Consider the following 223,142-nt stretch of genomic DNA (forward strand, 5'->3'; position numbering starts at 1 on the left):
CGACGCGCACTTCGCCGCACGGGCGGCGCACCAGGGCTCGGGCGAGCCGCCGGCGCCGGGGCTCGGGCTCCAGATCCGGCAGCGGTGTCTCGCGTTCTGCCAGTCGCTGGAGTTCCATCACAAGAGCGAGGACGCGCATCTGTTCCCCGGCCTTGAGGCCCATCACCCTCATCTCGGCGGCGTCTTCGAGCGGCTCCGTACCGAACACGTCACCGTCGCCCGCCTCCAGCGGGAGCTGAGCGCGCACCTCGCCGACCTCGCGGGTGCGGATCCCGGACGGTTCCGCGCCGAACTGGAGCGGATGTCGACGGAGCTCACGGCGCATCTGGACTTCGAGGAGGAAACGTTGCTGCCGCTCCTCGCGGAGATCCCCTTCCCGCCCGGCCGTCCGGCTTCATGATCCCTATCGGGTGAACGACGGGCGCGTGCACCGCACATCGGACGCCGGACACGAGACCATGAAACGGACAGTTCCCCCCTGAGGAAAGGCCGCTTCCGTGCGCCGTGCCCTGATCGTCGTCGATGTACAGAAGGACTTCTGCGAGGGCGGCAACGTCCCCGTGAAGGGCGGGGCCGACCGGGCCGTCGCCATCGCCGAGCTGATCCGGGGTGCCGACGGGCGGTACGCGCACGTCGTCGCCACCCGGGACCACCACGTCGACCCGGGCGGTCACTTCTCGGACGAGCCGGACTTCGAGAACTCGTTCCCGGTGCACTGTGTCGTCGGCACCGAAGGGGGCGAGTTCCACCCGGACTTCGAGCCCGTCGTCACCTCCGGCGCCGTGGACGAGGTCTTCTTCAAGGGCGCGCACTCCGCCTCGAAGAGCGGCTTCGAGGGCGCGACGGAGAACGGCACGCCGCTCGGCGAGTGGCTGCGTGCCCGCGACGTCAACGGCGTCGACGTCGTCGGGATCGCGACGGACCACTGCGTGAAGGCCACCGCGCTGGACGGCGTCCGGGCCGGCTTCGACGTGCACGTCCTGCTCGACTACACGGCGGGCGTGGCCGCCGACACCACCGGGATCGCCCTGGACGAACTGCGGGCGGCCGGCGTCGGACTCAGCGGCGAGCCGGTGGTCCTCGCCTGACGGCACCGCGGCCGTCCGGCGGGGCCTCTCTCCCGGTCGCCCCCCGCGGGGTCTTTCCCCAGTCTTGTCCGGGCTCTTGCCGTCCGCTGTACGGGCGTTAAACCGTCCGCCGCGAGAGTGACAGCACCCGAACCGCTCGGCGTTCGGGAGACGTTCACTCGCAGCAGGAGCCCCGATGACGCCCAAGTCCCGTGTCCGTGCCGTCCTTGCCGCCTCGCTCGCCGTGGCGACGCTCGGTACCTTCGCCGCCGGGGTGGGGGTGGCCGACGAGAAGGAAGGAAAGCAGCACGGCCGGGTCGGTGAGCGGGAGATCGCCGCGCTCTTCGACCAGTGGAACGCGGCGCTGCTGACCGGCGACCCGGAGAAGGTCACCGCCCGGTACGCCGAGGACGCCGTGCTGCTGCCGACCGCCTCCCCCAGGATCCGTACCAACCATGCCGAGATCGCCGACTACTTCGCGCACTTCCTGCAGAAGAAGCCGAGGGGCGAGAAGGTCCGCTCCGTGATCCACGTCCTCGACCGGAACTCCGCGATAGACGCCGGTCTCTACCGCTTCCACCTCACCGACCCGAAGACCGGCGTCACCAAGGCGGTCGACGCCCGCTACACCTACGAGTACGAGAAGCGCGACGGCCGGTGGCTGATCGTCAACCACCACTCCTCGGTGCTGCCGGCCGAGGGCTGATCCGCCGGGGCCCCTCGGCCGCCGTCCGCAGACCGATCCGTACGCACAGGCCGCCGCCGGGCGCGTCCCGCAGGGCCACCCCGCCGCCGTCGTCCGTCACCAGCTGCTTGACGATGGCCAGGCCCAGACCGGAGCCCGTGCGGCCGGTCAGGCCCTGGCCGCGCCAGAACCGGTCGAAGGCGCGGGCCTGTTCGGCGGCGGACATGCCGGGCCCCTGGTCGAGGACCTCAAGGACCGCCTCCTCCGGGCCGCACGTCTCCACCCGTACGGTGATCGTCCCCCGGTCCGGGGAGACCTCCAGGGCGTTCGAGAGGACGTTGTCGAGGACCTGGTCGAGGTTGCCGGGCCCGGCGAGCACCCGGGGCCCCTCGTCGGCGGCCCCGGTGAGGACGATCGTCACGCCGCGCTCGTCGGCGGCGGGCCGCCACACGTTCAGCCGGTCCTCGACGAGCTCGCGCAGGGCGAGCGGTTCGGGCGCGGCCACCTTCGCCTCGGCACGGGCCAGCACCAGCAGACCGCTGACCAGCCGGCTCATCCGGACCACCTCGGCGGTCGCCTGGTCCACGTCCTCGCGGACGAACTCGTCGTCGACCCCGTCCGCGATGTTGTCGAGCGCGAGCCGCAGCGCGGTCAGCGGCGTACGCAGCTGGTGCGAGGCGTCCGCGACGAAGATGCGCTGCGAGGCGACGAGGGTGTCGAGACGTTCGGCGCCCTGGTTGAGCGTCCGGGCCAGGGTCCGCGTCTCCTGCGGTCCCGTGACCGGCGACCGGGCCGTCAGATCGCCGTCCCCGAACCGGCTGGCCATGTCGTTGAGCTGCCGCAGCGGTTTGGTCAGCAGCCGGGCCACGACGGCGCCGAGCCCGGCCGCGACCGCGAGCACCCCGACGGCGAGGATCGCCCGGAAGCCCCAGATCCGCCACAGCCGCTCCGTGAGGCCGGCGGTCGCGTAGCGGATGCGCACGGCGCCCACGATCCGCTCCTCCTCCCGCGCGGGACCGGGCACCGCGTGCCGGCCCTCGTACACGGGCACGGTGATCACCAGCTCCGGCCCCCAGACGAGCCGCGAGCCCCAGTCGACGGTGGTCACCCCGCGCCGCAGGGCCTCGCCGATCGCCGGGTCGTCCGGATGCGCGGGCAGCGGCAGGGGCGGCACCGCGCTCCTGCCGTCGGCCGCCACCACCTCGACCGTCCCGGGCGTCTCGTCCGCGTACGCCCCCGCCATCCGGGCGAGGGCCTGCCGGGCGGGCTCGTCCCCGTCGCCGAGCAGCAGCGCCATCGTGGTCGCCTCCCGCCGTACGGACTCCTCGGTGTCGCCGCGGAGTTGGGCGGTGAGCGTGAAGGCGACCGGCACGGTGAAGGCGGCGAGCGCGACGGCGACGAGCGCGACGTAGCTGACGATCAGCCGCTTGATCACGCCTGGTCCGCCGTACCCACGGGCCCGTCACCCGGCACGTCCGGTGCGATGTTCAGCCGGAATCCCACGCCGCGCACCGCCTCGATGACGACGGCCCCGGCCAACTTCCGCCGCAGCGCGGCCACATGGACGTCGAGCGTCTTGGTCGGCCCGAACCAGTTGGCGTCCCAGACGGCCTCCATGATCTGCTCGCGGGACATCAGCGCACCGGGCTCCTCCGTGAGGAAGGCCAGCAGGTCGTACTCCTTCGGCGTCAGCGCCACCTCGCCGCCGTCGAGGCGCACCCGCCCGGCCTTCCGGTCGACGCTCAGCCGCGCGCCGTAACTCTGCGGCCCCGACGGCCGGTTCTCGGGCCGCGCCCTCCGCAGCACGGCCCGGATCCGGGCGATGACCTCGCGGACCCCGAAGGGCTTGGACACGTAGTCGTCCGCCCCGATCTCCAGGCCGACCACCCGGTCCGTCTCGTCGCTGCGCGCGCTGATCACGATGATCGGCACGTCCCCGCGCAGCCGCAAGGCCCGGCAGACGTCGAGACCGTCGGTGTCGGGCAGGCCGAGATCGAGGAGGACGAGGTCGTAGGGCGTGGTGACGGCGAGCCCCGCGGCCCCCGTGGTCACCCACTCCACCTCGAACCCGTAGCGCAGCAACCCGCGCCGCAGGGACTCCGCGATCGGCTCGTCGTCTTCCACCAGGAGTACACGCACGGAAGAGACCCTAGTTCGACTTCCGTACGTCGTTTCACCACCGGACCGCCATCGTCCGGACCCCCGTCGTCCGGTGCGTCGTGGTCCGGACCGCGCTCAGTAGTAGCGGCGCATGATCTCGTCGGCCCAGGCCGGCTGGGTGGTCGGCCCCTGGGGGCCGAACTCGGCCATGTACGGCTTGATGTCGAGGACCGGTGTGCCGTCGACGGCGTCCAGACCCCGCACATGGACGTCGAGGCCGTCCGTGCGGATCAGCCGGCAGCGCGAGACGCCGAGGCGGTTGGGGCGGTTCTTGCCGCGCTGGGCGAAGATCCCGACCAGCGGCCACTCCGTGTTGCCGCGCGGGTGCCGGGCCCCGGTCTGGACGGCGTCCGGCCGTACCCGGTCGAAGTGGTAGACGACCTCCAGGTGCGAGAAGGCGTCGAGACCGGCGAGCGCCTCGGGGCCGAAGGCCTCCGCGTCCAGTCGGATCACCGACTCGACATCGCCCCACTCGTCGTCGCGCACCTCGTCCCGCCCGCCGACGACGTGCCCCACCGGGTGCGAGACGACCGTCACCGGGGTGCCCTGCTCCTGTGCCATGCGGGTCCTCACTCTTCTCCTGCCGGGACGGCCTCGTCCGTACATGATCAAGACGACCGTACTCCCGCCCGCGACGGGTTGGTGGGCCGGACCGCCGGATCCCCCGCCCGTCAGATCCCCGGCCCGTACCCCGGATCGGGGCCCTGCCGCGGATGCCAGACCGCGTCCAGGCCCCAGAGCCCGAGCGCGACGACGGCCAGGCAGACGAGCGCCGCCGCCCACGGGCGCAGGCGTCGCGTGGCCGCCGCCCAGGTGAGGGGCGGGAGGGCGAAACCGGCGAGGAGGATCAGCGGCACTTCGACGAGGACCGTGGTCCAGTCGGTGTCCTGCCCCTCGAAGCCGCCGTCGTAGCTGTACGCGGCCCGGGGCACCGCGTAGGCCGCCGCGACGACGACGCCGGCGAGGGCGAGCACACAGCCGACGCCGTTCAGCACCCGCTCGTCGGGCTCGTCCCGTTCGCCGGCCTCATCGCTCTCGCAGCTCTCCGCCCGCCCGCCACCGCTCATGTCGGGTACGGACGCCGGCCGCGGCCCCGCGGTTCCGGTCCCCGCTCCTCCGTACGGTACGGGTCACCTTCCCGGCTTCGGGGCGCGTCGGCGCAGCTCCTCCGCCGCCCGGGCCGTCTCCCGGGCGGCTTCGCGGTGCCCCCGCTTCTTCAGGTACCAGGCGAGCCAGGCGAGGGACTCCGCGAGCGCGGCGACGTCGTTGCTCGGGTGGACCCGGTCGAGGAACCGCAGCAGCCCGACGGCCTCCGCCGTGGGGCCGGCCACGTCCTCGGACCGCTCGACACGGGCCAGCCTGAGCCCGAGGTTGGACAGGGCGTGCACGAGGCCGGGAAGGTGCGTCTCGGGGTCGCGGCGGTACAGCCGGCGCTGGAGCTCGACCGCCTGTTCCGTGACGGCGAGCGCCTCGACGTGCCGGTCGCTGTCGGTGAGCCGGATGCCGAGGTTGTTCAGGGCCCGGGCGAGTTCGCCCTCGTACGCGCCCGGGTCCGTGTGGGCGAGTTGCCGATAGAGCGCCACGGCCTCCGTCGCGGGTGCGACGGCGTCGCGGTGGCGGCCGAGGACCGCGAGCCGACTGCCCAGGCTGTCCACGGCCTCGGCGAGGAGGGGCCGGACGGTGTCGGGTGCGGCGACGAGGCCGCGCCTGCAGAGGTGGACGGCCTCGTCGGCGGCTTCGAGCGCCTCCGCTCGCCGCCCGGCCCAGGCCCGTACCAGACCGAGGTTGTGGAGCGTCCGCGCCAGGGCGACGACGCTTCCGGTGGTGCGTTCGGCGGCCGCCGCGCGGCCGAGGGCGGCGGCCTCGGCGAGGATCTCGGCGGCGAGGTCCACCCGGCCGGAGTCCGCCAGGGCCAGTCCGCGCGCGTTCAGCCGGTCGACCTCGCCGAGGGCATCGACTCCGTCGAGGGGATCGGCCCCGTCCCGTTCGACCCCTCCCTCCCGGGTGATCCCGTAGCCGTGACCGGCGAGGAGGTGGTCGAGGAACGCGGTGGCCCGGGGCTCGCGCGCGGCGATCTCGGCGCGCAGCGCCGCCACTTCCGCGAAGTAGGGGCGGGCCTCCCCGGTGTGTCCGAGGCCGGTGAGCGTGCGGGCCGCCGCGAAGGCGACCGCCGCGTGCTCGGCGAGCTCGCCGGTGTCCCGCGTCCCGCCCGGGCGGGACCGCGCGGCGGCCTCGCTCTCGCGGTAGGTGCCGACCGCCGCCCGCAGCGCGTCGAGGGCCTCGCTCTGACGGCCCATCTCCCCCAGCTTGATGCCGAGGTCCCCGAGGGCGGAGGCGAGCTCACCGCGGCCCGCGCCGCTCGCCGGGTCGACGAGGGAGCGGCGTATCTCCACGGCTTCGGTGATCCGGTCGAGGGCCTCGTGGTGGTGGCCCGTCTCGGCGAGCTGGTTGCCGAGATTGACCAGGGCGGCGGCCAGTTCGCCGCGGCTTCCCTCGATGCGCCGCTCCGTGATCGTGCGCCAGAGTCCGACGGCTTCGAGGGCCACCGCGCGCGCCTCCTCGCGCCGTCCCACGACGCCGAGGCTGAGGGCCTGTCGGTGCAGGGCGACGGCCAGGCCGACCAGCGGGGCGTCCGACGCGTCCTCCGCCCGCCCGCGGAACACCCGGGCCGCCTCGCCCAGGACACCGATGGACTCCTCGTGACGGTCCGGGTCACCGGCGAGGAGGGAGCCCAAGGACAGCAGCGCGTAGGCGAGTTCGGGGAGGTGGCGGTCCGGATCGGTGGCCGCCGCGCGCCGCAGCACGGCGACGGTCCGCTCCGCCTCTTCCGTCGGGTCCTTACGGTCCTTCCGGTCCGTCCCCGGTGTCTCCCCGTGCGGCATGGCGCTCCCCTTGCCCGAAAGGATGGGAGAGCCATGATTCCCGACACCCGTGAATTCCCGGTGAAGTGACCACCCTCCAGGGAGGGTTACGGGGTCGGGGCGGCTAGCGCGTCAGGACGATCGCCGTGATCACCAGGCCGCCCCGGGCGAGCCAGCGTCCGCTGAAGTGCTCGTGCGGGACGCCTCCGACCGTCGGCCCGGGAACGAGCAGCCGGGCGCCGAAGGTCCCCGCGCGGCCTTCCTCGTCGTCCGGGGTGAACTCGACCACCGCCTCGTCGAAGTCCAACTCGCGCCCGGTCAGCGGGTACCACGTCTTGAAGACGCTCTCCTTGGCGCTGAACAGCAGCTTCTCCCAGGAGACCCCCGGCGCCCGGGCGTCCAGGGCGGCGAGGTGACGGCGTTCCTCGGGCAGCGACACCACCGCGAGGACGCCGTCCGGCAGGGGACCGGCCGGCTCGGCGTCTATGCCGATCGACACGACGTCCGTCGTCCTGGCCACCGCGGCGGCCCGGTAGCCCTCGCAGTGGGTCATGCTTCCGGCGATGCCCGTCGGCCACCGCGGCTCCCCGCGCGGCCCCGGTGTCAGGGGAGCCGCGGGCACCCCGAACCGGCCCAGCGCGAGGCGCGCGCAGAGCCGGACCGTGGCGAACTCCTGCTGCCGCTTCTCGACGGATTTGGCGACGAGCGCCGTCTCTTCGGGGAAGAGCGTGACCGGTTCGGAGTCGTCGAGGCGCCACTCCGTGGCGACCGACCCGGGCACGAGCTCGCCGATCATGGTGTTCCCTCCGCGTACGGGGTGGTGCCGGGCCGGACCGTCAGGCCGGGTTCTTCACGTCCGCGACGTAGGTCGCGCCGCCGAGGCAGTCGCGGATCTCGTAGCGGGGCGCGGTCGCCCCGGTCCACCGGAGGAAGCCGGTGGCGCCGGTCGCGGACGTCATGTCGATGAATCGGCATCCATCGTAGATGAGCTTGCCGGCGGTGGTGGCGGCGGAGCCGGTGGCGACCTGGTGCGAGCCCATCAGCGCGCAGTCGGTGTAGCGGACCGTGGGGCCGCGGTCGCCGTTCGCGTTGTAGGCGTACGTGTGCGTGACGGCGTCCGGCGCCCACGACTTGAAGCTCAGCGCGGTGTCGTCGCACGACACGAAGCTGATGCTGCCCTTGTACCAGCGGGAGTCGATCACCTTGTGGCCGAGGCCGCGCAGTTCGAACCGGATGCCCTGGGCGTACAGGCGCATGGTGGAGTCGGAGCGGGTGGGCGCGTCCGAAGTGAGCTGGAAGAAGGTGCCGTTGGAGGCGGCGTCGGTGAGGATGTAGGAGCCGCCGATGAAGTTCATCGAGCCGCCGCGGTTGTTCTTCACGAACACCCCGGACTGGTACTCGACCTTGCAGTCGCGGAACCAGTAGTTGAGGAACTGGTCCTGCTGGGTCGCGGCGGTGGTCATCCCCAGGACGAGGAACGCGTCGGAGTAGGAGCCGCCGACCTGGCAACGGTCCCAGCCCATCTCGCTGTTGAGGTTGGAGGTGGTGGCCGGGCCGTCGAGGCCGATGCCGCGCTTCCAGCTGCCGCGCCACTCCACGTCGGTGTACCAGGTGTCCTGCACGCCGTAGGTGGCCGAGGAGTACGCGTAGCAGAAGCTCGACGTGGCGTTCTCGCTCGTGAAGGTCAGCCCGGAGATCCGGATGTTCTTGTAGCGCTGGTAGTTGGTCCACAGCGTGGTGTCGTCCGCGGTCGGCGCGTACACGATGCGGGAGAGCCGCTTGCCGTAGCCGGTGATCGACAGACCGTCGACGATGCCGCCGCCGCCCTCGCCGTTCACGTTGGGCAGCAGCGAGTCGGGCTGGGTCAGCAGGTAGGTGCCCGGCGGGATGACGAGCACCTTCTTCGGGACGGCTCCCGAGATGGGGTTCGGCTGGAAGGAGGCGAGCACCTCGGCGGCGGCCGCGCGGAAGGCGGCGTCGCTGGCGGTGGCACCCGTCGGGTCAGCGCCCTTGCTGATGACGTCGACGCTGTACGGGTCGTCCCCCGCGCCGGCCGCGTACGCCGGGCTTCCGCCCAGCGCCATGGCGCCCGCCGCGCCCGCACCGGCCGTCGCCATTCCGCGTATGACGGAACGTCGGTCCATGTTCCCGGTCATTCGTAACCCCCCATGGTCATGATCATGAAACAGACGGGACATACGATCACGACTCCGGCGCGGAAGCAAGACCGGTCCGAGACGCGGGACCTGGCGGTACAGCCCCTTTCCGGGGCCGCCCGGTCAGGCGCCGCGTCGGATGCGGGCGGCCTGGCGGGCCTCGGCCTGCTTGCGGGCATCGGCGGAGCGGCGGGACTCGTTCTTGGCGCGGCCGGGCTTCCCGGGGACGGTGCCCATGCCGCGGAAGGCCGCGCCGCGCTGGGAGCGCTCCGGGGTGACCGGGGCGTTGCCGCCGATGGCGACGCCGGAGGGGGTCTTGGCGCCGGTGATCCGGGTCAGTTCGGCCTCGCCGGAGCGGACCTGGGTGATCTGCGGCCGGATGCCCGCGTCCGTCATGAGGCGGGCCACGTCCTTGCGCTGGTCCGGCGTGACCAGGGTGACGACGCTGCCGGACTCGCCGGCCCGTGCCGTACGGCCGCCGCGGTGCAGGTAATCCTTGTGGTCGGCGGGCGGGTCGACGTTGACGACCAGGTCGAGGTCCTCGATGTGGATGCCTCGGGCCGCGACGTTCGTCGCGACGAGGACGTTGATCGCGCCGGTCCTGAACCGCTCCAGGGTGTGGATCCGCTGCGGCTGCGACTTGCCGCCGTGCAGCGCCGCCGCGCGGACGCCGCTGCCCAGGAGGTGCCGGGTGAACCGGTCGACGGCGTGCTTCGTGTCGAGGAACATCAGCACCCGCCCGTCGCGGGCCGCGATCTCGGTGGCGGTGGCGTACTTGTCGGGTCCGTGGACCTGGAGGACGTGGTGCTCCATCGTGGTGACGGCGCCGGCCGAGGGGTCGACGGAGTGGACCACCGGGTCGTCGAGGTACTCGCGGACCAGCAGGTCGACGTTGTGGTCGAGCGTGGCGGAGAAGAGCAGGTGCTGCCCGCCGGGCGGTACCTGCCCCAGCAGCTCGGTGACCTGCGGCATGAAGCCCAGGTCGGTCATCTGGTCGGCCTCGTCGAGGACGGTGATCCGCACCTGGTCGAGGCGGCAGTCCTTGCGCTCGACGAGGTCCATGAGCCGGCCGGGCGTGGCGACGACGACCTCGGCGCCCTCCCTCAGCGCGACGACCTGCTTGTTGATCGACACGCCGCCGAAGACGGTCACCATCCGCAGCTTCAGGGCGCCGGCGTACGGCTCCAGGGCGGCGGTGACCTGCTGGGCGAGCTCGCGCGTGGGGACGAGGATCATGGCCAGCGGCTTCTTGGCGTCGGCGCGCCGGCCGGCGGTCCGCGCGAGGAGCGCGAGGCCGAAGGCGAGCGTCTTGCCGGAGCCGGTGCGCGCGCGGCCCAGGACGTCGCGGCCCGCGAGGGCGTTCGGCAGGGTCGCGGCCTGGATCGGGAACGGGGTGGTGACACCGAGGTCGGTCAGCGTCCGCAGCACCTCGGCGGGGAGCTCCATCGCGTCGAAGGTGTCGGCGGGCGGCAGGGCCGGGGTGACGGTGGCCGGCAGCGCGAACTCCCCCTTGGAGGGGATCGGACGGCGGGTGTCCTTCGTACGGTCAGAACGGTTCATGGGTGATGCCTTCCTCGATGCGACGGTGCTGCGATGCTGCGAGCGCGGCGCGTATCAAGGAATCCATGGCGTGAACGTGCCGTAGGAATTGCAGGAACGGGCCGAGAACAGTACGTCTACGGATCCGGGCACATCCGTACGTACGGTGCGGTACGTCTCGGCATCCGGTGTCGGAATGCCGGAGGGGGACCCCGCGGGGCAGCGGCCTGCGGCCCGCGACGGGTCTCAAGGCCCGATAAAACGGCGACGGCCGGTGCCCCCCACCCAGGGGGTGGGGGGCACCGGCTGCGTCGAACGCGTCAAGCTTAGGCGGGGGTGATGTTCTCCGCCTGCGGGCCCTTCTGACCCTGCGTGACGTCGAAGTTCACCTTCTGGCCCTCCTGCAGCTCACGGAAGCCGGAGGACGCGATGTTCGAGTAGTGGGCGAAGACGTCGGGGCCGCCACCCTCCTGCTCGATGAAGCCGAAGCCCTTTTCCGAGTTGAACCACTTAACGGTGCCGGTAGCCATGCGATATCTCCTTCGAGGCATTACCCGGAATTCACACTGCGTGAATCCCGGCGTCGCCGCGATGATTGCCCCGTCCGGAAAAAGCACCGAAAATACAAAAAGTGCTCTGATGGGAACAAACCCACCTAAGCACTTGAAGTCTATGGGAACCACAACTGCAACTGATAACTACTGTATCACGGGAATGGCCCGGGTGGCTCTTTGGACCGCGATCACGTCGAATTTCGTGTCGGCCGGGCCCCCTCGGCCCCGTCACAGCGGGCCTGCGGCCCCGTCCTGCGGCGTCCCGCGCGCCTCGCGGAGCGCCGTGTGGACCGACCAGACCACCGACACCAGCGGCACGGCCACGACCGCTCCGACGATGCCGGCGGCGATCGAGCCCGCGATGACCGAGATGGCCACCACCAAGGGATGCAGCCGCACGGCCCAGCTCATGACGAGCGGGTGCAGCAGGTGCCCCTCGATCTGGCCCATGACCACGATCAGGGCGATCACGATCGCCGCCACCACCGGGCCCTGCGAGGCAAGGGCCACCACGGCGGCGACGGCGAGGGCGACGGGCGAGCCGATCAGGGGGACGAAGGCCGCGACGAACTCCAGGAGGGCGAGCGGGACGGCGAGCGGGACCCCGAGGAGCCAGAGCGCGAGGCCGACCAGGACCGCGTTCGTGGCGGCGACCAGCACGATCCCGTGCGTGTAGCCGGTGAAGGTGCGCCAGGCCGCGCGGCCCGCGATCCCCGACCGGCCCCGTACCGACCTCGGCAGCTGGTCCTGGAACCAGGCCCACTGCTTGTCGCCCGCGTGGATGAAGAACACCGCGGAGAACAGCGCCAGGGCCAGGGTCGTGAGGACGGCCACCACGTGGCCCGCGCCGCTCACGGCCGTACTGACCAGGGTCGACCGGTGGCTGGTCAGGAACTGGCCGATCCGGGCCTGGAGGTCGGACAGCGCCTCGGGGCGCAGCCGGAACGGCGGCCGTCCCAGCCAGTCCTCGATCCGGCCGATGCCCTCCTTGAACTCGCGCACGAGCGTCGTCCGCTCCCCCGCGACGGCCTCGCCGACCAGCGCCAGCACGCCGAGGACGAGCGCGATGCCGCCGAGCAGGGTGAGGGCGACCGCCAAGGGCCGGGGCAGTCCTCGGGCGACGATGTCGGCGACCGGGCGCAGCAGCGCGGTGATCACCAGGCCCAGGAAGACGGCGACGCCGATCTCGTGGAACCGGCCGAGGACGGCGAACAGGCTGTAGACGAGCAGGCCGACGATCAACAGCCGCCACGCGTACGCGGCGGCTGTGCGGAGGAACGGGGTCACCGGCGGTGCTGTGCCTGGCTGCATGGCCACGAGGTACCACCGGGGGCGCGCCCCGCCACGCCACCGGCCCGACATTCGCCCGGTCAGCCGGGGGCCGGACCTGGGCGGCGCACCAGCGGCAGGTACACCTCGTCGGTGATCTCGACGAGGACGTCGTCGGGCGCGGTGGGGACGCCCCGTACGACGAACTCGTTGCGCAGCAGGACGACGGCGACGGTGGCGACCCGGGGGTGGAGCGCCTCGGGGGCCGCCTCGCCCCGCGCGACGGCACGGCCCAGGACGGTCAGCCAGGGTGCGGCCGCCGCCTCGCCCGACTGGTCCTGGAGCTGGGCGAGGAACTCGGACGCGCCGCCCGCGGCGGAGAGCAGTTCGCGCAGGATCGCGCCGAGGGGGGAGCTCCAGTGGCGGTTGGCGCCCCGGAGGAGTTCGAGGACGTCGCCGCGGAGGGTGCCGGTGTCGGGGAGCGGGACGGTCGTGACGAGCCGGCGGTACGCGGCGATGCCGAGGGCGAGGCGGTGGGGCCAGCGGCGGTAGAGGGCGTTCTTGTTGGTCCCGGCCCGGGCGGCGACCTTGTCCATGGTCAGCCCGGCGTACCCGGACTCGGTGAGCTCGTCCACGGCGGCGCGCAGGATGGCGTCCTCCAGGGCGGCCCCGCGCCGGCGCGTCTGCGCGGCGCCCGCCCGCTCCGCCGGTTCTGCCGGTTCCTTCGGCCCGTTCAGCCCCTTCGGTCCCTTCGGTTCCGTCGGCTCGTCCGCCATGGTTCCCCGTCATCTCTCGGTCGGTACCGGTCGTACCTTCGCATCTTCCTTGCCTGCCCTTCCCCACCGCAATTAGGGTACGAGCCGTACCGTACTTGCGCCGTCAGGAGGGGACACGCCATGCGTGCCAAGGGCATCAGCTACGACACCGGCTTCGTCAAGGACGGGGTGACCTCCCGCAGGTACTTCGACGCGAAGGTGGTCGAGCGCGAGCTGCGGATCATCCGCGACGACCTGCACTGCGACGCCGTGCGGATCATGGGCGGCGACCCGGACCGCCTGGAGCTCGCGGCCTCGTGCGCCGCCGACCTCGGCCTGGAGGTCTGGTTCTCTCCCTATCCCCTGGAACTGACCGCCGACGGGATACTGGCGCTGTTCGCCGACTGCGCCGAGCGGGCGGAGCGCGTCAGGCGGCGGGGCGCGACGGTCGTGTTCGTCGCCGGCGCCGAGCTGTCCCTGATGAACAAGGGCTTCCTGCCGGGTGACAGCACCGACGAGCGCGTCGAGCTGCTGAAGTCACCGGATCGCGTGCGCGAGCACATCGGCGTGGTCGGGGCCCGGGTCAACGAGTTCCTCGGCCGGGCCGCGGCCGTCGTCCGCGAGCGCTTCGGCGGCGCGGTCACCTACGCCTCCGTACCGCTGGAAAGGGTCGACTGGACCCCCTTCGACATCGTCTCCGTCGACCTCTACCGGTCGGCGGAACACGCCGAAGGGTTCGCCGACGGCGTCCGCGACCTGGTCGCGAACGGCCCACAGGGCTCTCAAGGTGCTCAGGGCTCTCAGTGCTCTCAGGGCAAGCCGCTCACGATCACCGAGTTCGGCTCTGCGGGCTACCGGGGCGCGGGCGACCGGGGCGCCCTCGGCCTGGAGATCGTCGAGTACGACAGGACCGGCCCCCTGCGGCTCAACGGCGTCCACGCCCGTGACGAGGAGGGCCAGGCCGCGTACGTCCTGGAACTGCTCCGGGCCTTCGACGCCGGGGGCGTCGACAGCACCTTCGTCTTCACGTTCGCGCTCTACGACCACGTGCACCGTCCCGACGGCGACCCCCGCGACGACCTCGACCTCGCCAGCTACGGCATCGTGAAGGTCCTCGACGGCGGTCGCGGAACGGCCTATCCGGATCTGCCGTGGGAGCCGAAGGCCGCGTTCGCCGCCCTCGCCGACTACCACCGGCAGCACTGAGCCGACCTCGGGCGGGTCCCCTCCCTCGGCTCCCTTCGATCAACTCCCTTCGCTCCGGCCCGATGTGGCAGAGTCGGGACGGTTTCGGGGTTCGGGGTGAGGGGGCTGCGTGGCGCGAGTGGTCGACGGTCGGTTCGAGCTGGTGGCACGGCTCGGCGGTGGCGGCATGGGAACGGTCTGGCGGGCGCGGGACACGGCGCTGCACCGCGAGGTCGCCCTCAAGGAGGTACGCCCGCCCGACCCCGCGCTGGCCGAGTACGACCCCGAGGGCGCCCGGGCGCTGCGCACCCGCGTCCTGCGGGAGGCGAGGGCGCTCGCCCGCATCGCCCACCCGCATGTGGTGACCATCCATCACATCGTGGACGGCGGCGAGGACACGTACCCCTGGCTCGTCATGGAGCTGGTCACCGGCGGCTCGCTCCAGGACCGGCTGGACCGGGGCCCGCTGGCGCCGTCCGAGACGGCCGCGCTCGGGCGCGGGGTCCTGGCCGGGCTGCGGGCGGCGCACGCGGTGGGCATCCAGCACCGGGACATCAAGCCCGCGAACGTCCTGCTGCGGTCGGACGGCAGTCCGGTCCTCACCGACTTCGGCATCGCGGCGATGCACGGCGCGACGGCCCTCACCGCCGCCGGTTCGATCATCGGCACCCCCGACTACATGGCGCCCGAGCGGGTGAAGGGCGAGGAGGGCGGCCCGTCCGCCGACCTCTGGTCGCTGGCGATGATGCTGTACGTCGCGGTGGAGGGGCACCATCCGCTGCGGCGGGCCAACACGCTGGCCACGCTCGCGGCCGTGCTCGGCGAGGACGTGCCGCCGCCTCGGAACGCGGGGGCCCTGACGCGGATCCTGGCGGACGTCCTCGTACGGGATCCCTCGGCGCGGCCGGACGCCGAGACCCTGGACCGGCTGCTCGCGGAGGCGGAAGCGGAAGCGGAGGCGGAGGCGGAGGCGGAGACCGAGCCCCCGGCGCCGGCACCCGCCGCGACCGCCGCCCCCACCTCGTACCCGCTCTCACCGCCCCTCCCCGCCGCGCCGCCCGTCCCCGCCGCGCCGCCCCGGAATCGGCGGGTCGCCGCGTACGCGGGGGCCGTCGCGGCGGCGGCGCTGAGCGGCGTACTCGTCTGGTCGCTGCTGCCCCACGGCGACGGCGACGACAAGGGGGCGAGCGGCGCACCGTCCTCCGTGGTGCCCTCGGCACCCGCCTCCCCGTCCGCCTCGACGTCGTCGGGCGCGCCCACCGGCGGCTCCGGGATCACCGTCGGGATCAAGTTCGACCAGCCCGGTCTCGGCTGGAAGAACCCGGACGGCACCTTCTCGGGCCTCGACGTGGACGTGGCGGTGTACGTCGCCCGCGCGCTCGGCCACGACCCCGCCGACATCACGTGGAAGCAGGCCAGGAGCGCCACCCGCGAGTCCCTCCTCACCGGCGGTGACGTCGACTTCGTCGTGGCCACGTACACGGTCAACGACGAGCGGAAGCGGCGCGTCGACTTCGCCGGCCCCTACCTCGTGGCCCATCAGGACGTCCTGCTGCGGGCGGACGACACCGCCGTGGCGCGCCCGGCGGACCTCAACGGCAGGAAGGTCTGCTCGGCCGTCGGCTCGACGTCCGCGCTCAACGTCCGGACGCTCGCCCCGCAGGCCCGGCTCACGGAGTACGACAGCTACGAGCGCTGCGTCACCGATCTGTCGTCCGGCGCGGTCGACGCCGTGACCACCGACGACTCGCTCCTCGCCGGCTACGCCGCTCAGGACCGGTTCAAGGGCGAGTTCCGGCTCGCGGGCTTCCGCACGACCGACGAGCCGTACGGCATCGGCCTCCCGAAGGGCAGCCCGCTCACGGCGAAGGTCCGGGCCGCGCTGGGGCAGATGATCGTCGACGGCTCCTGGAAGGCCGCCGTCCGGAAGAACCTTCCGCTCCTGCGCGCCGACACGCCGCCCCTGCAGTAGCGCGGCGTGCCCCTCGGGTCCCGTGTTCGGGTGATCGTCCGCTGCTAGTGTCCGGTGCGGGGCGTGAGCCCCGTGACAGGGTGAGGAGGAGCCCGTGAACGCCGCGGACGAAGACCGGCAGCAACTGGACGCGGCCAGCGTCCTCAACGCCAAGACGACACTCCTCCAGCTCCTGGCCAGGGCCGGGGTCTGGTCCGGCGACGCCGAGGAGCTGATCGGGCTCGTGGAGGCCGGCGCCCTCGCCCTCGCCCACACGGAGATCGGCGGGAGCGGACGGAGCGCGCCGGGAGAGCGGGGCGAGCTCTACGAGGCCGGCTGGCTCGACGGCAGCCGGGCCGTCGCCGACGACCTCGCCGTCATCGCCGAACGCACGCTGCGCCATGCCCTCGCCCCCGATCCGACGGTGTCCTCGCCCGACGACCGTTCGCCCGTCGGGCGGGCGGAGATGGAGCGGGCGAAGGTCGCGGTCACGCCGCTCTACCTCTCGTACACCGCCGTCTCCGACCTCGACCCCGACGCCACCGAGCAGGTGCTCGGCGCCGTCCTCCGCACGATGAGCCCCCGGCAGCGCGCGGGGTACCCGGGTCGGCTCACGGAGTTCACCACGACCCATCACGCGCGCTTCGAACGGCTGTACGCGCAGTACGGCCCCGACAGCGCCATCGCGATCCACGGCCGCTACTCCCTGGTCCACTCGCCCACCAGCGTCGCCGTACTGGAACGGCTCACGGCGGCGCCGGCGGCGCTGCACGAGGAGTGGGACGCCGCCGAGCTCCCGCCCGCGTGGCTGGACGGGCTGACCACCGCCTGGGGTTCGGCGGCCTGAAAGGCATTCCGGCCCGCGCGATTCCGGGTCAGGTGGTTCCCGGCCGCCGCGTCGAGAGTGAAGGTCGTGGCGGGGGCGGTGGTGGCCACCGTCACCACGGCCGCTCGGTGCGGGTCCGTCCATTCGAGGAGGCGGAGGCCCGCCGCGCCGGCTTTCAGCTCCGCTTCCGCGCGTACCCACAGGCGGAGCAGGGACGCGCCGGGGTCCGGCTCCGCGGCGGCCTTCCGCACGTCCGCCTCGGGCAGCACGCGGCTCAGTACGGACAGGGAACCCGGCCGGCGCGTGGAGGGCTCCACGTCGACGCCGACGGCACCGGGGCCGACGGCCGCCGCGACAAGACCGTCGGCGTGGCTCAGGCTGACTCCGACGCCGGGGTGGTCCGGGAGGTACGGCCGGCCGTGGCCGGATCGCCCGCAGCCGGGGCAGAGCTGGGCCGGGGCCGACTCCCCAAGTGATCCCCCGGTGAAGCGGGCGACGCACAGCCGCAGCAGCAGCCGTGCGGCCAGCACGTCGTCCCGGCGGCTCGGCACGCGCACCGCGGCGAGGCGCCGCCGCTCCCACGGTTCGAGGAGTCCCTCGTGCAGCTGCGGGTGGGCCAGTACCTCGCCGGTGGTCGCGACGGCGGCCAGCGCCGTACGGGTGTCGGGGCCGCCGGGCAGCGGGCCGCCTGACAGCGGGCCGCTCGTCACGGGCGCGTGCTCAGCCCGCGGCGGCCGCACCGGGGGCCGCGGTCGTTCCGGAGGGGGTCAGAAAGCGGCGCTCCACACGGCTGAGCGTGCGGAAGTCGTCGATGGTGACCTCCTGGAGGTCGATGCTGTCGCCGGACATCTCTTCCAGGAGGTCGATGAACTCCAGGAAGTCCATCGAGTCGATGAGCCGGGCCTCGATGAGGTCCTCGTCGGCGTCGATCGGGCCGACGAGGCCGGGGTTCTTCTCGTGGAGCCACTCGGCTATGCGTTCCATGGTGCGGGTCACTCCTTGCTGGTACGGGTGCTGTGGTGCGGGTGCTCGGTCAGGGGTGCTCGGTCTCAGGCGGCCCGGGCGGCGCGGAGGCGCGCGAGGGCCTGCTCGGGGGTGCCGTGGGCGAGGATCATCGCGTGCACCCAGCGCTCGACGCCGAAGGCGACGCAGGCGCTGTACGCGGGTCCCGCGGCGCCCGCCCGGATGTCGAGGCGCTCGCCGAAGAAGTTGCGGTGCCGGTTGACGGAGGCGATGGCGGTGCCGTCCGGGGCGCTGAACTCGTGCTTGACGGGGTCGAGCGCCATGAGACGGGCCCGGGAGCCGCCCCGGTCGTAGAACGGGTCGTCGGCCGTGGCCCGGGTCAGTTCGAGGCCGAGGCGCCCGGCCAGTTCCTGGATGAACTCCGCGCCGTTCTCCAGGTGTTCGACCGCGCCTTCCTTGGTGCCGAGGTACAGGACTTCGCGCATGTGGAAGCCCCACAGGCGGCGCAGCCCGTCGTAGTGGGTCTCGTTGCGGAAGCAGCGGCCGGTCGCGGAGAGCCGCAGCCCGTCCTCGCCGACGTCCCGGCCCTCCAGGGAGAGCAGCAGTCCGTAGCAGGTGGCGGAGGGCAGCAGGTGGCCGGTCGGCCGCAGCGGCAGCTCTCCGGGGTTCTCGCCGGCCGCCAGGCCGTCGAGCGCCTCGGGGGTGAACCGTCCGGCCGAGACCCCGAGATGGGGGAAGTTGCGGAAGTAGTCCAGCCGCGCGAGGCCCTCCACGGACAGCAGCGGCGGTCCGACCACCTCGGGGGCGGAGAGGCGTGCGGCCAGACCGGTCAGCAGGTCGTCGAGGCCGTGCAGCAGGGCGGTGTGGGCCGGATCCAGCGTGAGCAGACCCGGACCGGGGTTCTTCAGGCCGCCGTCAGGCAGGGCTGTGCTGCTGGTTGTACTCATGGAACCGCTCTCTCTCAGCGTGGGGCGGCGGACGGTCGGGGGCGTCGACAGGCGGTCGGGACGCATCTCCACGACGTGACGGTGACGGCGCCGGCGCGACGGTCCGAACGTCCGAGAACTGGACCCTAGGCCAGCTCTTCCGCACTTGTCTAGACCAAAGTCGGCCGGTCGGCGGCCGTCGTCAAGAGTTCGTTTCGATCTTTCGCGCATGTCAATTGCGCTCATCGAGCCGACACTTGACAGACGCTATGGTCTAAACCAATGCTGCTGTGTAATCGGCGGCGCCCGTCCCCGGCCCTGACTCCCGTTCCTGGAGGGACCACATGACGACCCCCGCTTCCCCCGGCCGCTCGCGCCGTCCCTACCTGCACAGAGCGGCGTCGGACCTCCCGTACTTCAGCGCGGACGGCGAGTCCTATCTGGCGCAGACCACCCTGCGGGAGCTGAAGAAGTCCCGCCCCCTGCGGGTGCTGTCGGACGAGGACTTCGCCCATTGGCAGACGTACGGATACGTCGTCGTCCGCGAGGCCGTCCCCGCGGAGGAGGCCCGCCGGCTCCTCGACTTCACCTGGGACTTCCAGGGCCTGGACCCGGACCGGCCGGACAGCTGGTACGAGGACCGGCCGTTCCGCTCCGAGCTGGACCAGCAGCTGCACGTCTACGGATTCGTCGAGGCGTACCACCACCAACTGCTGTGGAACAGCCGCCAGTCCCAGCGCGTGTACGACGCCTTCGTCGACGTGTGGGACTGCGAGGAGCTGTGGGTCACCCTGGACCGGCTCAACCTCAACCCGCCCAACGTCGGGAACCGTGACCGCGCCCTGATCGAGCCCACGGACCGGGGCTTCGACATCGAGCTGCACTGGGACATCGACACGACGATCGGCGTCCCGCCGCAGCGGGTGCAGGGCATCATCGCGCTGAACGACACCCGGCCCGAGACCGGCGGATTCCAGTGCGACCCCGAGCTGTTCCGGCAGTTCGAGGAGTGGAAGATCGCCCAGCCGGCCGACCGCGACCCGCTGCGTCCCGCCGTGGACCGGACCGAGTTCCCCGTCGTCCGACCCGAGCTCCACCCCGGCGACCTGCTGATCTGGAACGGTCTGCTCGCCCACGGCGTGGCGCGCAACCTCTCCGAGAACGGGGTGCGGGCGGTCCAGTACCTGTCGATGATGCCGGCGCTCGAAGAGCACGAGCGGCTGCGGAAGTCCCGTGTCGAGTCCTGGCGGCACCTGCGCACCCCGCGCTGGAACCGCACCCTCGTCGGCGATCCGGTGCTGCACGAGTCCAAGCGGTATCCCACGGCCGAGCTGACCGAGCTCGGCAGCCGTCTCCTCGGGCTCACCTCGTGGCACGACACCGGCGCGGACACGGCGGCGGCCGGCGGGCAGAGCGGAGAACCGTCGTGCGCCGCGTCTGTCTGACCCTCCCCACCAACCGGGCCTGCTCCGACACCATCAGGGCGGTCGCCGAGGAAGCCGCCTACGGCGCCCGCCGGTTCGGCGTCGAGGTGCACGTCCTGATCCTGGACTCCGCCGAGGCGTCCGTGCTCGCCGCGCACCGGGAGACGGTCGGGGCCCTGCCCTCCGCCCCCGGGGTGGTCGTCCATCACCTCGACGAGACGCAGCAGCGGACCTTCCTGCGGGAGGTGATCGCCCGGTCCGGCGTCGCCGCCCCCGACCGGGTGCTCGACCTGATGCTGCCGTCCCGCGTGTCCTACGGCGCCTGCACCAACCGCGCGTTCCTGATCGCGGAGGCGCTGGGCTGCGACTCGCTGCACCGCCGGGACTCCGACAGCCGGTACCAGTCCCCTCCGCCGTCCCCGTCGCCGTCGCCGTCCCCGTCGTCGGAGGACGGCGGCGGCGGCGAGCCGGTCTTCCCGATCCACCACGAGCTGACGGCTCTGGGGCGGCGGGCGTCCGACGTGGCCGGGCTCGTGTCGCGGAGCAGGCTCGACCCCGCGTGCGCGGACAGGCCGGTGTCCCTGGTCGGCGGCTCCTTCATCGGCGAGATGTCCGTGGACGTCGCGGAGATCCGCCGGCTCGATCCCGCCGTCTACGAGGACGTCGTCGGCCTGTCGGTCCCCGACGACTGCCCGGAGATCTGGCGCAGGCACCTCATCGACGAGTCGTTCCGCGGCGCCGGCACCGCCCCCTTCACCGGCGACCGGACGACGCTCACCAGCGTCAGCCCCCTGCGCGTGGACATGTGCAACATCGCCTTCACCCGCGAGGTCTACGGCCGGGTGCCGCTGCCGCCCGCCACCGACACCGTCGGCAGCGACTACTTCCTCATCCACGTGGTCCAGGACGCCGGGCTTCCCGGTGTCCTGCACAACCGCCACATCGTCAACTTCCATACCGACGAGCGCCGTTCCGACGCGGGCTTCCTGGCCTACCAGCGGCGCCTCGCGAAGTTCTTCCTCGCCACGCCGTACCTCGACGCCGTGTACGCCCGGATGGCCGCCGCCGGCGCGGAGCTGCTCGACGCGGAGGGCCGTGTCCGGGCGTCCGACGTGGCCGGATTCGTGCGGGACAGCACCCGCGTGGACCGCGCGCGGAACGCGGAGCGGCTGGACGTCGTCGACCGCTCCTACCGCAAGCTCGGCGGCCGGTACGCCGACGCCGCCGACGTCCTCGCCGCCGAGCGCGAGCGACTCCTCGACGAGGCCCGGGACGACATGGAGGAGTTCGCCCTCCTGATCGACGCCTGGGGTCCGCTGACCCGCTCCACGAAGTCCGTGAAAGGCATCACATGGTGAGTCAGCGAAACTCCTCGCGGCTCAAGGACGCCCGCGCCACCACCGTCACCGTCGCGTACGCGGGCGGCGAGGAGCGCCGGGGCCCCGTCACGATGGGGCAGGCCAACATGATCCGCTGCATCCTGCGGGACGAGCCCGCGCACATCAACATCCACGACGTGTGGCCGGCGCCCTCCGGCACCCGGAGGGAAGCGGCCGTCGACGCGCTGCGCGTCCTCGCCGTACGGCACGAGGCGCTGCGGACCACGTTCCCCCACCCTCCGGGCTCCGCCCCGCACGAGCAAGTCGTCGCCGCCGAGGGCACGTTCACGGTCACCTTCCTCGACCACGACGAACTCCCCGCCGAACCCGAGCGGTACGCCGAGTCGTTGGCGCGCGAGGCCCGGGACGACCGCTTCCACCTGGACCGGGACTTCCCCCTCCGGGTCACCCTGGTCGCCCTCGACGGCGCGCCGGTGTTCGTCGCGCTGGCGGCCAGCCACGCCGTGGCCGACATCAGCGCGCTCGCCGTCCTCAAGGAGGAGTGGCTCGCAGTGCTGTCCGGCGAGACGCTTCCCCCGCTGACGGCGCTCACACCGCTCGACCTCGCAGCCGAGGAGGCGACGCCGGCCGGGCTCCGCAAGTCCGCCGCGTCGCTGGGGTACTGGGAGCGGATCATCCGTACCGGACCGCAGGCCATGTTCGCGGAACCGGGTGCCGAGGGCACCGAGGTCCGCGTGCCGCAGCTCACCCTCCGGTCGCGGCGGGGCGCCCGCGCCCTGGCCCTCGTGGCGGAGCGCACCGGCGGCCTCCCGCAGACGGTGCTGCTCACGGCCTGGTGCGCGCTCCTCGCCCACCGGACGGGCCAGTCCGCGTGCGTGGCCGCCGTCCCGACCTCCAACCGGTACGAGCCCCGCCTGGCCCGGTCGGTGAACACCCTCTCCCAGGACGCCTTGCTCACCCTCGACGTCCGGGTCCCGTCCTTCGACGCGCTCCTCAGCAAGGCCTGGGGGGCCGCGCTCAACGCGTACCGGCACAGCCGGTTCGACGCGGTGAGCCTGTGGGAGATGATCGGGCGGACGACCTTCGAGCGGGGCAGCGTGTTCGCACGCGACATCGTCTTCAACGACGTGAGCACCCTCCCCACCGCGCTCCCCTCCGCCCACGGCCCCGCCTCCCCCGGCCCCTCCTCCCCCGGCGGCGAAGCCGTCACCGGGCCGGAGCTGGAGCTCGGCTGGGGGGAGGAGCAGGTGCTGCCGACCCGGGTCCTGACCTTCGTCCACGAGACGGAGCCGCTGCTGCGCCTCGGCGTGTGGGCGGATCCCGCGCTGTTCCCCCGGGACCGGGCGGAGGAGTTCCTCGTCGGACTGGTACGCCTCCTGGAGGCGGCCGCCACCGAGGACGTACCGCTGGACGCGCTCACCGAGGTGACGGGGGTCCGGCCGGTCGAGCGCGGCCCGGAGTGGGAGCGGGTGGACGGCTCCTGGGTCTCGCCGCAGGCCGTGGCGGAGGCCCTGAGCCGGGCCCTCGACGGCGTACCCGTCCACGTACACGTCACGGCGGATCCCCCGCGCGGCGACGGATCCCCCGAGGGGGACACCGGGCGGGGCCTCACCGCGTACATCGCCTCCGGGGGCGCCCCGCTGACTCCGGCGGCGGCCCACGCCGCACTCATGGACGCCCTCCCGGGCCGTCCCGGAGTCCTGGCACCCCGCCGGTACGTGATCGTCCAGGACCCGCCGGCGGAGGCCGACCGGGCCGGTGCCTGGCTCGGGCAGCAGATTCTCTCGGAAGGGACCGGCCGGGACCGGCGGATGTGACATGACGATGGATACCGATGACGTGAGCGTTCGACAGAAGCCGGACGCGCTTCCCAGCCCGTGGCGGTCGAGCCGCTTCCGGCTGTTCTTCACGGCCCGCAGCGCGTCGCTGCTCGCCGACGGCATGCTGATGGTCTCGCTCACGACGGCCGTGCTCGGCGCGGGCTACGGCGCCAGTGGCGTCGGATACGCGCTGGCCGCGTGGATGGCGCCGATCGTCCTGCTGGTCCTCGTCGGCGGAGTCCTCGCCGACCGGTTCACCCCGCAGGTGATGATGGTCGGCGCCGACGTGGTGCGCCTGGTGGCCATGCTCGCGCTCGCGGCGCTGCTCGCCGCGGGCGAGGTACGGCTCTGGCACATCATGGCGCTGCTCGCGCTCAGCGGCGCCGCGACCGCCATGTTCCAGCCGGGTCTGGCGAGCATGGTCCCGCAGGTCGCCGAGGACATCCAGCGGGCCAACGCGCTGCTGCGGATCTCCGAGGCGATCTGCACCCTGCTCGGCCCGGGCCTCGCCGGCCTCCTCGTCGCCTACTGGGACGCGGCGGGATCCTTCCTGGTCATCGCGGCGGCCTTCGCGCTCAGCGCGCTGGGCCTGGCGCCGCTGCGGAAGCTGAGCACGGCCAAGGACGACAGCGCCGACCCGTTGTGGCAGCGGCTGGCCACGGGGTGGCACGAGTTCCGGTCCCGCTCCTGGCTGTGGGGGGTCATCGCCGTCTGGGCGGTGTACGGCCTGTTCGTCTTCGGCCCGGCGCTGCCGCTGGGCGCGACGCTGCTCACCGAACAGCACGGGTCGAGCGGCTACGGCTGGATCGCCTCGGCCGACGGTGCCGGCACGATCGTCGGCGGACTGCTCGGCATGCGCGTGAAGCCGCGCCGTCCGCTCGTCGCGGGGGCCCTCGCCATGCTCTTCTTCTCGCTCAATCCCCTGGCGCCCGCGCTCGGCTGGTCGTTCACGCTCACGGCGGTCACCGGTGTCGTCGCCGGCTGCGGCTTCGCCTTCTGGGGCGTCATGTGGGCGACCAGCGTGCAGACCCACATACCCCTGGCCGTCCTCAGCCGGGTCTCCGCGTACGACATCGCCGGATCCATCATGGTGATCCCGCTGGGGCGTGCGCTGGCCGGCCCGGCGGCGGAGGCCTTCGGCGCCGATCGCGTGCTGCTCTTCTCCGCCGTGGTGGGTGTCGTGTTCCTCGGCATCATGCTCTGCGTCCCGGCGGTCCGGGCGCTCGGCCGGGCACCGGAGGGTGCCGCGGAAACGGAAGCGGAGGGTGCCGCGGAAGCGGAAGCGGAAGCGGAAACGGACGCCGGAGTTCGCTGAGACCGGTGAGACCGGTAACACCGGTGAGGCTGCTGAGGCCAGTGAGGCTGCTGAGGCCAGTGGGGCTGCTGCGGCCTCCGCTGCGGCAGGTGGCGGACGGCGGTACGGGGCGGGCGCGCGGGAGCGGGCCCGCCCTCGGCGTTTCGGCCATCCCGGCCTCCGGACGCGGCCTCCTCCGGCAAGGGTCGATGTACCCGGCACGCTCGGTTTCTCGCTCTGTCATACGGATCGGGACGCGTCCGAAAGACGCGTGTTCGACTGCGCCGCCGTCTCGTTGAGTTCGATGACATCCGGGCGACACCCGGACGGCTCAGCGACGGAGGACACCATGCATCCCTCCCCCACCCCGCCGACGACCCCCACCCCACCCGGTCAGGACACCGCCGCCGGCGGCCCCTCCGCCTCCGAGCAGCTGCTCTTCGGCGGGGAACTCGCGTACGACTTCGGCTGGAGCCAGCATCACGGCGTCTGGCTGAAGCTGAGCCTGCGCGCCATGGCGCTCTCGCTCCCCCGTCAGGTCGGGATCGCCGTGCGGCTGGCCCACGAGGCCGATCGGCGGGCGCTGTACACGGTCGCGGGAAGCGAGTTCGGCCGGGGCGTCACCCAGGCCGTGTCACTGATCGCCGTGAACACCATCCTCGTCGAACTCCTCGCCCAAGGCAGCACCGTCGAGCGGCTGCGCTCCGCGCTCCCCTCGCTCCTCGTCGTCGCCGTCCTCTCGGTCCTCGGCTCCGCTGGGAAATCCGCCTCCGCCGCGGCGACCGGGATCCTGGAGCCCAAGGTGCAACGGGTCGCCACGGAGCGGTACTTGAGCCTGGTCGCCCGGGTCGAGCTGGAGGCCATCGAGGACGACGCCTTCCACAAGCTGATGGACTCCGCCCAGTGGGGCGCGGACTCGGCGCGCCGGATGGTCGGCTACTGCACGGCCGTGGTCACCTCGGCCATCTCGCTCGTCGCGGCCGCCGGTGTCCTCACCGTCCTGCACCCCCTGCTGCTCCCCCTGCTGATCGCCATGGCGCTGCCGAGCGCGTGGAGTTCGCTGACGATGGCGCGGGCGCGGTACGTGAGCTGGCACCGGTTCGTGCAGCACGCGCGGGCCGCGCAGCTGATCAGCCGGCTGCTGATCGACCAGCAGGCGGCGGGTGAGGTCCGGGTCCACGACGTCGGCCCGTTCCTGCTCGAACACTTCCGGGGCATGGCGGAGACCAGTGAGCGGGAGCAGACCCGGCTGGCGTGGATCGGCGCGCGTACGGGACTGACGGCGGACGCGGCCCGGGGCCTCGCCACCGTCGGGACGTACGCCGTGCTCGGGCTGCTCCTGTGGGACGGGCACATGGCCCTCGCCGTCGGCGGCACGGCCGTCCTCGCGATCCGTGCGGGCTCGGCGAGCATCACCGACCTGGTGCTGCGGGTCACCGACGTACAGGAGGAGTCGCTGTTCGTCGCCGACCTGGAGACCCTGTGCGAGGAGGCGGTCCGCCGCGAGATCCCCTCCACCGGGGTGGACCTGCCCGAGGAGGTCGACGAGATCCGGTTCGAGAAGGTCACCTTCACCTACCCGGGGGCGGAGAAGCCGTCCCTGTGCGAGGTCGACCTCGTCATCCCCCGGGGCAGGACGGTCGCGCTCGTCGGGAAGAACGGCTCAGGCAAGACCACCGTCACCCGCCTCCTCTGCGGGCTGTACCTCCCGGACGACGGCCGGGTGATGTGGGGCGGGGTCGACGCGGCCCGGGCCTGCCGGGCGCAGATCTTCGACCGGGTCGCGATGGTCGCGCAGAACTTCCACCGCTGGCCCTTCACCGCCCGCGTCAACATCGGCATCGGCAGGCCCGGCGGCCCGCTCGACGACGCCACGATCGGCGAGGCCGCGGCGTACGCGGGCGCGGACGACGTCCTCAAGGGGCTCCCCCGGGGCCTGGACACGCTCCTGGCGCGCGGGTACCGGGGCGGCCAGGAGATCTCCGGCGGGCAGTGGCAGAAGATCGGCCTCGCCCGGGCGCGGTACCGCGAGGGCCGGGTCCTCATCGTGGACGAGCCGACCAGCGCCCTCGACCCGGCGGCGGAGCAGCGGGTCTTCGACCAGATCCACCGCCTCGCCGGCACCGGCCAGACCACGATCCTGATCACCCACCGCCTGCACAGCGTCGCCCATGCCGACCTCATCTACGTGATGGACGAGGGCCGGGTCGTGGAGGCCGGGACCTTCGAGGAACTCATGGACCCCGCCACCGGCACGGGCGCCTTCCGCGAGGCGTACGAACTCCAGGCCCGCCAGTTCGTCCGCCCCGCCGTGCCGGGCCAGGGCGGGGCGTCGGACGCCGAACCCGTCACGGACGGGCAGGTGACGTCATGAGGCCTTGAGGAGGGCGGCCACCGCTTGTGCCGTGTCCGGGTGGAGGGCCGTCAGGGACGGATCGCGAGGGGCCGTGCCCGTCGGTTCCCATCCGTCCGCGCAGCCCAGGAGCTCCGCGAGCGCGTCGCAGGTCTCCGGGTGCGCGGGCAGCAGCGCCGCGCCCCGCGGGCCCGTGGCGTGCGGGCGGGTGCGGGCCGCCGGCGGCGTGGCCGGCTGCCGCCACGGCGGGATCCAGGAGTCCAGGGCGGCGAGCCGGGCCGGGAAGATCCGTCCCGCCTCGCGGATGAGGAGCGGGGCCAGCTCCGCCGCGTTCGACCGGAGCGTGGTGATGAGGACCGGGAGCCACGGCAGCAGGACGGCGTCCGGCAGTCGCCCGAAGGCGTTCGAGACGGCCTCCACCACGACGTCCGCGAGTCCCGGCACCGGTTCGAGCGCGTGGACGAAGCCGCTGAGGTAGCGCGGGTAGGAGGGCACGACCAGGGGGTTGCCGAGGAGTTCGTCGCAGCGTGCCCGCAGCTCGGTCCTGGAGAGGGTGCCGAGCTGCACCTGCGCGGCCCACAGAAGTGCCGTCTTCGCCGGGTCCTGCGGGTGCGACTGCGCGACCGACAGTTCGAGCTGTGTCCGGTCGCAGCCCAGGGACAGGGCCAGGCTCTCCATGCTGAACAGGAAGCCCAGCATCGCGGCCACCTGGCCGACCGTCGCGTCCTCGTCCCGGAAGGCGGTCGGCAGCAGCGTGCAGTAGTGCGCGTATCCGGTTCTGACGAACGACTCGATCCACGGCGGCAGCACCGCTTCGCTGGTCCGGTAGTACGCGAGGAGGCCGCGCACCCGGCGCAGCACCTCGGGAGCCCCGTCCACCGTGCGCTCGGCCGCCAGGACCTCCAGGGCACGGGTGCCCAGCTCGTCGGCGAGGCGCCGGCCGCCGAGGTACAGCATCGCGTCCTCGACCGCCGCGAGGACCTGCGCGGTCGTCGCCTGCGGCCCGTGCGCGGTGCGCCGCAGCCGCTGCTCCAGGACCTGTTCCAGGCTCACGCCCTCGTATCCGAGCTCGATGAGTGCCCGCTGGTGGGTGCCGAGGGACAGGTCCCACGACTCCTGGATCGACCGCTCGCCGAGCCGCCGTTCGCCCATGATGGGGCGGGCGGCGCCGGGCGGCATCAGACGGCGCAGCATCCACAGGACGTCGGAGCAGGCCCGGAGGTCCGGCTCGGAGGCCATGTCGAGGAGGGCCCGCCGCACGCCGCGCTGCTGGAGGTCGAGCTCCAGCGGTGCCAGCCGGTCGTGCACGTCGCGCGCGAGGGGCGGCAGCGCGTCGTAGCCGACCTGGCCGATCCGGTCGCCGCCCATCATGATCTCGACGAGGCGGCGCACGTCCCTGCGCCCGGGCACGGAGTCCTTCTCGATGCAGGTGACGGCCGCGTCCTGGAAGTCGTACGGCGTCGGCTTGGCCCGGTCCCGCATGCCGGCCAACAGGATCGACGTCTCGAAGACGGCGATCGCGTCGGCGGTCGAGGCGAGGTAGCCGCTGCGGCGGGCCGCGCGGACGATGTCCACGGACCAGCCGAGCAGTTCGGCCTCGTCGAGGGTGTCGACGACCGGCGGCCTGCGCAGGAAGCCGGAGAGCCGGTCCTCCGCGTCCACGGGCACGACGGGAGCGGTCGCCTTGACGGCCGTCTTCGCCGGCTTCGCCTTCCTGGTGCCGGCCTGGCCTTCCAGGCGGTACGGCTTCACCCGGGTGCGCTTGAGGTTCTTCGCCCACTGCGTCGCGGCGATCGACACCGAACCGGAGGCGAGGCCGAACTGGGCCTCGATCGCGGTGTGGCTGGACGGGATGAGCCCGTACTGCCAGGTGGTGGCGGTCCGCGGGGAGATCGTGAAGCCTGCCGGGCCCGGAGCGGTGGTGCCGGCCACGCCGAACTCCTCGACGCGGCTCGCCGCGTGGAAGGCGCCGCAGACGTACAGGCAGTCCGCCGGGTCGGTGCCCGTCGCGGCCAGGTGCTCGCGCATCCGGATCCACATGTACCGCTCGCGGTCCTCGTCGACGCGCAGGCGCTCCCCGTCGCCGGGGGCGAGGCGCCGGAACAGGCTGCCGATGAGGAACATGACCTGGCGGTAGGTGTCGTGGTCGCTGTCGCCGAGCGGGACCTCGACGTACTGGTGCCACCACTCCGACCAGTGCCGGACCTTGCCGTGCCGGAGCAGGTGCTCCTCCAGCTCGGCGAAGCGGGGCCGCAGGTCGCCGATCTCGACGCCGACGGCCTCGCCGTGGAGCGCCGCCTCGGCCTCGGTCTCCGCCGGCTTCGTCTCCGGGGCCCGCCGGGCGTCCCACTGGAAGACGTGGTCGGAGGACCGGTCGACGAGGACCAGTTCGACACCGGGGGTGTCGAGGGCGTACGCGACGGCCTGGTACTCGGCGGAGGCCTCGGTGATCGGCGCGACGACGGACAGCGGGGCCCAGTCGGCCGGAAAGCCGTCGATCTCGCTGGCGAAGGCCTGCACGGCCACCGGCAGCCGGCAGTTGCGCAGCTCGGTCAGGAGCGGCGCCATGTCCTCGCACAGCTCCAGGTACACGACCTTCGGCTGCTTCTCGCGCAGCCGGCGGGCCATGGCGAGCGCCGAAGCGGGCGAGTGGTGGCAGACGGGGAAGATCTCCAGCGGTTCGCCGGCCGCCCGGTCGACGTCGTCGACCATGCCGAGGAGGATCCCCTCCAGGGCGTCCGCTCCTCCGGAGAACTCGGCCGCTGCCTCGTGGAGTTGGCCGCGCAGCGCGGCGAAGGGAGTGGCGGGGGCCGCTCGGGTGCCGGCGGTCTCGTGGAGCTCGGGGGCCGCGCTCATGCCAGCTTGGCGATCGCGTCGCGGCCGCCCTCCAGGAACTCGGGCCAGGAGCCGCCCTCTTCCTTGCCGCGCGGCTCGACGACACCGTGCAGGTACTTGTTGAGGATGGCCAGGTCCTCGGGCTCGCGGCGGGCGAGGGAGCCGACGAGCGAGGCGGCGAGGGTGCGGGCCGTCAGGGCGCGCTCGCCGAAGAAGTTGCTGTGGAGGACGGCGTCCTCGAGGACGCCGATCTGTTCGGCGGTGGACAGCGCGGACTCCAGCTTCTCGTCGTCGCTGCCGGCCGCGGCGGCGGAGGCCCGGAGGTCGGCGAAGCTCTGGAGGAGCACGTCGAGGAGGGTGGGCGGCACGTCCAGGTCGATCTGGTGGCGGCGGAGCAGCTCCTCGGTGCGGAAGCGGACGATCTCGGCCTCGCTCTTCTTGTTCGTGACGACCGGGATGCGGACGAAGTTGAAGCGGCGCTTGAGCGCGGAGGACAGGTCGTTGACGCCCCGGTCGCGGCTGTTGGCGGTGGCGATGATCGAGAAGCCGGGCTTGGCGAAGACGATGTTGTCGCCGCCGCCGTCGCTCTCCAGTTCGGGGACGGAGACGTACTTCTCGGAGAGGATCGAGATGAGCGCGTCCTGCACGTCGCTGGTGGAGCGGGTCAGCTCCTCGAAGCGGCCGATGGTGCCGGTCTCCATCGCGGTCATGATCGGCGACGGGATCATCGACTCCCTCGACTGGCCCTTGGCGATGACCATGGACACGTTCCAGGAGTACTTGATGTGGTCCTCGGTGGTGCCCGCGGTGCCCTGCACGACGAGGGTGGAGTTACGGCTGATCGCGGCCGAGAGCAGCTCGGCGAGCCAGCTCTTCCCGGTGCCCGGGTCGCCGATGAGCAGCAGGCCCCGGTCGGAGGCGAGGGTGACGATGGAGCGCTCGACGAAGCTGCGGTCGCCGAACCACTTCGGCGCCACCTCCCGGTCGAGGCCGTCGGCACGCTCGGAGCCGAGGATGAAGAGCCGGACCATCTTCGGGGACAGGCGCCAGGAGAACGGCTTGGGGTTGTCGTCGATCGACTCGAGCCAGTCGAGTTCCTCGGCGTACTTCATCTCGGCGGGAGCGCGGAGCAGGTCGGACATGCGAAGGGCCTCTCAGGTGAGGAAGGTCTTGAGTTCGTGGACGAGCTTGTCGATGTGGCCGGAGACCACCGGGGTGCCGAGCGCCTTGAACCGCTCGCGGAACCAGGGGTTGACCTCCTGGCGTCCGGAGCTGGTCACCGAGCCGACGGGGATGAACCGCACGCCGGACCGGTGGACCGCCTCGATGCCCTCGAAGAGCGGCTGCGAGCGGTCGAACTCGTAGAAGTCGGAGATCCACACCATGACGGTGTTCTTGGGCTCGGCGATCTTCGGCCGGGCCATGGCCATGGCGACCGGCCCGTCGTTGCCGCCGCCGAGGTTGGTGCGGAGCAGGACGTCGAACGGGTCGTGGACCCAGGGGGTGAGGTCGATCGCGCGGGTGTCGTACGCGATGAGGTGGACGTCGACCTTCGGCAGACCGGCGAAGATCGAGGCCAGGATGGTGCAGTTGACCATCGAGTCGACCATGGAACCGGACTGGTCCACGACGACGATCAGCCGCTGGGGCGTGGTCCTGCGGACCGTGTGCCGGTAGTAGAGGCGGTCGACGTAGAGCCGCTCCTCCTCCGGGCTCCAGTTGGTGAGGTTCTTCCAGATGGTGCGGTCGATGTCGAGGTTGCGGAAGACCCGCTTCGGCGGGACCGAGCGGTCCAGTTCGCCGACGGTCGCCTTCTCCACCTGCGTACGCAGCACCTCGGCGACCTCGTCGACGTAACGCCGGATGAGGGACTTGGCGTTGGCCAGGGCGATGCCGGACAGGTTGCCCTTGTCGCGCAGGAGCTGCTCGATCAGGGACATGCTCGGGGTGAGCCTGGCCGCCAGCGCGGGATCGGCCAGCACCTCGCGCAGGTGCATGCGCTGGACCAGGTCGGCCTCGACGGCTCCGAGTTCGGCTCCGAGCCCGCCGCCGGTGAGGCCCGCTCCGGACGCCCGTCCGCCGCGCAGCCCGCCGGGCGCACAGCCGAGCGCGCGCTCCAGCCAGCCCGCGTCCGACTGCCAGCGTGCCAGCTGACCGGCGGAGACCGTGCCGGAGCCGGTGGAGAAGACGTTGAGCAGCACCTTCGACGCGAGGGCGGCGCGCCGCACCTCGGCGGCCCTGTCGCGCGCCTCGTCCGGCTCGGGCTCCGGGGTCATCAGGCCGTCGAACTCCCCGGCCAGCTCCGGATGGCGCTGGACGACGGAGTCGACGGACGCGCCGGGGTCGAGCAGCGCCGGCGGGAGGCCGATGTCCTCGACGACGGCGAGGCTCGCGGCCTCCAGGGCGGCCTGCTCCTCGTGGTCGAAGAGCCGGGCGAGGAGGCGCCAGTAGAGGACCTGCCGACGGTTGTCGTCGGGGTCGGCTGAGGGGGTGCCGTCGGTCATTTCCGCAGCAGCCTTCCGGCTCGTTCGCGCAGGACGGCGACGGAGTCCGTGGCCGCCTTCTCCGCCCGGACACCCGCCTTGTCGGTGGTGCCTCCGGCCCACGCGCCCGCGTGGACGGCGACGGCCTTCTTCCGCACGGTCGTCTCGACGGCGAGCGGCTGGAGGACGAACGCGCCGGCGTCCCAGCGGAGCAGTCCGATGCACGCGCCGGACGCGGCGACCGTGTCCGGACCGAGCGGCCCGGCGGCCGGAATGCGGTCGGTGTCGACGGTCAGCCGGTGACCGGCGACCGCGAACACCGTCGGCCCGTCGTCCTCCCGCTCCACCGCGTACCCCTCGACGAGTACGGGCACGGCGATCCGGACCGGGTGGCGGTCCAGCGGGGCGGTCACCGGGTCGGAGGCGGTGGCCAGGATCACCCGGGCGGTGGCGAACGGGTCGGCGGGCTCCCCCGCGCGGGCCCGCTCGTCGTCCCAGAGGAGGTCGCCCTCGGCGGTGACGGGCATGGCGTCGACGTCCATGGAGCGGCCTTCGCCGACGGCGGCCAGGAGCGACATCCGCGGGCGGAGCAGCTGCCAGAGTCCGGCGCCGACGACGGTGTCCGGCTTGGGTGCGGACACCGCGGCCCGTACGAGGCGCGGGGCCGTTCCGTCGGCGGGCTCGAACACCGCGTGGACCTGGGCCTGTACGGCGGTGGCGTGCTCCTGCACGTCGACGCCGAGCGGCAGCAGGCGGCCGGTCGCGGGGGCCGTCGAGGGGGCACGGGTGGCCCCGGGCAGGGTCAGGAGCAGCGCACGGGACCAGAGGTCGGCCCAGCGGCGCACCGGGACGCGCTCCAGGGTGGCTCCCGGGCAGGAGGCGGCGAGTTCGGCCGCGAAGCCGTCGAGCAGGGTGGCCTGACGCCGCAGCAGCGGGTCCGGCAGCATCGCCGAGACCACGGGGGCGGCCCCGGCGACCAGGTCGTGGTCGATGCCCTGCCAGCCGGCGCGGGCGATGTCGCACAGCCAGGCACGGGCGGCCGCGAGCACGTTCGCGGCGGGTCCCTCGCCTCCGGCGGCCGGCGTGGTCGCCTCCGTACGGGGTCGGCCCGTGACGTCGCCGACGCGGACGACGAGGGCGTCGTGCACGGAGCCCATGACGGCCGTACGGGCCGCGGCGAGGGCGACGAAGTGGTCCTCGCCCGCCGCGCCGGCCGCGGCCTTCTCGGCGGCCTCGGCGACCCGCGTGGCCAGCGGCGTCCCAGCGACGGCGTCCGTGAGCGCGGTCAGGCCGTCGGCCTGCGCGGGCTGCGGACGGAGCAGTCCGGCGACGAGCACCCGGTCGAAGGCGTCCACGGCGGCGAGTGCCTCGTCGAGCCCCTCCACGGGGTCGGTGAGCAGATCCGTACGCATCAGGCCACCGCCCTCGTCGGCGGGAACCACTGCATCTCGGGCAACGGGACGGTCACCGGCTCCCGTTCGAGGTAGGCCAGGTGCCGCAGGAACCGGCTGAACACCGGGGCGGCTGCCGAGGTGTCGCCCTGGGCGGGCCGCGCGGCGGTCATCAGCGAGACGAGCGCGGCGGCGTCGGGCTCCTCTCCGGGCGTCTCCGCCTTCAGGTAGCGGGCGACGCGCTCGGCCCCGTACTGCAGGACGGCCTCGCCGACGAGCGCGCGGATGTGGTTGCAGAACGTGCCGCGCGCGCCGCCGCAGGGGCGGTTGTTGTTGGTGCTGCACGCGAACGCGTACGTCCCCGCCGCGATCGAGGACACGTACACGCGCCCTATGTCGGACCCGCTGGACACGACACCCTGCAACCGTCCGTCGGCCAGCTCGACGAACGGCACCTTGGCGAGCTTGCGCGGTCGTGCGGGCGGTACCACCCGCGCCACGCTCGACGTCTCCCAGACCGTCAACACACCTCTCCCATGCACGTCAAAGGGATGCTCACGCCGGAGCGGCGCGACAGGAACGAACCTATCCGCGCCCACTGACAACGGCCCGGAGGCGGCCTGGGAGCGGTCCGAAAGGAGCGGCCCGGGAGCGGCCTCGGAGCGAGCCGGGAGCAGCCCTCCAGCGGTCTGGAGGTGGGCTGTTCACCACCAATAGGCGGGGTACCTCGGCGCGCCGCGGCGGATGCGGGACGCGGTGCAGGCCGTCAGGACGAGCAGGACCGTGGCGCCGAACAGCAGCGGCACGAACCTTCCCGGTGCGGGTGACTGGAGCACGATGACGACGGCGGTGGCGCACGCCGGGGAGTGCGGGGTGCGGGCCAGTGTCGTCAGGGCGAGGGTGACGCCGGCGGCGACGGCCGCGGCCCAGGCGCTGCCGCCGGCCGCGGCCCCGACCGCGTAGCCGGCGGCGGCGCCGAGCAGGTGGCCGACGACCACGCTGCGGGGCTGGGCCAGGGGAAGCGTCGGGGCGCAGTGCACGAGGGCGGCGCTGGCGGCGAGCGGCGGTATCAGGACCGGCTCGTGGATGACGGCGCCGATGGCGACGAGCCCCAGCAGGGCCGCCGTCGCCGCGGTGACGCTGTGGAAGGCCGCCGCGGGGCCGGGCCGCGCCGGAGCCCGGCCGGCGATCCTCGGCCGGCGGGGGCGGGGAGGAGTGGGGTCCGCGGGGTCTGCGGGGCCCGCGGGGGCGGATGCGGAGCGCAGGGCGGCGTCGGTGCTCATGTGATCGGGCGTTTCCGGGCAGGGGGCGGGGATGACGGTCGTACGGGACTCTGTGGTCGACAGTCGGCCCGGTCATGCGCCTGAGCCTGGTGCGGCGGCGCAACCGTTCACCACTCTAACCAGCGGGTTCGCGGTGGAGCCGCGGGGGTCGCGGGAGGCGGTACGGGCGTAAAATGATGCGAATGGACACACTCAGGTACGAGCTGGTGTTCTCCGACGGCGCGGGCTCGGCCCGGGACGTCGTGACCGTGGAGCGCACGCTCTTCAAAGGGCCCGGTGGTCATCCGGTGTACGCCGATCCGACGGGGATCATCCGGGCGGAGATCAGCGACCGCGGCGAGGTGCGCGTCCTCGCCTCGGGCGGCCATCAGGAACCCGCCCAGTCCGTCATGGCCCGGCCACTCCCCGATGCCGGCCCGACTGATCCGACCGGTCCGACTGATCCGACCGGTGCCACTGATCCGGCTGATCCGGCCGATCCGGCCTCAGCAGATCCGAGGGATGCGGCGGACCCTGAGCGCCGCACACCCCGCCCGTGACCGGTGCGAGACGTCGGAGAGCCCCCCGTCCACGGGACGGGGGCTCTCCTGGTTCCGACCCCGCGGGGGATTCGGGGCCGGGGCCAGGCGGGTGGGGGTGGGGGTGGGGGTGGCCGGCGGCTACTTGGTCGGGAGCTCGTCCGCGAGCGGACGGTCGATCGCCATGATCCAGCGGTCGTCGCCGGTGCGCCGCATGACGTCGGTGCAGGTGCCCGTGATGACCTGGCGCCCGCCCTGCTCGTCGGCGACCTCCAGGCGGAACTCGACGATCACCAGGGACACGTCACCGGCGACGTAGTTGTGCACGACCTTCGAGTCGAGCTCGGGGCCGGTCTTCAGCAGGTCGATGATGCCCTGGCGGCGCTCCGCGCCCGTCAGCGGACGGCCCTAGAGGTTCGAGATCGCGTCGTCGCGGTAGAGCTGGTCGAAGATGGCGCCGTCGCCCGAGTTGAAGGCGTCGATGAACGCCTGGTTCTGCTGCTCCACGTCGTCGGTGAGGACCAGGTTGGCCAGATCGGTGGTGGTCATGGTGATGACTGCTCCCTCTTCGTTGGTGCTTTCTCTGGTGTTCCGGTCGATTCCGGAGCGCTCCGGGCAGGTCCCGGCCGCTCCGGGTCGTGTCGGTCGGGACGGGGGGACGACGGCAGGCCGACCGTAGTCGCCGCTTCCCCACCCCCCGTCCACCGTGGGGTAATCGCCGATCTGGTGCGGATCACCCCTCGGTCATCGGGGGCGCCGGGAAGTAGCCGGCCTCGGTGAAGAAGTCGACGTACCTGCCGAACAGTTCCTTCGTCACGGGCGGGCAGTGGACTCCGGTGCCCGCGAGGACGTCCAGCGTGTCGGTGATGTCCATGGGCGGGTAGAAGCCGGAACTGTCCGCCGTCAGCAGCTCGAAGGCGTCGAGCAGCGGCACCAGCGCGTTGCCCCGGTCGGAACGCACGAGCTCCAGCCAGCGGTCCCGCTCCAGTTCGCCGAGCGGGTACCCGAACGACCGCAGGTGGTCGGCGGCTTCGGCGAACGTCAGCTCGCTCGGGTTGTAGAGGTGGAACGTCCGGCACGTCCGGGGCGTCACCCCGCTCACCCTCTGCCAGGGGTACGAGGGCCAGCGCATCGAGAGCCTCTTCCCGGCCGCCAAGCTGACCGACGGCCACCTCATGATCGGCTTCGCCTTCGACCCGACGTTCGACCCGACGAGCCTCTCCCAGGTGCAGGCCGCCGTACGGGAGTACCTGCCGACCGCGCAGGTCGCCTCCGTACGCTCGCACGACTGGGGCGGCGACACGTACGCCCGGGGAGCGCAGGCTCTACGCCGCCCCGGCCAGCTCCTCCGTCAACTTCCGGACATCCAGCGGCCGTACGGGCGGATCGCCTTCGCGGGCGGCGACCTGGCGAGCGTGTGGAACGGCTTCGTCGACGAGGCGATCGAGTCGGGCAGGGCCGCCGCGCACGCCGTGGCCCCGAGGGCGCTCGCGTCCCGGTCCGCCAGGGCCTGACCGGCGGGGAGGGGGGCGCCCGATGAACACGATGTCCTGTCCGTACGATCCGCACGATCCCGACGCCACAGATCCGCACGATCCGCATGCTCTGCACGATCCCGACGCCACAGATGGTCGACGAGACCCTGCGCCTTGAGGCCCCGTGTCTGCCCATGCGGTACGCGATCGAGGAACTCGACCTCGGCGACGTGGTGATCCCCAAGGGCGACGCGATGATGATCGCCTTCGGCGCGGCGGGTCGCGATCCGGGCGCGCACGGCGAGACGGCGGACGTCTTCGACGTGACGCGCCCGACGCGCCGCGAGCACGTCGCCTTCGGGCACGGCGTCCACCACTGCGTGGGCGCTCCGCTCGCCCGCCTGGAGGCGACGATCGCCCTGCCCGCCGTGTTCGCGCGCTTCCCCGGCATCAGGCTCGCGGAGCCGCCGGAGGGGATCCTGCCCCTGGAGTCGTTCATCTCCAACGGCCACCGGACGCTCCCCGTCCTCCTCGGACCGGCGGACGTCTGAGACGACCGTGGCCCGCGGGGCGGCGATGCCGCTCCGCGGGCCACGGGTTCCGCTACTGCTGCGGCGGGACCGGCTGGATGTGCTGGGTGAGACCGCCGTCCACGGCCAGCTCGACACCGGTCGTGAAGGTCGCGTCGAAGGCGAAGAAGAGCGCGGCGGTGGCGACCTCCTCAGGCGTACCGTGCCGCTTCATCGGAGTGAGCGCGTCGCCCACCGCGCTGAGGACGGCCCACTCCTCGGCGGTGGCGTCCGCGATGCCCATGGTCGGGGTGTGGATGAAGCCCGGGCTGACGGAGTTGACCCGGATGCCGCGCGGCAGGAGCTCGGCGGCGAAGACCTGCGCGAAGGAGCACACGGCCGCCTTGGCGCCGGAGTACACGCCCATGCCGGGGGGGCCGGTCACATTGGCGATCGAGGTGGTGAAGACGATCGACCCGCTGTCGTTGACGAGCGGGGCGAGCTTCTGCACCGTGAAGAACACGCCCTTGGTGTTCACGTCGAACTGCCGGTCGTAGGTCTCCTCGGTGACGAGGGCGATCGGCTCCAGGGCGGCGTATCCGACGTTCACGAAGACGGCGTCGACACGGCCGAGCTTCTCCTCGACCGCCGCGCCCAGCTCCGCGATGTCGCCCATGCTCGCGACGTCCGACCGCAGGACGTGCACGGCCTTCCCGTCGAGGTCGCGGCGCGCGGTCTCGATGTTGTCCTTGTTCCGCCCCGTCAGCAGGACCTCGGCCCCGCCGTCGAGCAGCCCCTGCACCATGGCGAGGCCCATGCCGTGCGTCCCACCGATGACCACGGCCTTCTTGCCGGCGTACTTGCCCATCACTTCTCCTGAAGACGTCAAGCGACTCACTGGAACGACACCGACCGTAACCGGGCACGTACCACTGCGTGATCACTGAGCGGTAACCGGGTCTCCACCGGCTACGGGCTCCCGGGAGCGAAGGACAGCATGCGGGCCTGGTGGTCCGCGTCGTTGCCGGACACCCCGCTCGGCGAGATGACGATCCGGCCGTTCGCATAGGCCAGGCGTCCCGCCATCATGCGGAGTTCCGTGGACCGGGCCGTCGCGGGATGCCGGAGCACCTGCTTCTCCGTATCCGCGCCGCCCGGGCCGAGCCGGATGATCCTGCCCGGCTGCTCCGCCGTGGCCGCCTCGTAGACGAGGGCGTACGAGCCGCCGTCCGCGCGCAGGGGATGGAGCGTGCTGCCCCCGGACTTCACGCCCCAGACGAGCTTCCCGGTGGTGAGGCTGTAGCCGCCGACGCGGTCGATGCCGCCCAGGAAGACGATGTCCTTGCCGACGGCGGTGCCCGGGCAGAGCTGCATGTTCCCGCCAGAGTCCCCCGCGCCTGCGCAGTACGTGAACCCCTTGGGGCGGGCGTCGATGGTGATGCCGGGCTTTCCGCCGGGCTTCAGGGCCACGACCCGCCAGTCGTCCGTGAGCTTCTCGTGGTGGTAGGTGGTGAAGACGACCGGTTCGACGGAGAGCATCTTCCCGACGGACCAGCCCGGCCGGGTGCGGTAGCGCCAGCGGACCTTGCCGGTGCGCGGGTCGAGCTCGCGGAGCTGGTGGTAGGACGTGGCGCGGTCGACGCCGATCGCGCAGGTGGAGCTCACCACGAGCCGGGGGCCGCCCGCGAGGTCGTCGGGGTAGCACTTCCCCGGGTTCTCGACGGGGATGTCGTAGAGCTTGGCTCCGGTGTCGACCCGGTACGCCGCCGCCTTCATGCTCTGGACGATCGCGAGGGTGCCGCCGCTGATGGCGCTGTTCACGGTGATCGTGCCGTCCATGGAACCGGTCTCGGTGAGCTTCTTGTGCCACCCCGCCTTCCCGGTCCTGAGGTCGATCATCTGAAGCTGGTTGCAGCGGTTCCCCGTCCAGTCCCGGTTGCTCTTGTAGACCACGACGATCTTGCCGTCGGGGGTCGGGTTGGCGGGGGTCTCGCAGACGGAGGCCGGCAGCGGCACGCTCCACACCTCGACGCCGTCCGACAGACGGCGGGCGGTGACCTTGTCGTACCCGGCCTGGACGACGGTGTCGCCGACGACCCACAGGGGGTAGAGCTTGATGGAGCGCCGGGGCAGATCGGTCAGGTCGTCGGCGATCCACGCCGTGGCGTCTCCCGGCTTGCGCCCGGCGTTGATCTCGTCCGACGACGGGATCCGCTGCGGTGTCGGCGTGCGGACCGCGGGGGTACGGGAGGGTGTCGGCGTCGCGGAGGGGCTGGGGGCCTTGTCGGCGACGGGCGCGGCCGGGCCGCCCCACCGGCCGTCGGTGAGGGCGTACACCCATCCGCTCGCCGCCAGGAGCAGCAGGACGACGACCGTCGCGATCAGCGGCCCCTTGCCGAAGCGTCGGCGGCGGGGCGGCGGCTCCGGCGGGGTGTAGCCCTCGGGGGCGTACGGGTTGTCCGGAACCGTCTGCTGCGTCTGGTGCGGCCGGTACCAAGGCTGTGGCGGGTGGTGCATCGGTCTCCCCTACTGTCCGCCGGTCCGAGCGAAATCCTCGACGGTATCCACCCGGCATGACGAGGCACACACTGTCGTGGCGTCCTGCAGTGCGGATGAAATCCCGCTGATGCGGGAGACTTGGGCTCCTGCGCGGGCAGGGAAGACGGGGACTTGGGGCTGCGAAGTGGGCGTGGAGGCGGCGGGTCCGGGCGCGGAAGCAGCGAGCCCCGGCCCGGAGGCAGAGAGTCCGGGCACGGAGGCTGGGCGTCCCGGCCCGGAGGCAGAGGGTCCGGGCCCGGAGGCAGAGGGTCCGGGCCCGGAGGCAGAGGGTCCGGACGGGACGACGGGGCGGCTGCGGATCGAGCTGCTCGGGCCCGTCCGGGCACGTCGCGGCGAGTCCCTCCGCGTCCTCGGCCCGGTACGGCGACAGGCCGTCCTCGCCGCCCTGATCCTGCGCGCGCCGGCCTTCGTGACGTACGGACAGATCCTCGACGACGTCTGGGGCACGGAGCCTCCGGGCACGGGTCACCGGGTCCTGCCGAGCTATGTGTACGCGCTGCGCAAGGTGCTGGACGCGGCGGGTGCCGGGCCGGCCCGGTCGGTGATCGAAGGAGGGCACGGCGGCTACCGCTTCGTCCCCGGCGAGACCCGGACCGACCTCGCCGACCTCGCCGCACACGCCGGTCGCGCCCGGCGCGCGAAGGACGCCGGTGACCTCGACGGCGCTCTCGACCACGGCGGGCGGGCCCTGGAGCTGCTGCGCGGCGAACCGCTGCCCGGACTCCCGGGGCCGCTCGCCGACACCGAGCGGCACCGCCTCGCCCGGCAGCGGCGCGCCCTGCACGAGGACCGCGCCGAGTGCCTGGTCCTCCTCGGGCGGTACGCGGAGGCCCTGGACGGTCTGATGGCGGCGGCACCGGCCCAGCGGCACGACGAGCCGCTGGCCGCCCTGCGGATGCGCGCCCTGTACGGCAGCGGCCGGCAGGCCGAGGCGCTCGCCGTGTACCAGGAGACGCGGCGGCGGCTCCTCGACGAGCTGGGCGTCGAGCCGGGCGAGGAGCTGCGCCGCGTGCACCAGGCGGTCCTGCGCCGGGAGGACCGGTCCCTGCTCGGCCGGGCGCCGGGTCCGCACGCGGCCCTCGCCGACGGAGACACGGAGATCACGCCCCAGGGCTCACCGCCGGGACGACACCACCCCACCGGACCGGCCGACACCGGCCCCACGCGCTCCCCCGACCCCGGACCCGACCGCGCCCGCCGTCCCGGCGGTCCCCGCCTTCCCCACCTTCCCCACCTTCCCCGCCGGAACGAACTGCCCGGCGACATCGCCTGCCTGGTCGGCCGCGAGAAGGAACTCGCCCTGCTCACCGCCCCCGTGGCGCCCGGCGCCGTCTCCGTGACGACGGTCGACGGCACGGCGGGCGTAGGCAAGACGGCCCTCGTGGTCCGCGCCGCCTGGGCCCTGGGCGACGCTCATCCCGACGGCTGCCTGTTCGTGGACCTGCACGCGTACGGCGCGGCCCACGAGAACGTCGGCCCGCAGCGGGCCCTGCGCCGACTGCTGCGTGCGGTCCGCGGGTTCAGCGCGGAACCCCCTTACGACAGCGCACAGTTCGACGATTCGATCGACCCGGACGACGTGACGGAGCTCGTCACGGCCTGGCGTGCGGCGACGAGCGACCTGCGGTTGCTGCTGGTCGTGGACAACGCCCGCAGCGCCGAGCAGGTACGGCCGCTGCTGCCCGCCGGGCCGGGAAGCCGGGTCCTGGTGGCGGGCCGGCAGCGGCTGCCGGGCCTCGACGCCGATCTCCGGCTCACCGTGGAGCCGCTGGGTTCCGGCGACGCCGTCGGCCTCTTCCGGGAACTCCTCGGGGAGTCCCGGGCTGACCGCGAGCCCGAGGCGGCTCGCGAGCTCGCCCTGCGCTGCGGCGGCCTTCCCCTGGCCCTGCGCATCGCGAGCGCCCGGCTGCAGAACCGCCCGTCCTGGACGCTGGCCTTCCTGGCCGGCCGGATGTCCGACGACGCGCGCGGCCTCGGCGAGCTGCGGGCCGGTGACCGCAGTGTGGAGGCCGCCTTCCGGATGTCGTACGACCAGCTGGCCCCCGAACTGCGGCGCGGTTTCCGGGCGTTGGGTTCGGCTCCGACCGCCCGCTTCGACGGGCTCACCCTCGCCGCCATGCTGGGCGGGTCCGGTGCGGAAGCCGAGGCGCTCCTGGAGGACCTGGTCGACGCCAGTCTGCTCCAGGAGCCGCATCCCGGCCGCTACCGGCTGCACGATCTCGTACGGGCGCACGCCCGGCGTCTCGCGGCCGAGGCGCCCCGGGAGGCCGCCGCCGACCGCGCCGCCGTGCTGCGGCTCTACACGGCGGCGGGCCGCATCGCGAGCGACTGGGGACCCGAGGCCTTCCCCGGGGAGCGTCATGACACCACGGGTCGCGACACCACCGCTTCGCCCTTCCCCGGCTGGAGTGAGGCCTCCGCCTGGCTGAACGCGGCGGGCGGAGACCTGGTCGACGTGGTGGCCTTCGCGGCCGCCGCCGGTGAGTTCGACCACGCCTGCCGGCTCGCGGAGGCCCTCGTCGACCACCTGGCGCGGCAGGGCCACTTCCACGAGTGCCGCACCGCCCTGGAACGCGCCCTGGCCTGCGCGGACATGACGACCGACCGGCGGATGCCCTCCTCGCTGCGCATCTGCATGGGCATCGTGGAGGTCTACCAGGGGAGGTTCCGGCAGGCGGGCGAGTGGTTCGCCGATGCGCTGCGGGACGCCGACTGCCAGGGCGATCGCCGCAACCGGGCCCGGGCGATCGCCGGATTGGGCGCCGCGACGTGGCCGCTGGGCCGGACCGAGGAGGGGTCGGCCCACCTGGGCGAGGCGCTGGAGCTGGCGGCCGGTCTCGACGACGACTGGCTGACCGGGATGGCGCACTGCAACCTCGGTGCGATCCACTCCCACCACGGACGGCACGAACAGGCCCTGGACCACTACGACACCGCCCTCGCCCTCGCCGAGAAGAACGGCCGCCCCCGAACGATCAGCAGCACCCTGTCCTTCGCCGCCGACGCCCACCTGGCCCTCGGCCGGCACGCGGAGGCCACGGACCTGCTGCGGCGGGCGGCCGAGCTGGCCCGCGAGGCCGAAGACCTGCCGCTGCGCGCGGACGGCCTGTCGCGGCTCGCCGCGGCGGAGCACGTACGGGGCGACCTGCGCTCGGCCGTCGACACCCACCACGAGGCGGTGTCGACGCTGACCCGGCACACGAGCACCTGGCTGGAGATGGGGGTCCGCATCCGCCTGGGCGGGACGTACGCGGCGGCGGGCCGTCACGCCGAGGCGCGGCAGGAGTTCCGCACCGCCCTCTCCCTGCCCGGGGCGGGCGACCATCCCCGGGAGTACGAGCTGGCACGCGACGGGCTGAGCGACGCCTCCGACGGCATCCCCCCGGAACCGGAGCCGGAGCCGGTGGCCCCTGGCCCCTGACAGCTCCGGGGGATCAGCCTGCGGCCGGTCAGCCGATGCCGGTGTGGGGGCTCGGCTTGCCGAACTCCTCGATCAGCACGGGATATTGCTCCCCGCCGTGCCCGGCGGCGATCGCGCGGTCCGCCATCGCCTTGATCAGCCGGGGCAGTTCGGCGTTGACCCCCAGTGCCTCGCTCTCCTCGATCAGGTGCTCCATCGTCCGTGCCTCGGTCTCCAGCGCCGACACCTCGGCGGGGAAGGAGCCCTTGTCGATCTGTTCGGCGTACCCGGGCAGCCACGCGGCCACGCCGACGGCCATCTGCCGGGCGAACGGCGCGTACGTCGCGGCGTCGACACCGGCCGTCCCGAGGAGGGCGGTGCCCTGGAGCCAGGCGTTCAGGACGCTCCACATCATGGTCAGGCCGGCCACGTCGTACAGGGACGCCAGGCCGTGGTCCGCTCCGAGGTGGGTCACGGTGCCGAGCGCGGCGAGCGTCGGCTCGTGCGCCTCGAAGACCTGCTGCGGCCCGCTGTGGAGGATCAGCGCGTCGGCGGTCCCGATCCCCGACGGGATGGCCATGACGGCGCCGTCCAGGTAGCGGGCGCCGCGCTGCTCGGCCCACCGGGCGGCCTCGCGCGCCTGGCCCGAGCTCCCCGAGGACAGGTTGATCAGTGTCGTACCGGCCAGGTCGATCTCGTCGGGGCCGAGCAGCTCGTACACGGCCTGGTAGTCGGTGAGGCAGACGATCGTCAGGGAACCGGCCTTGAGCGCGTCGCCGACGGTCGGCGCCGACCGCGCGCCCGCGGCGACCAACTGCTCGGCCTTGGAGGACGTGCGGTTCCACACGGTCGTGGGGTGTCCTGCTGCGAGGAAGGCCCCGGCGAGTGCCCGGCCCATCAGTCCGAGGCCGATGACCGTCACGGGGGTAAGTGGGGTGTTGTTCATGGCAGCATCGTCAACGTTGATGTCGGTGTGAAGGTCAAGCGAGGTTGCGATGCGGATCGGGGAACTGAGTCGACGGGCGGGCGTCAACGCCCACCAGTTGCGCTACTACGAGGCCCAGGGCCTCCTGGAGGCGGATCGCGGCACGAACGGATACCGCGAGTACGACGAGAGCGCCCTGCTGCGGGTGAAGCAGATCCGGCACCTGCTCGGTGCCGGACTGTCCTCCGAGGACATCGCCTACCTGCTGCCCTGCGCGGTCGGCGAGACCCCTGAACTCGCGGGCTGTCCTGAGCTGTTGGCCGCGATGCGCTCGCGGCTGCGGCGCATCGACGACCAGGTGGACCGGCTCACCCGGTCCCGCGAGGCTCTCACCGACTACATCGACGCGGCGGAGCGCGTGAGCGACGAGAACTACCCGCCGTTCACCGGTGTCGAGGCGCAGCCCGTCGCCTCCTGAACGGCCCGCCCGGCCAACGGCCTTCCGCCGGTCACACGTCCCAGGTGACGGGGAGGCTCTTCACCCCGTAGATGTCCGCGGCCTCCGGGCGCAGGACGACCTCCTCGGCCGGCACGGCCAGGCGCAGCGTGGGGAATCGGTCGAGCAGCGCGGTGAACGCCACCCGCATCTCGACGCGGGCCAACTGGGCGCCCAGGCACAGGTGGATGCCGTGGCCGAAGGCCAGGTGCCCACCGGCGTCCCGCCGGAGGTCGAGCGTGTGGGGATCGGCGTAGCGCTCGGGGTCGCGGTTGGCGGTGTTGTACGAGAGGACGACCGTCGTGCCGGCCTCGATGACCTGGCCGCCGACCTCGACGTCCACCAGCGCCGTCCGCATGAACGACTTGGCGACGCTCAGGTAGCGCAGCATCTCCTCCACGGCCCCGTCCACGAGCGTGGGATCGGCGCGCAGCGCGGCCAGTTGCTCCGGATTCCGGAGCAGGGCGAACGTCCCCAGGGACAGCATGTTCGCGGTGGTGTCGAAGCCGGCCGCCAGCAGGATCAGGCTGATCCCCTGAAGCTCCTCGTCGGTCAGGTCGCTGTCGGTGAGTTCGCTGAGCACGTCGTCGGTGGGCTTCGCGCGCTTGGCGGCCACCAGGCGGGCGAGGTAGTCCTGGGTCGCGGTGTAGGCCGCGATCAGGTCCTCGTCGTTCGTCTCCCCGCCCATGAACGTGTCGATCTGTTCCTGGAAGGAGTCCCGGTCCTCGTACGGCACCCCGAGGAGTTCACAGATGATGATCGTGGGGATGGGCTTGGCGAAGGCGGTCACCAGGTCCACCGACGGCCCGGTCCGCTCCATGGCGTCCAGACAGTCCGCGGTGATCTGCTCGACGCGCTCGGTGAGCAGCCGCATCCGCCGCGCGGTGAACTTGCCCACCAGCGGCTTCCGGTAGCGGCTGTGCTGGGGCTCGTCCATGAGCAGGAACTCGCCGGGCGGCGCCGGCGGGAGCTCGAAGTCGACGACGTTCAGGAGGTCCTTGCGGGAGCTGAACCGCGAGTCGGCCAGGACCGACCTGACGAGGTCGTGTCCGGTGATCATCCAGCCCTCCTTCCCGCCGGGGTGGGTGTAGCGGCTGATGGGGCCGTGCTCGCGGGCCTCGATCAGCTCGGCCGGCGGGTCGAAGGGGCAGCCGGGCCGGCGCTCCGCCGGCAGCGTCGTGACGGTGTGGAGGGACTCGCTCATGACCATTCCTCGTCTCGCGGCATCACACGTTTGACTTTTCCCGAAAGCTACGTTGCGTTCAGGGCATCGTCAATCACGAGAATGGCATATCCCCAGGTGGAGCACAGTAAATTGATGCAATGACCCTGCACCTGAAGGCAACGGGACGTTGCAATGAATGGCGCCGAAGGCAATGCTCAGCGGGCGGTGCCCCCGGGCTTCCGTCCCCAGGCGGTGAGCATGCCGGCGGACAGGGCGGCGCACTCGTCGGAGTCCAGGTACCGGATCGCCGCGTCGACGGCCGCGTCGTCGACCAGGCCGGTGGCGAGCATCGCCGCTCTGCTCCGCTGCCAGGTGTCCGCCCAGAATCGGCTGATGGGGCTGCCGGGCAGGAGCGGCGGTACGTGGATCTCGGCGGCCACGGGCAGGAGCCCCGCTCCGCGCAGCAGGTGGGGGTAGGACGGCACCCAGGTCACATCGGTGCCGATGCCGTCCCGAAGTCCCCGCCACATCGCCCGCATCACCGAGGTGTACGGAGTGCCGGGCGTACGGTCGCTCGTGAGGTCGACGGCGTCGCTCAGCACCAGCACTCCCCCGGGCTCGACGAGTTCGGCGAGCGCGGTGATCAGGCGGTCGTGCTCGGGCAGGTGCATCAGCACGAAGCGCGCGTGGACGAGCCGGAACCGGCCGGGGGTGAAGTCCGGGGCGGTGATGTCGGCCTCCAGCACGTCGAGCCCCGGCACCGGCCGCTCGCTCACGAAGCGGACGTCGCGGTCCACGGCGAGCACGCTCTCCACCCCGGCCTCGGCGAGAAGACGCCGGGACACCGTGCCCGTGCCGGCGCCCACGTCGAGACACCGCCACCCCGGGCCGGCCCCGAGCGCCCGCAGCCGCGCCATGGTGATGTCGTCGTAGGCGAGGGCGCCGAAGTCGATGCGCTCGCCCTCGCCCGCCTGCTCGGGCCGGAAGACGGCCTCGCCGTAGCGGCCGCTGAACTCTGTCATCCCACCGATACTCCACCGACGACCGCGCGCACGTCCGAGGCGCGCCGTGCCTGAGCCGATCGGCCCTCACGGCACGGCGCGACTCGGCACGGCACGACTCGGCAGGCACGGCACGGCACGGCGCATCGACTGCATACGGTCCCTCGGGTCCCGCGCCGTCAGGAGATGCGGTGGAGCCAGCCCTGGGGGTCGGGAGCGGTTCCGTGGTGCAGGTCGACCAGGGCGTCGCGCATGGCGAGGGTGACCGGGCCGGGGGTTCCGTCACCGATCGTCCAGTCGCCGTCGCGGTCCTTGACGTGACCGACGGGGGTGACGACGGCGGCCGTGCCGGAGGCGAACACCTCGGTGATGCGCCCCTCCGCGCACTCACGGCGCCACTGCTCCAGGGAGACCTTCTCCTCCCGGGGGACGTACCCCATCCCCTCGGCGAGCCCGAGGAGCGTGTCACGGGTGACGCCGGGCAGCAGCGACCCGCTCAGGGACGGCGTCACGATCTCGGCCCCGGGGCCGGTGCCGCGCACGAAGAACATGTTCATGCCGCCCATCTCCTCGACCCAGGTGCGCTCCACCGGGTCCAGCCACACCACCTGCTGGCAGCCGGCCTCCTGCGCCTGGAGCTGCGCGACGAACGAACCGGAGTAGTTTCCGGCGCACTTGACGTTGCCGGTGCCGCCCGGGATGGCACGGCTGTGCTCGTGGCTGACCCACACCGACACCGTCTCCAGCGCCTTGCCGAAGAAGCCGCCCGCGACGAACGCCATGACGAGGTACTCGTAGGTGTAGGACGGGCGGAGCATCAGGTTGGCGTCCGCACCGAACATCATCGGCCGCAGGTAGATGCTGTGGCTCGGGTCGTCGGAGAGCAGTCCCTGGTCGGCGCGGAGCAGTTGCTCGATGGAGTCGACGAAGACCTCCGCGGGCAGCTCCGGCATGGCAAGGCGGCGGGCCGAGCGCTGGAAGCGGCGGGCGTGCTCCCACGGCCGGAACACGGCGATCCCGCCGTCGGCCTGCCGGTGGGCCTTGAGGCCCTCGAAGATGACCTGGGCGTAGTGCAGACCGATCGTCCCGGGGTGCAGGGTGAGGTCGTGCAGCCGCTCCAGCGCGGGCTTGTGCCAGCCGTCCGACGCGTTCCACGACAGGGTGAACATGTGGTCGGTGAACGCGTCACCGTGGCCGGGGGAACGGACGGGCTGGGGGGCGGACGCGGCGGGGTTCTGGTCGAACGTGAGGGTCATGGCGATTCCTTAAGGGACGAGGCGGTGCGGGACGAGGCGGTACGTGCGGGGCAGTGCGTGCGGGGCAGTACGTGCGGGGCAGTACGTGCGAGGCAGGGCGTGCGGGGCGTGCGAGGGGACGCGCGGCGGTCAGACGAGCGGTGCGAAGAAGAAGGTGTCGCGACGGCCGAACCGGCCGTCCGCCGTGAGCTGGAAGAAGTCGGCGAAGCGCAGCGCCACCGTGGTGCCGTCGTGGAGTTCGCCGTTGAACTCGCCGTGCACGGCGATGTCCGAGCCCTCGACGAGGACCTTGCTGAGCGTGTGCCGTCCCGTTCGGATGACGCGGGCGCCGCCGTAGAAGCGGGTCAGGCCCTCGTGCCCCGTGAACGGTTCGTAGCCCGGGCGGTGGTAGGTGGCGTCGGGGGTGAACAGGCCCACCAGGCCGGGGACGTCACCGGCGTCGACCAGGTCGTAGTAGCGGCGCACATCGGCCTCGGCGGCCGAAGAAGCGATGGTGGCGGTGGCGGTGGCGGTGGAGTCGTCGGTCCGCATGCGGGGTCTCCTGAGCGGTGAGGAATCGGGACGGGTGGGTCGGATGCTCAGATCGCCGGCGGGGTGAGCCGGTCGATCAGTACGTCGGCCATGAGCGCGAGTGCGCCGGGCCTGGTCATGTCGCCGTGCGCGCACGGCAGGTCGTGGACGTCGAGCCGGCCGGCGAGGTACGGGTGCCAGTCCTCCGGCCGCGGGCGGGGACCGGTCCGGCCCTCGGTCGCGGCGAAGAACAGCAGGTCGCCGTCGAAGCGTTCGGGAACGAACTCGTGCCGCAGCCGGACGTTCGAGGAGAAGACCTCCGCCAGGGCGGCGAGCGCGGGGCCGTCGAACCGGGCGAGCGGCCCGCCGGTCTCCCGTACGGTCTCCTCGAACCGGTCGAAGGTCAGGGTGCCGTCCGGGACCGGGAGGCCCAGGGACGCCAGCAGCGCGGCGAGCGTCAGGGGGCAGGAGGCGGGCGGCGGGCCGCCGGCCATCCAGGACGGGGGGCCGGCCACGGCACCAGTGCCGGGGTCAGCACCGATGCCGGTGTCGGTGCCGGGGTCAGTCCTGGTGCCGGTGTCGGTGTCGGACGGGGCTGTCGCGAGGTGCGGATACGCGTCCATGATCGCCAGCAGGGCCACCTCCTCCCCCTCGGCACGCAGCCGCGTGGCCAGGGCGTGGGCGACGAGCCCGCCGAAGGACCAGCCGAGGAGGTGGTACGGCCCTGCGGGCTGCACCGAGCGGAGCTGCGCCAGGTAGTCCTTGACCATCGCGTCGAGCCCGGACGCCGGGAGCTCCGGCGGTGTCAGACCGCGGGCCTGGAGCCCGTACAGCGGGCGCTCGGGGCCGAGGTGCCGCAGCAGGCCCGCGTACACCCAGCTGATCCCGGCCGCGGGGTGGACGCAGAAGAGCGGTGCGGCCCGGGCGAGGTCGCCGTGCGGGCGCAGCGGCAGCGGGGAGGTGAACGCGTCGCCGTCCTGGGCCCCGCTCGCGAGGCCGGCGCCGGCGAGCCGGCCGGCGAGGCCCGCCACGGTGGGGGCTTCGAACAGCGCCTGGATGCCCAGGTCGACGCCGAAGGCGCGGCGCATGCCGGCGATCAGCCGGGTGGCCAGCAGGGAGTGGCCGCCGAGGTCGAAGAAGCCGTCGTCGATGCCGACCGTCTCCACACCGAGCGTCTCCGCGAACAGCCCGCACAGGGTCTCCTCGCGGCTGTCCCGCGGTCCGCGCACGGGTGCGGTGTCCGCTCGGACGGGCGGGGGAAGACGGCGGCGGTCGAGTTTGCCGCTGGGGCTCAGGGGCAGCTCGGCGAGGCGTACGAACTGTCCCGGCACCATGTGGGCGGGCAGGGACCGGGCGGCATGATCGCGCAGCGAGTCCATGCTCTCCTCGCACTCCGCACTCTCCGTGCTCTCCGCACTCCCCTCGCTCGCCACGCTCTCCGCGCCGTCCGGGTGCGGCTCGCCGACGACGTAGGCGACGAGGCGCCGGTCGCCGGGCCGGTCCTCACGGACCACGACGGCCGCCTGACGGACACCCGGGTGGCGGGAGAGCACGGCGGTGATCTCGCCGAGTTCGATGCGGAAGCCGCGGAGCTTCACCTGGTCGTCGGCGCGGCCGAGGAACTCCACCACGCCGTCACGGCGCCACCGGGCGAGGTCGCCGGTGCGGTACATGCGGCTTCCGGACGGCCCGAAGGGGGCGGCGGTGAAACGTTCCGACGTCAGTCCGGGACGGCCCAGGTATCCCCGGGCCAGCTGGACGCCGGACAGGTAGAGCTCGCCGGTCACACCGGGCGGCACCGGCCGCAGCGTCGCGTCCAGGACGTGCACGCCGGTGTTCCACACGGGCCGGCCGATGGGTACGGAGACGGCGTCGCTGTCCGTGCCGCCGCGACCGTCGGCGGGGTCGACGTGGTGGCTGGTCACGTCCACGGCCGCTTCCGTCGGGCCGTAGAGGTTGTGCAGCTCGGCCGGGCTGACGGCGGCGAGGCGTTCGGCGAGCACGGTGGGCAGGGCCTCGCCGCTGCAGATGACGCGACGCAGGGAGCGGCAGGCGGCGATGTCGGTGGAGGCGAGGAACGCCTCCAGCATCGAGGGCACGAAGTGGGCCGTGGTGATGGAGTGACGCCGGATCAGGTCGGCGAGGTAGTCGGGATCCTTGTGGCCCTCGGGCCGGGCGACGACCAGGGTGGCGCCGGTGATCAGCGGCCAGAAGAACTCCCACACGGAGACGTCGAAGCTGGACGGGGTCTTCTGCAGGACGCGTTCGCCGGGTTCGAGGCCGTACGTGTGCTGCATCCAGGCCAGTCGGTTGACGATCGCCGCGTGGGTGACGACGACGCCCTTGGGCCGGCCGGTGGAGCCCGAGGTGTAGATGACGTAGGCGGGGTGCTCGGGCCGGGCCTCGGGCAGTCCACGCGACGAATCGGCGTCGGGGGCGGGGGCGGGGGCGGCTTCGAGCTCCGCGAGGAGTTCCGGGGTGAGGACGAGAGCGGGCGCGGCGTCGTCGAGCATCTGGGCGACGCGGTCCGCCGGGTAGTCGGGGTCGATGGGCAGGTAGGCGGCGCCGGCTTTGTGTACGGCGTAGAGGGCGACCAGCAGCTCCACCGAGCGGGGCAGGGCGACGGCGACGACGCGTTCGGGGCGGGCGCCGCGCGCCACGAGGTGGCGGGCGAGGTGGTCGGCGCGGGCGTCGAGCGCGGCGTAGCCGATCCGCTGGTCCTCGAAGAGGACGGCGGTCGCGTCGGGCGTACGGCGGGCCTGCTCGGCGAAGAGCCGGGGCAGCGTGGTGGCGGCGACGGGAACGGCGGTGTCGTTCCACTGGTGCCGGACCTGGTCCCGTTCCTCGTCGGTGAGGAGGTCGACGGCGCCGAGGGCCTGGTCGGGGTCCTGGGCCAGGGCCGTGAGCAGGACCGACAGACGCCGGGCGAAGCCTTCCACGGTGGCGTGCTCGAAGAGGTCGGAGGCGTAACCGAGCGTCCACACGAGACCCGCGGGCCGGCCCTCGGAGTCGTACTCCTCCTCGATCCCCACCGTCAGGTCGAACTTCGCGACCCAGGTGCCGACGGGGACCACGTCGGTGCGGAGCCCGGGCATGGATTCGGCCTGGCCCGAGGCGGTGGGGTCCTTCTTCACCAGGAGGACCTGGAAGAGGGGGTGTCGGGCGAGGGAGCGCGCCGGGTTGAGCTCCTCGACCAGCCGCTCGAACGGCAGGTCCTGATGGGCGAACGCCTCCAGGTCGGTGTGACGGACCCGGGCGAGGAGCTCACGGAACGTCGGATCACCGGACGTGTCCGTGCGCAGCACCAGCGTGTTGACGAAGAAGCCGACGAGATCGTCGAGAGCCTCGTCCGTACGACCCGCCACCGGCGTCCCCAGCGGAATGTCGCTCCCCGCGCCGAGCCGGGTGAACAGCGCCGCCAGAGCCGCCTGACACACCATGAACACCGTCGCACCCGACGACCGGGCCAACTCCACCACCCGACCGTGCACCTCCGCACCCAGCGAAAGCGGCACCGCATCACCCCGGTGACTCGGCACAGCAGGACGCGAACGATCCACCGGCAGCGCCAACTCCTCAGGAAGACCAGCCAGAACCTCACTCCAGTGCTTCAACTGGCCGAACGCCACGCTCTCCGGATCCTCCACACGCCCCAGCACCTCCTGCTGCCACAGCGTGTAGTCCGCGTACTGCACCGGGAGGGGCGGCGCGGTCGCCGGCCGGCCGGTGGCGCGGGCGGTGTATCCGGCGGCGACCTCGCGGGCGAGGGCCCCCATCGACCAGCCGTCGCAGACGATGTGGTGGAGGACGAGAAGGAGGACGTGATCGTCCTCGCCGACCGTGAACAGGGTCGCGCGCAGGGGCAGTCCGGCGGTCAGGTCGAAGGGACGGCGGGCGGCTTCGCTCAGGTCGGTCTCCAGCCGGCCGGGGTCGGTGGTGACGAACTCCCAGGGGACGTCGGCCTGTTCGGCCGGGATGACGTCCTGCCAGGGGCCTGTCTCGGACTCCGGGAAGCGGGTCCGCAGCGCCTCGTGACGGCGGACCGCGTCGCCGAGCGCCTCGCGGAGCGCCCCGCCGTCCAGCGCGCCTCGCAGGCGGAGGGCGAACGGCACGTTGTAGAGCGGGCTGTTCTCCACCCGGCCGAAGAACCAGAGCCGTTGCTGGGCGAAGGAGAGCGGGGGCGCCTCGGGGCGCGGCACCGGGCGCAGGGCGGGCCGGGCGCGGGCGGCGGCGTCGAGGCGGCCGGCGAGACCGGCAGGCGTCGGAGCCTGGAACAGGTCGCGGACGGTCATCTCGACACCGAGTGCGGCCCGGACCCGGGTGATCAGCCGGGCGGCGAGCAGGGAGTGGCCGCCGAGGTCGAAGAAGCCGTCGTCGGCGCCGACCGTGCCGACGCCGAGGATCTCGGCGAACAGCCCGCACAGGATCTCCTCGCGCGGGGTGCGCGGGGCGCGGCCGCCGGGCGACGGAGCGAGCTCGGGGGCTGGCAGGGCGCGGCGGTCGAGCTTGCCGTTGGGGGTGAGCGGCAGCGCGTCCAGGGTGACGAACGTGGACGGCACCATGTGGTCGGGGACCCGTGCGGCGGTGTGGGCGCGCAGGCCGGCGGGGGCCGTTCCGGGGCGGTCGGGGACGACGTACGCGACCAGGCGCCGGTCACCGGGGCGGTCCTCCCGGACCACGACCGCCGCCTGCCGGACGTCGGGGTGCGCGGTGAGGTGGGTCTCGATCTCCGCGGGTTCGATCCGGAACCCGCGGATCTTGACCTGGTCGTCGGCACGGCCGAGGTATTCGAGGACGCCGTCGGCCCGGCGGCGCACGAGGTCGCCGGTGCGGTAGACCCGCTCCCCGGGCGCGCCGCACGGGTGGGCGACGAATCGTTCCGCTGTGGCGGCGGGGCGGTGGAGGTAGCCGAGCGCGAGCCCGGTGCCGGACAGGTACAGCTCCCCCGGCACGCCGGGCGGCACCAGCCGCAGCCGGTCGTCGAGGACGAAGGCGTACTTGCCGGAGACGGGCGTCCCGATGGGGATGGGCGGGCCGGTCAGATCGGTGGCGGTGACGGTGTGGCTGGTGGTGAAGCCCATGCTCTCGGCGGGCCCGTAGCCGTTGGTGACGCGGACCTGCGGGAACCGTTCGAGCACCCGCGCGGTGTGGGCGACGGAGGCGGCCTCGCCTCCGGTCATCGCCGCGTTCAGGCCCTGGAAGGCGGCGGGGTGCTCGTCGAGCAGATGGTTGAAGAGGCTCGCCGACGCCTTGAGGACGGTGACGCCGTGCCGGGTGACCAGCTCGGCCATGGTGGCCGGGTCGGGGCGCTGCCCCGGCTGGAGCACCACACGGCCCCCGTTCAGGAGCGGGCCGAGGAGCTCGGTGGCGAAGGCGTCCCAGGACATGGGCGCGCTCTGCAGCCAGGTCTCGCCGGCGCCGAAGGGGGCGTACTCCTGGCCGGTGAGGGTGCCGGTCAGCGCCCGGTGCGGGGCCACCACGCCCTTCGGCACACCCGTCGAACCCGACGTGAACATCACGCAGGCGGGCGCTTCGGCGCTGTCGGGGAGGGTGGGGGCGAGGGGGGCTGCGGGGGCGGCGGAGGCAAGGGAGGCGCCGGGGGTGGCGGAATCGTCGCCGGGGGTGGCGGAATCGTCGCCGGGGGTGGCGGAATCGTCGCCGGGGGCGGCCGGGTGGACCAGCGGGACGCCGGTCGCCGCGAGCCAGTCCGGCACGTCCGGCGCGGTGACGACGGCGGTGGCCCGGGTCTGGGCGAGGACGGCGGACAGCCGCTCGCCGGGGAAGTCCGGATCGAGAAGCGTGTAGGCCGCTCCCGCCTTCAGTACGGCGAGCAGGGCACGGACCAGATCGGGCCCACGCTCCAGGTGTACGGCGACGATGTCCCCGACCCGCACCCCCTCGGCGTGGAGACGGCGGGCGAGCCGGGTGGCCTGGGCGTCGAGTGTGCCGTAGGTGACCTGCTCGTCCGCGAAGAGGAGGGCGGTCGCCTCGGGAGTACGGGCCGCCTGCGCCTCGAAGAGTCGGTCGACGCGGCCGGGCGACGCGGCCGGGCGGCCGTCACCCGGTGCGGGGAGCAGCCGGCGCCGTTCCTCGTCGGTGAGGAGGTCGACGGCGCCGAGGGCCTGGTCGGGGTCGTGGGCCAGGGCCGTGAGCAGGACCGACAGACGCCGGGCGAGGCCTTCCACGGTGGCGTGGTCGAAGAGGTCGGAGGCGTAACCGAGCGTCCAGAGGAGACCTGCGGGCCGGCCCTCGGAGTCGTACCGCTCCTCGATCCCCACCGTCAGGTCGAACTTCGCGGAACCGGTGCCGATGGGGAGCGTCTCGACGTCGAGGCCCGGCCAGGAGGGCGTGCGCCCGCCGGGGCCGCCCGCGTCCTTCTGGACGAGCATGACCTGGAAGAGGGGGTGTCGGGCGAGGGAACGGGCCGGGTTGAGCTCCTCGACCAGCCGCTCGAACGGCAGGTCCTGGTGCGCGAACGCCTCCAGGTCGGTGTGACGGACCCGGGCGAGGAGCTCACGGAACGTCGGATCACCGGACGTGTCCGTGCGCAACACCAGCGTGTTGAGAAAGAAGCCGACGAGATCGTCGAGAGCCTCGTCCGTACGACCCGCCACCGGCGTCCCCAGCGGAATGTCGCTCCCCGCGCCGAGCCGGGTGAACAGCGCCGCCAGAGCCGCCTGACACACCATGAACACCGTCGCACCCGACGACCGGGCCAACTCCACCACCCGACCGTGCACCTCCGCACCCAGCGAAAGCGGCACCGCATCACCCCGGTGACTCGGCACAGCAGGACGCGAACGATCCACCGGCAGCGCCAACTCCTCAGGAAGACCAGCCAGAACCTCACTCCAGTGCTTCAACTGGCCGAACGCCACGCTCTCCGGATCCTCCACACGCCCCAGCACCTCCTGCTGCCACAGCGTGTAGTCCGCGTACTGCACCGGGAGTTCGGGCCACTCCGGCTCCTGCCCGACGGTGCGGGCGGTGTAGGCCGTGGCGAGATCCCGTACGAGCGGACCGAGGGACCAGCCGTCGGCGGCGATGTGGTGGAGGACGAGAAGCAGGGTGTGATCGTCCTCGTCGACCGCGAACAGGGTGGCGCGGACCGGGAGTTCGGTCGTCAGGTCGAAGACGTGACGGGCCGCTTCCCCCAGGTCGGCGGACAGCCGGCTCGCGTCCGTGGTGAGGAACTCCCAGGGGACATCAGCCTCTTCGGCCGGGAGGATGTCCTGCCAGGGTCCGGTCCCGGACTCCGGGAAGCGGGTCCGCAGCGCCTCGTGGCGACCGAGGACGTCCAGGAGGGCACGGCGGAGGGCGTCGGCATCCAGGGCTCCGCGCAGGCGGAGGGCGAGCGGCACGTTGTAGCTGGGATTCGGCTGCGTGCGGCTGAGGAACCACAGCCGCTGCTGGGCGTACGACAACGGAAGCATGGGATTCTCCTCAGGAGCGGGACCGGCGCCGCAGTGCGGGCCTGGCCTTCTCGGCGCCGTCCAGGCGCTCGGCGAGACCGGCCGGCGTGGGCGCCTCGAACACGGTCTTGATGGACAGTTCGGTGTCGCACACCGCACGGATGCGGCTGATGAGGCGGGTGACGAGGAGGGAATGACCGCCGAGGAGGAAGAAGTCGTCGTCCACTCCGACTTCGGGCAGCCCGAGGACCTCGGCAAAGAGGTCGCAGAGGAGCTTCTCCTGCGCGGTGCGCGGGGGTCGGCCGCCCGGCGAGGTGGTGACGTCGGGGACGGGGAGGGCCTGGCGGTCGAGCTTGCCGTTCGGAGTGAGCGGCAGTGCGTCGAGGACGGTGAAGCTGCTGGGGCGGAGGTGCTCGGGAAGGTGTGCGGCGGCATGCGACCGGGCCTCGGCCGGGTCGAGTACGGTGCCGGGCTCGGCGACCAGGTAGGCCGCGAGGCGCTTGTCGCCCGGGCGGTCCTCGCGGACGACGACCGCCGCCTGACGGACACTGCCGTGCCGCATCAGGACGGCCTGGACCTCGCCCGGCTCGACGCGGAAGCCGCGGATCTTCACCTGCCCGTCCGCACGCCCCAGGAACTCCAGGACACCGTCCGCCCGCCACCGCACCAGGTCACCGGTCCGGTAGACCCGCTCCCCGGGAGCCCCGTAGGGGTGGGCGATGAACCGCTCGGCCGTCAGACCCGGCTGACCCACATAGCCTCGAGCCAGACCGACACCCGCCATGTACAACTCGCCGACCACACCGACCGGAACCGGACGGAGACCCTCGTCGAGCACGTACACCCGCTTGTTCACCACAGGCCGGCCGACCGGGATCGACGAGCCCTCCGTGTCACGCTCCTCGACCGTGTGGCAGCAGGTGAAGATCATCGACTCGACAGGCGAGTAACCGTTGACCAACCGCAGTCCCGGATACTCCGCCAACGCCTTACCCACATGCGCCACCGACAGCGGCTCACCACCGGTCATCACCTGCCGCACCCCGGCAAAGCAGCCCGGATACTCATCCAGCAGGAAGTTGAAAAGGCTCGCCGACACGTGGACCGTCGACACCCCATGCGAGGCGATCAGGTCGACGATCACGGACGGCTCAGGACGCACACCCGGCTGAAGAACACACGTCCCGCCGTGGAGGAGCGCGCCGAACAACTCCAGCGCGAACGCATCCCACGACACCGGCGAGCACTGCAACCACACCTCACCCGGACCGAAGGACACATAGTCCTGCCCGGTCAGCGTCCCCACCATCGCCCGATGAGGAGCAACGACACCCTTCGGCACACCCGTCGAACCCGACGTGAACATCACACACGCCACATCCAGAGGACCCGCAACCCGACCCAGATCACCACCATCACGCGCAGCGATCACCCCCGCCTCGGCATCCACCGAGACCGGAAGCACCCCCGTGCCCTCCCAATGACCCGCGAACCGAGCCACCGTCACCACCCGCGTCACACCCGCCAAAGAAGCGATGTCACGGACCCGCTCCCCAGGAAGACCAGGATCAAGCAGCGTGTAACCGGCACCCGCCTTCAACACCGCCAGAACCGACACCACCAGCTCCGTGTCACGCTCCAACAACACCCCGACCGTGTCACCACGCCGCACCCCACCCACAACCAGATGACGCGCCAACCGGTTCGCCCGGGCGTTCAACTCGCCGTACGTCACCCGGAGATCGCCGAGTACCAGCGCCGTCGACTCCGCTGAAGCGGCAGCCCGTTCCTCGAACAGCTCGTGTACGCCCGCTTCGGACGGGAACGCGCCGGCCGTGGCATTCCACTCGCCCAGCAGCGCCCCCCGCTCCTCCGCCGCCAGGACGTCCAGATCACCGATCCGTACGTCCGGCTCCGCGACGGCCGCCTCAAGGAACCGCACCAGACGCGCCACCAGCACTTCGACGCTGCCTCGGTCGAAGAGATCGACGGCGTACTCGAGAGCTCCCGTGATGCCGGAGGGGTTGCCGTCGCCGTCGTGGGTCTCGGTGAAGGCGGCCGTGAGGTCGAACTTCGCGGTGCCGTTGAGCACCGTCTCCATCCGGGCGTGAAGTCCGGGAAGTTCGCGTGCCGCCTCGGCGTTGTTCTGGAGGACGAGCATCACCTGGAAGAGCGGGTGGCGGGCGAGCGAGCGGGCCGGGTTCAGCTCCTCGACGAGATGCTCGAACGGCACGTCCTGGTGGGCGTAGGCGGCGAGATCGGTCTCCCGGACCCGCGCGACCAGCTCCCGGAACGTCGGATCACCCGAGGTGTCCGTCCGAAGCACCAGCGTGTTGACGAAGAAGCCGACCAGCTCGTCCAGGGCCTCGTCCGAACGCCCCGCCACCGGGGTTCCCAGCGAGATGTCCGTCCCGGCCCCGAGGCGCGTCAACAGCGCTGCCAGAGCGGCCTGGAGGACCATGAACAGGGTGCCGCCTGAGGTGCGGGACAGGCGCATCAGGTCCTGATGGAGCCGCGCGTCGAGGTGGATGGGTACGGCGTCGCCGCGATGGCTCGCGACGGCGGGCCGGGGCCGGTCCGCGGGGAGGGCGAGGGTGTCGGGAGCGCCGGCGAGCACGGCCTTCCAGTGGGCCGTCTGCCGGGTGAGGAGACTGTCGGTGTCCGACGGGTCGCCGAGCAGCTCCCGCTGCCACAGCGTGTAGTCCGCGTACTGGACGGGCAGCGGCGCCCACTCCGGCGCGCGCCCTTCCATACGTGCTTCGTACGCCACCGCCAGGTCCCGCACCAGCGGTGCCAACGACCATCCGTCGCAGGCGATGTGATGGACCACCAGGAGGAGGACGTACTCCCCCGGTCCTGCGGGCGGTCCGAACAGTGCGGCTCGCAGGGGCAGTTCGCCCGCGAGGTCGAAGGGCCGTGCGGCGTGGGCGGAGAGGACCGCGGGCAGGCCCGCCGTCTCGGTGGCCGCGACGACCGTCACGGTGAGGTCCGGGCTCGCCTGCTCGGGCGCCAGGATGTGCTGGCGTACGCGGCCGTGCTCCTCGGGGAACACGGTCCGCAAGGCCTCGTGCCGGTGGACGACGTCGGAGAGCGCGGCGGCGAGGGCCGTCCGGTCGGGCGGGCCGTCGAGGCGCAGGGCGTGGGCGACGTTGTAGGACGCGGCGCCGTCCTCGGCCCGGTCGAGGAACCAGAGCCGTTGCTGGGCGTAGGAGAGCGGAAGTTCGGCGGGCCGTACGGCGGGGAGCAGCGCGGGGCGGGCCCGGTCGGCGCTGTCGAGGCGTTCGGCGAGCGTCGCCACTGTCGGGGCGCCGAAGAGGTCGCGGAGGGTGATCTCCGCGCCGAGGGCGGCGCGGATGCGGGCGGCGAGCCGGGCGGCGAGCAGCGAGTGGCCGCCCCGGTCGAAGAAGTCGTCGTCGATGCCGACGTCCGGGAGGCCGAGGAGCTCCGCGAACAGTCCGCAGAGGATCTCCTCGCGCGGGGTGCGCGGGGCGCGGTGGGCGGCGCCGGCCGCGAAGTCGGGGGCGGGCAGGGCACGGCGGTCGAGCTTGCCGTTGGGGGTGAGCGGCAGGGCGTCCATGCTGACGATCGCGGAGGGCACCATGTGGGTCGGCAGGGTACGGGCCAGGTGGCCGCGCAGCTCGGCCGGGTCGGCGCCGCCGACGACGTACGCGACGACGTGCCGGTCCCCAGGCCGGTCCTCGCGGACGATGACGGCCACGTGGGAGACGCCGGCGTGGCGGGCGGCGACGGCCTCGATCTCGCCGGGTTCGATGCGGAAGCCGCGGACCTTGACCTGGCCGTCGGCGCGCCCGGCGAATTCCAGTGCTCCGCCGGCGCGCCACCGGACGAGGTCGCCGGTGCGGTACATCCGGGCGCCGGGCGGTCCGTAGGGGTGGGCGGTGAACCGTTCGGCGGTGAGGTCGGGGCGGTGGCGGTAGCCGTGGGCGAGGCCGTCGCCGGAGACGTACAGTTCGCCGACGACGCCCGTCGGGACGGGCTGGAGGCGTTCGTCGAGGACGTACACCTGGGTGTTGGCGAGGGGGGCGCCGACGGGGATGACGGTACGTCCCGCGTCGTCGGCGGTGACCTGGTGGCAGTTGGTGAACACCATGGATTCGACGGGGCCGTAGCCGTGGACGAGCCTCAGGTGCGGGAAGTCCCGGCGGACGCGCAGGAGATGGGCGACGGAGGGCGCCTCGCCGCCCGTCATGACCTGGCGCAGGGTGCGGAACACCTCGGGGTGGGTGTCGGCCATGACGGCGAAGAGTCCTGCGGACAGCCAGACGGTGGTCACGTCGTGCGCGGTGACGAGCGCGGCGATCACGGCGGGTTCGGGGCTCTGGCCGGGGGCGAGGACGCAGGTGCCGCCGTGGAGCAGCACGGGCCACATCTCCAGGCTGAGTCCGTCCCACGAGACGGGGGCGCACTGGAGGGAGACCTGGTCGGGGCCGAAGTCGATGTAGTCCTGGCCGAAGAAGGTGCGGACGGTGGCGCGGTGCGGGGAGGCGACGCCCTTGGGGCGGCCGGTGGAGCCGGAGGTGAACAGGACGCAGGCGATGTCGTCGGCCAGGACCCGCACGTCGGGTGCGGTGGCGGGCGCGCCGTCGATCAGCCGGCGGTCGTGGGGTGCGTCGGTCCGGACGACGGTGACGTCTCCCGGCAGCCGGTCGGAGAGTCGGCCGTGGGTGACGACGGTGCGGACGCCGGCCTCGTCGACGATGGAACGGATCCGATCCTCGGGGTGGTCCGGGTCCAGGGGCACGTAGGCGGCGCCGCACTTGAGGGCGGCCAGGATGCCGGTGACGAGATCGGGGCCGCGGTCGACGAGGACGCCGACGAGGTCCCCGTGGGTGACGCCGAGGCCGATGAGGTGGTGGGCGAGGCGGTTGGCCCGGGCGTCGAGTTCTCCGTAGCCGATCCGCTCGTCGCCGGAGATCACGGCGGTGGCGAGCGGCGTGCGGGCGGCCTGTGCGGCGAACAGTTCGTGCAGGCAGCGGTCGCGCGGATAGTCGGCGGCGGTGTCGTTCCAGGTGGTGAGGGTGGTGCGGCGTTCGTCGGCGGAGAGCACGTCGAGGGTGCCGAGCGGGCGGTCGGGGTCGGCGACGGCGGCGTGCAGGAGGCGTTCCAGGCGGGCGAGGAGCGTCCGCACGGTGTCGGTGTCGAAGAGGTCGGTGGCGAACTCCAGGCCCCCGTCGAGCCCGGCGGGTGCGCCGGTCGGGTCATGGGTCTCGGTGAGGGCGAGGGACAGGTCGAACTTGGCGGTGGTGTTGGCGACGGGCTCGGGGCGTGCGGTGACGTCGCCGAGCCGTACGTCGGTCTCCTCGGTGTTCTGGAGGACCAGGAGGACCTGGAAGAGCGGGTGGCGGGTGAGCGAGCGGACCGGGTTCAGCTCCTCGACGAGCCGCTCGAACGGCACGTCCTGGTGGGCGTACGCGGCGAGGTCGGCCTCACGGACCCGTGCGACGAGCTCCCGGAACGTCGGATCACCCGAGGTGTCCGTCCGCAGCACCAGCGTGTTGACGAAGAAGCCGACGAGGTCGTCCAGGGCCTCGTCCGTGCGGCCCGCGACGGCCGTGCCGAGGGGGATGTCGGTCCCGGCGCCGAGCCGGGTCAGCAGGGCGGCGAGGCCCGCCTGCACGACCATGAACAGGGTGGAGTGGGTCTCCCTGGCCAGGTCGCGCAGCTGCTGGTGGAGCTCGGGGCCGAACCGTACGGGCAGCAGGGCGCCGTCGGTGTCGGTGGCGCCGTCAGCGTCGGTTTCGGCGTCGGAGTCGGCGTCGGCGTTCGCTGAGCGGGGCCGGTCGGTGGGCAGGGGTAGTTGGTCGGGCAGGTCGGCCAGGACGTCGCGCCAGTGGTCCAGCTGGCGGGCGAGGAGGCTGTCCGGATCGGTGACGTCGCCGAGCAGCTCACGCTGCCAGAGGGTGTAGTCGGCGTACTGGGCCGGGAGCGGCGTCCAGTGGGGTTCGCCCCCGGCTGCGCGGGCCTCGTAGGCGGTGGCCAGATCGCGCAGCAGCGGGTTCATCGACCAGCCGTCGGCAGCGATGTGGTGCATCACCAGGAGCAGTACGTGCTCGTCCGCGTCTGCCATGAACAGGTGGGCGCGCAGCGGGAGTTCGTCCGCCAGGTCGAAGCGGTGGGATGCGGCGGCGCGGACGGCGGCAGTGAGCGCCTCGGGAGCGTGGGCGTGGTCGGTGACGGCCAGGGTCGGACGAGCCTGCGCGGCCGGGACGACGGACTGGCGGGGCAGGCCGTCGACGGCCGGGAAGCGGGTGCGCAGGGCCTCGTGCCGGCCCGTGAGGTCGATGAGCGCGGCCTGGAGGGCGTCCGGGTCGACGGTGCCGTGGAGCCGGGCGGCGAAGGTGAGGTTGTAGGCGGGGCCGCCGGCGCCGCCCTGGGCCTCGTCGAGGAACCAGAGGCGCTGCTGGGCGTACGAGAGCGGAAGCACGGCGGGGCGCTCGACCGGGCGCAGGGCCGGCCGGGCACGCTCGGCGCCGTCGAGGCGGCGGGCGAGTGCGGACACCGTGGGTGCCTGGAAGAGGTCGCGGATGCCGACTTCGACGCCGAGGGCGGTGCGGATGCGGCCGATCAGACGGGCGGCGAGCAGGGAGTGGCCGCCGAGGTGGAAGAAGTCGTCGTCGATGCCGGCTTCGGGGACGCCGAGGACGTCGGCGAAGAGACCGCAGAGGACCTCCTCGCGCGGGGTGCGCGGGGCGCGGCCGCCGAGGGAGGCGGCGAGCTCGGGAACGGGGAGGGCCTGACGGTCGAGTTTGCCGTTGGGCGTGAGCGGGAGGGCGTCGAGGACGACGATCGCGGCGGGGACGAGGTGCTCGGGGAGCCGGTCGGCCGCGTGAGCCCGTATCTCCTCAGGAGTCACCGAGTCGGACGCGAACTTGGACGCGGAGTCGGAGTCGGAGTCGTCGCGGACGACGTAGGCGACCAGGCGCTTGTCGCCCGGGCGGTCCTCGCGGACGACGACCGCCGCCTGACGGACACTGCCGTACTTCATCAGGACGGCCTGGACCTCGCCCGGCTCGACGCGGAAGCCGCGGATCTTCACCTGACCGTCCGCGCGCCCCAAGAACTCCAGGACACCGTCCGCGCGCCACCGCACCAGGTCACCGGTCCGGTAGACCCGCTCCCCGGGAGCCCCGTAGGGGTGGGCGATGAAACGCTCGGCCGTCAGTCCCGGCTGACCCACATAGCCCCGGGCCAGACCGACACCCGCCATGTACAACTCGCCGACCACACCGACCGGAACCGGACGGAGACCCTCGTCGAGCACGTACACCCGCTTGTTCACCACAGGCCGGCCGACCGGGATCGACGATCCCTCCGTGTCACGCTCCTCGACCGTGTGGCAGCAGGTGAAGATCATCGACTCGACCGGCGAGTAGCCGTTGACCAAGCGCAGTCCCGGATACTCCGCCAACGCCTTACCCACATGCGCCACCGACAGCGGCTCACCACCGGTCATCACCTGCCGCACCCCGGCGAAGCAGCCCGGGTACTCATCCAGCAGGAAGTTGAAAAGGCTCGCCGAGACGTGGACCGTCGACACCGCATGTGAGGCGATCAGTTCGACGATCACGGAAGGCTCAGGACGCACACCCGGCTGAAGGACACACGTCCCGCCGTGGAGGAGCGCGCCGAACAACTCCAGCGCGAACGCGTCCCACGACACCGGCGAGCACTGCAACCACACCTCACCCGGACCGAAAGACACGAACTCCTGACCGGTCAACGTCCCCACCATCGCCCGATGAGGAGCAACCACACCCTTCGGCACACCCGTCGAACCCGACGTGAACATCACACACGCCACATCCAGAGGACCCGCAACCCGACCCAGATCACCACCATCACGCGCAGCGATCACCCCCGCCTCGGCATCGAGGCGTACGAAGGGGGCGGGGCCGTGCTGCCAGCCGTCGGCGGGCTCTCCCGTCGTGACGATCAGCCCGGCACCGGCGGTGGAGACGACGGAGCGGAGGCGCTCGACGGGGAACTCCGTGTCGAGGAGGGTGTATCCGGCGCCGGCCTTGAGCACGGCGAGTACGGCGACGACGAGGTCGAGGTCCCGGTCGAGGAGGAGGGCGACGGTGTCGCCCCGCCCCGCGCCTCGGTCACGGAGGTGTCGGGCGAGCCGGTTGGCGGAGGTGTTCAGCTCCGCGTAGCCGATCGTCCGGTCCGCGAGGACGAGGGCGGTGGCGTCGGGGGTGCGGGCCGCCTGCCGCTCGAAGAGTTCGTGGACGCACGCGGTGTGCGGGAAGTCGGCGGTGGTGGCGTTCCAGTCGCCGAGGAGCGTGGTGCGTTCGTCGGCGGCGAGCACGTCGAGCGCCCCGATGGGCAGGTCCGGCTCGGACACTGCGGCGGTCAGGAGGCGGACCAGGCGCGCGGCGAGCGACTCGGCCGTGTCGTGGTCGAACAGATCGGTGGCGTACTCCAGGAGGCCGGAGATGCCGGCGGGTGCTCCCTCCTGGGTCCGGTGCTGTTCGGCGACGAAGGTGAGGTCGAACTTGGCGCTGTGGCGCTCGGGGTGCTCGGCACGGACCTCGCAGCCGGGCAGGGACAGGGGCGGCGGGGCGTCCTGGAGCGCGAGCATGATCTGGAAGAGGGGGTGCCGGGCGAGCGAACGGACCGGGTTCAGCTCCTCGACGAGCCGCTCGAACGGCACGTCCTGGTGGGCGTACGCGGCGAGGTCGGTGTCGCGGGTGCGGGCGACGAGCTCCCGGAACGTCGGGTCACCCGAGGTGTCCGTCCGCAGCACCAGCGTGTTGACGAAGAAGCCGATGAGGTCGTCCAGGGCGTCGTCGGAACGGCCGGCGACCGGGGCGCCGAGCGGGATGTCGGTCCCGGCGCCGAGCCGCGTCAGCAGCGCGGCGAGTCCCGCCTGCATCACCATGAACAGCGTGGAGTCGCTGCCACGGGCGAGATCGAGCAGCCGTCGGTGCAGCTCGGCGTCGAGCGTGAGGGGCACGCTGTCGCCCCGGTGGCTCGCGACGGCGGGCCGGGCGCGGTCCGTGGGGAGGGCGAGGGCCTCGGGGGACCCGGACAGGGACTCGCGCCAGAAGTCCAGTTGTCGCCGCGCGAGGCTGGACGGGTCGCCGTCGTCGCCCAGCAGCTCGCGCTGCCACAGGGTGTAGTCGGCGTACTGGACGGGCAGCGGTGCCCAGCCCGGCGCGCGGCCGGCGCGGCGCGCCTCGTAGGCCGTGGCGAGGTCCCGGGTCAGCGGGGTGAGGGACCATCCGTCGGCGGCGATGTGGTGGCAGACGAGCAGGAGGACGTGGTCGTCGTCGGCGACGGTCAGCAGAGTGGCCCGCAACGGGGGCTCGGCGGCCAGGTCGAAGCGGTGGGCGGAGGCCTCGTGGAGGACCTGGGAGAGATCCTCCTCAGCACAAACCGCGGCGTGCCAGACGGACTTGAACGACGCGCCCGTGACGACACCGGCGTCTGCGTCGAGGACGCGCTGCCAGGGCTCTCCGTCCGCCGTCGGGAAGACCGTGCGCAGAGCCTCGTGGCGGACCGTCACGTCCCTCACGGCGCGCCGCAGCGCGTCGGTGTCGAGCGGTCCGCGCAGGCGAAGGGCGATCGGCACGTTGTAGGAGGCGTGGGGTTCCTCGACCTGGTCGAGGAACCAGAGCCGCTGCTGGGCGAAGGAGACGGGGACGCGGTCCGGCCGCCGGGCCGGGAGCAGCACCGGCCGGGGATCGGAGTCGACGCCTGCGCCTCCACCTACGTCCGCACCCGCACCGCCCGCGCTGTCGAGGCGCTCGGCCAGCGCCGCCACGGTGGGCGCGTGGAACAGTTCGCCGATGCCGACGCGTACGCCGAGCGCGGTGCTGATGCGGCTGATGAGGCGGGCGGCGAGGAGGGAGTGACCGCCGAGGTGGAAGAAGTTGTCGTCCGTGCCGACCTGCTCGACGCCGAGGACGTCGGCGAAGAGGTCGCAGAGGAGCTTCTCCTGCGCCGTGCGCGGGGCTCGGCCGCCCGGCGCGGTGGTGACGTCGGGGGCGGGGAGAGACCGGCGGTCGAGCTTGCCGTTCGGGGTGAGCGGGAGTGCGTCGAGGACGGTGAAGCTGTTGGGGCGGAGGTGCTCGGGAAGGTGCGCGGCGGCATGCGACCGGGCCTCGGCCGGGTCGAGTACGGTGCCGGGCTCGGCGACCAGGTAGGCCGCGAGCCGCTTGTCTCCGGGGCGGTCCTCACGGACCACGACCGCCGCCTGACGGACACTCCTGTGCCGCATCAGTACGGCCTGCACCTCGCCCGGCTCGACACGGAAACCGCGGATCTTCACCTGGCCGTCCGCACGCCCGACGTACTCCAGGACGCCGTCGGCGCGCCACCGCACCAGGTCACCGGTCCGGTAGACCCGCTCACCGGGAGCCCCGTGGGGGTGGGCGACGAACCGTTCGGCCGTCAGTCCCGGCTGGCCCAGGTAGCCGTGCGCCAGGCCGGCTCCGGTGAGGTAGAGGTCACCGACCACGCCTGCCGGGACCGGGCGGAGCCGCTCGTCGAGGGCGTACATCCGCTCGTTGCCGATCGGCCGGCCGATCGGGATCGCGGGGCGGCGGGTGTCCTCCGTGGTGATGGCGTGGGTCGAGACGAAGATCATCGCCTCGACCGGCCCGTAGCCGTTGACGAGGCGCAGGCCCGGGTACTCCGCCAGCGCCTTCGCCGCGTGGGCGGGCGACGCGGCCTCGCCGCCGCCGAGGATCTGGCGCATCCCGGTGAAGCAGCCCGGGTACTCGTCCAGCAGGAAGTTGAGGAGGCTCGCCGAGAGGTACGCCGAGGTGACGTGGTGGCGGGCGATGAGCTGGGCGATCACCGCGGGCTCCGGCTTTCCGCCGGGCTGGAGGACGCAGGTGCCGCCGTGGAGCAGCGCGCCGAACAGCTCCAGCGCGAAGGCGTCCCAGGACACCGGCGCGGCCTGCAACCACACCTCGTCCGGCCCGAAGGACACGAAGTCCTGACCGGTCAGCGTGCTCGTGACGGCCCGGTGGGGAGCGACGACGCCCTTCGGGACGCCCGTCGACCCCGACGTGAACATCACGCACGCCGCGTCCTCGGGCCCCACGGCACGACCCGGCACGGTGTCCGCGCACGCCGCGATCCCGGCCGCGTCCTCATCGGCGTCGAGCCGTACGAGGCCGGGCACCGGTCCCAGCCCGTCAGCGAGGTCACCGGTCGTGATCACCGACGAAAGACCCGCGCGCCCGGTGACGTCCCGCAGCCGCTCCGCCGGGAATCCCGGATCCAGCAGCGTGTACGCGGCTCCCGCCTTCAGTACCGCCAGCACCGCCGCGACCAACCGCGGCTCGCGCTCCAGGAGGATGCCCACCGTGTCACCACGGCGTACCCCGCGGCCGACGAGATACCGGGCCAGCCGGTTCGCGTCACGCTCCAACTCCCCGTACGACACGCGCACATCGCCGAAGAGCAGCGCCGTCGACTCCGCAGCGGCGGCAGCCCGCCGCTCGAACAGCTCGTGCACACACGCCTCGTACGGCTGCGCGCCGGCCGACGCGCTCCACTCGCCCAGCAGCAACCGCCGCTCGCCCTCCGCCAGGACGTCCAGATCACCGATCCGTACGTCCGGCTCCGCGACGGCCGCCGTCAGCAGCCGCACCAGACGCGCCACCAGCGCCTCGACGCTGCCCCGGTCGAACAGGTCCGCGGCGTACTGGGCCGAGCCGCGGACGCCGGCGGGGCGTCCGGCGCCGTCGTACGCCTCGGTGACGTCGAAGGTCAGGTCGAACTTGGCGACGTCGAGGGAGAGCACGTCCTGTGCGACGAGGTCCAGGCCGGGCAGCCGCGGTGTGGCGACGGCGTTGTTCTGGAGGACGAGCATCACCTGGAAGAGCGGGTGGCGGGCGGGCGAACGGGCCGGGTTCAGCTCCTCGACCAGGCGCTCGAACGGCACGTCCTGGTGGGCGTAGGCGGCGAGATCGGTCTCCCGGACCCGTGCGACCAGCTCCCGGAACGTCGGATCGCCCGAGGTGTCCGTCCGCAGCACCAGCGTGTTCGCGAAGAAGCCGACCAGCTCGTCCAGGGCCTCGTCCGCACGGCCGGCGACCGGCGTGCCGAGCGGGACGTCGGTCCCGGCCCCGAGCCGCGTCAGGAGCGCCGCAAGGCCAGCCTGGACCACCATGAACAGCGTGCTGTCACTGCGGCGGGCGAGATCGAGCAGTCGTCCGTGCAGATCGGCCGGCAGGTCCACGGGGACGACGCCACCCTCGTGCGAGGGCCGGAGCGGGCGGGGGCGGTCGGTGGGCAGCGTCAGTTCGTCGTCGAGCCCTGCCAGGGCCTGCCGCCAGTGGGCCGTCTGCCGGGCGAGGAGACCGTCGGTGTCCGACGGGTCGCCGAGCAGCTCCCGCTGCCACAGCGTGTAGTCCGCGTACTGGACGGGCAGCGGCGCCCACTCCGGCGCGCGCCCCTCCACACGAGCCGCGTACGCCACCGCCAGGTCCCGCACCAGCGGCGCCAACGACCATCCGTCACAAGCAATGTGATGGACCACCAGAAGAAGGACGTAGTCCTCTTCCCCCTCCCCCGGGCCGAACAGATGTGCACGCAGGGGAAGTTCGGTGGCGAGGTCGAAGGCCTGACGGGCCGCGGCGGTGAGGGCGTCGGTGAGGCCCGCCTCGCCCGGGGAGGTGTGGGTCCAGTCCGCGCGGGCGTCCTGGGGCTTCAGCACCTGCTGGTGCGGCTCCCCGTCGGGCGCGGGGTAGAGGGTGCGGAGGGCTTCGTGGCGCTCCACCACGTCGTCGACGGCCCGGCGCAGCGCGTCGGTGTCGGGAGTGCCGTGCAGGCGGAGGGCGAGCGGGACGTTGTACGTGGCGCCGCTCGCCGCCTCCGACGGGGCACCGGAACGCTCGCTCTGGCTGAGGAACCAGATGCGCTGCTGCGCGTGGGACAGTGGGAGCCGGTCGGGCCGCTCGGCGGGGCTCAGGGCCGTCGGGGCCTGCGCGGCGCCGTCGAGGGCGCGGGCGAGGCCTGCGGCGGTCGGGTCCCGGAACAGCTCGCGGATGCCGATCTCGACGCCGAAGGTGCGGCGGATGCGGCTGATCAGGCGGGCGGCGAGCAGGGAGTGCCCGCCGAGCAGCAGGAAGCTCTCGTCCGCGCCGACCTCGTCCATGCCGAGGACGTCGGCGAACAGTCCGCACAGGGTCCGCTCGACCGGAGTCGCGGGGGCACGGCCGACCGGTCCGGTACGGGTCTCGGGGGCGGGCAGGGCCTGGCGGTCGAGCTTGCCGTTCGGGGTGAGCGGGAGGGCGTCGAGGACGACGACAGCGGCGGGGACGAGGTGCTCGGGGAGCCGGTCGGCCGCGTAGGCCCGTATCTCCTCAGGGGTCACGGAGGCAGACACAGGCGCGGGCTCGGAACCGGACTCGTCTCCGTACCCGTACTCGGGCTCGGCTGCGTCGCGGACGACGTAGGCGACCAGGCGCTTGTCTCCGGGGCGGTCCTCGCGGACCACGACCGCCGCCTGACGCACACCCCCGTGGCGCATCAGGACGGACTGGACCTCACCCGGCTCGACGCGGAAGCCGCGGATCTTCACCTGACCGTCTGCACGCCCGAGGAACTCCACGACGCCGTCGGGCCTCATCCGCACGAGGTCACCCGTGCGGTAGAGGCGCTCTCCGGGAGCCCCGTGGGGGTGGGCGACGAAACGCTCGGCCGTGAGACCCGCCTGACCCGCGTATCCCCGGGCCAGCCCCACGCCGGCCATGTAGAGCTCGCCCTCCGCGCCGGGCGGGAGGCGCCGGAGGCGCTCGTCGAGGACGAAGACCTGCTTGCGGGCGAGGACGGAGCCGACGGGTACGGCGGAGCTCCCGAGGTCCTGCGGGGTGATCTCATGGCAGCAGGTGAAGATCATCGACTCGACAGGCGAGTACCCGTTGACCAACCGCAGTCCCGGATACTCCGCCAACGCCTTACCCACATGCGCCACAGACAGCGGCTCACCACCCGTCATCACCTGCCGCACCCCGGCAAAGCAGCCCGGATACTCATCCAGCAGGAAGTTGAAAAGGCTCGCCGACACGTGGACCGTCGACACCCCACGGGAGGCGATCAGTTCGACGATCACGGAAGGCTCAGGACGCACACCCGGCTGAAGAACACACGTCCCGCCATGAAGCAGCGCGCCGAACAACTCCAGCGCGAACGCATCCCACGACACCGGCGAGCACTGCAACCACACCTCACCCGGACCGAAAGACACGAACTCCTGCCCGGTCAGCGTCCCCACCATCGCCCGATGAGGAGCCACCACACCCTTCGGCACACCCGTCGAACCCGACGTGAACATCACACACGCCACATCCAGAGGACCCGCAACCCGACCCAGATCACCACCATCACGCGCAGCGATCACCCCCGCCTCGGCATCCACCGAGACCGGAAGCACCCCCGTGCCCTCCCAATGACCCGCCAACCGAGCCACCGTCACCACCCGCGTCACACCCGCCAAAGAAGCGATGTCACGGACCCGCTCCACAGGAAGACCAGGGTCAAGCAGCGTGTAACCGGCACCCGCCTTCAACACCGCCAGGACCGACACGACCAGCTCCGTGTCACGCTCCAACAACACCCCGACCGTGTCACCACGCCGCACCCCACCCACAACCAGATGACGCGCCAACCGGTTCGCCCGAGCGTTCAACTCGCTGTATGCGGTGCCCCGTCCCTCGAAGACCACGGCGGCGGCATCGGGGGTCCGGGCCGCCTGCTCCTCGAAGACCTCGTGGACGCAGTCCATGGACACCTTCATCAACTCCATCACTCGGCGTTCGGGCGGTGCGGGGGGTCTTGCGTGGCGTGCGGTCCTGCGTGGCGTGCGGTGGTCGGTCGGGCCGTCAGGCCGTCAGGCGGTCGGTCAGCCGGCGGCGGCGGTCTCGGCGATGAGGCTCGCCGGGCGCATGTCGGTCCAGTGGGTGTCGACGTAGTCGAGGCAGCTCTGCCGGGAGGCGGCTTCGTGGACGACGTTCCAGCCGTCCGGGACCTCGATGTCGGCCGGCCACAGCGAGTGCTGGTTCTCGTGATTGACCAGCACCAGGTATGCGGCGTCGGCGTTCTCAAAGGGATTGGTGGTCATCGGAATTCTCCTGTTCCTGAAGCAATTCTTCGGAGACAACGGAAAGCTATCGCCGCCGCGAATTCCGGAAAGGCAGCAACCGGGGCAGCTGGGCGGCAGTTGTGCGGCGGCAGCCGAATCCGGATCTCAGCGGAGGGAATGGCCGCGCAGAACGGCCGGTGTGCGGCGCTCGGTGCAGCAGCGTTCGACGAGGAGCGCGTACGGCAGCAGGGTCGCCAGGTCGCACGGGCCGAACAGCGAGATGCCCACGGGCAGTTCGCCGACGAATCCGGCCGGTACGGCGATGTTGGGGTGGCCGGCCAGGGCAGGCAGGGTGGAACTGGTGCGGGTGAACGGGTCGGGCCCGTCGGCGATGCGCCAGGCCGGTCCGCTGGTCGCGGCCATCAGGACGTCCACGCCGTGCTCGGCCAGGGCCGTGGCGAGCAGGTCCTGGGCCCGCTGTCGGGTACGTCTCCGCAGGTCGGGGGCGAGCGCCCGGTCCTCGTCGGTGAGCGCGGCGCACAGCTCGAAGAGCTCCTGGCCGAAGAGGGCGAGCTCCTCGGGATCCTCGCGGTTCGCCGTGATGACCTCGTCGAGGGTGGCCGGGGCGTTGCGCCGGCCGCTCAAGTACCGCTCCAGGGACGGCCGGAACTCGGCGCAGAGCGCGTCGAGTCCGTCGACGAGCATGTCCCTGGGCAGGGTGAGCTCGACGGGTACGACGACGGCGCCCGCGTCCCGGAGTCGTTCGGCGGCGCGTTCCGCGAGGTCCTGGGCCTCGGGCGCCATGCCCTTGACGTGCCACAGGCCGACCCGGACGGACTCCGGCGGTGCCGGGGTGGTGGGCAGCGGACGGCCGGTCAGGACCGTGAGGCAGAGCGCCGCGTCCGCGAGCCGTGCCGCGAGCGGCCCGATGGAGTCCTGCACGACGGAGATCGGTACGACTCCGGCGGACGGCAGGGTGCCGGGGGCGGGTTTGATCGCGGCCACTCCGCACACGCCCGCCGGGCAGACGAGCGAGCCGTCCGTCTCGGTGCCGAGCGCGAGCGGTGCCATCCCGGCCGCCACGGCGGCGGCCGAACCGGCGGAGGAGCCCCAGGGGCTGTGCTCGGGGTCGTACGGGTTCCGGGTCTGGCCGCCGACGGCGGACCAGCCCTCGATGCTGCGGGTGGAGCGGAAGTTGCCCCACTCCGTGAGGTTCGTCTTGCCGAGGATCACGGCCCCGGCCGCCCGCAGCCGGGCGACGACCTCCGCGTCCCGGTCGGGCGGGGTCCCGGCGAGCTGCCGGGAGCCTGCCGTACCGGCGAGTCCCGCCGTGTCGATGTTGTCCTTGACGAGGACGGGGATGCCGTCCAGGGGGCTCAGGGCCCGCCCGGCGGCGTGCCGGTGGTCGGCGGCGCGGGCCTGTGCCAGGGCCGTGTCGTCGACCGCGAGGACGGCGCGGACCACGGGGTCCACGGCGGTGATCCGGTCCAGGCAGGCCGTGACCAGGTCGGTGCTGGTGAGCGCGCGCGAGCGCAGCAGCCGCGCGAGCTCGGTGACGGGACGGTCCTGGATGCCCGCGAGATCCGGGCGGCCCGGGCGATCCGGCAGGTCCGGGCGACCCGGGCGATCCGACAGGTCCGGGGGATCTGACAGGTCCCGGAGATCTGGGGGATCTGGGAGGTCCCGGAGATCTGGGAGATCCGGGGCGGGGATGCCGGGTGCAGGGGGGCGGTCAGTCAAGGCGGGCCCCCCGGAGGAGCGGGGTGAGGGCCACCATGACGACGGCGATCAGGGCGACCAGGGCGTGCAGCAGCAGCGCCCAGGTCATGCCGGCCCACTCGACGAGTACGCCGATGACCAGGTTGCCGAGGGGCGCGGCACCAAAAATGAGGAGCGCCTGGATCGACACGACCCGGCCGCGTACGGCTTCGGGCGCCCAGCGCTGCACGCACGACACCAGCACGGTGCCGACCAGGGCCGAGACGAGTCCCAGGCCGGCGTAGGGCGCCAGCGCCGCGACCATGGACGGCGCCCAGGCCAGTGCCGCCAGGCACAGGGCCTGCCCGACGGTGCCCAGGACGAGTACGCGTCCCGCACGGTGGCGGGCCGGCCACACCAGGGACAACAGGAACCCGGCGGCGGCGCCGACGGTGAACGCGGTCAGGAGCAGGCCGGCTCCGGCGGCGGCGGAACCGTTCCGGTTCGCCATCAGCGCCACGCCGATGTTGATCGGCCCCGCGCCGGCGAACTCGGTCAGTCCGATCACGGTGATCACGGCCCGCAGCCGTGGCTCGGCGGCCACGGCGCGGAGCCCTTCGCCGATGCGTGCCACCAAGGACGCCTGCGGCGGCGCCCCGGTGGGGCGGACGGCACCGCGCCCCTGCGCGGCGGAGGGGGCTTCCTCTTCCCTCGTGACCTCGGGACCGCTCGCCCCGGGAGCCGAACCTGAATCCGACTCCGAATCCGACTCCGACTCCGACACGGTGTGCGGCTTTCCCCGTGTCCGTACGCGGAGAACGGCCGCCGCCGACACCGCGAACGTCACGGCGTTGACGGCCGCGACCAGCGGGATGCCGCCGAGGGCCATCAGTACCCCGCCGAGGGGGCCGCCCGCCGCCTGGCCGCCGCGGAGGGCGCCCAGGTAGAGGGCGTTGCCGCGGACCAGCTGGCTGGGGGGCAGAAGCCCGGCGCGCAGCGATCCGGAGGCCGGGATGAAGAACGCGCCGAACAGCGCGAGCCCGGCGGCCGCCGCCACGAGCAGGGGGATCCCGGGGCCCAGGGCGAGGGCGCCGCCTGCGGCAAGGACCATGACCGCGCAGCGGGCCAGGTCGGCGCCGGCCATGACCCTGCGCGGGCCCATGCTGTCGACGACGGCACCCGCGCCGAGCAGCGTGACCAGCCGCGGCAGGGAGGCGAGCGCGAGGACCGCGCCCGCCCGGGCCGGGCCGGTGTCGGCGGTGACCGACCAGGCGAGCGTCACGTACCAGGCGGCGTCGCCGAGCGCGGACAGGCCCATGGCGAGGGCGAATCCGAGGTAGCCGCCGTCCGTGAGGCCCGGCCCACCGGTGCGAGGGGCGGTGGTGGGCGCGGGCCCGGTGGCCATGCTGCCGCTCACGGCTGGGTGCCCAGCGGTGTGGCGAGCGAGGGATCCGGGTGCGGGAGGCCCGCCCCGGCCGCCCACACGTCCTCGTGGGCGAGCGCGGCCGCCTCGTACTTGCCCAACGCACTGATCAGCAGGCGCAGTTCCAGGGCGAGGGCCTCCACGAGCCGTTCGAGGCCCCGCTCGGGGTCCTCCTCGACCGCGAGGAGCGCCGCGCGTCCGAGCCCGACGGCCGTGGCCCCGAGGGCGAGTGCCTTGGCCGCGCGGGTGCCCTCCCACATGCGGCCGGACACGAGCAGTCCGGCGGCGGGGCGGCCGATGCGGCGCAGGCATTCGCCCAGCGGCAGCCCGACGCCGTCGAGGAAGCCGAGGGGGGCCCAGCCGGTGCCGCCCTCCGCGCCGTCGACGGTGACCGCGTCGGCGCCGGCCGCCCAGGCGACGGCGGCGGCCTCGCGGACGTCCCGTCCTGGGTGGAGCTTCACCCACACGCGGGCGCGCGGGAAGTTGTTGCGCATCAGGCGGATCTGCTGGCGCAGGATCTCCTCGGTGAAGGTGCCGGGGCTGCTGCACCTCAGGACGCGTTCGTCCCCGCCGCGAGAGTCCCCGCCGCGAGAGTCTCCGCCGAGGACGTCGTCGACGGCGTACTGCTCGGCGACGCGGGCGGCGGCGGCTCGGTCCAGGACGGTCATGCCGCCGAGCCCCGGCTTGGCGCCCTGGCCCACCTTCAGTTCGAAGGCGAGGCGCCCCGATTCGAGGAGCGGGCGGACGGAGGGGTCGCTGTAGACGAGGTTCCACACCTCGGCGTCGGCGTCCTCGGTGCTCTGCTGCACGGCGACGCCGCCGGTGCCGTCGGGGACTTCGTCGAGGTAGGCGCGGATGCGGCCGAGCAGCGACCGCTCGGTGTCCCCGGACGGCGTGGCGCCGAGGCGCCCGTAGCCGTTGACGGGGACGACGTTCTCGCCGATCACCATCGGGATGCCGAGCCGGCCCGCCTGTCGGCTGGCGGCCATGCCGAGGTCGGCGCTCGCCACCTGGGTGGAGCCGAACGCGGAGAGGTAGGCGGGCAGCGGGGAGTGGAGGGCACCGACGGTGGTGGCGAGGTCGACGTCGTGGTGCATCGGCTCGCGGGCGAGGTCGATGAGCTTCTCCAGGCGCCGCGGCATGAAGACGGGCGGCACCAGGCGGAGCGCGTCGAGGAAGTCGGCGTCCTGGGCAGCGGGCGCGGGCGTCCGCGTGGCGCCGAACAGGGTCCGCCCGTACGCCTCCACGGGCGGGAAGAGGGCGGCGGTGCCGCGGCGGGCCCGGTCGCGGACGGCCTCGGCGGGGAATCCGTCGGCCCGCAGGCCGGTTTCGCCGCGGGCCGCCTCGGTGGGTCGGGGGTTCACGGGGCGACCACTCCCGGGACCTTCGGGTAGGCGCTGGCCTGCCAGACGGCGTCGAGTCCCGCGAGGTAGCGGGTGAACCGCTCCAGGCCGATGCCGAAGCCGGCGCTGTCCGGGATGCCCTCGCGGACCATCTGGAGGTACCAGCCGTACTTGGCGGGGTTCTCGCCGGTCTCGCGCATCCGGGCGACGATCCGGGCGTACTCGAACTCCCGCTCGCTGCCGCTGCACAGTTCGCCGTAGCCCTCGGGCGCGATGATGTCGAAGTTGCGCAGGGTGCCCGGCTCGTCGCGGCTCTCGCGGTCGTAGAAGCCCCGGGAGCCCTTGGGGTAGTCGGTGACGAAGAAGGGGCGGCCGGACTTGGCGGAGAGCAGGGCCTCGCCCTGCCAGTCGATCTCGGCGTCGGCGCTCTGGTCGTGGCCCATGTCGCGCAGTTCGGCGACGGCGTCGGCGTGGGTGCGGTGGCCGAAGGGCTCGCCGAGGAGTTCGGCGAAGGCTCCGGTGTCGCGGCCGAGCCGCTCGAACTCCTCGGGGTGGCGCTCGGTGACCTCGCGCACGATGTGCCGTACGAGATCCTCGCCGAGCCGGGTGATCTCCTCGCGGGAGGCGCCCGAGACCTCCACGTCGATCTGGTGGAACTCGGCCAGGTGACGGCTGGTGTTCGCGGTCTCCAGGGGTTCCAGACGGATGCAGGGCGCGATGGAGAAGATCTTGTCGAAGGCGAGCAGGGAGGCCTGCTTGTAGAGGATGGCGCTGGTCATGAGCTTGTAGCGGTGGCCGTAGTAGTCGACGTCGACCTGCTTGGAACCGCGTACGCCCGGGTCGGTGACCGGGCCGATCAGCGGCAGCAGCATCTCGGTGAAGCCGTGTGCCTGGAGAAAGGCGCGGGTGGCCGTGAGCACGCCGTTCTGGAGCCGGACGACGGCACGGGTCGTCGGGTCGGTCAGGTGCCGTGCGGGGACCTCGGGCAGGCGGTCCGTGACGGCGGGGCCGGCCGCCGGGTCCGTGATGTGCAGCATGAGGTGTCTACCGTCCTTCTTCGGGGAGGGCCGCGCGGGCCGGCGGGCGGTGCCCGTCGTCGAGGGGCCGGTGGGTGGGCGAGGGGTCGAGGGCCGCGGCGTCGAAGCGGCGTTCCACGTGGCGGAGAGCGGTGAGGAGTCCGCTGGAGGTCAGGCGGGGCTCGTGGCCGAGTTCGACGATGCCGCCGAGCGGCATGGCGCCGATCTCGGACCAGCGCAGCCGTCCGTCGGTGTCGAGGTAGCTGCGGGTCCGCTGGGCGTTGTCGGGGTGGAGGCAGAAGGGGACGTCGAGGTAGCCGCGTGCGAAGGCCTGCGGCAGGGCGCGGCCGAGGTCCGGCGAGATCTCCAGGACGGCCTGGACGAGCGCGGACGCTTCGGCGTGGATGCCGGTGTCGGGGATGCCGGTGCCGGGGATCGCGTGGTCGGGGATTCCGGTGCCAGGACTGCCCGGGACGCCGGTGCCGGGGTTTCCGGTGCCGGGGGCCTGACCGGCGGCCCGCCCCGCAGCCGTCTCCGCCTCCGCGGCGCGCGCCGCGGCTTCGAGGGCGGCGACGTTCTCGTGCACGGTCGGGATGCGGTGGGCCTCGGCGGCGGTCTTCACGATGAGGCGGGCCGCGCCGGTACGGACCGCGAGGCGGGCCGATTCCTCCAGGAGGAGCCGGGCTCCGTCGGGGGTGCGCGGATAGACGCCCATGTACGTGTAGACGACGATGTGCCAGTCGAGGTCGGGCAGGAGCGCCGCCGCAAGTCGCCGCAGGGCGTGCAGGGCCTCCTCGTCCTGGGCGGGATCGGTCTGCTGGGCGTAGCTGAGGGAGACGCTGCGCAGTCCGTGCTGGGCGAAGAACAGCGCTTCCAGGACGCTGAGCGCCACGAGCAGGCTCGGCGGGCACAACTGGCCCATCATGCAGCCGCCGAAGGTCTCCAGGTGGGGGTCGGCTCCGTGGTCCCGGGTACGGGCGAGCAGCTCGCAGCTGCGCGCCCAGTTCTCGACGGAGGTGGCCAGCGGCGTGCGTCCGTAGGGCAGGCAGTAGGAGACGGGGCCGCCCTCGGTGGCGTCGAGCCCGGCGAGGAGCAGCGCGGCGACGATGTCCTGCGGGGCGGCGGAGCCGTGCCGGACCTGTACGGGGAAGGTGGGGTCCTGGATGCCGTCGAGGAGCGAGCGGGTGACGGCGGTGTCGTAGGTGACGAGGGGATAGCCGTTGAGCGGGACGCCTTCGGCGAGGGCGCGTCGGGCGGCGGCCTGGTCTCCGACGCGGGTGTAGCTGTCCAGGGTGACGGTGCCGACGGTGGTGGCGTCGGCGGCCCGGGTGGCGGCGAGGCCGGCCCGCATGACACGCGGGTCGCTCATGCCCATGCGGGGCTGGACCACGAGGCGGCCGGCGCGCCGCGCGTCGGACACGAAGGCGCCGAAGGAGCCGAAGGAGCCGGGGGGCGACGAACGATCCGCGGCCGTCGAGGACGCCGACCGGTCCGTGATCGTCGAGGGCGAGGGCGAGGGCCGGTCCGTGGTCGTCGGGGTGGGGTGTGTGGGTGCGGTCATGTCGTCACGCCCGCCGGGATGGATCTCAGGAAGGACCCGAACGACGCCAGGCCCGCACCGTCCTCGAAGACCGCGTCGAAACCCGCTTCGAGGAGGGCGGCGTGGTCGGTACCGCCGACGCCGTCGATGCCGAGCTTGCCGCCGATCACGACGGGGATGGCGGCGGTCTCGGGATGGCCGCGCAGTTCACGCACGACACGTCGTCCGTCGTTGGCGCCATGGCCGTTGACGCTGCTGATCACCACGAGGTCGGGGCGCCGGCGCCGGCATTCCTGGACGAGGAGCTCGTCGGGCACGCACGCTCCGAGGTTCGCGACCTGGTGGCCCAGGTCTTCGAGGAGCAGTTGCAGATACACGAGGTTCCAGGTGTGTGCGTCCGACGCGACGCTGGAGACGATCACCTTGAGTCCGGAGCCGGGCCGTAGCTCCGCACTCGGGCTCTGTACCGGGGTCTGGGCCGGAACAAGTACCGGGATCTGTGCCGGAGTCCGTGCCGGGGTCTGGACCGGGGTGACCGGGGTGACCGGGGTGCCCACTTTCATAGCCTGCCTTCGTTCGACATGACGGATGACGCCCTCACCGGTTTCTCGGAACGGTGGTGACGGTGATGCCGGTGGGAATGTCCGATCGGGGCGCGCTTTCAACCTAGGTGCGGCCCCGGAGGCCGGGCGGAAGTACGGGCGGCAGGTGTCCGGCAGAATCGACTGCGGGGCGTGGCGGAATCAGGCCATGGCAGGGACGGATTTCGCTGCCGTGCCGTATTCCCCGGAAATTCCCTGCACCTCGGAAATTCCGTGCGCCTCGGGGATTGCGTGCTCCGCGGGGAACGTCGCCGGCGCCGGCCGGCCGACGAGGGCCGACCGGACCCGGTGCAGGACGCGGAAGCGGTCCCGGCCGTCCTCGTCGGCGGTGCGGACCAGGCCGTGGATCAGCAGGCCGTACACCGTCGCGGCGGCGTCGGCGAGGGACGTGCCGGCGAACGGTCCCGCTTCCTCCAGCGTCCAGCTCCCGGGCAGCGCGGCCAGGGCGAAGAGCCCTTCCCGCAGCGGCGGTTCGAGTACGGCGAGGCTGCGTCGGACCGCTCCGGAGCCGCTTCCGGACGCGGTGCCCCAGGAGGCGGGAGGCATCGAGAAACGCTCGGGGTCCCGGGCGAGGGCGTGCAGCAGCTCCTCCGGCGAGTGGACGAGTCCCCAGGCGGCCGTGGTCTCCAGCGCGCCCGGGACGCCGTCGAGCGCGCGGCACAGTTCGGCGACGGCGGGAGTCGCGGCGGGACGGGGGGCGTACGGGCGGAGCCGTCGCAGATGGGACAGGAACAGCCGGACGGCGGGGAACTCGGCGAGCGCGGCGGCATCGTGGTCGAGCGCGTGCCCGGGGACGGGCAACGGGCCGATCGGCATGACCTGTTCACCGGTCAGGCAGGACGGGGCGGGTGCGGTGAGAACGACGCGCAGGCCCGGTTCGCGGGCGAGGAGGTGGTGGACGAGGGGTCCTCCGGCGCGCTGCCCGAGACCGTCCAGGACGAGCAGGACGTCGTGTCCGCGACCGCCTCCGGCGTCGGTCACGGCCGGTTCGAGCCGGCGCAGCTCCCGCAGGTCGGGCGAGAGACCGGCCGCCGGGACCCACAGCACCTCCCAGCCGTGACGCTCGCGCAGGGTGCCCGCCGCCTCGCGTACGAGACGGGTCTTGCCGACCCCTCCCAGACCGACGACGCTCACCAGTCTCTGCTGATCGACCGTCAACAGCTCGACGAGATACTGGATTTCGTGCTCCCGTCCGACCGTCGTACCGTGCAGCACGGGCGGCGAGCAGGTCTCGGGTCCTGCGGCGCCGGAGCCCTCGGGCGGGAGGTGGCTGCGTCCCGCGTCGTGGAACGCGTCGCGGGCCGCTCCGGTGAGCCGCAGGACGTCGGCGAGCAGCCGTACCGTCTCCTGCCGGGGGCGGCGGGCGCGGCCGCTCTCCAGGTCCCGTATCGCCCTGACGCTGAGCGTGGCCAGATCGGCCATCTGCTGCTGGGTCATGCCGCTGCGTCTGCGGTGGTCGCGCAGCAGCCCGCCGAACTGGTCCGTCTTCTCGATGACTGTGGTCATGGGTCCCCTCCCTTGATCGGTCCTGGCATCACCCATGGTCGGAACGGTCGGGCACGTACCGCATGGGTCTGCCGCCCCCAGATTTGGGCGGGGGCCGCCGCGGGCGGGCCGGTGGGCCGGGCGGGCAGCGGGCGGGTACCTGGCGGGACCCGAGCGAGTACCGGGCGGGACCGGGGCGGCACCGGGCGAGTACCGGGTGGGGGTACGGGAATCGGGCCGGGGCGCGGCGGGGTCGCGCGAATGGGTGGGGGCCGGAGCAAAACATGGGGGCGATGCCCCCATGTGGGGGCGGGGTGCGCCTGTCACCGTTGCACACGTGACCATCACCACCTCCACACAGGACACCACCACGGGTCTGGCCCCCGGTTGGTGGGCGCCCGCCCTCCATCTGCGGGAGCGGCTCGCGGCACCCGGCGCTCCGGCCGCCGCGCCCGCCGGACCGGCGGCGGGCCGCCTTGCCGACCGCCTGGCGGACCGGGTGGCGGCCCTGGGCCAGGACGAGGCGTTCCCGGTGCGGCTGGCCGCGCTCGGCGCCGACGTGCCGACGGTCGCCGCCCTGGCGGCCGAGCCCTCGGCGCGGCTGGCGGCCAGGGCCGCGCGGCCCGGGTGGGCGGAGTTCGTGGAGCGTGCCGTGGCCTCGGCACCGCTGTGGCCTGACCCGGACACGGGGACCGCACCGGGTACCGGCGGACCGGACTCGGACGGAGCGCACGCAGGTGGGCCCGGCACGGCCGGATCGGACACGGCCGCGCGGCACGACGTGTGGCGGCGGGCGTTCGCCGGTGCGCTGGCACCCCTCACCCGGGCGGCCGGCGAGGCGCTCGCCGAGCGGTTGCGGGCCCTGCCCGACCTGGCGCGCCAGGTCGATGCGGACGCCGTACGGGCGGGGTTCGAGCGGCAGCTCGGTCACCGGCTGGTGACCCCGGCGGCGCGCACCCTGGTCCTCGAACTGAACCGCGCACGCGTCGAGGGACGGCTGGACGGGGCCACGCCCGAGCGGCGCTTCGCCGGCTTCGCCGCGGAACTCGGGACGCGGCACCCCTTGGCCGGACTTTTCGGCCGGTATCCGGTGCTCGCACGCCTGTTGGGCACCGAGTGCGGGTACGCCACCGCCGCCACCGCCGAGCTCCTGGAGCGTTTCGTCGCCGATCGGGCCGCGCTCGTGGAGGAACTCCTCGGCGGCATCGACCCCGGTGCGCTGACCGCCGTGGACCTCGGCCAGGGGGACACCCATCAGCAGGGCCGCGCGGTGGCGATGCTCCGCTTCGCCGACGGCCGCACGGTGGTGTACAAACCCCGCCCGCTCGACCAGCACGCCTGCTTCGACCGGCTCGTGGGCTGGCTCGACGACCGCCTGCCCGGCCTCGGCCTGCGTACGGTGAAGGTCCTGCGCCGCGACGGCTACGGCTGGCTGGAGTTCGTCGGCCACCGGCCCTGCCGGTCGGTCGGCGAGGCCGACCTGTTCTACCGACGGCAGGGCGCGCTGCTCGCTCTGCTGTACGCGGTGGACGGCGCGGACATGCACTGCGAGAACCTCGTGGCCTGCGGGGACCAGCCGGTGCTCGTCGACGTGGAGACACTGCTGCACCCCTCGGTGCCGGCGGCCACCACGGCGGGCCCCGACCCGGCCGCGCTGGCCCTCGCCGCCTCCGTCCACCGGACGTGTCTGCTCCCCCAGTTGCTGATCGGCGAGCACGGGGCGCTCGACATCTCGGGCGTCGGCGGCGGTCAGGCCGCCCTGTCCCCCGCCGATGTCGTCGACTGGGCGGACGCCGGGACCGACACGATGCACCTGGTGCGCCGCCGTGTTCCGTACACCGGCAGTCCCAACCGTCCGTCGCTGGAGGGCCGGGAGATCGACCCTGGCGCGTACGAGGCGGCGCTGCTGACCGGATTCCGGTTGGGCTACGACACCTTGGTCGCGCACCGGGGGGAACTCCTCGCGCCGGACGGCCCGCTGGCCGCCTTCGGTACCGCGCCGGCCCGCTTCGTGGGGCGGGCGACCCGGCTGTACGGGACGCTCCTCGACGAGTCGGCCCATCCGGACGTCCTCGGCGACGCCGTCGACCGGGACGTGCTGTTCTCCCTGCTGTACGCCGAGTCCGCGGGCGACCCGGTGCGGCAGCGCCTGGTCGAGCACGAGATCGCGGACCTCTGGGACGGCGACATCCCGGTGTTCGTCCACCGGCCCGGGTCCGCCGACGCCTGGTCGTCCCGCGGGGCACGGCTGCCGGACCTGCTGGCCGCGCCCGGACTCGTCGCCACCGAGGAGAAGATCTCCGCGCTGGGAGAGGTGGACCGTCACCACCAGGAGTGGCTGATCTCCGCCGCGCTCTCCACCCACCGGGCCCGCCGCGTCACGCACCGCGCCGACGCCCCGGCCTTTCCCCCCGCACCCGCCTCGGTGCCGGAACCGCGACGGCTGCTCGCCGCGGCCTGCGGCATCGCCGACGAGATCGTGGGCCGCGCGGTCCGCGACGACTCCCGTGCCAACTGGATCGGCCTGGAGCTCGTCGACGGCAGGCACTGGGCGGTGACCCCGATGGGTGCCGGTCTCGCCGACGGCTACACCGGAGTGGCGTTGTTCCTCGCCCAGTTGGGCCGGCTGACCGGCGTCGGCCGCTACACGGACCTGGCATCCCGGGCGGTACGGCCGCTGCCGCGGCTGGTCCGGGCGCTCGCCTCCGACCCGGAGCTGAGCCGTGCGGTCGGGCCCGGCGGATTCCACGGCCTCGGCGGGCTCTGTTACGCGCTCGCCCGGCTCACCACCCTGCTCGGCGACGACCGGCTCGGCGACTGCCTGCCGCTCGCGCTGGAAGCACTGGCCACGTCGGCTCGTACGGACGACGAGCAGGCCGGACCCTCGGCCGAGCTCGGCGGCGGGCCCTCGGCCGACGTCGGCGGCGGGCTCGCGGGAGGGCTCGCGGCGCTGCTCGCGGTGCACCGGGAGTCCGGGCTGCCGCAGGCCGCCGCGCTCGCGGCGGACTTGGCCGGCCTGCTGCTCCCGGCGGCCGGAGCCCTCCCGGACGGCTTCCTGCGGGGACGGGCCGGCGCGGGCTGGGCGCTGAGCCGCTACGGGACGGCCGCCGCCTCGCCGGACGGCGCCTACGCCGCTGCGGGGCGGGCGCTGCTCGCCCCGGCACCGGCCGGCACCGCCTTCGATGACCGGGCGGCGGACATCGGCTGGTGCTCGGGCCTCTCCGGCACCCTCCTGGCCACGGTGGCCGGAACGGGACCGGCGCAGATGCCGACGCCCATGCCGACGCCGACTCCGACGCCGACCCAAGCCACCACCACGACGACGACGGCCGACGCCCTGTGGGCCCGCATCGCCGGAGAGCGCCCGCCCCTGAGCGATCTCAGCTTGTGTCACGGGGAAATGGGCACGCTGGAGACGCTGGCCGTCGCCGCCGCGCACGGACTCCCCGGGGCCGCCGGCCGGCTCACCCACCGGGCCGGTCTCGTGCTCGGCGCGCTGGACCGGCACGGACCACGCTGCTCCACCCCGAACACGGTGCCCTCCCCCGGGCTCCTCACCGGATCGTCCGGCATCGGCTACGCCCTGCTGCGGCTGGGTTTCGCCGAGACCGTCCCCTCCGTGCTCCTCCTCGACCCCACCCCGGGGAAGCGGTGACCCCGCCCCCCTCCTCCGTACGGCACGCGCTCCACACCGACCGCACCCCCGAAAGGATCTCCATGAACCCGCAGACGCCGTCCCACGAGACCGTCGCCGCGCTCACCGACACGACCTCCGAGGGCCTCACGGGGGCCACCGGCGCGGTGGAGCCGGCCGGGCGCATCGCGCTCTCCGGACGCGGCCGCGCCACGGCCCGTGCCCGGGCCCTCGCGGGTCTCGCCCTCGGCACCGGACTCGTGGCGATCCTCAACGACATCGACACCACCGTGAGCGTCCCGATCCTCCCGATCTGACGCCCCCGACACGACGTCCGGACCCGACGTCCCCGCCCCGCCGGCGGCCGCCCTCCGATCCCCGTGGAGGCGGCCGCCGGCGGCGTGTGGCGCGGGTCCCGGGGCGGCTCCGGGGCGGCGGTGGCTCATATCGCTCGGGGCATCACGAGCACCTGATCGAAGCGCCACTTATGCCCTGCCATGAACAGGTAAATTCGCGGGTATGCATCCCCGAGCGCCCCACCTCGTCGGACGTGACGCGGAAATCGCCCAGTTGGAGCGCGCCCTCGACATCGCTCGTGGGCAGCGCGGCAGCACGGTGTTCCTGGTCGGCGACGGCGGTGTCGGCAAATCACGGCTGGCCGCCGAGGCGACGGGCCGGGCCTTCTCCGCCGGCATGCGGGTGCTGCGCGGCCGGGGCAGCACGATCGGGCCGATGGTGCCGTTCCGTCCGCTCACCGAGGCGCTGATGTCGCTCTTCCGCGGCGGCGAGCCGTGGGACGAGGCCGCGCTCGGAGCGTACCGGCCGGTGCTGGGGCGTCTGGTCCCCGACTGGGCGGGCGAGGCGCAGACCGGCGGTTCGCTGGTGGTGCTCGCCGAGGCCGTCCTGCGGCTGCTGTCCGTGGTCGCCAGGGAGCACGGGGCCCTGGTGGTCCTGGAGGACCTGCACGACGCCGACACCGAGACCCTGGTCGTCCTCGAATACCTGGTGGACAACCTGGAGCACCTGCCGGTGGTCCTGCTCGCCACCACCCGTGCGGAGCCGTGCGCCGCCCTGGACCTGGCGCACTCGGTGACCCAGCGGCGCTCCGGCGTCCTGCTCGGTCTGGGGCCGCTGGACCGGTCCGAGGTGGCCCGGATGATCGCCTCCTGCCTGGACACCGAGGCGGACCGGGTACCCGGCGAGCTCGTGTCGCGGCTGTGGGACACCAGCGTCGGGAACCCGTTCGTCGTCGAGGAGTTGCTCCACGGCATGATCGGCAACGGGTCGGTGGTGCACCGGGGCGTCGCCTGGGAGGTCGTCGGCCCGCTGCGCACGGAGGTGCCGAGCACGCTGGTGCGGGGCATCGCCCACCGTACGGACCGGCTGGGGCCGCAGGGCAGGATGCTGCTGTCGGCGGCGGCCGTGCTCGGGCGCCGCTTCCCGCTGCCGGTGCTCCAGCGGATGTCCGGCATCGACGACCACGGGCTGCTCAGCCATCTGCACGCGGGCGTGGCCGCGCAGTTGGTGGTGCCGGACGAACCGGCTCCCGACTGGTACGCGTTCCGGCATCCGCTGACCGCCGAGGCCCTGCTGGCCCAGCTGACCCCCACCGACCGGGCGAAGCTGTCGGGCCGGGCGGCCGAGGTCGTGGAGGAGCTGCACCCCGGGCTGCCGGGCGAGTGGTGTGCGCTGGTGGCGGCGCTGCGCCGGGACGCGGGTGATCCGGTGGGCGCGGCGCGGCTGTTCACGGAGGCGGGCCGGCGCGCGCTGGCGGACGGTGCCGTGGGCTCGGGGGTGTCGCTGCTGCTGGGCGCCGACGAGCTGCTGGCGAAGCGGCAGGACGGGGTGGCCCGGGCGGAGGTGCTGGAGCCGCTGCTGCCCGCGCTGGCGGAGAGCGGCGAGTTCGACCGCGCCTTCGGGCTCGCGGAGGGCCTGCACGAGCTGGTCGGCGCGGGGGTGGAGGCCGGCCGCCTCGCCGCGCTGCACACCCGGCTGGCCAAGGTGGCCCACCTGGCGGGCCGTTGGGCCGACGGCAACGCGCAGATCGCCGAGGCCCGGGCCCTGCTGAGGACCGTGCGCGACCCGGCGCAGTCGGCCGCCGTCGACGTGGTGGCCGCGTATCTGGCGCTGGACACTCCGGGACCCGACCGTACGGAGACGGCCGAGAAGCTGGCCCGTACCGCGGTCTCGGCGGCCGAGGCGGGACCGCAGCCCGCGGTGGCCTGCCAGGCCTGGGAGCTGCTCGGGGTGCTGGCGCGGGAGCGTGATCTGGACGAGGCCCGGCTGTGCTTCGAGCGGGCCCGGCGGATCGCCGAGCAGCACCGGCTGCCGATACCGCGCACGTACGCGCTGGTGCGCATCGGCGGGAACCAGTGGCTGGCGGACGGGGAGACGCGCTCCCTGGAGCAGGCGCGCGACGAGGCGCTCCGGCTCGGCGCGGTCACCATCGCGTACTCGATCGACGCGATCCTCGTCCTCCAGGAGGTGCTCTGCGGCCGGTTCGACGAGGCCGCGCGGCTCAGCGACGAGATCCTCACGACGGCGGCCCGGCTGCGGCTCGCTCCGGTGGTCCGGTACGTGCTGATGACCCGGGCGACACTGGCGGCGCACCAGGGCGACCGGCCGGCGATGGAGGGCGCGCTGCGGGAGTTCGCCGGCTGGGACGGGGCGGGCTCTCAGGAGGAACCGCTGTGCATCGGCCTCGCGCGGGCGTTCTGCGCGCTCCTTGAGGAGAACCGGCCGCTGGCGCTGCGCGAGCTGGAGAAGGCGCGCGCCCAGGAACGGGACAGTCCGACGACGTTCCATCTCAGCGGCCTGCACGGACTGCGGCTGCTCCTCGACGTACTGGCCGGTGAGGCCGACTGGGACCACTACCACCGTACGGCCGCCACGTCGGCGAGCCGGATGCGCTGGAACCGGCAGTTCGTGCTGCTGGCCCACGCGGTGCTGCTGGGCCGCTCGGGCGAGGCGTCGGCGGCGGCGTCGGCGGTCGCCGAGGCGGAGGTCCTGGCCGCGCCCTATCCGACCGCGCTCCATCTGGGGCTGCGGCTGACGGCCGAGGCGGCGCTGGAGAACGGCTGGGGTGATCCGGCCGCGTGGCTGCGCCGCGCGGAGGAGCACTTCCACGCCGCGTCGGTGCCGGACGTGGCGGGAGCCTGCCGGGCGCTGCTGCGCCAGTTCGGTGTCTCGGTCCGGCAGCGGCGCAGCGGCGCGGACCGCATTCCGGCGCCGCTGCGGGCGCTGGGGGTGACGGTCCGGGAGTACGAGGTCTTCCAGTTACTGGCGGAACGTTTGAGCAACAAGGCCATCGCGGGCCGTCTCTACATCTCGCCGCGGACGGTCGAGAAGCATGTGGCGGCCCTGGTGACCAAGACGGCGCGGCCGGACCGCGAGGCACTGTGCGACCTGTCCGCGTCGGACGCGGCGGCCAGGAACGGCTGACGCCGGCCGGGAACGGCTGACGCAGGCCGGGAACGGCTGACGCAGGCCAGGAACGGTTTTCACCGGCCGGGGGTGGCGGGGCCGTCGGCGCGTCGTGCGTCGTCTCACCGGAGTGCTTGGATGTCTCCCATGCTGAGTTCCACGAAATCCGCTGCCGCGCTCCGGACAGCCGCACGCTTCTCCGCCGAGTCACTCCTCGTGCTGCTGATGGCCGCGGTGACCCTGTGGCTCGTGGGCCGCATGTGGTCCATAGTGTGGCCGCTGATCGCGGCCTTGTTCCTCACGACCCTGACCTGGCCGGCGACCCGGTTCCTGCGTCGGCACGGCTGGCCGCCCGCCCTCGCCGCGGCCTCGGTGACGGTGTTCTTCCTCCTGCTCGTCGCCGGCGTGGTCGCGCTGATCGCCGTACCGATGGCGTCCCAGTCCGGTGAGCTGAGCGACGGCGTGATCGAAGGGATCCAGCGGCTGCGCGCGTGGGCGGCCGGGCCGCCCCTGAACATCGGCGACACCCAGATCACCGGCGCCTTGGACTCCGCCGTCGCCCGCCTCCAGGACAGCATCGGCAGCATGGTCACCGCCGTCGCGTCGGGGGTCGGCACCGTCTTCAACGGCGTGGTCACCGCCTTCCTCGCGCTCTTCCTGATGTTCTTCTTCCTCAAGGACGGACCGCGTTTCCTGCCGTGGCTCACCCGGCAGCTCCCCGGCCGGCTCGCCACCGACATCCCGGTCGTGGCGGAACGCGGCTGGGAGACGCTGGGCGCGTTCGTCCGCTCCCAGGCGTTCGTCGGCCTGCTCGACGCCGTCCTCATCGGCCTGGGCCTGTGGATCCTCGACGTGCCCCTGGTGCTGCCGCTGGCCGTCCTGACGTTCGTGTCCGCGTTCGTCCCGATCATCGGCGCGTTGTTCGCGGGTCTGGTCGCGGTCCTCATCGCCCTGGTGTCGAACGGCCCGACCGACGCGCTGCTCGTGCTGGCGATCATCGTGGTCGTCCAGCAGCTGGAGGGCAACGTCTTCCAGCCCATGCTCCAGAGCCGCGGCCTGGGCCTCCACGCGGCGGTCATCCTGCTGGCGGTGACGCTCGGCGGCAGCTTGGCCGGCATCGTGGGCAGCCTGCTCGCCGTGCCCGTGGCCGCGCTGATCGCGGTGGTCTGGAACTACGTGCGCGAGGAACTCCAGGACCCCGAAGAGGCAGCACACCCCGCCGAACCGCCCGTGACGACACCCACCCCCACCCCCACGACGGTCGAGCCCGTCACGACGTAGCCCGCAGCGCACGCACACGGCGTGATTCGGCCACGGCAGCACCGCGCCGCGATCCGTGTGCGGCAAGGGTCCGTGCACCCGACACGAACGTATTTTCGCTCTGCCATGGGGTTCCCAGAGCGTCCGAAACACATGTGTTCGACAGGTCCGGCGGTGTCGTTGAGCTCCACGACACCCCGCATCGCTCCCCTGGAGACCGCCATGGACCCCCTGCTTCCCCCGCGTGAGACCGTGCTGAACGTCGTCGGCGTCCACCTCTACCTGGAGCACGACGGTCAGGTGCTGCTCGGCCGCCGCCATCCCCGGTCGGCGTACGCGGGCGGGTCCTGGCACGCGCTGGCCGGACACCTCGAGGCGGAGCCGGCGACCGCGGGCCTGGTCCGGGAGGCCTACGAGGAGGCCGGTCTGGTGATCGACCCGGCCGACCTCGAACTCGTGCACACCGTGCACACGATGGACCGGCCCGGGGACCGGCCCCGCATCGGCTTCTTCTTCCGCGCCCGCCACTGGGAAGGCGTGCCCGAGGTGCGTGAACCGGACAAGTGCGTCGGCTGGGAGTGGCACGGCGTCAAGGACCTGCCCGAGCCGATCGTCCCGTACACCCGCGCCGCGATCGAAGGGATCCGGGCGGGCCGCGTCTACACGGAGCTGGGGTGGGCGCGTTGACGGACTTCGCCGCCGTGGGCACCTCGTACGCGGAACACTCCCGTACGGCGCGGGGCCGCCTGCGTCACGATCTCGTCGAGCTACGTCTCCGGGCCGAACTGCCCGCCCGTCCCGTGCGCGTCCTGGACGTCGGCTGCGGCGACGGCGAGACGACGCTCCGGCTCGCCGCGGCCGGACACCACGTGACCGCCGCCGACCCGTCGGCCGGGATGCTCGACGCCGCGACCCGCCGCCTGGCCGCCCGGCCCGAACTCGCCCAGCGGGTCCGGCTCCTCGAAGCCGGCGTCCACGACCTCCCCTTCGACCGGGAGCGGTTCGACGCGGTGTGCTGCCACGGCGTGCTGATGTACCTGGACGACACGTCGGGCGCGGTCGCCCGCCTGGCGGGACTGGTCGCACCGGGCGGACTGCTGAGCGTGCTCACGAAGAACCGGGCCGCGATCGGCTTCCGGGAGGCCCTGCGCGGTGAGTACGCGGCGGCGCGGCGTCTCATCGAGCACGGCACCGACACCGACACGAGCGTCGGCAACCTCGGCCTGGACACGCGAGGGGACACCGCCGAGGAGCTCGACCGGCTGGCGTCCGAGCACGGCCTCACGCCGCTGCCGTGGCAGGGCGTGCGGATCCTCCACGACCACCACCACGACGACGGCTGGACCCCGGACCCCGACACGTACGCGCGAGCGCTGGAGACGGAGTGGGCCGCCTCGACGCGCGATCCCTACCGCCACCTCGGGCGTCTCGTGCACACTCTGGCCCGCCGCGAGCCGGGAGCCGCCCGATGAGCGGCGCCGGACGGCACACCGTACCCCTGGACGTGCACCTGATCGCGATCCGCGACGGGGCGGCGGGACCGGAGGTCCTGCTGTCCCGCCGGGCCGGATCCGTCTACGCGGCCGGCCTGTGGCACGCGGTCTCCGGCCATGTGGACGGCCCGCCCGAGGACGTGGTCGCCGCACTCGTACGGGAGACACGCGAGGAGACGGGGCTCGTCGTGGACCCGGCCGACGTCCGCGCCGCTCTCACCGTGCACCACCGCTCGCCGGGCGGACGCACGCGGGTCGGGTTCTTCTTCGAGGTCCGCCGCTGGCAGGGCACGGCGGAGGTCAGGGAACCCGAGAAGTGCGACGCCATGGGCTGGTTCCCCTTCGACGCGCTGCCGGAGCCGATGGTCGCGTACTGCCGGGCCGGCCTCGACGCCTACCGCGCCGGGTCCCGGCTCGCGCTCCACTTCCAGGAACCCGACGACCCGATCGCCTACACCCCGGACACCGACAGACTCCACATCGTCCCCGCACCGCCCGCCGACGCCAGGCCACGGCCGGAACAGCCGGAGCAGCTCGACCGGTCGGAGCAGCCCGTATGGGACGGCCCGGCTCAGTCTTCGACGGCCTGGTAGAGCGTGGTCCAGAAGTCGTGGATGAGTCGTGCCGAGTCCGGGGTGGACATCCCTACCTGGGTGAGCAGGATTCCGGTGAGCTGATTCCGCGGGTCGGCGTAGGCCGTGGTGCCGGTGCCGCCGTCCCAGCCGAACTGGCCGATGGGGGCGTGGTCGCCGCGGTGGGTGCGTACCGCCATGCCGAAGCCCCAGCCGCCGTGCTGTCCTTGGCCGACCGTGACATGGGCGATGTTCCTGTACATGGCGGTCCGGGCGGCTTGCTGCTCGGGGGTGAGCCGGTTGGTGGTCATCAGCTCGACGGCGGGCCGGGACAGGATCCGTTCGCCGCCGTGCATGCCGTGGTTCAGCAGCATCCGGAAGTAGGCGTGGTAGTCGTCGACGGTGGAGACCAGGCCACCGCCGGCGCCCTGGAACGCCGGAGGGCTGCTGCTCCGGCCGCCGGCCGCCTCGTCCCAGACGAGGAACTCTCCGGTCTGCGGGTCGGGGCCGTAGAGGGGCGGCAGCCGGTCGATCTTCTCGGCGGGCACGTGGAACCCGGTGTCCTTCATGCCCAGCGGGTCGAGGACGCGTTCGCGCAGGAACGTCTCCAACGGCCGGCCCGTGACCCTGGCCACCAGCACGCCGAGCACTTCGTTGCTGAGGTCGTACTGCCACCGCTCGCCGGGCTGGTACGACAGCGGCAGCTCGCCGAGGCGGCGCATCCACTCGTCCGGTTCGGGCGCCGGCCCGGATGCCACGCTGTAGTCGGTCCGCTCGAAGGTCGCGGCCCTGATCGGGGCGCCCAGCAACGCGAAGTCCATGCCGAGCCCGAACGTGGAGGTCAGCAGGTCCCGTACGGTGATCGGCCGATGTGCCGGCACGGTGTCCTCCAGGGGGCCGTCGGGCCGCTTCAGCACCCGCCGGTCGGCGAGTTCGGGCAGCCACGGATCCACCGGTTCGTCGAGGCGCAGCCTGCACTCGTCGAGCAGGACCATCGCCGCCGCCATGGTGACCGGCTTGGTCGTGGACGCCATCCGGAAGATCGTGTCCCGACGCATCGGCGCGCCACCGTCGTGGCGCATCGTCCCGATCGCCTCGACGTGTGTCCGGCCGCCACGGCCGACCAGGGCGACCAGCCCGGGAATCCGCTGGGACTCGACGTGCCGCGCCAGCACCTCGCGCAGCTTGCGCAGCCCGGCTTCGGAAAAGCCCTTGTCGTCTTCGCTCATCATGAATCTCCTTGTCCACGGAGCCCGGCTTCCCGGGTCCCCTTCGAGGTGGCCATGTGATGAGCGTTCACCCTGACCCAAGGTCAAGGTCAACTCCGTGGCGACGAAGATCAGCGGGCGAAGGCGCGCGTTACTCTCACCCGTGCGTTCGACCGCGATCCGCACCTCAAGGGGAGGGCGGGGGTCACCCACGTTCCGGAGGTGTGTCGAGCCCATGGCAGAGGGATTGACGATCGGTCAGGCGGCGGCGTTCGTCGGCGTCACGATCAAGACCGTGCGGCACTACCACCGACTCGGCCTGGTCGCCGAGCCGGAACGCGACGGCTCCGGCTACCGGCGTTACGGGTCGGCCGAGCTGCTGCGGCTGGTCCAGGTCCGGACCCTGGCCGGGGCCGGCGTACCGCTGGCCGAGATCGCCGAACTGCTCGACGCCGAACCCGAGCGGTTCGCCTCCACCCTGGACGACGTCCATCGCCGTCTCACCGAGCAGATCGAGGAGCTGACGGCACGCCGCGACACCCTGCACCGCCTCGCCCACGGGGACCGGGCCCTGCTGCCCGACCGGGCCTGCGAGGTCCTGGACCGCCTCGCCGAACTCGGCTTCCGACCCGACTACGTGGCCACGCAGCGAGAGGCTCTGGTGCTGACCCGGGCGCTGGTCCCGGAGATCTTCGACAGCTTCCTGACCCGGCTGGAACACGGGCTGGACGATGCCGAGTTCATCGACCTGACCAAGCGCGGCCTGGACGCGAGGACCTGGGCTCCCGACGACCCGCGGATCAACGAACTGGCGGCGGCACTCGCCGACAAACTCCTGGCCGACCGCGCCCTCCTGACGACGCCGACCGGACCGCGAAGGCCGTCCGACACGGCCGCCCGATACGGGCTGGTCAACCACCACCGCGAAGACCAGGAGCCGTCCATCGCCCGATTGAACGCCCTGGTCGAGGCGAACCTGCGCGCGGCCGGCATCGACATCCCGCATCAGTAACGGCCGCGCACCCAGCCCTCCGGCTCCGGCTCCGGCTCCGGACTAGCCGCCGGTCGTGCCGTCGAGCAGTTCGCGCAGGATGTCCAGGTGGCCGTTGTGGCGGGCCGTCTCCTCGGTGAGGTGGAGGAGGATCCAGCGCAGGTCGACCCGGAGGCCCTTCCGGACGCGCTTGGCCTGGTCGTCGAGGCTGTGTCCGGCGACCAGTTCGCGGTAGCGGGCGCTCTGTTCGGCGTATTCGTCGAGCAGCTGCGCGAGCGGGAAGTCGACGGCGATGCGCATCTCGCGGTCGGGATCCTCATCGGTCCACGGGCCCTGGTCCTCCTCGCCGAGGAAGACCACCTGGAACCAGTAGTACTCGACCCAGCGGAGGTGGTTGATCAACCCGCTCATGGTCATCAGGGGTGAGCCCGGAAGGAGCGATCGGTTGGCGTTCTCCGCGGAGACGCCGGCGCACTTGGCGCGGGCGGTGTCGCGTGTGTAGTCGAGGAACGTGGTGAGCTGGGTGCGCTCGTCCCACGCGGGCGGTGTGTCGTCGATTCTCGTCATCGCGCGAAGCGTCCCCGATCGCCCTGCCGGTGTCGAGGCAATTATGGACGGCGGGGTGGTGGGCGGAACCGCTCGCACCGCCCTGGACCATGCTCGGTCCAGGGCGGTGCGGTTCGCGTGCGTACGGCCTGCCGCTGGATCAGGGGGCGACGGCCATGGCGAAGAGGTGGATGTTCGCGTTGCTCGGCAGCACGACGAAGTCGATCTGCTTGGCCGGGTCGATCGCGATCGCGTGGGCGAACACCCGGTAGGCGATGCCCGCGTTCCCGTACCCGCTCGGCCTGTTGCGGCCGTCGGTGGACTTGACCAGGGTCGCGCCGTGGGCGTTCGCCGGGTCGAAGGACCAGTTGGGGAAGCCGAACGAGCCCTGGACGCTGGTGCCGTCCTTGTAGTGGACGCTCGCACTGCCGGTGGCCGCACTGGTGACCCCGGAGCCCAGGAACACCAGCTTGCTGCCCGAACCCGCCAGGGTGATCGCCTGACCGGCGCTCGACACGTTGTCCTTGGTGCCGGCGGCCACGTCCGGCCAGGTCAGCCGCGCCCCGAGGGCGTCGACGGACGCGCCGGGAGTCAGCCCCACCGCGGCGAGCTTCTGCGCCGAGAAGCTGTTTCCCTCGCCGTCGAAGTCGCCGGGCGTGGTGTGGGTCTCGTCCGTGATGGCGACACCGTTGTAGGCCGCGGCGAGGTTCGGCTGCGGAGTCCCGGTCCGCTCGGAGCGCGTGCCCGTGGCCGACCCCTTGCCGTCTCCGCCGCTGTAGGTCGCGGTCGCCGTGAAGGTCCGCACGATGAATCCGGGGCGCCGCTCGGGCACCTGGATCCGGAACTCGGTTTCCGCGGACGCGTCCTTGGCCAGGCTGCCCTCCACCGTCCGAACGGACGGCTGTACGGCCCAGCCGACCGGTCCGGCGAACGACACCTTCAGGGAGCGCATGCGCTCAGGGCCCGCGTTCTTGACGGTGACCTTGACCGTCGAGATGGCGGGGCCGTCCAGGTCGACGGCCGAGATGCTCACCTCGGTTCGCGCCTCCACGGGCTCGGCCGGTGCGGCCGGTGCGGCCGCCACGGCCTGCGCGGGCACGAGCATCATCGCTCCCGCCACCGCCACGGCCCTGAGTGAGGTGATCCATCCGGCTGGTCTCATGGTCGAATCCTTCGTAGGAGTTCCTGAGGGGGCGGTACCTGAGGGGGCGGTTCCTGGTGGGGGCGGTTCCCGGTGGGGGGCGGTCCTGCGGGGGGGGGGCGGTTCCTGCGGGGGTGCTTGGTGGGGCGGTGGCCGGCCCCGGACCGGGATCCGTCAGGCGACCGGCGGCATGTCGGTCGCGCGCGAGTCCAGGCCCATGCGGAGATTGACCCAGGAGCCGCGGGTGAAGTCGGGGATCGCGACCGGACGGCCCCCCATGGCCAGGGACTTGACGCTCAGCGGAACCGGCGCGCACCACGCCGCGGAGTCGTAGACGTCGATGTCGGGCACGAGTCCGGCGCGCATCAGCTGGACGGTGCGCCACTGCAGGACGTAGTCCATGCCGCCGTGGCCGCCGTTGTTCGCGGCGTCGTCGCCGATCTTCTTCCACAGCCAGTGGTCGAACTCCTTGCGATACGCGCCGAAGTCGCGCCACGCGTGGCCGCCGTGGTCGGGCTCCACGTAGATCCGGCCGGCGCCCGCCGAGTCGACGCCCGCGTAGTCCTCGAAGATGCCCCGGCTGCCCGCGAGGGAGTTGATACGGCTGTAGGGGCGGGGCGAACTGACGTCGTGCTCCGCGCGGATGACGCGGCCCTTCGCCGTGTCGATGAGGCAGGTGACCAGGTCACCGTTGACATAGGTCTCGTTCCACGAGGGGTGCGACTTCGGGATGAAGCGCTCGCGGTAGTCGGCCAGCCCCTTGGGCTCGGTCGCGGTGGCCCGCAGGACCGTCATCCGGTCGCCGCGGTTGATGTCCATGGCCGCGGCGATGGGGCCGAGGCCGTGCATGGCGTAGAAGCTGGCGGTGCTGCGCGTGTGCCAGAGGCGGCGCCAGGAGTCGGTGTAGTACGTGTCGGAGAACAGCAGCGCGCGCAGGTCGTGCAGGTATCCCCCGTGGCCGTTCGTGACGTCGCCGAACAGCCCCTCGTGCGCCATCTTCAGCATCGCGAGCTCGTTGCGGCCGTAGCTGCAGTTCTCGGACAGCATCAGGTGCCGGCGCGTGCGCTCCGAGGTGTCGACCAGGTCCCAGAGCTCCTCCAGCTCGGTGGCGATGGGCAGTTCGACGACGACGTGCTTGCCGGCCAGCAGGGCGGCCTTGCCCTGCTGGTAGTGGAACTCCCAGGGAGTGGCGATGTAGACGAGGTCGATGTCGTCGCGCTTGAGCATCTGCGCGTACGAGTCGTCGGAGCCGCCGTACTCGGCGGGCCGCGGCTTGCCGGCCGCGACCAGGCTGTCCGCGGTGCGCTTGGCACGGTCCGCGCGGATGTCGCAGACGGCGGTCACCTGACAGCCCGGGACGACCGCCCAGCCCGCGGCCATGCCGTGGCCCCGGTTGCCGAGGCCTATGACGCCGACGCGCACGGTCCGGTGCACGGCGTAGGGGACATCGATCATGGACTTCTGGCCCGCCCGGCGGCGGGGATCGGCGGATTCCGGCACCGCGGCCGTGGCGTTCGCCGCCGCGGCGGCGCCGTGAGCCGAGCCGACCCCGGCCGCGAGCGCCCCTGTGGCCAGCGCGCCCCCGAGGACCAAGCGCCGTGAGACTGCGGGGATTTCAGGCATGGGGAAATCGCTCCTCGTAGATCTGCGGGAACTGCGGGAACTGGCGGGGACGACTCTGACCGGCACGCCGCATGCATGTCAATAGATGCTCATTAGGCCAGCGTTACAAACAGAATCAAGCATTCAGTTGGAGGGATTCCGCCTCCTCGTACCGGCTGAGATGCCGCCCGAGGCTGAGCTCCAGGTGCTCGCGCATGGCCCCTTCGGCCCGTTCGGGGTTGCGCCGCAGCACCGCGCGCAGGATCCGGCTGTGCTCCACGACCGTGGCGGGGCTGCCGCCCGTGACCGGGCTGAGCCGGAAGAGGTGGAGGTGCGTGTGCAGCCGCTCCACCGCGGCGGCGAGCATCGTGCGCCCCGAGGCGGCGGCGAGCGCGTCGTGGAACCGCTGGTCGAGCAGTGCGAAGCGGCCGTAGACGGCATAGCTGTGGCCCTTGTCGGGCAGGCCCTGCATCTCCTCCACCAGGGCCTCGATCCGGTCCAGCGCGGTGTCGCCGACGCGCTCGGCGGCGAGGGCGGCCGCACGCGGCTCCAGCAGGAGCCTCATCTCGAAGAGCTCCTCCACCCCTCGCCGGTCCAGGAGTTCGGTGGCGCGGTAGCCCGAGAGCGACCGCTTGACGACCAGGCCGTCCGCCTCAAGGCGGGCCAGCGCCTCGCGCACCGGAGTGGCGGACACGCCGAGCGTGCGGGACAGCGACTCGATGCCGACCCGTGCGCCCGGCTCGATCACGTGATCCATCACCATCGCCTTGACGGACTCGTAGACGCTGTCCCCCAGCACCTCACGCTTCGCGGTTGATCCATCAGTCGATCCATCGGTGTTGACCGGCATAGCGCTGCTCTCCCCTCCAGGAACCCAGAATCCTATGTGATTCAACCTGAAGCACCCTTGGAGCGCTACACACCCCGCGTCCGGAGTCACACCCCGAGAAGGGAAGTTCGGCAGCTCACCACGGGCAAGTGCCGGGCCTGGGCCAAATATTCGACGACGAGGTCTTGACGGGGCGATCCCGGCTCCCCCAGCATCGCGGCATCGGAATCCTATTTGATTCGAGTGGGGCAACCATCATGACCCTCCGTAGATCCGCGCTGTCCGCGGCCGCCACCCTCGCCGTCCTGGCCCTCGCCTCGACGGCATGCACCGTGAAGTCCTCGGACGGCCCCGCGGCCACCGGCTCCGCGCCCGCCGCCGGCTCCTCACCCACCAAAGCGGGCGGCGCGGGAACCGCCGAACTCGCCGACGGCTCCGGGACCAAGGTCGCTCTCGTCCCCGGCGGCGCCCACCCCTACTTCCAGCCGTGGAAGCAGACCGGCATCGACACCGGGAAGTCGCTCAAGCTGGGCGACGTCGCCTTCGACGAGACCGCCGAGTGGGACCAGCAGAAGCAGAACAACCTGCTCTCGACGCTCGCCGCCCGCGGCTACAACGCCTTCGGTGTCTTCGGCGTCTCGCCGACCGACATCAACACCACCTTCGCCGACCTCAAGTCGCAGGGCTTCGCGGTGGCCTCCCTCGCCTCCTGTCCGGCGGGCGGCAGGAACGAGGCCGACTTCTGTCTGTCCACCGACGTGGAACTCGCCGCGTACAAGGCGGCGCAGGCCGCCATCGAGGCGATGGGCGGCAAGGGCGCGCTCGTCCACGTGACGGGCAACAACGTCGACGCCAACACCCGGTTGCGGATGAAGGGCGTCGAGAAGGCGGTGAAGGAGACCGGCGGCAAGGTGACCCTGCTGCAGACCATCACCGACATCGACAAGGACCTCCAGACCGCGCAGAAGGCCGTCTCGGACCTGCTCGCCGCCAAGGGCGCGCAGATCCAGGGCATCGTCTCGACCGCGTACAACCCGGCGGTCGCCGCGGCGGAGGCCGTCCGCGAGTCCGGCTCGAAGGCCAAGGTCGTGGCGATCGACGACGACGCCAAGATCCTCTCCTCGATCAAGGACGGTTCGGTGAGCGCCACCGTCGTCCAGAACCCCGTGGGCCAGGCGGACATCGGCACCTGGGCGCTCGCCCTGCTGCAGAGCAAGCAGTGCACGATGGCCAAGCCCGGTCAGATCGTCGACTCGGGTTCCTTCGTCGTCACGAAGGCGAACGTCGGCACGTACGACGAGGCGCGCAAGGCCAAGACCGCGGAGCTCAAGAAGCAGTTCGCCGACACGTATCTCTCCTGCGGCTGACCGTCCCGGTACACCGTCCCGGCACGACGACAGAAAGTCAGCACACGCCCATGACCATCATCACGAAAGCGACGGCCCTGCTGGCCGACATCGCGGTGGAGACCGACCGCACGGACGCGGTGCAGTCGTTCGTCAAGCAGGAGACGATCCTCGTCACCCTGACGACGACGGACGGCATCGAGGGAACCGGTTACGCGTACACGATCGGCACCGGCGGCACCTCCGTCCTGGCGCTGCTGCGCGACCACCTGCTGCCCCTCCTCGCGGGGAAGGACGCACGCAACGTCGAAGGGCTCTGGCAGGAGCTGTTCGGCCTGACCCGCGCCACGACCACCGGGGCCCTCACCTCGCTCGCGCTCGCCGCGATCGACACGGCCCTGTGGGACCTGCGCTGCAAGCGGGCCGGAGAGCCGCTGTGGCGGCTGGCCGGCGGCCACCGCCGGGAGATCCCGGTGTACGACACCGAGGGCGGCTGGCTCCACCTCGGCACCGAGGAGCTCGTCGCGTCGGCCCTCGCCGCGCAGGAGGCGCGGTTCTCCGGCGTCAAGATCAAGGTCGGCAAGCCCCGTGTCGCCGAGGACGCGGAGCGCCTGCGCGCCGTGCGCGAGGCCGTGGGGTCCTCGCTGCACATCATGACCGACGCGAACCAGTCGCAGTCGCTGTCCTCGGCGGTGCAACTGGCCGCCGCACTCGAACCGTACGACCCGTACTGGCTCGAAGAGCCCATGCCCGCGGACGACATCAGCGGCCACGCCCGGCTCGCCCGCTCGACCCGGATCCCGATCGCGGTCGGCGAGTCGATGTACGCGCCCATGCAGTTCCGCAGCTATCTGGAGTCGGGCGCCGCCTCCGTCGTCCAGGTCGACGTGGCCCGGGTCGGCGGGATCACTCCGTGGCTGAAGGTCGCGCACCTCGCGGAGACCTTCAACGTCCAGGTCTGCCCGCACTTCCTGATGGAGCTGCACGTCAGTCTCGTCGCCGCCGTCGCCAACGGCGCGTACGTGGAGTACATCCCGCAGCTGCGCGCGGTCACCCGCACGGAGATGACCGTACGGGACGGTCTGGCCGTCGCTCCGGACGAGCCGGGCATCGGGATCGACTGGGACATGGACGCCATCGACCGGCGGAGGGTGTCGTGAAGGCGGTCGTCGCTCCATCCGACAGCTCCGACAGCACCGGCAGCGCCGACAGCTCCGGCAGCGGCGCCGACAGCGAGACGGACCGCCCCGCCCGCGGGGCCCGCCCGGCGCACCGGCTGCCGTTCTGGGTCAACCAGCGGCTCGGGCTCCTCGTGCTCGTCGTCGCCCTCGCCGCGCTGTTCGGCGTCCTGCGGCCGGCGTTCTTCGACGAGCGGCTGGTGCTCTTCCCGCTCCTGCGGGACATCTCCACGCTGACGGTGGTGGCCCTGGCGCAGATGGTGGTGCTCTCCGTCGGGCACATGAACCTCGCCGTCGGGCGCATGGCCGCCTTCGGCGCGTTCTTCGCCGGGTTCGGCTACGACCGGCTCGCGCTGCCGCTGCCGCTCGGCCTGGTCCTGTGCCTGGTGGCCGGGTGTGCCATCGGGGCCGTGACCGGCTGGATCATCGCCCGTACCGGGGTGAACTCCTTCGTCGTGACGCTGGCCATGGACTTCGCGCTCCTCGGGCTCGTCTCCCTGCTCTACTCGGCGCTCACGGAGAACGCCGCGTTCACCACCCGTCCCGCCGGGCTCGCGGAACTGCGTTCCTCCTCGCTCGCGGACATCTGCCTGGGGCCGGTCTGCGGCTCCGCGGCCGTACCGCAGATCGCCCAGTTCACCCTGCTCGCCCTCGTCGGCCTCGGTTTCCTCTACGCCCGTACGCGCATGGGGCGCGAGCTCCTGCTCACCGGTGCGAACCCCGCCGCCGCCGAGCTGTCCGGCATCCCCACGGGCCGCAGGATCGTCCTGGCCCACGCGCTCTCGGGACTGCTCGCCGCGCTGGCCGGGTTCATGGCCGCCGTCGGTACGGGCACGTTCCGCGCGTCCATCGGAGACGACTTCATGCTCCCCTCGTTCCTGGGCGCGGTCCTCGGGGGGACCCTCCTCACCGGCGGCGTCGTCTCCGTCGTCGGCGCGCTGCTCGGCACCTCGCTGGTCGGGGTGATCCGCAAGGGGCTCGACCTGCTCGGCGTCGGCCTGGAAAGCCTCAACATCTACCTCGGCTGCGTCCTGCTGCTGGCCCTGTCCGCGGATCGCGTACGCACCGTCGTGTCCTATCGCAAGGTGGTGCGCTCCACATGACCACGCTCCAGGACCGCAGGGCCGCCGCCCTGCCGGCGCTGCGCCGCTTCTCCCGCTCCACGACGACGACGCTGCTGTGCGTGGTCCTCGCGGGGTACGTGGCACTGGGCGTCGCCTCCTCCGGCTCCTTCTTCGAAGGCCCCTCCCTCCGCACGTTCCTCCAGTACCTCGCCACTCCGATCCTGATCGGGCTGGCCCAGATGGTGGCCCTGTGCGTCGGGCAGCTCAATCTGGCCGTGGGCGCGCTCGGCGGCTTCACCGCCTGTCTGATGGGTGTGCTGATGGCCGACAGCGGTGTCCCCGCGGGCCTCGCCGTGCTGATCGGCGTCCTCACCGCCACCCTGATCGGGCTGGTGACGGGCCTGTTCATCGTCGCGACCCAGATCAACGGTTTCATCGTCACGCTCGGCACCATGACGATCCTGCTCGGCGCGCAGTACCGGCTCTCCGGGACGCGCACGATCGACGGATACTCGGCCACGCTGCGGGACCTCGGCCGCGCCGCGCCGCTGAACATCCCGCTGGTGTTCGTGGCCGCGCTCGTCGCGGCGGCGCTGCTCGCCGCGTTCATGTACCGCACCGTCCCGGGCCGGCGGCTGCTGGCCGCCGGCGGGAACCCGCTCGCGGCCCGGCTGTCGGGCATCTCCACCGACCGGCAGATCGTGCTCGCGCACACCGTGTCGGGCCTGCTCGTCGGCGTCGCCGCGCTGATCGCCACCGCCTCGCTGCCCGGTGTCAACCGCAGCGTCGGCGGAGACTGGCTGCTCCCCAGCTTCGCGGCCCCGATCATCGGCGGCGTCGCGCTGACGGGCGGTTCGGTGGCGGTCTTCGGCACGGTCCTCGCGGCGTTCGTCATGCGCCTCATCGACACCGCCCGCGCCCAGTTCTCGCTCGACCCGAGCTGGGTGAACTTCCTGATCGGTCTGGTCGTCCTCGGCACGGTGGTCGGCGGCCGGATGCACCAGACCCACCTCGACAAGAAGGGCAGGGCGCCCGGCGGCACACCACCCGTGCCGTCGGAAGCGGGCGCACAGCCGGGAGGGGCACGATGAGCGAGGTCCTGCTGGAATGCGAAGACATCGTCAAGGTCTTCCCCGGGGTACGTGCCCTCGACGGCGTCGGCCTGCGGCTGACCGCCGGCTCCGTGCACGCGCTGCTGGGCGAGAACGGCGCGGGCAAGTCCACGCTCATCAAGGTGATCACCGGCGTGCATCCGCCCGACGGCGGCCGGCTCGTCCGGTCCGGCCGGGAACTGCGCCTGCGCTCGCCCCTGGAGGCATCCGGCGCCGGGATCGGCGTCGTCCACCAGGAACGCAATCTGATCCCCGGCTTCTCCGTCGCGGAGAACATCACCCTGCAGAACCCGCCGTCGCGCCGGGGTCTCATCGACCGCGAGGCGATGACCGCACCGGCCCTGCGGTGCCTGGCCGAACTCGGCCTGGACATCGACCCGCACCGTCCCGTGCGGGAACTGTCCGTGGCGCAGCAGCAGTTGGTGGAGATCGCGAAGGCCCTCCACACCGAAAGCCGGGTGCTCCTGCTCGACGAGCCGACCGCCTCGCTGTCCCCTCAGGAGGCCGAGCACCTCTTCGACGTCGTGCGCCGGCTCACGGCACGCGGGACCTGCGTCGTCTTCGTCAGCCACAAGCTGGAGGAGGTCTTCGCGATCTGCGACACCGTCACCGTCCTGCGCGACGGCCGCTCCGTACTGGAGTCGGCTCCGCTCGCCGAGCACACCCAGGACGACGTGGTCACCCTCATGGTCGGCCGCGCCCACGCGGTGACGGACATGACCCCGCGCACCGTGGACACGTCCGCCGCCCCGGCGCTCTCCCTCGACCGGCTCTCGACGGCGGCGGGCCATCGGGACGTCTCCCTCGACGTCCGCCCGGGCGAGATCGTCGGGCTGTACGGCCTGGTAGGCGCCGGCCGCAGCGAGCTGGTCAAGGCCGTCCTCGGCCTCGACCGCGTCACCGGCGGTGAGATCCGGGTGTACGGGAAGGTCGCGCGGATCGGCTCACCGCGCCAGGCACTCCACGAGTACGGCATCGGCTATCTCACCGAGAACCGCAAGGAGGAGGGCGTCTTCCTGGACCAGCCCGTCCTCCGGAACATCACCGTCACGGTGTGGAGGAAGCTGGCGAAGGCCCTCGGCCATGTGTCGTCCCGGAAGGAGCGGGACGTCGCGCAGGACCTCGTCGACCGCCTCGGCATCCGGATCTCCGGCCTGGAGCAGAGCGCCGGCGAACTGTCGGGGGGCAACCAGCAGAAGGTGAGCCTGGCCAAATGGCTCGCCGCCGACACCCGGCTGCTGGTCGTCGACGAACCGACCGTCGGCGTGGACGTGCGCACGAAGCACGCGTTCCACGAACTGATCTGGGAACTGGCCCGCGGCGGACTGCCCATCCTGCTCATCAGCAGCGACCTGGCCGAGATGGTCACCCTGGCCGACCGCGTCGTCGTCATGGCCGACCACCGCATCCGCGGCGAGGTCGACAACGACCACGACTACGACCGGATGAGCGGCCGCATCATCCGTACCATCCACGACCGTCCGGTCCCGGTCGTGCCCGCGCAGGGCGCGACCCCGTGAAGCGCGTCGCGCAGGTCGTCGGCGTCCGCCCGGGGAAGGCGGACGCGTACCGCGAGCTGCACCGCGCCGTGCCCGGGCCCGTCCTCGACCGGCTGCGGCGCTCCCACATCGCCAACTACTCGATCCATCTGCTCGGAGACCGGCTGTTCAGCTACTTCGAGTACCACGGCGACGACCTGGCCGCCGACCTGGCGCTCATGGCCGAGGACCCGGCGACACAGGACTGGTGGCGGCTCACGGCCCCCTGTCAGCGGCCCGTGGAAGAGGCCGCGCCCGGCGAGTGGTGGGCGTCGGCGGAGCAGGTCTTCCTCATGGAGTAGCCCGCGGGAGCACAGGCCCGAAGACCTCGCCCGCGAGACCGCACGTCACGGCCCCGCAAGAACCCGAACCGTCCGGCGGCGCCGACGCGCCGCCCCCGCAAGGAGAACCACGTGAAACTGCTGCGCCTGGGCGCGCCTGGCGCCGAGCGCCCGGCCGTCCTGACCGACGACGGACGCACCTACGACCTCACCGGCGTGACCGGTGACATCGACGGGCCGTTCCTGGCCTCCGGCGGCGTCGAACGGGTCGGAGCGGCCCTGCGCGCCGGCACGCTGCCCGTCCTCGACGCCACGGGTCTGCGCGTCGGCCCGCCCGTCGCCCGTCCGGGCAAGGTGGTGTGCATCGGTCTCAACTACCGTGACCACGCCGAGGAGACCGGAGCCGCGGCGCCGGAACGCCCGGTGGTGTTCATGAAGGACCCCGGCACCGTCGTCGGACCGCACGACACGGTGCTCGTCCCCCGCGGCTCCGAGAAGACCGACTGGGAGGTGGAGCTCGCGGTCGTGATCGGCCGCCGCGCCCGCTACCTGGACGGGCCCGCCGAATCCGCCGGAGTGATCGCGGGCTTCGCGGTCAGCAACGACGTGTCCGAGCGGGCGTTCCAGCTCGAACTGTCCCCGCAGTGGGATCTCGGCAAGTCCTGCGAGACGTTCAACCCGCTCGGCCCCTGGCTGGTGACCGCCGACGAGGTGCCGGACCCGCAGGCTCTCGGGATGCGCCTGAACGTCAACGGCGTGCCCCGGCAGGACGGCACCACCAAGAACATGATCTTCCCGGTCGCGCACATCGTCTGGTACCTGAGCCAGTACATGGTCCTGGAGCCGGGCGACGTCATCAACACCGGGACCCCGGCCGGCGTGGCCCTCGGGCTGCCGGGCACGCCGTATCTGCGGGCGGGCGACACGGTCGAGCTCGGCATCGACGGACTCGGCAGCCAGCGACAGACGTTCCGGGACGCGTGAGGCCGACATGGACAGCGACGACATGAACGGCAAGAGGAACAGCGGCGGCACGGCGCGCATCACCGGTGTCGACGTGATCGACGTCCGTTTCCCCACCTCGCGCGAGCTCGACGGCTCCGACGCGATGAACCCCGACCCCGACTACTCGGCCGCCTACGTGATCCTGCGGACCGACGCGGGCGACGGGTGCGAGGGGCACGCCTTCACCTTCACCATCGGGCGCGGCAACGAGGTGCAGGCCGCGGCGATCGCCGCGCTCCGCGAGCACGTCGTGGGCCTGTCGGTGGACGCGGTGTGCGCCGACCCCGGCTCGGTGAGCCGCGCCCTGATCGGCGACAGCCAGCTCCGCTGGCTCGGCCCGGAGAAGGGCGTGATGCACATGGCGATCGGCGCGGTCGTCAACGCGGTGTGGGACCTGGCGGCCAAGCGGGCCGGCAAGCCGGTGTGGCGGTTCCTCGCCGACGCCGCGCCGGAATGGCTCGCGGACCAGGTCGACTACCGCTACATCGAGGACGCGCTCAGCCGTGAGGAGGCGGTGGACCTCCTGACCCGGGGCAAGGAGGGCGCCGCGGCGCGCGAGGAGCGGCTCCTGGCGCAGGGCTACCCGGCGTACACCACCTCCCCCGGCTGGCTGGGCTACTCCGACGAGAAGCTGGTCCGGCTCGCCCGCCAAGCGGTCGCCGACGGCTTCACCCAGATCAAGCTGAAGGTCGGAGCGGACCTGGCCGACGACGTACGGCGGCTGCGCGCGGCGCGCGGGGCGGTCGGGCCGGACATCCGCATCGCGGTCGACGCCAACCAGCGCTGGAACGTGGGCGAGGCGATCGACTGGACCAACGCGCTGGCCGACGGCGACCCCTACTGGATCGAGGAGCCCACCAGCCCGGACGACATCCTCGGGCACGCGGCGGTGCGCAAGGGCGTCGCCCCGGTCAAGGTCGCGACCGGCGAGCACGTCCAGAACCGCATCGTGTTCAAGCAGCTGCTGCAGGCCGGTGCGATCGACGTCCTCCAGATCGACGCGGCCCGCGTCGGCGGCGTCAACGAGAACCTGGCGATCCTGCTGCTCGCGGCGCGGTACGGGGTCCCCGTCTGCCCGCACGCCGGCGGCGTCGGCCTGTGCGAACTGGTCCGCCATCTGTCCATGTTCGACTTCGTCGCACTGTCCGGGACGACCGAGGACCGGGTGATCGAGTACGTGGACCACCTGCACGAGCATTTCAAGGACCCCGTGACCCTCGCGGCCGGGCACTACACGGCTCCCGTGGCGCCCGGATTCTCCTCGGAGATGCACGCGGGTTCGCTCGCCGCCTACCGCTACCCGGACGGGACCTTCTGGGCCGCCGATCTCGCCGAGCAGGAGCAAGGAGACACCCCATGAATCAACTGAGGGAACTGTCCGGCCTCAGGGCCGTGGTGACCGGCGGTGCCTCCGGCATCGGGAGGGCGACGGCGGACCTGCTGGCCGCCCGGGGTGCCGCCGTCGCGGTGCTGGACCTCGATCCGTCGGGGGTGGAGAAGCCGCTGAGGGGTTACACGGCCGACGTGTCGGACGACGCGTCCGTGCGGTCCGCCGTCGCAGCGGTGGCCGAGGACCTCGGCGGCATCGACATCCTGGTCAACAACGCCGGCATCGGCGCCACGGGCACGGTCGAGGACAACGACGACGCCCAGTGGCACCGGGTGCTCGACGTGAACGTCCTCGGCATGGTCCGCACCACCCGCGCGGCCCTCCCCCACCTGCGCTCCTCCGCGCGCGCCGCCGTCGTCAACACGTGTTCGATCGCGGCCACGGCCGGACTTCCGCAGCGCGCCCTCTACAGCGCCAGCAAGGGGGCGGTGCTTTCGCTGACGCTCGCCATGGCGGCGGACCACGTCCGCGAGGGCATCCGCGTCAACTGCGTGAACCCCGGTACGGCCGACACGCCGTGGGTGAGCCGCCTGCTCGACCAGGCGGCGGACCCGGCCGCCGAGCGGGCGGCGCTCGACGCCCGCCAGCCCATGGGCCGGCTGGTCACCGCGGGCGAGGTCGCCGCCGCCATCGTGTACCTGGCGAGCCCCGCCGCCGCCTCCGTCACCGGCACCGCGCTCGCGGTGGACGGCGGCATGCAGGGCCTGCGGCTGCGGCCGGAGGCCCGGTGATGCCCACGTCGAGCGGCGGCGGTGCCAGGCCGGCGCTGCCCACCCGCACCCTGGGTCGCAGCGGTGTCCCCGTCACGTCGCTCGGTTTCGGCGGCGCCGCCGTCGCCGGTCTCTTCGAGGACGTCGGCGAGGAGGCGGCGGCAGCGGCGGTGGAGGCGGCCTGGGAGGCCGGGATCCGCTACTTCGACACCGCCCCGCACTACGGCCTCGGCCTGTCCGAGCGCCGCCTCGGGGCGGCCCTGCGGACGAGACCGAGGGACGGCTTCACCCTGTCCACCAAGGTCGGCAGGGTCCTTGAGCCGTACGAGGGCGGCGGGGACGACCGGGCCGACGGATTCGCCGTACCGGCCACGCACCGGCGCCGCTGGGACTTCAGCGCCGACGGCGTGCGCCGCTCCCTGGAGGACAGTCTCACCCGGCTCGGGCTCGACCACGTCGACGTGGTCCTCCTGCACGACCCCGACGACCACGAGGAGCAGGCGTTCAAGGAGGCCTATCCGGCGCTGGAGGAGCTGCGGGCCCAGGGAGTCGTCCGGGCGATCGGCGTGGGCATGAACCGGACCCGGATGCTGACGCGTTTCGTGACGGACACGGACGTCGACGCCGTGCTGTGCGCCGGGCGGTACACGCTGCTCGACCAGGAGGCGCTGGAGGCGCTGCTGCCCGCCGCGGCGTCGGCGGGCACGAGCGTGATCATCGGCGGGGTGTTCAACTCCGGGCTGCTCGCGGCACCGGCGCCGGACGCCACGTACGACTACGCCACGGCCCCGGACGCGCTGGTGCGCCGGGCGCTGCGGATGCGCGGGGTCACGGAGGCCGAGGGAGTGCCGCTGCGCGCGGCGGCACTCCGCTTTCCGTTCGGGCATCCGGCGGTCGCCTCCGTGCTCGTCGGGGCGCGGTCGGCCGGCGAGGTCCGGGACGCGGCCGAGCAGTTCCACCGGTCCCTTCCCGAGGCCGTGTGGGAGGGTCTGCGGGCACAGGGCCTGCTGCCGGCCGGTGTGCCGGTGCCCGCGAGGAGTGCGACATGACCGTCATCGACGCCCACCACCATCTGTGGGACCTCGGCGTCCGCGACCAGGAGTGGATCGAGGGGCCGGAACTCGCGCCGCTGCGCCGGTCGTTCCTCCTGCCCGAGCTGGAGGCCGAGGCCCGGGAGGCCGGGGTCGCGGCCACGGTGCTCGTCCAGACGGTCACGGTGGCCGAGGAGACGCCGGAATTCCTCGCCCTGGCCTCGGCCGGCGACCTGATCGGCGGGGTCGTCGGCTGGACCGATCTGACGTCGCCGGGCGTCGCGGACGAGCTCGCCCGGCTGCGTGCGCTGCCGGGTGGGGGTTTCCTGCGCGGGATCCGGCATCAAGTCCAGGGCGAGGCGGACCCTGACTGGCTGACGCGGCCGGAGGTGCTGCGGGGGCTGCGCGCGGTCGCGGCGGCCGGACTCGCGTACGACCTCGTGGTCCTGCCGCACCAGCTGCCCGCGGCGACGCGGGCGGCGGCGGCGGTCCCCGGTCTGACGTTCGTCCTCGACCACCTGGGCAAGCCGCCGATCGCGTCGGGCGAGCGGGAGCCGTGGGCCGGGCGCGTACGCGAACTGGCCGCCCTGCCGAACACGGTGTGCAAGCTCTCCGGGATGGCGACCGAGGCCGACCGGCGGTCGTGGACCGTCCGTGACCTCAGGCCGTACACCGACACCGTGATCGACGCCTTCGGGCCCCGGCGGCTCATGTTCGGCTCCGACTGGCCGGTGAGCACGCTGGCGGCGGGCTACGGCGAGGTCGTGGCGGTCACCGGGGAGCTGCTCGCGGCGCTCGACCCCGCCGAGCGGGACGAGGTGTGGGCCGGGACCGCGCGGCGGGTCTACCGGGTGACGCCCGTCGCCGGTCACCGGCCCGACCCAGGGGGTGTCCGGCCGTGATCCGCCGGGCACCCCCTGGGTCGGTCACTTCTCCTCGAAGCGGCTGAGCTGGCGCTCCAGGCTGCGGGTGAGATGGTCCGCCATCGCCTCCGCGGCCCGTTCGGGGCTGCGGCGCAGGATCGCGCGGACGACCCGCTCGTGCTCGGCCAGGGTCGGGTCGTCCTCGGCGGGGAGGCTGCTGAGGCGGAAGATGTGCAGATGCGCGTGGAGGCGCTCGACGGCGTCCAGGAGCAGGTGCCGGTCGGCGGCCGCCGCGACCGCGTCGTGGAACCGCTGGTCCAGCGCGGCGAAGTCGCGGTAGGACGCGTACGGCCCGGCGGGGCCGGGGTGGGCCTCCATGTCCTCCTGGATGGCCTCGATGGCGTCGAGTTGGGACTCGTCGGCGTGCAGGGCCGCGAGGGCCGCGGCGCGCGGCTCGAGCAGGAGCCGCATCTCGAACAGCTCCTCGACGCCCTGCCGGGTGAGGAGTTCGGTCGCCCGGTAGCCGGAGAGGGAGCGCTTGACCACGAGGCCGTCGGACTCCAGGCGGGCCAGCGCCTCGCGGACCGGGGTCGGTGAGACGTCGAGCCTGCGGGACAGGGCCTCGATGCCGACGCGGGCGCCCGGAGCGATCTCATGGTCCATGATCATGGCCTTGATGTCCTCGTAGACGCTGTCGGACAGCGGCTGGCGGACCGGCGGCACCGGAGCGGGGCCGCCCGTTCCGGCCCGGTCGTCGGAGACGGGCGGGTCATGCGCCGGCATCCAGGTCTCCTCACTTCACTACGCGTTCGACCACGGGCAGTTTAGCGAGGCGGGGGCCGGCGCCCCCGGGCTCCGTCGCGGACTCAGACGTCGGTGCGGACGACGACCACGAGGGTGCGCGGGCCGTGCACCCCCTCCACACGCTCCAGCTCGATGTCCGAGGTGGCGGACGGGCCGCTGATCAGGGTCGTCGGGCGTTCGGGGACGAGTCCGGCGAGCATCTCCGGGACCCCGACGGCCACCGAGGACAGGTCGACGACGCACACGTGGACGTCGGGGACGAGGGACAGTGCGCGGCGGCCCTGGTCGGCCGAGCCGTCGAGCACGATGGTCCCGGTCTCCGCGCAGCTCGCGGCCGAGGCCGTCACGACCGCGTCGAGGGTCTCCAGGGCGGAGGGCGGCACGTCGGCCCGGTCCTCCTCCGTCGCGCCGTCCCAGCCGTCGAGCCAGGAGCGGTCCAGTCCTGCGGGCAGCCCGACGCGGCGGGCGCCGAGGCCTTCGAGGACCTCGGCGAGGGTCGCGGCGGTCTCCCGCGCCGTGCAGGTCCGCACCTGCGCCTTGTAGTCGAGGAGCCGGTCGGTGAAGAGCGCGAGGCGCTCGTCGTCGGGGAGGGTGCGGTCGCGCCGGTAGTCCCGTGCCGCGGTGACGGGCGGACGCGGGGCGAGGGCGAGCGCGTCCCGTACGCGTCCGAGGACGGTCTCGCGTGCGGTCATCGGTCCTCCTGCTCGGTGTCGTCGGGGGCCTGACCGGGGGCGGCGTCGGCGAGTGCGCGTCGGCCCTCCTCGGAGGCGTACCAGTCCCGGAAGGTCTGCCGGGGCGGGGCGGGGGTGTCGCGGCTTGCGCTCCAGCCGTTCAGCGGCGGGGGCAGGCGGGAGATCGTGCCGTCCCGTCCGGCGGCGACGCGGCCGAGCCGGGCGGCCTTCTGGGCGGCCGTGTAGAGCTTCGGCCGGCCCATGACGGCGGCCGCGGCCTTCATGGCGAGTTGTTCGGCGCTCCGGCCGGTCCGTTCGGTGGTCTGGTGCCGGAGTTCGACGAGGAGCGACGGGATGTCGATCTTCACGGGGCAGGCGTCGTAGCAGGCGCCGCAGAGGGTGGAGGCGTACGGGAGGGAGGCGTTGGGGTCGTTCTCGACGGCGTGCGTGCCGGCGAGCTGGGGGGTGAGGACGGCGCCGATCGGGCCGGGGTAGGTCGATCCGTAGGCGTGGCCGCCGACGCGCTCGTAGACCGGGCAGACGTTGAGGCAGGCCGAGCAGCGGATGCAGTGGAGGGCTTCGCGGCCGACGGCGTCGGCGAGTGCGGCGGTGCGTCCGTTGTCGAGCAGCACCAGGTGGAACTCCTGCGGGCCGTCGCCCGGTGTCACGCCGGTCCACAGGGAGGTGTAGGGGTTCATGCGCTCGCCGGTGGAGGACCTCGGGAGGAGTTGGAAGAAGACCTCCAGGTCGGCGTGGAGCGGCAGGACCTTCTCGATCCCCATGACGGTGATCAGGGTGCGCGGCAGGGTCAGGCACATCCGGCCGTTGCCCTCGGACTCCACGACGGCCAGCGTGCCGGTCTCGGCGATCCCGAAGTTGGCGCCGGAGACGGCGACCGGGACGGTCATGAACTTCTCGCGCAGATAGGCGCGGGCTGCGGCGGCGAGATCGGCGGGACGGGAGCTGAGGCCGGGGTCGACGCCCGGGATCTCGTCCAGGAAGATCCGGCGGATCTCGTCCCTGTTGCGGTGGATCGCGGGCACCAGGATGTGGGAGGGCCTGTCGTCGGCGAGCTGCACGATCAGCTCGGCGAGGTCGGTCTCGTACGCGGTGACGCCGTGGCTCTCCAGGTGCTCGTTGAGGCCGATCTCCTGGGTGGCCATCGACTTGACCTTGATGACCTCGCGGCTGCCGGTCGCGGCGACGAGGCGGGTGACGATGTCGTTGGCCTCCGCCGCGTCGCGGGCCCAGTGCACCGTGCCGCCGGCCGCGTTGACCTTCTCTTCCAACTGCTCCAGGAGTTCCGGCAGTCGGTTCATGACGTCGGCCTTGATCGCCGCCCCCGCGGTGCGCAGCTCCTCCCAGTCGGGCACTTCGGCGGTGACGGCCAGGCGCTTGGCGCGGATGGTGTGCGTCGCCTTGTGGAGGTTGGAGCGGAGCTGGTCGTTGTCCAGCTCGGTCGCGGCCGCCTTCGGGAACGTCATGTCGCCGCGCAGGTTTCCCTCGCCGTACGGGGAGCGGGGCGGGGGTGCGGGCATCCCGAGGAACGTGCTGCTCATCGTGCGGCCTCCGTGAGGGGGTGCGGCGCGGTGCGGGTGGCGGCGAGGATCTGGGCGAGGTGGAGCGTGCGGGTCCCGGAGCGGATGCGGGACAGGCCTCCGCCGATGTGCATGAGGCACGAGGAGTCGCCGGCCGTGCAGACGGCGGCGCCCGTCGCCGCCACGTGGCGGAGCTTGTCGGCGAGCATCGCCGAGGAGGTCGCGGCGTTCTTGACGGCGAAGGTGCCGCCGAAGCCGCAGCAGGCGTCCGCCTCGGGGAGTTCGGCCAGGTCGATGCCCTCGACGGCCCGCAGCAGGCGCAGGGGTTTGTCGCCGACGCCGAGCATCCGCAGGGAGTGGCAGGTCGGGTGGTAGGTGACGCGGTGCGGGAAGTACGCGCCCACGTCCTCGGTGCCGGCGATGTCGACCAGGAACTCGGAGAGCTCGTAGGTCTTGTCCTTCACCGCTGCGACGCCGGCGCGCAGGGCGGGGTCGCCGTACCGGTCGGCGACGGTCTGGTGCTGGTGGCGCACACAGCCGGCGCATGAGCCGGAGGGCATGACGACGGCCTCGATGGACCGGTCGCCGAACTGCTCGGCGAAGTTGCGGACCAGGGGTACGGGCTCGCGCTGGTATCCGGTGTTGACGTGCATCTGGCCGCAGCACGTCTGGTCCGGCGGGAAGACCAGCTCGTGGCCGAGCCTGGTCAGCAGCAAGGCCGTCGCCCGTACCGCGTCGGGGAAGAGGGTGTCTCCCAGACAGGTGGCGAAGAGTCCGATGCGCATGGGGACCTCCACGGTGAAAAGTATGGTCCGACCATAGGGCCCGCGACCCGTTCCGCCAAGGGGTGACCACAGTATGGTCGGACCTTACGAGGGTCGGGGTGACCACACCGGCCTGCTCCCACCCGCCTGCCGCCGCAGGCGGGCGCGGCTCTACTCGTCGCCCTCCGGCGGGACGGCCAGGGTGCCGTGGAACCCGCGAATGTGTCGCTCCACGAGCTCCGCCGCGGCGGGCCCGTCTCCCGCCCGGACGAGCCGGAGCAGCTCGGCGTGTTCGCGGTTGAGCTCCTCGGCGGTCGCGGTCCAGTCCTCGGCGGCCTCCTCGGCCTGGAGGATCAGGGTGCGCACGGACTCACGGACGGCCGAGGTGAGCGTGGAGACCAGGCCGTTGCCCGAGCTGCGGGCGATCAGTACGTGGAAGGCGGTGTCCAGCTCGTTGAAGAGCGTCACGTCGGCACCCGCGTCCCGCATCCGGGCGAGCAGCTCCTCCGCCTCGTCGAGGTCCTCGTCCGAGGCGCGGCGGGCGGCCGCCTCGACGCTGGAGCGTTCGAGCAGGACCCGTGCCTCCAGGACGTCCTCGACGCCGTAGCTGCCGAGCGCGAGGTGGAGGCGCAGGATCCGGCCGAGTGCCTCGTCGGGGTTGCGCACGATGCGGGCGCCCGCGTCCGGGCCCCGACCGACGTTGGCGACCAGCACCCCGATGGTCTCCATCACCCGGAGCGCCTCGCGCAGGGCGGACCGGCTGACGCCCAGCGCCGGTGCGAGCTCGCGCTCCGGCGGCAGCCGGTCCCCCGCCTTGAGCTCGCCGGCGAGGACCTGCCGCTCAAGGCTCTCCAGTACGAGCTCATGCGTCCGCGACTGCTTCACCGGTCGCCGTTCGGCCATCTCGGGCGCTCCCCTCTTCCCGGAACGGGCTCCGTATCCCGCTACCACCCTCACTATGGTCCGACCACACCACCGACAGAAATCAGATAGGAAATAGGCTCGGACCGACACCACCAGAGGCGAAGAACTCGGGTGCCCGCAGCACCAGCGGGCGTTTTTCCTATAGGAAAACGCGTCTGATCTCTTGACACACCTCATCGCTGCCGCTGCACTCTGCTCTGTCACCGAGTCCGGTCATCCCCACCGAAGGAGCCGCACGCCCATGACCGACCGTTCCCCCACGCCTCCGCCCTTCGACAACCAGGCCGCGATGTCCCGCCGTGGACTGCTGCGGGCGGCGGCGACCGTCGGCGCCGTGTTCGCCCTCTCCTCGCTGCCGGAGTTCACTCCGTCAGCCGCCGCCGTGACGCGCCCCGGCTCCCTGTCCCTGGTCCCGGACGCCGACGCGATCGCCCTCTGGTACACACGGCCCGGCGCCGAGAGCAAGGTCGTCGAGGAGGGCCTGCCCATCGGCAACGGCCGGCTCGGCGCCCTGGTCACCGGCGACCCGTCCCGTGACCTCCTGGTGCTCGCGGACGCGACGCTCTGGACCGGACACGCCAACGCCGCCTTGCAGTCGGACGGCCAGTTCCCCTACGACACGGGGAACTTCGGCACCTTCGGCATGCTGGCCAAGGCGTACGTCGACGTTCCGGACCACGCCGCCACGGCGATCAGCGGCTACCGCCGCACGCTCGACATGAGCAACGGCCTGGTCACCGCCACGTACCAGGTCGGCGGCGTCACCTACCGGCGCGAGGTGTTCTCCAGCCACCCGGACGACGTCGTGGTCGTCCGCCTCACCCAGAGCGGCGGCGGCTCCTACACCGGCTCGATGACCCTCGCCGGGACCCGGGGCGAGACCGTGTCCGCGAACGCTGGCGCCGCCGAGGTGTCCTTCGCCTCGACCCTGGCCAACTCGCTGAGGTACGCGACCCTGATCAAGGCGGTCGGCACGGGCGGTTCCGTCTCCGCGACGGGGACCAAGGTGACCTTCACCGGCTGCACCGAGGTCGTCCTGGTCGTCTCCGGCGGCACGAACTACAAGGCCGACGCGTCCGTCCAGTACAAGGACACGGCGCTCGTTCCGCTCGCCGTCGCGCGCGGCAAGGCCGCCCAGGCCACGGGCGTCGCGGGTTCGGCCCTGCTCGCCACCCACGTCGCCGACTTCCGGCGCCTCCAGCAGCGGACGACGGTGAACCTCGGGGCGTCCAGCGCCGCGCAGCGGGCCATGGACACGCCCGCACGGCTCGCGGCCCGGGCCGCGTCCGGTGCCGCTCCTGACCCCGAACTCGAAGCCTCCTACCTGGAGTTCGGCCGCTACCTGACCATCTGCGGATCGCGTGACAGCCTGCCGACCAATCTCCAGGGTCTGTGGATCGACACGAACACCCCGTCGTGGATGAGCGACTACCACACCGACATCAACGTCCAGATGAACTACTGGCTGCCCGACCGGCTGGGCCTGTCCGAGTGCTTCGACGCCTTCACCGACTACTGCGTGGCCCAGCTGCCGGGCTGGCAGGCGACGACCCGGAACCTCTTCCAGGACTCCCGGAACCGGTTCCGCAACACCTCAGGCACGGTGGCCGGGTGGACGCTCGCCATCTCCACGAACGTCTGGGGCGGCAACGGCTGGTGGTGGCACCCGGCGGGCAACGCCTGGATGTGCAACTCGCTCTACGAGCACTACGCGTACACATTGGACACCGCTCACCTCGCGAAGATCTATCCGCTCCTGAAGGGCGCCTGCGAGTTCTGGGAGTCGCGTCTCCTCACCATGACCGTGCCGGACCCGGCGGGCGGCACGCGCGAGGTCCTCGTCGACGACCACGACTGGTCGCCCGAGCACGGCCCGCAGGACGGGCGCGGCAACACCTACTCCCAGGAACTGGTCTGGCAGCTGTTCCGGAACTACCGGGCGGCGGCGGCCGAGCTCGGCAAGGACGCCGCGTACGCCACCACCATCGGCGGGCTCCAGGCCCGGCTCTACCTGCCCGAGGTCAGTGCCACGAGCGGCTGGCTCGAGGAGTGGATGAGCGACGACAACCTGGGCGAGACCGCCCATCGTCATCTCTCCGCCCACGTGGGCCTCTTCCCCGGCGATCGCATCACCCTCCAGGACTCCCCCGCCCCGCTCGTCGCCGGCGCCACCAGGCTGCTGGAGGCGCGCGGCATGCAGAGCTTCGGCTGGGCGAACGCCTGGCGGGCGATGTGCTGGGCCCGGCTCAGCCAGGCCGACAAGGCGTACCAGCTCGTGGTCAACGTGCTGAGGCCCTCGGTGAACTTCGGCAACGGCAGCGCGATCAACTTCTTCGACATGTACGGCCTGGGCGGCAGCTCGGTCTTCCAGATCGACGCGAACTACGGCACGCCCGTCGCCATGGTCGAGATGCTGGTCCAGTCACGTCCCGGACGTGTCGAGCTGCTGCCCGCCCTGCCCAAGGCGTGGGCGGCCTCCGGCTCCGTCACCGGCATCGGCGTGCGGGGCGGCCTCACGGTCGACATGAGCTGGACGTCGGGCCAGGTCACCGGCGCCACGCTGCGCGGCGCCGCCGGCAGGACGACCACGGTCGCCTTCGGGTCGTGGAGCACGACCGTGACCATCCCCCCGACGGGCGCGGTGACCGTCGCTCCGCCCGCGCAGTACACCGTCTTCCAGCTGGTCAACCGCAAGTCTGGCCGGGCGATCGACGTCCCCGGCGCCGACACCTCGGCGGGCACCGGCCTCATCCAGTACACCCCGAGTTCCGCCGCCAACCAGCGGTTCCGCTTCGTCCCGGTCGGCGGCGGGCTCCACGAGATCCTCACCACGCACGGCGGCACCCCGCTGGCCTGGGACGTCTCCGGGGGCGGCGCGGCCGAGGGCGCCAGGCTCGTCCAGTGGCAGCCGACGCACGCGACCAACCAGCAGTGGAAGGTCACCGACACGGGCGACGGCCACGTGACCCTCACCTGCGCCCGCAGCGGCAAGGTCCTCGGGGTCACCGGCGGCTCGACCGCCAACGGCGCGACGATCGAGCAGCAGACGGCCGACGGCGGCACCGGCCAGCAGTGGCGGCGCGTCGGCATATGAGCCCGGCGCGTCCGACACGGAACCGCCCCGCCGGTCGAGCCCGGCGGGGCGGTTCTGTGCGGCCCGTGCGGCCGGTGCGGCCCGTGCGGTTACGCGGTCAGCGGCCTGCCAGGAGGCACAGCAGCCGGGCCACTTCGGTCGCCACCGCGTCGCGCGCCGGGCCGAGGTACTTGCGCGGATCGGCGACGTCCGGCGCCGCCGCGAGCCGCTCCCGTACGACCCCGGTGAACAGCTTGTTGAGGTGGGTGGAGATGTTGACCTTGGTCATGCCGACCGCGACGGCCTTCGCCAGGAGCGCGTCGTCGACCCCCGAGGAGCCGTGGAGCACGAGCGGTACGGGGAGGGCCTCCTTCAGGCGCGCGATGAGGTCCAGGTCGAGGACGGCGTCACGGGTGAGCATCGCGTGCGAGCTGCCCACGGCGACGGCCAGGGCGTCGACGGCCGTCGACTCGACGAACCGGCGCGCCTCGTCGGGGTCCGTACGGACGCCGGGGGCGTGCGCTCCGTCCTTCCCGCCGACCTCGCCCAGCTCCGCCTCGACCCACACGCCGGCCCGGTGGCAGTGGTCGGTGACGCGCCGGGTGGCGGCGACGTTCTCGCCGTACGGCAGCTTGGAGGCGTCGAACATGACCGACGTGAGGCCGAGTTCGACCGCCTCGTGGACGAGGTCCGTCGACTCGGCGTGGTCGAGGTGCACGGCCACCGGCACGGCGGCGGCGCGGGCGACGGCGAGCGACGCGAGCGCGATCGGGGCGAGGGAGCCGTGGTAGCGGACGGTGTTCTCGCTGATCTGCAGGATGACCGGCAGCCCGGCCTGCTCGGCTCCGGCGACGATGGCCTCGGCGTGCTCGATCTGCACGACGTTGAAGGCACCGACACCGGAGTTCGCGTCACGTGCGGGGCCGACGATGCCGTCGGTGGGGGTCAGGGGCATGGCGTTCTCCACAAGCGGTGGTAGAGGACCTTCCGACCATCCGTCCGTCAGGCGGAGGCGTCGTCGAGGATGACGGAGCGGGTGAGGTTGCGCGGGCGGTCCGGGTCGAACCCCTGCGCCTCGGCGAGGTGAACGGCGAGCCGCTGGGCGACGATGAGGTCGGCCAGCGGGTCGAGCCCGGTGGCGGCGTCGTCCGAGCCGGCGGGTGCGTCGTCCGACCCGGCGGCGAGGATGCCGCCGACGCGCGCGATGTCGTCACGGAGGCCGGTGGGCACGGCGCCGAAGATCCAGGCGACGCGGCCGGGTCCGGTGATGCTGATGGGGCCGTGCCGGTACTCCATGGCCGGGTAGGCCTCGGTCCAGGCGCCGGCGGCCTCGCGCATCTTCAGGGCGGCTTCGAGCGCGAGCCCGTACGTCCAGCCGGTGCCGAGGAAGCTGAACTGCTCCGCGGCGCGGATCTCTTCGGCGAGCGGGAGGGCGATCGCCCGTTCCGCGTCCTCGACGGCACGCTCCCACGGGTGGACGCCGGGCGGCAGCGCGCCCTCCGCCTCCAGGTGGGCGCGGAGCAGGAGCAGGACGGTGGTGGCGAAGCGGGTCTGGACGACCGACTCCTCGTCGGCGAAGTCCAGCACGGCGACGGAGTCGGCGGCCGTCATGACGGGGGTGGCGGGGTCCGCGGTGATCGCGGAGGTCGCCACCGCTCCCTTGGACCGCGTCAGCACGTCGAGCACCTCGGTGGTGGTGCCGGATCGGGTGATGGCGAGCACGCGGTCGTACGTGCGCCCGGTCGGGAACTCCGACGCGGCGAAGGCGTCGGTCTCGCCGTGGCCGCCGTTCTCGCGCAGCTGTGCGTAGGCGAGGGCCATGAACCAGGAGGTCCCGCAGCCGACGACCGCCACGCGCTCGCCCCGCCGGGGCAGCACGTCGGCGAACGAGGCGACGGCCCCGGCCGCACGCCGCCAGGCGTCCGGCTGGGATGCGATCTCGACCGAGGTGCGAGAGGTCTCGAAGGTGGTCACGCGATTCCTTAGGTTCGTAGGTGTCGGCCGTGCTGAGAACCCTGAGCATGCTGTGCCACACACGCCAGGGATGTCAATTACTGCTCGATACTCGACGATAGTGAGCGGCTTTCATCAATCTAGATGATTGAAGTGTCGGAAACGAGAGCCTTCGAGGTGCGGATCGCGCGCAGGGCACACCCGCTGGCGTGCAGGAATTCCCGCTGCATCGTGCTGTTCGAGACCGCGGCGCTACGATCGGCTTCGCGCATGCCTCCCGGTACCGATACCCGAGCGCGTGCGATCGGGAACGTTCCGTGCGCAGAGGGGTGTGACGCGTGTCCAAGCAGGAGCGGTGGAGCAAGCTGCTGGAGCTGCTGGCCGTCGAGGGAAGAATCGACGTGGAGGAGGCCGCCGAGTCCGTCGGCGTGTCACCCGCGACCATCCGCCGGGACCTCGACGGGCTCGCGGAACAGCGGATGCTCGTCCGGACGCGCGGTGGAGCCATCGCGCACGGCGTCTCCTACGAGCTGCCGCTGCGCTACAAGTCCTCCCGGCACGCGTCCGAGAAGCAGCGCATCGCCGCGGCCGTGGTGGAGCTCCTGGGCGTGGGGGACGTCGTCGGGCTCAACGGCGGTACGACCACGACCGAGGTCGCCCGGGCGATGGCGCTCCAGGCGGGCGGCAGTCCGCCGGGCGAGCCGTGGGAGAACACCTCCGGGACGACGTACACCGTCGTCACCAACGCGTTGAACATCGCCGGCGAGCTGGCGGTCCGCCCGCAGATCAAGATCGTGGTCACGGGCGGCGTGGCGCGTCCGCAGACCTATGAGCTGGTCGGCCCGCTCACCGCGGGCGTGCTCAACGAGGTGGTGCTCGACGTCGCCGTGCTCGGCGTGGACGGCGTCGACCCGCAGCTCGGGGTCATGACGCACCAGGAGGACGAAGCGGCCATCAGCAGGCTCTTCACCGAACGCGCGCGCAAGGTGATCCTCGCGACCGACTCCTCCAAGATGGGCCGGCGCGCCTTCGCCAGGATCTGCGGACTCGACCGCGTCGACGTGCTCGTGACCGACTCGGGGCTCGCTCCCGACCTGGCGGCCCGGATCACGGAGGCGGGCATCGAGGTCGTCACCGTCTGACGGGGCCGCCCCCGCCCCCCGCCCCCCGCCCCCCGGCCGGGGGGCGGGGGCGTCCTGCGTGGGGTCAGTCGACGTCCGCGACGCAGCGGAAGCCGATGTTGCCGGCGCTGCTGTCGGGGGTGTTGGAGCTGCGGGCGTCGACGCGGTACCGGAAGCAGTAGCTCTCGTGGCACAGGTAGGAGCCGCCCCGCATCACCTTGCGCTCCCCGCGCGGCGGCCCGGCGGGGGCGGTCCGCGGGCCGGTGGCGTGCCATGTGGGGTGGAACCAGTCGGCGCACCACTCCCACACGTTGCCGCAGGTGTTGTGCAGCCCGTAGCCGTTGGGCTCGTACGCGTCGGCCGGTGCGGTGCCGAGGTGGCCGTCCGCGCCCGTGTTGCGCGTGGGGAACTCGCCCTGCCACACGTTCATCCGGTGCACGCCACCGGGTTCGCGCTCGTCGCCCCAGGGGTAGCGGGCCTGCACCAGGCCGCCGCGGGCCCCGTACTCCCATTCGGCCTCGGTCGGCAGGCGCTTGCCCGACCACTTCGCATAGGCCCGGGCGTCACGCCAGGTGACATGGACCACCGGGTGGTCCATGCGGTCGGCGATGCCCGAGCCCGGGCCCTCGGGACGGCGCCAGTCCGCACCGGCGACCTCCCGCCACCAGGGGGTCGCCGGTACGGGGCGGCGGCCGTGTACGCCGTCGGGCAGCAGACCGGCGAACACGAAGGAGGTGCCGAACCGCTCGGCCAGCGTCACCCATCCGGTGGCGTCGGTGAACGCGGCGAACGCCTCGTTGGTGACCGCCGTCGTGTCGATCAGGAACGGAGCGAGGCGGATCTCGCGCACCGGGCCTTCTCCGTCGGCTGCGTAGCCGTCTCCGGCGTCGGTGCCCATCAGGAACGTACCGCCGGGCAGGCGCACCATGCCGGGGTGTCCGGCCGGGAGGTCTCCCACCGCCACGCCCGGTTCCCTGGCCTGCGGCTGCCGCAGGCTCGGTTCCGCGACCGGCAGTTGCCGCTCCCGCCCGGCCTCGCGGCTCGCGGCGCAGCACGACCGCTCCTGACTCACGGCCTCTCGGCTCACGTCAGGGTCACCGGTGCGCCGCTCGTGCGGCTGCGGTGGGCGGCCTCGACGATCGCGACGATGTCCCGCACCTCCGCCTCGGGGACGTTGGGGATACCGGTACGGCAGGCGTCGACGATCGAGGTGAGCAGTCCGGTGAGCATGGGAGGTCCGGCCTCGATGGTGAACTCCCCTTCTCCGCGCGGGCCGTTGACGCGTCCTGTCGTGAGCGGTGACCACCGTTCCTCGCCGCCGAGGGTCGCCACCCGTCCGTCCGGCCAGGTCAGAGTGACCCTGTCGCCGGTCGAGGCGTCGACGTACGCGCATCCCGGCCCGAGCGCCGCGACCGCGAGGTCGACCAGGTGCACGCCGTACCAGGCCAGGAACGGGTGGCCGGGCTGGGTGGGCAGCGGGCCGGTCAGGTCGACGCGGTCGGCCCCGCCTCCACTCCCGCCCACAGCGCGCCGGAACTCGGGGGTGAAGCGCTTCGGCGAGCCCGCCAGGGGCAGGCACCCGTGCGTGGCGGCCGTCGCCAGCATGGCCGTGGCGTCCTCGGTCGTGAGAGCGAAGCGCGTGTCGACGTAGACCGGTTTGCCGAACGGAGCCAGCCGGGTGAAGTACCCGGCGTGGGTACGCGCGTCGGAGGCGACGACGAGCAGGACGTCACAGCGCTCGGCGACCTCCTCCGGGGTGGCGTACAGCGGAACCCCGAGCTCTGCCACCTCCTGGGCGAAGACGTCGATGCGGTCGCGGCTGAGCGGGAAGTCCTCGGCCGCCACGCCCTTCCAGGCGGCGACGACCGTGCCGCCGGGCACGGCGCCCGTGACGCCGTCGCCGAACAGCCGGGTGAACGACGGTGCGTGCGGGGAGTCGACGCCGATGAGTCCGCACCGCAGGGGTGGTGCCGTCATGTCGTCCGTCATCCCTTCACCCCCGACGAGGTGACGCCGGCGACGATGTGCCGCTGGAGGACCATGAAGATCACGAAGCAGGGGATGAAGCTCACCAGAGCGGCGGACATGATGCCGGCCGTGGACACCGTCTCGGTGTGCAGGGTGGCGAGTCCGACCGTCAGGGTGCGGGCCTCGTCGGTCTGGCCCACGACCAGCGGCCACAGCAGGTCGTTCCAGTGCCACAGGAAGACGAAGATGGCGAGCGTGGCCAGCACCGGCCTGATCAGCGGCAGCACGATCCGCAGGAAGGTCCGCCACTCCCCCGCACCGTCGATCCGTGCCGCGTCGAACAGCTCGTCGGGCAGGTCGCGGACGAACTGCCGTATGAGGAAGACCGCCTGGGCGTTGGCGAGGGTCGGCATGACCAGGCCCCACAGCGTGTTCACGCCGTCCATGCGGGCGACGAGGACGAACGTGGGGATGAGGGTGGCCTGCATCGGCACCATCAGGGTGGCGACGATCGCCCACAGCAGCGCGTTGCGCCCCGGGAACCGCTTGCGTACCAGGGCGTAGGCGGCCATGGAGGCGGTGAGGAGGATGACCACCACGGAGACCACGGAGTAGACGAGGGAGTTGACCAGCCAGAGCGGGAACTCGCCGACCTCGAAGATCCGGGTGATGTTGTCGAGCGTCAGGGAGTCGGGGATCGCGTGCGGCAGGGTGGGCGCGTCCTCGGGCGAGAGGGCGAGGACGACCACGGCGATCAGCGGCGCGACGGTGAACAGCGAGGCGGCGGTGAGCGCGAGGGTCGGCAGCCAGGCGCGGGGCCGGCGGGCGCCGGGGCGGGCGGCGTCGAGGGCGGACGGCGGAGTGGTCACGGGGTCTCCTTGCCTTCGACGAGGCGGCGCTGGACGAGGGACAGGACGAGCACGATGGCGAAGAGGACCATGCCGATCGCCGCCGCGTAGCCGAAGTCGAGGAACTTGAAGCCCTCGTCGTAGAGGAAGTAGATGAGGCTGTGGCTGGCCCGGCTGGGGCCGCCGCCCGTCATCACGTAGATGGTGTCGAACACCTGGAAGCCGATGATCGTCTCGATCACGAGGACGAAGAACATCACGGGCCTGAGCAGCGGGAGGGTCACGTGCCGGAACGCCTGCCAGCTGGTCGCCCCGTCGAGGCGCGCCGCCTCGTGGACCTCGGCGGGCTGGGCCTTCAGGCCGGCGAGGAAGACGAGCATCGAGTATCCGAAGCCCTTCCACACCGAGACCAGCGCGAGGCTGGCGAGGACCAGGAGCTGGTCCCCGGACAGGAACGGGACCGGGCCGAGTCCGAGCCCGCCGAGCGCGGCGTTGAGCGGCCCGTCGCCGTCGAAGATCCAGGACCAGATGATGCCGGCCATCACGAAGGAGCTGAGGTAGGGGACGAAGAGCACGGCCCGGAACGTGCCGGTGAACCGCACCAGTCGGTTCAGGAGCAGCGCGCCGGCCAGGGAGACGACGATGATGAGCGGCACGAAGACGATCACGTAGCTCACCGTCACGCCGAGGCTCTGCCAGAAGTGGGGGTCGGAGAACAGGCGGGTGTAGTTCTCGGCCCCCAGCCAGGTGACGTCGCCGTTGAGGCGGTAGCGCGTGAGGCTCATGGCCCCGGCGCCGGCGATGGGGAGGAACTTGAACACCGCGAAGATGACGAGCGTCGGCAGCACGAACAGGATGCCGGCCATGGCCTCACGGCGCTTGAGGCGCCGGCGGGCCGCCCGGCTGCTCGGGGTGAGGTGCGGGGGCTCGGGACGGCGGAGTGGTCGGCGGAGCGGTCGGCGGTCCGAGTCGGTGCTCGGAGGTGTGTGCACGGACATGGCGGCCTATCAGCGGGGAGGGTTCAGGACCGGGCGAGGAGGTCGCGCGCTTCGTCGGCGGCCTTCTTCAGCGCCTCCTGCGGCGTGCGGTCACCGCTGAGGGCGGACTGGATGTAGGGCGCCAGCGTGGCCATCACCTGGCGGGCGGCGGGCGAGGGCTCACCGGCGTTGGCGTACGCGAGCGCTTCGTTCAGGACCTGGACGTCGGGTCCCGTGCCCGGTGCCTTGACGTCGGTACGGGTCGGGAAGGTGCCCGACGCGGCGTTGAGCGAGGCCTGTGCCTCGGCCGAGGTCAGGTACGCCAGGACCTCGTAGGCGGCTTCACGGTTCTCGTCCTCGTTGATGGAGGTCAGGGAGAGCAGGCCGGGGTTGCCGTAGGTCGCCCGGACGGCGCCCTGGAGCGGCAGGCCGAGGGCCACGTTCCCCTCCCCGAGCGCGGCGCGCATCTGCCGGAGTTCGGGCAGCGAGGTGACGGCGCGCATCGCGACCTTGCCCTGGGCGATGGGAGCGCCCTCGACCTTGGGGCCCTCGGTCACGGCGTCGGCGGGCAGGCCGCCCTGCTTCTTCAGGTCGACGAGGAACCGGAGGGCGGAGACGCCCTGCTCCGAGTCGAAGGCGACGTCCTTGCCGCCCTTGGCGAAGACCGTTCCCCCGGCCTGCCAGAGCAGCGGATAGAACGAGAGGTTGAGCGTCTGCTCGCTGCTGCCCGCGTAGTCCATGACGGCGATGCCCTTCTTGGCGAGCACGGGGGCCGCCTTGAGGACGTCGTCCCAGGTCTTGGGCAGTGCGAGGCCGGCGTCGGCGAAGATCTTGGTGTTGTACGCGGTGGTGTTGATGTTCTGGAAGACGGGGACGCCGTAGAGCTTGCCGTCGAAGGTGGCGGCCTTCAGCGTCTCGGGACGGAACGCCTTCCGCTGGTCGGCGACGGCGTCGTCGACGGGCAGCAGTCCCCGCACCTTGTCGTAGGTAGCGGCCTGGTCGGGCGTGATCAGCACGATGTCCGGTCCGGAACCGGCCGCGAGGGCGGCGGATATCTGCGCGTCGCGCTTGTCGAAGGTCTGCAGCTCGATGTTCAGGTCGATGCCGGGGTGGGCCTTCTCGAAGGCGGCTTCGGTCCGGTCCCAGTACTTCTTGCTCGCCGCCTCGTCCTTGATGACCGGGTACATCCACAGGGTCACCTCGGCCTTCCCGTTCCCGTCGGAGGCGGAGCAGGCCGTGACGACCAGGACGGCGGAGGCGGCCAGGGCCGCGAAGCGGAGCGGTCGTGTCCTCATGCGGATTCTCTCTCTCGGGACGGAGTGGCCCGCGCCGCGTCGGTGAGCGCGGCGAGGGCGGCGCGGTGGCGCGGCAGCAGGGGGTCGGGGGTCAGGAGGGGGTCGTCGGTCTCGCGCATCCAGCGGAGCAGGGCCTCGGCGAGGCCGGCCCGTACGGAGGCGAGGGCGGGGTCGTCCGCGCGGTTGTCGCACTCGTGCGGGTCACGGACGAGGTCGTACAGCTCCAGGGCCGGACTGGATCCGATGGAGGGTCCCCGGAGGACGGCGGGCAGGCTGCGGTGGATCCAGGACTGGGTGGGGTCCATGGCCTGCGGGGCGTTGGAGAAGTTGGCGACGAGTTTGTACGAGGCCGACCGCGCGGAGCGCTTCGGGTCGTAGTAGATGTGGTGGGTGAGCTGCCCGAAGGTGTGGGTACGGGCCGGGCGGCCCTGTTCCACGACGGGGACGAGACTGACGCCCTGGCCGTCCGCCGGTCGTGGCAGGCCGACGAGTTCGCACAGGGTGGGCAGGACGTCGACGTGGCTGACCATGGCGTCCAGGCGGCGGGCGTGCCATGCGGGTCGGCCGGGCACGCGCATCATGAGCGCGACTTCCAGGCCGGGGTCGTAGAGGGTGCACTTCGCCCGGGGCAGGGCGAGGCCGTGGTCGGTGGTGAACACCACGATCGTGTCGTCGCTCAGGCCGAGCGTGTCGAGGCGGGCCAGGATGCTGCCGACGCCCTCGTCCATGTGGCGTACGGCGCCCTGGAGTTCGGCGATCTCCTCGCGGGCGCCTTCGTCGTCCTGGAGGTACGGGGGGACGGTGATCCCGAGGGAGTCGTCCGGGGTCACCGTGTCGCCGAGGAAGCCCATGACTCCGGGGCGGTCGCGCTTCGACGGTGTGCGGTGCGGTTCGTGGAACCCGACCTGGAGGTAGAAGGGGGTGCCTGCCGCGGCCGCCCGGTCGAGCGCCTCGACGGTGCGCTCGACGACGGTGTCGCGGTCGCCGCCGCTGCGGACCCGGTCGAAGCCGAGGCGCTCGGCCACAGCATCGTCCGACAGGACCCGTGACTCGTGGTGCACGCCGACGAGTTCGGTCGCGTACCCGGCGGCGCGCAGCCGGCCGGCGAGGTGGGTCGCGGGGTCGGCGAGGTCCCAGCCGAAGGGGTCGTGGGTGAGGCCGAGGACCCCGTTGGTCTGCGGGTACGTGCCGGTGAACAGGGAGGCCCGGGCGGGGCTGCAGTGGGGGGCGGTCGCGAAGGCCGCTTCGAACAGCGCCGACTCCGCGGCGAGTGCGTCCAGGTGCGGGGAGACCACGGTGGGGATCCCGTACGCGCCGAGGAACCGTCCCAGGTCGTGGCAGTGGAGCAGCAGGATGTTGCGTGGCGTGGTCACGGTCATCCCCTCGTCGCCAGGTCCTCGCGCCTGAGCGCGTGTTCCAGGGGCTCTCCGGCCAGATGACGGCGGATCTCCTCCACGACGATCCGCCCGGCGCGCTGCCGCGAGTCGGCGGTCGCGCCCGCGAGATGCGGTGTGAGGAGGGCGTTCGGCAGAGCGCGCCAGCGGTCGTCGACGGGCAGCGGTTCGCGGTCGAAGACGTCGAGCGCGGCGTCGATCCGGCCCGAGGCGACCGCGTCGAACAGGGCGTCCATGTCGACGAGCGAGGGCCGGGAGGTGTTGACGAACCGGGTGCCGTCCCGCATGGCGGCGATCTCGTCAGCGCCGATCATGCCGTGGGTCTCCGGGGTGGCGGGGGCGTGTACGGCGACGACGTCGCTCGACGCGAGCAGGTCCCGCAGTCCGGTGGTGAGTCCGGCCAGCGGATCACCGGGCCGGACGTAGGGGTCGTGGACGCGGATGTCGGCGCCGAGCGCCCGGCACATGTCGATGTAGCGCCGCCCGGTCCGCGAGGCGCCGACGACGCCGATGCGGGCCCCGCCGATCTCGCGTGCCCGCTCGGACCCGGCGGCCGTCTCCCAGCTCCGGCCGGAGCGGAGCGCGTGGTCGTGGCGGTGGGTGCGGCGCAGCAGGGACAGGGTGAAGCCGAGGGAGAGCTCCGCCACGGCCGGGGCCATCGCCGCTCCCGCCTGGGAGACGGGCAGTCCGGTGGCCCAGAAGTCGTCGCTCACGAGCTGGTGGAGCGAGGACGCGGCGTGCATGACGAAGCGCAGGTCGGGTGCCAGTGCGAGGCGGGTGGCGTCGAGCCGGGGGAATCCCCAGGCGGTGACGAGGACGTGTACGCCGTCGAGGGCCCGGCGGAAGGCGTCCTCCGCGTGCAGCGCGGCCGGCTCCCGCTCGGTGACCTCGCCGAGGGCTGCCAGTGCCTGGAGCGTCGCCGGGGGGAAGAAGGCTTCCTTCTCGGCCGGGGGGACGCTCAGAAGGATCCGGATGTGCGAGTCCGGGAGGCGCTGCTCCCGGACCGCTCCGAGGTGGTGACTCATGCGGCGAAGCTAGCCACCGCAGTTACTTCTGTCAATGACCGAATAAACTACACTGGCCCTCCGACCCCGAAGCCGGAGAACCCGTCCATGCCGAGCGATCACCAGAAGGAACCGTCAGTCATGAGGCCACGCGCCGGGAGCAAAGCCCTGATCCGCGAGATCAACGAAGCCCTGGTTCTCGACGTCGTCCGGGCGCACCGCCCGGTGGCCAGGGCGAGGATCGCCACCGAGACCGGACTGAGCCCCGCGACCGTCACCGGCATCACCGCGCGGCTGCTGGGCGCCGGGCTGCTCACGGAGACCGACGCCGTACGCAACACGGGAGGGCGGCCCGCCCGCCTGCTCGACCTGGGCACCGACGCGGTGGTCGCCGCCGGCGTCCGGCTGTCGGACACCGAGGCCTACGTGGTGCTGGTCGACCTGCGGGGCGAGGTCGTCGCCTCCCACCAGGAGCCGCTGACCTCCACCCGCCCGCAGGACGTCGGCGAGGGCATCGCCCGCGCGGTGGGCCTCGCCGCCGCGAGCAGACCCTCCTCGACCCTCATCGGCGTCGGAGTCGCCGTGTCGGGCGTGGTCGACCAGCAGAGCGGCGTCGTCCGGCACAGCGGATCGATGGGCTGGGAGGACGTCGCGCTCCAGCGCCGGTTGACGGCGCTGCTGGAGACGCCCGTCGTTCTCGACAGCTACGTCAACTCCGTCGCCTCCGGCCTGCTGCTCTTCGACGGGAGGCTCGCGGGCCGCGATCTCATGATCTTCAGCGTGGGCGCGAGCCTGGGCGCGTCCGTGGTGGTGCGGGGACGCGTCCACCGTGGGTTCAGCGGCACCGCCGGGGGCTTCGCCCACTCCTCCGTCGGCCGGGGCACGGGGCGGCCGTGCCACTGCGGTGCGGAGGACTGCCTGGAGACCTGGGCCAGCCACTGGGGCATCCGGCGAGAGCTGGAGCGGCGCGGCGAGACGGCGGGGAGCCTCGTCGGACGCGACGACGACGTCCTCGCGAGCGCCGCCGACTGCCTCGGCACCGCCGTCGCCAACGCCGCCAAGATGTTCGGCCCGGAGCGGGTCGTGCTCGCCTTCACGCCCGAGATGAACGTTCCGGCGCTCACCGCCCGGACCGAGCAGGTGTTCCGACGGCAGTACGCCCACGGCACCACCCCTCCCCCGGCTCTGGAGATCGCCGCGACCGGGCCCTCCGGTCACGCCTCCGGCGCCGCCTACACCGTCCTGGCGCAGCTCTTCACCGCCGGCACCTCCGAGGCGGAGACGACCGGCGCCCGCAGCACCACCCTCACGGTCGGCTGAACCCGGGCCGCCGGAAGCGCCGCGCGGCCGTGGGCGGTCGGCCGTCACACGGCCGCCTCCGCGGCGAGCAGGTCGCGGGCCAGCAGCCCCGCGCCCAGACACCCGGCGGCGTCCCCGAGGGACGCCGGGACGATCCTGGGCGACATCTGGAACGTGACGCGGTCCGCCACGGCCGCACGCAGCGGTACGAGCAGGGTGTCGCCGGCCTCGGCGAGGCCGCCGCCGATGATCACGGTGCGGGGATCCAGGACCGTGAGCGCGGTGAGCAGGCCGTCGGCGAGCGCGTCGACCGCCGCCCGCCACACCTCGGCCGCGGTCTCGTCCCCCGCCTCGACGGCCAGGGCGCAGGCGGCGGCGTCCGCTGCGGGGTCGCCGCTCGCCGCCGCCCAGGCACGGCCGATCGCGGCGGCGGAGGCCAGCGCTTCCAGGCAGCCGCGCCGACCGCAGTCGCACAGCGGGCCGTCGGGGCGGACGACGATGTGGCCGAGCTCGCCGGCGCGGCCGCCGGCACCGGCCTCGATGCCGTCGTCGATGCCGATCGCGGCGGCGATGCCGGTGCCGAGCGACACGTACAGGAACCGGCCGGTGCCTCGGCCCGCCCCGATGCGGCCCTCGGCGAGGCCGCCCGTGCGCACGTCGTGCCCGAGCGCGACGGGGATCCGCCCGAGCCTGTGCCGGAGCAGCCCCCGCAGCGGGACGTCCCGCCAGCCGAGCTCGGCGGAGTGGACGGCGACGCCCCGCTCCTCGTCGACGATGCCGGGCACGGCGATGCCCGCGGCCTCCGCCGCCGTGCCGAAGCGCGTCCGGCCGTGGTCGCGCAGCTCCTTCGCGAGGTCGAGGACCGAATCCACGACGGCGTCGGGCCCCCGCTCGCGCCGGGTGGCCCGCCACGCCGCGTGCACCACCGCCCCGTCCGGACCGACCAGGGCCGCCTTCATTCCGGTACCGCCCACAGCGAGGGCGATGACATGTCTCACGGGAGCACTCTCGGTTGAGGGCGCCTTCCCCTCGGGGAGGGGAAGGCGCCCTGTCAGGGGTTGTCAGGAACTCATTGCCCGGCGGGCCGGGTGAGGTCCAGGACGCGGATGTCGTCGTGGTGGACGACGCGCGTCGGGACGTCTCCCTTGTCGAGCGACTGGCCGGGGCGGTAGAGCCCCCACTTGAGGTAGCCGAAGTCCGCCGGGTTCACGGGGTGGAAGGTCTTCACGTTCTCGTACGTCTGCCGGAGCGTGAACTCCGCTTCGCCCGGCATCCGGGAGGAGACCTTGTAGTAGCCGGTGTTGTCGTCCGTCCACTTCACGTCCACGCGGAAGCGCATCCACTTCCCTATGTGGGGGCGGAAGTCGTCGACCACGGTGGCCTGGAGGTTCAGGGTCGGCGACCGGAAGGCGATGCTGTTCCGCTTGGTCATGAGGTAGAAGGACGGAAGGTTCCCGCCCGCGTGCTTCCCCTGGAAGATGATGTCGCCGGCCTCGGAGTCTCCGGGCGCGTACGTCTTCCAGTCCTTCAGCAGGACGCTGAACTCGTACCGCTGCTCGTCGCCCACCACGAACTTGCCCTCGTGGACGTCGTTCGTGGCGCTCTCGCTGCGCGGGGCTCCGTCGGAGACGTAACCGGGATCGCCCAGGGTCACCTTGTGGGCGACGGCGTGGTCGGATCCCGCGTCGACGACGTACGACGCGTCGGGCGCGGTCGCGTGCGTCGTGGTCAGGTTCGGAATGCCGGAGTTCAGCCGGCCGTTCCGGTAGTCGATGGTCAGCAGGGTCGAGGCGGTGCTGTTGCTGCCGCAGGAGGCCTCCGCGGCCGGGGCGGCGCCGTCCTGCCCGGCCTGCGCGGTGGCCAGGCCCCCGAGGGTGAGCGTCCCGGCCGCCACCACGGCGATGACGGACCGCTTCGTCGACTTCTTCATGGTCAGCTCCCCGGCTTGTCGTCGATGCGGACGAGGTTGCGGCCGCGCATCGTGTAGAGCAGGCCGCGGCTGTCGGCGTTGACGTGCGGACCGCTGTACCAGCCGCCGTTGATCTGGGCGACGACGGTGCTGACGGCGAACGTCTTGGGGTCGAAGCGGAACAGAGTGGTGTCGGAGACGCCGTAGACGGTTCCTCGGCTGATGACCATGGCCGCGAAGCCGGGGCACAGGGCGCGGTGGTCGGCGGTGTGGATCACCCGGCGGATCGTGACGTCGACGACGAAGAAGCCGCCCTGCCGCGTGAGTCCGTACAGGTGCCGGCCGCGTACCGCCAGCGCCGCCACTCCCGTGGTCAGGGACGCGGGGAGGTCGAGGCGCCACAGCTCCCGCCCGGCGACCGGGTCGAAGGCGACGATCGTGCCACGCGGGCCCTTGGTGGTGGGGTTGTCGCCACCGAGGTACGCGACGCCGTCCCGGGTGGCGACGGCCCGCACCAGCTGGGCCGCGTCGACCGGGTTGATGTAGGCGGCCTTCTTGCCGGTCTTCGTGGAGTACGTCCACAGGGAGCCGCCGCCCTCGGTGTCGGACTGCGCGCCGACCAGCATGAGCTCGTTGACGGGGTCGTGGCAGACGTCGAGCGGACGGTTCTGTTCGCTCGGGAACTCCGCCAGCTGGTGGGGCTGCTCGTCGCGCGCGGGGTCGTACGTCCACATGCCCTGCGAGCTGTACTGGCCGGTGTAGAGCACCCCGTCCAACACCTGGGCGTCCTTCGCCTCGCCAGGCGCCCGGAGGTTGACCACCTTGCCGCTGCGCAGGTCGTGGCGTGCGATGCCGTTGTTACCGCCGACGTAGACGAACCGGTGGTCGGCGGCGATGCCCATCGTGGTCTGCGGGGTGACGGGCGCGCCCGCCGGCCCGAGGTCGGTGACGACGGACTTGCCGGTGGCCGTGTCGATCTCCGCGACGAAGCCGTAGCCCGAGACGACGGTCAGGGTGCCGTCGGCGTGGTCCAGGCCCCAGATCTCGCCGAGGTCGCCGTCGAACGGGACGGGGGTGACGACCTTCGTCGCCGTCGAGTAGGTGTGCAGGCCCGCGTCGGTGGCGAAGTGGATCAGGTCGCCGTGCGCGGCCAGGTTCTTGACCACCTTGCCGCTGGTGGTCGTCAGCGTGTACGAGGAGAGATCGGCCAGGTCCATGACGGCGAGCTTGGCGGGCTCGGTCGACCCCGAGGTGCTGACGGCGAGGCGGTCGCCGAAGACGGCGAGGTCGCGCAGGCTGGGGTCCTTCTCCATCTCCGGCGGCGTGACGTCGGCGAAGGTGCCCGCCGCCCGGTCGTACGCGTACAGCGAGGCCTTGCTCGCCCCGTCCCCGCCGGACAGGACGCTGCCGGCGCCGAAGAAGACGGTGGTGTCCGTGGCGGCGACGGCCCTGGCCAGGGTCGCCTTCGGGTCGGGGATGCCGAGCTTGGTCACCTTGCCGGTGCCCGGGTCGTACATCCACAGCGCGGGCGCCTTCCCGGGGATCCCGCCCACCGCGTACACGGTGCCGTCCGGGGCGACGGCGAGGTCGCGGATGTCGCGGTCCTCGGTCCGGCCGACGCCCACGGCGGGCTTGTCCGGGGTGGTCAGGTCCCAGCGGAAGATGTTCGGCTTACCCTCGTCGCCCTTGGTCAGGATGCCCGCGTACAGGTACCTGCCGGTGGGGTCCGCGACGAGCGTCTGGATCGAGTGGCCCACGCCCAGGACGGTCTGGGACACCACCTTGCGGGTCGGCAGGTGGAAGGCGATCACCTGGGTCGGTTCGAGGTTGCGGGACCCGATGTAGACGGTGTCACCGACCTGGAGCGCGCTCATGAGCGCGAACTGCTCGATGCCGGGGCCGAGATCGGTGATGCTGGTGCAGGCTCCGCGGGAGGTGGCCTGCGCCGGTGCGGTGAGCAGCGGGGCCGCGGCCGCGGCGAGCCCGAGGGCACCGCCTGCCACGAGCAGCTGACGCCTGCCCATCGACGGAGAGTGCTGCATGGGGGGACTCCTTTGGTCGTTGTGCGGGGACACAGAGCGGGGAGGAGCGAGAGAGCCGTGGTGAGGAGCTCACGGCAGGGGTGGCCGGTCCCCGGATCGACGGAATCCGGGGACCGGACGTGTCAGGCCGACGTCGCGAGGGCGGCGTGGTGCACGCCGTGCGCGAACGGTTCTCCGGCGCAGTAGCGCTCGACCTCGTCGAGCGCGCTGCCGGTGATCCGGTGGAGTTCGCCGCCCAGTGAGCCGGCGATGTGCGGCGTGAGCAGGACGTTCGGCAGGTTGTAGAGCGGGGAGCCGGCGGGGAGGACCTCCGGTTCGGTGACGTCGATGACCGCGCGGATCCGTCCGGAGACGGCTTCCTCGGTGAGGGCCTCGGTGTCGACGAGGGACCCGCGTGCCGTGTTGATCAGCGTGGCTCCGTCGGGCATGAGGGACAGCCGGCGCGCGTCCAGCAGGTGGTGGGTCTCCGGCAGGGCCGGCGCGTGCAGCGAGACGACGTCCGAGCGGGCGACGAGTTCGTCGAGGTCGACGTGGCGGGCGCCCAGTTCCGCGGCCTGCGCGGCGTCGACGTGGGGGTCGGCGAGGAGCAGGTCGAGGTCGTAGGGCCGTAGCAGTTCGAGGACCTTGCGGCCCACGAGGGACGCGCCGACCAGGCCCACGGTCCGGCGGTAGTTGCCGAACCCGGGGAAGTGCCCGGACCAGTCGAGGGCGGCGCGGTGGCGGCGGTAGAGGTCGCCGATGTCCAGGACCCGCTTGTTGGCGAAGAGGATCGCGGCGACCGTGTACTCGGCGACGGGGACGGCGTTGGCCGCGGCGGCCGAGGAGACCGTCAGTCCGCGGTCCCAACAGGCCTGTGTGACGTGGTGCTTGACGCTGCCCGCCGCGTGGACGATGGCCTTGAGGGCCGGGGCCCGGGCCAGGACCTCCTCGTCGATGACGGGGCAGCCCCAGGACGTGATCAGGATCTCCGCGTGCTCCAGGGCCGGTTCCTCGGTGAGGTCCTCGGCGACGTGGTCCGGGTCGATGTCGACGTACGCCGTCAGACGCCGGATCTCGGCGGGTCCGAACAGCGCGTCCCGGTGGCGCCGGCCCATGGCGAACAGGGCGCGGGGGCGGGGGCGGGGGCTGGTGGTCGCGGGCAGGGTCCCGGTCCCGGTCCCGGTCTCGGTCTCGGTCTCGGTCAAGGTCGAGCGCATGGGGGAATTCCTCACGGTGGCGGCCTACTTGACGGCGCCGGCGGTCATGCCGGACTTCCAGAACCGCTGCAGCATCAGGAAGAGGACGATCAGCGGGACCACGGCCACCAGCGAGCCGACGACGGCCAGCAGATAGTCCTCGGGATGGCCCTGCGAGAGCGCGGACGAGTACCAGACGTACAGACCGAGGTTGACCGGGTACAGGTCCTGGTCGGACAGCATCACCAGGGGAAGGAAGAAGCTGTTCCAGATCTGGGTGAACTGGAAGAGGAAGATGGTCACGAAGCCGGGCGCGATCATCGGGAACGCGATGCGGCAGAAGGTCCGGAACTCGCCGGCCCCGTCCATCCGCGCCGCTTCCAGGACTTCGTCCGGCACGTAGGAGGCGCTGAAGACCCGCGCCAGGTACACACCGAACGGGAAGACGAGTCCGGGGATGAACACGCCCCAGAAGGTGTTGACCAGGCCTGCTTTGGCGGCGAGCAGGTACAGCGGGATCGCCATCGCCGTGCCCGGCACCATCACGCCGAGCAGGACGAGCGAGAACAGGCGCTCCTTGCCGGGGAACGCGAGCTTGTCGAAGGCGTAGCCGGCGGCGATGCTGAACACCGATGCCAGGAGGGCCCCGACGCCGGCGTACAGCACCGTGTTGATCAGCCAGCGCACGTAGATGCCGTCGCCGGCCGTGAACAGGTGCCCGAGGTTGTCGGCGAGGTGGATGTCGTCGCCGAGGGCGAAGCCGTTCGTGCCGAACAGGTCCTCGCGGCTCTTGGTGGAGGACAGCAGCAGCCAGGTCAGGGGCAACAGGGTGTAGAGGGTGGCGAGGCCCAGCATCGCCGTGACCCCGGCCTTGGACAGCAGGGCGGACGGTGACTTCGCGGCGCCCTTGCGCCTTCGAGGTGCCGGCCGGCGGCCGGACGGCGGCGGCGTCTCGGCCGCGCGGGCCGGAGCGTCGAGTGTGGAGGACTTGGTCACGACGTGCTCCCGCGGCGTGAGATACGGGTGACGGCGAACGACAGCACGGCGGCGAACAGGGCGATCAGCAGCGAGGCCGCTGCGGCCAGACCGAAGTCGTTGTTCTGGAAGGCGGCCGTCTGGACGTACATGTTGGGGGTCCAGCTGCTGCCGATGGCGCTGGACGCGTTGTAGATGACCTTCGGCTCGGTGAAGAGCTGGATCGACCCGATGACGGTGAACAGCACGGCGAGGGCGATCGCGGGGGCGATCATCGGGACCTTGATGGACAGGGCCGTGCGCACGGCGCCCGCGCCGTCGACCTTCGCGGCGTCCAGCGTCTCGCGGGGCACCGCCTGGAGGGCCGCGTAGAAGATGACCATGTTGTAGCCCGTCCATTCCCAGACGGCGATGTTGGCCGTGGAGAACACGGCGTTGTCGACCGACAGGAAGTTGATGTCGAAGCCGCCGGACTCCAGGAGGTCGATCACCGGGCTGAGGCCGGGCGTGTAGAGGTACACCCAGATCAGCGCGGCGATCAGTCCCGGCACCGCGTGCGGCAGGAAGAGCGCCAGCTGGAAGAAGGACCGGGCCTTGGCCAGACCCGAGTCGAGCATCAGGGCCAGGACCAGCGATCCGCCGATCATCACGGGGATGTAGATCGCGCAGTACGCGACGATGACGAGGAACCCGTCGCGGAACGCCTCGTCGGAGAGCGCGCGGGCGTAGTTGCCCAGCCCGCTGAAGACGTTCTCTGTGCCGCCGAACCCGAGGCCGGAGGTGCGGGTGGTGAACAGGCTCAGCCAGGCCGCGTAGAGCAGCGGGGCGAGGGTGACGGCCGCGAACAGGCCGAAGAACGGTGTGAGGAGCAGTGCGGCGGTCCGGCGCTGACCTCGGGCGGATGGGCTTGCCATACCGGCCTTCCTTGGGTGGGGCGGGGAGAACGTGGTGCGAAGGGGGAGGGGAGGCGGAGCCGGGGTCGGCCCGCCGCGCGGGCGGGGCCGACTCTCCGGGCCGCGGGCTCGGGGCTCCGGGCTCCTACGGGCTCGGGGCTGAGGGCCGCGGGCCGCGGGCTGCGGGCTCGGGGCTCCGGGCCGCGGGCTACGGGCTCCGGGCTCCTACGGGGCGGTGACCGTCAGGCCGCGCTGCTTCATCTGCGCGACCGTGGCCTGCTCGGCGGTGGCGAGGACACCGGGCAGGGTCACCGTGCCGTCGGCGACCTTCGGAAGCTGGTCCACGATGGCCGTGTTGGTGGCGCCCATGACCGGGCCCCACGTCCAGCCGGGCCGGGTGGCGTCGTAGGACCGCGACATGAGGGAGTAGATGTCCTGGCCGCCGAAGTAGTCCGTCTTGAAGGCCGCCTTCGTGACCGGGACGAGCTTCGGGTCCGCGGGGAACATGCTGCTGGTGCCGGTCGAGACCCAGGCCTTCATGCCCTCGGGGTCCGTGGTGATCCACTTGATGAACTCGGCGGCGGCACCGCTGTTGTCGGATCCCTTCGGGATCACGAAGGTCGAGCCTCCGTACATGCCCGAGGCCGGCTTGCCGTCCCAGGTCGGGACCGGGGCCACGGCCCACTTGCCCTTCTGGTCCGGGACGGTGGCCTGGTGCGCCCCGGCGCACCAGCTGGCGCAGACGTAGGCGACGGTCCGGCCCTTCTGGACGCTCGTCCAGAACGGGTCCAGCTGGCTCAGCGAACGGACGAGGTCCTTGCGGGCGAGGTCGCCCCAGTAGGCGGCGACCTTCTTCGACGGGGCGTCGTCGAGGGTGACCTTCCAGGCGTCCTTCTCGGCCGAGAACCACTGACCGCCGGCCTGCCAGGAGAGCGCGCTCAGGAGCCCGGGGTTGTCGGTGTACAGGACGCCGCCGCGGGCGGCCGGGTCGGCCTTCTTCACCTGCTCGGTCATGTTCCGGTACGCGTCCCACGTGGTGGGGACGGCGATCTTGTGCTGGGTGAAGAAGTCCTTGCGGTACATCATCATCAGGGGCGCCGCGTCACGCGGGACGCCCCAGGTCCTGCCGCCGAGGTCGACCAGCTGCCGCGCCGCCTCGGGGAAGCGTTCCTTCACGACCGGTCCGAGCGAACCGCTCAGGTCCTCGATCTTCCCCTGGGCCGCGAACTCCGGCAGGTGCGGGTACTCGACCACCGCGACGTCCGGCACGGTGCCGGCCTTCACGGCGTTGGTGAGCTTGGAGTAGTACTCCTGGCCCGAGGGGACGGTCTCGAAGGTCACCTTGATGTCGGGGTGGCTGCGGTTGAACGCCTCGGCCACCTTGTCGGAGCCCTTGAGGAAGGACCAGAAGGTGACCTCGCCGGTCTTCTTCGTCGCGGTCGAGGAGGCACCCTGGTCCGCCTGTCCGCACGCGGTGGCGAGGAGGGCGAGGGCTGTGACGGAGCCGGCCAGGACAGCCGTGGTTCTGCGAAGCATGATGTGCACCGATCGTTCGCTGGGGCGTCGAACGGAATCATTCGCCAGTAAACATGCTTCGTCAATGCTTCGTTCTTCATTTGATGTGAAACGAAAGGAAGTGAAAGCTAGCCACGGCCGTCCCGACGGCTCCTACGCGCGCTTCCCGGGTGCCGGGGAGACCCGGCTAGAGGCCCGCACCCGCAGCTCGGGGCGGAGGAGCAACTCGGCGAGGGGTGCTTCCGGGTCGGCGAGGCGGCGGCGCATCAGATCGACCGCCCACGCCCCCACGGCCCTCTTGGGCGGCGCCACGGCGGTGAGCGGCACATCGCTCAGCTCGGCGACCTCGTCGTCGTACGTCACGATCGCCAGGTCCTCCGGGACGCGCAGCGCGCGGGCCCGGAGGAGGCCGACCAGGGTGACCGCGTCGAGGTCGTTGTGGACCAGGGCGGCCCGGACGTCACCCGCCTCGACCGCCCGCACCAGCTCCTCGAACCACTGCGGGGACGCCTGCCCGTCGGTCGAGGCGATGCTGTACTCCGGGCCCGTCGCCAGCCCGAGAGCCTGGCAAGCCGCCGCGTAACCCTCGCGGATCAGGGGGGTGTTGGGGCTGTCCGCCCTCGCGACCAGGGCGATCCGCTCGTGCCCCAGCTCCGCGAGGTGCCGGACGGCCAGGCCCGCGCCGTGGGCGTGGTCCGACGCGACCTGCTCCAGCCGCCCGGCCTCGGCACCGGGGCGGCGGTCCACGAGGACCACCGGCACGTCGAGGCCGGCGAGCCACTTCTCGGTACGGTCCACGGGTTCGAGTCCGGCGTGCAGCATCAGCATCAGACCGTCGACGCCGGCCGCGACGAGCCGTCCCACCTGCTCCTGGTTCTCCGCCAGCGTCTCACCGGACACCGCGAGCACGATGCGCGCGCCGTGCGTGCGCGCCGCGTCCTGCACCCCTCGGATGATCTCGGGGTAGTAGTAGTCCCCCGGCGGCACGACCAGCCCCAGGGCCTGCTCCTGCCGCGCGGCCTGCCGGGGCGCGGCGGGGGCGGCGACGTCGGCCGCCTGCGCCGCGGTCGGCGACATGGCACCTCCGTGGACGCGGACGAGCAGCCCCCGGCCCGCCAGGTCCCGGACGTCCTGGCGGACGGTGACGGCGGAGACGCCCATCTCCTCCGCCACGTCCTTCACCTTGATCGCTCCCCGGCGCTCCACCAAGCGCAGGAGGGCCTCACGCCGCTCTTCAGCCAGCACTGACGTGCCCCCTCTCGTCGCGAGCGAAGCCATCTGCTTTCACTCGACAAACGAAAGGTATCAACCAACACGTGACACGTGTCCGTGTCACCGCTGGGCTCTCGAACGCCAGAAGCTTGCCATCCTCAGTGTGTTTACGTAAACATACCTACCGCAGGCCCTCCCCGGCCGCGACAGCGCGCGCCCGACCACCTCCAGCACAGGAGCACCCGCACATGCCCCTTCTCCAGATCGACGACGGCGGCTTCACCCTCGACGGCGAACCGTTCCGGCTCCTGTCCGGCGGGCTCCACTACTTCCGGGTCCATCCCGAGCAGTGGGCGGACCGGCTGCGCAAGGCCCGGCTCATGGGCCTCAACACCGTCGAGACCTACGTCCCCTGGAACCTCCACCAACCGCGGCCCGGTGAGTTCAGGACCGACGGAGGACTGGACATCGCGGCGTTCCTCGACCTCGCGGCCGCCGAGGGACTGCACGTGCTGCTCCGCCCCGGCCCGTACATCTGCGCGGAATGGGAGGGCGGCGGCATCCCCTCCTGGCTGCTCGCGGAGCCGGACATACGCCTGCGCACCCGCGACCCCCGGTTCCTCGCCGCCGTCGACGACTACTTCGACCGCCTCCTCACCCCCTTGCAGCCGTACCTGGCCAGCAGGGGCGGCCCGGTTCTCGCCGTCCAGGTGGAGAACGAATACGGGGCGTACGGCGACGACACCGCCTACCTGGAGCACCTGGCGGACTCGCTGCGCCGCCACGGGGTGGACGTCCCGCTGTTCACCTGCGACCAGCCCGCCGACCTGGAGCGCGGCGCGCTGCCCGGTGTCCTGGCCACGGCCAACTTCGGCAGCCGGTCCGCGCAGAGCATCGCCGAGCTGCGGGCCCTCCGGCCGAAGGGTCCGCTGATGTGCACCGAGTTCTGGATCGGCTGGTTCGACCGCTGGGGAAGCCGCCATGTCGTCCGCGACGCCGGCCACGCGGCGCAGGAGCTGGACGAGCTGCTGGCCGCCGGTGCCTCCGTCAATTTCTACATGTTCCACGGCGGCACCAACTTCGGCTTCACCAACGGCGCCAACGACAAGCACACCTACCGCCCCACCGTCACGTCGTACGACTACGACGCCCCGCTCGACGAGGCCGGCGACCCGACCGAGAAGTTCGCCGCCTTCCGCGACGTGATCGCCGCGTACGCGCCGGTCCCGGCCGGCCCCGTCCCGCCGCCCGGCCCGAAGCTCGTCCGGACGGCCGTGCCCCTCACCGAGAGCGCCGGCCTGCTGCCCTGCGCCGAGGCCCTCGGCGCCGCCGTCGCCGCACCGCGGCCGCTGACCATGGAGCAGCTCGGTCAGGACTTCGGGTTCGTCCTGTACGAGACGGTCCTGGCGTCGGCGGGGGCGGGCCTGCTGGAGGTGGAGCACGTCCGGGACCGCGCCCAGGTCTTCGTCGACGGGGTCCCGGCCGGCGTGCTGGAACGGGAGAGCCACGAGCACGCCCTGGCCTTCACCGCCCCACGGGCGGGCAGCGTCCTCGCCGTGCTGGTGGAGAACCAGGGGCGCGTCAACTACGGGCCGGGCATCCACGACCGCAAGGGCCTGCTGGGCCGGGTCCTCGTCGACGGCGACGAACCCACCGCGTGGACGAGTCGGCCGCTGCCGCTGACCGATCCGGCCGCGCTGCCGTTCGCGGCGGGTACGGCTCAGGCCGGGCCGACGTTCCACCGCGGCTCCTTCGAGGTCGACGAACCGGCCGACGCCTTCCTCCACCTCGACGGCTGGACCAAGGGCAGTGTGTGGATCAACGGGTTCGCGCTGGGCCGCTTCTGGTCGCGCGGCCCCCAGCGGTCCCTCTACGTCCCGGCGCCCGTCCTGCGCCCCGGCACCAACGAGATCGTCGTCCTGGAGCTGCACGCCTGCCACCGCGCCCGGACCGTCGAACTCCGCGAGAGCGCCGACCTCGGCCCCACCGAGGAGTAGCCCCCGGCGGCGACGCACGAGAGCCGGGCTCCGACCAGAGGGTCGGAGCCCGGTTCCTTCCGCGTCAGCCCAGGCGGAGCTGCTGGCTCGTGCCGCCGTCGCAGGTCCGCTGTACGGCGGGGGCCCCGGCGGCGGTGGATCCGCCGCTCACGCCCAGGCACTTGGCGCTGTGCCGGGCGGTCAGCGTGACGTACCCGTCGCCCGTGCTCCGCGCCGCCCACTCCTGGTTGCGGCCGCCGTTGCACGCGTACTGGAAGACCTCCGCGCCGTCGGCCGTGGACTCCCCGCTCACGTCGAGGCACTTGCCGCTGTGGCGGGCGACGACGGTCACGTAGCCGCCGCCGGTGGGACGCAGCGACCACTGCTGGTTCGTGCCGGTGTTGCAGCCGTACTGGACGACGGCCGCGCCGTCACCGGTCGAGGCGTTGACGACGTCGAGGCACTGGGAACTGTGCCGGAGGGAGAGCGTCTTCCAGACGTCGGGTGCCGTGCCGGCGAAGGTCCAGGACTGGTTGCCGCCGGTCGTGGGCTGGTAGACGCCGACGGGCGCGCCGTCGGCCGTCGAGGCGCCCGTGACGTCGAGCAGCTTCCCGGTGGCGCTGTTGATGAGGGTGCTGTGGCCGTCGCCCGTGGTCGAGCGGATCCACTGCTGGGCGGTGGACGATCCGGACGAGGCGAGGACCAGGGCGCCGCCGGAGACGGAGAGCGCCTTGCCGGACTTGACGTGGGTGAGGCGGTAGGCGGCGGTGTTCCCCCAGTCGCCGGCGGACAGCTTGGTGAAGGTCCACTGCTGGGCGGTGTCGGCCGGTGCGGGGGTCTGCTGCACGACGGTGCTCTTGCCGCCGACGGTGACGACGGAGAGGGCCTTGCCGCTGTGGTCGTTGAGCAGCCGGCGCGGCGTGCCGGTGGGGGCGGTGGTCGCCGTGGTGTTCACGCCGTCGACCGTGGGCAGGACGAACGTGGTCACGGAGCCGGGGCCGACGGTGGCCTTGAGCGTCCGCCCGGCGACCGCCGCGTCGCCGTCCCGCTGGAGGTTCTTGCCGGCGTCGGTGGTCCAGCGTTCGACGGGGCCGTCGGCGGCCGTCTGGAAGCCGTCCAGGTTCAGGGTGAGCTCGCGCGCCTCGCCGGTGGGGTTGGTGTGGACGACGACCGTGCCCCCGCCCGGCCGGACCGCCGCCAGGGTCTGCGGGTCGTCGGTGTTCATGACGCGTGCGCCGGGGCGGACGAATCGGCTGTAGTTCGCCATCGCCCAGTACTTCTTGTTCTTGCGCAGGGGCTCGGTCGCCGTGTTCTCGGGGGTGAAGTCCGTCTGGATCAGGCCCCAGTTGGAGTTCTCGCGGGACGGCGTCATGTTCTCGTAGTCCTCGACCGCCTGCCACAGGACCCAGGCGCGCGGCTCCAGCTCGCGCACGTCGTCGTTGATGCGCTGGGCGAGGTCGAGGGCGGGGCTCATGGAGGTGAAGCTCTGCGGGACGCTGCCGCCGAGATCCACCTCGGACATCCACAGCGGTGTGGCCTCGCCCTTGGCGATGTCCCGGGCCCCGGTGCGGCCGTTCGTGCCGTAGGTGTGCGTGTTGAGCCGTCCGACCGCGTCGCGGACGGCGGGGGCGTACGACTCCCAGTCGGACCGGAACTTCTCCGGGTTGGTCTCGTCCATGGCGGCGATGGGGGTCGTCACGCCCTGGGCGTCGAGCGCGGCGCGCAGCGTGCTGATCATGCGGGCCTGGGAGGCGCGGTCCCAGTGCGAGCCCTCCTGGCGTCCTCCGGCGTGCCAGTAGTCGGTGTCGGGCTCGTTGACCGGGGAGACCGAGTCGAAGGTGACGCCGGTGGCGGACTGGGCCCGCTGGAGGGAGCCGGTGAGGTAGGCGGCGAACCGGTCGTACTGGTCGGAGCGGAGGTTGTCCTGCCAGCCGTTGGCCGCGCCGGACGCCAGGCCGCTCTGGGTCATGAAGTACGGGGCGGAGTTGGAGAACGCCTCGAAGGTGGTCGCGCCGCGCGCCTTGGCGGCCGAGACCCACCACTGCTGGTTCGCGTCGGCGGTGGGGTTCCAGTGGTCGGGGCGGGCCGGGTCCCACCAGTCGGGGGCCTCGGCGCCGGGTCGGTTCCAGTAGCCGGGGACGGCGCCGCCGGGTCGCATGTAGGGGGTGGTCTCGGGGCTGTCTCCGCCGCCGATGTTGTACCGGGCGATCGTGAAGCCGAGGCCGTCGGCGCCGTAGAGGGCGTCGGCGAGGGCGTTGCGCTGGGCGTCGGGCCAGCCGCCGGTGACGTTGGCGAACCAGGCCAGTGCGGTGCCCCAGCCCTGGAAGGCCGGGTGCTGGTAGCTCGGGTCGAGGCGGACGGTCAGCGCCGCGGCCGGCGACTCCGCGGCGGCCGCCGGGGACGAGGCGGGCCCGACCGCGGTGAGGGCGGTCGTCGCGAGGGCCGTGGCCGCGCCCAGGGCGACGAGGCTCCTGGACGGGCGGGAGGAACGCGATCGGGGCCGGGGCGACGCCGGTCGGTGACGGATGGGGAACACGGACTGCTCCTTGAGGGCTGGGAGGGGGCGCGGCCGGACAGCGGGAAGGGGGGGCGCGACCCAGGGCGTACGGGCCGGCGGCTGCGGTGCCGCCGGCCCGGTCGGGTGCGCGGACGGTCAGGCCGCCGCGCGCCGCCACTTCTGGTTGTCGCCCGCGTTGCAGGTCCACTGCTCAAGGGCGGTGCCGTCGCCCGTCGACCAGTTCACGACGTCGAGGCACTTGCCGCTGTGCCGGGCGACGAGTTCGACGTAGCCGGCCGCGTCGGTCGTCCGGACCTTCCACTGCTGGGAGGTGGAGCCGTTGCAGGTGTTCTGCACCGCGAACGCGCCGTCCGCGGTCGAGGCGCCGGCGATGTCGAGGCACTTGCCGCTGTGCCGGGCCATGATCTGGACGTACCCGGTGCCCAGCTTCTTGATCCAGAAGTTCTGGTTGACGCCTCCGCCGCAGCCCCACTGGATCAGCTGCGCGCCGGCGTTCGTGTCGAAGTTCGCGACGTCGGCGCACTTGCCGCTGTGGCGGGCGGACAGCGTCTCCCAAGCGACGTTCATCCCGGTCACGGTCCCGGCGGCGGTGTCGACGGTGATCTGCGGGGAGTACTCCATCGTCATGGAGGTGTCGGTGGGGAAGTTCAGCGGCAGCCAGACGTACTGGGAGTCGTTGACGGTGCCGCCCATGGAGTTGCCCCAGCGGTCGCCCATGTAGAGGTAGCTGGTGCCCTTGGTGCCCTGGACCGGCAGGACGTAGGCGGTCTGGCTGCGGTAGGTCGTGGAGTCGCCCACGTCCTTCAGGTCGGTCCAGGAACCGGTGATGCTGCTCGCGGTGGCGTACTTCTGCTGGTTCGGGGACCAGCCGGTGGCGCCGGAGGTGAGGAGGAAGTAGACGCCGTTGCGCTTGAACATCGCGGGCGCCTCGCGCCACTGCCCCGACCACAGCTTCTGGACCTGGGACTCGATCCCGGTGTAGTCGGCGGTCAGCCGGTACACGTGCAGGTCCGCGTTCTCGTTGGCGGCCGAGATCATGTAGCCGGTGCCGTCGGTGTCGACGAACGTCGTGATGTCACGGGACATGTGCCCGAGGGGCCGGAAGCTGCCGCGCCAGGTGTAGTCGCCGTCCACGGTGGACGAGACGGCGACGGCGGCGCGCGCCTCCCCGTAGTCCGAGCCGTTCTCCTTGTGCATCCACATCACGAACTGTCCGGTGGCGCTGTTGTACACGACCTTCGGGCGCTCGATGTTGGCCCAGTCCAGCTCCGGGTCCGAGGCCTCGGTCAGGACGTGGTTGCGGAACTCCCAGGTCTTCAGATCGGTGGAGCGGTAGGCGGAGACGTACCGGAAGGTGTTGTCGGCGTTGCGGTTCTCACCGAACCAGTAGTAGTACTCGCCGACCTTGACGACGCCACCGCCGTGGGCGTGCACGGCGCTGCCGTCGGGGGCGGTGAACTGGGTCCCGTTGGCGAGGGTCACCGGGGCGGCATAGGCGGTGCCCACGGCGGCGAGAAGGGAGAGGAGGAGGGCGGAAAGGGCGGAGAGGACCGCCGCCGTTCCGGAGATCTTGAGTCGCATGTCGCGATACCTCGTGGTCTTCGTCGGACCGGGCGCTCCGCGCGGGCAGCGCGGACTCCGACCGCTGGGGGTCCGGAGCAGGGGGGCGCCCGGGAGAGATGGCCGACCGGTGGGGACGTACGGTCGGCCTCTGAGAGGGGGTGGCCGGTCGATCCGGACCGTCCCGATCACCGGATCTACGTAATGTTTTCGTAAACACGGCGTGACCGGAAGTGTGTGAGGCCTGCGGGACGCTGTCAAGGACTTGGGCGGAGACGGGCCGGGTTTTTGACCCGGCGGCGTGTTTGCGTCAACATTCAACAGCGGGAGCGCACGACGCGCGCACGCGCCAGGCCTCGGGAAAAGCGGGAAAAGGCGGTCGACTGTGGCGGAGAAGGCGGCGAGAGCACCTCGCTCGCGCACACCCCGGAAGTGGCCCTCCATGGCCGAGGTCGCGGCGAGGGCGGGTGTGTCCTCCCAGACCGTCTCCCGTGTCGCCAACAACCACGACAACGTGGACGAGACGACCCGCGCCAAGGTGCTGGAGGCCATGCAGGCCCTCGGCTACCGCCCCAACGCGGCGGCCCGGGCGCTGGTCACCGGCAAGTTCGGGGCGCTGGGCGTGGTCAGCTTCGACGTCGGCGCCCACGGCAACGCCCGGACGCTCGCGGCCATCGCCGACGCGGCCCGCGAGGCCGGCTTCTCCGTGAACTTCATGGGGATCCGCGCCCAGACCGAAGCCGCCGTCCAGCAGGCCTTCCGGCACCTGATGCTGCAGTCCGTCGACGGCATCGTGCTCATCGAGTCGCAGATGCTGGACACGCCGTCGCTGCGTCTGCCGCCCACGATGCCGGTGGTCGTCGCCGACGGCGACACCGGGCACCGCTACCCCAACGTCGACTTCGACCAGGCCCGCGGCACCGCGAGCGTCGTCGGCCACCTCCTCGACCTGGGCCACCGCACGGTGCACCACGTCAGCGGCCCGCGCGACTCCTTCGCGGCCCGGCGGCGCTCCGAGGCCTGGGAGCGCACCCTGGTCACGGCCGGCGCGCCCGTACCCCCGACGCTGTACGGCGACTGGAGCGCCGAGTCCGGCTATCTGGCCGGCCGTACGCTCGCCGAGGCCCCGGACGTCACGGCGGTGTTCGCGGCGAACGACCAGATGGCGCTGGGCGTCCTGCGCGCCATGCGCGAGGCGGGGCGGAAGGTGCCGGACGAGGTCAGCGTGGCGGGCTTCGACGACGTCCCCGAGGCCCCGTACTTCGAACCGCCGCTCACCACCGTCCACCAGGACTTCGACGTCGTGGGACGGCACTGCGTGACCCTGCTCCTGGAGCAGATCGAGCACCGCGCCAACGGCCCGCACCGCCTCGCCGTGGAACCCACCCTGGTGGTGCGGGGCAGCACGGCACCCCCGCCCGCCTGACGCCCACGCGCACGACCGCTCACCCGCCCGCCTGACGGCCCACACGCACGACCGCTCGTCCGCCCGCCCGACGCCCACGCACACCGCCGCCGCCCGCCCACGCATCCGTGGGCGGGCTTTCCCGCGTTGTCCACGACGGCGTCCCGGACCGCCCCGACCGGCCGTCGTGTCCCCGATCGTCATCTGAATCGTCTCTGTTCGCTACCGCGCTGTGCTTGACGCCCGTCTCACGGTGGTGCCACCATCAGGCCATCGATGATTACGTAAACATGGCTCATCGGATCAGTCTTCTTCCGGCCTGTCGGCCCTGAGGCTCACGCCTCCACCCCTCCGTTCCCGACCGGTCGGTCAACGACGCAAGGACCCACCATGACGCTCCTGTCGACGTCCGCACAGGCAGTCCCACCACCCCGGCCACGACGCCGCCGCCCCCTGGGTCGGTACGCCCTCACCGGATGGGGATTCGCCGGCCCGTTCGTCGCGGTCTTCGCCCTCGTCTTCCTCGCACCGATCGCGTACGCCGCCTACCTGAGCCTCTTCAGGGACCGGCTGATCGGCGGCAGGTCGTTCGTGGGCGCGGACAACTACACGCAGGCCCTGACCGACCCGCGGTTCTGGGACGGGCTGGCCCGGGTCGGCCTGTTCCTGGCGGTCCAGGTGCCGGTGATGCTGGGCATCGCGCTACTGGTCGCCCTCGCGGTCGACAGCGGCAGGCTCTACGGGAAGTCGTTCTTCCGCGTCGGCGTCTTCCTGCCCTACGCCGTCCCGGCCGTCGTCGCGAGCCTCATGTGGGGTTTCATCTACGGCACCCAGTTCGGCCTCGTCGGCAACGTCAACGAAGCGTTCGGCCTGTCGCTTCCCGACCCGCTCTCTCCCCCGTTCGTACTCGCCTCGATCGGCAACATCGTGACCTGGGAGTTCGTCGGCTACAACATGCTGATCTTCTACTCGGCCCTCAAGGTCGTGCCCCGCTCGCTCTACGAGGCCGCGGCCATCGACGGAGCCGGGGAGTGGCGGGTCATCGCCTCGATCAAGCTCCCCGCGATCCGCAGCGCCCTCGTCATCGCCACGATCTTCTCCATCATCGGCAGCTTCCAGCTCTTCAACGAGCCGAGCATCCTGCAGAAGCTCGCGCCCAACGCGATCACCAACGACTTCACTCCCAACCTGTACACGTACTCGCTGTCCTTCGCCGGCCAGCAGCACAACTACGCCGCGACCGTGGCCATCGTGATGGGCGTGATCACCGCGATCATCGCCTACACGGTCCAGCTGCGCGGCATGCGGAAGGGCTGAGCCGATGACCACGTCCCTCACCACCACGGCCTCCGACTCCGCCGCCCCCTCCTCCCCCGGCCGCCGCGTCGCCGCCGCTCCGGCCAGCACCCGCGGGTCCGGGACCGGTACGGCGAAGCGCCGGGGGCGACTCCCCCACACGCCGCTCCACCCCCGCCCCAGCGTGCCGCTCACCCTCGTGACCGGCCTGGTCCTCCTCTACACCCTGCTCCCGCTCGGCTGGCTCGTCGTCAACGCCACCAAGGACCAGAACGGGCTGTTCGACTCCTTCGGGCTCTGGTTCGCCGACGAGTCGCACTTCTGGGACAACGTCAGCCGCACGCTCACGTACGACGACGGCGTCTTCGTCCGCTGGCTGCTCAACACCCTGCTGTACGTCGCCGCCGGCGCGGGCGGCGCCACGGTCCTCGCCGTCCTCGGCGGATACGCCCTCGCCAAGTACGAGTTCCCGGGCCGCCGCGCGGTCTTCGCGGTGGTGCTCGGCGCCGTGGCCGTACCCGGCACCGCCCTCGCCGTCCCCACCTTCCTGATGTTCAGCAACATGGGGCTGACGAACACCCCGTGGGCGGTGATCATCCCGTCGCTGATCTCGCCGTTCGGGCTCTACCTGATGTGGGTCTTCGCCGCCGAGGCGGTACCCGCCGAGCTCCTGGAGGCGGCGCGCATCGACGGCTCCGGCGAGCTGCGCACCTTCTTCACGATCGCGCTGCCGCTGCTGATGCCGGGGACGGTCACCGTGCTGCTGTTCTCGATGGTCGCGACGTGGAACAACTACTTCCTGCCGCTGATCATGATCAAGGATCCCGACTGGTACCCGCTGACGCTCGGCCTGAACGCCTGGAACGCACAGGCCCAGACGGCGGGCGGCGAGGCCGTGTTCGACCTCATCATCACCGGCTCCCTGCTGACGATCGTGCCGATCGTGGCCGTCTTCCTGCTGCTCCAGCGGTACTGGCAGTCGGGCCTGGCCGCGGGCAGCGTCAAGGAATGACCCCGCCGCTCCCTTCTCCTTCTCCCTCCCCTTCTCCTTCTCCCTCTCCCTCCTCCCTGCCGCATCACCGACCAGGAGCACAGCCCATGAGAACGCACGCCGCCCGCAGACTCCTCGGCGCCCTCGCCGTCGCCTCCACGCTCGCGCTGACCGCGACCGCCTGCGGCTCCGACGCCGCGGACACCGACGCCGGCGGGAACTCGCCGAAGGACGTCCAGGCAGCCCTCGACAAGGGCGGAAAGGTGACCGTGTGGGCCTGGGAACCCACGCTCAAGAAGGTGGCGGAGGACTTCGAGAAGAAGTACCCCAAGGTCGACATCGAGCTGGTCAACGCCGGCACCGGCGACAAGCAGTACACCGCCCTGCAGAACGCGATGGCGGCCGGCTCCGGCGCCCCGGACGTCGCGCAGATCGAGTACTACGCCCTCGGTCAGTTCGCCATCGGCAAGTCGATAGAGGACCTCTCGCCCTACGGCGCCAAGAAGCACGGGCTGGCCTTCACGCCCGGCCCGTGGAACGCGGTCACCCAGGGAGGCGAGGCGATCCACGCCCTGCCCATGGACTCCGGCCCCATGGCCTTCTTCTACAACAAGAAGGTCTTCGACAAGCACGGCATCACGGTGCCGACCACCTGGGACGAGTACGTGGACGCGGCCCGCGCCCTCCACAAGGCCGACCCGAAGATCTTCATCACCAACGACACCGGTGACGCCGGTGCCACGACCAGCCTCATCTGGCAGGCCGGCGGCCGCCCGTACAAGACCGACGGCACGGACGTCACCGTCGACTTCGGCGACAAGGGCACCAAGAAGTACACCGCCACCTGGCAGAAGCTCCTCGACGAGAAGCTGGTCGCGCCGATCAGCTCGTGGAGCGACGCCTGGTACAAGGGCCTCGCCGACGGCTCCCTCGCCACGCTCTCCATCGGCGCCTGGATGCCGGCCAACCTCACCTCCGGCGTCGCGGCCGCCTCCGGCGACTGGCGGGTCGCGCCGCTGCCGCAGTGGACGAAGGGCGACAAGACCAGCGCGGAGAACGGCGGCAGCTCGCTCGCCGTCCCGAAGGCCTCGAAGAACAAGGAACTCGCCTACGCCTTCACGGAGTTCGCGACCACCGGCGCCGGGGCATCCAGCCGTGTCGCCGCCGGCGCCTTCCCGGCCACCCGCGCCGACCTGGAGTCCAAGGCGTTCCTCGACGCCGAGTTCCCCTACTTCGGCGGCCAGCAGGCCAACCGCGTCTTCGCCGATTCGGCGCGCAACGTCGGCGCCGACTGGTCCTACCTGCCCTACCAGGTGTACGCGAACTCGATCTTCAACGACACCGTGGGCAAGGCGTACGTCTCCCCCACGAAGCTGACCGACGGCCTGAAGGCCTGGCAGGAGGCCAGCGTCACGTACGGCAAGGACCAGGGCTTCACCGTCAACAAGTAGCCCTGCTCCCGCCCCACGACTGTTTGATTCTGTTAGACCCCCAGTGCGGCCGGGCATGCCATCGATCCCGATGACATGCCCGGCGAACTGGGGGTTTTCTGCTGTCATTTCGCGATCTACACGGCCATACATCACAGACTCGTCTCGACCTGCCACATCTCTTGACGCCCTCGTCATCGCGTTGTGTTATGTAGTTAATCGTTGGAACCTGTTCGATTTCGAAGAATCCAGGGTTCCCTGCCGAGGCGCGCGCCCCACTCCGCGGCCTCTTCCTCCTCTTCTCGAACCGACCTCCGCGACGCGTCCCCGAAGCGGCGGTCGCCGTCAGCACCAAGGAGCCCCCGATGTTCCGTTCCCCCTCCCGTCGTCGCGTCGCCGCCGCCACCGGCCTGCTCCTGACCCTCGGCCTGAGCACCGCGTGCTCCTCGGGCAAGGAGGCCGCCTCCGACGACGAGGCCGGCAAGGTCGGCACGGTCGACGGCGCGATCTCGATCACGTACCTGCAGAAGCAGGGCGACCAGGAGTACTTCATCGGCGAGGCCGCGGGCGCGAAGGAGAAGGCGAAGGAGCTCGGCATCGACCTCAAGGTCGTCAACCTCGGCAACGACGCCAACAAGACCGTCAGCGAGGTGCAGTCGGCGATCGCCCAGAAGGCGAACGGCGTCATCATCGTCGTCCCCGACCCGGCCGTCGGCCCGCAGGTCGCCCAGACCGCGAAGGACGGCAAGGTCGCACTGCTGACCTCCGACGACCAGATCTGCACCACCGGCCCGGACCCGGCCGCCTGCGACAAGGACGCCCTGGTGCCGCGGATCGGCTTCAGCGGCGCCCAGATGGGCGAGGAGGTCGGCAAGCGCGCCGCCGCCGAGTACAAGAAGGCCGGCTGGACGGCCGCCGACACCCGGGTCATCGCCGCATGGAAGCAGGACGTCACGGTCTGCGGCGACCGGGTCGCCGGCGCGAAGAAGGCCTTCGAGGCGGCCGTCCCCGGCGTGAAGACCATCGACGTCCCCACCGACAACACACCCACCGGCGCCCAGGACAAGATCGCCGCGACCGTCACCGCCAACTCCGGCGTCAAGAACTGGGTGATCTGGGGCTGCAACGACGAGAACGTCATGGGCGGCGTGACCGCGCTCGCCAACGCCGGCGTGAAGCCCGCCAACGTCATCGGTGTCGGGCTCGGCGCGTACCTCGCCTGCAAGGAGTGGCAGTCGGACAAGCCGACCGGCATGAAGGCCGCGCTGTTCATCAACGGCAAGGACGTCGGCGCCCTGGCCGTCCAGACCATGTACGACAAGCTCAAGAACGGCAAGGACTTCCCCGCCGAGGCCTTCGCGCCGACCACCATGGTCGACCGCGCCTCGTGGAAGAGCGCCGGAGTCACCTGCGCCTGAGTGCTCCCGGCCGGCGGCCGCCACGGACGACCGCCGGCCGGTGACCCACCCCGTACCCACCACGCCCGCACCACGCCTGCTCCATGCCTTCGAGGTGAACCGACCCATGAGCCCAGCGCACCACCCGGCCACCGCCCCGGGATCCCCCGGCGGCCCGCCTCCCGCGGCGTCCCACCCCCGGCCCGTCGGAGTGTCGGGCGTCACCAAGCGCTTCGGCGCGGTGCAGGCGCTCGGCGGCGTCACGCTCGACTTCCCCGCCGGGCAGGTCACCGCGCTGATGGGCGAGAACGGCGCCGGCAAGTCCACGCTCCTGAAGATCCTCACCGGTGACCACCAGCCCACCGAGGGGCACGTCGTCGTGGACGGCGCACCCGTCGCACTCGACTCCCCTGCCCGCGCACGGGCCGCCGGGATCCGGATCATCCCGCAGGAACCCGAGATCATCCCGCACATCTCCGTGGCGGAGAACGTCTACGCCGGCGCCCTGCCCCGCCGCCACGGGCGGATGCTCGACCGGGCCGCGCTGAACCGGCGCGTCCGGGCCGACCTGGACCGGCTGGGCTTCGCCCAGGTCCTCGACCCGGACCTGCTCGGCTCGCAACTCACCCCGGCCCAGCGCCAGTTGGTGGAGATCATGCGCGCGATGACCGGCGGCACGCCCGCCCGGCTGATCGCGTTCGACGAGCCGACGTCCTCGCTGTCGGAGCACGAGGTCGACGCCCTGTTCGCGCTCATCAGGCGGCTGCGCGACCAGGACATCGCGATCGTGTACGTCTCGCACCGCATGCAGGAGATCTTCCGGCTCTCCGACCGGATCGCGGTGTTGCGCGACGGCAGTCTGGTCGGCGTGCAGGACGCCGACGCCACGGACGAACGCGAGCTGGTACGCCGGATGGTGGGCCGCGACCTGTCCGCCACGTTCGTACGCGAGCGCGTCTCCACCGACCGGCTGGTCCTCGACGTCCGGAACCTCACGACCGACGACGTCACCGACATCTCCCTTCAGGTGCGTGCCGGCGAAGTCGTGGGTCTCGCGGGCCTGATCGGCGCCGGCCGCTCGGAGCTCGCCCTCGCGCTCGCCGGCGACCTGCCCGTCCGCGGCGGCACCGTCACCCTCGACGGCACTCCGCTGCGCGGCGGCCGGCCGGGCGAGGCGATCGCCGCCGGACTCGGCCTCGCGCCGGAGGAACGCAAGGCCCAGGCGCTGTTCCTCCAGCAGTCCGTCAAGGACAACACCTCGCTCGTGGTGCTGGAGCGGCTGCGGCGGTTCCGCTTCGTCCGGCGCGCGGCCGAGCGCCGGCTCGCGCAGGAGTACGCGGACCGGCTGCGGGTCCGTACCCCGTCGATCGACCACGAGGTGCGCAAGCTGTCCGGCGGCAACCAGCAGAAGGTGGTCCTGGCCCGCTGGCTGGCCCGCAAGCCGAAGATCCTCATCCTCGACGAGCCGACCCGCGGCATCGACGTCGGCGCGAAGGCGGAGATCTACCAGATCATCGCCGATCTCGCCGCCGAGGGCGTCGCGTTGCTCGTCATCTCCTCCGAACTCCCCGAGCTCCTCGGTCTCTCCGACCGTGTCGTCGTCATGCAGAACGGCCGCATCACGGGCGAGCTCGACCGCGGCGAAGCCACCGAAGAATCCGTCCTCCAACTCGCCATGGCCGACGACATCGTCGGCACCGCCCCCGGAGCCACCTCATGACCCTCACCAGCTCTTCCTCCCCTGCCGTGAAGGGATCCCCGGGCGACGGCCCCGCCGCTCGGCGGCCGAACCTCCTCGCGGGCATCGGCGGCCAGAACATCAGCCTGATCGGCGCCCTGGCCGTCGTCCTCGTCCTGTTCGGCGTCCTGAACGAGAACTACCTGAGCCTGTCGAACATGCAGGTCGTCGCCGAGGCGGCGACCATCACGGGGCTGCTCGCGATCGTGCAGACCGTGGTCATCATCTGCGGCGGCCTCGACATCTCCGTCGGCTCGCAGGTCGGCGTCGCGTCGGTCGTCAGCGCCATGGTCTTCACCGCCACCGGCTCGGGCGCCTTCCTCGGCATGCTCGCCGCCGTCGGCGTCGGGGTGCTCATCGGCGCGCTGAACGGCATCGTCATCGTCTACGGCCGGGTCAACCCCACCATCGCCACGCTCGCCGGCCTCGCCGCGTACAAGGGACTCGCCCAACTCCTGTCCGACGGACGCGCCCAGGGCTACGTCCTCAACAACGACGTCTTCGTCTTCCTCGGGCGCGGCAAGCTGGCCGGTCTGCCGGTCATGGTCTGGATCCTGATCGTCGTGGCCGTCACCGTCCACCTGCTGCTGAAGTACACCGACATCGGACGCAACCTGTACGCGATCGGCGGCAACGACACCGCCGCGCGCCTCGCGGGCATCAGCATCAACAAGTACCTGATCTGCGTCTACGCGCTGATCGGCGTCGTCGCGGCCCTCGCCGGCATCCTGCTGACGGCCCGTACGGGATCGGGCCAGCCCGTGTCCGGCAGCGAGGGCCTGGAGCTCAAGGCCATCACGGCGGCGGCCCTGGGCGGCGCCGCGCTCAAGGGCGGCAAGGGCGGCATCGGCGGCACCCTGCTCGCGGTGGCCCTCCTCGGCTGCCTGGAGAACGGGCTGACCGTCGAGGGCATCAACACCTTCTGGCAGAACGTCGCCCAGGGCGCGCTGCTCGTCATCGCGGTCGTCATCCAGCAACGCCGCAGCGGCGAACGCGCCGTAGGCCTGCCTCACTGACGGTCTCCGTCGGCGTCAGGGTCTCGGTCGGGCGATGTCCTGCCGATTCCCTGACCGCCCGCCCGGTCCGGCACCACAATGCGTGGATGGACAAGCACGCGAAACGACGGCTCGACAGGGCGCACGCGGGATTGGTGCAGGGAGAGGATCCCGTCGCCTGGGTCACCGAGGCCGATGCCGTCGAGGCTGCCGCGCGGTATCCACGGCTCGCCGTGCGCGGCGCGCTGTTCGGGGCGGCGGCGCGGGAACCGGGTGGCCCGTGGCGGATCGTGGTGCCGGTGCGGTCCGGCATGCCGCAGGAGACGCGGGACAGCCTGCAGTCGATGTTCTTCTTCCGGGCCAAGGACGACACCGACGACCCGGCGGTGCGGCGCGAGCTCCTCAAGGCCGTGCGCGTCCTCGAACGGGAGCCGGTCGACGAGGTCGAGGTGCTGGGCACGACGTACCGGGTCGTGCGCGCCGACGAGTTCGCGCGCTGGGGCGACGACGGTCTCGAACCGCCGCGCCCCACCGATCCGGAGCCGGTGTTCCGGGTCTGGGAGCGGCAGCCCGGTGAACGCCGCTCCGACGACACCGATGCCGTCCTCGACCCGGAGACGGTGCGCGGGGTGATGGCGGAGGCGCTGCGGATCGGGCTGCGGGAGTTCCACTACACCGGGGAGCGCTATCCCGCCGACGTCCGGGCCGACTCCCTGGAGGCGGTCACCACCCACCCGGACATCGCCATGCTGCCGGTCACCTTCGGCATCGTGGAGCGCCACGGTGACGGCTGGCAGCCGCACGGCTCGCTGGCACCGACGCCGCACGACGCACGGCGGGACCTGTACGTCGGCCTCGGCGGCCTGTGGGCCAGGGTGTACGAGTGGGACGACGAGCAACGGGAGCGGTACCGCGCGGCCGGTGAGCTCTTCAGGGCCGCCGGCCGTGCCGACGAAGCACGGGTGGACGGCCGGGAGTTCCGGATCTGCCGGGTCGAACGGATGATCCGGTTCGGCCCCGACGGCCCGGAGGGCCCGCGCCCTTCGGACATCGACCGGTACGGGCCGATGAAGATGCACCCGCGCATGGACGAGGACGGCACCGTGCACCACGACGAGGACGACGAAGGCGACGAGGACGACGCGACGGACAGGCCCTAAGGGCGTTCGAAGGCCTGGAGTACGCCACCGGCGGAGAAGCACAGCGCACCGCACAGCGTGCCCCAGTTGGCGATGTCGGTGTTGATCAGGCTCTGGGTGGAGGGCCGGGTGAAGGCGGCCAGCGCGGCGATCATGAAGAGCACCGACCCGAACTGATTCACCGCGACCACCCACCAGCCGAGGCTGCGCGAGCGGAGGCAGGGGCGGGAGCGGTGGCAGATCTCGACGAACGCGAGATGTCCCGACACCAGGAACAGCACGCACCCGACCACGTCGGGAGTCCAGATCAGCCGGTTGGTCTGCTGGACGCTGAGGCCCTGGAGGAAGGAATCCAGCAGGTTGACCCCGAACACGAGCGTCCCGGCGAACAGCACGAACGTGCTGAGCCAGTCCAGCCGCATCGGCTCGTACCCCCACCACCGCCAACGGCCCGTGGCCAGTGGGCCGCCCCCTGGAGAGTGGCGGGGCGCGTTCAGGACCTGCAAGAGCGAGGTGTAGCCCCCGAGAGTGAAGAACAGTCCGCCCGCGAAGTAGATCGAGGCGCTCTCGACCGGGTCGCCCGAGCCGAACTGGGCGACCCCGGCGCCGAGAGCGAAGAGCAGGCCGCCGAGGAAGAACGCGCCCGATGCGAGGGAGTTGAGTCGCCGAAGGCGGTCGAGGACCCGGGCATCGGCCGTCGGGGACAGGGCGACCGCGCCGCCGGGGCCGCGGACGGACAGCGCCCCACGCTTGCGTGCGAGCCGCGACTCCCAGACCACCGTCTGCCCTTCGGGGCGGTGCCAGGTGAGCCGGGTGGTGAACGGTCCCGCGCCTTCGGCGCGATGCTCAGGCGGTTCCACGACGCGGCCCTCCCCGTCAGGCGTGCGGTACGACGGCGACAGGACAGGGGGCGTGGTGGATGACCGCGTGGGTGATCGATCCGATGTGGGCGCCCCTGGCCGCCCTGCGCCGGCCGACGACCACCAGGCGCGCGTCCGACGCGGCCTCGATGAGATGCTCGGCCGCCCGTCCCGGAGCGGACACCACCGTCACCTCCGTCGCAGGGAACCTGTCCCGATAGGGCAGGACCGCGCCGGAGAGCGCCGCCTCCATGTCGTCCCTCGTGGCCGCGTCGGGGTGGTGGACGAAGGAGTGGTGCCACGTGTGCACGATCTCCAGCGGGGCACCGTGCCGGCCGGCGAAGTCGAACGCGAAGTCCACGAGCTCGTCCTCGACGTCGTTCACGTCGAGGCCGAGGACCACCTTCCGGCGGCCGCTCCCCCCGGGCGCACCGGCCCTGTCCTTCTCGTATCCGGGGCGGACGAGAACCACGGGACGTGCTGCTGCCGCGATCACCTCCTGCCCCACCGAGCCGACGATGAACCCGCGGACGCTCCCCAGCCCGTGAGAGCCCACGACGAGCAGCTCCGCCGCGGCGGCGGCGTCGAGCAGCACGCTGACGGGCGCGTCCTCGACCTCGTCGGCGGTCAGGGCGAGCTCCGGCTGCCGCGAGCCGACATGTCGCTCGGTCGCCGCAAGCACCCCTTCCGCCTCGCCGGCGCGATCCGCGTGCGACACCTTCATCGCCCCCAGCTGATGCTCCGCCCACCGGGTGGCGTACACCAGTCGCAGGCCGTCGCCGCGCAGCGCCGCCTCGTCGGCGGCCCAGTCCACCGCCGCCACGCTTCCGTCAGAGCCGTCCACTCCCACCGCGACAGGTCGGGACATGCTGATCTCCTCGCCTCGGGCCATCGTCGACAGGCCCTCACAGGGGCGCCGATGGGCATCCTTGTGCGAGGGCACCTGGCCACGAAGCTACCGGGATGCGGGGGCGGCGACCCGTTTCGCCACGGCGGGGACGGGCCCTGTCGTCCCGTCGACGTGCGCCGGGGGACGCCGGGGGTCAGATTGGAGGTGTCCGACACTCCGAGTACTCCGCATACTCCGAAGACTCCGAATACTCCGGACGAGAGGGTACGCATGGCCCCGTCCGTGGAACCTCCGACGGCGAGCGGCATGTCGGCGCCCGATTTCCGGGTGCTCTACGAGCGGCTCCGGAACCGGGCGGCTCCGCCGGCCGTGACCGGCCGGTGCGGCGCGCTCCGTCATCTGACCCCTGAGCGGGTCGCGGCGGCCGCCGCGGAAGTCCGTGCCGGGGAGACGGTGTCGCTGGCGGCTCCGATCGAGACGGTACGGGGACCCGACGACCCCGAGCCCGCGGTGCACCGGATGAACGGGCCGATCCCGGGCGAACTCGGATCGGACGGGCTCCACTTCGCCCTGGACCGCTTCGCCATGAACGTGCACGGCGACGCGGACAGTCATCTCGACGCGCTCTGTCATGTGGTGGTCGACGGCTACCTCTACGGCGGGGTGCCCGCGAGCACCGTGACGGCCGAGGGGGCCCGTCGGCTCTCCGTCGACGTGCTGAGGAACGGCATCGTCGGCCGGGGCGTCCTGCTGGACATCCCGCGGCTGCGTGGCGTGCCGTGGCTGGAACCGGGCGACCACGTGACCTCGGGCGACCTGACGGCCGCCGAGGCCGCACAGGGGGTCCGGGTCGGACCGGGCGACCTGCTGTTCGTCAGGGTCGGGCATCGTCTTCGGCGCACCGAACTCGGCCCGTGGGACGCCGCCCGAGCACGGGCGGGCCTTCACCCGACCGCCGTGGAGTTCCTGGCCGATCGCGAGGTGACCGTTCTGGGCGGCGACGGCAACAACGACACCGCGCCCAGCCTGGCGGAGGGCGCCGCCTTCCCCGTACACGTCCTGGCCATCCACGCCATGGGGATCCACCTCATGGACTACCTGAGCTTCGAGGAGCTCGTCCCGGTCTGCGCGCGGGCCGGGCGCTGGAGCTTTCTCTGTGTGGTCGCCCCGCTGCGGCTGCCCGGGGCCACGGGGTCGCCCGTGAACCCGCTGGCGGTGCTGTGAACGGGGCCCGGCGCCAGGGACCGCCGCTCCGGTCGCCGTCCGCGAGGAGGGCCGCTAGGTTCGAGAGAGGTGGGGCCGCCGGACCCCCGCCCGCCGGGGCGCCAGGTGCCTGACACCAGGTCGGGACCGTGATTCCGAGAACCGCGATTCCAAGGACGGTGGTCGCCATGGGCGACGCCCCTCACTACGACGTGATCGTCATCGGCACCGGCGCGGGCGGAGGCACGCTCGCCCATCGGCTCGCCCCGTCCGGGAAGCGCGTCCTCCTGGTCGAACGCGGCGGCTACCTCCCGCGCGAGCGGGACAACTGGGACTCGACGGCCGTGTTCGTCAGGGGCAAGTACCGTGCGCCGGAGTTCTGGCTGGACAGGAACGGCGACGAGTTCCCGCCCGAGGTCAACTACTACGTCGGTGGCAACACCAAGTTCTACGGCGCCGCCCTGTTCCGGCTGCGGCCCGAGGACTTCGGCGAGATCCGCCATCACGGCGGTGTCTCCCCGGCCTGGCCGATCCGGTACGAGGATCTGGAGCCGTACTACACGCAGGCCGAGCACCTGTACCTCGTGCACGGACGGCACGGCGAGGATCCCGGCGAAGGCCCGGTCAGCGCGCAGTACATCCGTCCTCCCGTGGAGCACGAGCCGCGCATCCAGCAGCTGAGCGACGATCTGGAGCGGCGTGGCCTGCACCCGTTCCACCTGCCGATCGGTGTCGATCTGACCCAGGAGAACGGGGGGCGGGCCACCCACTCCAGTGTCTGCATCCGGTGCGACCGGGTCGACGGCTTCCCATGTCTGGTGCGCGGCAAGTCCGACGCCGAGGTGATCTGTGTGGCACCGGCCCTGGAGCACCCCAACGTCGAGATGGTCACGGACACCCAGGTGGTCCGGTTGGAGACGGATGCCCGGGGACGCAGCGTCAGCGCGGTCGTCGGCCGGCTGGCGGACGGTTCCGAGGTCCGGTACACGGCGGACGTGGTGGTCGTCTCCTGCGGGGCGGTCAACTCCGCGGCGCTGCTGCTGGCCTCGGCGAACGAGCACCATCCCCGTGGCCTCGCCAACAGCTCGGACGTGGTCGGCCGGTTCTACATGCGGCACAACAACCTCGCTCTGATGGCGGTGTCGAAGGAACCCAACGACACCCGGTTCCAGAAGACCCTCGCCCTCAACGACTGGTATCTCGGCGCGGAGGACTGGGACTTCCCGCTGGGCGGCATCCAGATGCTGGGCAAGTCGGACGCCGAACAGATCCACGGCGAGGCCCCCCGGTGGGCCGGCGCGGTGACACCCGACATGCCGTTCGAGGTGCTGGCCCGTCACGCCGTCGACTTCTGGCTCTGCGGCGAGGATCTTCCCCTGCCCGACAACCGCGTCACGCTCGACGACGACGCCCGAATCCGTCTCACTCTCGACGAGAAGAACAACGTCGAAGGCCTGCGGCGGCTGCGGCACAAGCTTCAGGGCATGCTCGGCCACCTCGGCATGCACGAGCACCACCTGCTGTCCCGCAGCATCTACCTGCACAAGGGCATGCCGATCGGTGCGACGGCGCACCAGGCGGGCACCGTCCGCTTCGGCACCGACCCCGCCGCCTCCGCGCTCGACGTCGACTGCAAGGCCCACGACCTCGACAACCTGTACGTCGTCGACACGAGCTTCTTCCCGAGCATCGGCGCGGTCAACCCGTCCTTGACGGCCATCGCCAACGCCCTCCGGGTCGGGGACCACCTCCTGGCCCGGCTGGGTTGAGTGCGGCGGCCGGCCGTTGGTCCGTCCGGACGAAGATGCTGGGCCCAACGGCCCAAGGGCGGCCCGCAGGAGAGGCCGACCGCCCCGTCGGGTGGTTGCGTGAGCTGCTGCCCGGCCGCGCCGGCCCCGGGCTCAGGGCGACCGCGCAGCGAGGAGGCAGGGAATGGATTCCACTGTGGGGGCATCGTCGGCATCACCGAGTGTGATCCCGGCGCGTCTGCTGCACGGCCAGAAGGCTCTGGTCACCGGCGCCAACTCGGGCATCGGCAAGGCCACGGCCATCGGTCTGGGCCGGGCGGGCGCCGACGTGGTCGTGAACTACGTGACGGGCCGCGAGGCCGCCGAGGAAGTGGTCCGGGAGATCTCCTCGTTCGGGGTGCGCGCCGCCGCGTACGAGGCCGACGTGTCCCGGGACGACCAGGTCGTCGCCATGACGGACCGGATGGTCCGGGAGTTCGGCACCCTCGACATCCTCGTGGCCAACGCGGGGCTGCAGCGTGACGCCCCGCTCACCGAGATGACCCTCGCCCAGTGGCAGAAGGTCCTCGACGTCAATCTCACCGGCCAGTTCCTGTGTGCGCGGGAGGCGGCCAGGGAGTTCCGGCGCCGGGGCGTGGTCCCCGAGGTCTCCCGCTCCGCCGGGAAGATCATCTGCATGAGTTCGGTGCACCAGCTCATCCCCTGGGCGGGCCACGTCAACTACGCGTCCTCCAAGGGCGGGGTGCAGATGATGATGCAGACCCTGGCCCAGGAGCTGGCACCGGAGAAGATCCGGGTGAACGCGGTCGCCCCCGGGGCGATCAGGACGCCGATCAACCGGGCCGCCTGGGAGACGCCCGAAGCGCGGGTGGACCTCCTGCGGCTCATTCCGTACGACCGGATCGGCGACCCCGAGGACATCGCCAACGCCGTCGTCGCGCTCGCCTCCGACCTCATGGACTACGTGGTGGGAACCACCCTGTACGTCGACGGCGGCATGACCCTCTTCCCGGGCTTCGCCACGGGCGGCTGACCGTCTCCCGGCCCGTCACGTTCACGAACAGCGAAGGCTTGCATGTCCACCTCGCTCCACCTGCTGGCGGAGGCCCCGGCCCAACTCCTGCCGGCCCGGGAACTCATGGCCTTCACGCTGGCCTCCCACATCATCCTGGTCCCCCTCGGCGTCGCCTTCCCCTTCATCACCCTGGTCATGCACTACCGCGGGCTGCGCCGCGGGGACGCCACGGCCCTGCTCCTGGCCCGGCGCTGGTCGGCCGTCATGGCGGTGCAGTTCGCGCTCGGGATCGTCACCGGCACGGTGCTGTCGTTCGAGTTCGGTCTGCTCTGGCCCGGCCTGATGGGACGGTGGGGTGATGTCTTCGGCATCGGGTTCGGCGTCGAGGCCTGGGCCTTCTTCCTGGAGGCCGTGCTCATCGCCGTCTACCTGTACGGATGGCGGCGGCTGAAGCCGCGGACCCATTTCCTGCTCGGGCTGCCCCTGCCGTTCACCGCCCTGCTCGGGGCGTTCGGCATCCTCGCCGCCAATTCCTGGATGAACACGCCGCAGGGCTTCTCGCTCGACTCCGAGGGCAAGCCGGTCGACGTGAACGTCTGGAAGGCGATCTTCACGCCGATGTTCGGACCTCAGTACTGGCACTTCGTCGTGGCGATGATCATCACCGCGGGCTTCATGGTGGCCGGGGTGTACGCCACCGGCTGGCTGCGCGGCCGCCGGGACCACTACCACCGGCTCGGCTTCGCCGTCCCCTTCACCATCGCCGCCGTCGCCACCCCGGTGCAGTTCGTCCTCGGCGACTCCATCGCCCGGTCGGTGTTCCACAAGCAGCCGGTGAAGTTCGCCGCGCTGGAGATCGTCTGGAAGACCGACACCCGGGTGCCGGAGTACCTCTTCGGGCGGCTGAACGAGGACGGCAGCGTCTCGGGCGGCATCAAGATCCCGCTGCTCGACTCGGTCCTGGCCGGGTTCAGTCCGAACACCCGGGTGGTGGGCCTGACCTCCGTCCCGGCGGACCAGCGCCCCACCGCGACACAGGCGACCATCGCCCACTGGGCCTTCGACCTCATGGTCCTGATCGGATCCGTGCTGGTGGTACTCGCCCTCTGGTACGGGTTCGTCTGGCTGCGGCACCGGCGGCTGCCCGCCTCGCCGTGGTTCTACCGCTCGGCGGCCTGCGCGGGCGTGGCCTCCGTGGTGGCCGTCGAGTGCGGCTGGATCGCCACCGAGGTGGGACGCCAGCCCTGGATCGTGTACCAGAACATGCGGGTCGCCGAGGCGGTGACGCCGACCCGCTCCGGCACCCTGTGGATCATGCTCGGCGTCGTCATGGTGGTGTACGTCCTCCTGTTCGGCACGTTCGTCCGCATCCTGCTCACGATGCGCACGCGCTGGCGGCTCGCGGACGAACAGCATGCGGCGGGTGGTGGCGGTGGTGGTGCGGCGCTGGAGCCCGAGGCCGACACCCCCTACGGGCCGCGAGCCCCCCAGGACGCCTCCGCGGGCGGAACCACCGGCACCGGGAAAGACCGCCCATGACCGCCGACCTCATCGCCGTGGTGCTGCTCCTCGCCGTGGTCGCGTACGCCTGCGCCGGAGGCACGGACTACGGCGCCGGCTTCTGGGATCTGACCGCCGGAGGGACCGAACGCGGCCGGCGCCCCCGGTGGCTCATCGACCACGCCATGGCCCCCGTGTGGGAGGTGAACAACGTCTGGCTCATCTTCGTCCTCGTCGTCATGTGGACCGGCTTCCCCACCCTCTTCCAGACCGTGTTCTCCGCGATGTGGCTGCCGCTGGCCCTGGCGGTCGTGGGCATGGTCCTGCGGGGCGCCGGATTCGCCTTCCGCAAGCCCACCCGGCGGCTCGCCGGACGGCGCCTGTACGGTGCCGTGTTCGCCGTGGCCTCGCTCGTGACGCCGTTCTTCCTCGGAACCGCCGTCGGAGGCATCGCCTCGGGACGCGTCACGCCCGGAACCACGGCCTCGGCCGACGCCTGGACCAACCCCACCTCCCTCGTGTTCGGGCTGGTGGCGATCGCGACCACGGCCTTCCTCGGCGCGGTGTTCCTCACCGGTGACGCCCGCAGGTTCGAGGCACCCGATCTCATCGGCTACTTCAGACGGCGGGCGCTGGGCGGTCTCGGCGCGCTGACCGTCCTGGCCGTGGTCACCGGGTTCGTCACCCACGAGGACTCCCCGTACGTGTGGCACGGACTCACCCACGGCCTGGGACTGCTCTTCGTCGCCGTCGCCGGAGTGGCCGCACTCGCGACCGGCGCCCTGCTCCTGCGGACACCGGGCACGTGGCTGCGCGTCGCGGCGGTCGGGGTCGTCGCGTCCGCGGTCCTCGCCTGGGGCATGGCCCAGCGCCCCTATCTGCTGCCCACCTCGCTGACCGTCGCCGACGCCGCCGGCGCGCCCGCCACCCTGACGTGGCTGGCGGTCGTGACCCTCGTCGCCCTGCTGCTCGTCGTACCGGCCGTCGTCTTCCTCTACTGGCTGGACGCCCACGGCGAGCTGGAGGAGCTCACCGACGCCGAACTGGGCACAGGAAGCGGCACCGGCGGAACCCGTGGCATCCGTGGAACCGGTGACGGTGCGACACACGACGACTGAACCCCTGTCCCCGACCCCCGCCCCCGCCGGGCGTCCTTTCGCTCCCGCACTCCGACGGAGGAAGCCGCAGTGACCGACGACGAGATCCTCCTCGGACTCGCCCTGACGGTGGTGCTCGCCACCGGCTCGCAGATCCTGGCGAGCAAACTGCGCGTCCCGGCCCTGATCATCCTGCTGCCCGCCGGGTTCACCGCCGGCGCGCTCACGGACGTCGTTCACCCGGAGAACCTGCTGGGGCCGGACTTCTCCGCCATCGTGTCGCTGTCCGTCGCGGTGATCCTCTACGACGCCGGCCTGGGACTCGACCTGCGCAAGCTGGCCCACCACACGCGCGGGATCGTGGGCAGGCTGCTCGTGTACGGCGTGCTGCTCACCTTCCTCGTCACCGGGACGGTGGCACCGGCGATGTTCGACATGACCCTGCGCGTGGCCGCGATGCTCGGCATGATCCTCGTCGTCTCGGGGCCCACGGTCGTGGGGCCGATCCTCGACTTCGTACGGCCGAGCGACAAGGTGCGGCGCATCCTGATCTGGGAGGGGACGCTGACCGACCCGATCGGCGCCATCCTCGGCGCCCTCACCTTCCACGCGATCGCCTCCACGCACCGGATCGACATCGGCCGGGGCTACCAGTTGGGCCAGTTCGGGCTCAGCCTCGCCGTCGGGCTGGCGGGCGGGGTCGTGGGAACCGCCCTGCTGTGGTTCACCCTGCGCACCCTGCGGCTCGGCGAGACGCTGGGAACACTGGCCCAGCTCGCCGTCGTCATCGGCATCTCGGCGGGCTGCGACATCGTGCGGGACGACACGGGGCTCATCGCGGCGATCGTGGCGGGCCTCGCCGTGTCCAACATCAAGGGCTTCGACATGCCCGCACGCCGCCCCTTCCTGGAGACCCTGGTCCAGCTGATCATCGGACTGCTGTTCGTCTCCATCTCCTCCACCGTCACCCCGGCGTCCCTGGTGCCGGTCCTCCTTCCGGCGCTCGTCCTGATCGCGATCCTCGTCCTGGTGGTCCGCCCGATCGTGGCCTTCGGCGCCGCGGCGCGCACGGACCTCACACGCGGCGAACGCGCCTTCGTCGGCTGGATGGACCCACGCGGCATCGTCGCGGCGGCGACGGCGTCGGCCTTCTCCTCCGGCCTGGTGCAACGGGGCGTGCCCGGGGCGGCGAAGCTCCTCCCCGTCACCTTCCTGGTGATCGTGGGGACCGTTCTGCTCTACGCGCTGACGGCGGCGCCGGTGGCCAGACGGCTGGGGGTCGTCAAGGCGGAGGGCACCCGCGTCCTCCTCGTGGGTGGCGAGCCGTGGGTGGTCGACCTGGGCAGCGCCCTGCGGTCCGCGGGCCTCGACGTACTGATGTGGGCGGGACTCGACGAGGAACGGGAACGGATCAAGGCGGCGGGCCTGGACCTGGCGAAGGGCGATCTGCTCGCCACGGCCATCAACCCCGGGGCCCGACTGGAGGGCGTGACGGCCGTCTTCCTGGCCACCGACGACGACGACTTCAACGCGCTCGCCTCGATCGTCATGCAGGACAACGTCGAGGGACCCGTCTACCGGGTGGGGCCGCCGCACGACAGCCACGGCGTGGTCGCCCCGTACACCGGCGGCGACATCCTCTTCGGCAGCTCCCTGGTACGCCACGTCCTCGCGGAGCGCTACGGGCAGGGCGCCCGGTTCGCCGTGCAGCCGGCCGCCGCCGCCCTGCCGCCGGAGTACGACACGCTGTTCGTGGTCCGGGCCGACCACCGGCTGGACCCCGTCACGGAGAGACAGCAGGCCGTGCCTCAGGACGGTGACACCGTCGTCCTCCTCGGGCCCGCGCCCACGACCGCACCGCGCTGAGACTCCCGCCGTCTACGCGCCGCCGCGCCGCGCGTCCCGAAGCATCGCGTCCAGGGTGATCGCGGCGTCGATCAGTGCCAGATGGGTGAAGGCCTGCGGGAAGTTCCCCAACTGCCGTCCCGTCAGGTCGATCTCCTCGGAGTACAGCCCCAGGTGGTTGGCGTAGGTGAGCATCTTCTCCAGCACGAGCCTGGCCATGTCGAGGCGCCCGGCCCGGGCCAGGGCGTCGACATACATGAACGTGCACAGGGAGAAGGTTCCCTCGGAACCGCGCAGCCCGTCGGGGGACGCCTCGGGGTTGTAGCGGTAGACGAGGCTGTCGCTGACCAGTTCGCGCTCCATCGCGTCGAGCGTGGTCTTCCACATGGGATCGTCCGGCGTGATGAAGCCGACCGTCGGCATGCGCAGCAGCGACGAGTCGAGCACGTCGTCGCCGTAGTGCTGCACGAAGGCCCGCTTCCCCGGGTCCCAGCCGCGCTCGTACACCTGCTCGTAGATCGCGTCCCGCGCGCCGGTCCAGACGCCGCCGGCCGCGGGACGGCCGTCGTCGTAGGCGATCCGCAGGGCACGGTCGAAGGCCACCCAGGACATGACACGGCCGTAGGTGAAGTCCTTCCGGCCCCCGCGCGTCTCCCACAGCCCTTCGCCGGGCTGATCCCAGTGCCCGGCCAGCCAGTCGAGCAGGGTGTGCAGGGCCTTCCAGCCGCCGTGGTCGAGATGCATGCCGTGCTCGTGCGCGAAGTAGATGCTGTCGAGTGCCTCGCCGTAGATGTCCAGCTGGAGCTGGTTCGCCGCTCCGTTGCCGATGCGGACCGGGGCGGAGCCGCGGAATCCCTCCCAGTGGTCGAGCGTCTCCTCGACCAGGTCGGTGGAGCCGTCGACCCGGTACATGATGTTCAGCGGCCCCGAGCCGCTCTCCTGGCCGGCTTCCTGCTTCACCCGATCGTGCAGCCAGTCGATGAACGCCGACGCCTCTTCCTTGAATCCCAGGCCGAGCAGGGCGTACACCGAGAACGAGGCGTCACGGATCCAGGTGAACCGGTAGTCCCAGTTGCGCTCGCCGCCCAGCTGCTCGGGGAGGCCCGCCGTGGGCGCGGCGACCAGGGCGCCGGTCGGCGCGTACGTCATGAGCTTCAGCGTCACGGCCGATCGTTCCACCGCCTCCCGCCAGCGCCCGGAGTAGGTGGACTGCCCCAGCCAGGAGCGCCAGAAGTGGACCGTCTGGTCGAAGAGGCGCTCGAACTCGTCCAGGGGGATCTCCCGCGGCGGCCCGTCGGGGGCCGATTCCAGGACCAGGCCGCGCTGTTGCCCCGCCCGCAGGCTCAGGGAGAAGCGCAGGTCGTGGTGGTCTCCCAGGCGGATGTTCAGCAGGCGCTCGTCCTCCGGCTCGCGGACGGGGTGGACGGCGAAGTCCAGGTCGTCCGAGGTGAACAGCGCGCCGTGTTCGGTGGCGTGCAGTTCGTGCGGCTTGCGGCCGTAGTCGAAGCGCGGAGCGAACTCCCCTTCGAACGTGATGCTGCCGCGTACGCAGCGGAGCATGCGGACGAGACGGTGCCGGTCGGTCGCGGTGGTTCCCGTCACCGGCATGAAGTCGACGACCTCCCCCGCCCCTGCCTCGGTCATGAAGCGCGTCACCAGAACAGCCGTGTCCGGGTGGTAGAGCTGTTTGGTCGTGTACGTGTCCGCAACCGGCCGCACGGTGAAGTGACCGCCCTTGCGCCGGTCGAGCAGGGCGCCGAAGACACTGGGCGAATCGAACCGGGGGCAACAGAACCAGTCGATCGTCCCATCGGTCGTCACGAGCGCAGCGGTCTGCAGATCTCCGATCAGACCGTGGTCCTCGATCAGCGGATAGTCCTCCATCGCGGGCCCCTTTCAGCCCCGGCCGACCCCATGCCGGGCTTCTGCGCACCGGGGGCGAGGCGGCCGGAGGGCATTCCTCAGCTTAGGCCGAGGGGTGTGGCTCCGTCCTGGCGAGAGCGTGACGCGGGGTGACGGCGCCGCCGTTGCGCGCGGGTCCGGGAATCGCCCTACCGTGAGGGGGAGGCCGAGCACCTACTCCTCCCGCGAAGGGGGCGTGGCATGGGTGTCAGGATGTCCTGGGCGGCCAGGTTCCGGTTGAGGCAGTACGTCAAGGCCAGCCTGTGGATCGTGCCGATGCTCGGTCTCGTCCTCGGCGCCGCTCTCGCCGAGGCCGCCCTGGCCGCCGACAGCGCGGACTGGCCGCCGAGCGGCTGGCACTACTCCGCGACGACCGCGAGCGGTGTGCTCACCGCCATCGTGGGCGCGATGGTGGCGCTGCTCGGGTTCGTCGTCACGATCGGTGTGCTGGTGGTGCAGCAGGCCACGGGAACCCTCTCCCCCCGGTACATGCGCCTCTGGTACCGGGACCGGCTGCAGAAGGCGGTTCTGGCGACCTTCACCGGGACGTTCGCGTTCTCCTTCTCCCTGCTGCGGAGCGTCGAGACCGCGTCGGTGCCCGACCTCGGGGTCACCCTGGCCGGCGCGGCGGTGGCCGTCAGCCTGGTCCTCCTGCTCGTCTACCTCAACCGGTTCACCCACAGCCTCCGGCCCGTGGCCATCGCGGAGTTGGTCGCTCATCTGGGAGAGACCGTCTTCACCGAGGGCGCCGCGGCGATCCGGGGCGCCAGGCCTCGCGGCGAAGGATCCGTGCCGTCCGACGGTCCCGTGACGCGCATTCGTACGGTGCGCGGCGGAGCGATTCAGGCCTTCAACGTGCCCGGCCTGGTCGAGGAGGCGGCCCGCCACGACTGCGTCTTCGTCGTGACCCGGCTGATCGGAGACTTCGTACCGCCCGGCACCGTGCTCGTGGAGGTCCACGGCGGCACGTCCGGACCGGACCCGGAGCGGGTGACCGGTTTCATCGCCCTCGGCCCCGAGCGCACGATCGAACAGGATCCCGCCTTCGCGCTGAGGGTCCTCGTCGACGTCGCGATCAGGGCCCTCTCTCCCGCGGTGAACGACCCCACGACCGCGGTGCAGGTCATCAACTACATCGAGTGGTTCCTGCACACGGTGGGCGGCGTCCGGCTCCCCGGACGGTACGTCCTGGCCGATCGCGACGGGGCCGCCCGGCTCGTGCTCCCGGGCAGGGACTGGGACAGCTATCTGGAGCTCGCCGTCTGCGAGATCCGTGACTACGGGGGTTCGTCCGTGCAGATCTGCCGGAGGCTCCGGGCCATGCTGGACGGCCTGCTCGACGTCCTGCCGTCATCGCGGCACTCCGCCGTGCGCACGCAGCTGCTCCTCCTCCAGGATTCGGTCGAGCGCGAGTTCACCGACCGGGCCCGCCGGGCCGTCGCGGAACAGGCCGACCACCAGGGCATCGGCGGGCGGCCCCTCCCCCGCCCCCCTGCGCCGCCTTCACCGGACGGCCCCTGAGCGAGTCCGGTCAGCGCACGCGTCCCCGCGCCTTGAGGTGGGCGACGGGAGCCTCCGGGGCGTCCAGGCGGTCGCCGTCGTAGCCCTTGACCTCGCCGAAGCGGTCGCTCGCCATCCAGGCCTCCCTCGCCTCGCGGATCTCCTCGTCCGTGCGGCCCACGAAGTTCCACCACATAGCACGGGATTGCCGTTTCATCCCAGCTCAGAGGCCCGATCCACCATCCGCGGTCAGCAAAAGGTCAGCAAGACGCCCGGGAGTCAACCAACATGGCCACCACCTCGGCGGACCCGGGCCGGGGTGAGCCTGCTCGGTTCCAGCGGTCGGTCCCAAGGCCGGCGAATGTCCTCGGCAAGCGGCCTGGCGAGCCGCAGGTGGGCGTGCGCGACGAGTCGAAGCGTCGCAAGAACGCCCGCCAGCGCGGATCGACGCCGGCGGCGGTCATGTCGGTGGTCCGACAGGAGGCCGGAGAGCGTGCGCGGCTGCCTGTTCATCCCACCCGGGGAACCGTGGCACAACCCCTTCATCGAGTCCTTCAACGGTCGCCTGCGCGACGAATGCCTCAACATCCACCTGTTCTGGTCCCTGACCCACGCCAGGGTCACCATCGGCGACTGGAAGGAGGAGTACGACCACGACCGGCCGCGCTCATCGCTGGGCCAGCGAACCCCAGGTGCCTACGCTGCGATCCGCGCTAATCGCCTCTCACGCGTCTGGTGTCGTGTGCCCACATCGCGATCTCGACGCGGTTGCGTGCGCCGAGCTTGGTCATCAACGATGCGACGTGGGTCTTGACCGTGCTCAGGCTGACGAAGAGCTCGGTGGCGATCTCGGCGTTGGTCCGGCCTCGTGCCACCAGCGCGAGCACCTCCTCCTCGCGCTCGGTGAGCGGGTTTCTCGGCTGGACGGGTACCACCGGCGTCTGGTCGGCGAAGGTCGCCAGCAGCCGGCGGGTGACGTTGGGGGCGATCAGCGCGTCCCCGTTGGCCGCCGCGTGGATGGCCTGCACGAGGAGCTCCGGCCCGGCGTTCTTGAGCAGGAAGCCGCGGGCGCCGGCGCGTAGGGCGCCGAGGACATACTCATCGAGGTCGAAGGTGGTGATCACGACGACCGCCATCGGGTCCGTCACGCCTGGCCCGGCCAGACGCCGCGTCACCTCGACGCCGTCGAGCCCGGGCATCCGGATGTCGACGAGGAGGACATCGGGACGCAGCCGGGTCGCCAGGTCGAGCGCTGCGAGCCCGTCTGCCGCCTCCCCCACGACCTCGAGGTCGGGTTGCGCGCCGAGGATCATCACCAGCCCGGTCCGGACCAAGTCCTGGTCGTCGGCTACGACAACACGGATGCTCATGCCAACGCCGCCATCGGCAGCACGGCCTCGACCACCCAGCCACCCTCGGGCCCCGGCCCCGCGGAGAGCGATCCGCCGAGGAGCTGGGCGCGTTCGGCCATGCCCAGCAGGCCGAACCCGGGCTTCGGGGCCGGCCCCGGCTCGGTCTGTCCATCGTCGCTGACACGCAGCCTGACGGCGTCGCCCTCCCGGCGTACGTCGATCGCGACGCGGGTCGCGCTCCGGGCGTGGCGTACGGCGTTGGTAAGCGACTCCTGCGCGAGCCGGTAGAGCGCGGCGTCCACGGGTCGCGCCAGCCGGGCAAACGAACCGTCCAGCGAGACCTCGACGGTAGGCGTCGTGTGGGCGCGCGCCAGAGCGGGCAGGTCCGCGACACCCAGCTGCGGTGAGTAGGCGACGGCTTCCTCCTCACGCAGCACCCGAACCATGGATCTCATCTCCTCCAGGGTTCGCGACGCTTCGGACTCGATCGCGGCCAGGGCCTCGGCAGCCTTCTCAGGCTGGATGCCGGCGACCACGCCACCGGCCTGCGCCTGCACCGCGATGGCCGAGACGTGGTGGGCCACGGTGTCGTGCAGCTCTCGCGCCAGCGCCACCCGCTCCTGATTGCGGATCTCGCGCTGTTGGCGATGCCAGAGGTCCGCGCGGTAGCGGAACACCACCGCGAGGGCGACGAACAACAGCAAGAGGACGCTCCCGCCGAAAACGTCGGCCCAGCCCGCGGAGGTGGCGTACATCCCCAGCGCGACAACGACTGTCACGAACGCCGTCCCCAAGACGATCTCCCGTCCCGAGCCCCACCGCACCAGGGAGTAGAGCAGGATCACGGCGGCCATCATGGAGTAGAGGCCGAGATCCCCGGCGTGCGCAGTCAGCTGGAGGACCGAGAGCAGCCCGGCGACCCCCCACCCGACCAGGACGGCCATGAGGGGGCGGCCCCGCCGCCAGAGCAGGGCAGGCATCAGCGCCAGGGCGAGCACCGTCACAAGTGGTCGCCAGGCCAAGCCCGGTCGAACGATGCCCTCGACCAAGGCGGCGGCCGTGAACACGCCCACCAGTAGCCAGTCCAGACGACCGATGGGTGGGGCGTCAGCAGGCCGCGGCTCATGCCAGACGGAGCGCCGAAAAGTGACCACGGCTCCAGACTAGGCATCGTCGCGCCTCGGCGTATCCGCCGAAAGAACGAGAGAGAGACCATGCCATCGGCCAGGCGAACCGAAGCCCCCGGGCCGAGGCGCCCGCCGCCGGGCTCAGCGATCGTGGAACTACCGATCCTCACCGCAACAACGGAGCCCACTATGAGAACACGTCAACCCACCAGCGCCACACTGGAAGACCAGCGGATCCCGCTGAGAGCCAAGCTCGCCGCGACGTGGACAGCCTTCATGTTCCTCTACGCCTACGTGGACATTCTCAACTTCTTCACGCCCGGCGTCATCAAAGACATCCTCGACGGCAAGGTCTTCGAGTTCGACCTCTCCCAGACCTTTTCGACCACGGCGCTGGGCCTCATGGCCATCCCCATCTTTATGGTCGTCCTGTCGACGACGCTGCCCGCCCGGGCGAACCGCATCACGAACCTCATCGTGGCCTCGCTCTACGTTCCCGTCACGGCGTTCAACGCGGTGGGCGCGTCCTGGCTGTACTTCTACGGCCTTGGTATCGCACTGGAATTGATCCTTCTCGCCCTCATCGTGCGGTACGCCTGGACCTGGCCCCGTACCGTCGGCGACCACGGCGACCACGGCGACCACGGCGACCAGCCCGGACCGTGAAACCGTTCGCGCTCAGCTACAAGCGTCGAATCCCTGCCTGCAACGACAGCACCCGGAACCGTGTGTTGATCATGCGCCAGAAAAGGTCAGCAAAAGGTCGGTATCGGTCCGAGCAGGCCCAGCCGTACGCATCTGAACCTGAGAATCCACTCAACCCCTCCCGAGCCCGGCGGACCCCTGAACCACGGCCGAAAGGACGGCAGTCGATCAAGGGTTCCCGCACGGCGGCCATCAGTCGAGCGCGACCCGTCCCGTCACACGTTTCCCGAGGTCAGCGCACTCGCCCGCGCGGCTTCAGCGGGGTGGCGGGGAGCTCCGGGGCGGACAGTCGGGCGCCGTCGTAGCCGTGGACCTCGCCGAACGGCGAGCCCTTCTCCCAGTCCTCGCGCGCTTGTGCGATCTCATCACCGGATCGGCCGATGAAGTTCCACCACATGACGATCTCCTCCTCGAACGGCTCTCCGCCGAGGAGCATCAGGCCCGCGTCGGACAGGGCGCGCAGGGGGAGCTCGGTGCGGCCGCAGCCGAGGTACAGCATGGAGCCGGGCAGGACCGGGACGCCGTCGACGTGGGCCTCGCCCGACATGGACAGGACCGCGTACTCGAAGTCGGGATCCAGCGGGAGGTTCGTCTCCGTGCCGGCCGCCAGGGTCAGGTCCGCGCCGACCAGGGGCGAGTACGTGGTGCCCGGCGAGACCGCGCCGTCGAGGGCGCCGAGGATCACCGTCGCCGTGAGACCGGGCGCCGTGACCCGGGGCAGGTCGGCGTGGTGCTGGAAGTGGGGCTCCACGTGGCGGTGGGCGTCGGGGAGCGCGACCCAGAGCTGCGCGCCGTGGAGGAGGCGGGCGTGCGGCCGGGGGCTCTCCTCCGAGTGGGAGATCGCCCGGCCCGAGGTCATCAGGCCCAGCTCGCGCGGCCGGATCGTCTGGAGGCTGCCGGTGGAGTCGCGGTGCAGGACCTCGCCCTCGTGGAGCCAGCTCACGGTCTGCAGGCCCATGTGCGGGTGGGGCGGGACCTGCATGCCCGGCTCGTCGGCGATGTCGTCGGGGCCGTAGTGGTCGACGAATGCCCACGCGCCGACCATCCGGCGGCCGAGGTTCGGGAGCAGCCTGCGGACCTCGGTCGACTCCCCGAGCCGGACGCGGCGCGGGCTGAGGAGCTCTCGTACGGGCTCGGCGACGACGAAGCCACGGCCACCGCACACCGTCAACGCGGCCTGACGATCAAGATTGCTCATGACGCTCAACCTACCTTAGTGGAATGTTCAACCATCCAGGCTTGTTGACCTGGTCGACCGTCACACAGAGTGGCAGATCAGGGAAGCCGGAGAGGAAGAGCAAGTGAGCGACACGTACTACGAGTTCGGAACGGCCGGGGAGCGCTGGGACCGCGCACAGCTGTTCTTCGCCGCCAAGGAGTACGGGACCGCGGTCCGCATCCTGCGCGGCCTCGTCGCCGAGCACCCGGACCAGACGGCCCAGCGGCTGCTCCTCGCGCGCGCCTACTACCACTCCGCCCAGCTCTCCCGGGCCGAGACCGAGCTGCGGGCCGTCCTGGACCGCGACCCCGTCGAGCACTACGCCCGGCTGATGCTCGGGCGCACCCTGGAGCGCCAGGGACGCGCGGACGAGGCCGCTCCGCACCTGCGGATGGCCGCCGCGATGGCGGGCGAGACCCCTTCCTGACGCCGTTCTGATACCCCCGCACGGTATGGTCGGGCCAGGAGGTCCTGGTCTTGCGTACACGGCGGGCGGAACGCGGAAGCGGAGCGCGCGGAATGCGAGCAGGAGGTGCCCTGGCGCACCTTCTGCTCGTCGTCGTGCTCGCGCTCGGCGTGTTCCTCATGCACGCCGTCGGCCACCCCGAGGGCTCCGGCGGTACGACGGAGACCACCGCGGCCGCCCACCACGCCGCCGCGCCGGCCGGTGCGCACGGCGCTGACGACGGCGGTTCCGACGCGCGTCACGACCCCGGTTCGGGGATGGACATGACCACGCTGTGCGTGGCCGTCCTCGGCGCCTGGCTCCTCGCCGGGCTCGTCCGGGCCGCCCTGGCCCGACACCCCGACTGGCTGGCCCTCGTCCTCGCGCGGCTGATTCCCGTACGGGGTCCCCACGCGCCGCCGCGCCGACCTCCCGACCTCGCCCAGCTGTCGATCCTGCGGATCTAGGCCGAACCGCCACCGCGGGCGCCTCGTGCTGCCCGCGCACGCCTTCGACCTGCCCTTTTTTCGACAGCACACGAGGTATCACTCCCATGCGCACCTTCACGCGTCGCACTGCCGAGAAGTTCGCCCTGGCCGGAGCCGTCACGGCCGCCGGTCTCCTGCTCGCCGCCTGCGGGACGGACGACGGGATGAGCGGTATGGGCCACGGCGGGACGTCCCCGTCCGCCGCCGCTTCGGCGCCCGCTTCCGCTTCCGCTTCCGCTTCGGCGCCCGCCTCCGCCTCCGCCGAGGCCGCCGCGCCCGGCGCCTTCAACGACGCGGACGTCATGTTCGCCCAGATGATGATCCCCCACCACGAGCAGGCCCTGGAGATGGCGAAGCTCGCCGACGGCCGCGCCGAGGACCCCGAGGTCAAGAAGCTCGTCGCCGCGATCGAGCAGGCGCAGGACCCGGAGATCCAGAAGATGAAGGCCTGGCTCAAGGGCTGGGGCAAGCCCGAGTCGGCCGGGGCCGCTCACGGTTCCGGGGGCGGCCACGGCATGGCCGGGATGATGTCCGAGCAGGACATGAAGGACCTGTCGGCCGTCAAGGGCGAGGCCTTCGACCGGAAGTTCGCCGAGCTGATGATCGCCCACCACGACGGCGCCGTCGCCATGGCGAAGGACGAGCAGAAGGACGGGCGGAACGCCTCGGCGAAGAAGCTCGCCGACGACGTCGTCCGGACCCAGTCCACCGAGATCGCCGAGCTGCGGAAGATCCTCGACCGGCTCTGACCGGCCCGCACCCTCACTATCAGCGGCCGGCCCCTCACCGGGGCCGGCCGCGCCCCCCGCGTACCCTCCTCTCCTCCGGCGAAAGAACGATGAAGAAGTACTTCCCCGGGCCCGCGGCCACCGCCGCCGTCACCGTCCTCACCCTCACCCTCGCCCTGACCGCCTGCACCCAGGAGCCGCCCGCCGCCGACTCCCGCGACGGCTCCCCCGGCACTGCTCTCAGCCACATCCACGGCCTCGGCCTGCGCGGCGACACGCTCTACGTCGCCACCCACGACGGCATCCACACCCCGGACGCCACCGGCCGCCCGACCCTGGTCGGCGACCGCAGGGACGACTTCATGGGCTTCACGATCACCGCGACCGGCACCTTCCTCGCGAGCGGGCACCCCGCCCCCGGCTCCGGCGGACCCGCCGACCTCGGCCTCGTCGAGTCGACGGACGCCGGGCGCACCTGGCACGAGAAGTCCCTCGGCGGCGAGGTGGACTTCCACTCCCTCGACACGGCGCCCGATGCCACGGTCTACGGATACGACAGCGCGAACGCCCGGCTGCGGGTCAGCCCCGACGGCGTCACCTGGGAGGACCGCGCCGCGCTGCGCGCCCTCGACATCGCCGTCTCCCCCGCCTCCGGCGAGACCGTCCTCGCCACCACCGAGACCGGGGTGGCCCGCAGCGCGGACGGCGGGCGGACCTTCGCCCCGGGCACGGGCCAGGTCCTCTCGTACGTCTCCTGGGGCGCTCCCGACGCCCTCTTCGGCGTCGACCCGAGCGGGGTCCTCTTCCGCGGTACGGATACGGGGAAGGGTGCCGCGGTCCGGTGGGCCCGGGTCGCCGCCGTGCCGGGCGGGGCGCCGCAGGCGCTCACCGTCGTGGACGCCCGCCGGCTGCTCGTCGCCACCCAGGACGGGGTGTACGAGTCCCGCGACGGCGGGCGGACCTTCGAGCGCCGGGTCGCGGTGGCCTCGGGGCAGGACGGCCACTGATCCCGAGGCCTCCGCGTCTCGGGCACCTCGCACCCGACGCCTCGCCCGCCCCGCGCGCCCCTACCCCACGCGCCCTTACCCCGCGCGCCGCTCCACGACGACCTCGCCGCCGACCACGACCGTCTCCGCCACCGTGCCCGGGATCTCCTCGGGCGCGACGCGGAGGATGTCGCGGGAGAGGACGACGAAGTCGGCGAGCTTGCCGACCGTCAGCGAACCCCGTTCGTCCTCAAGGAAGTTGGCGTAGGCCGAGCCCATCGTGTAGCCCTCGACGGCGGTCGCGACGTCGATCGTCTCGCCCGCCGTCCAGCTCTCCCCGCCGTCGAGCGGGCGGCGGGTGACGGCCGCGTGGATGCCCACCATGGGGTCCATCTCCGCGACGTTCCAGTCGCTGGAGAGCGCGAGGACCGCCCCGGCCGCGCGCAGGCTGCGCAGGGGCCAGGCCTTGTGCCAGCGGTCGGGGCCGATGTTCTCGGCCCAGTCCTGGCCGGGGCCCGCGATGTCGGGCGCGGCGTGCCGGGGCTGCATGCAGGCGACGACGCCGAGTTCCGCGAAGCGGGGGGTGTCGGCCGGGTCGAGGCACTCGACGTGGACGATCTGGTGGCGGGCGTCGCGCGGCCCGTTGGCGGCGCGGGCGCGGGCGACGGCGTCGAGGACGGTGCGGATGCCCCGGTCGCCGGTGGCGTGGACGAAGCACTGGAAGCCGCGCGCGTCGAGGCGGGTGAGCAGCTCGGCGAACTCCTCGGGCGGGTAGAAGGTGTCGCCGCGGTGGTGGGCGCAGCCCGCGTACGGCTCCAGGAGGGCGGCGGTGCGGGGTTCGACGACGTCGTCGATGTACAGCTTGAGCGGGCCGACCCGCAGCCGGTCGTCGGCGAACTCCTCCGCCGCGGCCTCGAAGGCGTCGAGGTCGGTGTCGGTCGTGCCGCGCGGGTGGAAGAGCGCGGCGACGATCCGTGAGCGCAGCCGTCCCTCCGCACGGGCGCGCTGGAAGAGGGCGAGGTCGTCGAGGGAGTTCTGCGGCTCGACGACGGTGGTGATGCCGTAACCGATGGCGTCGTCCAGGCTCTTGGCGAGGCGGCCGTACTGCCGGTCGGGCGAGGCCCAGGGCACGCCGAGCTCGCGCAGGGCGCGGTGGCCGTCGCGGGAGAGGCCCTTGATCGCGAAGTCCTTGACGAATCCGGTGGGTTCGCCGGTGTCCGGGTCGGTGACGGCCCGGCCGAAGGGCAGGTCGGTGTGGTCGCGGTCGACGCCGAGCCGCCGGAGGGCGGCGGTGTTGAGCCAGGCGGTGTGCACGTCGTAGCTGAGGACGACGGCGGGGGTGTCGCCGGTGGCGGGGTCGAGGTCGGCGGCGGTGGGCATGCGTCCGCCGGGGACGGCCGAGTAGTCGAAGGCCTCGGCCTCGATCCACTCGGCGTCGGGGTGCGCCTCGTGCCAGGCGCGGATCCGCTCGTGGATGACGTCGAGGGTGCGGGCGCCCGCGAGCTGGACGCAGGCGTCGTCCGAGCCGAGGCGGACGTGGTTGTGGGCGTCGACGAAGCCGGGCAGGACGAGCCGTCCTGCGGCGTCGACGACGCGGGTGGCGGGCCCCGTCCAGGCGGCCGCTTCGGCGTCGGAGCCGATCCAGGCGATGCGGCCGGCGCGGACGGCGAGGGCCTGTGCCTCGGGGAGCGCGGGGTCGACGGTGTGGATGCGGGCCCCGAGGAGGACGAGGTCGGCGTGGACGGGGGTCGCGGCGGTGGTGCTGTTCATGCGGGACGGCTCCGTGACGTACGTGCGGGTGTGCTGCGGGAGGGGCGGGAATCGCCTGGTCAGGGGTGTGCCGGGGCGGCCGGGCGGCGCGCGAGGAGCGCGTACACGAGGGCGGAGACGACCGCGCCGAGGAGGGTGAGGTCCGCACCGCCGAGCGGGGCGACCAGGGGGCCGGTCCACAGTTCGGAGTCGCAGGTGAGCGCGGAGAAGAGGAGACCGGCGAGGAGCGCGGTCAGGCCGGCCGGGTGCCAGCCCGCGCGGTACCAGTAGGGGCCGCCCGCGCGGGCGTGCAGGCCGGCGGAGTCGTAGGCGCAGCGCCGGAGCACCATGTCGGCGAGGAAGACCCCGCCCCAGGGGGCGAAGACGATGATCAGGAGGGAGAGGAAGGAGAGGAGCGAGGTGGTGAAGTCGGTGAGGAAGAGGGCGCCGAGGGAGCCCGCCGCGGTCACGGCGGCGCTGATGACGATGGCCCGTGCCCGGCTCCAGGGGATGCCGAGGACCTGGAGGTTCAGGCTCGACGAGTAGAGCGTGATGATCGAGTTGGTGACCGAGCCGCCGAGGACGAGGGCGAGGAAGAGCGCCTGGAACCAGCCGGGGAGCAGGCCCTCGACGCCCGCCACCGCGTCGGTCATGTCGGCCTGCGTCGCCGCGGCCACTCCGGCGACGCCCAGGGCGACGGAGGAGAGGAAGCCGCCGAGCGCGCCGCTGAGGGTGACGGCCTTGAGGGAGGTCGTGCGGGGCAGGTAGCGGGTGTAGTCCGCGGGCATGGGGAGGTACGAGAAGGGGCCCGCGAGCATGACGACGAAGGCGAGGCTCCAGCCGGAGGCGCCGGGCGCGGCCGAGGGGGCGTTGGTGTCGGCGCCGGGCAGCACCAGGACGAGGAGCACGGCGAAGCCGACGGCGAGGACGTAGGCCATCCAGCGCTCGGCGAACTGGACGGTCGCGTGGCCCCAGAGGGCGACCACGAAGGTCAGCGCGAGGGTGACGGCGAGGGCGACGGCCCGGGAGGCGTGTCCGCCGTGCCAGCCGAGGTCCGCGAAGAAGGCTTCGAGGGCGAGGGTGCCCACCACGGTGTTGACGATGGTGTAGCCGATGCTGACGATCCAGTTGAGCAGACCGGCGGGCCAGTTGCCGCGGATGCCGAAGGCGGCCCGGGAGATCACGAGGGTCGCGGTGCCGGTGCGGACCCCGCTGAGGCCGGCCGCGCCGATGGCGACGAAGGACAGGCCGCCGAGCACGACGACGGCGGTGGCCTGCCAGAAGGAGAGCCCGAAGGCGACGGCGAGGGCGCCGTTGATGACGTAGGTGAAGGTCAGGTTCGAGCCGAACCAGAGCCAGAAGACGTCCTTGGCGCTGCCGTGCCGTTCCGCGTCGGGTATGGGGTCGATCCCGTGTTCCTCGACCTGGAACACCTCGTCCCGGCCCGTGGTCACGGGCGCCGTCTCGTGTCCGAGCACACCGCACTCCTGTCTCGCTGCCGTCTTGAATGACGTTCTAAGACTTAGAACGCCATTCAAGATGTGCGATGAGTTCAGGCCACGTCAAGACCTTCGGAGGTTGCGGTTAAGGTCGATCTCGCACATCGGTCTCGCACATTCGTCTCGCACACAGCGGGACGGGCGGAGACACGGCACGACAGATCGGGGACGGCGGCGGTGGCAAAGGCGGCACGACGGCGGGACGGGCACGTCACCCAGGAGCGGATGCTGGAGGAGGCCATGGCGGCGATCGCCGAGGACGGCCTCGCCTCGCTCACCATGTCGGCGCTCGCGGAGCGGCTCGGCACGAGCGGCGGCCACATCCTGTACTACTTCGGCAGCAAGGACCTGCTGCTGCTCGCCGCCCTCCGGTGGAGCGAGGCCGCGCTCGCCGAGGAGCGCGCCGCGCTGCTGTCCCGGCGGGTCACCGCCGAGCGCAAACTCGACCTCTTCCTCCGCCTCTACCTGCCGCGCGGACCCCGCGACCCGCGCTGGACGCTCTGGATCGAACTCTGGGCCCGTACCCCCGGCAACGCCGCGCTGCGCGAGGCCCAGGACGCGCTGGACCGGGGCTGGCAGGAGGACCTGGAGTCCCTGCTCGCGGCGGGGGTGGCCCGGCGGCGCTTCGCACCGCTCGACGCCACCGCCCGCGCCTCCGAACTCCTCGCCCTGCTCGACGGGTTGAGCACCCGGGTCGTCCTCGGCCAGGAGTCCGGCCGCGACGCGCGGCCCGCCCTGGAGGCGGCGCGCTCGGCGGCCCGGCTCCTCGTCGCCCCGTACACACCCGACACGTCTGAAGCAGAGGCGACGTGACGACTCGTCAGTCCCGGTAGGCCTCAAGGAGGCGCAGCCACGCCTCGCTCAGGGTCGGGAAGGACGGTACGGCGTGCCAGAGCCGGGCGATCGGGACCTCGCCGACGACCGCGACCGTCGCCGAGTGGAGGAGCTCGCCGATCCCCGGGCCGACGAAGGAGGCACCGAGGACGACCTCCCGGTCGAGGTCGACGACCAACCGGGCCTGGCCCCGGTAACCCTGGGCGTAGAGCCCGGCCCCGGCGACCTGCCGCATGTCGACGTCGACGGCCCGGACCCGGTGGCCCGCCCGCTCGGCCTCGGCCAGGGTCAGGCCGACGGCGGCCGCCTCGGGGTCGCAGAACACGACCTGCGGCGCGGCGGCCCGGTCGGCGGTGGCCGCGTGCGCGCCCCAGCGCCCGTCGTCCAGCGGCCCCGTGCCCTTCGCGCGGGCCGCGATCGCGGCGCCGGCGATCCGGGCCTGGTACTTGCCCTGGTGGGTCATGAGCGCGCGGTGGTTGACGTCCCCGACCGCGTAGAGCCAGTCGGTGCCGGTGACCCGGAGGCTGTCGTCGACGTCGAGCCAGGAGCCCGGTTCCCGGCCGACCGACTCCAGGCCGAGGTCCTCGGTGCGCGGGGCCCGGCCGGTCGCGAAGAGCACCTCGTCGCCCTCGACGTGGTCGCCGCCCTCCAGGACCACGGTCACCGGGCCGGTGCCCCCGTCGCGTACGACCGCCGTGACCCGGGTGCCGGTACGGACGTCCGCGCCGCGCGCCGCGAGGGCCGAGGCGACCAGCTCGCCGACGAACGGCTCCATCCGGGGCAGCAGGCCCCCGCCCCGTACGAGCAGGGTGACCTTCGCGCCCAGGGCCTGCCAGGCGGTGGCCATCTCCACGCCGACCACGCCCCCGCCGACCACGATCAGCCGCTCGGGCACGCGGCCGGAACTGGTCGCCTCGCGGCTGGTCCAGGGCCTGGCCCCGGGCAGGCCGGGCAGCTCGGGGAGGACGGCGCGGCTGCCGGTGCAGACGGCGACCGCGTGCCGGGCGGTCAGGACGTGCTCGTCGCCCTCCGGGCCGGTGACGGCGACCCGGCGGGGCCCGGCGAGACGGCCGTGGCCCCGGAAGAGCCGGACGCCGATCGAATCCAGCCAGTCGACCTGGCCGTCGTCCTTCCAGTCGCCGACGACGGCGTCCCGGTGCGCGAAGACCTCCAGGGCGTCGAGCGGCCCGTAGACCGACTCGCGCAGGCCGGCGACCTTGCGGGCGTCGGAACGGGCGAGCGCGGGGCGCAGGAGCGCCTTGCTGGGCATGCACGCCCAGTACGAGCACTCACCGCCGATCAGCTCGCTCTCGACGATCGCGGCGCTGAGCCCGGCCGCCCGCACCCGGTCGACGACGTTCTCGCCGACCGGACCCGCCCCGAGGACCACCACGTCGTACGTGCTCTCTTCCACCGCTCGTGTCATGATCCCAGTCTGCTGGCAGGGGTCCGGAATAGCGCGGCTCGATACGCCGTTGTGCCGGGCGAGTCCCCAGGGGACCGTGAGGACACCGCCAGGAGACCCCGAAAGGTAGGCAGGCATGAGCACCGTAGAGCTCACCAAGGACAACTTCGACGAGATCGTGAGCGGGAACGAATTCGTCCTGATCGACTTCTGGGCTTCGTGGTGCGGTCCCTGCCGTCAGTTCGCCCCGGTCTTCGAGGCCGCGTCCGAGCGGCACCAGGACCTGGTCTTCGCGAAGGTGGACACCGAGGCGCAGCAGGAGCTCGCCGCCGCCTTCGAGATCCGCTCGATCCCGACGCTGATGATCGTCCGGGACAACGTGGCCGTGTTCGCGCAGCCCGGCGCGCTGCCGGAGGCCGCCCTGGAGGACGTCATCGGGCAGGCCCGCAAGCTGGACATGGACGAGGTGCGCAAGTCCGTCGAGGCCTCGCAGCAGCAGTGACCCGATGACGAGAGGGGTACGGGAGAGCCTCCCGTACCCCTCTCGTCGTATGTCCGGGCCACGCGTACGTGCGTCGGCTCAGCGCTCCAGGACCAGCGCGAGGCCCTGGCCCACGCCGATGCAGAGCGCCGCGAGGCCCGTGCCCGAGCCCGCCGCCGCCAGCTGGTGGGCCACGGAGCCGGCGAGCCGGGCGCCCGAGGCGCCCAGCGGGTGACCGATGGCGACCGCGCCGCCGCGCGGGTTCACGATCTCCGGGTCCAGTTCCGGCCATTCGGCGAGGCAGCCGAGCGCCTGCGCGGCGAAGGCCTCGTTGAGCTCGAAGGTCGTCAGGTCGGCGAAGGAGCGTCCGGCCTTCTCCAGGGCCCGCCGGACGGCCGCCACCGGGCCGAGGCCGAAGAGCTGGGGCTCGATGCCGGTGACCGCCGACGTACGGATGCGGGCGAGCGGCTCGCGGCCGGTCTCGCGCAGCCCCTCCTCGTCCACGAGGAGCAGGGCCGCCGCGCCGTCGTTGAGCGGCGAGGAGTTGCCCGCCGTGACGGTGCCGCCCGTGGGACGGAACGAGGGCTTGAGCTTGGCGAGCGCCTCCATGGAGGTGGTGTCGCGGATGCACTCGTCCCTGGCCAGGTCCACGCCGGGGTACGGGACGACCTCGTCGTCGTACAGCCCCTTCACCCAGGCCTCGGCGGCCTTGCGGTGGCTGGCGAGCGCGAAGGCGTCCTGCCGGTCGCGGGTGAGGCCGTGCTTGTCGGCGACGAGCTCCGCGCCCTCGCCGAGGGCGACGGTCCACTCGGCGGGCATCCTCGGGTTGGTCATGCGCCAGCCGAGGGTCGTCGAGTGGAGCTGCTGGTGGCCGGCGGGGAAGGCCCGCTCGGGCTTCTGCAGGACCCACGGGGCGCGGGACATGGACTCGACGCCGCCGGCGATGGCGACGGACGCGTCGCCGAGCGCGACGGCGCGGGCCGCCTGGATGACGGCCTCCATGCCGGAGCCGCAGAGGCGGTTGACGGTGACGCCGGGGACGGTGACGGGCAGTCCGGCGAGCAGGACGGCCATCCTGGCCACGTCGCGGTTGTCCTCGCCGGCGCCGTTGGCGTCGCCGAAGTAGACGTCGTCGACGCGCGCCGGGTCGAGCGCGGGCGAGCGGTCGACGAGCGCCTTCACCACGTGGGCGGCCAGGTCGTCGGGGCGCACCCCGGCGAGCGCGCCGCCGAACTTCCCGATCGGTGTGCGGACGGCGTCGACGATGTAGACGTCGCGGATGCTCATCGGTTCTCTCCCACGTGACCTTCGGAACGACTCTGTTCGCCTGGTGAGGAAACTTTCGTTTCCGGTGTGCGCCGCCGAGTCTGTGCCCGTCGGCGCACGGTGTCAACGGGCCTCTTCAGGCCGGATCGGGGTCGGGCCGCAGGGGAGAGTGCCAGGTCAGCCACGGGGCAAGCCGGGCGGGAGGGAGCCGGGCAGAGCGGGAGCGCCGGGCGGGAGGGAGCCGGGACGGCAGGGAGTGCCCGGCGGGAGGGAGCCGGGGCGGCCGGGAGCGCCGGGCGGGCGGAGGGTGCCCGGCAGGCCGGGAGTGCCGGGTCAGCCGCGGGCCGCCGGGCGGACGAGGGCCGTGAGTCCGTAGTCGAGTTCGCGCCCGTCGACGAGCAGGGCCTCGACCGTCCGCGTCTCGGGGTCGATGTCGGCGACGATGCCGTGCCCCTCGTAGATCGGATAGCCGGAGGAGCCGTGCCGCCCGGTGGCCTCGACGACGGCGGAGCGGACGGCACTGTCCCCCACGGACGCGCCGCCGCGGTCCTCGACGTGCGCGGGCACCAGCAGGATCTCGTAGCGCTTCGGAACTGTGCTCATGGACCGACGCTAAGCGCTCAGCTGGACTCCCGCCGGACGACCCGCGAGTCGAGGAGACGGCGGGGGCGGGGCGGCACGTCCTCGTCCCGCACGGCCCGGTCGACGAGCTCGGCCAGCTCCCTGCCGAGGACCATGTCGATGTGGACGGTGCTGAGCCGCGGCCGCAGGAGCCGGCCGAGGAGCAGGTCGTCGGCGCCGACGACGGCGGTCTCCTCCGGTACGGAGATCCCGGCGTCCTGGAGCGCCCGCATCAGGAGCATCGCGTACTCGTCGTTGTAGGCGAAGACGGCGTCGAGCCCCAGCTCGCGCCACCGCCCGGCCAGCTCCCGTGCCGACTCCTCGTCGTACCGCAGGGGCACGGGGACGACGGTGGCGCCGGTGCCCTCGGCCGCCTGCCGCGCTCCGTCGAGGCGGGGGGCCGAGAACATCCCGAGGCCCGTCTCCTCCGGGACGACGACGCCGATCCGGCGCCGGCCGGCCTCGACGAGGTGGGCGGCGGCGACCTCGCCGATCCGCCCCTGGTCCATGACGAGGGAGTGGGTGCCCTCGACCTGCTGCGTGCCGAGCGTGATCACGGCGCGGGCCCCGGACCGCTTGAGGAGCTCGACCGCCTGCTCCGTGAGTTCGACCTCGCCGAGCGAGACCACGGCGACCGGCCGCAGCTCCGCCCAGGCACGGGCCGCCTCCTCGGGCTTCAGGCCGATGCTGCCGTACTGCACCACGGTGTAGTCGAGGCGGCGCAGCTCCCACTGGAGGTCGCTGAAGAACTGGCTGTACAGCGGGCCGACGGGGATGTGGGCGCTGGGCAGCAGCACCATCCGGCTGTGGCCGGCGCGCAGGCTGCGGGCCGCCGCGTGGGGGACGTACCCCAGCTCCTCGGCCGCCTCGCGCACGCGGCGGCGGGTGGGCTCGCTGATGCGCACGGCCGAGGTGTTGTTCAGCACGTACGAGACGGTGGCCCGGGAGACGCCCGCGAGGCGCGCGACGTCGGCACTGGTGGGGACCGCCCGCCCGGTGGGGCGGTCGGGGGACTGTTCGGTTGAGTGGCTCATCGCTCCGGCATCTTTCCAGAACAATCCGGCACAGGGTCTGGCGGATGGCCTGATTTGAGTGCTACACAGTGCTCACACGTGTCACTGACACGTGTAACTCTATCGTTCAATCCGCTCCTCGCCCCCTCATCGGGCGATCTCTCCCTGGAGGGCAACGTGGCCCTTTCCTCCCCCGGAACCGGCTCCGGCACCGACACCGCCGGCCCCGACTCCGGTACGGCCGGCCCCGACTCCCCCGCGGCCAGCCGGCCGACGCGGGGCCTGCTGCCCCTGCTCCTCGCCGGCAACACGGCGATGTACGCCCTGTACATCGGCGTCGGAGGCATGCTCCTCGCCCTCCAGGTCGAGTCCATCGACCCCGCGAACAAGGTGGCGAACTTCGGCCTCGTCGCCGGCGTGTCCGCGATCTTCGCCACCGTCTTCAACCCGGTCGCGGGCGCGCTCTCGGACCGGTCGGGACGGCGCAACCCCTGGATCCTGGGCGGCGGCCTGCTCGCCCTCCCGGTGATGCTGCTCCTCGGCAGCGTCCACACGATCCTGCTGGTCACGATCGCCTGGTGCCTCGGCCAGGCCGTCATGAACATCTACCAGGCGGCGATCACCTCGGTGGTCCCCGACCGGGTCCCGATGGCCGCGCGCGGCAAGGCCTCGGCCGCCGTCGGCCTCGGTCTGCCCATCGGCTCGACGATCGGCGCCCTCGTCGGCGCCGCCTTCTCCGACGACTACCGCACCGGCTACCTCGTCTTCGGCGCGATCGTCGCCGGCGCGGCCGTGCTGTTCAGCACCTGCGCCCGCGAGGAGCGCATGCCCGCGAAGGCGCCGCTGCCGGTCAAGGAGCAGATCGCGGCCTTCGGCAGCGCCCTCAAGGACCACGACTTCCGCTGGGCGTTCATCGGCCGGGCCCTGCTGGTCCTCGGCTACTTCGCGGTGGCCGGATTCCAGCTGTACATCCTCAAGGACCACACCGAGCTGCCCGCCGGGCTGAAGCCCGAGGAGGCCGTGGCCATCCTCATGCCGCTCAACGCGGTCGCCATGGTGGTCTCCACCGTGCTCGGCGGCTGGCTGTCCGACCGGTACGACCGCCGCAAGCTCTTCGTGGGTGCCTCCGCCGCGCTCGCCGCCGTCGCGCTCGTCATCCCGGCCGTCTCCACCAGCTGGACCGCGATGCTCGCCTTCTCCGTCGTCAACGGTCTCGGCTTCGGCTGCTACATGGCCGTCGACACCGCCCTGGTGACCATGGTCCTGCCCAAGGCCGAGGACGCGGCCCGGGACATGGGCGTCCTGAACGTCGCCAACGCGGGCCCGCAGATCGTCGCCCCGTTCGTGGCCTCGCTCATCGTCTCGCTGAGTGGCGGATACACGGCCCTGTTCATCATCGCGGCCGTACTGTCGGTGCTCGGCGCGCTCGCCGTGCGCCCCATCCGCAGCGTGCGCTGACCTGACGGTCGGCGCCCGCCCGGGGGTGTCCCGCGGATCAGGGCCTGCCGATGCCCCTGATCCGCGGGACACCCCCGTCCCCGTCGCACCACTCGGAGAGGCAGCACCGTGCGCCTGCACACCACCACGTGGGGATCCGGTGACCGGATCGCCCTGCTCGTCCACGGCATCATGGCCGACCACCGCACCTGGCGGCGGGTCGGACCTGACCTCGCCGCGCGGGGGTACCGGGTGATCGCCGTGGACCTGCGGGGCCACGGGGCGAGCGCGCGGGCGGCCGGCCCGGAGGCGTACGGGCCGGAGGACTACGCCGACGACCTCGTCGAGAACCTCCCGGCCGGGGCCGAACTGGCCGTCGGCCACTCGCTCGGCGGGCTCGCCCTGCTGCGGGCCGTGGAACGGCTCGCGCCCGCCCGCGCGGTGTACTCCGATCCGGCCTGGCACCTGAGGGGCGGCCCCGCCGGGTACGTGCCGGAGCTCTTCGTGCGGGGCAAGTCCCTCTCGCGGGACCTCGTGCAGGGGTTCAACCCGCGCTGGTCGGACGAGGACGTCGACACCGAGATGGAGTCGGTACGCGTCTGGGACGAGCGGTCGGCGTACGGTCTGGTCGACGTCACCGGCACGGACATGTGGCCGGTCCGGCCCGCCGTCCCCTCCCTCGTCGCGCTCGCCGATCCGAGCCCGCTGATCTCCGCCGACGACGCCACGATGCTGGAGGGGCGCGGCTTCACCCTCCGCACCGTCGCGGGTGCCGGGCACACGATCCACCGGGACGACTTCGACGGGTTCATGTCCGCGCTGGACGGCTGGATCTGACGTACCGTTCACCCATGGACGAAGCGTCGATGGACTCCTCGATGGTGGGACTGCTGGGCCGGGTGACCGGCACAATCGGGCCCGGCCTCGTCGGCGAGGTGATCGTCCGGATCCGGGGCGGCGCCGAGCACTTCCTCGCCTATCCGGCCTCACCGAAGGAACGAATCGAGACCGGAACGGTCGTGATGGTCATGGAACATCTCCCTCCACGCACCGTCTATGTCACAGCCGCGTACGACAGTTGACCGAACCGTTGAGTGGCGCCCGTGACGGGCGCACACTCCCTTCACCGGATCCGCACGGCTCCGGTGAAGGGGGAACTGCCCATGGGAATCGGCATTCTGGCGGGCGTCGTCGTCGGCGCCTTCGTCCTTCTGGTCATCGTCTTCAAGATGATGTGGCGCGTCGCGGAACCCAACGAAGCGCTGATCATCTCCGGTTCCAACCACAAGAACGAGGGCCTCGGCGCGGGGATGGGGTTCCGGATCGTCACCGGTCGCGGCACCCTCGTGATGCCCGGCGTCCAGGCGGTGCGGAAGCTCTCGCTCGACCTCAACGAGACGCAGCTGTCCGTCGAGTGCGTCACCCACCAGGGCATTCCGCTCAAGGTCCGCGGTGTGGTGATCTTCAAGGTCGGTGACGACTTCGTGTCGATCGCCAACGCCGCCCGCCGCTTCCTCGACCAGCAGAAGCTGATGTCGGAGCGGGTGCACATCGTCTTCGCCGGTCATCTCCGCGCCATCGTCGGCGGGTTGACGGTGGAGGACATGATCCGTGACCGGGAGAAGCTGACCGGGCAGGCCCGTTCGGCCTGTGGCACGGAGATGGAGAAGCTCGGACTGATCGTCGACTCGCTGCAGATCCACGAGATCGAGGACCCGACCGGGTACATCAAGAACCTCGCCGCCCCGCACGCCGCCGCCGTCCAGCGGGACGCGCGGATCGCGCAGGCGGAGGCCAACCGGCGGGCGACCGAGGCCGAGCAGCAGGCCGCGGCGCGCATGTCGGAGGCGACCCGCGACAGCGAGATCCTCCAGGCGGGCTACCAGGCCGAGCGGGACCAGGCCTCGGCCAAGGCCCGGCAGGCCGGGCCGCTGGCCAACGCGGCCTCGCGCCAGGAGGTCGTCGTCCAGGAGACCCGCGTGGCCGAGCTGGAGGGCCACCGCAAGGAGCAGCAGCTCCAGGCGGAGGTCCGCAAGCCCGCCGACGCCATGGCGTACGAGACCCGGACGCTGGCCGCGGCCGAGCGCGACGCCCGGATCTCGGCGGCCGAGGCCGACGCGAAGGAGACCGAGCTGGCGAGCGCGGCCAAGGCGACGGCGACCCGGCTCACCGGTGAGGCGGAGGCGGCGGCGCAGCACGCGAAGGGGCTCGCGGTCGCCGAGGCGACCCGGGCGAAGGGTCTGGCGGAGGCCGAGTCGATCAAGGCCCGTGCGGCGGCACTCGCCGAGAACCAGGAGGCCGTCGTCGCCCAGCAGCTGGCGGAGAAGTGGCCGGAGATCGTGTCGGCCGGCGCGTCCGCCTTCGGGAACGTCGACCAGATGGTGCTGCTCAACGGCGCCGACGGGATGGCGGAAGTCTTCGCCAAGGCGCTGACCATGGGCGGGACGGGTCTCGGTCTGGCCCGGCAGCTGCTCTCCACGATGAACCCGGGGGCGCCGGAGCGCCTGGGCGGGGTGCCGGCCTCGCGGTCGGAGGAGAGCGTGGAGATCACGGTCGGCGACGGGGAGTGACCGGACAGGGCGCGTCGTGACCCGGTCGGGACACGGAGCGACCCGGCACGACACGGAGTGACCGGACAGGACGTGTACAGAGTGACCGGACAGGACGTGTGAAGACGCTCGGGCCCGGTGCCGTCACGGCACCGGGCCCGTTCGTGCGTTCCCCTGGCCGGTCCCCTGGCCTCGGTTCCGGCGCGGCCTCAGTTGTGGCCGAACTTCCGTTCCTTGCGGTGGGACGCGTGCTCCACGAGGGGCATCTGCGGCTCTCTCGTGGGGGTCGGCGCGGTCTCCTTCGCTGCCGCCTCTGTGCGGTGCTCGTGACCGCCGGTACGGGCGCCCCGATTGGTCCGGGTCTGTTTCTTGCCCACGATCGTGCCTCCCATGAAGGGGTCTCGGACTGTGGTCCGTATGCCCTCAGCCTCGCACGGAGGAACGAAAGATGCATATCAGACGAAGAGGGGTACAGGGGGCGCACGCGGCCCCTGTGGGGCGCCCTTGCACGCGGGTCGGCGGTGGCTTTAGGTGGAAGCAGCGACTTCCGGGACCGGTCCTACAGGGCCTGTCCGGTGGATCAGGAGGTGCACGGATGGCAGCGAGCGGCACACCGCGTGGCGGCCCCCCACTCACCGAGGTGGAGGCGGAGAACCTGCTGCGTGGCATCTGTTTCAAGACGGGTCCACCCCGCACGGTGGGAGCCGAGCTGGAGTGGCTCGTCCACGATCTGCGCGACCCACGTTCGCCCGTACGGCCGCCGAGGCTGGCCGCCGCCCTCGACACCGTACGGTCCCTGTCCCTGGTCTCGTCGCTCACCTTCGAACCGGGCGGCCAGCTGGAGCTGAGCTCGCATCCGGCCGGGTCGCTCATGGAGTGCCTCGACTCGCTCGCCGCCGATCTCCGCGCGGTACGGGAGGCGCTCGGACCCCTCGGTCTCACCCTGAGCGGTTACGGGGTGGACCCCTGGCACGCGCCGCGCGGCCGGGTGCTCCACGAGCCGCGGTACGACGCCATGGAGATCGCGCTCGACCGCACGGGACCGGCCGGACGGGCGATGATGTGCGACTCGGCCTCCGTGCAGGTCTGCCTCGACGCCGGGCTCGACGAGCCGGGTCCGCTCGGCTACGACCGGCGCTGGCGGCTCGCCCACCTCCTCGGCGCGGTCCTCGTGGCCGTCTTCGCCAACTCCCCCCTGCACGGCGGCCGTCGGACCGGCTGGCGCTCCACGCGCCAGGCGCTGTGGACGGAGCTCGACCCGTGCCGGGCTCTCGCGCCCCGGCCGGACGGGAAGCCCCGGGAGGAGTGGACCGCGCACGTCCTGGACACCCCGGTGATGTGCGTGCGGGCCGCGGAGGGGCCGTGGGACGTGCCGGAGGGGCTGACCTTCCGCGAGTGGCTGCGCACCGGAGCCCCCCGCCCCGCCGACCTGGACGATCTGCGCTACCACATGACGACGCTCTTCCCACCGGTGCGGCCGCGCGGCCATCTGGAGCTGCGGATGATCGACGCGCAGCCCGGCCCGGACGGCTGGATGGTGCCGGTGGCCGTGACGACGGCCGTCTTCGAGGACCCGGAGGCGGCCGAGGCCGTGTACCGGGCGGTCGAGCCCCTCGCCGAGCAGGCGGGTCCGGGGCCGGCGCCGCGCAATCCGCTGTGGCTCTCGGCGGCGCACGACGGCCTCGCCGATCCCGGACTGCACGCCGCCGCCCGCGCGGTCTTCTCGGCCGCCGTCGACGCGCTGCCCCGGATCGGGGCGAGCGAGGAGGTGCGACGGGCCGTCGTCGCCTTCCAGGAGCGGTACGTGATCCCCGGGAGCTGCCCGGCCGACGAACTGACGGCGGTGACGTCATGACCGGGACCGAGCGGGGCACGGCGAGCGAGCGGGCCACGCAGAGCAAGCGGGCCACGGAGAGCGAGCAGGGCGCGGAGACCCGGCGGGGCACCGGCATCGATCCCGAGGTGCTGCGCGCGCGGGCCGCGGACGCCCTGACCGTCGCACGGGAGCGCACGGCCCTCCTCACCTCCTGTGTCGACGACGAGGAACTCAACGCCCAGCACTCCCCCTTGATGTCACCACTGGTCTGGGACCTGGCGCACATCGGCAACCAGGAGGAGCAGTGGCTGTGGCGGGCCGTCGCGGGGCGCGACGCGCTGCGACCGGAGATCGACTCCCTCTACGACGCCTTCGAGCATCCGCGCGCCACCCGCCCGTCGCTGCCCCTGCTCCCGCCCGGCGAGGCCCGCGCCTACGCGGCGGACGTGCGCCTGCGGATCCTGGACGTCCTGGAGAGCGCCCCGCTGGAGGGGCGGCCGCTGCTCGACGACGGCTTCGCGTTCGGCATGATCGCCCAGCACGAGCAGCAGCACGACGAGACCATGCTGATCACCCACCAGCTGCGCAGGGGGCCCGCGGCGCTGACCGCTCCCCCGCCGCCCTCCCTGCGGTCCGGCTCCCTTCCTCCCGAAGTCCTCGTCCCCGGCGGCCCGTTCACCATGGGCACCTCGGACGAGCCGTGGGCCCTCGACAACGAACGTCCGGCCCACGCCCGGGTCGTGCCGGCCTTCTTCGTCGACACCACCCCTGTCACGAACGGCGCCTATCTGGCCTTCATGGCGGACGGCGGGTACACGGACCGCCGCTGGTGGCGGCCCGAGGGCTGGGCGCAGATCCGGGAACACGACATCGGGGCACCCCTGTTCTGGCGCCGCGACGGCGGACAGTGGCTGCGCCGCCGCTTCGGGGTGACCGAGCCCGTACCGGTGGACGAGCCGGTCCTGCACGTGAGCTGGTACGAGGCGGACGCCTACGCGCGCTGGGCCGGACGCCGGCTCCCCACCGAGGCCGAGTGGGAGAAGGCCGCCCGCCACGACCCGGTCTCGGGGCGCTCGCGCCGCTATCCGTGGGGCGACGCCGATCCCGGTCCCGAGCACGCGAACCTCGGGCAGCGGCACCTGCGGCCGGCCGCCGCGGGCAGCTACCCGGAGGGCGCTTCGCCGCTCGGGGTACGGCAGTTGATCGGTGACGTGTGGGAGTGGACGGCGAGCGACTTCCTGCCGTACCCGGGCTTCACGGCCTTCCCGTACAAGGAGTACTCGGAGGTGTTCTTCGGGCCGGAGCACAAGGTGCTGCGCGGCGGCTCGTTCGCGGTCGACCCGGTCGCCTGCCGGGGCACGTTCCGCAACTGGGACCTGCCCGTGCGGCGCCAGATCTTCTCGGGCTTCCGGACGGCGCGGACCGCGGAGTTCGACTGATGTGCCGTCACGTCGCGTACGTGGGCGGGCCGGTGGCGCTGGGAGAGCTGCTGGTCCGGCCGGAGCACGGCCTGCTGCGCCAGTCCTGGGAACCGCGTCACCAGACCAGCGGGGTCGTGAACGCCGACGGCTTCGGGGTGGGCTGGTACGCGGAAGGGGATCCGGTGCCCGCGCGGTACCGGCGCGCGGCGCCGATCTGGGGCGACCTGTCCTTCGCGGACCTCGCGCGGGTGGTCCGCTCCCGGGCCCTGCTCGCGGCGGTCCGGGGCGCCACGCTGCCCGGCGCCGACGGGGAGGGCGCGGCGGCTCCGTTCACCGCCGGCCCCTGGCTCTTCAGCCACAACGGCGCGGTCACGGGCTGGCCCGGCTCCCTGGCCGGCATCGCCGGCACGCTCCCGGCCGAGGCGCTGCTGCACCTGGAGGCGCGCACCGACTCGGCGCTGCTGTGGGCGCTCGTGCTGCACCGGCTGCGGGCCGGGGACGCGCCGGGGACGGCCCTGGCCGACACCGTGCGGGAGGTCGGCGCCGCGGCGCCGGGTTCCTCGCTCAACCTGCTGCTCACCGACGGGACCACCGTCACCGCGACGACCTGGGGGAACAGCCTCTGGTACCTGCCGGGCCCCGGCCACATGGCCGTGGCCTCCGAACCGTACGACGACGATCCGCGGTGGCGCGAGGTCCCCGAGCACACGCTCGTGACCGCCGACCGCTACGACGTCACCCTCACCCCGCTCAAGGAGCCGTCCGCGTGAGCCCGTTCCAGCTGACCCGTACCCTCGCCCCGGACACCGCGGGCGCAGATCTGCGCGCCGACGTCCGCAACGGACTGACCCGCTCCCCCAAGGCGCTGCCGCCGAAGTGGTTCTACGACGCCCGGGGCAGCGAACTCTTCGAGGAGATCACCCGGCTGCCCGAGTACTACCCGACCCGGGCGGAGCGGGAGATCCTGATGGCGCGGGCGCCGGAGATCGCCGCCGCCACCGGGGCCAGGACCCTGGTCGAGCTGGGCTCCGGCTCCTCGGAGAAGACCCGGTTCCTGATCGACGCGCTCCTTCCCGGCCTGGACAGCTACGTGCCCGTGGACGTGAGCGAGTCCGCGCTGACGGGGGCGGCGGAGTCGCTGCTCGCCGACCGGCCGGGGCTGCGGGTGCACGCGCTGGTCGCCGACTTCACCCGGGGGCTCGCGCTGCCGGGGACGCCGGGGCCGCGTCTGGTGGCGTTCCTCGGGGGCACGATCGGCAATCTCCTCCCCGCCGAGCGGCGGACCTTCCTGCGCTCGGTCCGGGCGATGCTCAGTCCCGGTGACGCGCTGCTGCTGGGCACGGATCTGGTGAAGGACGAGAAGACGCTCGTCGCCGCCTACGACGACGCGGCCGGGGTGACGGCGGCGTTCAACAAGAACGTGCTGTCGGTGATCGACCGGGAGCTCGGCGCCGACGCGGATCCGGCCGCCTTCGACCACGTGGCGCTCTGGGACCGGGACCGGGAGTGGATCGAGATGCGGCTGCGCGCCCGGCACGCGCTCACGGTGAAGATCCCGGAGCTGGACCTCGTGGTGCCCTTCGCGGCGGGCGAGGAGGTACGGACGGAGGTGTCGGCGAAGTTCCGTCAGGCGGGGGTACGGGACGAGCTGGCGGAGGCGGGGCTCGACCTGGCCCGCTGGTGGACGGACGAGCAGGACCGGTTCGCGCTGTCGCTCGCGACGGCACGCTGAGCGCCGGACCGCTGAGCGACGACGCGCGGAGGGAGGACTCGGGGAGGAACGACTCGGGGAGGGACGGCGTGCGGTGAGACGGCTGCCCCGGCCACGGCACGCTGGGCCGCGGCGGCCAGGGACCGGCGGTCCGGATGGCGCCTTCCGGGTATCGGATCCAGGATCCGTACGTCGGCGGTGACTCCGCGCGTGGCGGCGAGCCGCCACAGGGAGGCGCCCAGCGGGTCGTCCCCCACGTAGGCGGCGGCCGCGGTGGGCCGGTAGTCGATCCGTACGGGCTGGACGTCCGCCCCGCTGTCCAGCGCGGCCTGGAACGCGGCCGGCCGGAAGCGGCCCCCGGCCCGGCCGCACCAGGTCGACCCCTCCGGGAAGACGATCACCCGGCCGCCGCCGGCGAGCACCGCGGCCATCGCGCGGACGGTGCCGGGCAGCGCCCTGAGCCGGTCCCGGTCGATGAAGAGGGTCCCGCCGAGCGCGGCGAGCGTACCGAGCACCGGCCAGCGGCGGACCTCCGCCTTGGCGACCATCCGGCCGGGGAGGACGGCCGCGAGGAGCGGGATGTCCAGCCAGGAGACGTGGTTGGCGACGACGAGGAGCGGGCCCCCGGCGGCGGCCGCCCCCTCGAACCGGACGCGCACGCCGAAGGCGCGGACCACGGCCCGTACCCAGTACCGGACGAGGGCGAGCCGCGCCGGGGCCGGCAGGAGTCCGGCGGCCGGCAGGCACAGGACGCCGAGGAGGACCGCCCCGATCCCGGCGGCCAGTCGCACCGAGGCCAGGGCTGTGCCCGCCGCGAGGGCCCGGTGGCAGGGGTCCGGATCGGGGTGGGCGGCGCAGCGGCCCGGGGTGCAGGGCGCCGTGGGGAGCCACGGCGAGGGTGCCGTGGTCCCGTTCACGGGGCGGGGGCGAGCGACAGGAAGTGGTTGAGGTAGCGCGGGTTGGTGCGGCGCAGGGAGAGCAGGACGTAGAGGTCGGCGACGCCGAAGTCGGGGTCGTGGGCGGGGGCGCCGCAGACCCAGGCGCCGAGGCGGAGGTAGCCGCGCAGCAGGGGCGGGAGTTCGGTGCGTCCTTCGGGGCGGGCGACGCCCTCGGAGTTCCACAGCCTGTGCGGGGTGACCCAGTACTCCTCGGGGGCGAGGTGCTTGGCCTTGACGGTGTCCCAGGTGGCGGCGGCGAGGGCGCCGCCGTCGGCGAGCGGGATCGAACAGCAGCCGGCGAGCCAGTTGTGGCCGGTGCTGGTCATGTAGCGGGCGAGGCCGGCCCAGATGAGGGAGATGACGGCGCCGTTGCGGTGGGCGGGGTGGACGCAGGACCGGCCGACCTCCACGAGGTCGTGGCGGACGGGGGCGAGCCGGGTGAGGTCGAACTCGCTCTCGGAGTAGAGGCGTCCGGCGACGGCGGCGCGCTCGGGGGGCAGGATCCGGTAGGTGCCGACGACCTCGCCGGTGGCCTCGTCCCGTACGAGCAGGTGGTCGCAGTACGCGTCGAAGGCGTCGGAGTCGAGGCCGGGCTCGGGCCCGTCGAGGCGGGCGCCGAGTTCACCGGCGAAGACCTGGTGGCGCAGTCGCTGGGCGGCCCGTACGTCCTCCTGGTCCCGGGCGAGGCCGACGACGTACCGGGGCGCGGGTTCCTCGGCCGGGAGCCGGCTCCGGTCCTGCGGCTGGGCGGGGACGGCCCCGGTCCCGGTGGGGACGGCGAGCGTGGGCGACGGTGCGGTCATGTCGAGCTCCTCCGGCGGACGGAAGGGGAAGGGGCGGGACCGGGCCGCGTGAGCGGTGGCCCGGCTCCTTACTTCTTCCGTCACCGGCTGGATTCGACATGACCGTCCGGGGGCTCGCGGATGTGCGAACGCTGAATGCTATTCGGCGAGGGTGTCCGTGATCTCCACCGAGGCCTTCTTGGCCGCGTGCGCCGGGTCCTCGCCCTGGAGGACGGCCGTCATGTACGGCTTGATGGGGTTGTCGCCCTCGACGTTGGCCCACTGCGGGGAGTTCGGGGTGGCCCGGCCGCGTGCGGCGGCCGCCGCCATGACGGCGGTCGCCTCCTGGCCCGAGACGACGGAGGCCAGGCCCTTCTTGTTGGGCACGTATCCCATGGTGCGGGCGAGTTCGGTCTGCCACTTCTCGCCGGCGAGCGCCTTGACGACCTCCAGGGCGGCGCCGCGCTGGGGCGCGTTCTCGGGGATGATGAGGTCCGAGCCGCCGGTGAAGACGGCGCAGGGCTGGCCGGCCTTCTTGCCGGGTATCGCGAAGTAGCCGAGCTTGTCCTTGAGGCCCGGGTTGGCCTTCAGGATCGGTGCGACGGCGCTGGTCGTGGCGATGATCTGGGCGACGTCGCCCTTGGCGAAGACGTCGGCCTGCGGCGGGTTCTGCTCGTCGGCGTTCTTGGGGCCGGTGCCGAGGGACTGGAGTTCCTTGTAGAAGGCCATGCCGCGCAGGGCGGCGGGGCTGTCGAGGGCGCCGGTCCACTCGCCGCCCTTGTCGACGGCGAGTTCGCCGCCCTCTTCCCAGATGAAGCCGGAGAGGGTGTACCAGTCCTGGCCGGCGAGGTAGATGCCCTGGGAGCCGCCGCGGTTGAGCTTCTCGGTGTCGGCGAGCCAATCGGCGCGGGTGGTCGGCGGCTTGTCGATCCCGGCGTCCCGGAAGAGGTCCTTGTTGTAGATGACGATGCGGTTGGCCGCGTACCAGGGAATGCCGTACTGGGATCCGCCGATGCTGCCGGGCTGGGCGAGACCGGGCAGCCAGTCCTCGCTGCCGAGGTCGCGGACGGACTCCAGGGTGAGGTCGTAGAGCTTCTCGGTGTCGGCGTACTGGGCGACCTGGGTGTTGCCGACCTCGATGATGTCGGGTCCGCCGGAGCCCTTGATGGCCTCGGTGACCTTCTTTCCGATGCCGGTCCAGTCCTGGATGGTGATGGTGAGGTCGACGCCGTCGTGTTCGTCCTCGTAGGCCTCGGTGAAGCGCGTGAGGAAGTCCTCGCTTGCGCTGTCCCGCATGAGCCAGATGGTGACGGTCTTGGACTGGCCCCCGCCCGGCATCATCCCGCAGCCGGCGAGGGCGAGCGCGGTGGCGGCTGCCAAGGGACAGGCGAGGTGGCGGTTTCTCACGTAGGTCACCTTCTGCGGGTTCTGCACAGGTTCGTGCGGCATTGGGGGCTGACCCGACGTGGGGGGACCGAACGGGGTGTTCGCGCGGGTATGTGGCCTGGATTCTGGTCTGGACCAACGAAGTGGTCAAGTCCTTGACCATTCCGTTCCGGCCCCTGGACGGACGCATCGGACCCTTACCCTCGGTAATCGACCGCGTCTCGTGCGGAGTCCGTCCTGTCGCGCACCGACGCGGCCTGGGGCACGGTGGAGGGACGCACCGAGAGGAGTTCGGCCCCCATGTCGAATCACACCTACCGCGTCACCGAGATCGTCGGGACCTCCACCGAAGGCGTCGACGCGGCCATCCGCAACGGCATCAAGCGCGCCTCCCAGACCCTGCGCGCCCTCGACTGGTTCGAGGTCACGCAGGTCCGCGGCCATATCGTCGACGGCGCCATCGAGCACTACCAGGTCGGACTCAAGGTCGGCTTCCGCCTGGAGGACGAGAGCTGACACGCGGCGAGGGATCGGGGGCGGGCGGACTCAGGCCCCCGGCCCTCCTGGAGCCGGGCTCAGGTCCGGCCCACCCAGGCCGGGCTCAGGTCCGGCCCCTATGAAGCCGGGCTCAGGTCCGGCTCTCCCAGGCCGGGCTCAGGTCCGGCCCTCCTCCTCCTGGGCGGCCGTCAGCTCCTCCGACGGGGCCGCCCAGTGGGCGCGTACGACACGGAAGCCGGCCGCCTCCGCCGCGTCGCAGACCAGCGCGTCGTCGTCGACGAGCATCCTGATCTCGCGGTCCGCGCCGAGCCGCAGCAGCACCTCCACCTTGGTCACCCGGGCCGGCCGGAAGTCCCGGTCGCCCCGCATGTGGATCCGGCCCTCCGGCAGCCCCTGCGCGGCCAGCCACGCCACCGTGGCCCGCCGGCAGCGCTCCGGCCGCCCGGTCAGATAGACCACCTCGCACTCCTCGGCCGCCTTCCGGCACAGCTCGACGCCCTCCGCGAGCGGCGGGTCGTCGGGCGCCGCCGCGAAGAAGCCGCGCCAGTCCTTGGGGCGCTGCTCCAGGAAGTGCTGCCGGTGGGCGGTCGCGGAGAGGGTGTTGTCCAGGTCGAAGACGGCCAGCGGCCGGGTGTCGCGTGTCACGGGCCCAGCGTAGGAGCCGGGGCACGCCGCCGCCCCGCCCTTTCGCGTGCCCGCCCCTTTCGCGCGCCCGGCCCTTTCGCGTGCCCGGCCCTTTCGCGCGCCCCGCCCTTTCGCGCCCGGCACGGCGCGCGGACGCCGGTGCGGGAATCCTGCCGCGCTCCGGGCGTTGGACCCTAGGTGAGCACCTTCCTCGACGGCATCCGCTTCTCCGTCCTCGACCGTTCCCGCACGCGGGAGGGCGAGGACGCCCCGCAGGCACTGCGCGACACCGTGCGCCTCGCCCAGGAGGTGGAAGCCCTCGGCTACCACCGTTTCTGGGTGTCGGAGCACCACAGCGTGCCCGGCGTCGCCGGCTCCGCGCCGGCGGTGCTCGCCGCCGCGGTGGCCGCCTCGACGTCCACCGTGCGCGTCGGTACGGGCGGAGTGATGCTGCCCAACCACCAGCCGCTGGTCGTGGCCGAGCAGTTCGGTGTCCTGGAGTCCCTCTTCCCCGGCCGGATCGACATGGGCGTCGGCCGCTCGGTCGGCTTCACGGACGGCATCCGGCGGGCCCTCGGGCGGGACAAGGAGGATGCCGACCGGTTCGGCGAGCAGCTGGCCGAGCTCCTCGGCTGGTTCACCGGCGAGCAGACGGCCCATCCGCAGGTGCACGCCCGGCCGGCGGAGGGCCTGCGGGTCCCGCCCTTCGTCCTCGCGACGGGCGAGGGCGCGGCGATCGCCGCGGCGGCCGGCCTTCCGCTGGTCATCGGCGACCTGCGGGGCCGGGACCGGGTGCTCGCCGCCGTCGACACGTACCGTTCCGCGTTCCGCCCCTCCCCGTGGGCCGTCGAGCCGTACGTGGTCGTGGCGGGGACGGTCGTCGTGGCGGCGAGCGAGGAGGAGGCCCGCCGGCTGCTGATGCCGGAGGCCTGGTCCCTCGCGTACTCGCGCACCCGCGGCGTGTTCCCGCCGCTCGCCGCGCCCGAGCGGATCGAGGAGCTGGCGTCGACGGGCGGGATGACGGAGAAGCAGCGCGGCTTCTACGAGGGCGGTCTCGCCGGTCATGTGCACGGCACGGAGGAGCAGGTGGCCGAGGCGCTGGAGCGGGCCGTGCGGGGGACCGGCGCGCAGGAGGTGCTGGTGACGACGAGCACGTACGACCGGGCGGCGCTGAGCGACTCGTACCGCGGCCTGGCGCGCGCCGTCGGCCTGACCGCCCCGGTCACCACCCGCCCGACCGGGGCAAACGGGAAGCAGTAGCTAATATCGACGCATGCCTGACAGCCCCCACGATCCGTACGTCCGTGTCCGCGGCGCCCGCGAGCACAACCTCGCGGGGGTCGACGTCGACATCCCGCGCGACGCCCTCGTCGCCTTCACCGGCGTCTCCGGCTCGGGCAAGTCGTCCCTCGCGTTCGGGACGATCTACGCGGAGGCGCAGCGGCGCTATTTCGAATCGGTCGCGCCGTACGCGCGGCGGCTGATCCACCAGGTGGGGGCACCGGCGGTCGGCGAGATCAGCGGGCTGCCTCCGGCGGTCTCCCTGGAGCAGCGCCGGTCCTCGCCGAACGCCCGCTCCTCGGTCGGCACGGTGACGACGCTCTCCAACTCGCTGCGGATGCTGTTCTCGCGGGCCGGCCGCTATCCGGAGGGCGCGTCGCGTCTCGACTCCGACGCCTTCTCCCCCAACACGGCGGCGGGCGCGTGCCCTTCCTGTCACGGCATCGGCCGGATCCACGAGACGAGCGAGGAACTCCTCGTCCCCGACCGGGGGTTGTCGATCCGCGACGGGGCGATCGCCGCCTGGCCGGGTGCCTGGCAGGGGAAGAACCTGCGGGACGTCCTGGACACCCTCGGGTACGACGTCGACCGGCCGTGGCGCGAGCTGGCCGCGAAGGACCGGGAGTGGATCCTCTTCACCGAGGAGCAGCCGGTGGTCACGGTGCACCCAGTGCGGGAGGCGGGGCGGATCCAACGTCCGTACCAGGGCACGTACATGAGCGCGCGGCGGTACGTCCTGCGGACGTTCGCGGACTCGAAGAGCACGACGCTGCGGGCGAAGGCGGAGCGGTTCCTGGCGAGTGCGCCCTGCCCGGTGTGCGGCGGCAGCCGGCTGCGCCCGGAGGCGCTCGCGGTGACCTTCGCGGGGCGGACGATCGCCGAGCTGGCCGCGCTTCCGCTGACGGTCCTGTCCGGGCTCCTGTCGGCGACGCCGACGGACGGCGAGGAGACGGCGCGCGTCCTCACCGAGGATCTCGTCGCCCGGATCGCCACGGTGACCGAGCTCGGGCTCGGCTATCTGAGCCTGGACCGCGCCACCCCCACCCTCTCCAGCGGCGAGCTCCAGCGGCTGCGGCTCGCCACCCAGCTGCGCTCGGGGCTCTTCGGTGTCGTGTACGTGCTGGACGAGCCGTCCGCCGGTCTGCACCCGGCCGACACGGAGGCCCTGCTCGTGGTCCTCGACCGGCTGAAGGCGGCCGGCAACTCGGTCTTCGTCGTCGAGCACCACCTCGACGTCGTCCGGCACGCCGACTGGCTCGTCGACGTCGGGCCGCGCGCCGGGGTGCACGGCGGGCGCGTCCTGCACAGCGGTCCGCCGGAGGGCCTCGCGGCCGTCGAGGCGTCCGCGACCCGGCGGTTCCTCTTCGACCGGGAACCGCCGCCCGCGCGGACGGTGCGCGCCCCGGCGGGCTGGCTGCGTACGGGGCCGGTGACCCGGCACAATCTGCGGGCGGTCGACGCGGCCTTCCCGGTCGGTGTCCTCACCGCGGTGACGGGGGTGTCGGGCTCGGGGAAGTCGACCCTCGTCGGCGCGCTGACCGAGGAACTCGCGGGAGTGGGGCGTCTGGTGACGGTCGACCAGCGTCCGATCGGGCGGACCCCGCGCTCCAACCTCGCCACGTACACGGGCCTGTTCGACGTCGTGCGGAAGCTGTTCACCGAGACGGCGGAGGCGAGGGCGCGCGGCTACAAGGCGGGCCGGTTCTCCTTCAACGTCCCCGGCGGGCGCTGCGAGACCTGCCAGGGCGAGGGCTTCGTCTCGGTCGAGCTCCTCTTCCTGCCGAGCACGTACGCGCCGTGCCCCGACTGCCACGGCGCCCGGTACAACCCCGAGACGCTCCAGGTGCGGCTGCGCGGGCTCACCATCGCCGAGGTCCTCGACCTCACCGTCGAGTCGGCGGCGGAGTTCTTCGACGACACCCCGGCCGCCGCCCGGAGCCTGCGGACCCTGCTGGACGTGGGCCTCGGCTATCTGCGGCTCGGGCAGCCGGCGACGGAGCTGTCGGGCGGCGAGGCGCAGCGCATCAAGCTCGCCTCCGAACTCCAGCGCCCGCGCCGCTCCGCCACGCTGTACGTGCTCGACGAGCCGACGACGGGTCTGCACCCGGCGGACGTCGAGGTCCTGATGCGCCAGCTCCACGGCCTCGTGGACGCGGGACACTCCGTGATCGTCGTGGAGCACGACATGGACGTGGTCGCCACCGCCGACTGGGTCCTGGACCTGGGCCCGGGCGGCGGCGACGAGGGCGGCCGGGTGGTGGCGGCGGGTCCGCCGGCCGAGGTGGCCGTTTCCCCCGCGAGCCGGACGGCTCCGTATCTGGCCCGGGCGCTCTCCGGCTGACCCGTGTCCGGCCGAACGCGCCGGCCGGCGCCCCTCCTACCCCTTCACCTTCCTCCGCGCCCGCAGCCACTCCCTGTTCATCGCCGCGATCGACGGCAGCGGGATCCCCTTCGGGCACGCGGTCGCGCACTCGCCCGTCAGGGTGCAGCCGCCGAAGCCCTCCGCGTCCATCTGGGCCACCATGTCGAGGACCCTGGTCTCGCGTTCCGGGGAGCCCTGCGGGAGGACGTTCAGGTGGTTGATCTTCGCCGAGGTGAAGAGCATCGCCGAGCCGTTGGGGCAGGCCGCCACGCAGGCCCCGCAGCCGATGCACTCCGCGTGCTCGAAGGCGGTGTCCGCGTCGGCCTTCGGGACGGGGGTCGCGTGGGCCTCGGGGGCCGAGCCCGTGGGGGCGCTGATGTAGCCGCCGGACTGGATGACGCGGTCGAAGGCGGAGCGGTCGACGACGAGGTCCTTGACGACGGGGAAGGCCGCCGCGCGCCAGGGCTCGATGTCGATGGTGTCGCCGTCGCGGAAGGAGCGCATGTGGAGCTGGCAGGTGGTGGTGCGCTCGGGGCCGTGCGCGTCGCCGTTGATGACGAGGCTGCACGCCCCGCAGATGCCCTCGCGGCAGTCGTGGTCGAAGGCGACGGGGTCCTCGCCGCGCAGGATGAGGTCCTCGTTGAGGGTGTCGAGCATCTCCAGGAACGACATGTCGGCGGAGATGCCGTCGACGTCGTAGGTGGACATGGCGCCGGGTGCGCCGGCGTTCCGCTGGCGCCAGACGCGCAGGGTGAGCCTCATGCGTAGCTCCGCTGGGTGGGGTGGACGTACTCGAAGGTGAGGTCCTCCTTGTGGAGGACGGGTGCGGTGTCGCCGCCGGTGAACTCCCAGGCCGCCGCGTACGCGAACTCCGCGTCGCGGCGCGCCGCTTCGCCGTCCGGGGTCTGGGACTCGTCGCGGAAGTGGCCGCCGCAGGACTCGGCGCGGTGGAGCGCGTCGAGGCACATGAGCTCGGCGAGCTCCAGGTAGTCGACGATGCGGTTGGCCTTCTCCAGGGACTGGTTGAACTCCTCGCCCGTTCCCGGGACCTTGAGGCGGCGCCAGAACTCCTCGCGGATCTGCGGGATGCGCGCGAGGGCCTTGCGCAGGCCCGTCTCCGTGCGGGCCATGCCGCAGAACTCCCACATGAGTTCGCCGAGTTCGCGGTGGAAGGAGTCGGGGGTGCGGTCGCCGTCCACGGCGAGGAGGAGGTGGATCCGGTCCTCGGTCTCGGCGAGGACCTCCCGCACCGCCGGGTGGGCGTCGGTGACGGGCTCCGCGTGCGGGTGGCGGGCGAGGTAGTCGTTGATGGTGGCCGGGAGGACGAAGTAGCCGTCGGCGAGGCCCTGCATGAGGGCGGAGGCGCCGAGCCGGTTGGCCCCGTGGTCGGCGAAGTTGGCCTCGCCGATCGCGAAGAGGCCGGGGACGGTGGTCTGGAGGTCGTAGTCGACCCAGAGTCCGCCCATCGTGTAGTGCACGGCGGGGTAGATCCGCATGGGGACCTCGTACGGGTTCTCGGCGGTGATCCGCTCGTACATGTCGAAGAGGTTGCCGTACTTCTCCTCGACCGCCTTGCGGCCCAGGCGCCGGATCGCGTCGCCGAAGTCGAGGTAGACGCCCTGGCCGCCGGGGCCGACGCCGCGGCCCTCGTCGCAGACGTTCTTCGCGGCGCGCGAGGCGATGTCCCGGGGGACGAGGTTGCCGAAGGAGGGGTAGATCCGCTCCAGGTAGTAGTCGCGCTCGTCCTCGGGGATGTCGGCGGCGGGGCGGGTGTCGCCCTTCGCCTTCGGGACCCAGATGCGGCCGTCGTTGCGCAGGGACTCGCTCATCAGGGTCAGCTTCGACTGGTGGTCGCCGGTGCGCGGGATGCAGGTGGGGTGGATCTGGGTGAAGCAGGGGTTGGCGAAGTACGCGCCGCGCCGGTGGGCGCGCCAGACGGCCGTGGCGTTGGAGTTCATGGCGTTGGTGGAGAGGTAGAAGACGTTGCCGTAGCCGCCGCTGGCGAGGACGACGGCGTCCGCGTAGTGGGTGGAGATCTCGCCCGTGATGAGGTCGCGGGCGACGATGCCGCGGGCCCGCCCGTCGACGACGATCAGGTCGAGCATCTCCGTACGGGCGTGCATCTCGACGTTTCCGGCGGCGATCTGCCGGGACAGCGCCTGGTAGGCGCCGAGGAGGAGCTGCTGGCCGGTCTGGCCGCGGGCGTAGAAGGTGCGGGAGACCTGGACGCCGCCGAAGGAGCGGGTGTCGAGGAGGCCGCCGTACTCGCGGGCGAAGGGCACGCCCTGGGCGACGCACTGGTCGATGATCTCGACGGAGATCTGGGCGAGGCGGTGGACGTTGGACTCGCGGGCCCGGAAGTCGCCGCCCTTGACGGTGTCGTAGAAGAGGCGGTGGATCGAGTCGCCGTCGTTGCGGTAGTTCTTGGCGGCGTTGATGCCGCCCTGCGCGGCGATGGAGTGGGCGCGGCGCGGGGAGTCCTGGAAGCAGAACTGGACGACGTGGTAGCCCTGTTCGGCGAGGGTGGCGCCGGCGGAGCCGCCGGCGAGGCCGGTGCCGACGACGATGATCCGGTGCTTGCGGCGGTTGGCGGGGTTGACCAGTTTCGCCTCGAAGCGGCGGGTGTCCCAGCGTTCGGCGATGGGGCCCGTCGGGGCGGTGGTGTCGGCGATCGGCTCGCCCACGGGGAAGTCGACGAAGGTCATTCAGCTCACCACTCCGGTCATGACGGCGACGGGTACGGAGACGAAGCCCGCGGTCAGGACGAGCGCGAGGGTGTTGGCGATCGCCCTGAGGAGGCGCTCGCGGCGGGCGTTGCCGACGCCGAGGGTCTGGGCGGCGCTCCAGAAGCCGTGGCGGACGTGGAGGCCGACGGCGAGCATGGCGACGATGTAGATGACGTTGCCGTACCAGGTGGAGAAGGTGTCGACGACGTTCTGGTAGGGCTTGCCCTCCTCGAAGCCGCCGGGGTGGACGGTGCCGGTGGTGAGGTCGAGGATGTGCCAGACGATGAAGAGGGCGAGGATGATCCCGCCCCAGCGCATGGTGCGGGTGGCGTACGAGGCGCGCCTGCGGCGGTGGACGTACGCGGTGGGGCGGGCCTTCACGTCGCGCCGGCTGAGCTGGTACGCGGAGACGGCATGGGCGCCGACGGCGGCGAGGAGCGCGATCCGGACGAGCCAGAGGGCCCACTCGTGGTGCAGGACGGGTGCGCCCATGACCCGCAGCCAGTGGCCGTAGGCGTTGAACTCCTCCGGGCCGAAGAAGACCTTCAGGTTTCCGGCGACATGGGCGACGAGATAGCCGAGCATGAGCAGCCCGCTGACGGCCATGACCGTCTTCTTGCCGAGGGTCGATGACAGGAATCCGCGTGACGGTGTGGGGGACGGCGGGCGGCCCGTCGTCCGGTCCCTCGTGGGTGCCAGAGCCATGTTCACGACGCTAGGGCCGAAGGACCCGAGAGGTCCAAGACATGGTCCGGCTGATCTCGATAGGCGTCACCTATTCATGTCCCCTACGCTGGGGTCATGCAGTTCCAGCAGCTCCTCTACTTCGTCGCCGTGGCCGAGACCCGTCACTTCACCCGGGCCGCCGAGCGCGTCCATGTCTCGCAGCCCTCGCTCTCCCAGCAGATCAAGGCCCTGGAAGGGGAGTTGGGCGCGGAGCTGTTCAGCCGGGCCCGGGGGAACATCACCCTCACCGACGCGGGCGAGGCGCTGCTGCCGCTCGCCCGCCGGATCCTCGCCGACATCGAGACGGCCCGCCTCGAAGTGCAGGAGCTGGCGCAGCTCAAGCGGGGCCGGGTGCGCCTCGGCGCGACCCCGAGCCTGTGCACCGGGCTGCTGCCGGACGTGCTCCGGGCCTTCCACGACCTGCATCCGGGCATCGAGCTCCTCATCGAGGAGGGCGGCTCGCACGATCTCGTACGGGAGCTGGCGCGCGGGGCGCTCGACCTGGCGCTCGTGGTGCTGCCGCTGCCGTCCCCGTCACCGGCCCTGACGACCGTCGAGCTGCTCCGGGAGGACCTGGTGGTCGTCTCCTCGGCCGCGGCTCCGGCGCCGGGCCGGCCGGTGCGGATCAAGGACCTGCGGGACCAGCCGCTCGTGATGTTCCGGCACGGCTACGACCTGCGGGAACTGACCGTGGCGGCCTGCCGGGCGGAGGGTTTCGAGCCCACGTTCACGGTGGAGGGCGGGGAGCTGGACGCGGTGCTCGGTTTCGTCCGGGCGGGGCTCGGGCTCGCGGTCGTCCCGGCGATGGTCGCGGCGCGGGCGGGCCGCGACCTGCGGGTGACGGCGCTCGCCCGGCCGGGCCTGCGCCGCACCATCGCCCTGGCCCACCGCAGCGACGTGGCGCCGCCGAGGGCGGCGCGGGAGCTCCAGCGGGTCCTGCTCGCCTCCCGCAAGGGGAGTCCGGTGCGCGACTGAGCCCGGGCGTACGTCACGGAGAGCCGGGGCGTACGTCCACCGCGTCACGGATAGCCGGGGCCGCCCCGGCAGGGGCCGTACGGCGGGCGGGAGCGTCAGACCGCGTCCGCCAGGAGCAGCGAGTGGATGCGGTCCGGGGCGCCCGGGCGGGCGTAGTACCAGCCCTGGGCGGTGTCGCAGCCGAGGTCGCGGAGCTGGCGCGCCTGGGCGCCGGTCTCGACGCCCTCGACCGTGACGGCGAGCTCCAGGCTGTGCGCCAGGGAGACGATCCCCTCGACGATCTTGAGGTCGACCGGGTCCACCGGGTGCTGCTGCATGCCCCGGGTGAAGGACCGGTCGAGCTTCAGGACGCTCACCGGCAGGCGGCGCAGGTTGGCCAGGTTCGAGTAGCCGGTGCCGAAGTCGTCGAGCGCGATGTCCACGCCCATCTCGGCGAGCTGCCGGAGCGGCTTCAGCAGGTCCTCGTCGGCGCCGATCAGCGCCGACTCGGTCACCTCCAGGCAGAGCGCGCCCGGTTCGAGCCCCGACCGCTCCAGGACATCGACAGTGTCGGCGACCAGGCGCGGGTGGTGCAGCTGGGTCGGGGACAGGTTGACGTTGATCCGCAGCGGACCGCCGTCGGCGTGCCGGGCCTGCCAGAAGCGGGCCTGGCGCACGGCCTCCTGGAGCACCCAGCGGCCGAGCGGCACGATGAGGCCGGTGTCCTCGGCGAGCGGGATGAACCGGTCGGGTCCGAGCACCCCGTGCTGCGGGTGGCACCAGCGGACCAGCGCCTCCGCGCCGTGCACGCTGCCGTCGCCGAGGTGGACGAGCGGCTGGTACTCGATGAAGAACTCGCCGCGCTCCAGGGCCGCGGGCAGCGCCGTCGTCAGGCCGTGCCGGGTGATGGCGCGGGCGTCGGCCTCGGGGTCGGCGAGCTCGAAGCGGTTGCCGCCCGCGGACTTGGCCCGGTACATGGTGATGTCGGCGCTGCGCAGCACCTCGGCCGGGGTCCGCTCCCCCGCCGGTCCCTCGACGACACCGAGGCTGCCGCGGACGGTCAGTTCGCGGCCGTCGATGCGCAGGGGGGTGGCGAGGGCGCCGAGGATGCGGTCGGCGAGCTCGGTAACGTCCTGCTGGCCGCCGCACCCGGTGGTGAGGGCGACGAACTCGTCCCCGCCGAGCCGGGCCACCATCTCGCCCGAGCCGGTGACGCAGCTCTGCAGCCGGTCGGCGACCTCGACGAGCAGCCGGTCGCCGGTGGAGTGGCCGAGGCTGTCGTTGATGACCTTGAAGCCGTCGAGGTCGAGGTAGCAGAGGCCGAAGCGGGAGTTCTCGCCGGGGGCGAGCGCCTTCTCCAGCCGTTCGAAGAACAGCGTCCGGTTCGGCAGCCCGGTGAGCGCGTCATGGGTGGCCTCGTACCGCAGGCGCAGGTGGAGGAGCCGCCGTTCGGTGGTGTCCTCCATGAGGGCGAGCTGGTACTGGGGCCGGCCCTCGGCGTCGCGGAGGAGCGAGACGGTGAGGTTGGTCCACAGAACCGTTCCGTCGCCGCGGTAGTACGGCTTCTCGACCCGGTAGGACTCCCGCTCGCCGCGGACGAGTTCGTCGTACAGCTTCCAGACGTGCGGGCCGTCCTCCGGGTGGACCCACTCGCTGACGTTACGGCTGCGCACCTGGCCCTCCATCCCGCCGAACATGCGGGTGAGGGTCTCGTTGATCTCCAGGACGTTGCCGTCGAGGTCGGCGATGCCGATGCCTATGGCCGCCCCGTCGAAGACCGCGCGGAAGCGGCTCTCGGTGGCGTGCAGGGCGATCTCGGCGGCGCTGCGGGCGGCGAGCGCGGAGCGGGCGATCGCCTCCTGCTCGGCGCGGGTCCGCTCGCGCAGGGCCTGGGCGTAGCCGGCGGCCATGGCGTGCTGGAGGCGGGCGCAGCGGGCCCGGAGCTCCTCGGCCGGGACGTCGGACTCCGTACCGCAGTAGAGGACCAGGTACGAATCGACGACGCCGAGGCTGCGCCCGAGCGCGTCGGGGTCGGTGCAGTGGGCGGCGACGAGGGCCGCGCCGGCGCGCTGGGCGGGGGCCGTGTCGAAGGGCCGGGCGTGCAGCGCGTCGCACAGGGTGCGGGCCAGCGGCAGCAGGTGCCCCTCGAACTCGGCGCGGGTCAGCGAGGTGGCCGTCACCGGGAAGATCGCGCGGCTCCAGATGGTGACGAACCGCCTGAGTCTGTCCTCCGGACCGTCCGCCTCGGCGACGGAACCGGTGGGCTGCGACGGGACCTTCACGCCTTGCGCCCCACCCCTGCGAAACCGGAGAAGGCGTAAGGATCCTCCTCCTCGACCGGACTCTCCGGTCGCCAGGCCGGCATCGGGACGAGGCCGGGCTCGACCATCTCCGTGCCGTCGAAGAAGCGATTGATCTCGGCGCCCGACCGCATCACCAGGGGGCTGCGGATGTTCCGGTAGACGCCGACGGTGCCGCCCGCCTGCTCCTGGGTGAGCGGGATGCCCTCGTAGGAGGCGTGGGTGATGACGAGGAGGCTGCCGGGCGCGAGGGCGTCGACCAGTTCGGCGACGGCTTCGTACGGGCGGTCCTCGTCCTCCAGGAAGTGGAGGACGGCGACGAGGAGCAGCGCCACCGGCCGGTCCAGGTCGAGGAGTCGGGACACCTCGGCGCTGCGGAGCACGTCGGCCGGCTTGCGCAGGTCGGCGGCGACGACGGCGGCGGCCTCGTCCCCCTCCAGGACGGCGCGGCTGTGGGCGACGGCGACCGGGTCGTGGTCGACGTAGACGACGCGTGCGGCGGGGTCGGCGGCCCGGGCGACCTCGTGCACGTTGCCGAAGGTGGGTATGCCGGAGCCGATGTCCAGGAACTGGGTGACGTCGTTGTCAACGGCGTGGCGGACGGCGCGCCGCATGAAGGCACGGTTCGCCTGCATGACCTTGGGGAGGCCAGGCATGAACTCCATGGCCTTGCGCGCCGCTTCCCGGTCCACTTCGAAATTGTGCGAGCCGCCCAGATAGAAGTCGTACATACGGGACACGCTCGGCACCGAAATGTCGATACCCGGCGGAGCCCAGGCGGGACGCTCCATCAATGTCTCCAACAAGTCGCCATGGGGGATGCGGCCATGTGTTCGCGGCCGGTGTTCGAGGTGAGGCTACTGATCGCCCGCCGGGAGAGCGAGTAGAAACGGAAATTAGCGGTCCGTTCTTGGTCACACGTCATTGGCACATGCTCGTGAAGCGCAGAGTTCACGCCTTCAGCTCGTGCAAATTCACGTGCATATGAGTGTGCGTCGACTTCCCGACCGGCCTTCGCCGCACCTTACGGGGGCCAGGGCCCTTGGCGCACCTCGGTCGTTGCCCCGGCCGGGGAGCCGTCGCCGGTGCCGGACGCCCTGTCGGCCGCCGCCCACGACAGGGCGACAACCGGACAGTTCTTCCCCCGGAGCCCTGACGGAGTGCTGCGGAGTGCAGGTGGAGTCCCGGCGGGACCATGACTAAGTCAGGTCGGAGACCGGCCGAACCCGCGCGGAGTCCGCCGCGGAGTCCGCACGGAGTCCGCGTTGAGTCCGCGTTGAGTCCGCGTTGAGTCCGCGTTGAGTCCGCGCGCGGAATCGCACGGCTCGGCGATACCCGGGCATTGCGCCGAATCCGCCTCCGGAGCGGCGAAACGTCAAACCACGCGTCGGGAGAACCCCACCATCCGGCGAATCCCCGCCGTTTCCGCCCCGGTTCGCCGTGTCTGTGATCAAGCTCGACGGCGTGTCTCTGTACGGATCACTCCTCGCGCGGTCGCTGGCGGCCCTCGGACTCGTGTGGCTGCTCGCCACACCCGTCCCCGCCGCCGCCGACTCCTGCGCCTACGCCACGACCGGCCCCGGCGGTTCGCACACCTCTGTGGCGGTCATCGGGCCGGGCGCGTGCTCGCCCACCCCCGCACCACCGCCGCCGCCCCCGCCCACGACACCCGCGCCCCGGCCCACGACGCCGAAGCCGCCGCCCCCGACCGTCCCGGCGCCACCCCCGCCTCCCGTACGGACGACGACGCCGCCGCCGCCCCCCGCGGTAACCACTCCGGCACCTCGCCCGGAGCCCGCCTCCCCCGCACCGGCCACCCCGGTCCCACCGGAGCGCACTCCGGCGCCCGCGCCCCCGGCGTCACCTCCCGCCCCAGCGCCCGCGCCCACCCCCACGCACGCACCCACGACGCGACCCCGGCCGCCGGCCCACGGCCCCGTCGCGCTCCCCCACTACCGCCGCGCCACGCGGCCCCAGCCGAAGGGCCGCACGTCCGTCGTCACGATGACGCTGGTGATCATCGCCCCCGCAGTGCTCGCGACCGCGATCCTGCGCCCCCGCTCCCGCTGAGCTCCGCCGGAGGTAAAACCATGTCCGAATGGCTCGTACTCACCCTCGCGATGGCCGCCGCCGTCGCCGTCGTCCTGACCATCGTCGTCATCAACCACCGCCGGATCCCGGAGGACGACGACCCCAGCGAGACCCCCGACGTCATCGAGTACATGACGATGATGATCGGCGTGATCTACGCGATCGTCCTCGGTCTCGCCATCGCCGGCGTCTGGGAGGCCCGGGGCGCCGCACAGGAGACCGTGCGGCAGGAGGCCCAGGCGATGCACGAGATCTCGGCCCGCGCCGAGGTCTACCCCCTGGACGTCCGCACCAGGATCCGCGCCGATGTCGACGCGTACGTCGCGTACGTGGTCGACAAGGAGTGGACGCACATGTCCGAGGAGGGCGAGCTGAGCCCGGAGGGCACCGCCCTCATGGACCAGGTGCGCCGGAGCGTCACCGACTACCAGCCCGCCAACGACTTCGAGGGGCAGGCCTACCAGCCGCTGGTCGACCAGGTGGCCGTCGCCGACGACGCCCGGAACGCGCGCGGGCAGAGCGCGGGGGCGACCATGCCGGGGGTGGTCTGGTTCGGCCTGATCATCGGCGCCCTGGTCACCGTCGGCCTCATCTTCACGCTCCAGATCCGCAGGACGGGACGGGAGTTGCTGCTCGCCGGACTCTTCAGCGTGCTGATCGCGTTCCTCCTGTTCCTCATCTGGGACTTCGACGCGCCGTTCGGCCGGGGCATCTCGGCCACCGCCACGCCGTTCACCGATCTGTTCCCGCAGGTCACGGGGTGAGTCACGGCCTCCGAGTGGGCCGCACGGGGGACATGAGTGCCCCATTCGCACGTCTGGGATCGCGGCTGTGGTAGTGCGCTCCTAGCGTGTCGGGCATCGAGGTGCTCGCAGGCCCTTCGCGGAAATCCCGTTTCGCGGCTGCCCCTCGGGACCCGGAGGATTCACCATGCGCGCGATACGTGCCGCGTCCACTGCCCTGCTGGGGGCGGCCGCCCTCGCCCTGGCCGCCCCCGCCACCGTCGCCCTCGCGGCGGAGGGTGCCCCCGCCACCAATCCGCGGGCACCGGGAGCGAAGGCACCGGGCGATTTCGTCGTGTCGCCCTCGCTCGTCGCCCCGGGCGGCCGGGTGACGCTGAGCGCCCCCGGGTGCGCCAGTACGGCCACGGCCTCGGCCGGCATCTTCGACACCGTCGCCATCGCGCCGAACTCGGCGGCGACCGCCACCGTGGACGCCGACGCCCGGCGCGGTGCGGTGTACACGGTGTCGTTCAACTGCACGGGCGGCGTGCAGGACACCGTCGCTCTGACGATCAGCGGGCTGCCCACGGCCACCCCGACCATCAGTTCCACGCTGCTCACGCCCCCGCGCGGTGTCCAGGGCGGTCTGGGCGGCTCGGTGGACGAGGTGGGCGCGGGAACGCTCGCGGCCGGTGCGGCCCTGGTCGCGGCCGCCGCCACCGGCGTCGTGTTCGTGGTCCGCCGCCGCTCCGGCGACTCCCGCCGCCATTGACCGCGCACGGCGACGGGCGACGCGGGACGCCCGTCGCCCCCGGGTCCTGGCAGGGACTCGGGGGCGACGGGCACAGCGGGCCGACCGGGAGGTTCGGCCGGTCAGGCTCCGGCGCCGGTCATACGGCGACGGCGGGCGATGAACAGTCCGCCACCGAGCGCGGCGGCGGCGACCAGGCTGCCGCCGACAGCCATCTCGGTGGAGGTGGGAGCCAGCGAACCGCCGAGACCGCCCTGCGCACCACGGCCCGGGAGGACCCGGAACGGGGCAGTGACGACAGCCGAGTTGTCACTGCACTTGACGGCCAGGTTGTAGCTGCCGGGAGTGGCGTTGTTGTGGACACGGGCGATGGCGCTGGAGAGCCCGTTGGAGTTGACGGAGAGGTTGGTCTCCGGGAACGCGTTGGACGTGACCGTGCCGCCGTGGCCGCAACCCCTGGCGGTGATCGTGAGCGTCGACCCCGCGTGGACTTCGAACGGGTTGACCTGGACGTTGCTCGGCCCGTTGGTGGCCGCGGCGAGCGGGGCAGCGAGCCCGACCGCCGCGAACGCGGTGGCGGCCACCGCCAGAGTGCGTGCAGCACGCATGGTTGAACCTCCAGTGGAAAGACGCCCCAAAGCGGTGCTCCGGGAAATTCGACGAGTACGCCTTCCATGACGAACCATCACAAGTCGGGGCGAGCCGTGCACGTCGGCACTGGTCCACCCCGGTGAGGCGACACGCCCGGAAATGACCCCGCGCACGGGACGGAACCGCAGGTCACAGCGGTCCAGGGTGCTTATCTGACGAATACTCGGATGGTCCAGCCCCGCGTCACCCGGCTGTCCCCACGGGGACCCCCTCGGGTCCTCGGAGTGCGCCCGCGGCACCGTGCCAGACCGCTTCTCCGGCCTTCCTCCCGCGCCCCGGCACCCGTCCGGCGGCGGCCCCCACCCGTTCGCCGCGTCCGGGGCGACGGCCCACCCCGCCGCCCTTACCGTTCTGACGACGCCACGAAGGGAGAACCATGCCCCCGAAGGACTTCCGCGTCTTCGACCGCAGGAGACGCCAACCCTGGGGCGTCCTGGCCCTCGCCATGCTGTCCGGCCTCGCCATGATGCGCAACGGGGTCGACGTCGCCCTGGGACCGCCCCAACCCGCCGCGGCCGCCCGGCCCGTGGCGCGGCCGGTCGTCCCGCCGCCGGCGGAGGCGACCGCCGGCCTGGAGCCGCTGCCCTTCGCCCCGGCCTCGCGGATCAGGATCCCCGCGATCCGGGTCGCCGCCCCCGTCATGGACGTGGGCCTGGACGCGGACGGCTGGGTGGCGGCCCCGCCCCCGCAGGACGCCAACCTCGCCGGCTGGTACCAGAACGGCATCTCCCCCGGCCAGCGCGGCACTTCGGTCGTCGTCGGCCATGTCGACAACGCCCAGGGCCCGGCGGTCTTCTACGGCCTGGGATCGCTGGAGAAGGGTCAGCACATCGAGGTCGAGCGGTACGACGGCCGGGTCGCGGTCTTCGAGATCTACGGGGTCGAGGTCTACTCCAAGAACGACTTCCCCGGAGTGCAGGTCTACGCGGACACCGGACAGCCCGAGCTCCGGGTGATCACCTGCGGCGGCGGCTACACGCGGGCGGGCGGCTACGACGGGAACGTCGTCGTGTACGGCCGCCTGGTCGGCTCCCGCTGACGGTCGCGGTACGCGAAGGGCCCCGGCACTCCCAGGTGCCGGGGCCCTTCGCCTGCGCCCGGCCGGGCGCCGGGTCCCTCAGCGCCGGGGCACGGTGATGTGGTAGCCGGCGTCGAGGAGTTCGGGCAGATAGCGGCGGAGCGCGGCCACGCTCTGGGAGCGGTCGCCGCCCGCGTCGTGGGAGAGGACGACGACGCCGGGGGCTGCGCCGTCGAGCACGCGGCGGACGATCGTGCCCGTGCCCGGCTCCTTCCAGTCCAGGGTGTCGACGGTCCAGGCGAGCGGCTCCATGCCCAGCTCGGCGCCGATCTCGAAGGAGTGCCGGTTCCACGCGCCGTAGGGGGCGCGGTACCAGAGCGGCGCGGCGCCCAGCGTGCGCTCGACGACCTCGCTGGTGGAGCCCAGCTCGTCGCGGATCCGGGAGGGCCGGAGCTTGGGGATGAGGGGGTGGGACCACGAGTGGTTGCCGACGACGTGCCCGTCGTCGGCCATCTCCCGCAGCAGGTCCGGGTTCTCCACGGCCATCTCGCCGCAGACGAAGAACATCGCCCGGCACTCGTACCGGCGCAGCGTCTCCAGGATGCCCGGGGTGTAGCGGGGGTCGGGGCCGTCGTCGAAGGACAGCACCATCGAGCGGCCGACCCCGGACATGCTGAGGAAGGGCCGCTGCCGCACCGGCGGCACCGCGCGCCGGAAGGCCGGGGGCGCGTACGCGGTCATTGGCTGGAGCCGGTACGAGGACGGCCGCAGCCGGGCCGCCCGAGCGGCCTGCGGACCGGCGGCCGGCCCGGCTCCGGACCCCGCGCCGGGTGGGCCGTGGGGCGCCGGTGCGGCGCCCGGGGGCGGCTCGGGCGAGGCGAACCGGTCCGCCGCGAGGTATCCGACGGTGGCCGTGGCGCCGAGCGCGGCGGCGAGGCGCAGCACCGCCCGGCGCCCGTTGGGCATCTGATCCTTTTTCATGACCAATGGTTCGTCCGGGCGAGGGCCCACCCGGCTCATCGACACCGGCCCCCTGTCCGAAAACACCCGATGAGCCGATAGCCTCGCGGGGTGACCGCACAGCAGCCCACCCGGTTCGAACGGGGCACCGACGGCCCGAAGGTGATCATGGCCGGAGTCGACGGCTCCGACTCCTCCCTGCGCGCGGCGGCGTACGCGGCCGGGCTCGCCCGGCGGCAGAACGCCCTGCTCGCGCTCGTGTACGTGCAGCCGGTGTACCCGGCGGGCGCCGCGCTCGGCGCGCCCGTGTCGGGGACGACCGAGGAGATCGCCGAGGAACTGGTCGCGGAGATCCGCGCCTCGACGGAACGGGTGCGGGACCTCTGGCAGGTGCGCTGGGAGTTCCACACGTTCAAGGGCGACGCCTACGCGGGCCTGGTCCGGGCGGCGGAGGAGCTGACGGCGGACGCGGTGGTGGTGGGCGTCTCGGAGTCGGCGGGCCACCGCTTCGTCGGCTCGGTGGCCGTGCGTCTGGTGAAGGCGGGGCGCTGGCCGGTCACCGTCGTGCCGTGACCGGCCCGCGTACCGAAGGCCCTACTTCCCCATCGTCAGGCCGTCCTTCTCGGCGCCCCTGCCGAGCACGACCTGCCGGATCGTCTCGCGGATCGAGGCGTGGCGCGGGTCGCCGTCGCCCGCGGCGCCGAGGTTCACGACCCGACCCCGGCCGGTGTCGAACCACTGCGGGACGAACTCCGCCTTGGCGACCTCCCACCGCGCTCCCGGCGCCGCGGGCGGGGCGAAGGTGAAGCGGCCGATGGTGCCCTGGTTGCCCCGGGGGTCGAAGGAACCCTCGTGGTTGATCATGTCCCCGGCGATCTGGTCGCCCATCCCGTAGACGACCCAGGTGCCGTTGACCTTCTCGTACGCCTGCGGGACGTGGGCGTGGGTGCCGATGATCAGGTCGATGTCGGGGCGGCCGCCGCTCGTGGAGGCGGTGAGCGCCCGGCCGAGGGAGAGCTGCCGCTCGTCGGCGTCGGTCTGCCACTCCGTGCCCCAGTGGACGCTCACCACGACGACGTCGGCGCCGGCCGCGCGGGCGGCGCGCGCGTCGGCGATCACCGTCTGCTCGTCGAGGAGCCGGACCGCCCAGGGCTGCCCGTCGGGCAGGGGGTAGCCGTTGGTGTCGTAGGTGTAGGCGAGCTGGGCGACCGTGGCGCCGCCGGCCTTGAGCAGCGTGGGCTTCGCCGCCTCCTCGGCGGTACGGGCGGAGCCGGCGTGCCGGATCCCGGCCCTGTCCAGGGCGTCGAGGGTGCGGCGGAGGCCGGCGGCGCCGTCGTCGAGGGTGTGGTTGGAGGCGGTGGAACAGGAGTCGTACCCGGTGGCCTTGAGGGCGGCGGCGACCTCGGGCGGCGACTTGAAGGCGGGGTACCCGGTGTAGGGGCCGCCCTCCTCCCCGTACACGGTCTCCATGTGGCAGATGGCCAGGTCGGCGGGGGCGACGACGCTCTTGGCCCCGGAGAGCATGGGGCCGAAGTCGTAGCCGTCGCCGCCGGCGTCCTGGGCCGCGCGCCGGATGATCGAGTCGTGCGGGAGGACGTCACCGGAGGCGACGAGGGTGAATCCGGCGGGTGCGGAGGCGCCGCCCGGGGCGGCGGACGGCGGGGCGATCCGCCCGGTGGCGGGCTGCCCGGCCGAGGTCCCGGGGGCGGGGCTCGTGGCACCGCCCGAGCCGCCGCCCGGGGTACTGCCCACGGTGCATCCCGTGGCCGCCGCGAGGAGGAGGGCGGCGACCGTCACCGCCGCCGGTCTGGTGCGTGAGGTCATCTGCGGCACTCCGCTCAGCTCTTGCTATGAACACCTGTTCTGACGAATTGATCCCGCGGGAAAGCCGCAGTCAAGGGTCAAGGCCGCACAAGCACACGAACCCCGCTGAAACGGACGCAATAACTCCGCCTGACCGTTCGCCGTACCATTCGCCGCTCGGTGCGACCGTTCGTCGCAGACCGATGTCCCTTCCCTGTCCCTTGTCTTCCGGATGCGTTCGGATACCGCCGGGACGACGAGCCGAGGGAGAGGCGGGGAGCATGACGACGGCGACGACCGACGAACGGAACCTGGAGCAGCTGCAGCGGGACCACGGCCCCGCGCTGCTCTCGTTCCTGCTCGGGCTGACGTACGGGGACCGGCAGCGCGCCGAGGACCTCGCTCAGGAGACCCTCGTACGCGCCTGGCTCCACCCCGAGGCCTTCGAGGGCCCCTACGAGTCGATGCGGCCCTGGCTCTTCACCGTGGCCCGCCGACTGGCCATCGACGCCCGTCGCTCACGCCTCGCCCGGCCCGCCGAGATCGGCGACGGCGTGCTCGCGGTGACGCCCGACCCCGCCGACGCCACCGCCACCGCCGAGGCCGCCCTCGACGTACGGGCCGCCGTCCGCGAACTGAGCCCCGAGCACCGGGCGGTGCTCGTCCGGCTGTACTTCCACGGCCTGACCGTCAACGAGGCCGCCGTGGACCTCGGCATCCCCGCCGGGACCGTCAAGTCCCGCTCGCACTACGCCCTGCGGCAGCTCGGCCGGTCGCTGCCCGGCTACCGTCCGCACCGCGCGGGCGTTGCCCGGCCGCGCGCCGCGGCTTCACAATGACGCCGTGACGCAGACTCCCGCCGCCGTGGCGCTGACCACCGCCGCCGCCGAGAAGATCCTCGCCGACAACTTCGCCCCCTGGGTGCTCGACCTGGGGCTCTCGGTCGACTCCGTCGACGCCGCCGGGGCCGTGCTCCGGCTCCCCTGGTCCGACCGGCTCGCCCGGGAGGGCGGCGGGCTCTCCGGCCAGGCCCTGATGGCCGCGGCCGACACGGCGACGGTCATCGCGGTCGCCGCGGCCCGTGGCGGCTTCGTGCCGATGACCACCGTCCAGCAGTCGATCTCCTTCCAGCGGGCGGTCGTCGGCAGCGACGTCCTGGTGCGGGCCCGGCTGACCAAGACGGGCAAGCGGATGGCCTTCGCCGACATCACGATGACCGCCGACGGCACGGAGGAGACCGCCGCGCACGCCACCGCCGTGTACGCGCTGCTCGGCTGAACCGGCCACGGCTCCCCGCCGCTCCCGCCCCGCACGCCACACATGGCGACACTCGCCCCACCGGCACCGATCCGGCCGGGAAACGTATCCGAATCCACACCGGCGAGTTGAGCAAAGCGGGACCCGCGGGGGCCCTTCACGGTGGAGGCTCTCCCCCGGGCCCCCGACATCCGGGGCCCCGACATCCGGGTCCCGTCGTACGGGTCCCTGACGTACGCGTCCCCATGTCCGGGAGAAGAAGGTGGGAGCGTTGCTGCCCGAGAGCACGAACGGCACCGGCGGCACGAGCGGCGGCGGACTCGCCGTCCCGATGGCCTGGCTGTGCGCCGAGTACCTGGCCGACGAGGTACTGCGGGCCGCCGAGCTCGTGGCGCCCGGCTCACTGGAGTACCGGGCCGGCCTCCAGGCCCTGGCCCTCACCGTCCATCTGTCGGAGGACCCGCACCCCGCGCCGGTCGAGGCCCTGCTGCGCCGCACGGCCTACGACCGGCCCTGGCCGTCCTGGGTCGAGGAGCGGCTCGCCGCCCGCCTCGCGGCGGAGGGGGACGGCCCCGACCTGGCCCTCGCCCACACCGCCTGGCGCGGTCTGCGCGACACCTGGGTGCGCGCCGCCGACGTGGACGACCCGGCGGACGGCGATCCCGGGTCGCCGGTGGACGAGAAGGCCCAGGTCTGGCTGCCCGCCTGGAAGCTGGGCCTGCCGCTCGCCCACCTGTCGCTCTACCTACGCTGAACGGTGCACGCCCGGGCGGTACTTGGGGATGCGCACCGTCACCTTCATGCCCGCGCCGACGCCGGTCTCGATGACGAGACCGTGCTCCGCCCCGTACACCTGGCGCAGCCGCTCGTCCACATTGGACAGTCCGATGCCGGAGCCCGCCGGGTGCTCCCCGCGCAGGACGGCCCGCAGCAGCTCCGGGTCCATGCCGACGCCGTCGTCCTCGACGGTCACCACGGCCTCGGCGCCCGCGTCCCGGGCGGCGATCGTCACCCGGCAGCCCCGTTCCCGCTCCTGGAGACCGTGCTTGACGGCGTTCTCCACCAGGGGCTGGAGGCAGAGGAAGGGCAGGGTCACCGGCAGCACCTCGGGGGCGATCTGCAGCGTCACCTTCAGCCGCTTCCCGAAACGCGCCCCCGCCAGGGCCAAGTACTGCTCGATGGAACGCAGTTCGTCGGCCAGCTGGGCGAATTCGCCGTGCCGGCGGAAGGAGTACCGGGTGAAGTCGGCGAACTCCAGGAGGAGTTCCCTGGCCCGCTCGGGGTCCGTGCGGACGAACGAGGCGATGGCGGCGAGGGAGTTGAAGATGAAGTGCGGGGAGATCTGGGCCCGCAGGGCCCTGATCTCGGCCTCCACGATCCGGGTCCGCGAGCGGTCGAGCTCGGCCAGCTCCAGCTGGACGGAGACCCAGCGGGCCACCTCCGTCGCGGCCCGTACCAGGACCGCCGACTCCCGTGAGCCGTAGGCGACGAGCGCGCCGAGCACCCCGTCCTCGCCGGTGAGCGGGGCGATCACCGCCCAGCGCAGGGGGCACGCCGGGTCGTCGCAGCCGGTGTGCGCGGACCGGCTGCGGCCCGTGTCGAGGGTGTCGGCGGCCAGCGCGGGGACGTGCGCCCGGTGGTGGTCCCCGCCCGGCCCGTCCCAGGCGAGGACCGAGGCCCGGTCGGTGAGACAGAGCGCCTCGGTGCCGAGCAGCGAGCGGAGGGTGCTCGCCGCCTTGCGTGCGGTCTCCTCGGTGAGCCCGGCGCGCAGCGGCGGCGCGGCGAGCGAGGCGGTGTGCAGGGTGTGGAAGGTGGCCCGTTCGACGGGGGTGCCGAGGTCGGGGTCGGCGGTGCGGCCCCCGCGACGGGCGGCGAACCGGCCGAGCACGAAGCCCGCCGCGAGCAGCACGGCCCCGGCGGCGGCCGCGGCGGCGAGGGCGATGCCGGTCATCGGCGTACCTCCGGGGCAGGGTCGGTGCCGGTCATCGGCGTACCTCCGGGGCAGGGACGGTACCGGTCATCGGCGTACCTCCTGGGAGGGGACGGAGCCGGTGAACTCCTCCGGCAGGTGGAGGCGGGCGAGGAGTGCCGGGGTGCCGGGCGGGACCCGGCCCGGGGTGGCGAGCGAGACGAGGACCATCGTCAGGAAGCCGAGCGGAACCGACCAGACGGCCGGCCAGGCCATCAGGGTGTGGGGCCAGCCCTCGGGGGCGAGCCCGGCCCGGGTCGCCATCACGGCCGCGAGGGCCGAGCCGCCGCCGAGCAGGAGCCCGGCCATGGCGCCGGGCGGGGTGAGCCGCCGCCACCAGATGCCCAGGACGAGCAGCGGGCAGAAGGAGGAGGCGGAGACCGCGAAGGCGAGGCCGACGGCGTCGGCGACCGGCACCTTGGAGGCGACCACGCCGACGCCCAGCGGGACGGCGGTCGCCAGCAGGGTCGCGAGGCGGAAGTGGCGCACGCCCCGGGAGGGCAGCACGTCCTGGGTGAGGACACCGGCCACGGACATGGTGAGCCCGGAGGCGGTGGAGAGGAAGGCGGCGAAGGCCCCGCCCGCCAGGAGCGCGCCGAGGAGGTCGCCGGCGGATCCGCCGAGGATCCGCTCGGGCAGGACGAGCACGGCGGCGTCGGCGGATCCCGTGAGGGCGAGCTCGGGGGCGTAGATCCGCCCGAGGAATCCGTAGAGCGGCGGCAGCAGGTAGAAGGCGCCGACGAGGCCGAGCACGACGAGCGTGGTCCGGCGGGCCGCGCGGCCGTGCGGACTCGTGTAGAAGCGGACGGCGACGTGGGGCAGGCCCATGGTGCCGAGGAAGGTCGCCAGGATCAGCCCGTACGTGGCGTACAGCTGGTGTCCGTCGTGCCCCCCGGCCAGCGGCTGCGACCAGCCGAGGGGGTCGGTGCCGCTGGCGGCCCTCCCCCGGCCTTCGGCCGGGGGGACCCCCATCTCGCTTCGCTCGGGCAGCACCGCGCCGGGCGCGAAGGCGAGTTCGGTGGAGGCGAGGACGTGGTGGGTGCCGGGGGCGAGGGTGACGGTCCGGTGGTCGTACGGGACGCCGTCGACGCTGCCGGTGACGGTGAGGGTGATCGGGGCGTCGAGGCCGATCCGTACGGTGTCGGCGACCCGGACGACGGTGTGCTCGCGGAGGACGGCGGGGGCGTCGAAGCGGGCCCGGGGCGCGCCGTCCCCGTACCAGGCGGCGAGGAGGAAGAGGGCGGGGACGAGCAGGGCGGTGAGTTTCAGCCAGTACTGGAAGGCCTGGACGAAGGTGATGCTGCGCATGCCGCCGGCGGCGACGGTGCCGGTGACGACGAGGGCGACGAGCAGCCCGCCGACCCAGTCGGGGGCGCCGGTGAGGATCTCCAGGGTGAGCCCCGCGCCCTGGAGCTGCGGCAGCAGGTAGAGCCAGCCGATGCCGACGACGAAGAGGCTGGCGAGGCGGCGGGCCTGCGGGGATTCGAGGCGGGCCTCGGCGAAGTCGGAGAGGGTGTACGCGCCGGAGCGGCGCAGCGGGGCGGCGACGAGCACGAGCAGGACGAGGTATCCGGCGGTGTAGCCGACGGGGTACCAGAGCATCGCGGGGCCCTGGACGAGGACGAGTCCGGCGATGCCGAGGAAGGAGGCGGCGGAGAGGTACTCACCGCTGATGGCGGCGGCGTTGAGGCCGGGCCGGACGGTCCGGGAGGCGACGTAGAAGTCGGAAGTGGTGCGGGAGATCCGCAGGCCGAGGGCGCCGATCAGGACGGTCGCGAGGACGACGGCGGTGACGGCCGCGACGGCGTAGGTCTGGTTCACGCGGGGAGCTTCACCGTCCCGCTCAGCGTCCCGCTCACCGTTCCACTCGCCGTTCCGCTCACGGTTCCACTCACCGTTCGACGAGGCCGGTGAAGTCGCGCTCGTTGCGCTCGGCGCGGCGGACGTACCAGTGGGCTATGCCCCAGACGACGGGGTACACCCCGGCGCCGAGCGCCGCCCAGACCAGGGCCTCGGGCGCGGGCAGCGCGAGCAGCAGGGGCAGCGAGCCGACGAGCAGGGCGAGCGCGCCGAGGGCGGTGAGGGCGGCGCGCAGCTGGCTGCGCATCAGGGAGCGGACGTAGGTGTGCCCGAGGGTGGTCTGCTCGTCGATCTCGGAGCGGGCGGGCGCGTGCGCGGGCGGCCGCAGGGCGGGTCCCGGGACGGCGCCCCCGCCGTGGGCGGAGGCGTACGTGACGGTCTCGCGCCGGGGTCTGCGGGGCGGCGGCTGGTGCTCGGACATCGGCGTCCGCTCCGGCATCTCTCGGCGGCTGCCCGGTCGGGCAGGCGGGCCGTGGGGCCCGGGACGCGTGGAGTCTACGCAGCGCTCCCCGGCCACGACAGACCCCTGGGCGATCAGCCCCCGGCCCGGCGCATCAGCAGGTCACGCAGGTGGCGGGCGTGGCGGCGGCTGACGGCGAGGTCGGTGTCGCCGAGCCGTACCGAGGTGCTCCCGCCGTCGAGCCGGAGTTCGTCGATCCGGTCGAGGGCCACGAGATGGCTGCGGTGGATGCGGACGAATCCCCGGGCGGCCCACCGCTCTTCGAGGGTGGAGAGCGGGATGCGGACGAGGTGACTGCCGTGGTCGGTGTGGAGGCGGGCGTAGTCGCCGTGGGCCTCCACGTACGCGATGTCGTCGACGGCGACGAACCGGGTGACCCCGCCGAGTTCGACGGGGATCTGCTCGGGGGTGGCGGGTCCCGCCGCCGGTACGGCGGGGGCGGTGGCGTGGACCAGGTCGTGGACGCGGCGGACGGCCTCGGCGAGGCGTTCGCGGCGGACGGGCTTGAGGACGTAGTCGACGGCCTTGAGGTCGAAGGCCTGGAGGGCGAAGCCCTCGTGGGCGGTGACGAAGACGACGAGGGGCGGGCGGGCGAAGCCGGCGAGCAGCCGGGCCACGTCGAGTCCGGTGAGGCCGGGCATGTGGATGTCGAGGAAGACGACGTCGATGCCGTCGTCGCCGTCGGGCCCGGTCTCCAGGGCGCGGCCGATCCTGCGCAGGGCCGCGGTCGCGTCGCCCGCGCCTTCGGCGGTGCGGACGCGTGGGTCGGCGCGGAGCAGGTAGAGCAGCTCGCCGAGGGCGGGCTCCTCGTCGTCGACGGCCAGTACGCGCAGCATGCGCGGGAGTCTAGGGGAGGAGCGCGGGAGGCCGTCCGTGAGGAGCGCGGGAGGCCTTGTGCGAGGAGCACGAGAGGCCCTTCGCGAGGAGCGCGGGAGGCTATTTGAGGAGTTTCGACAGGCGGCGGTCGGCGAGCGGCTTGCCGCCGGTCTGGCAGGTGGGGCAGTACTGGAGGGAGGAGTCGCTGAAGGAGACCTCGCGGATGGTGTCCCCGCAGACGGGGCAGGGTTCGCCGGTCCGGCCGTGGACGCGCAGGCCGCTCTTCTTCTCGGCCTTGAGCTTGCCTGCGGCGAGGCCGTGGGAGCGTTCGACGGCCTCGCGGAGGGTGGTCCGCATCGCCGTCCAGAGGGCGGTGGTCTCCTCCGGGGTGAGGTTCCGGGTGGGCTTGAACGGCGACATCCTCGCCGCGTGGAGGATCTCGTCGCTGTAGGCGTTGCCGATGCCCGCGATGAGGCTCTGGTCGCGAAGGGCGCCCTTGATCTGCCGCTGTTCGCCCGCGAGGAGGGCGGCGAAGGCCTCGGGGCCGAAGTCCTCGGCGAGCGGGTCGGGGCCGAGCCGTGCGACGCCGGGCACGTCGGCCGGGTCGTGGACGAGGTGGACGGCGAGCCGTTTCGTGGTGCCGGCCTCGGTGAGGTCGAAGCCGTCGCCTCCGGTGAGGGCGGTACGCAGGGCCAGCGGGTTCCGGCCGGGCTTCGGCGGCCCGGAGGGCAGCGGGTCCTGCCAGCGGAGCCAGCCCGCGCGGGCCAGGTGGATCAGGAGGTGGAGCTCGCCCGCCGCGCCGGTGGTGGTGAGGTCGAGGAACTTCCCGTGCCGGCCGACCGCGGTGACCTCGGCGCCCTCGACGGCGGTGAGGGGAGGGTCGTACGTCTTGAGGACGCTGATCGCGACGGGCAGGACGCGGGCGATCTCCTTGCCCACCAGATGCGCGTCGAGGAACTCGCGGAGCGCTTCCACCTCGGGCAGTTCGGGCATGGCTCCACCCTGCCGCAGGGGCGGCGGGGCCGCGCGCCGGACACGTCTCGGACACCCCCTAGGGGGTGTCTTGTCGATCAGGCCGGATCAGGGAGCGGCGTCTGGTGCCGTGGATCGCAAGGCGGAGGAGGGAGTCATGGCGGAGCCATGGCGAGTGACGACAACGCGGCGAGGCGCGGTGCCAGGCGTCGCGAGCCCGGCCTGATCGGCAAGACACCCCCTAGGGCGTGTCCGCAATGTCGGTCGGTCGTTACTCCGTTCGTGGTGCGACGTCATGAACTGACTGATCAGGCCTGGGAAGTGATCGGGCCG

At 72.5% G+C, this 223,142-nt stretch carries 178 protein-coding genes and 4 pseudogenes (1 of these 182 cut by a window edge); 82 read left to right on the forward strand and 100 right to left on the reverse strand.

Annotated features, from left to right (window positions below; all coding sequences use genetic code 11):
- The 3 genes from ACFC0G_RS08115 to ACFC0G_RS08125 all read left to right on the forward strand — a co-directional run.
- Positions 1 to 400, forward strand: the end of a protein-coding gene (locus ACFC0G_RS08115; protein ID WP_376399032.1) for a nitroreductase/quinone reductase family protein. Its footprint begins 530 nt before the window's first position; only the last 400 of its 930 coding nucleotides appear in the window; the start codon falls outside the window, past its left edge; the stop codon is at positions 398 to 400.
- A gap of 97 nt (positions 401 to 497) precedes the next feature.
- Entirely contained in the window at positions 498 to 1,088 is a 591-nt protein-coding gene (locus ACFC0G_RS08120; protein WP_376399035.1) for an isochorismatase family protein, read from the forward strand.
- 175 nt (positions 1,089 to 1,263) lie between these two features.
- A complete protein-coding gene (locus ACFC0G_RS08125) occupies positions 1,264 to 1,773 on the forward strand; it encodes an SgcJ/EcaC family oxidoreductase (RefSeq protein ID WP_376399038.1) in 510 nt (169 codons plus the stop codon).
- Here ACFC0G_RS08125 and ACFC0G_RS08130 read toward each other — a convergent pair.
- The 11 genes from ACFC0G_RS08130 to ACFC0G_RS08180 all read right to left on the reverse strand — a co-directional run bounded on the left by ACFC0G_RS08130 (position 1,736) and on the right by ACFC0G_RS08180 (position 13,067).
- Positions 1,736 to 3,187 carry a sensor histidine kinase gene (locus ACFC0G_RS08130; protein ID WP_376399041.1) on the reverse strand — a complete coding sequence of 484 codons (1,452 nt, stop codon included), beginning with the start codon at positions 3,185 to 3,187 and terminating at the stop codon, positions 1,736 to 1,738. The genes ACFC0G_RS08125 and ACFC0G_RS08130 overlap by 38 nt on opposite strands.
- A complete protein-coding gene (locus ACFC0G_RS08135) occupies positions 3,184 to 3,891 on the reverse strand; it encodes a response regulator transcription factor (protein WP_376399044.1) in 708 nt (235 codons plus the stop codon). The genes ACFC0G_RS08130 and ACFC0G_RS08135 overlap by 4 nt, the downstream gene beginning before the upstream one ends.
- Before the next feature lie 96 nt (positions 3,892 to 3,987).
- Complete coding sequence (locus tag ACFC0G_RS08140) at positions 3,988 to 4,473, reverse strand: SAM-dependent methyltransferase (protein ID WP_376399047.1); 486 nt, start codon at positions 4,471 to 4,473, stop codon at positions 3,988 to 3,990.
- 110 nt (positions 4,474 to 4,583) lie between these two features.
- Complete coding sequence (locus ACFC0G_RS08145) at positions 4,584 to 4,979, reverse strand: hypothetical protein (protein WP_376399050.1); 396 nt, start codon at positions 4,977 to 4,979, stop codon at positions 4,584 to 4,586.
- A 63-nt stretch (positions 4,980 to 5,042) separates the two neighbouring features.
- The gene (locus ACFC0G_RS08150) at positions 5,043 to 6,794 is read right to left on the reverse strand and encodes a tetratricopeptide repeat protein (RefSeq protein WP_376399053.1); all 1,752 of its coding nucleotides are present in this window, start codon (positions 6,792 to 6,794) and stop codon (positions 5,043 to 5,045) included.
- Between the two features lie 103 nt (positions 6,795 to 6,897).
- The gene (locus tag ACFC0G_RS08155; RefSeq protein ID WP_376399056.1) at positions 6,898 to 7,569 is read right to left on the reverse strand and encodes a 4'-phosphopantetheinyl transferase; all 672 of its coding nucleotides are present in this window, start codon (positions 7,567 to 7,569) and stop codon (positions 6,898 to 6,900) included.
- A 40-nt stretch (positions 7,570 to 7,609) separates the two neighbouring features.
- Entirely contained in the window at positions 7,610 to 8,917 is a 1,308-nt protein-coding gene (locus tag ACFC0G_RS08160) for a hypothetical protein (protein ID WP_376399058.1), read from the reverse strand.
- Between the two features lie 135 nt (positions 8,918 to 9,052).
- On the reverse strand, positions 9,053 to 10,489 hold the full coding sequence (locus ACFC0G_RS08165; protein ID WP_376399061.1) for a DEAD/DEAH box helicase: 1,437 nt from the start codon (positions 10,487 to 10,489) through the stop codon (positions 9,053 to 9,055).
- 305 nt (positions 10,490 to 10,794) lie between these two features.
- Positions 10,795 to 10,998 carry a cold-shock protein gene (locus ACFC0G_RS08170; protein ID WP_024760785.1) on the reverse strand — a complete coding sequence of 68 codons (204 nt, stop codon included), beginning with the start codon at positions 10,996 to 10,998 and terminating at the stop codon, positions 10,795 to 10,797.
- Between the two features lie 252 nt (positions 10,999 to 11,250).
- Positions 11,251 to 12,333: an AI-2E family transporter gene (locus ACFC0G_RS08175; protein WP_376399065.1), complete on the reverse strand. Its 1,083-nt coding sequence runs from the start codon at positions 12,331 to 12,333 to the stop codon at positions 11,251 to 11,253.
- A gap of 59 nt (positions 12,334 to 12,392) precedes the next feature.
- Complete coding sequence (locus ACFC0G_RS08180) at positions 12,393 to 13,067, reverse strand: TetR/AcrR family transcriptional regulator (RefSeq protein WP_376399068.1); 675 nt, start codon at positions 13,065 to 13,067, stop codon at positions 12,393 to 12,395.
- A gap of 120 nt (positions 13,068 to 13,187) precedes the next feature.
- On the opposite strand from ACFC0G_RS08180, the gene ACFC0G_RS08185 reads away from it, so the two are divergent.
- From ACFC0G_RS08185 to ACFC0G_RS08195, 3 genes are all read left to right on the forward strand, one after another.
- Positions 13,188 to 14,252, forward strand: coding sequence for a hypothetical protein (locus ACFC0G_RS08185; protein WP_376399071.1), 1,065 nt, complete (start codon positions 13,188 to 13,190; stop codon positions 14,250 to 14,252).
- A 166-nt stretch (positions 14,253 to 14,418) separates the two neighbouring features.
- The gene (locus ACFC0G_RS08190) at positions 14,419 to 16,203 is read left to right on the forward strand and encodes a bifunctional serine/threonine-protein kinase/glutamate ABC transporter substrate-binding protein (protein ID WP_376399521.1); all 1,785 of its coding nucleotides are present in this window, start codon (positions 14,419 to 14,421) and stop codon (positions 16,201 to 16,203) included.
- Between the two features lie 94 nt (positions 16,204 to 16,297).
- A complete protein-coding gene (locus ACFC0G_RS08195; RefSeq protein WP_376399074.1) occupies positions 16,298 to 17,029 on the forward strand; it encodes a hypothetical protein in 732 nt (243 codons plus the stop codon).
- A gap of 59 nt (positions 17,030 to 17,088) precedes the next feature.
- Here the strand turns inward: ACFC0G_RS08195 and ACFC0G_RS08200 are convergent.
- The 3 genes and pseudogenes from ACFC0G_RS08200 to ACFC0G_RS08210 all read right to left on the reverse strand — a co-directional run.
- A pseudogene (locus ACFC0G_RS08200) lies at positions 17,089 to 17,748 on the reverse strand (4'-phosphopantetheinyl transferase family protein); the annotation flags it as partial.
- Positions 17,729 to 17,992 carry an acyl carrier protein gene (locus ACFC0G_RS08205; protein ID WP_376399077.1) on the reverse strand — a complete coding sequence of 88 codons (264 nt, stop codon included), beginning with the start codon at positions 17,990 to 17,992 and terminating at the stop codon, positions 17,729 to 17,731. The pseudogene ACFC0G_RS08200 and the gene ACFC0G_RS08205, both read right to left, overlap by 20 nt.
- Before the next feature lie 65 nt (positions 17,993 to 18,057).
- The gene (locus ACFC0G_RS08210) at positions 18,058 to 18,918 is read right to left on the reverse strand and encodes an aminoacyl--tRNA ligase-related protein (RefSeq protein ID WP_376399080.1); all 861 of its coding nucleotides are present in this window, start codon (positions 18,916 to 18,918) and stop codon (positions 18,058 to 18,060) included.
- Positions 18,919 to 19,241: 323 nt separating this feature from the next.
- Here ACFC0G_RS08210 and ACFC0G_RS08215 point away from each other — a divergent pair, with 323 nt between their 5' ends.
- From ACFC0G_RS08215 to ACFC0G_RS08235, 5 genes are all read left to right on the forward strand, one after another.
- Positions 19,242 to 20,342 (forward strand): phytanoyl-CoA dioxygenase family protein, encoded by a 1,101-nt coding sequence (locus ACFC0G_RS08215; RefSeq protein WP_376399083.1) that lies wholly within the window; start codon positions 19,242 to 19,244, stop codon positions 20,340 to 20,342.
- Positions 20,324 to 21,679 carry a DUF6271 family protein gene (locus ACFC0G_RS08220; RefSeq protein WP_376399086.1) on the forward strand — a complete coding sequence of 452 codons (1,356 nt, stop codon included), beginning with the start codon at positions 20,324 to 20,326 and terminating at the stop codon, positions 21,677 to 21,679. Before ACFC0G_RS08215 ends, ACFC0G_RS08220 begins: the two co-directional genes overlap by 19 nt.
- Positions 21,673 to 23,478, forward strand: a complete 1,806-nt coding sequence (locus ACFC0G_RS08225; protein WP_376399088.1) for a condensation domain-containing protein — start codon at positions 21,673 to 21,675, stop codon at positions 23,476 to 23,478. Before ACFC0G_RS08220 ends, ACFC0G_RS08225 begins: the two co-directional genes overlap by 7 nt.
- 7 nt (positions 23,479 to 23,485) lie before the next feature.
- Positions 23,486 to 24,796 carry an MFS transporter gene (locus ACFC0G_RS08230; RefSeq protein ID WP_376399524.1) on the forward strand — a complete coding sequence of 437 codons (1,311 nt, stop codon included), beginning with the start codon at positions 23,486 to 23,488 and terminating at the stop codon, positions 24,794 to 24,796.
- Positions 24,797 to 25,124: 328 nt separating this feature from the next.
- Positions 25,125 to 27,149, forward strand: coding sequence for an ABC transporter ATP-binding protein (locus ACFC0G_RS08235; protein ID WP_376399091.1), 2,025 nt, complete (start codon positions 25,125 to 25,127; stop codon positions 27,147 to 27,149).
- Here the strand turns inward: ACFC0G_RS08235 and ACFC0G_RS08240 are convergent.
- From ACFC0G_RS08240 to ACFC0G_RS08265, 6 genes are all read right to left on the reverse strand, one after another.
- Positions 27,144 to 29,984, reverse strand: coding sequence for a hypothetical protein (locus ACFC0G_RS08240; RefSeq protein WP_376399093.1), 2,841 nt, complete (start codon positions 29,982 to 29,984; stop codon positions 27,144 to 27,146). The genes ACFC0G_RS08235 and ACFC0G_RS08240 overlap by 6 nt on opposite strands.
- Positions 29,981 to 31,105, reverse strand: coding sequence for an AAA family ATPase (locus tag ACFC0G_RS08245; RefSeq protein ID WP_376399096.1), 1,125 nt, complete (start codon positions 31,103 to 31,105; stop codon positions 29,981 to 29,983). The genes ACFC0G_RS08240 and ACFC0G_RS08245 overlap by 4 nt, the downstream gene beginning before the upstream one ends.
- 12 nt (positions 31,106 to 31,117) lie before the next feature.
- Positions 31,118 to 32,467: a VWA domain-containing protein gene (locus tag ACFC0G_RS08250; protein ID WP_376399099.1), complete on the reverse strand. Its 1,350-nt coding sequence runs from the start codon at positions 32,465 to 32,467 to the stop codon at positions 31,118 to 31,120.
- On the reverse strand, positions 32,464 to 33,858 hold the full coding sequence (locus ACFC0G_RS08255; protein WP_376399102.1) for a hypothetical protein: 1,395 nt from the start codon (positions 33,856 to 33,858) through the stop codon (positions 32,464 to 32,466). Before ACFC0G_RS08255 ends, ACFC0G_RS08250 begins: the two co-directional genes overlap by 4 nt.
- The gene (locus ACFC0G_RS08260; protein WP_376399105.1) at positions 33,858 to 34,361 is read right to left on the reverse strand and encodes a hypothetical protein; all 504 of its coding nucleotides are present in this window, start codon (positions 34,359 to 34,361) and stop codon (positions 33,858 to 33,860) included. Before ACFC0G_RS08260 ends, ACFC0G_RS08255 begins: the two co-directional genes overlap by 1 nt.
- A gap of 180 nt (positions 34,362 to 34,541) precedes the next feature.
- Complete coding sequence (locus ACFC0G_RS08265) at positions 34,542 to 35,120, reverse strand: HPP family protein (protein ID WP_376399107.1); 579 nt, start codon at positions 35,118 to 35,120, stop codon at positions 34,542 to 34,544.
- Positions 35,121 to 35,293: 173 nt separating this feature from the next.
- On the opposite strand from ACFC0G_RS08265, the pseudogene ACFC0G_RS08270 reads away from it, so the two are divergent.
- A pseudogene (locus ACFC0G_RS08270) lies at positions 35,294 to 35,527 on the forward strand (DUF6296 family protein); the annotation flags it as partial.
- Between the two features lie 252 nt (positions 35,528 to 35,779).
- On the opposite strand, the gene ACFC0G_RS08275 reads toward ACFC0G_RS08270, so the two are convergent.
- The 3 genes from ACFC0G_RS08275 to ACFC0G_RS08285 form a co-directional block, all read right to left on the reverse strand.
- The gene (locus ACFC0G_RS08275; protein ID WP_376399110.1) at positions 35,780 to 35,965 is read right to left on the reverse strand and encodes a hypothetical protein; all 186 of its coding nucleotides are present in this window, start codon (positions 35,963 to 35,965) and stop codon (positions 35,780 to 35,782) included.
- Between the two features lie 81 nt (positions 35,966 to 36,046).
- Positions 36,047 to 36,187: a hypothetical protein gene (locus ACFC0G_RS08280; RefSeq protein WP_376399112.1), complete on the reverse strand. Its 141-nt coding sequence runs from the start codon at positions 36,185 to 36,187 to the stop codon at positions 36,047 to 36,049.
- Between the two features lie 184 nt (positions 36,188 to 36,371).
- Entirely contained in the window at positions 36,372 to 36,731 is a 360-nt protein-coding gene (locus tag ACFC0G_RS08285) for a hypothetical protein (protein WP_376399115.1), read from the reverse strand.
- Positions 36,732 to 36,795: 64 nt separating this feature from the next.
- On the opposite strand from ACFC0G_RS08285, the gene ACFC0G_RS08290 reads away from it, so the two are divergent.
- Together ACFC0G_RS08290 and ACFC0G_RS08295 are read left to right on the forward strand one after the other, a co-directional pair.
- Entirely contained in the window at positions 36,796 to 37,152 is a 357-nt protein-coding gene (locus tag ACFC0G_RS08290) for an FAD-dependent oxidoreductase (RefSeq protein WP_376399527.1), read from the forward strand.
- Between the two features lie 86 nt (positions 37,153 to 37,238).
- Complete coding sequence (locus ACFC0G_RS08295) at positions 37,239 to 37,664, forward strand: cytochrome P450 (protein WP_376399118.1); 426 nt, start codon at positions 37,239 to 37,241, stop codon at positions 37,662 to 37,664.
- Positions 37,665 to 37,716: 52 nt separating this feature from the next.
- Here the strand turns inward: ACFC0G_RS08295 and ACFC0G_RS08300 are convergent, their stop codons facing one another.
- Together ACFC0G_RS08300 and ACFC0G_RS08305 are read right to left on the reverse strand one after the other, a co-directional pair.
- Positions 37,717 to 38,490, reverse strand: coding sequence for an SDR family oxidoreductase (locus ACFC0G_RS08300; RefSeq protein ID WP_376399121.1), 774 nt, complete (start codon positions 38,488 to 38,490; stop codon positions 37,717 to 37,719).
- Positions 38,491 to 38,591: 101 nt separating this feature from the next.
- Positions 38,592 to 40,139 (reverse strand): PQQ-binding-like beta-propeller repeat protein, encoded by a 1,548-nt coding sequence (locus ACFC0G_RS08305; RefSeq protein ID WP_376399124.1) that lies wholly within the window; start codon positions 40,137 to 40,139, stop codon positions 38,592 to 38,594.
- A gap of 172 nt (positions 40,140 to 40,311) precedes the next feature.
- On the opposite strand from ACFC0G_RS08305, the gene ACFC0G_RS08310 reads away from it, so the two are divergent.
- Entirely contained in the window at positions 40,312 to 43,602 is a 3,291-nt protein-coding gene (locus tag ACFC0G_RS08310) for a BTAD domain-containing putative transcriptional regulator (protein ID WP_376399127.1), read from the forward strand.
- A gap of 28 nt (positions 43,603 to 43,630) precedes the next feature.
- Here the strand turns inward: ACFC0G_RS08310 and ACFC0G_RS08315 are convergent, their stop codons facing one another.
- A complete protein-coding gene (locus ACFC0G_RS08315) occupies positions 43,631 to 44,527 on the reverse strand; it encodes an NAD(P)-dependent oxidoreductase (protein ID WP_376399130.1) in 897 nt (298 codons plus the stop codon).
- Positions 44,528 to 44,576: 49 nt separating this feature from the next.
- Here ACFC0G_RS08315 and ACFC0G_RS08320 point away from each other — a divergent pair, with 49 nt between their 5' ends.
- Positions 44,577 to 44,984 (forward strand): MerR family transcriptional regulator, encoded by a 408-nt coding sequence (locus tag ACFC0G_RS08320; protein WP_376399133.1) that lies wholly within the window; start codon positions 44,577 to 44,579, stop codon positions 44,982 to 44,984.
- Positions 44,985 to 45,015: 31 nt separating this feature from the next.
- Here ACFC0G_RS08320 and ACFC0G_RS08325 read toward each other — a convergent pair whose 3' ends face one another.
- From ACFC0G_RS08325 to ACFC0G_RS08390, 14 genes are all read right to left on the reverse strand, one after another.
- Positions 45,016 to 46,206, reverse strand: a complete 1,191-nt coding sequence (locus ACFC0G_RS08325) for a cytochrome P450 (RefSeq protein ID WP_376399136.1) — start codon at positions 46,204 to 46,206, stop codon at positions 45,016 to 45,018.
- A gap of 176 nt (positions 46,207 to 46,382) precedes the next feature.
- A complete protein-coding gene (locus ACFC0G_RS08330) occupies positions 46,383 to 47,189 on the reverse strand; it encodes a class I SAM-dependent methyltransferase (RefSeq protein ID WP_376399139.1) in 807 nt (268 codons plus the stop codon).
- Positions 47,190 to 47,347: 158 nt separating this feature from the next.
- Positions 47,348 to 48,424: a branched-chain amino acid aminotransferase gene (locus ACFC0G_RS08335; RefSeq protein WP_376399142.1), complete on the reverse strand. Its 1,077-nt coding sequence runs from the start codon at positions 48,422 to 48,424 to the stop codon at positions 47,348 to 47,350.
- Positions 48,425 to 48,553: 129 nt separating this feature from the next.
- Positions 48,554 to 48,955 carry a nuclear transport factor 2 family protein gene (locus ACFC0G_RS08340; RefSeq protein WP_376399144.1) on the reverse strand — a complete coding sequence of 134 codons (402 nt, stop codon included), beginning with the start codon at positions 48,953 to 48,955 and terminating at the stop codon, positions 48,554 to 48,556.
- A gap of 47 nt (positions 48,956 to 49,002) precedes the next feature.
- Positions 49,003 to 56,367 (reverse strand): amino acid adenylation domain-containing protein, encoded by a 7,365-nt coding sequence (locus ACFC0G_RS08345; RefSeq protein ID WP_376399147.1) that lies wholly within the window; start codon positions 56,365 to 56,367, stop codon positions 49,003 to 49,005.
- A 10-nt stretch (positions 56,368 to 56,377) separates the two neighbouring features.
- Positions 56,378 to 71,131 (reverse strand): amino acid adenylation domain-containing protein, encoded by a 14,754-nt coding sequence (locus tag ACFC0G_RS08350; protein WP_376399149.1) that lies wholly within the window; start codon positions 71,129 to 71,131, stop codon positions 56,378 to 56,380.
- 96 nt (positions 71,132 to 71,227) lie between these two features.
- Positions 71,228 to 71,446 (reverse strand): MbtH family protein, encoded by a 219-nt coding sequence (locus tag ACFC0G_RS08355; RefSeq protein WP_376399153.1) that lies wholly within the window; start codon positions 71,444 to 71,446, stop codon positions 71,228 to 71,230.
- Positions 71,447 to 71,572: 126 nt separating this feature from the next.
- The gene (locus ACFC0G_RS08360; RefSeq protein WP_376399156.1) at positions 71,573 to 73,147 is read right to left on the reverse strand and encodes an amidase family protein; all 1,575 of its coding nucleotides are present in this window, start codon (positions 73,145 to 73,147) and stop codon (positions 71,573 to 71,575) included.
- A complete protein-coding gene (locus tag ACFC0G_RS08365; RefSeq protein WP_376399159.1) occupies positions 73,140 to 74,510 on the reverse strand; it encodes an MFS transporter in 1,371 nt (456 codons plus the stop codon). Before ACFC0G_RS08365 ends, ACFC0G_RS08360 begins: the two co-directional genes overlap by 8 nt.
- Before the next feature lie 8 nt (positions 74,511 to 74,518).
- Positions 74,519 to 75,892: a glutamate synthase-related protein gene (locus ACFC0G_RS08370; RefSeq protein WP_376399162.1), complete on the reverse strand. Its 1,374-nt coding sequence runs from the start codon at positions 75,890 to 75,892 to the stop codon at positions 74,519 to 74,521.
- Positions 75,889 to 76,908: an asparagine synthetase A gene (locus tag ACFC0G_RS08375; RefSeq protein ID WP_376399165.1), complete on the reverse strand. Its 1,020-nt coding sequence runs from the start codon at positions 76,906 to 76,908 to the stop codon at positions 75,889 to 75,891. The genes ACFC0G_RS08370 and ACFC0G_RS08375 overlap by 4 nt, the downstream gene beginning before the upstream one ends.
- Positions 76,909 to 76,915: 7 nt before the next feature.
- Complete coding sequence (locus tag ACFC0G_RS08380; protein ID WP_376399167.1) at positions 76,916 to 78,448, reverse strand: methylaspartate mutase; 1,533 nt, start codon at positions 78,446 to 78,448, stop codon at positions 76,916 to 76,918.
- Positions 78,445 to 78,849: a cobalamin B12-binding domain-containing protein gene (locus ACFC0G_RS08385; RefSeq protein ID WP_376399170.1), complete on the reverse strand. Its 405-nt coding sequence runs from the start codon at positions 78,847 to 78,849 to the stop codon at positions 78,445 to 78,447. The genes ACFC0G_RS08380 and ACFC0G_RS08385 overlap by 4 nt, the downstream gene beginning before the upstream one ends.
- A 321-nt stretch (positions 78,850 to 79,170) precedes the next feature.
- On the reverse strand, positions 79,171 to 80,535 hold the full coding sequence (locus ACFC0G_RS08390; RefSeq protein WP_376399172.1) for a helix-turn-helix domain-containing protein: 1,365 nt from the start codon (positions 80,533 to 80,535) through the stop codon (positions 79,171 to 79,173).
- A gap of 316 nt (positions 80,536 to 80,851) precedes the next feature.
- Between ACFC0G_RS08390 and lanM the strand changes: the two genes are divergently transcribed.
- From lanM to ACFC0G_RS08425, 7 genes are all read left to right on the forward strand, one after another.
- Positions 80,852 to 84,169 (forward strand): type 2 lanthipeptide synthetase LanM, encoded by a 3,318-nt coding sequence (lanM, locus tag ACFC0G_RS08395; protein WP_376399175.1) that lies wholly within the window; start codon positions 80,852 to 80,854, stop codon positions 84,167 to 84,169.
- Between the two features lie 62 nt (positions 84,170 to 84,231).
- Positions 84,232 to 84,465: a hypothetical protein gene (locus ACFC0G_RS08400; RefSeq protein ID WP_376399177.1), complete on the forward strand. Its 234-nt coding sequence runs from the start codon at positions 84,232 to 84,234 to the stop codon at positions 84,463 to 84,465.
- A 202-nt stretch (positions 84,466 to 84,667) separates the two neighbouring features.
- A complete protein-coding gene (locus ACFC0G_RS08405; RefSeq protein ID WP_376399180.1) occupies positions 84,668 to 87,589 on the forward strand; it encodes a helix-turn-helix transcriptional regulator in 2,922 nt (973 codons plus the stop codon).
- Positions 87,590 to 87,709: 120 nt separating this feature from the next.
- Positions 87,710 to 88,852, forward strand: coding sequence for an AI-2E family transporter (locus ACFC0G_RS08410; protein ID WP_376399182.1), 1,143 nt, complete (start codon positions 87,710 to 87,712; stop codon positions 88,850 to 88,852).
- 201 nt (positions 88,853 to 89,053) lie between these two features.
- Positions 89,054 to 89,518, forward strand: coding sequence for an NUDIX domain-containing protein (locus ACFC0G_RS08415; protein WP_376399185.1), 465 nt, complete (start codon positions 89,054 to 89,056; stop codon positions 89,516 to 89,518).
- Positions 89,506 to 90,303: a class I SAM-dependent methyltransferase gene (locus ACFC0G_RS08420; RefSeq protein ID WP_376399188.1), complete on the forward strand. Its 798-nt coding sequence runs from the start codon at positions 89,506 to 89,508 to the stop codon at positions 90,301 to 90,303. Before ACFC0G_RS08415 ends, ACFC0G_RS08420 begins: the two co-directional genes overlap by 13 nt.
- Complete coding sequence (locus ACFC0G_RS08425) at positions 90,300 to 90,917, forward strand: NUDIX domain-containing protein (protein WP_376399190.1); 618 nt, start codon at positions 90,300 to 90,302, stop codon at positions 90,915 to 90,917. Before ACFC0G_RS08420 ends, ACFC0G_RS08425 begins: the two co-directional genes overlap by 4 nt.
- Here the strand turns inward: ACFC0G_RS08425 and ACFC0G_RS08430 are convergent.
- Positions 90,896 to 92,125: a serine hydrolase domain-containing protein gene (locus ACFC0G_RS08430; protein ID WP_376399193.1), complete on the reverse strand. Its 1,230-nt coding sequence runs from the start codon at positions 92,123 to 92,125 to the stop codon at positions 90,896 to 90,898. The two genes, ACFC0G_RS08425 and ACFC0G_RS08430, sit on opposite strands and share 22 nt — an antisense overlap.
- 214 nt (positions 92,126 to 92,339) lie before the next feature.
- Here ACFC0G_RS08430 and ACFC0G_RS08435 point away from each other — a divergent pair, with 214 nt between their 5' ends.
- The gene (locus tag ACFC0G_RS08435; RefSeq protein WP_376399196.1) at positions 92,340 to 93,116 is read left to right on the forward strand and encodes a MerR family transcriptional regulator; all 777 of its coding nucleotides are present in this window, start codon (positions 92,340 to 92,342) and stop codon (positions 93,114 to 93,116) included.
- A 42-nt stretch (positions 93,117 to 93,158) separates the two neighbouring features.
- On the opposite strand, the gene ACFC0G_RS08440 is transcribed toward ACFC0G_RS08435, so the two are convergent.
- The 4 genes from ACFC0G_RS08440 to ACFC0G_RS08455 all read right to left on the reverse strand — a co-directional run bounded on the left by ACFC0G_RS08440 (position 93,159) and on the right by ACFC0G_RS08455 (position 97,234).
- Complete coding sequence (locus tag ACFC0G_RS08440; RefSeq protein WP_376399199.1) at positions 93,159 to 93,662, reverse strand: DinB family protein; 504 nt, start codon at positions 93,660 to 93,662, stop codon at positions 93,159 to 93,161.
- Positions 93,663 to 93,801: 139 nt separating this feature from the next.
- The gene (locus ACFC0G_RS08445) at positions 93,802 to 94,803 is read right to left on the reverse strand and encodes an NEW3 domain-containing protein (protein ID WP_376399202.1); all 1,002 of its coding nucleotides are present in this window, start codon (positions 94,801 to 94,803) and stop codon (positions 93,802 to 93,804) included.
- A gap of 153 nt (positions 94,804 to 94,956) precedes the next feature.
- A complete protein-coding gene (locus tag ACFC0G_RS08450) occupies positions 94,957 to 96,405 on the reverse strand; it encodes a Gfo/Idh/MocA family protein (RefSeq protein WP_376399204.1) in 1,449 nt (482 codons plus the stop codon).
- A 115-nt stretch (positions 96,406 to 96,520) separates the two neighbouring features.
- Positions 96,521 to 97,234, reverse strand: coding sequence for a GntR family transcriptional regulator (locus tag ACFC0G_RS08455; RefSeq protein ID WP_376399207.1), 714 nt, complete (start codon positions 97,232 to 97,234; stop codon positions 96,521 to 96,523).
- A 236-nt stretch (positions 97,235 to 97,470) separates the two neighbouring features.
- Here ACFC0G_RS08455 and ACFC0G_RS08460 point away from each other — a divergent pair, with 236 nt between their 5' ends.
- From ACFC0G_RS08460 to ACFC0G_RS08510, 11 genes are all read left to right on the forward strand, one after another.
- Entirely contained in the window at positions 97,471 to 98,580 is a 1,110-nt protein-coding gene (locus ACFC0G_RS08460; RefSeq protein ID WP_376399210.1) for a substrate-binding domain-containing protein, read from the forward strand.
- Positions 98,581 to 98,630: 50 nt separating this feature from the next.
- Positions 98,631 to 99,719 carry a mandelate racemase/muconate lactonizing enzyme family protein gene (locus ACFC0G_RS08465; RefSeq protein ID WP_376399213.1) on the forward strand — a complete coding sequence of 363 codons (1,089 nt, stop codon included), beginning with the start codon at positions 98,631 to 98,633 and terminating at the stop codon, positions 99,717 to 99,719.
- Positions 99,720 to 99,835: 116 nt separating this feature from the next.
- Entirely contained in the window at positions 99,836 to 100,840 is a 1,005-nt protein-coding gene (locus tag ACFC0G_RS08470) for an ABC transporter permease (protein WP_376399530.1), read from the forward strand.
- On the forward strand, positions 100,837 to 101,892 hold the full coding sequence (locus tag ACFC0G_RS08475) for an ABC transporter permease (protein WP_376399216.1): 1,056 nt from the start codon (positions 100,837 to 100,839) through the stop codon (positions 101,890 to 101,892). The genes ACFC0G_RS08470 and ACFC0G_RS08475 overlap by 4 nt, the downstream gene beginning before the upstream one ends.
- The gene (locus ACFC0G_RS08480) at positions 101,889 to 103,433 is read left to right on the forward strand and encodes a sugar ABC transporter ATP-binding protein (protein ID WP_376399219.1); all 1,545 of its coding nucleotides are present in this window, start codon (positions 101,889 to 101,891) and stop codon (positions 103,431 to 103,433) included. The genes ACFC0G_RS08475 and ACFC0G_RS08480 overlap by 4 nt, the downstream gene beginning before the upstream one ends.
- Complete coding sequence (locus ACFC0G_RS08485) at positions 103,430 to 103,753, forward strand: L-rhamnose mutarotase (protein ID WP_376399222.1); 324 nt, start codon at positions 103,430 to 103,432, stop codon at positions 103,751 to 103,753. The genes ACFC0G_RS08480 and ACFC0G_RS08485 overlap by 4 nt, the downstream gene beginning before the upstream one ends.
- Before the next feature lie 111 nt (positions 103,754 to 103,864).
- Positions 103,865 to 104,716, forward strand: coding sequence for a fumarylacetoacetate hydrolase family protein (locus tag ACFC0G_RS08490; protein ID WP_376399225.1), 852 nt, complete (start codon positions 103,865 to 103,867; stop codon positions 104,714 to 104,716).
- Positions 104,717 to 104,723: 7 nt separating this feature from the next.
- Positions 104,724 to 106,097, forward strand: coding sequence for an enolase C-terminal domain-like protein (locus ACFC0G_RS08495; protein WP_376399229.1), 1,374 nt, complete (start codon positions 104,724 to 104,726; stop codon positions 106,095 to 106,097).
- Positions 106,094 to 106,858: an SDR family NAD(P)-dependent oxidoreductase gene (locus ACFC0G_RS08500; RefSeq protein ID WP_376399232.1), complete on the forward strand. Its 765-nt coding sequence runs from the start codon at positions 106,094 to 106,096 to the stop codon at positions 106,856 to 106,858. Before ACFC0G_RS08495 ends, ACFC0G_RS08500 begins: the two co-directional genes overlap by 4 nt.
- The gene (locus ACFC0G_RS08505) at positions 106,858 to 107,886 is read left to right on the forward strand and encodes an aldo/keto reductase (RefSeq protein ID WP_376399235.1); all 1,029 of its coding nucleotides are present in this window, start codon (positions 106,858 to 106,860) and stop codon (positions 107,884 to 107,886) included. Before ACFC0G_RS08500 ends, ACFC0G_RS08505 begins: the two co-directional genes overlap by 1 nt.
- Entirely contained in the window at positions 107,883 to 108,770 is an 888-nt protein-coding gene (locus ACFC0G_RS08510; protein WP_376399238.1) for an amidohydrolase family protein, read from the forward strand. The genes ACFC0G_RS08505 and ACFC0G_RS08510 overlap by 4 nt, the downstream gene beginning before the upstream one ends.
- Before the next feature lie 24 nt (positions 108,771 to 108,794).
- On the opposite strand, the gene ACFC0G_RS08515 is transcribed toward ACFC0G_RS08510, so the two are convergent.
- The 5 genes from ACFC0G_RS08515 to ACFC0G_RS08535 form a co-directional block, all read right to left on the reverse strand.
- The gene (locus ACFC0G_RS08515; protein WP_376399241.1) at positions 108,795 to 109,514 is read right to left on the reverse strand and encodes a GntR family transcriptional regulator; all 720 of its coding nucleotides are present in this window, start codon (positions 109,512 to 109,514) and stop codon (positions 108,795 to 108,797) included.
- Between the two features lie 83 nt (positions 109,515 to 109,597).
- The gene (locus tag ACFC0G_RS08520) at positions 109,598 to 110,227 is read right to left on the reverse strand and encodes a lactate utilization protein C (protein ID WP_376399244.1); all 630 of its coding nucleotides are present in this window, start codon (positions 110,225 to 110,227) and stop codon (positions 109,598 to 109,600) included.
- The gene (locus tag ACFC0G_RS08525; RefSeq protein WP_376399247.1) at positions 110,224 to 111,765 is read right to left on the reverse strand and encodes a lactate utilization protein B; all 1,542 of its coding nucleotides are present in this window, start codon (positions 111,763 to 111,765) and stop codon (positions 110,224 to 110,226) included. The genes ACFC0G_RS08520 and ACFC0G_RS08525 overlap by 4 nt, the downstream gene beginning before the upstream one ends.
- Complete coding sequence (locus tag ACFC0G_RS08530; RefSeq protein WP_376399250.1) at positions 111,762 to 112,529, reverse strand: (Fe-S)-binding protein; 768 nt, start codon at positions 112,527 to 112,529, stop codon at positions 111,762 to 111,764. The genes ACFC0G_RS08525 and ACFC0G_RS08530 overlap by 4 nt, the downstream gene beginning before the upstream one ends.
- A gap of 150 nt (positions 112,530 to 112,679) precedes the next feature.
- Positions 112,680 to 113,411 carry a FadR/GntR family transcriptional regulator gene (locus tag ACFC0G_RS08535; protein ID WP_376399253.1) on the reverse strand — a complete coding sequence of 244 codons (732 nt, stop codon included), beginning with the start codon at positions 113,409 to 113,411 and terminating at the stop codon, positions 112,680 to 112,682.
- A 262-nt stretch (positions 113,412 to 113,673) separates the two neighbouring features.
- Here ACFC0G_RS08535 and ACFC0G_RS08540 point away from each other — a divergent pair, with 262 nt between their 5' ends.
- Entirely contained in the window at positions 113,674 to 116,526 is a 2,853-nt protein-coding gene (locus tag ACFC0G_RS08540) for a glycoside hydrolase N-terminal domain-containing protein (RefSeq protein ID WP_376399256.1), read from the forward strand.
- A 97-nt stretch (positions 116,527 to 116,623) separates the two neighbouring features.
- Here ACFC0G_RS08540 and ACFC0G_RS08545 read toward each other — a convergent pair whose 3' ends face one another.
- Both ACFC0G_RS08545 and ACFC0G_RS08550 read right to left on the reverse strand, forming a co-directional pair.
- Positions 116,624 to 117,460, reverse strand: coding sequence for a ketose-bisphosphate aldolase (locus ACFC0G_RS08545; protein WP_376399259.1), 837 nt, complete (start codon positions 117,458 to 117,460; stop codon positions 116,624 to 116,626).
- 47 nt (positions 117,461 to 117,507) lie between these two features.
- Positions 117,508 to 118,479, reverse strand: a complete 972-nt coding sequence (locus ACFC0G_RS08550; RefSeq protein WP_376399262.1) for an SIS domain-containing protein — start codon at positions 118,477 to 118,479, stop codon at positions 117,508 to 117,510.
- 317 nt (positions 118,480 to 118,796) lie between these two features.
- Here ACFC0G_RS08550 and ACFC0G_RS08555 point away from each other — a divergent pair, with 317 nt between their 5' ends.
- Positions 118,797 to 119,600, forward strand: coding sequence for a DeoR/GlpR family DNA-binding transcription regulator (locus tag ACFC0G_RS08555; RefSeq protein WP_376399265.1), 804 nt, complete (start codon positions 118,797 to 118,799; stop codon positions 119,598 to 119,600).
- 64 nt (positions 119,601 to 119,664) lie between these two features.
- On the opposite strand, the gene ACFC0G_RS08560 is transcribed toward ACFC0G_RS08555, so the two are convergent.
- From ACFC0G_RS08560 to ACFC0G_RS08590, 7 genes are all read right to left on the reverse strand, one after another.
- On the reverse strand, positions 119,665 to 120,507 hold the full coding sequence (locus ACFC0G_RS08560) for a formylglycine-generating enzyme family protein (protein WP_376399533.1): 843 nt from the start codon (positions 120,505 to 120,507) through the stop codon (positions 119,665 to 119,667).
- A 155-nt stretch (positions 120,508 to 120,662) separates the two neighbouring features.
- Positions 120,663 to 121,556 carry a hypothetical protein gene (locus ACFC0G_RS08565; protein WP_376399268.1) on the reverse strand — a complete coding sequence of 298 codons (894 nt, stop codon included), beginning with the start codon at positions 121,554 to 121,556 and terminating at the stop codon, positions 120,663 to 120,665.
- A gap of 8 nt (positions 121,557 to 121,564) precedes the next feature.
- The gene (locus ACFC0G_RS08570; RefSeq protein WP_376399271.1) at positions 121,565 to 122,416 is read right to left on the reverse strand and encodes a carbohydrate ABC transporter permease; all 852 of its coding nucleotides are present in this window, start codon (positions 122,414 to 122,416) and stop codon (positions 121,565 to 121,567) included.
- Positions 122,413 to 123,261: a carbohydrate ABC transporter permease gene (locus ACFC0G_RS08575; protein ID WP_376399274.1), complete on the reverse strand. Its 849-nt coding sequence runs from the start codon at positions 123,259 to 123,261 to the stop codon at positions 122,413 to 122,415. The genes ACFC0G_RS08570 and ACFC0G_RS08575 overlap by 4 nt, the downstream gene beginning before the upstream one ends.
- Before the next feature lie 155 nt (positions 123,262 to 123,416).
- Entirely contained in the window at positions 123,417 to 124,667 is a 1,251-nt protein-coding gene (locus ACFC0G_RS08580) for an extracellular solute-binding protein (RefSeq protein WP_376399277.1), read from the reverse strand.
- Positions 124,664 to 126,040 (reverse strand): sulfatase, encoded by a 1,377-nt coding sequence (locus ACFC0G_RS08585; protein WP_376399280.1) that lies wholly within the window; start codon positions 126,038 to 126,040, stop codon positions 124,664 to 124,666. Before ACFC0G_RS08585 ends, ACFC0G_RS08580 begins: the two co-directional genes overlap by 4 nt.
- A gap of 2 nt (positions 126,041 to 126,042) precedes the next feature.
- Complete coding sequence (locus ACFC0G_RS08590; RefSeq protein ID WP_376399283.1) at positions 126,043 to 127,086, reverse strand: hydroxyacid dehydrogenase; 1,044 nt, start codon at positions 127,084 to 127,086, stop codon at positions 126,043 to 126,045.
- Positions 127,087 to 127,206: 120 nt separating this feature from the next.
- Between ACFC0G_RS08590 and ACFC0G_RS08595 the strand changes: the two genes are divergently transcribed.
- Positions 127,207 to 128,385, forward strand: coding sequence for an ROK family protein (locus ACFC0G_RS08595; RefSeq protein WP_376399285.1), 1,179 nt, complete (start codon positions 127,207 to 127,209; stop codon positions 128,383 to 128,385).
- A 44-nt stretch (positions 128,386 to 128,429) separates the two neighbouring features.
- Here ACFC0G_RS08595 and ACFC0G_RS08600 read toward each other — a convergent pair whose 3' ends face one another.
- From ACFC0G_RS08600 to ACFC0G_RS08635, 8 genes are all read right to left on the reverse strand, one after another.
- On the reverse strand, positions 128,430 to 129,362 hold the full coding sequence (locus ACFC0G_RS08600) for an ROK family protein (RefSeq protein ID WP_376399287.1): 933 nt from the start codon (positions 129,360 to 129,362) through the stop codon (positions 128,430 to 128,432).
- 71 nt (positions 129,363 to 129,433) lie between these two features.
- Positions 129,434 to 130,294 (reverse strand): heparin lyase I family protein, encoded by an 861-nt coding sequence (locus ACFC0G_RS08605; protein WP_376399289.1) that lies wholly within the window; start codon positions 130,292 to 130,294, stop codon positions 129,434 to 129,436.
- A 2-nt stretch (positions 130,295 to 130,296) separates the two neighbouring features.
- On the reverse strand, positions 130,297 to 132,315 hold the full coding sequence (locus ACFC0G_RS08610; protein WP_376399292.1) for a PQQ-binding-like beta-propeller repeat protein: 2,019 nt from the start codon (positions 132,313 to 132,315) through the stop codon (positions 130,297 to 130,299).
- 122 nt (positions 132,316 to 132,437) lie between these two features.
- Positions 132,438 to 133,409 carry a hydroxyacid dehydrogenase gene (locus tag ACFC0G_RS08615; RefSeq protein ID WP_376399536.1) on the reverse strand — a complete coding sequence of 324 codons (972 nt, stop codon included), beginning with the start codon at positions 133,407 to 133,409 and terminating at the stop codon, positions 132,438 to 132,440.
- A 126-nt stretch (positions 133,410 to 133,535) separates the two neighbouring features.
- Complete coding sequence (locus tag ACFC0G_RS08620) at positions 133,536 to 134,486, reverse strand: carbohydrate ABC transporter permease (RefSeq protein ID WP_376399295.1); 951 nt, start codon at positions 134,484 to 134,486, stop codon at positions 133,536 to 133,538.
- A complete protein-coding gene (locus tag ACFC0G_RS08625) occupies positions 134,483 to 135,379 on the reverse strand; it encodes a carbohydrate ABC transporter permease (protein ID WP_376399298.1) in 897 nt (298 codons plus the stop codon). Before ACFC0G_RS08625 ends, ACFC0G_RS08620 begins: the two co-directional genes overlap by 4 nt.
- Before the next feature lie 204 nt (positions 135,380 to 135,583).
- Positions 135,584 to 136,894 carry an ABC transporter substrate-binding protein gene (locus ACFC0G_RS08630; RefSeq protein ID WP_376399302.1) on the reverse strand — a complete coding sequence of 437 codons (1,311 nt, stop codon included), beginning with the start codon at positions 136,892 to 136,894 and terminating at the stop codon, positions 135,584 to 135,586.
- Positions 136,895 to 137,026: 132 nt separating this feature from the next.
- Entirely contained in the window at positions 137,027 to 138,118 is a 1,092-nt protein-coding gene (locus tag ACFC0G_RS08635) for a substrate-binding domain-containing protein (RefSeq protein WP_376399304.1), read from the reverse strand.
- A gap of 215 nt (positions 138,119 to 138,333) precedes the next feature.
- Between ACFC0G_RS08635 and ACFC0G_RS08640 the strand changes: the two genes are divergently transcribed.
- Positions 138,334 to 140,082: a beta-galactosidase gene (locus tag ACFC0G_RS08640; RefSeq protein WP_376399306.1), complete on the forward strand. Its 1,749-nt coding sequence runs from the start codon at positions 138,334 to 138,336 to the stop codon at positions 140,080 to 140,082.
- A 64-nt stretch (positions 140,083 to 140,146) separates the two neighbouring features.
- Here the strand turns inward: ACFC0G_RS08640 and ACFC0G_RS08645 are convergent, their stop codons facing one another.
- Both ACFC0G_RS08645 and ACFC0G_RS08650 read right to left on the reverse strand, forming a co-directional pair.
- Positions 140,147 to 142,597, reverse strand: coding sequence for an RICIN domain-containing protein (locus tag ACFC0G_RS08645; RefSeq protein ID WP_376399309.1), 2,451 nt, complete (start codon positions 142,595 to 142,597; stop codon positions 140,147 to 140,149).
- A 117-nt stretch (positions 142,598 to 142,714) separates the two neighbouring features.
- Positions 142,715 to 144,160 carry an RICIN domain-containing protein gene (locus tag ACFC0G_RS08650; RefSeq protein WP_376399312.1) on the reverse strand — a complete coding sequence of 482 codons (1,446 nt, stop codon included), beginning with the start codon at positions 144,158 to 144,160 and terminating at the stop codon, positions 142,715 to 142,717.
- Between the two features lie 421 nt (positions 144,161 to 144,581).
- Here ACFC0G_RS08650 and ACFC0G_RS08655 point away from each other — a divergent pair, with 421 nt between their 5' ends.
- The 8 genes from ACFC0G_RS08655 (at position 144,582) to ACFC0G_RS08690 (ending at position 154,551) form a co-directional block, all read left to right on the forward strand.
- The gene (locus ACFC0G_RS08655) at positions 144,582 to 145,565 is read left to right on the forward strand and encodes a LacI family DNA-binding transcriptional regulator (protein ID WP_376399314.1); all 984 of its coding nucleotides are present in this window, start codon (positions 144,582 to 144,584) and stop codon (positions 145,563 to 145,565) included.
- A gap of 369 nt (positions 145,566 to 145,934) precedes the next feature.
- Positions 145,935 to 146,861: a carbohydrate ABC transporter permease gene (locus ACFC0G_RS08660; protein ID WP_376399317.1), complete on the forward strand. Its 927-nt coding sequence runs from the start codon at positions 145,935 to 145,937 to the stop codon at positions 146,859 to 146,861.
- Positions 146,862 to 146,865: 4 nt separating this feature from the next.
- Positions 146,866 to 147,852: a carbohydrate ABC transporter permease gene (locus tag ACFC0G_RS08665; protein WP_376399319.1), complete on the forward strand. Its 987-nt coding sequence runs from the start codon at positions 146,866 to 146,868 to the stop codon at positions 147,850 to 147,852.
- 86 nt (positions 147,853 to 147,938) lie between these two features.
- Positions 147,939 to 149,282 (forward strand): ABC transporter substrate-binding protein, encoded by a 1,344-nt coding sequence (locus ACFC0G_RS08670; RefSeq protein ID WP_376399322.1) that lies wholly within the window; start codon positions 147,939 to 147,941, stop codon positions 149,280 to 149,282.
- A gap of 344 nt (positions 149,283 to 149,626) precedes the next feature.
- Entirely contained in the window at positions 149,627 to 150,679 is a 1,053-nt protein-coding gene (locus tag ACFC0G_RS08675; protein WP_376399325.1) for a substrate-binding domain-containing protein, read from the forward strand.
- 106 nt (positions 150,680 to 150,785) lie between these two features.
- Positions 150,786 to 152,378: a sugar ABC transporter ATP-binding protein gene (locus ACFC0G_RS08680; protein WP_376399328.1), complete on the forward strand. Its 1,593-nt coding sequence runs from the start codon at positions 150,786 to 150,788 to the stop codon at positions 152,376 to 152,378.
- A complete protein-coding gene (locus ACFC0G_RS08685) occupies positions 152,375 to 153,412 on the forward strand; it encodes an ABC transporter permease (protein WP_376399331.1) in 1,038 nt (345 codons plus the stop codon). The genes ACFC0G_RS08680 and ACFC0G_RS08685 overlap by 4 nt, the downstream gene beginning before the upstream one ends.
- A gap of 86 nt (positions 153,413 to 153,498) precedes the next feature.
- Positions 153,499 to 154,551, forward strand: coding sequence for a DUF5954 family protein (locus tag ACFC0G_RS08690; RefSeq protein WP_376399334.1), 1,053 nt, complete (start codon positions 153,499 to 153,501; stop codon positions 154,549 to 154,551).
- Here ACFC0G_RS08690 and ACFC0G_RS08695 read toward each other — a convergent pair.
- Entirely contained in the window at positions 154,548 to 155,390 is an 843-nt protein-coding gene (locus ACFC0G_RS08695) for a hypothetical protein (RefSeq protein ID WP_376399337.1), read from the reverse strand. The two genes, ACFC0G_RS08690 and ACFC0G_RS08695, sit on opposite strands and share 4 nt — an antisense overlap.
- 16 nt (positions 155,391 to 155,406) lie before the next feature.
- Positions 155,407 to 156,258 carry a universal stress protein gene (locus ACFC0G_RS08700; RefSeq protein ID WP_376399340.1) on the reverse strand — a complete coding sequence of 284 codons (852 nt, stop codon included), beginning with the start codon at positions 156,256 to 156,258 and terminating at the stop codon, positions 155,407 to 155,409.
- 288 nt (positions 156,259 to 156,546) lie between these two features.
- Between ACFC0G_RS08700 and ACFC0G_RS08705 the strand changes: the two genes are divergently transcribed.
- From ACFC0G_RS08705 to ACFC0G_RS08730, 6 genes are all read left to right on the forward strand, one after another.
- Positions 156,547 to 157,464, forward strand: coding sequence for a cyclase family protein (locus ACFC0G_RS08705; RefSeq protein ID WP_376399343.1), 918 nt, complete (start codon positions 156,547 to 156,549; stop codon positions 157,462 to 157,464).
- Positions 157,465 to 157,631: 167 nt separating this feature from the next.
- Positions 157,632 to 159,212, forward strand: coding sequence for a GMC oxidoreductase (locus ACFC0G_RS08710; RefSeq protein ID WP_376399346.1), 1,581 nt, complete (start codon positions 157,632 to 157,634; stop codon positions 159,210 to 159,212).
- A 163-nt stretch (positions 159,213 to 159,375) separates the two neighbouring features.
- Positions 159,376 to 160,224 carry an SDR family oxidoreductase gene (locus ACFC0G_RS08715; protein ID WP_376399348.1) on the forward strand — a complete coding sequence of 283 codons (849 nt, stop codon included), beginning with the start codon at positions 159,376 to 159,378 and terminating at the stop codon, positions 160,222 to 160,224.
- A 42-nt stretch (positions 160,225 to 160,266) separates the two neighbouring features.
- On the forward strand, positions 160,267 to 161,745 hold the full coding sequence (locus tag ACFC0G_RS08720; protein WP_376399351.1) for a cytochrome ubiquinol oxidase subunit I: 1,479 nt from the start codon (positions 160,267 to 160,269) through the stop codon (positions 161,743 to 161,745).
- Positions 161,742 to 162,824 carry a cytochrome d ubiquinol oxidase subunit II gene (locus tag ACFC0G_RS08725; protein ID WP_376399354.1) on the forward strand — a complete coding sequence of 361 codons (1,083 nt, stop codon included), beginning with the start codon at positions 161,742 to 161,744 and terminating at the stop codon, positions 162,822 to 162,824. The genes ACFC0G_RS08720 and ACFC0G_RS08725 overlap by 4 nt, the downstream gene beginning before the upstream one ends.
- A 69-nt stretch (positions 162,825 to 162,893) precedes the next feature.
- Positions 162,894 to 164,669 (forward strand): cation:proton antiporter, encoded by a 1,776-nt coding sequence (locus ACFC0G_RS08730; RefSeq protein WP_376399357.1) that lies wholly within the window; start codon positions 162,894 to 162,896, stop codon positions 164,667 to 164,669.
- Between the two features lie 12 nt (positions 164,670 to 164,681).
- Here ACFC0G_RS08730 and ACFC0G_RS08735 read toward each other — a convergent pair whose 3' ends face one another.
- Positions 164,682 to 166,532 carry a glycoside hydrolase family 15 protein gene (locus ACFC0G_RS08735; protein WP_376399360.1) on the reverse strand — a complete coding sequence of 617 codons (1,851 nt, stop codon included), beginning with the start codon at positions 166,530 to 166,532 and terminating at the stop codon, positions 164,682 to 164,684.
- Between the two features lie 219 nt (positions 166,533 to 166,751).
- On the opposite strand from ACFC0G_RS08735, the gene ACFC0G_RS08740 reads away from it, so the two are divergent.
- Positions 166,752 to 168,071 carry a DUF2254 domain-containing protein gene (locus ACFC0G_RS08740; protein ID WP_376399363.1) on the forward strand — a complete coding sequence of 440 codons (1,320 nt, stop codon included), beginning with the start codon at positions 166,752 to 166,754 and terminating at the stop codon, positions 168,069 to 168,071.
- A 10-nt stretch (positions 168,072 to 168,081) separates the two neighbouring features.
- On the opposite strand, the pseudogene ACFC0G_RS08745 reads toward ACFC0G_RS08740, so the two are convergent.
- Positions 168,082 to 168,246, reverse strand: a pseudogene (locus tag ACFC0G_RS08745) (pirin family protein); the annotation flags it as partial.
- Between the two features lie 303 nt (positions 168,247 to 168,549).
- Here ACFC0G_RS08745 and ACFC0G_RS08750 point away from each other — a divergent pair.
- A pseudogene (locus ACFC0G_RS08750) lies at positions 168,550 to 168,864 on the forward strand (transposase); the annotation flags it as partial.
- On the opposite strand, the gene ACFC0G_RS08755 reads toward ACFC0G_RS08750, so the two are convergent.
- Together ACFC0G_RS08755 and ACFC0G_RS08760 are read right to left on the reverse strand one after the other, a co-directional pair.
- On the reverse strand, positions 168,764 to 169,420 hold the full coding sequence (locus ACFC0G_RS08755; protein ID WP_376399366.1) for a response regulator: 657 nt from the start codon (positions 169,418 to 169,420) through the stop codon (positions 168,764 to 168,766). The pseudogene ACFC0G_RS08750 and the gene ACFC0G_RS08755 sit on opposite strands and share 101 nt — an antisense overlap.
- Positions 169,417 to 170,469 (reverse strand): sensor histidine kinase, encoded by a 1,053-nt coding sequence (locus ACFC0G_RS08760; protein ID WP_376399369.1) that lies wholly within the window; start codon positions 170,467 to 170,469, stop codon positions 169,417 to 169,419. Before ACFC0G_RS08760 ends, ACFC0G_RS08755 begins: the two co-directional genes overlap by 4 nt.
- 249 nt (positions 170,470 to 170,718) lie before the next feature.
- Here ACFC0G_RS08760 and ACFC0G_RS08765 point away from each other — a divergent pair, with 249 nt between their 5' ends.
- Positions 170,719 to 171,195 carry a DUF6326 family protein gene (locus ACFC0G_RS08765; RefSeq protein WP_376399371.1) on the forward strand — a complete coding sequence of 159 codons (477 nt, stop codon included), beginning with the start codon at positions 170,719 to 170,721 and terminating at the stop codon, positions 171,193 to 171,195.
- 271 nt (positions 171,196 to 171,466) lie between these two features.
- On the opposite strand, the gene ACFC0G_RS08770 is transcribed toward ACFC0G_RS08765, so the two are convergent.
- Complete coding sequence (locus ACFC0G_RS08770; RefSeq protein ID WP_376399374.1) at positions 171,467 to 172,432, reverse strand: pirin family protein; 966 nt, start codon at positions 172,430 to 172,432, stop codon at positions 171,467 to 171,469.
- Positions 172,433 to 172,535: 103 nt separating this feature from the next.
- Here ACFC0G_RS08770 and ACFC0G_RS08775 point away from each other — a divergent pair, with 103 nt between their 5' ends.
- The 4 genes from ACFC0G_RS08775 (at position 172,536) to ACFC0G_RS08790 (ending at position 175,121) form a co-directional block, all read left to right on the forward strand.
- Entirely contained in the window at positions 172,536 to 172,880 is a 345-nt protein-coding gene (locus ACFC0G_RS08775) for a tetratricopeptide repeat protein (RefSeq protein WP_376399377.1), read from the forward strand.
- A 92-nt stretch (positions 172,881 to 172,972) separates the two neighbouring features.
- Positions 172,973 to 173,365, forward strand: coding sequence for a DUF6153 family protein (locus ACFC0G_RS08780; protein ID WP_376399380.1), 393 nt, complete (start codon positions 172,973 to 172,975; stop codon positions 173,363 to 173,365).
- An 86-nt stretch (positions 173,366 to 173,451) separates the two neighbouring features.
- Entirely contained in the window at positions 173,452 to 174,135 is a 684-nt protein-coding gene (locus ACFC0G_RS08785) for a DUF305 domain-containing protein (protein WP_376399383.1), read from the forward strand.
- Between the two features lie 89 nt (positions 174,136 to 174,224).
- Positions 174,225 to 175,121 (forward strand): F510_1955 family glycosylhydrolase, encoded by an 897-nt coding sequence (locus ACFC0G_RS08790; RefSeq protein ID WP_376399386.1) that lies wholly within the window; start codon positions 174,225 to 174,227, stop codon positions 175,119 to 175,121.
- A gap of 75 nt (positions 175,122 to 175,196) precedes the next feature.
- Here ACFC0G_RS08790 and ACFC0G_RS08795 read toward each other — a convergent pair whose 3' ends face one another.
- Both ACFC0G_RS08795 and ACFC0G_RS08800 read right to left on the reverse strand, forming a co-directional pair.
- A complete protein-coding gene (locus ACFC0G_RS08795; RefSeq protein WP_376399389.1) occupies positions 175,197 to 176,870 on the reverse strand; it encodes an amidohydrolase in 1,674 nt (557 codons plus the stop codon).
- Between the two features lie 59 nt (positions 176,871 to 176,929).
- A complete protein-coding gene (locus ACFC0G_RS08800; RefSeq protein WP_376399391.1) occupies positions 176,930 to 178,327 on the reverse strand; it encodes a purine-cytosine permease family protein in 1,398 nt (465 codons plus the stop codon).
- Between the two features lie 198 nt (positions 178,328 to 178,525).
- On the opposite strand from ACFC0G_RS08800, the gene ACFC0G_RS08805 reads away from it, so the two are divergent.
- Entirely contained in the window at positions 178,526 to 179,161 is a 636-nt protein-coding gene (locus tag ACFC0G_RS08805) for a TetR/AcrR family transcriptional regulator (RefSeq protein ID WP_376399394.1), read from the forward strand.
- 7 nt (positions 179,162 to 179,168) lie between these two features.
- Here the strand turns inward: ACFC0G_RS08805 and ACFC0G_RS08810 are convergent, their stop codons facing one another.
- A complete protein-coding gene (locus ACFC0G_RS08810; RefSeq protein WP_376399397.1) occupies positions 179,169 to 180,608 on the reverse strand; it encodes a dihydrolipoyl dehydrogenase family protein in 1,440 nt (479 codons plus the stop codon).
- Between the two features lie 115 nt (positions 180,609 to 180,723).
- Between ACFC0G_RS08810 and trxA the strand changes: the two genes are divergently transcribed.
- Entirely contained in the window at positions 180,724 to 181,089 is a 366-nt protein-coding gene (gene trxA, locus ACFC0G_RS08815; protein WP_376399400.1) for a thioredoxin, read from the forward strand.
- 78 nt (positions 181,090 to 181,167) lie between these two features.
- On the opposite strand, the gene ACFC0G_RS08820 is transcribed toward trxA, so the two are convergent.
- From ACFC0G_RS08820 to ACFC0G_RS08830, 3 genes are all read right to left on the reverse strand, one after another.
- Positions 181,168 to 182,355 (reverse strand): thiolase family protein, encoded by a 1,188-nt coding sequence (locus ACFC0G_RS08820; RefSeq protein ID WP_376399403.1) that lies wholly within the window; start codon positions 182,353 to 182,355, stop codon positions 181,168 to 181,170.
- A 312-nt stretch (positions 182,356 to 182,667) separates the two neighbouring features.
- Entirely contained in the window at positions 182,668 to 182,937 is a 270-nt protein-coding gene (locus tag ACFC0G_RS08825) for a hypothetical protein (RefSeq protein WP_376399406.1), read from the reverse strand.
- Positions 182,938 to 182,954: 17 nt separating this feature from the next.
- On the reverse strand, positions 182,955 to 183,989 hold the full coding sequence (locus ACFC0G_RS08830) for a LacI family DNA-binding transcriptional regulator (RefSeq protein ID WP_376399409.1): 1,035 nt from the start codon (positions 183,987 to 183,989) through the stop codon (positions 182,955 to 182,957).
- 156 nt (positions 183,990 to 184,145) lie between these two features.
- Here ACFC0G_RS08830 and ACFC0G_RS08835 point away from each other — a divergent pair, with 156 nt between their 5' ends.
- The 4 genes from ACFC0G_RS08835 to ACFC0G_RS08850 all read left to right on the forward strand — a co-directional run bounded on the left by ACFC0G_RS08835 (position 184,146) and on the right by ACFC0G_RS08850 (position 187,975).
- Positions 184,146 to 185,426, forward strand: a complete 1,281-nt coding sequence (locus ACFC0G_RS08835) for an MFS transporter (protein ID WP_376399539.1) — start codon at positions 184,146 to 184,148, stop codon at positions 185,424 to 185,426.
- A 108-nt stretch (positions 185,427 to 185,534) separates the two neighbouring features.
- On the forward strand, positions 185,535 to 186,242 hold the full coding sequence (locus ACFC0G_RS08840) for an alpha/beta fold hydrolase (RefSeq protein ID WP_376399411.1): 708 nt from the start codon (positions 185,535 to 185,537) through the stop codon (positions 186,240 to 186,242).
- A 14-nt stretch (positions 186,243 to 186,256) separates the two neighbouring features.
- On the forward strand, positions 186,257 to 186,487 hold the full coding sequence (locus ACFC0G_RS08845; RefSeq protein WP_376399414.1) for a hypothetical protein: 231 nt from the start codon (positions 186,257 to 186,259) through the stop codon (positions 186,485 to 186,487).
- An 81-nt stretch (positions 186,488 to 186,568) separates the two neighbouring features.
- A complete protein-coding gene (locus ACFC0G_RS08850) occupies positions 186,569 to 187,975 on the forward strand; it encodes a flotillin family protein (protein WP_376399417.1) in 1,407 nt (468 codons plus the stop codon).
- A 188-nt stretch (positions 187,976 to 188,163) separates the two neighbouring features.
- Here ACFC0G_RS08850 and ACFC0G_RS08855 read toward each other — a convergent pair whose 3' ends face one another.
- Positions 188,164 to 188,331, reverse strand: coding sequence for a hypothetical protein (locus ACFC0G_RS08855; RefSeq protein WP_376399419.1), 168 nt, complete (start codon positions 188,329 to 188,331; stop codon positions 188,164 to 188,166).
- 218 nt (positions 188,332 to 188,549) lie between these two features.
- Here ACFC0G_RS08855 and egtA point away from each other — a divergent pair, with 218 nt between their 5' ends.
- Genes egtA through egtD form a run of 4 tightly spaced genes read left to right on the forward strand, consistent with a single transcriptional unit; the run spans position 188,550 to position 192,923 of the window.
- Positions 188,550 to 189,809: an ergothioneine biosynthesis glutamate--cysteine ligase EgtA gene (gene egtA, locus ACFC0G_RS08860; protein WP_376399422.1), complete on the forward strand. Its 1,260-nt coding sequence runs from the start codon at positions 188,550 to 188,552 to the stop codon at positions 189,807 to 189,809.
- Positions 189,806 to 191,209: an ergothioneine biosynthesis protein EgtB gene (gene egtB, locus ACFC0G_RS08865; RefSeq protein ID WP_376399425.1), complete on the forward strand. Its 1,404-nt coding sequence runs from the start codon at positions 189,806 to 189,808 to the stop codon at positions 191,207 to 191,209. Before egtA ends, egtB begins: the two co-directional genes overlap by 4 nt.
- Entirely contained in the window at positions 191,209 to 191,961 is a 753-nt protein-coding gene (gene egtC / locus ACFC0G_RS08870) for an ergothioneine biosynthesis protein EgtC (RefSeq protein ID WP_376399428.1), read from the forward strand. Before egtB ends, egtC begins: the two co-directional genes overlap by 1 nt.
- Positions 191,958 to 192,923 carry an L-histidine N(alpha)-methyltransferase gene (egtD, locus tag ACFC0G_RS08875; RefSeq protein WP_376399431.1) on the forward strand — a complete coding sequence of 322 codons (966 nt, stop codon included), beginning with the start codon at positions 191,958 to 191,960 and terminating at the stop codon, positions 192,921 to 192,923. Before egtC ends, egtD begins: the two co-directional genes overlap by 4 nt.
- Here the strand turns inward: egtD and ACFC0G_RS08880 are convergent.
- The 3 genes from ACFC0G_RS08880 to ACFC0G_RS08890 all read right to left on the reverse strand — a co-directional run bounded on the left by ACFC0G_RS08880 (position 192,818) and on the right by ACFC0G_RS08890 (position 196,029).
- Positions 192,818 to 193,819, reverse strand: coding sequence for a lysophospholipid acyltransferase family protein (locus ACFC0G_RS08880; protein WP_376399434.1), 1,002 nt, complete (start codon positions 193,817 to 193,819; stop codon positions 192,818 to 192,820). The two genes, egtD and ACFC0G_RS08880, sit on opposite strands and share 106 nt — an antisense overlap.
- On the reverse strand, positions 193,816 to 194,643 hold the full coding sequence (locus ACFC0G_RS08885) for a GNAT family N-acetyltransferase (RefSeq protein WP_376399437.1): 828 nt from the start codon (positions 194,641 to 194,643) through the stop codon (positions 193,816 to 193,818). The genes ACFC0G_RS08880 and ACFC0G_RS08885 overlap by 4 nt, the downstream gene beginning before the upstream one ends.
- Before the next feature lie 138 nt (positions 194,644 to 194,781).
- Positions 194,782 to 196,029: an extracellular solute-binding protein gene (locus tag ACFC0G_RS08890; RefSeq protein WP_376399440.1), complete on the reverse strand. Its 1,248-nt coding sequence runs from the start codon at positions 196,027 to 196,029 to the stop codon at positions 194,782 to 194,784.
- A gap of 279 nt (positions 196,030 to 196,308) precedes the next feature.
- Between ACFC0G_RS08890 and ACFC0G_RS08895 the strand changes: the two genes are divergently transcribed.
- Positions 196,309 to 196,524 carry a dodecin gene (locus tag ACFC0G_RS08895; protein WP_376399444.1) on the forward strand — a complete coding sequence of 72 codons (216 nt, stop codon included), beginning with the start codon at positions 196,309 to 196,311 and terminating at the stop codon, positions 196,522 to 196,524.
- Between the two features lie 138 nt (positions 196,525 to 196,662).
- Here the strand turns inward: ACFC0G_RS08895 and ACFC0G_RS08900 are convergent, their stop codons facing one another.
- Entirely contained in the window at positions 196,663 to 197,151 is a 489-nt protein-coding gene (locus ACFC0G_RS08900) for an HAD family acid phosphatase (RefSeq protein WP_376399447.1), read from the reverse strand.
- Positions 197,152 to 197,328: 177 nt separating this feature from the next.
- On the opposite strand from ACFC0G_RS08900, the gene ACFC0G_RS08905 reads away from it, so the two are divergent.
- Together ACFC0G_RS08905 and ACFC0G_RS08910 are read left to right on the forward strand one after the other, a co-directional pair.
- Positions 197,329 to 198,390, forward strand: coding sequence for an MsnO8 family LLM class oxidoreductase (locus ACFC0G_RS08905; RefSeq protein WP_376399450.1), 1,062 nt, complete (start codon positions 197,329 to 197,331; stop codon positions 198,388 to 198,390).
- A 13-nt stretch (positions 198,391 to 198,403) separates the two neighbouring features.
- Positions 198,404 to 200,752, forward strand: coding sequence for an ATP-binding cassette domain-containing protein (locus ACFC0G_RS08910; RefSeq protein ID WP_376399453.1), 2,349 nt, complete (start codon positions 198,404 to 198,406; stop codon positions 200,750 to 200,752).
- Positions 200,753 to 200,788: 36 nt separating this feature from the next.
- On the opposite strand, the gene ACFC0G_RS08915 is transcribed toward ACFC0G_RS08910, so the two are convergent.
- The 3 genes from ACFC0G_RS08915 to ACFC0G_RS08925 are packed head-to-tail and all read right to left on the reverse strand — an operon-like array spanning position 200,789 to position 204,105.
- A complete protein-coding gene (locus ACFC0G_RS08915) occupies positions 200,789 to 201,535 on the reverse strand; it encodes a succinate dehydrogenase/fumarate reductase iron-sulfur subunit (RefSeq protein WP_376399456.1) in 747 nt (248 codons plus the stop codon).
- Positions 201,532 to 203,478, reverse strand: coding sequence for a fumarate reductase/succinate dehydrogenase flavoprotein subunit (locus ACFC0G_RS08920; protein WP_376399459.1), 1,947 nt, complete (start codon positions 203,476 to 203,478; stop codon positions 201,532 to 201,534). The genes ACFC0G_RS08915 and ACFC0G_RS08920 overlap by 4 nt, the downstream gene beginning before the upstream one ends.
- Positions 203,479 to 204,105 carry a succinate dehydrogenase gene (locus ACFC0G_RS08925; RefSeq protein ID WP_376399542.1) on the reverse strand — a complete coding sequence of 209 codons (627 nt, stop codon included), beginning with the start codon at positions 204,103 to 204,105 and terminating at the stop codon, positions 203,479 to 203,481.
- 195 nt (positions 204,106 to 204,300) lie between these two features.
- Here ACFC0G_RS08925 and ACFC0G_RS08930 point away from each other — a divergent pair, with 195 nt between their 5' ends.
- Positions 204,301 to 205,200, forward strand: coding sequence for a LysR family transcriptional regulator (locus ACFC0G_RS08930; protein WP_376399462.1), 900 nt, complete (start codon positions 204,301 to 204,303; stop codon positions 205,198 to 205,200).
- A gap of 95 nt (positions 205,201 to 205,295) precedes the next feature.
- Here the strand turns inward: ACFC0G_RS08930 and ACFC0G_RS08935 are convergent, their stop codons facing one another.
- Together ACFC0G_RS08935 and ACFC0G_RS08940 are read right to left on the reverse strand one after the other, a co-directional pair.
- Complete coding sequence (locus ACFC0G_RS08935) at positions 205,296 to 207,461, reverse strand: putative bifunctional diguanylate cyclase/phosphodiesterase (protein ID WP_376399465.1); 2,166 nt, start codon at positions 207,459 to 207,461, stop codon at positions 205,296 to 205,298.
- Positions 207,458 to 208,270: an SAM-dependent methyltransferase gene (locus tag ACFC0G_RS08940; protein WP_376399468.1), complete on the reverse strand. Its 813-nt coding sequence runs from the start codon at positions 208,268 to 208,270 to the stop codon at positions 207,458 to 207,460. The genes ACFC0G_RS08935 and ACFC0G_RS08940 overlap by 4 nt, the downstream gene beginning before the upstream one ends.
- Before the next feature lie 673 nt (positions 208,271 to 208,943).
- On the opposite strand from ACFC0G_RS08940, the gene ACFC0G_RS08945 reads away from it, so the two are divergent.
- The 3 genes from ACFC0G_RS08945 to ACFC0G_RS08955 all read left to right on the forward strand — a co-directional run bounded on the left by ACFC0G_RS08945 (position 208,944) and on the right by ACFC0G_RS08955 (position 211,064).
- A complete protein-coding gene (locus tag ACFC0G_RS08945) occupies positions 208,944 to 209,549 on the forward strand; it encodes a hypothetical protein (protein WP_376399470.1) in 606 nt (201 codons plus the stop codon).
- A 20-nt stretch (positions 209,550 to 209,569) separates the two neighbouring features.
- A complete protein-coding gene (locus ACFC0G_RS08950; protein WP_376399473.1) occupies positions 209,570 to 210,334 on the forward strand; it encodes a hypothetical protein in 765 nt (254 codons plus the stop codon).
- A gap of 166 nt (positions 210,335 to 210,500) precedes the next feature.
- Positions 210,501 to 211,064, forward strand: coding sequence for a hypothetical protein (locus tag ACFC0G_RS08955; RefSeq protein WP_376399475.1), 564 nt, complete (start codon positions 210,501 to 210,503; stop codon positions 211,062 to 211,064).
- 101 nt (positions 211,065 to 211,165) lie between these two features.
- Here ACFC0G_RS08955 and ACFC0G_RS08960 read toward each other — a convergent pair whose 3' ends face one another.
- On the reverse strand, positions 211,166 to 211,651 hold the full coding sequence (locus tag ACFC0G_RS08960; protein WP_376399478.1) for a hypothetical protein: 486 nt from the start codon (positions 211,649 to 211,651) through the stop codon (positions 211,166 to 211,168).
- 419 nt (positions 211,652 to 212,070) lie between these two features.
- Here ACFC0G_RS08960 and ACFC0G_RS08965 point away from each other — a divergent pair, with 419 nt between their 5' ends.
- Positions 212,071 to 212,733 carry a class F sortase gene (locus ACFC0G_RS08965; RefSeq protein WP_376399481.1) on the forward strand — a complete coding sequence of 221 codons (663 nt, stop codon included), beginning with the start codon at positions 212,071 to 212,073 and terminating at the stop codon, positions 212,731 to 212,733.
- A gap of 78 nt (positions 212,734 to 212,811) precedes the next feature.
- On the opposite strand, the gene ACFC0G_RS08970 is transcribed toward ACFC0G_RS08965, so the two are convergent.
- The gene (locus ACFC0G_RS08970) at positions 212,812 to 213,693 is read right to left on the reverse strand and encodes a polysaccharide deacetylase family protein (protein ID WP_376399484.1); all 882 of its coding nucleotides are present in this window, start codon (positions 213,691 to 213,693) and stop codon (positions 212,812 to 212,814) included.
- A 90-nt stretch (positions 213,694 to 213,783) separates the two neighbouring features.
- Between ACFC0G_RS08970 and ACFC0G_RS08975 the strand changes: the two genes are divergently transcribed.
- Positions 213,784 to 214,245, forward strand: a complete 462-nt coding sequence (locus ACFC0G_RS08975) for a universal stress protein (RefSeq protein ID WP_376399487.1) — start codon at positions 213,784 to 213,786, stop codon at positions 214,243 to 214,245.
- Positions 214,246 to 214,266: 21 nt separating this feature from the next.
- Here the strand turns inward: ACFC0G_RS08975 and ACFC0G_RS08980 are convergent, their stop codons facing one another.
- Positions 214,267 to 215,496: a CapA family protein gene (locus ACFC0G_RS08980; RefSeq protein WP_376399490.1), complete on the reverse strand. Its 1,230-nt coding sequence runs from the start codon at positions 215,494 to 215,496 to the stop codon at positions 214,267 to 214,269.
- 260 nt (positions 215,497 to 215,756) lie between these two features.
- Between ACFC0G_RS08980 and ACFC0G_RS08985 the strand changes: the two genes are divergently transcribed.
- The 3 genes from ACFC0G_RS08985 to ACFC0G_RS08995 all read left to right on the forward strand — a co-directional run bounded on the left by ACFC0G_RS08985 (position 215,757) and on the right by ACFC0G_RS08995 (position 217,486).
- Positions 215,757 to 216,314 carry a sigma-70 family RNA polymerase sigma factor gene (locus ACFC0G_RS08985; protein ID WP_376399493.1) on the forward strand — a complete coding sequence of 186 codons (558 nt, stop codon included), beginning with the start codon at positions 215,757 to 215,759 and terminating at the stop codon, positions 216,312 to 216,314.
- Between the two features lie 25 nt (positions 216,315 to 216,339).
- Complete coding sequence (locus ACFC0G_RS08990; protein WP_376399545.1) at positions 216,340 to 216,753, forward strand: PaaI family thioesterase; 414 nt, start codon at positions 216,340 to 216,342, stop codon at positions 216,751 to 216,753.
- A gap of 250 nt (positions 216,754 to 217,003) precedes the next feature.
- The gene (locus ACFC0G_RS08995; RefSeq protein ID WP_376399495.1) at positions 217,004 to 217,486 is read left to right on the forward strand and encodes a hypothetical protein; all 483 of its coding nucleotides are present in this window, start codon (positions 217,004 to 217,006) and stop codon (positions 217,484 to 217,486) included.
- Here the strand turns inward: ACFC0G_RS08995 and ACFC0G_RS09000 are convergent.
- The 5 genes from ACFC0G_RS09000 to ACFC0G_RS09020 form a co-directional block, all read right to left on the reverse strand.
- Positions 217,478 to 218,683: a sensor histidine kinase gene (locus ACFC0G_RS09000; protein WP_376399498.1), complete on the reverse strand. Its 1,206-nt coding sequence runs from the start codon at positions 218,681 to 218,683 to the stop codon at positions 217,478 to 217,480. The two genes, ACFC0G_RS08995 and ACFC0G_RS09000, sit on opposite strands and share 9 nt — an antisense overlap.
- A gap of 66 nt (positions 218,684 to 218,749) precedes the next feature.
- On the reverse strand, positions 218,750 to 220,522 hold the full coding sequence (locus tag ACFC0G_RS09005; RefSeq protein WP_376399501.1) for a cation acetate symporter: 1,773 nt from the start codon (positions 220,520 to 220,522) through the stop codon (positions 218,750 to 218,752).
- A gap of 70 nt (positions 220,523 to 220,592) precedes the next feature.
- Positions 220,593 to 220,982 carry a hypothetical protein gene (locus ACFC0G_RS09010; protein WP_376399504.1) on the reverse strand — a complete coding sequence of 130 codons (390 nt, stop codon included), beginning with the start codon at positions 220,980 to 220,982 and terminating at the stop codon, positions 220,593 to 220,595.
- A gap of 113 nt (positions 220,983 to 221,095) precedes the next feature.
- The gene (locus ACFC0G_RS09015) at positions 221,096 to 221,857 is read right to left on the reverse strand and encodes a LytR/AlgR family response regulator transcription factor (protein ID WP_376399507.1); all 762 of its coding nucleotides are present in this window, start codon (positions 221,855 to 221,857) and stop codon (positions 221,096 to 221,098) included.
- A 100-nt stretch (positions 221,858 to 221,957) separates the two neighbouring features.
- A complete protein-coding gene (locus ACFC0G_RS09020) occupies positions 221,958 to 222,830 on the reverse strand; it encodes an Fpg/Nei family DNA glycosylase (protein ID WP_376399510.1) in 873 nt (290 codons plus the stop codon).
- Between the last annotated feature and the right edge of the window lie 312 nt (positions 222,831 to 223,142).

The sequence above is a fragment of the Streptomyces sp. NPDC056169 genome, from assembly GCF_042268445.1.
Classification (GTDB): domain Bacteria; phylum Actinomycetota; class Actinomycetes; order Streptomycetales; family Streptomycetaceae; genus Streptomyces.

Bases quoted from the DNA above. Each gene is read 5' to 3' on its own strand.
- ACFC0G_RS08125 (WP_376399038.1), top strand. From the start codon at position 1,264: ATGACGCCCAAGTCCCGTGTCCGTGCCGTCCTTGCCGCCTCGCTCGCC.
- ACFC0G_RS08140 (WP_376399047.1), bottom strand. From the start codon at position 4,473: ATGGCACAGGAGCAGGGCACCCCGGTGACGGTCGTCTCGCACCCGGTG.
- ACFC0G_RS08145 (WP_376399050.1), bottom strand. From the start codon at position 4,979: ATGAGCGGTGGCGGGCGGGCGGAGAGCTGCGAGAGCGATGAGGCCGGC.
- ACFC0G_RS08150 (WP_376399053.1), bottom strand. From the start codon at position 6,794: ATGCCGCACGGGGAGACACCGGGGACGGACCGGAAGGACCGTAAGGAC.
- ACFC0G_RS08155 (WP_376399056.1), bottom strand. From the start codon at position 7,569: ATGATCGGCGAGCTCGTGCCCGGGTCGGTCGCCACGGAGTGGCGCCTC.
- ACFC0G_RS08160 (WP_376399058.1), bottom strand. From the start codon at position 8,917: ATGGACCGACGTTCCGTCATACGCGGAATGGCGACGGCCGGTGCGGGC.
- ACFC0G_RS08165 (WP_376399061.1), bottom strand. From the start codon at position 10,489: ATGAACCGTTCTGACCGTACGAAGGACACCCGCCGTCCGATCCCCTCC.
- ACFC0G_RS08170 (WP_024760785.1), bottom strand. From the start codon at position 10,998: ATGGCTACCGGCACCGTTAAGTGGTTCAACTCGGAAAAGGGCTTCGGC.
- ACFC0G_RS08175 (WP_376399065.1), bottom strand. From the start codon at position 12,333: ATGCAGCCAGGCACAGCACCGCCGGTGACCCCGTTCCTCCGCACAGCC.
- ACFC0G_RS08180 (WP_376399068.1), bottom strand. From the start codon at position 13,067: ATGGCGGACGAGCCGACGGAACCGAAGGGACCGAAGGGGCTGAACGGG.
- ACFC0G_RS08185 (WP_376399071.1), top strand. From the start codon at position 13,188: ATGCGTGCCAAGGGCATCAGCTACGACACCGGCTTCGTCAAGGACGGG.
- ACFC0G_RS08190 (WP_376399521.1), top strand. From the start codon at position 14,419: ATGGGAACGGTCTGGCGGGCGCGGGACACGGCGCTGCACCGCGAGGTC.
- ACFC0G_RS08205 (WP_376399077.1), bottom strand. From the start codon at position 17,992: ATGGAACGCATAGCCGAGTGGCTCCACGAGAAGAACCCCGGCCTCGTC.
- ACFC0G_RS08210 (WP_376399080.1), bottom strand. From the start codon at position 18,918: ATGAGTACAACCAGCAGCACAGCCCTGCCTGACGGCGGCCTGAAGAAC.
- ACFC0G_RS08215 (WP_376399083.1), top strand. From the start codon at position 19,242: ATGACGACCCCCGCTTCCCCCGGCCGCTCGCGCCGTCCCTACCTGCAC.
- ACFC0G_RS08225 (WP_376399088.1), top strand. From the start codon at position 21,673: ATGGTGAGTCAGCGAAACTCCTCGCGGCTCAAGGACGCCCGCGCCACC.
- ACFC0G_RS08230 (WP_376399524.1), top strand. From the start codon at position 23,486: ATGGATACCGATGACGTGAGCGTTCGACAGAAGCCGGACGCGCTTCCC.
- ACFC0G_RS08235 (WP_376399091.1), top strand. From the start codon at position 25,125: ATGCATCCCTCCCCCACCCCGCCGACGACCCCCACCCCACCCGGTCAG.
- ACFC0G_RS08240 (WP_376399093.1), bottom strand. From the start codon at position 29,984: ATGAGCGCGGCCCCCGAGCTCCACGAGACCGCCGGCACCCGAGCGGCC.
- ACFC0G_RS08245 (WP_376399096.1), bottom strand. From the start codon at position 31,105: ATGTCCGACCTGCTCCGCGCTCCCGCCGAGATGAAGTACGCCGAGGAA.
- ACFC0G_RS08250 (WP_376399099.1), bottom strand. From the start codon at position 32,467: ATGACCGACGGCACCCCCTCAGCCGACCCCGACGACAACCGTCGGCAG.
- ACFC0G_RS08255 (WP_376399102.1), bottom strand. From the start codon at position 33,858: ATGCGTACGGATCTGCTCACCGACCCCGTGGAGGGGCTCGACGAGGCA.
- ACFC0G_RS08265 (WP_376399107.1), bottom strand. From the start codon at position 35,120: ATGAGCACCGACGCCGCCCTGCGCTCCGCATCCGCCCCCGCGGGCCCC.
- ACFC0G_RS08280 (WP_376399112.1), bottom strand. From the start codon at position 36,187: ATGACCACCACCGATCTGGCCAACCTGGTCCTCACCGACGACGTGGAG.
- ACFC0G_RS08295 (WP_376399118.1), top strand. From the start codon at position 37,239: ATGCTCTGCACGATCCCGACGCCACAGATGGTCGACGAGACCCTGCGC.
- ACFC0G_RS08300 (WP_376399121.1), bottom strand. From the start codon at position 38,490: ATGGGCAAGTACGCCGGCAAGAAGGCCGTGGTCATCGGTGGGACGCAC.
- ACFC0G_RS08305 (WP_376399124.1), bottom strand. From the start codon at position 40,139: ATGCACCACCCGCCACAGCCTTGGTACCGGCCGCACCAGACGCAGCAG.
- ACFC0G_RS08315 (WP_376399130.1), bottom strand. From the start codon at position 44,527: ATGAACAACACCCCACTTACCCCCGTGACGGTCATCGGCCTCGGACTG.
- ACFC0G_RS08320 (WP_376399133.1), top strand. From the start codon at position 44,577: ATGCGGATCGGGGAACTGAGTCGACGGGCGGGCGTCAACGCCCACCAG.
- ACFC0G_RS08325 (WP_376399136.1), bottom strand. From the start codon at position 46,206: ATGAGCGAGTCCCTCCACACCGTCACGACGCTGCCGGCGGAGCGCCGG.
- ACFC0G_RS08330 (WP_376399139.1), bottom strand. From the start codon at position 47,189: ATGACAGAGTTCAGCGGCCGCTACGGCGAGGCCGTCTTCCGGCCCGAG.
- ACFC0G_RS08335 (WP_376399142.1), bottom strand. From the start codon at position 48,424: ATGACCCTCACGTTCGACCAGAACCCCGCCGCGTCCGCCCCCCAGCCC.
- ACFC0G_RS08340 (WP_376399144.1), bottom strand. From the start codon at position 48,955: ATGCGGACCGACGACTCCACCGCCACCGCCACCGCCACCATCGCTTCT.
- ACFC0G_RS08345 (WP_376399147.1), bottom strand. From the start codon at position 56,367: ATGCTTCCGTTGTCGTACGCCCAGCAGCGGCTGTGGTTCCTCAGCCGC.
- ACFC0G_RS08350 (WP_376399149.1), bottom strand. From the start codon at position 71,131: ATGGAGTTGATGAAGGTGTCCATGGACTGCGTCCACGAGGTCTTCGAG.
- ACFC0G_RS08355 (WP_376399153.1), bottom strand. From the start codon at position 71,446: ATGACCACCAATCCCTTTGAGAACGCCGACGCCGCATACCTGGTGCTG.
- ACFC0G_RS08365 (WP_376399159.1), bottom strand. From the start codon at position 74,510: ATGGCCACCGGGCCCGCGCCCACCACCGCCCCTCGCACCGGTGGGCCG.
- ACFC0G_RS08375 (WP_376399165.1), bottom strand. From the start codon at position 76,908: ATGCTGCACATCACGGACCCGGCGGCCGGCCCCGCCGTCACGGACCGC.
- ACFC0G_RS08380 (WP_376399167.1), bottom strand. From the start codon at position 78,448: ATGACCGCACCCACACACCCCACCCCGACGACCACGGACCGGCCCTCG.
- ACFC0G_RS08390 (WP_376399172.1), bottom strand. From the start codon at position 80,535: ATGACCACAGTCATCGAGAAGACGGACCAGTTCGGCGGGCTGCTGCGC.
- ACFC0G_RS08400 (WP_376399177.1), top strand. From the start codon at position 84,232: ATGAACCCGCAGACGCCGTCCCACGAGACCGTCGCCGCGCTCACCGAC.
- ACFC0G_RS08405 (WP_376399180.1), top strand. From the start codon at position 84,668: ATGCATCCCCGAGCGCCCCACCTCGTCGGACGTGACGCGGAAATCGCC.
- ACFC0G_RS08410 (WP_376399182.1), top strand. From the start codon at position 87,710: ATGTCTCCCATGCTGAGTTCCACGAAATCCGCTGCCGCGCTCCGGACA.
- ACFC0G_RS08415 (WP_376399185.1), top strand. From the start codon at position 89,054: ATGGACCCCCTGCTTCCCCCGCGTGAGACCGTGCTGAACGTCGTCGGC.
- ACFC0G_RS08425 (WP_376399190.1), top strand. From the start codon at position 90,300: ATGAGCGGCGCCGGACGGCACACCGTACCCCTGGACGTGCACCTGATC.
- ACFC0G_RS08430 (WP_376399193.1), bottom strand. From the start codon at position 92,125: ATGAGCGAAGACGACAAGGGCTTTTCCGAAGCCGGGCTGCGCAAGCTG.
- ACFC0G_RS08435 (WP_376399196.1), top strand. From the start codon at position 92,340: ATGGCAGAGGGATTGACGATCGGTCAGGCGGCGGCGTTCGTCGGCGTC.
- ACFC0G_RS08440 (WP_376399199.1), bottom strand. From the start codon at position 93,662: ATGACGAGAATCGACGACACACCGCCCGCGTGGGACGAGCGCACCCAG.
- ACFC0G_RS08445 (WP_376399202.1), bottom strand. From the start codon at position 94,803: ATGAGACCAGCCGGATGGATCACCTCACTCAGGGCCGTGGCGGTGGCG.
- ACFC0G_RS08450 (WP_376399204.1), bottom strand. From the start codon at position 96,405: ATGCCTGAAATCCCCGCAGTCTCACGGCGCTTGGTCCTCGGGGGCGCG.
- ACFC0G_RS08455 (WP_376399207.1), bottom strand. From the start codon at position 97,234: ATGCCGGTCAACACCGATGGATCGACTGATGGATCAACCGCGAAGCGT.
- ACFC0G_RS08460 (WP_376399210.1), top strand. From the start codon at position 97,471: ATGACCCTCCGTAGATCCGCGCTGTCCGCGGCCGCCACCCTCGCCGTC.
- ACFC0G_RS08465 (WP_376399213.1), top strand. From the start codon at position 98,631: ATGACCATCATCACGAAAGCGACGGCCCTGCTGGCCGACATCGCGGTG.
- ACFC0G_RS08475 (WP_376399216.1), top strand. From the start codon at position 100,837: ATGACCACGCTCCAGGACCGCAGGGCCGCCGCCCTGCCGGCGCTGCGC.
- ACFC0G_RS08480 (WP_376399219.1), top strand. From the start codon at position 101,889: ATGAGCGAGGTCCTGCTGGAATGCGAAGACATCGTCAAGGTCTTCCCC.
- ACFC0G_RS08495 (WP_376399229.1), top strand. From the start codon at position 104,724: ATGGACAGCGACGACATGAACGGCAAGAGGAACAGCGGCGGCACGGCG.
- ACFC0G_RS08500 (WP_376399232.1), top strand. From the start codon at position 106,094: ATGAATCAACTGAGGGAACTGTCCGGCCTCAGGGCCGTGGTGACCGGC.
- ACFC0G_RS08505 (WP_376399235.1), top strand. From the start codon at position 106,858: ATGCCCACGTCGAGCGGCGGCGGTGCCAGGCCGGCGCTGCCCACCCGC.
- ACFC0G_RS08510 (WP_376399238.1), top strand. From the start codon at position 107,883: ATGACCGTCATCGACGCCCACCACCATCTGTGGGACCTCGGCGTCCGC.
- ACFC0G_RS08515 (WP_376399241.1), bottom strand. From the start codon at position 109,514: ATGCCGGCGCATGACCCGCCCGTCTCCGACGACCGGGCCGGAACGGGC.
- ACFC0G_RS08520 (WP_376399244.1), bottom strand. From the start codon at position 110,227: ATGACCGCACGCGAGACCGTCCTCGGACGCGTACGGGACGCGCTCGCC.
- ACFC0G_RS08525 (WP_376399247.1), bottom strand. From the start codon at position 111,765: ATGAGCAGCACGTTCCTCGGGATGCCCGCACCCCCGCCCCGCTCCCCG.
- ACFC0G_RS08530 (WP_376399250.1), bottom strand. From the start codon at position 112,529: ATGCGCATCGGACTCTTCGCCACCTGTCTGGGAGACACCCTCTTCCCC.
- ACFC0G_RS08535 (WP_376399253.1), bottom strand. From the start codon at position 113,411: ATGGCCGAACGGCGACCGGTGAAGCAGTCGCGGACGCATGAGCTCGTA.
- ACFC0G_RS08540 (WP_376399256.1), top strand. From the start codon at position 113,674: ATGACCGACCGTTCCCCCACGCCTCCGCCCTTCGACAACCAGGCCGCG.
- ACFC0G_RS08545 (WP_376399259.1), bottom strand. From the start codon at position 117,460: ATGCCCCTGACCCCCACCGACGGCATCGTCGGCCCCGCACGTGACGCG.
- ACFC0G_RS08560 (WP_376399533.1), bottom strand. From the start codon at position 120,507: ATGGTGCGCCTGCCCGGCGGTACGTTCCTGATGGGCACCGACGCCGGA.
- ACFC0G_RS08565 (WP_376399268.1), bottom strand. From the start codon at position 121,556: ATGACGGCACCACCCCTGCGGTGCGGACTCATCGGCGTCGACTCCCCG.
- ACFC0G_RS08575 (WP_376399274.1), bottom strand. From the start codon at position 123,261: ATGGCCGGCATCCTGTTCGTGCTGCCGACGCTCGTCATCTTCGCGGTG.
- ACFC0G_RS08580 (WP_376399277.1), bottom strand. From the start codon at position 124,667: ATGAGGACACGACCGCTCCGCTTCGCGGCCCTGGCCGCCTCCGCCGTC.
- ACFC0G_RS08590 (WP_376399283.1), bottom strand. From the start codon at position 127,086: ATGAGTCACCACCTCGGAGCGGTCCGGGAGCAGCGCCTCCCGGACTCG.
- ACFC0G_RS08595 (WP_376399285.1), top strand. From the start codon at position 127,207: ATGAGGCCACGCGCCGGGAGCAAAGCCCTGATCCGCGAGATCAACGAA.
- ACFC0G_RS08605 (WP_376399289.1), bottom strand. From the start codon at position 130,294: ATGAAGAAGTCGACGAAGCGGTCCGTCATCGCCGTGGTGGCGGCCGGG.
- ACFC0G_RS08610 (WP_376399292.1), bottom strand. From the start codon at position 132,315: ATGCAGCACTCTCCGTCGATGGGCAGGCGTCAGCTGCTCGTGGCAGGC.
- ACFC0G_RS08615 (WP_376399536.1), bottom strand. From the start codon at position 133,409: ATGGGCCGGCGCCACCGGGACGCGCTGTTCGGACCCGCCGAGATCCGG.
- ACFC0G_RS08625 (WP_376399298.1), bottom strand. From the start codon at position 135,379: ATGGCAAGCCCATCCGCCCGAGGTCAGCGCCGGACCGCCGCACTGCTC.
- ACFC0G_RS08630 (WP_376399302.1), bottom strand. From the start codon at position 136,894: ATGCTTCGCAGAACCACGGCTGTCCTGGCCGGCTCCGTCACAGCCCTC.
- ACFC0G_RS08640 (WP_376399306.1), top strand. From the start codon at position 138,334: ATGCCCCTTCTCCAGATCGACGACGGCGGCTTCACCCTCGACGGCGAA.
- ACFC0G_RS08650 (WP_376399312.1), bottom strand. From the start codon at position 144,160: ATGCGACTCAAGATCTCCGGAACGGCGGCGGTCCTCTCCGCCCTTTCC.
- ACFC0G_RS08655 (WP_376399314.1), top strand. From the start codon at position 144,582: ATGGCCGAGGTCGCGGCGAGGGCGGGTGTGTCCTCCCAGACCGTCTCC.
- ACFC0G_RS08660 (WP_376399317.1), top strand. From the start codon at position 145,935: ATGACGCTCCTGTCGACGTCCGCACAGGCAGTCCCACCACCCCGGCCA.
- ACFC0G_RS08665 (WP_376399319.1), top strand. From the start codon at position 146,866: ATGACCACGTCCCTCACCACCACGGCCTCCGACTCCGCCGCCCCCTCC.
- ACFC0G_RS08670 (WP_376399322.1), top strand. From the start codon at position 147,939: ATGAGAACGCACGCCGCCCGCAGACTCCTCGGCGCCCTCGCCGTCGCC.
- ACFC0G_RS08675 (WP_376399325.1), top strand. From the start codon at position 149,627: ATGTTCCGTTCCCCCTCCCGTCGTCGCGTCGCCGCCGCCACCGGCCTG.
- ACFC0G_RS08680 (WP_376399328.1), top strand. From the start codon at position 150,786: ATGAGCCCAGCGCACCACCCGGCCACCGCCCCGGGATCCCCCGGCGGC.
- ACFC0G_RS08685 (WP_376399331.1), top strand. From the start codon at position 152,375: ATGACCCTCACCAGCTCTTCCTCCCCTGCCGTGAAGGGATCCCCGGGC.
- ACFC0G_RS08690 (WP_376399334.1), top strand. From the start codon at position 153,499: ATGGACAAGCACGCGAAACGACGGCTCGACAGGGCGCACGCGGGATTG.
- ACFC0G_RS08700 (WP_376399340.1), bottom strand. From the start codon at position 156,258: ATGTCCCGACCTGTCGCGGTGGGAGTGGACGGCTCTGACGGAAGCGTG.
- ACFC0G_RS08705 (WP_376399343.1), top strand. From the start codon at position 156,547: ATGTCGGCGCCCGATTTCCGGGTGCTCTACGAGCGGCTCCGGAACCGG.
- ACFC0G_RS08710 (WP_376399346.1), top strand. From the start codon at position 157,632: ATGGGCGACGCCCCTCACTACGACGTGATCGTCATCGGCACCGGCGCG.
- ACFC0G_RS08715 (WP_376399348.1), top strand. From the start codon at position 159,376: ATGGATTCCACTGTGGGGGCATCGTCGGCATCACCGAGTGTGATCCCG.
- ACFC0G_RS08720 (WP_376399351.1), top strand. From the start codon at position 160,267: ATGTCCACCTCGCTCCACCTGCTGGCGGAGGCCCCGGCCCAACTCCTG.
- ACFC0G_RS08725 (WP_376399354.1), top strand. From the start codon at position 161,742: ATGACCGCCGACCTCATCGCCGTGGTGCTGCTCCTCGCCGTGGTCGCG.
- ACFC0G_RS08735 (WP_376399360.1), bottom strand. From the start codon at position 166,532: ATGGAGGACTATCCGCTGATCGAGGACCACGGTCTGATCGGAGATCTG.
- ACFC0G_RS08740 (WP_376399363.1), top strand. From the start codon at position 166,752: ATGGGTGTCAGGATGTCCTGGGCGGCCAGGTTCCGGTTGAGGCAGTAC.
- ACFC0G_RS08755 (WP_376399366.1), bottom strand. From the start codon at position 169,420: ATGAGCATCCGTGTTGTCGTAGCCGACGACCAGGACTTGGTCCGGACC.
- ACFC0G_RS08765 (WP_376399371.1), top strand. From the start codon at position 170,719: ATGAGAACACGTCAACCCACCAGCGCCACACTGGAAGACCAGCGGATC.
- ACFC0G_RS08770 (WP_376399374.1), bottom strand. From the start codon at position 172,432: ATGAGCAATCTTGATCGTCAGGCCGCGTTGACGGTGTGCGGTGGCCGT.
- ACFC0G_RS08780 (WP_376399380.1), top strand. From the start codon at position 172,973: ATGCGAGCAGGAGGTGCCCTGGCGCACCTTCTGCTCGTCGTCGTGCTC.
- ACFC0G_RS08785 (WP_376399383.1), top strand. From the start codon at position 173,452: ATGCGCACCTTCACGCGTCGCACTGCCGAGAAGTTCGCCCTGGCCGGA.
- ACFC0G_RS08790 (WP_376399386.1), top strand. From the start codon at position 174,225: ATGAAGAAGTACTTCCCCGGGCCCGCGGCCACCGCCGCCGTCACCGTC.
- ACFC0G_RS08795 (WP_376399389.1), bottom strand. From the start codon at position 176,870: ATGAACAGCACCACCGCCGCGACCCCCGTCCACGCCGACCTCGTCCTC.
- ACFC0G_RS08810 (WP_376399397.1), bottom strand. From the start codon at position 180,608: ATGACACGAGCGGTGGAAGAGAGCACGTACGACGTGGTGGTCCTCGGG.
- trxA (WP_376399400.1), top strand. From the start codon at position 180,724: ATGAGCACCGTAGAGCTCACCAAGGACAACTTCGACGAGATCGTGAGC.
- ACFC0G_RS08820 (WP_376399403.1), bottom strand. From the start codon at position 182,355: ATGAGCATCCGCGACGTCTACATCGTCGACGCCGTCCGCACACCGATC.
- ACFC0G_RS08825 (WP_376399406.1), bottom strand. From the start codon at position 182,937: ATGAGCACAGTTCCGAAGCGCTACGAGATCCTGCTGGTGCCCGCGCAC.
- ACFC0G_RS08830 (WP_376399409.1), bottom strand. From the start codon at position 183,989: ATGAGCCACTCAACCGAACAGTCCCCCGACCGCCCCACCGGGCGGGCG.
- ACFC0G_RS08845 (WP_376399414.1), top strand. From the start codon at position 186,257: ATGGACGAAGCGTCGATGGACTCCTCGATGGTGGGACTGCTGGGCCGG.
- ACFC0G_RS08850 (WP_376399417.1), top strand. From the start codon at position 186,569: ATGGGAATCGGCATTCTGGCGGGCGTCGTCGTCGGCGCCTTCGTCCTT.
- egtA (WP_376399422.1), top strand. From the start codon at position 188,550: ATGGCAGCGAGCGGCACACCGCGTGGCGGCCCCCCACTCACCGAGGTG.
- egtB (WP_376399425.1), top strand. From the start codon at position 189,806: ATGACCGGGACCGAGCGGGGCACGGCGAGCGAGCGGGCCACGCAGAGC.
- egtC (WP_376399428.1), top strand. From the start codon at position 191,209: ATGTGCCGTCACGTCGCGTACGTGGGCGGGCCGGTGGCGCTGGGAGAG.
- ACFC0G_RS08885 (WP_376399437.1), bottom strand. From the start codon at position 194,643: ATGACCGCACCGTCGCCCACGCTCGCCGTCCCCACCGGGACCGGGGCC.
- ACFC0G_RS08895 (WP_376399444.1), top strand. From the start codon at position 196,309: ATGTCGAATCACACCTACCGCGTCACCGAGATCGTCGGGACCTCCACC.
- ACFC0G_RS08910 (WP_376399453.1), top strand. From the start codon at position 198,404: ATGCCTGACAGCCCCCACGATCCGTACGTCCGTGTCCGCGGCGCCCGC.
- ACFC0G_RS08915 (WP_376399456.1), bottom strand. From the start codon at position 201,535: ATGAGGCTCACCCTGCGCGTCTGGCGCCAGCGGAACGCCGGCGCACCC.
- ACFC0G_RS08920 (WP_376399459.1), bottom strand. From the start codon at position 203,478: ATGACCTTCGTCGACTTCCCCGTGGGCGAGCCGATCGCCGACACCACC.
- ACFC0G_RS08925 (WP_376399542.1), bottom strand. From the start codon at position 204,105: ATGGCCGTCAGCGGGCTGCTCATGCTCGGCTATCTCGTCGCCCATGTC.
- ACFC0G_RS08930 (WP_376399462.1), top strand. From the start codon at position 204,301: ATGCAGTTCCAGCAGCTCCTCTACTTCGTCGCCGTGGCCGAGACCCGT.
- ACFC0G_RS08940 (WP_376399468.1), bottom strand. From the start codon at position 208,270: ATGGAGCGTCCCGCCTGGGCTCCGCCGGGTATCGACATTTCGGTGCCG.
- ACFC0G_RS08950 (WP_376399473.1), top strand. From the start codon at position 209,570: ATGTCCGAATGGCTCGTACTCACCCTCGCGATGGCCGCCGCCGTCGCC.
- ACFC0G_RS08955 (WP_376399475.1), top strand. From the start codon at position 210,501: ATGCGCGCGATACGTGCCGCGTCCACTGCCCTGCTGGGGGCGGCCGCC.
- ACFC0G_RS08960 (WP_376399478.1), bottom strand. From the start codon at position 211,651: ATGCGTGCTGCACGCACTCTGGCGGTGGCCGCCACCGCGTTCGCGGCG.
- ACFC0G_RS08965 (WP_376399481.1), top strand. From the start codon at position 212,071: ATGCCCCCGAAGGACTTCCGCGTCTTCGACCGCAGGAGACGCCAACCC.
- ACFC0G_RS08970 (WP_376399484.1), bottom strand. From the start codon at position 213,693: ATGAAAAAGGATCAGATGCCCAACGGGCGCCGGGCGGTGCTGCGCCTC.
- ACFC0G_RS08980 (WP_376399490.1), bottom strand. From the start codon at position 215,496: ATGACCTCACGCACCAGACCGGCGGCGGTGACGGTCGCCGCCCTCCTC.
- ACFC0G_RS08985 (WP_376399493.1), top strand. From the start codon at position 215,757: ATGACGACGGCGACGACCGACGAACGGAACCTGGAGCAGCTGCAGCGG.
- ACFC0G_RS09000 (WP_376399498.1), bottom strand. From the start codon at position 218,683: ATGACCGGCATCGCCCTCGCCGCCGCGGCCGCCGCCGGGGCCGTGCTG.
- ACFC0G_RS09010 (WP_376399504.1), bottom strand. From the start codon at position 220,982: ATGTCCGAGCACCAGCCGCCGCCCCGCAGACCCCGGCGCGAGACCGTC.
- ACFC0G_RS09015 (WP_376399507.1), bottom strand. From the start codon at position 221,857: ATGCTGCGCGTACTGGCCGTCGACGACGAGGAGCCCGCCCTCGGCGAG.
- ACFC0G_RS09020 (WP_376399510.1), bottom strand. From the start codon at position 222,830: ATGCCCGAACTGCCCGAGGTGGAAGCGCTCCGCGAGTTCCTCGACGCG.